Here is a 225,210-nt window from a genome sequence, read left to right as displayed (position 1 = left end):
TCAGGGGTCGCGCCTGCCGAAACAGTGGAGGCCATCCGCCAGCCGGTCGAGCAACTCAGCAGCTCCTCCGCCGCCGGCCTGGCCCTGGTTCTCGGCATCCTCACCGCCCTCTGGTCCGCCTCCGGCTATGTCGGGGCGTTTGGCCGGGCGATGAACCGGATCTATGAAGTCGATGAAGGCCGGCCGTTCATCAAGCTTCGGGGCACCATGCTGGGCGTCACCATTGCCACCGTCCTGGTCGTCCTGCTGCTGGCCGCCATGCTTGTCCTGAGCGGGCCGGTGGCAGAGTCCGTCGGCAAAATGATCGGCCTGGGCGGGACGGTCCTCATTGTCTGGAACATCGTCAAGTGGCCGGTCATCCTGTTGCTTGTGGTCCTCGTGATCGCCATCCTCTACTACGCCACTCCCAATGTGAAGCAGCCCAAGTTCCGCTGGATGAGCGTGGGATCCTTCATCGCCCTGGCGGTCTTCCTGCTGTCCTCGTTGGCCTTCGGGTTCTACGTTGCCAACTTCAGCAGCTACAACGAGACCTACGGCACGATCGGCGGCGTCATTATCTCGCTGCTGTGGCTCTGGATCCTCAACATGTCGCTGCTGTTCGGGGCCGAATTCGACGCCGAGATGGAACGTGGCCGCCAGCTCCAGGCCGGCATCGAAGCCGAGGAGACCATCCAGTTGCCGCCCCGGGATACCAAACAAAGCGACAAGCTGCAGGCACGTGAAGAAGAAGACATCCAGCGCGGCCGCGAACTGCGTGAACGCGGCGCCGGGGCAGACCCGGAGGCAGAGGCAGCCCGGCGTCCCGGGAACATCGCGGGAGCGGGTCCGCGCAACCCGCGGGGCGAAAGCCCCTAGCCCTTTCCTGCCCTTTGCGTTCTAATGGGGCAGAGCACCGCCCGGAGGCGGACAGAACGACCGGGAGGACGCATGACGGCACCCGCTGCAGGGCACGAACGCACCACCGTGGCCGTAGGCTACGACGGGTCGGAGGCAGCGAAAGAGGCCGTCCGGTGGGCCGCGGAGTACGCAGCCGCCGGAAAGTACCGGCTCCGTGTGGTCCATGCCTGGGTCTGGCCCATGTTCACCAAGAAGCTCGGCCCGGTCAAAGGCGTGGAAGGCAGCGGACTGCGGCACTCAGCCGAGAGCATCCTCGCGGAAGGCGTCGAACTGGCCCGCACGGCTCTCGCCGCCGCTCGAACACCGGCGGATGCCGCGGCGGAAACCGTCTCCGGCGAACCTGCCACCGAAACCGGTCCCGACGTCGAGGGTGTTATGGAAACAGGGCTCCCCGCGGCGGTGCTGCGCGATGCGGCCGGCGACGCCCGCCTTTTGGTGGTCAGCAGCCGCGGACTCGGCGGTGTGCTGGGGCAACTGGCCGGATCGGTCTGCCTCGACCTGGCAGGCTCCTCGCCCTGCCCTCTCATGGTGGTCCGCCGCCTGCGAAGTCCCGGCGAACCGGTGGCCCCGGTCGTCGTTGGCATCGACGGGACGTCCCGGAGCTCCGAGGCGCTGTCCGGCGCCGCGCGGCTGGCGGTGGTGCTTGGGACGGCCCTGCGGATCGTGCATATTGACCAGACCCGCGGCGGAACCAGGGAAAGCCACGGACGGCACGGCCCGCTGCGCGGCCAGGAACTGCTGGACCACGCCAACGGGGAGGCTCGAAACCAAGCCCCACAGCTGTCGATCTCAGTCGACCTGCGGGAAGGCCACGCGGCGTCCAAAGAATTGCTGGCGGCCGCCAGCGACGCCGACATACTGGTGATTGGAACCCACAATCGTGAGGGCGGCCCGGGCAACACCGTCACGGCCGTTCTGAACAAGGCGCGCTGCAACGTCCTGATCACGCGCTGACCCCGCTCCACCGGACCACCGCCTTCAGAGGGGAGCTGGAGGTCCTAGCAGAGGAGGACACCCGTGCGAGCCTGGCGGGTAGGACAACCCGGGCCGATGAGAAGCGGCCCGCTGGTGGCGGACGACTGCCCCGATCCGCGGCCGGAGCCCGGGGAGGTGCTGTTGCGGGTCCGCGTGTGCGGCGTCTGCCGGACTGACCTGCATCTGGCCGAGGGCGACCTCGCCCCGCGGCGCCCCGGCGTCATCCCGGGCCACGAAGTCGTCGGCGAAGTCATCGCGGTCGGGTCCCGCGCCACCCGGTTCTCCCCCGGCGAGCGGGTTGGGGTGGCCTGGCTTGGCCGGACCTGCGGCACCTGCCGCTTCTGCCTGCGCGGGGCGGAGAACCTCTGCCTCTCCCCCGTGTTCACCGGTTGGGACCGCGACGGCGGCTACGCCGAACTCATCACGGTGGCCGAGGACTTCGCCTACCGGCTCCCGTCGGGCTTCTCGGACGAGGAGGCGGCACCCTTGCTGTGCGCCGGGATTATCGGCTACCGCGCGCTGTGCCGGGCCGAGCTGCCGATCGGCGGACGGCTGGGGATCTACGGCTTCGGTGGATCCGCGCATCTGGCGGCCCAGATCGCCCTCTTCCAAGGCGCGCGCGTGTACGTCATGACCCGGTCCGAGGAAGCGCGCGCCCTCGCCCTCGAACTCGGGGCGACCTTCGTCGGCGGCGCCGAGGAGCAGCCGCCGGATCCGCTGGACTCCGCCATCCTCTTTGCCCCGGTCGGCGGCCTGGTTCCGGTGGCCCTGCGTGCCCTGGACCGGGGCGGCACCCTCGCCGTCGCCGGTATCCACCTGAGCGACATCCCGCCCTTGAACTACGCCGCGGAGCTGTTCCAGGAACGCGAGCTGCGCAGTGTCACCGCCAATACGAGGGCCGACGGCGAGGAGTTCTTCCGCATCGCCGCGGAGATCCCGCTGCGCCCCACGACGGTGTCCTATCCGTTCTCGGCAGCGGACCAGGCCCTGCTGGACTTGTCAGAGGACCGGGTCACCGGCGCGGCAGTGCTCCGGATGGACTTGTAGCCGTCCTGGCGCACCCGTACCGGGGCGGCTGGAAATCCAGGCGGCTGAGCTCGACGGGCAGCCGGGTTGAGATACTAAACGAGCCTGGGTGATCTGCAGATCACCCAGGCTCGCACTACCCCGCGGCTGCGGGGGTCTTCCGTATTGGTGTTGCTGGCTAGAGGATGGCAGTCATCGGGGTCCAGCCCGAGCCCAGGTCGATCCGTTTGAACCAGTCACCGGTCCCATTGTTCGGGTACAGCCACAACTCGCCGGTGCTGTCGCGGGCGATAACGTCGGGCCGTCCGTCGCTGTTCATGTCCCCCGGCGCGGTGATCGCGTTCATCGTGTTCCAGCCGCCGCCAAGACTGACGCGTTTGAACCACTCGTTCAGGCCGTTGCCCGGATAGTGCCACAGCTGACCGTTCGTGTCCCGGGCGATCAGGTCCACCTTGCCGTCGGCGTCGAAGTCCCCGGGGGCCACGATGGAGCTCATGATGTTCCAGCCCGAGCCCAGATCGACACGCTTGAACCAGTCACCGGCTCCGTTGTTCGGGTACAGCCAGAGTTGACCGCTGCTGTCCCGAGCGATCAGGTCCGGCCTGCCGTCGGCGTTGAAGTCACCCGGGGCCACTATCGAAGTCATGACATTCCAGCCGCCGCCCAGGCTCTGGCGCGTGGACCAGTCTCCGGTTCCCGTGCCAGGGTAGAACCACAGCTGGCCGCTAGTATCCCGGGCGATCACGTCGGCCTTGCCGTCACCGTTGAAATCTCCCGCGCTGACGATTGACGTCATCACGTTCCAGCCGGCGCCGAGGTCGATCCGGGTGAGCCAGTCACCCGTTCCCGTCCCCGGGTAGAGCCAGAGCCGCCCTGAGGAGTCCCGTGCGATCAGATCAGTCTTCCCGTCCCCATTGAAATCATTCGTCCGTTTCGGCGTACCCGGGACCGGCGTGGGCGTCGTCTCTGCGCTGAGCGCCAGCATCTGCACATTATCCACATAGGCCGTGATGCCGGTGCCGGTCACGTAGATCTGCAGGCTCGCCGAGGCCACATTGGCCGAGCTCGGCGTGTAGCTGACGTTCATCGACGCCACCCACCGAGTGTTCTCCCGATTGCGGAACTGCCCGGAGATCCACTGCCCGGCCGAGTTGTACTCATCGACATAGAACCCGACCTCACCGGTCGTGATCGAAGCCACGTTGAGGAAGGCCTTGAACACGTAGTTCGTCGTCGGCGACACGGGAACCGTCGGCGAGAACAGATGACCCGTCGTGGCGCCCGAGACCAGCTTCACCGACTTGGCGGAGTCGGGGTAGCTCCCGTTGTTCGCGGTGTCCGCGGTGATCGTCGCCGGGGCGTCGGTGCGCCAGCCGTCCCCGAGTCCGTTGTTGAACGTCGGATTCGCGAGCTTGTTGGGGCTGCCGTTGACCAGGCCCTTGCTGATGTTGACGTTCTTGATCTGGCCGGCCGTCACCTTCGTCTTCACGTACGCGGCCAACTGGTCCAGCTCCGCCGTGCCGTACTCGTAGTCGTCCGGGGTCTGGCTCGGCGTCGGCCTGATGTCGTGGAACGTGAACACGACCCACGATTTGTTTGCGATCGCCTCGTCGACCTTCGCCTTCAGGGTAGCGACCGGGGTGGTGACCTCCTGCACGGGGACGTTGCGGAGCAGGTAGTCGCCCAGCGGCCAGATGTTGTCGCCCGTGTCGGCGAAGCCGCGCATCGAGCTGTAGTATTTGGCCACCTGGGCGACCGCCGACATGTCGTAGTCGCCATACGGCGCGGCGAAGGCGGTCGCGGTGATGCCCTGCGCCGCCAGCGCGGCCTTGCTGCTGGCCAGCTGGGCATCCACCTGGGCTGTCGTCAGCTTGGTGGCCTGGCAGTCGCCTCCGATGCTCACGAGGCACTGGTGGTCGACGGTGTGCGACCCGATCTCCCAGCCGTAGGTGTTCTGCAGCTGCTTGATCTGGTCCCACGTCATGTACGGGATATCAGTGTTGGCCCGGCACGTGTTCGGCACGGTCGTCATGCCAACGCAGTTGGTGATGACGTAGTTGGTGCCGGTCAGACCGTGCTTCTGCAGCGTCGGCGCAGCCTGCGTCAGGGCGCTTTGCTGGCCGTCGTCGAAGGTGAACGACACCAGCGGCGAGGGGGCGGGATTGTCGACGGCGGCGTAGGCGGCCGTCGGGGACAGCAGTGCGCCGGCGATGGCCCCCACCGCCACCATCATGGTCACGAGCCTGGCGCGCCCCCGCGCGAAGCTGGATCTGGTTCTGGTCATGTGTGTTTCCGTTCTTTTCGGGTGGCCGACGGCGCCGGGTTACACCGCCGAATTGTGATCACGGGCCTTGCGACTGCTCGAACGCCTCGCGCGTGCCGGCGGGGCGCCGAGTTGAGCGCCGCGCCCGAGATGTGCGTCACCGGAGGCCCTCCCCTGCCGCACGCCTGAAAGCCGCTGCGGCGGCGCGGCCGTGGCTGCCTTGCCTGGACCTTGCCTGCGCCTCGCGGACGAAGCAGTCGACGGCTCGATTCGAAGTTGGTGCCCGCCGCCGCGGTCCCCGGACAAGGATCCGAATGCGCAGGGGTCCCGGACTGGCACCCGGCGCGGCGGTCGCCATCCCGGCACCCATCGCCATCAGGCCAGCCAACGGCATCGCCAGTAAACCCGCAACGCAAAGCCTCTGGAACCGGTCCATGTGTCAGCCCTCCCCCACCAGTGGTCAATTCACGGTGTCGCCCCGTCTGCGGTCCGGGATTTCATTTGGTCCGATTGGGTGACGGTGCGCTATCACACGGTACTGCCCGGGACCTTGAGAAAACCTTGAAAGGGTCCATGAGCGGAGGGCTCCGTCGTGCTCGCAACCTCGGCAAGGAACGCCGGCGCGCCCGTGTCAGCCCAGCAGCGCATCGAGGGTGGTGAAGCCGTAACCGGCCTGGCGGATCCGCTCGATCATCCCGGGCAGGGCGTCGGCGTCGAGGGTGGTCCCGTCGGCAGGGTTGGAACCGATGTGCATCAGCACGATCTCCCCGGGCTGGAGCCGGGCGAGCACCCGGTCCGCCACGATTTGCGCCGTGATCCCGCCGCTGCTGCCCTTCCAGCCCAGGCTGTCCACGGTCCAGCGGACGGGCAGGTAGCCGTGGGCGTTGACGGTGGCGATGGTGCGGGCGTCGCGTTCGCCGAAGGGGAAGCGGAACAGCGGCCGCGGATCCCCTCCGCCGGCCTGGATGGCCCGCTCGGCTGCCGACAGCTGCTCCCCGATCTCGGCGTCGGCGAGCCCGGTGAAGCCCGGATGGGTCATCGAATGGTTGCCGAGCCGGTGGCCGCCCGCCACGATCGCCGCGACTCCCGCCGGGTTGGCGGCGGCCCAGTTGCCGGTGAGGAAGAACGTGCCGCGCACCCCGGTGGCGGCCAGGGTCCGCAGGATGCTGGGCAGCCCTGCCGAGTTGGCTCCGGCGTCGAACGTCAGCGCCACCACAGCACCGGCCCCCGGAATCACCTCGGGGTCGCGGCCCGCGAGCGCCGCGGGGAACGGGGCTGCCGGCGCCGGCGGTGCGGGAGCCGGGGGTTCAGGGACCGGCGTCGGCGGTGCGGTGGGCGGAATTGTGGGCAGCGGTGCCAGCCCGGCCGGAACCGTTTCGCTGGGCGTGGGGACCGGAACCTCCGACGGCGACGGACCCGGCGTCGCGGTGTCCGACGGGCCGGCCGTAGCCGGAACCGAAGGCGAAGGCGAAGGCGACGGTTCGGCCGACGGCGGGACCGCCGTCAGGACGACGGCCAGTACCACCGCGGCGGCGAGCAGGAGCACGGCGGCCACGGCCGCCAGCCATCGGCGCCGGTCCTCCGTGAAGATCGCCCACATGCTTCACTGTGGCACCACCGGCCACAGCCGGAGTAGGGCTGAAGTGCCCAGGACCCGCCCAAACTCCCAGGCAACGCGGGGTCACCTAGCGCCCATATGACTTTGCCCCCCTCGGATGGGCGCCATCTGACCCCGCGTTGTTTGGTGCTGCCGTCTAGAAACCGGTGCCGCGTAACCTGTCGCCGCTCGGCCCTCCCGGGGAAGCCGCCGCAGTAGGATGCAAATAGTGGAACACGCGTGAAGATGGCGTGAATGCGAAGGCGGGCTCTCCGTGAAACTTTTGCTCCGGTATCCGCTTGTTGCGGGCACGATAGCTGCCCTGCTCGCGGTGCTTGTCCTGCTCCTGTCCGGGCAGCCGCTGATTGCGCAGGTCTCAGCCAGCATCTATGCCCTGGCCGTGGCGGCCTACCTGGCCGTCGGCATGGTCCGCCGGCTGATCGGCGGCCAATGGGGCATCGACATCCTGGCGGTCACCGCGATCGTCAGCACGGTGCTGGTGGGCGAGTTCATCGCCTCGATGATCATTGTCCTGATGATGGCCGGCGGCACCGCGCTGGAGGACTACGCTGCCGGCCGGGCCAAGAAAGAGCTGACATCGCTGCTGGAGCGCGTCCCGCAGACGGCCCACCGGGAACGCAACGGCAGCTCCGCCGCCGAAAACCACGCAAACGGCCAGCACGAGGATGTTGCCGCCACCGAGGTCCGGATCGGCGACATCCTGCTGGTCAGGCCGGGTGAGGTGGTGCCGCTGGACGGCATCCTGCTCTCCGAATCCGGCAGCTTCGACGAGTCCTCGCTCACCGGCGAGAGCCTTCCGGTTGATCGGGTTGCCGGCGAGGGCCTGATGAGCGGCTCCCTGAACGGCGAAGCCGCGGTCCGGATGCAGGTCACGGCCCTGATGGAGGACTCGCAGTACAGCCGCATCGTCGCCCTGGTCAAGGAAGCCGCGGACAGCAAGGCCCCCATGGTGCGGCTCGCGGACCGGTATGCCGTTCCGTTTACGGCCCTGGCCTACCTGCTGGGGGCGATCGGCTGGATCATCAGCGGCAGCCCCGCCCGGTTCGCGGAAGTGCTGGTGGTCGCCACGCCGTGCCCGCTGCTGATCGCCGCGCCGGTGGCCTTCCTGGGCGGCATGAGCCGTGCCGCCCGCGGCGGCATCATCGTCAAATACGCCGGCGTGCTGGAGCAACTGAGCCGGATCAAGACCGTCGCCTTCGACAAGACCGGCACCCTGACCTATGGCCGGCCCGCGCTCATCGGGGTCCGGACGTCGGGGTCCTTCACCGAGGACGAGGTTCTCGGGCTGGCGGCCTCCGCCGAACAGTATTCCTCGCATGTGCTCGCCGCCTCCGTGATGGATGCCGCACGGACCCGCGGGCTGGTCTTCGAATCCGCCACGGAGGCCACCGAATTCGCCACGCACGGCGTCCGGGCGCGCTTCGACGGCCGCGACGTGGTGGTCGGAAAGCCCAAGTTCGTGGCTGAATCGGCCCCCGGCGTCACGGAAACGGAGCTGGCCAGCGGCGAGCTCGCCATCTATGTGGGCGTGGCCGGGGAGTTCGCCGGGTCCCTCGTGATGAGCGACCCGATCCGCAGGGAAGCCCGCCGCACGCTGGCCGAACTCACCGGGCTCGGCGTCACCCGGACGGTCATGCTGACCGGTGACGCGCTCGCCACCGCCGAGCACATCGCGGACGAGGCCGGGCTCACCGATGTCCGTGCCGAGTGCCTGCCGCCGGACAAGGTCGAAGCGGTCCGCGCGCTGCCTGTCCGCCCGGTAATGATGGTCGGCGACGGCGTGAACGACGCGCCCGTCCTGGCCGTCGCCGACGTCGGGATTGCGATGGGCGCGCGCGGCTCGACGGCGGCCGGCGAGTCGGCCGACGTCGTGATCATTCTGGACGACCTGTCCAAGGTGGCATCCGCCGTGCGGATAGGGCAGCGCACCGTCAAGGTGGCGCTGCAGAGCATCTGGATCGGGATCGGGCTGAGTGTGGCGCTGATGGTCGCGGCGATGGCCGGTTACGTCCCCGCCATTGCAGGCGCCCTGTCCCAGGAACTCGTGGATCTGGCCACGATCCTCAATGCGCTGCGCGCGCTCAGCCCGGGCAGGAAGGGTGCCGGAACAAAGCTGCCGGGGCAGAAAGCCGACGTCGGCGCTACCGGGCGGCCTGTTTCTCGGCTTCCGCGATCCGCGGAACGGTCCTGAGATAGCTGTCCGGGTTCAGCGAAATGGAATCGATGCCCTCGCTGACCAGGAACGCCGCGAACTCGGGGTGGTTGCTGGGGCCCTGGCCGCAGATGCCGATCTTGATCCCGGCTGCGTGGGCCTTGGCTATGGCCTCGCTGATCATCGCCATGACGGCCTCGTCCCGCTCATCAAAGAGTGAGGCCAGCTGCGCCGAATCCCGGTCCACGCCCAGGACCAGCTGGGTGAGGTCATTGGAGCCGATGGAGAAGCCGTCGAAGCGGGTGGCGAACTTTTCGGCGAGGACGACGTTGGACGGGATCTCGCACATCATGTAGACCTGCAGTCCGTTCTCGCCCCGGACGAGGCCGTTCTCCGCCATCACGGCGAGCACCCGGTCCGCTTCCTGCGGGGTCCGGCAGAACGGTATCATCACGATGATGTTGCCGAACCCGAGCTTCTCCCGGACCCGTTTGAGGGCCACACACTCGAGGGCGAATCCCTCCCGGTAGCGCTCGTCGTAGTAGCGGGAGGCGCCGCGGAAGCCGAGCATGGGGTTCTCTTCCGGCTCCTCGAAGGCGGAGCCGCCGACCAGGTGCGCGTACTCGTTCGTCTTGAAGTCGCTGAGCCGGACGATCACCGGCCGGGGATGGTAGGGCGCGGCGATCTTGGCGATGCCGAGGGCCAGGGCGTCCACGAAGTAGTCCTTCGGGTCCGCGTAGCCGCTGGTCAGGGCGCGGATCTGCTCGGCGTCCCCGGCATCGGTGACCCGCTCGGGATGGACCAGCGCCATCGGGTGCACGCGGATCAGGCTGCTGATGATGAACTCCATCCGGGCCAGCCCGACGCCGTCGGCCGGCAGCCGCCACCACTGGAACGCGGCCGCCGGGCTGGCGATGTTGACCATGACTTTGGTGTGCGTCTTCGGCAGCTCCCCGAGGTCCACCTCCTCGGTTTCAAACGCCAGGCTGCCCCGGTACACGCGGCCTTCATCGCCCTCGGCGCACGAGATGGTCACGGCGAGGCCTTCCGCCAGGACGGTGGTGGCGTTGCCGGTGCCGACGACGGCGGGGACCCCGAGTTCGCGGCTCACAATCGCCGCGTGGCTCGTGGGGCCGCCGTGGTCGGTCACGATGCCGGCCGCCCGCTTCATGATGGGAACCCAGTCCGGGTCGGTCATCTCCGTGACGAGGATGGCGCCGTCGCGGAAGTTTTCGATGTCCGCCGCACTCCTGATCACGCACGCGGTGCCCTGCGCGATGGAATCGCCGATCGCGGCGCCGCGCGCCAGCACGCTGCCGGTTTCCAGCAGGTGGTGGAGGGTGAACCGGGAGCCGGTCTTCTGCGACTGGACCGTCTCCGGCCGGGCCTGGACCATAAACAGCTCCCCGGTCACACCGTCCCGGGCCCATTCCATGTCCATCGGCCGGGCGTAGTGCTCCTCAACGCTCACGGCCCAGCGCGCCAGGGCGAGGATCTCGGCGTCGGCCAGGACAAAGGCGCGGCGTTCGGCTTCCGAGGTGTCCACCATTTTGGTGCGTGCGTGGCCGCCGCGGCTGTAGACCATTTTCCGGGCCTTGGAGCCGAGCGTCTTTTCGATGATCGGCGCGAACTCCCGCTGCGCCAGGAGTGGCTTGAACACGAGGTATTTGTCCGGGTTGATCGTGCCCTGCACCACGGTTTCGCCCAGGCCCCAGGCGGCGCTGAGCACGGCCGCGCGGGGGAACCCGGAATCCGTGTCGATGGAGAACATTACGCCGGAGGCGCCGACGTCGGAGCGCACCATCCGCTGCACACCGATCGACAGCGCGACGTCAAGGTGGTCAAAGCCCTTGACCTCACGGTAGCTGATGGCCCGGTCGGTGAAGAGCGAGGCGTAGCAGCGGCGGCAGGCGTCCAGGAGTTCCCGTTCGCCGGCGATGTTCAGGAACGTTTCCTGTTGCCCGGCGAAGCTCGCGTCGGGCAGATCCTCGGCGGTGGCGCTGCTGCGGACCGCGACCGAGAGCCGGCCCAGTCCCGCACGCCCGCCCAGTTCCCGGTAGTGGGAGCGGATGGATTCGCCGATGTCCGCCGGGAACTCACTGTCCAGGAACAGCTCCCGGATGGCCTCCCCCGTGGCGCGCAGGGAGGACTCGCCCGAGCGGTAGGACTGGATCCGCGAGCGCATCGCCGCCTCGATCCCGTTGGCTTCGAGGAACCGGCGGTAGGCGTCGGCGGTGGTGGCGAAGCCGTCCGGCACGCGCACGCCCTTGGCTTTGAGGGACTGGATGAGTTCGCCGAGGGAGGCGTTCTTGCCGCCCACCTGCGGGACATCGCCCATGCCGATCTCTTCAAACCACAGCACCGGGGAGTCAGTCATGCACCCATCCTGTGGCGGCGGGCGGTACGGTGTCAGAGTCTTTGGACCTTGGCGGCCGGGACGGCCGTCGCGGCCCGTCGGTGGCGGGCGATCTTGTAGAGCCAGTCCGCGAGCAGCACCGCGGGAATGGCGGCGAGCGCCACGGCCAGGCCGCCGGGCGACGGCGGGGCGTGGCCAAGCAGGGCGGCCAGCGGCCCGAGGAACAGGAACACCGCCAGCAGCCCCAGTTCTGCCAGCACCGCCCAGACCAGCAGCCGGTTGGTGAACCAGCCGAGCCGCCACGGGGGCACGGAGGCGCTGCGGCAGGCGAAGGCGTTGGCGAGCTGGGCCAGGACCACGGTGGTGAACGCGGCGCCGGAGGCGGCCATCAGCACGTCCGCCGGCGGCAGCGCCGCCCCGGGGGTCCAGCCGGCACCAATCAGTACCGCGGTGTACGCCGTCATTTCGAAGAGTGCCTCCACCGGGCCCAGCAGTCCGAATACCCGGAACATCAGTGCCCGGTCCATCAGGTGCCGGCGCTCCGGCGGGCGTTTCAGCGTTCCTTTGCTCGGGGCCTCGCTGCCCAGCGCCAGCGCGGGGAGCAGGTCGGTGCCGATGTCGAGGGCGAGGATCTGCAGCACGCTCAGCGCCAAGGGGAACCGCCCGCCCGAGAGTGCCCAGATCACGAAGGGGGTGAGCTCAGCGACGTTGTCCGTCAGGTGGTAGGTCAGGAAGCGCCGGATGTTCGCGTACGTGGCGCGGCCCTGCTCCACGGCGGCGATGATGGTGGCGAAGTCGTCATCGAGCAGCACCAGGTCCGCCGCCTCGCGGGCCACGTCCGTGCCGCTGCGCCCCATGGCCACGCCGATGTCGGCCTGCTGGAGCGCCGGGCCGTCGTTGACGCCGTCGCCGGTCATCGCCACGACGTGGCCGCGGCCCTGAAGCAGGCGGGCCACCCGGAGTTTCTGTTCCGGGGTGACCCGGCTGACCACCACCCCGTCGCGGTCCAGCAGCGCGGCCAGTACGGCGTCGTCCTCGGGCAGGTTGTGGCCCTCCAGCACCAGCTCAGGTGTTCCGATCAGCCCGGTTTCCCGGGCGATGGCGGCCGCCGTGAAGGCATGGTCGCCGGTGACCATGGCCACCTTGATGCCGGCCCCGCGGGCCGCCTCGAGCGCCACGCGGACCTCGGCCCGGGGCGGGTCGTGCAGGCCGATCAGCCCCAGCAGCGTCAGTTCGCGTTCGACCTCCTCCAGCTTGAAGCTGGCGCCGGGCGGGCCGGGCAGGGTCCGCTCGGCCACGGCCAGCACCCTGAGCCCGTGCGAGGCCATCTGGTCGACCTTCTCCCGTGCCCGGGCGGCGCCGGCTGCCTCACCGGCGTCACCGCCGCCGTGCACGCACAACGGAATCACGGATTCCGGGGCGCCCTTGACGTACAGCGTGGTTCCGACGATCGCGGACTCCCGCAGCCGGCGGGGGTCGAAGGCGAAGCGGTGCGACACCTGCGGCTCCGCTGCACCCCACCCGGGATCTGGCCCGGGAGCGGCCAGCCGGGCGGCCAGCGCGGCGATGGCGGCCTCCATCGGGTCGCCCTCGGCGATCCACTTGCCCTCGTGGAGCAGCGCGCGGCCCACCGAGGCGGCCAGCGCAGCGGTGCTGAGGTGCCGTGCCTCCGCAGTTCCGGTGCCGGTGACCTCAGCCTCGGGCCCGTACCCCGCGCCGATGACGCTGAGCACCCCGGCGGGGGTCCAGACCTCGACGGCGTTCATCCGGTTCTGGGTCAACGTGCCGGTCTTGTCCGTGCAGATGAAGGTGGTGGAGCCGAGGGTTTCCACCGCTTCCAGATTCCGGACCAGTGCGTTGCGCTGTGCCATCCGCTGCGCCCCGACGGCCAGGGACAGCGTGACAGTGGGCAGCAGGCCCTCGGGCACGAGCGCCACCATCACGCCGATGGCAAACAAGAACGCGTCCCGCCAGGAGATTCCGACCAGCAGGGACAGCACGAAGAACAGCACGCCGATGCCCAGGGCCATCGTGGCGGTGATGCGGACGATCCGTTGCAGTTCCCGCGCGAGCGGGCTCGGCGGCGCCTCCACCTTTCCCGTCAGCGCTGCGATTTCGGCGAGCCGGGTCTTCCCGCCTGTTCCCGCGACCACACCTTCAGCCTGGCCGTTGACCAGGAAGGTCCCGCCAAAAACGGTGTCGCCGGGGACCTTGGCGAGCGCCTCGCTTTCACCGGTGAGCATCGATTCGTCCACCGAACAGCCTGCCGCCAGCACCAGCCGGAGGTCCGCCGGGACCCGGTCGCCGGCAACCAGTACGACGGCGTCGTCCGGCACGAGCTCGGTGGTGTGGACCTTGATGACGCGGTTGTCCCGGCGGACCGAGACCATCGCCGGGAGCAGCTCACGGAGTTTCGCGGCGGCGTGCTGGGCGCGCTCCTGCTGGATGTAGGCGAAGATCCCGTTGACCAGGATCACGACGACGATTGCGATGGCCAGCTGCGGCATGCCCGCCAGGTATGCCAGCACGGCGGCACACCATAGCAGGATGGCGAAGAAGTGGGTCAGTTCGCCCAGCAGCTTCCGCCAGCCGGGGACCGTGCCGGCCGCTGGCAGCTTATTCGCCCCGAACTGAGTGAGTCTTCGGGCCGCCTCGGCGGAGCTCAGACCCGCAACGCCGGGCAACGCCCGGGAGCTTTGCCGCCCGCCGGGAGCCTCCGGCGTCACCGCCGGCCGGAGCCGCTTAGGCGCAACACCGCAGACCGGCCCGGGTCAGGTAGCTCATGGACTGAGGGTGCGCCACGCGGGTGTCGGCCGTTAGGGCCAAAGGTCACGGCGGTGCGCCGGGCACGCAACTGCGGGCTCGGCAGAAGCCGCTCGGACGCTTTTGAGTGCCTGTCATATAGCCAGTTACTGCACACATGTGCTGTAACTACATTAGACTGGGATTCATGGTGCAACAAGGACGCAGCCAGGCCCGCGTGACGCGGAGACGTTCGACCGATCCTCGGGCGGTCGCGTCGCAACGCCATCTGGTGGAGGCGCTGACGAAGGTCGTGAAGGCGGAAGGCTTCGGCGCCGCGTCCGTGACCCGCATCGCGCGCGAGGCGGGACTCAGCCGGAGCGGGTTCTACGAGCAGTTCGCCAGCGTCGACGAGCTCGCATTGTTCATCCTCGACGACCTCGTCACTGAGATTGGTGCCCTCGACTTTGAGGCCCGGACCGTGCTCGGCGCCGACGGGCAAGCAGTCTCCGAGTTCGCTCTCGAACTCATTCTCCAGTCGGTCTTCGAGCACCGGGAGCTCTACGAGCACCTGCTGCTCTCCGAACGTGCCGGCGGCACCGTAGCGAGAGCCATCCAAGGGTTCGCCCGGGGCTCCCGCCCGATCATGGCGCTCGCCCGACCGCAGTGGCCGGACGCGCGAATCGACCTCCTGGCGAGCTCGTTCGCCGGGCTGATCGTGAGTGGAGTGATGCATGCTCTCAGCACGGGCCATCCCCCCACCGCCCACGATCTTGCACGGGAACTCGTCAGCTTCATGCCGCCGTGGCTCTTCATTGCAGACGGCAGCGACGCCCAGACGGAGCGGTCCCCGGGTGAAACCGTGGCGACCGCTAGCCAGGGCATCCGCACGGAGTCCTCCGAAAAACTCGTGAGGACGTCACCCGATGGCCCCGCGGACAGCAATCAGCCGCCATTTTCCTTCTCTTCGGGCCAGCCATCTCGATGACTTGCGTACCTACAAGGTCCACAGCGGGCCGGACCAGCTAATCCAGACGCGCGTTTCGGCAGCTGCCGGCGCGTGAACCTCGACCTCTGAGGAGTACCACCGCATGACGATCGTTAGCAACAAGCCCGACGTTTCCGGGGACGCTGCCGCGCCAGACGATGCCCGCACCAAGAAGGCACCCGGTACGGCCAAGATCCGGCCCGGCGCCCTCGCCGCGTCCGGCGGCCCGACGCGCCGGCCCCCGTCCGCCGCGCACCTCTCCGACGAGCAGGTCGCCGATCTCGGCCGGGAGCTCGACGCCATCAAGGACGACATCCTCGCCAAGCGCGGGGCCAGTGACGCCGCCTACATCCGACGCATGATCAAGATCCAGCGCGGACTGGAGATCTCCGGGCGCGCTGCGCTGCTGGTGAGCAAGAACAAGGCCGCCTGGGTCACCGGCACCACGCTGCTCAGCTTTGCCAAGATCCTGGAAAACATGGAACTGGGCCACAACATCCTGCACGGGCAGTGGGACTGGATGCGGGACCCGGATATCCACTCCACCACCTGGGAATGGGACTTCGTCACCCCGTCGCGCGCCTGGCAGAACACGCACAACGACTCGCACCACCGCTGGACCAACGTCGTGGGCAAGGACAACGACGTCGGATTCAACCTGCTCCGCATGGACGAGGACCAGCCGTGGACGCCCTACAACCTGGGCAACCCGCTCTACAACGCGCTCCTGGCGCCGGTCTTCGAGTGGGGCATCGCCATCTACGACCTCGAACTCACCGAATTCAAGGAGGGCAGGAAGACCAAGGAAGCCCTGGTCAAGGACCTCAAGGCCCTGGGCCGGAAAGTCGTCACCCAGTTCACCAAGGACTACGCCGCCACCCCCGCCGTGGCCATGCTCACCGGCTCCGGCAAGCAGGCCCTATATGGCACGCTGACCGCCAACGCCGTCCGCAACCTCTGGGCCCACGCGGTGATCTTCTGCGGCCACTTCCCCGAAGGCACTGACACCTTCACCGAAGAAATGGTGGAAGGGGAAACCCGCGGCGACTGGTACGTCCGCCAGATGATCGGCTCCGCGAACATCTCCGGCTCCAAGTTCATGCACCTCATGACGGGCAACCTCTCGCACCAGATCGAGCACCACCTCTTCCCGGACCTGCCCTCCAACCGCTACGCGGAAATCGCGCCGAAGGTCCGCGAAATCTGCCAGCGCTACGGCCTGATCTACACCACCGGCCCCATCTGGAAACAGGTCGGCTCCACCTGGGCCAAGGTCTTCAAGCTGGCCCTGCCGCCCAAAAAAGCCTGAGCCGAGTGCGCCCGGGCAGTCGACGCTGCCATCAGCGAGTTTGTCGAACCACTCATGGAGAACCGACGGTTCGGCGGTTCCCAGCAACGAGAGCATGAAACCTTCGAACCGGACACTTTTCTGGCCTGCTGCCGCATCCGATCCCACCCACAGATCCTTAAGGCCAGGCCCGCGGCTCAGGATCGGCCGTCGGGCTGCGGGCCCCGCGCCGCGTCAGTCGACCGCTGGTGGCCGGTGCGGTCCCAGCGTCCGGAGGTAGGCGCCGAAGCCGTGCGGCGCCCGGGCGTGGATCCGGCCCGAGGTCAGCACGCGCATGCTGTCCGTGGCCGTCACGGTGAAGGCGCGGTTGCGGAGGCTTTGCACCAGGGTCCGGTCCTCGTGGGAGGCGAGCTTCGGGAAGCCTCCGGCGGCCAGGTAGGCCGAGGCCCTGACCCCGAAGTTGGCTCCGTAGATGTGCGGGTGGTCCTCCTCGAAGGGATGCCGTTCCAGCCAGCGCCGGAGCAGCCCAGGGTCCATCCCGGCGGGGTCCGGTTCCACCGAGCCGAGCACAGCGTCGGCGCCCGCGTCGGCGAATTCCAGCTGGCGGACCAGCCAGGCTTCCGGCACCTGCGAATCCGCGTCCGTATTTGCCAGCCAGGTCCGGGCCGCCCACGGCGGGGGCGTCCACCGCAGGCCAGGGGGCCGGCGCCGGGCTGTGCCGATCCCGGCGGCCCGGATGCCGGCGTCACGGCTGGCTCCGGCGTTGCGGAAGACCACGTCGAGGGCGCTGAAGCGGCGGTCCGCCGCGGCGTACCGGGCGGCGATGCCGGCGGAACCGTCGGTGCAGCTGTCCAGAACCACCGTCACGCGGACGTCCACGTCGGGCCGGAGCCGCTGCAGGGCGTCGGCGGCGCGCTGCACGGCTTTTAGGGCGTGGCCGAGGTGCTCGTCCTCATTATGGGCGGGTATCACGACGGCGATCCGGTCGATGCGGTGTCCGCGGGGCAGCGGCAGGGCAAGGGCGGCCATCTAGCTGTCCGAGCCAAGCACGACGGCGTCCCCCGGCAGCGGATCCCCGCCGGGCCCGGGCGCCATCAGGACCTCCAGGATGAAGTCACGTTCCCGGTAGACTCCGGCGTCGGCCCAGCCGAGCCGACGGCGTGCGGCGGCGTGCACGGAGTCGCCGTCGAGCTCCCAGCCGGAGATCGGGTGGCGCCAGTGGCACAGGGCCAGGGTGCCGCCGGGCATCAGTGCGGCCTCGACCCGGTCGAACAGCTCGGCCAGCTCGCCGGGGGCCAGGTAGTAGCCCACCTCGGAGACCACGATCAGGTCGAAATGGCCCTCCGGCCAGTCCTGCGGGACGGTGAGGTGGCGGGTCCGGGCTGCGGGCAGGTGCTCGAGGCGCCGGGCGGCGTGGGCCAGCGCGGCGCTGCTGGCGTCGACGGCCAGGAAACTGGCACAGCGTTGCGCCAGTTCCACACTGAGTGTTCCGATCGAGCAGCCGATTTCGAGCCCTGCCGCGTAGTTCAGTCCGGGCAGGGCCGCGAGGGTAAGGGCGCGTTTGCGGTGTTCGTACCAGCTGGTGTTGTACTGCCAGGGATCGTCGTTTCCGGTGTGGACGGCGTCAAAGACGCCTTCCGCGTCGGCGGCGGCGTAGGAGCCGTCTCCGCCCCCAGCGGCCGGACGCTGCCACGCGAACGTCTCGAACGGACGGTCAAAGTGCTCCAGGAACGCCGGCGGGAGCAGCACCTCGTCCCCGGGCTGGCCGGACAGCGCCCGGACCTGCGAGGCGTGGGAGTCCATGGCCGCAGCCTTGGCCCGCTGTTCGGCCGGGTCCAGCGGCAGGCGCAGCCAGGACTGCCAGGCCGGGTCCGAGGGGTCCGCCCAGAGCCAGTACCAGATGGGGTACTCCAGCAGCCCGTGGCCGCCAGCGCCGGCGGCCTCGGCGGCGGCGGAACCCAGTGCCTCGTGGTCCGGATGGCCGTCGTGCCGGTAGGGTGCCACGAGCGTGATCTGCTCCGCCGGCAGCCCCGAGGCTGCCACCTCGGCGATGGCGCGCTGCAGCGCAGTGCGCACCGCCGGCCCGTGTTCGGCGAGCCTGCCGTCCGGCAGGGCCAGGAATTGCCAGTCCGGATCGGTCAGCAAGTGCCCGAGGGCGCCGCCGAATTCCTGCAGCCGGACGGCGGCAAGCTGTTCCGGCGTCGTCGTGGGTGACTCCGGGTGGGAGGCCTCGCCGGCCGTGTACAGCAGCGCCGTGACGCGGGCGCCAAGGTACCGCAGCCGGGCCAGCAGCCCGCCCGCGCCGAGGGACTCGTCGTCCGGGTGCGCGGCCAGGACGATGAACGACCGGCCGGCGAGCTCCCCGGCGTCGAGCGGCAGCTCCGGGAGGGAGGCCAGTCCGCTGGCTGCCCAGGCGTCCTCGCCGGTTCCGGCGTCCCGGTGGGTGAAGCTCACCACGGGTGGTCCTCCTGAAGGGTGCGGGCACCAAGCTGCGCGTCGTCGCGCATGGCGTGGTGCTGGCGGATGTAGAGCGAGAGGTCGGCCATGCGCTTGCCGTAGACCGGGTCGAAGGCCAGCGGTCCGGGCCCGAGGTTCTGGCTGACCAGCGTCTGGATGCGTTCGACGGCGGCCGCGACGTTGCCGCGGACGCGGAGCGCCTCGCTCCAGGCACCGGTGTCCGAGAGTTCCCCGGCATCGATCCGTGCGGCGGTCCGGGCGAGGTGGTCGGTCAGGGCCGCGAGCGTGCGGTCGATCTCGCCGACGTGGGCGAGGGCGAGCTGGTCCGGTTGGCGGCCGCCGTCGGCCGCCGCGAGCAGGGAATCCCGGAAGCCGCGGCCCACCGCGACGGCGCCGCCCAGCCAGCAGGCCGCCACGCCCATGCCGCCCCAGGCGAAGCCGGGCCGGCGGTAGTACCAGCCCGCGTCGCCCAGCGGAACGGCCGGAACGGCGTCGAAGTGCACGGTGCCGCTGGGGATTTCCGTGAGCCCCCGGCTGGTCCACTGCGGGTCCTCGAAGCTGACGCCGTGGGCATGCAGGTCGACGGCGAAGGCCGCCCGGCCGCCGTCGTCCAGGTGGGCGGTGACGACGGCGTGGTCCAGCTGGGCGGCGAGGGAGCACCAGGGTTTGGAACCGTGCAGCAGGAAACAGCCGTCCACCGCGGTGGCCTCGAGCCGCAGGCCGGCGGCTTCGGCGGCAAAGACACCCCAGGCTCCGTCGAAGTGGACGCTGGCGAAGTCCGGGCAGTCCCAGCCTTCCAGCGCCGCCTGGCCGGCGGCCTGGGCGAGGACCGCGGAGGCGTCCAGATGGGGTTCAATGGCCCGGCCGGCTGCAACATCGACGGCCGCGACGGAAGCCAGGATTTCCCAGAGGAACGCCGTCTTGCCCTCGCCGGGGTTCGGGGCGGTGGCCGCGGCGGCTTTGGCGAGCTCCAGCAGCGCCGGGACGTCACCGGCGGCCGCCCGCGCCGCCGCCAGCAGGGGGTCCAGAACGGCCAGCTGCTCCGGCGCGGAACTGATCCTCACGGCGCGGGGCCGCCGGGAATCGCGAGTCCGGTTCATGCGGTGCCCTGTTCTCCTTCGTTGTGCTTCCGCGGTTCTCGGCGTCCCTGGCTGCCGGCCGCTGTACTGGCCAGTAATTTCAGGCCGCACTGTAAATCTAAGCACACTTAGCACTTTCCGGATCCCCGCGGCAGCTTTCCCGCGGGCGCGACACCCGCGGTTTGCTACAAGACCCGCGCCAGGGCGAAACCGTCCCAGCCTTTGGAGCCCACGGTCTGGATTACGGTGCCGTCCAGCCGCGGGTCCTCGCCCAGCATTTTCAGGGCGCTGACGATGCCCGGGGCGTTGACGGTGTCCAGGCTCGGATCCAGCACGGCGCCTTCCCAGACCATGTTGTCCACGACGACGGCGGTGCCGGGCCGGCCGAGCCGGATGGCCCAGTCGAGGTAGTGCGGGTTGTTTTCCTTGTCCGCGTCAATGAAGACGAAGTCGAAGGGCTCGGCACCCTCGTCGGCGAGCGCCTGCAGCGTGTCCAGTGCCGCCCCGACCCGGACCTCCACGAGGTGGCCCAGCCCGGCGAAGGCGAGGTTGGCGCGGGCCACCTCGGCATGTTTGGGGAGGTATTCGCACGTGACCAGCCTGCCGCCGTCGGGCAGCCCCTGGGCCATCCAGATGGTGCTGAAGCCGGCCAGCGTTCCGATCTCCAGCACGCGGCGGGCGCCGGAGAGCTGGACGAGGAGTTTCAGCAGTTTGCCGGCGGTGGGGGCGACTTCGATCGGCGGCATGCCCGCCTCGAGGGCGGTGGCCACGGCATGGTTCAGGGTGCTGTCGGGGCGGACCACGGCCTCGGACAGGAAGTCCTCGACGGCGATCCAGCGGGCGGTGGGCTGATGCTCGAACATGCCCCAAGTGTTCCAGCAGACCCGTCCCGGCGGTAGGCTCCGCACGGTCCGGATCCTGCCCGGGCCCGGGATCCTAACCGGCGGCGGGGCCCGGGGTGCCCCCGAGGGCCTGTTCCAGGCGGTCCAGCTTTCCGGTGAGTTCGCCTGCAAACCCGGGCCGGATGTCCGCCTTAATGACAAGGGAGACCCTGCTGCCGTAGCGGCCCACGGCCTCGGTGGCCCGCTTCACGACGTCGAAGACTTCATCCCACTCCCCCTCGATCGTGGTGAACATCGAGTCCGTGCGGTTCGGCAGACCGGACTCGCGGACAATCCGCACCGCTTCGGCGACCGCGTCATGGACCGAAGCCTCGTCCGCCGGGACGGCCGCGGAAGCGGCTGTCGAGTCGTCGGCCGTGCGTGCGGGACGGCCTGAGGGTGCAACAGAGAATGCAAGCAACATGGCACCAGTCTGTCACGTGCTCCGGAGGACCTGCCGGCCCGGAATCTGCGCCCGGAACCGTCACATAAATCAATACCCGGGAGTAACCTCCCCGCTCCGGCTGTGCGTTGCTAACCTAGGCAAATGAACCGGGTAGCAGACCGCAGGCCGCTCCGCGCCGACGCCGCGCGGAACGTGGACAAGATCATCACCGCCGCCCGCCAGTGCTTCCGCGAGCATGGCCCGGAGGTCCCGCTCCAGACCATCGCCGTGACCGCCGGAGTCGGACCGGCCACGCTCTTCCGGAACTTCGCCGACAAGGAGGAACTGGTCCTCGCGGCACTGCACCGCCAGCTCGGGCTTCTTGTCGATCCGGTCATCGAGGAAGCCCTCGCCGGGCCGGACGCTGCGGACGGTCTGTTCCGGGTGATTGACGCGCTGATGGGAGTGGCCAGTGACGAGGCCAACCTGCTGGGAGCCGTCGCCGGCCGGCGCGGACTGCTTACCGGCATCACGGGCGACCTGATCGAATCCGTGGCCGTGCTGCTGGGACGCGGACAGGGCCAGGGAACCCTGCGCAGCGACATTTCGATGACGGACCTGATCCGTCTGCTGGCTATGCTGATCGGTGTTGTGGACACGATGGAGGCGGGTTCGGATGCCTGGCGCCGTCCGGTGGCCCTCGTCGAGGACGCCATCCGCACGGAGCGCCCGCAGCGGCCGCTGCCGCCGCAGGCACCGCTGCCGGGCACCGCGTACGGCTCCGTGCTCGGCTAGGACCTTCGCGTCGGACCTTCCCGCCGTCGCAGAGGGGATCAGGCGCCGAACGGGCTCAGGTGCTGAACGCCGTTCCGGCGGGACCGCCGTCGAACCGGCGAAGGATCTCCCTGGCAACGATGCGGAGCTTGACGTTCCTGGTGTTGGAGACCCTGGCCAGCAGCGCGAGGGCTTCCGACTGCGAGCAGCGGCTCTGTGCCATCAGGATGCCGGTGGCCAGGTTGATCTCGGTCCGCGACCGCAGGGCCTGCAGCAGGTCCCGGTTCATGCCCTGGGCGGATTCCAGGCGGATGGCCAGCCTGGTCACCTGGGCGGCGCGGGCGGCCAGCACGCCACAGGCTGCCATGGCGCCGTCGTCGAATGCCTCGGGGGACGTCGAAAAGAAGGTCAGGGTGGCCGCGGCGTCCCGATCAGCCAGCAGGGAAACCGCGAGAATGCTTCGGCTCCCGCGCTGGGCGGCCGCCCGCTGATAGCGCCTCCAACGGGGATCCATCGTCGTGTCCGGAACCATCACTGCCCGCCCGGTCTGCCGGGCCTCCAGCCCCGGGCCCTCCCCCACGTGGTCCTGCAACCCGTCCAGCGTCCGGGCTTCGGGGTGGCTGGCGGCCAGGAGCATCTGCTGACGTCTCCGGTCCACCCGCACCGAGCACAGCATCGGGCGGCCGGTCTCAGCGGAGGCGAACTCGGCGGCCAGGCCGGACAGTTGCCGGAGGAAATCCTCGAGTACGTCATTGTCCAGCAAGAGATCCTGCAGGCGCTCCGCGAGCCGGGTTCCCGGCATCAGTCCTCCGCCGGCTTCTCTTTGGCCTCCTGCAGGTGGTGCTGCAGCTTTTCCTCGGCCTCCCGCCGGCGCCTGGCCATCTCGCGGAGCTCGCGCGTGGACTCTGCTCCCGGCGGAACGAATGGCTCGTGCGGTTTGTGATGCTGCCCTTTTCCGGGCGCGGGAGTATCCGGATCGTCGTTCTCGCTCATACCCGAATGGTCCCATGGGGGCTTTGCCGCAAATAGGGACTAAAGACCGTTTCGTCAGCGGCACGCCTGGACCCGGCGGGGTTGCTAGCTCCAGCCCAACAGCCGGAGTCCGGCCGCTGCCCCGGCTCCGGCGAGGACAACCACAAGGAAGGGCGCCCGGAACACCAGGGCGATGCCAGCCGCTGCCAGTGCCCCCAGACGCGCATCCAGCGCCAGCGTCTGGCCCGAGGCCACGGTGTTCACGATCGTCAGGGACGCCAGCAGGCCAATGGTTATGGTCCCCGCGATTCGGGACATCCGCGGATCGCGGAGCACGCTGGCCGGGACCAGGTAGCCCAGCAGTTTCCAGGCATACGCCAGCAGGCAGGAGAGCAGCAGCCACATCCACAGCGTCATGTGACAGCTCCCGGGGGGCGGGCATGCGGGCGTTCGGCGTAGGGGTCTACATCCGGTTCCAGTCCCTCGTCACTGCGGCCATGGCTGAACCAGCCGATGGCCGCCGCAACCACCGCAGCCACCAGGATAGGCACCCCGGCCGGCACGAACGGAACAGCAAGGACAGTGGCCAGGGCGCAGACGACGGCGATCGCGACAGGTTCCCGGCCCTTGAGCCGCGGCCAGAGCAGGCCCAGGAACGCCGCCACGGCGGCGCCGTCGAGCCCCCATTGCTTGGGATCCCCCAGCGCCCCGCCGGCCAGCGCGCCGACGGCGGTGAACAGGTTCCAAAGGACGAAAATGCCCAGGCCGGCGGTCCAGAAGCCGCGCTTCTGCTCGAGCGGGTCCGTCTGTCCGGTGCCCGTGGCGGTGGACTCGTCGATGGTGACATGGGCGGCCGCGAACCGCAGCCAGCCCCGCGGCTGCAGCAGGGCGTTGATCTGCATTCCGTAGATGCCGTTGCGCATGCCCAGCAGAGTAGCCGCTCCCATCGCGGCGACGCCGGAGCCGCCTCCGGCCACCACGCCGATGAAGGCGAACTGCGACCCGCCGCTGAACAGCAGCAGGCTCAGGGCCATGGTCTGCCAGAAGTCGAGCCCGGAGGTGACGGACAGTGCGCCGAAGGACACCCCGTAGAGACCGGTGGCGAAGCTGATGGAGAGCCCGACCCGCACGGCCGGGGACTGCAGGAGTGTCATGGCCGGACCGGTTTCGGCGTCTGGGTGTCCCGTCCGGACGTGCGAGATGGCATGGAACAACTCAATCACAGCCTCGGACTCCCCGCTGACCGCGGCTGCCGTGGCAGAAACAGGTCTTTCCGCAGGGGTCGCCGCCCGTCATTCCGGCGTACGTTGTTGACTATGAGCGGTGTCGTGGAAATTACCGGTGTGGTGAAGCGTTTCGGAGCCGTCACGGCCCTGGACGGACTGGATTTCGAGGTGGCCGCCGGCGAGGTGCACGGTTTCCTTGGCCCCAACGGATCCGGCAAGTCCACCACCCTGCGCCTGCTGCTGGGCCTGCTGCGCTCCAATGCGGGTTCCATCCGGGTGCTCGGGCTGGATCCGTGGCGCGAGGTGGCCACCCTGCACCGCCGGCTGGCCTATGTCCCGGGGGACGTGGCCCTCTGGCCGAACCTGACGGGCGGCGAAGTGATCGACCTGCTGGGCCGGCTGCAGGGCGGCCAGGACCGCGCCCGCCGGGACCGCCTGCTGGACCTGTTCGAGCTGGATCCCACCAAGAAGTCGCGCACCTACTCCAAAGGAAACCGGCAGAAAGTCGCCCTCGTTGCCGCCCTGGCCACCGATGCCGAGCTGTTCCTGCTGGACGAACCGACGAGCGGGCTGGACCCGCTGATGGAGGACGCGTTCCGCGGCTGCGTCCGTGAACTGCGCGGGCAGGGGCGCACCGTTGTGCTGAGCAGCCATATCCTCAGCGAAGCCGAAGCGCTCTCCGACCGGGTCAGCATCATCCGCTCCGGGAAGGTGGTGGAGACCGGCCCGCTGGAGCAGCTGCGGCACTTGACGCGCACGTCGGTGACGGCCGACGTCGCAACGGTGCCTCCCGGGCTGGACCTCCTGCCCGGCGTCCACGACGTCGTCATCACCAACCACCGGGTCAATGCCCAGGTTGAGCCCGCCGGGCTCAGTCACCTGCTGCAGGCACTCACGACGGCGGGACTGACGTCCCTCACGAGCCAGCCGCCGACGCTGGAGGACCTGTTCCTGCGCCACTACGGCGACATCGCCGCCGGGGTTCCCGCCGCGGCCGTCGGCCCGTCGCCGGGCCGGTCCAACACCGCGGGGCCGGGCGCACGGCGGGCCGGCGATGCCTGAGAACCTGGCCGGAACGGGTGCCCTGATCTGGCTCGGGCTGCGGCGGGACCGCTGGCTGCTGCCGCTCTGGATCGCTGGCTTCGCATTGATTGCCTATTCGACGGCCCGGGCCGGCGCGGAGCTGTACCCGGACGTCGCGAGCCGCATCGAGGCCTCCACCGCCCTGAATGCGACCGCCTCGATGGTGGCCCTCTTCGGACGGATCTACGATCCCGGCTCCATTGGTGCCCTCTCGCTGATCAAATACACCGCGTTCATGACCGCGATCCTCGCCGTCCTCATGGTCATCCTCACCATTCGGCATACCCGCAGCGATGAGGAGACCGGGCGCCTGGAGCTGCTCGGCGGAGGCAGATTGGGCCGCGACGCCCCGCTGGCGTCCGCCCTCACGATCAGCCTCGGCGCCAACGTGGTGCTCGGCTTGCTCTCGGCAGCCGGGCTGGCTGCCGGCGGATTGCCGGCCGCCGGTTCCCTCGCCTTTGGCCTGGGCTGGGCTGCCACTGGAATGGCTTTCAGCGCCGTGGCAGGGCTGGCCGCCCAGCTGACCGCCAGCGCCCGGGCCGCCACCGGGGTCAGCATCGGCGTCGTTGCCGTCACATACGCATTGCGGGCCGTCGGGGACCTGGCCGAACCGGGGCCGTCGGTATTCTCGTGGCTGTCGCCCATCGGGTGGAACCAGCAGATCCGCGCGTTCGCCGGGGACCGCTGGTGGGTGCTGGTGCTGCCGGTCAGCCTGTGTGTCGTGCTGGTCCCGGCCGCCTTTGCGCTCCGCGCCAGGCGCGACCTTGGTGCGGGGCTCCGTGCTGAACGCCCTGGGCCGGCCGTCGGTTCGCTCGCCGGCGTCTGGGACCTGGCAGTGCGCCTGCAGTACCGTGTGCTGGTGGCGTGGGCCGTCGCATTCCTCGTTTTCGGGCTCGTGATCGGTTCCCTGGTCAGCAACGTGGGAGAGCTGCTGAGTTCAGCCAACGCCCAGGACCTGCTCAAGATGCTGGGCGGCCGGCAGGCCCTGACCGACGCCTTCCTGGCCGCCGAAATCAGCATCATGGGCTTACTGGCCGCCGCCTACGGGGTGTCCTCGGCCAACCATCTGCGCAGCGAGGAGGCGGCGGGCCACACCGAAGCCCTGCTGGGCACCGCCACAACCCGGATCCGTTGGGCGAGCAGCCACTTCGTGTTCGCCCTCGCCGGGGTCGCCGGGCTGCTCCTGCTGGCGGGTGTGTCGATCGGCGTCGGCGCCGCCTTTGCCGTCAACGACTCAGCCCTGGTGGGCCGCAGCACTGTGGCCGCCCTGGCCCAGGTCCCCGCCGCGTGGGTGGTGGCCAGCGCTGCTCTTGCGGTGTTTGGCTGGGCGCCCCGGCTGGCCGGCGCGGTCTGGGGCCTCTTGCTGGCCTTCGTCGCCCTGGGCGAATTCGGCGTGCTCTGGAACGCGCCGGAATGGCTGATGGACCTCTCGCCGTTCCGACACTCGCCGCTGCTGCCGGTGGACTCCGCGGGCGTGCCGGGGCTGACCGGCCTGATCGTTGCTGCGGCGGCCCTGTCGGCGCTGGGCTATGCCGGCTGGCGGCGCCGCGATCTCGCGGCCTAGGGACGCCGGCAGCCGGCTCAGCGGAGGCTCGGGGACCCGGCGGTCAGTTGGGCGAGGACCTGCGCGGGCCGGTTGGTGGTGATCTCGTGGACCCCGAGCTGCCGGCAGAGTGCGACGTCGTTTTCCGAGTCCACGGTCCATACCCGGAAGCGGCGGCCGGAGTTGAGCCAGCGCCGGATGGTCCGCGAATGCCCGCGGACATAGTCGATGCCCGGCCCTGCCAGCCCTGCCTCGCAGTCGTCCAGGATCCGCTCGGCTTCGGTTTGCGCGGCCTTCATCACGTTCGCCAGCGCCCCGCCGGTGAGTGCCCCCAGGCCGAGTTCCTCCCGGATCTCCTCGGCGTTGACGTCGTCCACGAGCTGGCACACGGCGAACGCCGGGACTGACTTCAGCAGGTGCTTGACGGAGTCCGGGCTGAAGCTCATGAACGACACCCTGATGTTGCCAAGCCGGGACGTCCCAGGGTCCCAGCCCTCGGCTCTGAGGACAGCAAGGACCCGGTCCTCCAGCTTGAGCTGGAAGGGGCTGGGGTGTTTGAGTTCGATCGCCAGCCCGATCTCCCGGCCTGCGGTCCGCAGCAGCACCAGCAGCTCGGGCAGCGTCAGCAGCTGCGTGGACCGGGCGCCGTATTTGTCCGGGATCCTGGCGCCCTTCCAGGAGGAGAAGTCCAGCTGGTGGAGCTGTTCGAGGGTGCGGTCCGCCACCGGGCCGGTACCATCCGAGGTGCGGTCCAGGTTGGCGTCGTGCAGAAGCACAGCGTGCTGGTCCCGGGTGAGGTGGATGTCGCACTCCACACCGTCGGCGCCGTCGGCGATTGCCTGCAGGTAGGCGGCCCGGGTGTGTTCGGCGAATGCCTCGCTGGAACCGCGGTGGGCGTAGACCAGCGGACGGGCTGCCGTGGACTCGTCGGTCGTCATGCTGCCACGTTAGCCGACGGCCGCTGCCAAAGCGGGGCTAGGCTGGGCACATGCAGGTGAATACTGAGCCAAGTACCCGTTCGGAGAGCCCCGGCGGCGCCGCCGCGCCCGGCGGTCCCGGACGCCGCCAGACCGTGTCCGCCGGTGACGCCGAAAAGGCGTCCGCGCTGCGGCGGATGAAGCTGCTGGCGCTCTCGCTGCTGATCCTGATGGCCATTGTCTTTGTGGTCGCCTTTGCCTTCCAGAAGCAGTACCCCTGGCTGGAATATGTCCGGGCCGCGGCGGAGGGCGGCATGGTCGGCGCCCTCGCCGACTGGTTCGCCGTGACGGCCCTCTTCAAGTACCCGATGGGCCTCAAGATCCCGCACACCGCCATCATCCCGCAGCGCAAGGACCAGATCGGTGCCTCGCTGGGCGAATTCGTGGAAACCAACTTCCTCTCCGAGCAGGTGGTCCAGGAAAAACTGGCTTCCGTTGACATCGCCCGGAAGGCCGGCGCGTGGCTCTCCGGACCCGGCGGCGCCGAACGCGTCGCCAGGGAAGGCGCCGCCGTCATCCGCGGCGCCTTTACGGTGCTCAACGACGACGACGTCCAGGCCGTGATCGAGGGCATGGTCCGCCGGCACCTGATCGACCCGCCGTGGGGTCCCCCGGTGGGACGGGTCGCCCAGCGCATCTTCGAGGAAGGCCACCACCACGCGCTGGTGGACGTGCTCGTGGACCGCACCGTGGACTGGGTCCGGGACAACCAGGACACGGTCAACCGGCTGGTCACCGACCGCTCCCCGACGTGGGTGCCGTCGTTCGTGGACGGGCTGGTCGGCGACAAGGTCTACGTGGAGATCCTGAAGTTCACCCGCGCCGTGCAGTCCGATCCGGAGCACCAGGTCCGCCGGTCGATCGATAAGTACCTCAAGGACCTCGCCCAGGACCTGCAGCATGATCCGGTGATGATCGCCCGGGCCGAGGGCATCAAGGCCCAGGTCCTCGGTGATCCCGAGATCCGCGAACTTGCCTCCCGCACCTGGGGCACGATCAAGGCGGCGCTGCTTTCCGCCGTCGACGATCCGCACAGCGAACTGACCGTCAGGTTCAAGGCCGCCGTGCATGACTTCGGCACCCGGCTGGTGGTGGATCCGGAGCTGGCCGGCAAGGTGAACAAGTGGATCGGCGACGCCGCCGGGTACCTCGTGAAGACGTACCGCTCGGACATCGCGGGGGTGATCACCGATACCGTGGCCCGCTGGGACGCGGAGGAGACCTCGGAGAAGATCGAACTCCAGATCGGCAAGGACCTGCAGTTCATCCGGATCAACGGCACCGTGGTCGGCGCCCTGGCCGGACTCGCGATCTTTACCGTGGCCCATCTGGCCTTCGGCTGACATGTCCACGCTCCGCGGACCCGGCTAGGCGGCCGCGACCTTGGCCTTCGCCCGGCCCGGCATGGCGAAGATGGTAAAGGCCAGCGCACCCAGCGCCGTGACCACCAGCAGCAGCAGTCCGATCGAGTAGCTGTGCGTCGCGGCGTCGTACGTCGCGCCCATGATCAGCGGCGGGAAGTACCCGCCCAGGCCTCCGGCCGCGCTCACCACGCCGCTGATGCTGCCGACTTTCCCCGGCGGCGCGAGCACCCCGACCCAGGCGAAAACGCCCCCTGCCCCGAGGCCCAGCGCCGCCGCCATGGCGACGAACGTCAGGCCGGCGGGGACCTCGCCGTCGGGCTGCAGGTTCACCACCCAGGCGAGGATCGCAACGCCCGTCAGTGAGGTGACGACCACGGGCTTGGGCCCGAATCTGTCCGCGAGTATGCCGCCCACCGGCCGTGCCAGCACGGCCGCGAGGGCGAAACCGGCGGTGCGGGCCCCGGCGCCGCTCGGATCGAAGCTGTAGACGTCGCGGAGGTAGGTGGGCAGGTAGGTGGCGAAGGAGACGAAACCGCCGAAGACCACCGCGTAGAGGAAGCACATCTTCCAGGTGACCGCGGTCTTCGCGGCGTCAAGCAACTTGGGCACGACCGGGAGGCTGCTGCGGGTCCAGCCCGGGGCTTCCTTCATCCGGAACCAGACCAGTGCCGCCATCACGGCGAGGATCGCGGCGATCAGCAGGTGCGTGGGGAAGTAGCCGATCCCGGCGACCAGCCGCGGGTTCAGGAAGGCGGCCAGCGCCGTGCCGCCCATCCCGGCACCGAAGACGCCGGTGGCGAAGCCGCGCCGGGACGGCTCGTACCAGGCGCTGACAAACGGGATCCCGACGGCGAAGACCGTTCCGGCGACGCCCAGCAAGAGCGCGGCCCCCAGCACCAGGGCGAAGGAACTGAGGAGTCCCCCGATCGCCACGAGCAGGATCGGCAGGATGGAGGCGAGCAGCACGAAGGTGAACATCACACGGCCGCCGTACCGGTCCGTCAGGGCGCCGACGACGATCCGTCCCAGCGAGCCGACGAACACCGGCATGGCCACCAGCACGCCGGTCGCGGCCGGGTTCAGCTGCAGGGTTTGTGTGTAGAAGGCGCTGAGGGTGGCCACCGAGTTCCAGGCCCAGAAACCGACCACCGACGCCGAGGTGGCGAGCACCAGGTTACGCGTCCGCCCGGCGGGGACGGCGGAAGGAAGGGACACGGATCCGGCCACGGGTTTTCCTCTCGGTCAGGTGAGCTGCAGTCGATTCCAGTCCGGTTCAGCGGTTCCGGGTGTCCCGGTCGCGGGTTCCGACCGCGGACCAGCCGCGGCGAGCGGCGACGTTGGAGGCACGCGCGGCTGCGCCGGCCCTGCCGCCGTCCCGGTCCCGGTCGCGCGAGCGGTAGACGATGTAGGGACGGAACAGGTAGTGGAACGGCGCGGTAAAGGCATGGACGAGCCTGGTGAAGGGCCAGATCACGAAGAGCGCCATGCCGACCAGGGTGTGCAGGTGGAAGGAGAACGGCGCGGCCGCCATGGCCCCGAGGTCGGGCTGGAAGACGAACAGGGAGCGGAACCACGGGGCCACCGTTTCGCGGTAGTTGTGCCCGTGCTCGCCCTCGAAGACACTCGCCAGGGTGGTCCACAGGCCCAACACGATGGCGGCGGTCAGCACCACGTACATCGTCTTGTCGTTCCCGGTGGTGGCCATGAAGACCGGTCCGGTGGTGCGGCGGCGGTAGATCAGCAGGAGGATCCCGCCCAGCGTCCCGACCCCCGCGATCCCGCCCACAAAGAGGGCGTTGAAGTGGTAGAAGTCCTGGCTCATGCCCACTGCCTGGGTCCAGGCCATCGGAATGACCAGGCCGAAGAAGTGGCCGGCGATGACGGCGAGCAGGCCAAAGTGGAACAGCGGCGAGGCGATCCGCAGCAGCCGGGATTCGTAGAGCTGGGACGACCTGGTGGTCCAGCCGAACTGGTCGTATTTGTACCGCCAGACCAGCCCGCCCACCAGCACCGCGACCATGACGTACGGCAGGACACCCCAGAGCACGATGTCCAAGGCGGAGATTTCGACGGCGGATCCGGGCTCGGCTTCGAATGCCAGCATGGTCAGGCCCCCTTCACGGGCAGCAGGCGCGGATCGTACGGGTCCAGGCCCACGGCTTCGGTGGGCGGGCCGTAGCCGGCCATCCGCATCACGGCCTGCTCGTCCGCCGGCGACTTCCCCGGCAGCGTGGCGCAGATGGCCTGCAGGATCCTGGCGTGCGGCAGTTCGTCCCGCAGCAGCCCGAAGCGGAGCATCTCGAGGCTGGCCCGGAAGCGGGTCAGCAGCTCCCTGCCGGCGGCCAGATCCACCAGCGCGGCGTATTCCAGCACCATAGGCAGGTAGTCCGGCAGTTCCCCGTGGGTGTCGACCAGGATGTCGCTTTGCCGGTACGTCTTTTTGAAGTTGCCCAGGACTTCGCCGCGGCGCCGGGTGTCCCCGTCCGTCCAGTAGGACAGGTGCAGGGCGTGGCGCTTGCCGAGGTCGAACTCACGCACGTAGTGGGCCTGGCTTTCCATCGGCGGCGTGGTTTCCAGCGAATCCAGCACGCCCCGGAAGTCCGCGGCGGCGCCCGGGAACTCGCCCAGCGCGGCCCGCATGAGCGGCACCCGGCCAATGAGGTCCTCGTCCGGGTAGGACAGGCACCAGGCCGCCGCGAGGTAGAGAACCTGCTGGCGCCGGTTCACGGCTGCGCTCCTTCTGCGGGACCGGGCGCGGGCGGTTTCTCCGGGACGGGCGCCTTTTCCGGAAAGAGCCCGGAGGGAGCCCCCGTGCCGTCCCAGTTCAGCAGGTTCACCCGGCCGCGCAGGGTGGTCCCGCCGGGCGCCTCGTCGGAGGTCTGCCGGTCCCGCAGGGCGTTGAAGGTTTCCACCGCCACCGGGACGGGCCTGCCGCTGGCCTCGCCGAACGGGGAGGAATCCTGCATGCCGGGGCCGCCCTCGAAGTCCAGCGAGCAGCCCATCTCCTCAAGATCATGGGCCTGCTCCACGTGCGCCTTCGGGATGACGTAGCGTTCCTCGTACTTCGCGATCGCCATCAGCCGGTACATCTCGTACATGGTCTGCCCGTCCATGCCCACGGCTTCGGGGATGGAGTCGTCCGGGTCGTTGCCGAGGCTGATGCCGCGCATGAAGGAGCGCATCGCCGCGAGCTTCTTCAGCACCGCGGTGACGCGGTCCGCGTCGCCGGCGGTGAAGAGTTCCGCGAGGTATTCCACCGGGATGCGCAGCGCGTCGATGGCGCCAAAGAGGTTGCCGGCGTCCTCGCCGTCGTGCCCCTGGTCGCGGAGCAGGTCAACCACCGGGGACAGCGGCGGCACGTACCAGACCATCGGCATGGTCCGGTATTCGGGGTGCAGCGGCAGCGCCACCTGGTAGACCTTGGCGAGGGCGTAGACCGGCGAGCGCCGGGCGGCGTCGATCCAGTCCTCCGGGATGCCCTGGCCGCGGGCCTCGGCCTGGACGGCGGGGTCGTTCGGGTCCAGCAGCACGTCCATCTGGGCGTCGTAGAGTTCCTGGGGGTCGGTGACGGCCGCCGCCGCGGTGACGGCGTCGGCGTCGTACAGGAACAATCCCAGGTACCGCAGCCGGCCCACGCAGGTCTCCGAGCAGACCGTCGGCAGCCCTACCTCCACCCGCGGGTAGCAGAAGGTGCACTTCTCGGCCTTGCCGGTCTTGTGGTTGAAGTAGATCTTTTTGTACGGGCAGCCGGTGACGCACTGCCGCCAGCCCCGGCACTTGTCCTGGTCCACCAGCACAATCCCGTCCTCCACCCGCTTGTAGATCGCGCCGGAGGGGCAGGACGCCATGCAGGACGGGTTCAGGCAGTGCTCGCAGATCCGGGGCAGGTAGAACATGAAGGTCTGCTCGTAGGCGAACTTGATCTTGTCCTCGGATTCCCGCCGGACCTTCTCCACGATCGGATCCAGGTGCCCGTTTTCGGTGGAACCGCCCAGGTCATCGTCCCAGTTCGCCGACCAGGTGATCTTGGTGTCCTCCCCGGTGATCAGGGACTTGGGCCTGGCCACCGGGAAATCGTCGCCCAGGGGCGCGTCGACGAGGGTCTTGTAGTCGTAGGTCCACGGCTCGTAGTAGTCCTTGAGCTCGGGCTGGACCGGGCTGGCGAAGATCCCGAAGAGCTTCTTGACCCGGCCGCCTGCCTTGAGGACCAGTTTGCCGCGCCTGTTCAGCTCCCAGCCGCCCCGCCATTTGTCCTGGTCCTCGTAGCGGCGCGGATACCCCTGCCCGGGGCGGGTTTCGACGTTGTTGAACCAGACGTATTCGGTGCCCGCCCGGTTGGTCCAGGCCTGCTTGCAGGTCACGGAACAGGTGTGGCAGCCGATGCATTTGTCCAGGTTCATGACCATGCCCATTTGAGCCATAACACGCATCAGTACTGCACCTCCTGGGAACGGCGGCGGACGGTGGCGACCATGTCGCGCTGGTTTCCGGTGGGGCCAAGATAGTTGAACGCGTAGGCCAGCTGGGCGTAGCCGCCGATCAGGTGCGAGGGTTTGACCAGCAGCCGGGTCACGGAATTGTGGATGCCGCCGCGCCGTCCCGTCGCTTCGGACTTCGGCACGTCGATGGTGCGTTCCTGCGCGTGGTGGACGTAGACCACGCCGGCCGGCATCCGGTGGCTGACGATGGCCCGGGCCACCAGCACACCGTTGATGTTCAGGCACTCCACCCAGTCGTTGTCCTTGACCTGGATGGACTCCGCGTCGGCGGGGCTCATCCACACGGTGGGCCCGCCGCGGGACAGCGAGAGCATCAGCAGGTTGTCCTGGTATTCGGAGTGGATGGACCATTTGGAGTGTGGGGTCAGGTAGCGGACCACAACTTCCAGCCGGCCGTCCCCGCCGAGTTTGGGCTCACCGAAGAGCCGGTGCATGTCCAGCGGCGGCCGGTAGATCGGCAGCGCCTCGCCGATGTCGATCATCCAGTCGTGGTCCAGGAAGAAGTGCATCCTGCCGGTCAGGGTGTGGAAGGGCTTGAGCCGCTCCACATTGATCGTGAACGGGGCGTAGCGCCGTCCGCCCGTTTCGGATCCGGACCATTCCGGCGAGGTGATCACCGGGACCGGGCCGGCCTGGGTCTGGGCGAAGGTGATGAACTTTTCCTCGGACCCTTCGGCGAGGTCCGCCAGTTTCCGCCCGGTGCGGATTTCCAGGTCCTTGAATCCCTGGACCGACAGGGCGCCGTTGGTGGTTCCGGAGAACGCCAGGATGGCCTCCGCCATTTTCGCGTCGGTGTCGATCGCCGGCCGGCCGTCCGCGGCGCCGCCGAGCATCACACCGTTGGAGCGGCTGAGCCGCCGCAACGGCCCGGCCAGTTTGTAGGTGACATTCTTGACCGTGAAGCCCAGTTTGTCGGCCAGCGGCCCGACGGCGGCCAGCTTGTCCGCGATGGCCGTGTAGTCCCGTTCCACGACGGAAAAAATGGGCATGTTCCGGCCCGGGACCGCGGGGATGGACCTGTCCCGCCAGTCCCGGACGATCCCGCCGGGCTGGGCGAGCTGGCCGGGGGTGTCGTGCTGCAGCGGCACGCTGACCAGGTCCCGGCGCGTGCCCAGGTGGGTCCTGGCCTGCCGGGAGAACTCCTGGGCCAGCAGGTGGAACATGTCGAAGTCCGTTTTGGTCTCCCACGGCGGGTCGATCGCGGGGGTGAAGGCGTGCACAAACGGGTGCATGTCAGTGGAGGACAGGTCGTGCTTTTCGTACCAGGTGGCGGCCGGGAACACGATGTCGGACAGCAGCGTGGTGGAGGTCATCCGGAAGTCCGCGGAGACCAGCAGGTCCAGTTTTCCTTCCGGCGCCCGCTCATGCCATTTCACGTCAGTGGGCCTGAGCCCTTCGGCGTGGTCCTTGCCCAGGACGTTGTTGTGCGTGCCGAGCAGGTTCCGCAGGAAGTACTCGTTGCCCTTCGCCGAGGAACCGAACAGGTTGGAGCGCCACAGCACGAGTGTCCGCGGCCAGTTTTCCGGGGCGTCCACGTCCTCGATCGCCGGGTTCAGGGTGCGGTTCTTGAGCGCATCCGCAATGTAGCCGGGGGTGTCCTTGGCGGTCCCGGCGGCCACCGCGGCCTCCGCCTCGTCCGCGAGGTCCAGCGGGTTGCGGTCAAACTGGGGGTAGAACGGCATCCAGCCGAGCCGGGCGGACTGGGCCAGCGCGTCCGCGGTGTGCATGCCGTCGAGGGCTCCGGTGGACAGTGGTGATTTCAGGGCATCCGCGGAGTAGCCGTCCTGTCGCCACTGGTCGGTGTGCATGTACCAGTAGCCGGTGCCGATCATGGTCCGCGGCGGGCGTGACCAGTCCAGCGCGTTGGCCAGCGAGAGCCAACCGGTGACGGGCCGGGTCTTTTCCTGCCCCACGTAGTGCGCCCAGCCGCCGCCGTTGCGGCCCATGCAGCCGGTCAGCATCACCAGCGCCAAGACGGCCCGGTAGGTGGTGTCGCCGTGGAACCACTGGCAGATCCCGGCGCCCATGATGATCATGGAGCGGCCCTTGGACTGCTCGGCGTTCCGGGCGAACTCCCGCGCCACCCGGATGCAGGCCTGGGCGGGAACGGAAGTGATCTCCTCCTGCCAGGCCGGGGTGTAGGGCGTCGCCGCATCCTCGTAGCCGGCGGCCCAGTCGCCCGGGAGCCCCTCACGGCCCACGCCGTACTGGGCCAGCATGAGGTCGAACACGGTGGTGACCAGCTGGCCGTCGACCTCGATGACGGGCACCCCGCGCCGGAGCACACTGCCGGTGCCGTCGGCCTGCTCGAAGCATGGCAGCAGGATCTCGGCGCTCGTACCGGAGACTTCACGCAGCGACAGCGCCGGTTCGATCCCCTCAAGGTCCAGGTTCCATTTGCCCTCGCCGCTGCCGGAATAGCGGAAGCCCATGGAGCCGTTGGGGACGGCGGGCCGCCCGGTCCTCTTGTCGAACAGCACGGTGCGGAACGCCGCGTCCTCGGCCCCTGCCTCGGCCGATAGGTCCCGGGCGGTGAGGAATTTCGCGGGGGTGAGGGTGCCGTCGTCGCGCCGCTCGAGCCGGAGCAGGAACGGCAGGTCGGTGTACTGGCGGACGTAGTCGGAGAAGAACGGGACCTCGCGCTCGACGAAGAATTCCTTGAGCATCACGTGACCCATCGCCATGGCCAGCGCGGCGTCGGTACCGGCCTGGGCAGGGAGCCATTCGTCGGCGAACTTCGTGTTGTCCGCGTAGTCCGGGCTGACCGTAACGACCTTGGTGCCGCGGTACCGCACTTCGGCCATCCAGTGCGCGTCCGGGGTGCGGGTGACGGGGACGTTGGAGCCCCACATCATGAGGTAGCCAGCGTCCCACCAGTCACCGGATTCCGGGACGTCGGTCTGGTCCCCGAAGACCTGCGGGCTGGCCACGGGCAGGTCAGCGTACCAGTCGTAGAACGACGTCATCACGCCGCCGATCAGCTGGATGAAGCGGGTTCCGACCGCGTGCGAGACCATCGACATCGCGGGGATGGGCGAGAACCCGGCGCAACGGTCCGGGCCGTAGTTCTTGATCGTGTTCACGTGGGCGGCGGCGGCGATCTCGATCGCTTCCTGCCAGGACACCCGGACCAGGCCGCCCTTGCCGCGGGCCAGCTGGTAGCGGCGCCGCCGCTCGGGGTCGCCGGCGACGTCGGCGAAGGCAAGGACCGGGTCGCCGAGCCGGGCCTTGGCTTCCCGGTACATCTCCACGAGGACGCCGCGGGCATAGGGGAAGCGGACGCGGGTGGGCGAGTAGGTGTACCAGGAGAAGGCCGCGCCGCGGGGGCAGCCCCGCGGCTCGTATTCCGGGCTGTCCGGTCCGACGGACGGGTAGTCGGTCTGCTGCGATTCCCAGGTGATGATGCCGTCCTTGACGTACACCTTCCAGGAGCACGAGCCGGTGCAGTTCACCCCGTGCGTGGAGCGGACCACCTTGTCGTGGCTCCACCGGTCGCGGTAGAAGATGTCGCCCTTACGGCCGCCCTCCCGGAACACCGCCCTGCCGTCGTCGGTCTGGTCCCATTTCGTGAAGAAACGCCCCAGCTTCAACATTGCGTCCGAGGCGGGTCCGTCAAACCCCGCGGAGCCTCCGGCAGTCATGCCTTCAAGCTAGGTGGGGGCATCTGGCCCGGATAGGGCCTTGCGGCACTGGGCAGAAGCCGCCGGGCAGGCGGAGCCCGCAGCCGCTAACGCGCGATCAGGCGAAACTCTCCAGCTCCACGCCGGCGCTTTCCAGGGCCGCGCGGATCGCGGTGGCCGTGGCAAGGGAACCGGGAGTGTCGCCGTGGATGCACAGCGAGTCCGGTTCGATCCGGAGCACGGTGCCGTCCACGGCCTCGACTTCGCCCTTGGTCGCGAGGCGCACGGCCCGTTCGGCGATCCGCCCGATGTCGTGCAGCTGGGCGCCGTCCTGCGAGCGCGGCACGAGCGTGCCGTCGGGCAGGTAGGCGCGGTCGGCGAAAGCTTCGGCGAAGACCGGGTGGCCGGCGTCCCTGGCGATGCCGAGCAGGGCCGAGCCCGGGAAGCCCAAAACGGGTAGCCCCGGATCGTAGGCCTGGATGGCGGCGACGACGGCGGAGGCCTGCTCGGCGTCGCGCACTGTCCGGTCGTAGAGCGCACCGTGCAGCTTGATGTAGTCCACCGAGGCCCCGACGGCGTGCGCCACCCCGTCCAGGGCGCCGAGCTGGTACAAAACGGCGCCGAAGAGGTCATCGAACGTGATGTCCATGTCCCGCAGTCCGAAGCCGGCGAGGTCCGGGTAGCCGAGGTGGGCGCCCACCCGGACGTCGAGCTCGTAGGCCGCCCGGCAGGTGTCCAGCATGGTCACGGGGTCCCCGGCGTGCAGCCCGCAGGCGACGCTGGCGCTCGTGACCAGCGGGAACATCGCCGCGTCGTCGCCCATGGTCCAGGTCCCAAAGGACTCCCCCAGGTCAGCGTTCAGATCCAAAAGTTGCCGCCTTCCTGCGCTGGATTTACTGTGTTGCCCTTGTGGTCCGCAGTGTCCGGATTGTCCCGGTCCGGCGGAACTGCCCGGGCGTCGGCCTTCGCCATGTCCGCCAGTTCGCCGGGAATGATGAGCGGCATCGGACCGAACGCCTCCTTGGCGCTCGCGACGACGGCGCGGCCCATCATCCGGTTGCCCACACCGCCCACTACGGCGCCGATGCCAAAGGGCAGCGCCCGTCCCAGCAGGGCGGTGCCCTGCGTCTTCAGCAGGGTCCGGAGGAACATCGTCTGGATCCGTCCCCGAACCGAGCCGAAGCCGGGCAGCGGAGCCCGGCGGGCGAAGAGGGAGCCCCAGGCCTGCGTGGGGCCCTTGCCCTGCCCCGCGGCCTGCCCGCTTAGCGAACTCAACAGTGCGGTGCCTTCCTCGCCCAGCATGATTGCCATGACCAGTGTGCTGGCCCGCTCGGGGTCGACCAGGCGCACGCCGTGCAGTTCCGCGAGGGAAGTGGAGAACAGTGCGGTGGCCTCGAGGAAGCCGATGGTGGCGGCGGCGGAGAGGCCCAGCGCGGCAAGGGTCCCGACGCCGGGGATCACGGCGGCGCCGCCCACGAGCGCGCCTCCGCCGGTAACGGCAATGAGATAGTCCCGTTCCAGTGTCGCGGCGAGCTGCGCCGCCGTGGCCTGGGGATGCTTTCGCTGGAGCCTGCGGAGGTTGGCCAGCACCAGCGGGCGCTGGACTTCAACGGCGCGCAGGAGCACGTTGTGGACGCCCGGTTTGGGTTTGCCCTCGGCGTCGAATATCGCGTTGTGTGCGGATTTTTGCGCAATCTTCATTGCCGGGTTGCTTCGCTTGGCCATCATCGCCTCTCGTCGGAACCGGAACTGCTGCGGGTGCAGGCCTTAACACTAGGCCACGGTTGCACCAGCGTCGGAGCGCCGGTTGAGCGATCCGTGGGGTGGGCACGGACACCTAGACTGGTGCCATGCGCTCATTGAGGGCCCTCCGTCCGTTCGCGCACCGGGAATACCGTGTGTTGATTGCGGCCCTGGCAATCTCCATTTTCGGCTCCGGGATGTGGGCCGTGGCGATGGTCTATGAAGTGATCCATCTGGGCGGCGGCCCGCTGGAGCTTTCCCTGGTGGCGGCGGCCGGCAGCGTGGGCATAGTCGCTTTTGTCCTCGCGGGCGGCATCGCGGCGGACCGGTTCCCGCAGCGGCTCCTGATCATCGCGGTGGAGGGGACCAATCTTGCCGTCATCGCCAGCATCAGCGGGCTGGCGCTGCTGGGCTGGCTGCAGCTGTGGCACCTTGCGCTCGGCGCCTTTGTGCTGGGTGTCGGGGCGGCGTTCTTCTTCCCCGCCTACTCCGCCATCCTCCCCAGGATCCTGCCGCCGGAGGACCTGCTCGCGGCCAACGGCATGGAAGGGACCCTGCGGCCCATCCTGCAGCAGGCCGCCGGTCCCGCGGTCGCGGGCATCCTGGTCGCAGCCCTGTCCCCGGCGTATGCCGTGACCGGCGTCGCGGCGTGCCACCTGCTGGCCTTTTCCATCCTCAACCTGCTCCATCGCCAGCCCCGGCCGGGGGCGGCAGGCGGGGAGGGGCAGGACGGCGGCGGTTCCGCGTCCGGCGAACGCGCCGGGACGTCCGTGCTGCACGACCTCCGCGAGGGGGTCAGCTACACCGTCCGCACGCCGTGGCTGCTGTGGACCCTGCTGTGGGCCTGCATCTCCGTGCTGTTCCTGATCGGCCCCATTGAGGTGCTCCTGCCGTTCGTGGTCCGCGACCAGCTTGGCGGCGACGCCCGCATGTTCGGCTTCCTGCTCGCGATCGCGGGTGTCGGCGGCGCCGCAGCTTCCCTGGCCACCGCGTCGTTCCGGCTCCCCCGCCGCTACCTCACCGTGATGATGGTGTCCTGGGGTGCCGGCACCCTGCCGCTCGCTGCCGTCGGGATCATGGACAACTTCTGGGCAGTGGCCGCGGCGCTGTTCATCTTCGGTGCCACCGGCGGCGCCGGTATGGTCATCTGGGGCACGCTCCTGCAGCGCCGGGTGCCTCCGCACCTGCTGGGCCGCGTCTCAAGCCTGGATTTCTTCGTCTCCCTGGCCCTGATGCCGGTCTCGATGGCCCTTGCCGGGCCGGCCGCCGAGGTGCTGCCGCTCGGGCTGATTTTCCTGGTCGCCGGAACCGTGTGCCCGGTGATGGCCGCTGTCGCGATGGTCGCCGCACGGATGCCGGCCGACGAAATCGCCCATCCGCTGGACGACGGCCGCGAGCGCCTCGCTGTGGGCGAGGGCCACGGTGACCGCGGAACACTAGACCGCGGCGCGCACGATCGGGATTGACGCCGTCGGCAGTCCGCTCGGGAAGATCGTCGGCTCCGGCGCCGCAACCGGCGCCAGCTGGACCCGCACCGTGTCGCCGTCGACCGTGAGCCGCTCGCCGCGCACATCGACCACAAGCGGTGCGCCCTCGCGCACGGTCAGGCTGATGGCGCCCTGTTCGAGTTCGAGCCCCAGCAGCCGGCCCTGGATCTTCAGGTGGAAGGACAACCCCGCCCATTCGGCCGGCAGCCTCGGGTCGAAGTAGGGCAGCACGCCCTGGTCGCGCAGTCCCGCGAAGCCGCTGACCAGCGAACTCCACACACCGCCGGTGGAGGCGATGTGCACGCCGTCGATCGTGTTGCCGTGGGTGTCGTCAAGGTCGATGAACAGGGCGTGGGTGAAGTGGTCCAGCGCAGCCTGGCCGTAGCCGACCTCGGCCGCCATGATGCCCTGGACGCAGGCGGACAGGGTGGAGTCGCCGGTGGTGATCGGATCGTAGAAATCGAAGGCGCGGCGCTTTTCCTCGGCGGTGAAGTCCTGCCACTGCAGGAACATGGCCAGCACGGTGTCGGCCTGCTTCAGGACCTGGTGCCGGTAGATCACCAGCGGGTGGAAGTGCAGCAGGAGCGGGTACTTGGACCGGGGCGTGGTCCAGTCCCACGGTTCCAGGGTCATGAAGTCGTTGTCCTGGGAGTGGACCTGGAGGTCCTCGTCGTAGGGCAGCTGCATGCGGTTGGCCGCCTGCTCCCAGAGCTGGCGTTCGGCGTCGTCGATCTCCGGGTGGTCCAGCGCCGCCGCGGCGCGCAGGTTAAAGCGCGCCATCACGTTCGTGTACAGGTTGTCGTTGACGACGGCGGTGTACTCGTCGGGGCCGGTGACGCCGTGGATGTGGAACAGCCCGTCCTTGCCGAAGAAGCCGAGCGAGACCCACATCCGGGCGGTCTCGATCAGCAGCTCGGAGCCGAGGGTGGCCTGGAACTCCTCGTCGCCGCTGGCCCAGATGTAGCGGTTGGCCGCGAATGCGATCGCGGCGGCGATGTGGAACTGCGCCGTGCCCGCGGCGTAGTAGGCGCTGGCCTCGAGCCCGTTGATGGTGCGCCACGGGAACAGGGCGCCGTCGACGCTGAGTTCCTGCGCGCGGATCTTCGCCTCGGGCAGCATCTCGTGGCGGAATTCGAGGACCTGGCGGGCGTTGCCCGGGCTGGTGTACGTCAGGTACGGCATCAGGTACACCTCCTGGTCCCAGAAGTAGTGGCCGTCATAGCCGGAACCGCTGACGCCCTTGGCCGGGATCCCGGCGACGTCGGCGCAGGCCGTGGCCTGGGCCAGCTGGAAGAGGTTCCAGCGGACGGCCTGCTGGAGTTCGGTCTGGCCGGCGAGGACGATGTCACTCGTGGTCCAGTAGGCGCGGTAGTGCGCGGCGCTTTCGGCGAAAATCTCCGCCAGCGGTTTGAGGGCTGCCTCCGCGTCGTCGGCAAGGTCCTCGGAGGCCTGCCCGACGGCGTAGCTGACGCTCTTCTCGAGGACGAACGGTTCGTCGGCGCCCACGGCCAGGACGTAGCGCACGCTGCTGTCGTCCTCATGGACCTGGGTGTCGAAGGGCTGCACACCGGCGCTGGTCCAGTGGTCCACCGCCAGACCGATGCGCTGCTTGGATTCGGCGGTCTGCCAGGACAGGCGCAGCGAGCCGTCGCCGCCGTCGAGCCTGAGCGGCAGCAGGACACGGCCGGCATGCCGGCCGGCACGACGCGGGTCGTGGGCCGAGTGGTCGTCGACCGGCTGGTCCTGGCGGTTGATCACCGAGGAGGTCACGTCCGCGGAAATGTCACGGTCCGCGGCGAGTTCCAGTGAAATGCCGAGCGCACCGCGGGACTGGTAGCCGACGGCGCGGCGTTCGGTGGTGGTCACGGTCGCGCCGGAGCGGCACAGCCAGGTGATCCGGCACTGGTAGACGCCGGTGGCGAAGTCGACGCTTCGCCGGTAGTCCGCCACCGTGGATTCCTCCAGGCTCAGGGCCTCGCCGTCGACGATCACGGTGAAGTTGTTGGCGTCCGGGATGTAGAGGATGCGCTGGCCGGTGCGGGCGAAGCCATACGCGTTCTCCGCATGCTTGATGTCCCAGGTCTCGTGGAAGCCGTTGATGAAGCTGCCCGGCAGCCCGGCGTCGGCGGCGGCCCAGTGGGCGCCGCGGATGCCTAGATGTCCGTTGCCGAGGCTGAAGAGCGTCTCCAGCGTGCCGGCGTTACCGGGGAGGTGGACGGTCTCGACCAGCTGCCAGGGGTCGTTGGGGAACCGTGCGCGGTCCGAGGTAATGAGGGCCATGGTGGGGATTCCTTCAGGCGGTAAGTCGTGCTGTGGGGGCCGGGCGGGCGGAAGCCGGGGGGCGGAAGCCGGGGCTAGAGGAGCTCTTCGAGGTCCTTGACCACCAGCGTGGCGCCTGCGTCGAACAGGGTCTGCCGGCCGGCACCACGGTCGACACCGATCACCGAATGGAAGTTCCCGGCACGTCCGGCCTGGATCCCGGAGACCGCGTCCTCAACGACAACGCAGTCCTCGCTGGGCACGCCCAGCAGCCGGGCGGCATACTCGTACGTCGCCGGGCTGGGCTTGCCGGGCAGCCCCTCGGCCACGGCGACGACGCCGTCGACCACCACCGGGAAGTCGTCGGAGAGCCCGGCGGCCTTGAGCACGGCCGGAGCGTTGCGGGAGGAGGAGACGACGGCGACCTTGAGTCCGCGGGCCAGCGCGGCGTCGATGAACCGCACTGAGCCTTCGTAGGGCTTGACGCCGCCGGCCTCGACGATGTCGTTGAAGACCCTGTTCTTGCGGTTGCCCAGACCGTGGACCGTGTTGTGCGCCGGGTCGTCATCCAGCGGGCCTTCGGGCAGGACGATGTCGCGGGAGGCCAGGAAGTCGCGTACGCCGTCGAAGCGCGGCTTGCCGTCGATGTGCTCGAAGTAGTCGCTTTCGCGGTAGCCGGGCGCCCCGGGCACGGTCTTGAGGAATCCGTCGAAGAGTTCCTGCCAGGCGCGTTCGTGCACGGTCGCGGTGGGGGTCAGGACGCCGTCGAGGTCAAAGAGGATCGCGGCGGCCCCGGTCCAGCCCGACAGGGTGCTGTTGGAAAGCTCAGTCATGGATCGATTGTCCTTTCAGACGGCGTAGCTATATTGGTGGGCGGCACGTCGGCGGACCGGCAGGGGAAATCACAGCGGAGCGGCGATGCTCTGGGGTTGTCCGCGGCCGGACCGCGGGGGCCGGCCGATCGCATCGGGCTGACCGGGCGCGCCTGCTCAGCGCGGCGGGATATCCGGTGGGTCCGGAGAGCCACGGAGTCGGTTCGGATCGAACCTGTGGCGGAGTCCGGGATGGTGGCGGGCGGCTTCTTGGTCTGCAGCACGGGGCTCAGCCTCTCTTCCCCCGTGAAGCAGTGGCCGTGAAGTTGACCAACGCCAAGTCTAAAGGCTGACAAAATTGGCGTGCAAATGGACAAACACAAAAGGGCCCCTCTGACCCTGTTCGCCGGTCCGCCGCGGTTTGTTTCCGTCGCGCCGCAGTCAGCTGTCCCGGCGGAGCACGTAGTGGCGCAGGAACGCGCTGACATCCACGAGTTCGGCCGCCGAGATGGCGTGGCCCATCCCGGGGTAGTTCCGCGCCGTGAGCAGCGTGTACCCGTGCAGCCATTCCTCAGTGTGCTCCGTGGCGGCGTCGTTGATCACCACGTCGTCCCGGTCCCGGCCCCAAAAGAAGGGCGGGCGGGACTCGAACGATTCGCTCATCGCCAGGAGTTCGTTTTCCAGCACAAAACCGGACAGCCCGACGACGGCCTGGAACTGCTCCGGCCGCAGCCGCAGCAGTGTGGTGGCCATGGCCATGCCCTGCGAGTAGCCAAACAGGCTGACGCTGCTGTGGCGGGCCTTGACGGATTCGATCCAGCTGAGGACGGCGTTGGTGGAGGAAATGACGTCGGCGAAGTCATGGGTCAGGAAGTAGTCCAGCAGGAACCAGCCGTAGCCGTCGCCGATCACCTTGGGGCCGCGCAGCGCGGCGCAGCTGAACCCGGAGGGCAAGCGGTCGAAAAGTTTTGCCATCCGGGATTCATCCCGGCCGTAGCCGTGCATCATCACCAGCAGCGGCGTTCCGTCGCGTTCGTGTTCCGGCTTGGACCAGACGACTGTCTCCATCGGGACAGCCTAGCTTTCGGTGATCACCAGCGCGGTGCTGTGCCCGCCGAATCCGAAGGCGTTTGCGAGGCCCGCCCTGCCCGGCCTGCCCTCAACTGTTCCCCGGAGGAGGTTGAGGTCGATCCCGTCATCGGGCGCGTCAAGATTGCCGGTGCCCGGGACAGACCCGGTCTTCAACGCCTGGATCAGAACGACGGCGCCGAGCGCGCCCGCCCCGCCGAGGAGGTGTCCGGTGAGGGATTTCGTCGACGTCACGGGAACCTGGTTTCCGAGAACTGCCTTGATTGCTTCCGCTTCCAGCCGGTCCCCGACCGGCGTGGAGGTTGCGTGGGCGTGGACCAGGCCGATGTCACCGGCAGCCAGCCCTGCGGCCGCAATCGCCTTTTCCATCACCCGGCGCTGCATCGCCGGGTCGGCCGCGACGATGTCGACGGCGTCTGACGTCACCGCGGACCCGGCCACGACGCCCAGGATTTCGGCCCCGCGGGCCCGGGCGTGGTCTTCGCGTTCCAGGACCAGGACCGCGGCGCCCTCGGCCAGCACGAATCCGTCCCGGTCACGGTCAAAGGGCCGGGAGGCGGACTGCGGGTCCTGGTTGCGGGTGGACAGCGCCCGGATCTGGGCGAAACCGCTGATGATCAGGCCGTTGACGCAGGAGTCGACGCCGCCCGCGATCACGACGTCTGCCGCGCCGGCCCGGATCATGTCGGCTGCCTGGGAGATGGCTTCCGCCCCGGAGGCGCAGGCGCTCACGGGTGTACGCGCCCCGCCCTTCGCTCCGACGTCGATGGACACCCAGGCCGCGGGGGCATTGGTCATGATCCGGGTGAGCGTGTGCGGGGAGACCCTGCGCGGGCCGCTCGCATCCAGCGTCCGGTTCTGCTCCAGGGTGGTGTCGAGGCCGCCGTAGCCGGACCCGATCACCACGGCCAGGCGTTCCGGGTCGGCCTGGGGACGGCCTGCCTGCGCCCATGCCTCGCGGGCCGCGATCAGGGCCAGGTGGCCGCACCGGTCCATCCGCTTGTATTCGGGAGTGGAGAGCAGCGACGCGACGTCGACACTCACGCGGCCGGCCATGCGGACGGGCAGGGCCTGGGCCCAGTCGTCCTCGAGCGCCACGATGCCGGAGCGCCCGGCCAGCAGCGCAGCCCGCGTCTCGGCCGCGGTCCCGCCTACCGGGGTCACCGCGCCCAGTCCAGTGACAACGACTCGGGGGGAAGCTTCAGGCATTGGTACCGTCATTTCTGTGAGGCCCCTCGTGGGATCGGCAGGGAGGGTGGCGAGCGGGCGCGGCGGGAAAGCTAAGTGCAGGGCGGTGTGCATCGCGGGCTGGCGCCCACGACCCTTTAAGAATACGTGGGATGGCCGGGGCGGAGCCGTTGCGTGACTCCCAGTGGCCGGCCGGGATCCGCTGCGCAAACGGACAACCGCACGCCGGATCCGCGCCGCGGCAGTCCGGATCCGCGGCAGAAAGCGCAATGCTGCGCGGAAACTGACCGGAGTGGGGGCGCCCGAATCGTTGAATCAGCGCCAACCGGGCTGTAGCCTGACGCTGGACAGCATGCTTAGCAATACCTATCCGTCCCGCCGGACACAAGGAGCAAGTCATGAGAATCGGTTCCGCCATCTTCCTCATCGCCCTCGGCGCCATCCTGGCGTGGGCCATCGAACCCGGCCTGATCCCCAACGTCAACCAGGCCATGATCGGCTACATCCTGATGGTGGTGGGCGTGATCGGGCTGATCGCCTCGCTGGTCCTGGCCTCCCCGGGCCGCAGCCGCACGCGCCGGGTCAGCGAGACCCGCTCCGTCGTCGATCCCAACACCGGCGAAACCATCACCCGGAACGAGAGCCGCGACGCCAGCATCTAGCCGGGACGCACAATGCGCCACGGTGCGCCCTATGAACGACCCGGACGCCGGGCCGGACCCCGAGTCAGGCCCGGCGTCCGCCATTTTGGGCTCCCGGCCCGGCCCGCGCCCCACGGGACATGCCCCACCTTCGAGGCCAGCAGTGGACACAATCCCAATATGCCCACCCGGCGGCGCGAAAACTGGACATGTCCCCCGGCTCACCAAGCCCCTCACCAAGCCCCTCAGAACGAGCATGCCCAGCCCTCGGAGCCACGGGTGGACACAATCCCACTATGCCCACTCCCCGCCGCGAAAACTGGACATGTCCCCCGGGAGGCGCCGTGAGATTTCTGCGTTCGTGTTGTTTTCCATTGACAAAGCCACAAATTCAAAGATAAAGTCAATCAACTCCACTGGCTGTGATGGGTATCACGGAAGTGGCAGGAAGGTCCGCAGTACTGACGCAAGGGAGAGCCAGTGTTCGCCGAAGAACGCCAACAGCTGATCGTTGGGCTCATCACCGCCAGCGGCCGTGCCAGCGTGACGGACCTCGCCGAGCGTTTCAGCATCACCACCGAGACCGTCCGCCGGGACCTCGCCGCCCTCGAAGCCGCCGGCAGTGTGCGCCGGGTCCACGGCGGCGCGGTGTCCCCTGACCGCTTCAGCACTAACGAGGAAAGCATCCTGGTCCGGACCGACCAGCGGCAGCCGGAGAAGACCCGGATCGCGGAGGCCGCCCTCGCGCTCATCCCGCGGGACCGTACCGGCAGCATCCTGATCGACGCCGGATCCACCACCGAGTCCCTCGCGGAACTCCTGGCCGCCCGGACGGCAGCCAGCACCGCCCTCCCCGGGCCCGCCGCCGAACTCGTTGTCATCACCCACTCGCTGCCCGTCGCCATGAAACTCTCCGGCGAACCCGGCATCGCCCTGCACCTGCTCGGCGGGAGGGTCCGCGGAATCACCCAGGCCGCCGTCGGCCAGTCCACCGTGGAAGCCGCCCGCCGGATCCGCCCGGACATCGCGTTCATCGGCACCAACGGCATCCACGCAGCCTTCGGGCTGAGCACTCCCGATCCTGAAGAAGCCGCTGTCAAGGCTGCCTTCGTCCAATCAGCGCGCCGCATTGTGGTGCTGGCTGATGCCTCCAAGCTGGACGCCGAAAACCTGGTCCAGTTCGCCTCGTTGAAAGATCTGGACACTTTGATCACTGACACGAAACCCAGCCAGGAGCTGGCCGATGCCCTCGCGGATGCCGGAGTGGAGGTGGTGGTCGCATGATTGTCACCCTGACCGCCAACCCGAGCCTGGACCGCACCGTGGCGCTGCCGGGCCCGCTGCTCCGCGGCGAAGTCCAGCGGGCCGTCTCCGTCCGGCAGGAATCCGGCGGCAAGGGAGTCAACGTCTCCCGCGCCCTCGTCGCCTCCGGCCTGACGACCGTCGCTGTGTTGCCCGGAGCCGAGGCGGATCCGGTCCTTGCCGGGCTCCGGGAAGGCGAGGTCCCGTTCGCGGCCCTCCCGATTGGCGAGCCGCTGCGCAGCAATGTGGCACTGACCGAGCCCGGCGGTGTCACCACCAAGATCAACGAACCCGGACCGGTGCTCAGTGAGGACCAGCAGGAAGCCCTGATCGGGCTGCTGCTCGACCAGTCCCGCGGCGCCAGCTGGGTTGTCCTGGCCGGCTCGCTCCCACCCGGGGTCCCGGCCGACTTCTACGCCACCGTCACCCGGCGGTTGCGCTCGATGGATCACGGCAGCGAGGCCCCCCTCATCGCCGTCGATTCCTCCGGCGAACCGCTCGCCGCCGCGATCTCCGGCGACGCGCTGGGGAAACCGGATCTCCTCAAACCCAACGCCGAGGAACTGGTGGAACTGGCTGCCGCAGCCGGTTTCGCCACACACAAATCCGCCGAGGAACTCGAAGCGGATCCGGAGGCCGCCGCAGTGGCAGCCGCCGCCGTCGTGCGATCCGGGGTGGGTGCCGTGCTCGCAACGCTCGGCTCCAAGGGTGCGGTGCTTGTAACGGCCGACGGCGCGTGGCTGGCCACGCATCCGCCGGTCACTGCTGTGAGCACGGTGGGCGCCGGCGATTCCTCGCTGGCCGGTTACCTGCTCGCCTCCAGCCAGGGCGCCGCCCCGGCCGATTGCCTCCGTCAGGCGGTGGCCCATGGTGCCGCCGCCGCTTCGCTGCCGGGCTCCACAGTCCCGGCGGTCCACCAAACCACCCCCGACGCCGTAACCATCACGGCCCTCCGGAAGGATTGACAGTGACTCAGCTCATTACCACCGACCTGGTCGAGCTCGACCAGAACCTGGGCAGCTCGCCCGAGGACGTGATCCGGCACATGGCAGGCAAAGTTGCGGCCAACGGACGCGCCACCGAAGTCGAAGGCCTCTTCGCCGACGCCTTCGCCCGGGAACAGAAGACCGCCACCGGCGTCCCCGGCGGCATCGCCATCCCGCACTGCCGTTCGACGGCGGTTACCGAACCCACGCTGGTGATGGCCCGGCTCTCCCAGCCGGTCGACTTTGGCGCCAAGGACGGTCCCGCGGACCTGATCTTCTTCATCGCAGCACCCGAAGGCGCGGACCAGGAGCACCTCAAGCTGCTCTCCAAGCTGGCCCGCTCGCTGATCAAAAAGGACTTCACCGCGGCCCTGCGCGCTGCCGGCTCGGAGGCCGACGTCGTCGAGCTCGTCGAAGGCGCACTGGCCGACAAACCTGCTGCTGCGGCCCCGGCCGCAGCAGCTGCCGGCGCAGCCGCCGCGCCCGGAACCGCCGGCGCAGGCATCAGCACCGCGAAGGCCAAGGGACCCAAGCGCCTCGTCGCCGTCACCGCCTGCCCCACCGGCATCGCCCACACCTACATGGCCGCCGACTCGCTCGTCGCTGCGGCCAAGGAAGTCGGCGTGGACCTGCAGGTGGAAACCCAGGGGTCCTCCGGCGCCAAGGCCCTTGACCCTGCCGTGATCGCCGCCGCCGACGCCGTGATCTTCGCCGTGGACGTGGACGTGCGCGGCAAGGAGCGCTTCGCCGGCATGCCGGTCATCAACGCGCCGGTCAAGCGCGGCATCGACGAGCCGGACAAGATGGTCGCGGAAGCGCTCGCGGCCGCGGACAACCCGCATGCCCGCCGCGTGCCCCACTTCGGCGCCGAGGAACAGGCCGAACTCGAGGCCGAGGAAAAGGGCGAGCACTTCGGCACCAAGCTGAAGAAGGCCCTCCTGACCGGCGTCAGCTACATGATCCCGTTCGTCGCTGGCGGCGGTCTGCTGATCGCCCTCGGCTTCCTGTTGGGCGGTTACGACATCACTGCCTTCGCGGACAAGATCCTGGCGGAGAACAGCCTCTTCAACCTGCCCACCGTGTACCCGGAACTGGCGTGGGGCCCGCTGGGCGCGTACCTCGGTGCCGTGATGTTCAAGATCGGCGCCCTGTCCCTGGGCTTCCTCGTCCCCGCGCTGGCCGGCTACATCGCCTACGCCATCGCTGACCGGCCCGGCATCGCCCCGGGCTTCGTCGCCGGCGCCGTTGCCGTCTTCATGGGCGCAGGGTTCCTCGGCGGTATCGTGGGCGGCCTGATCGCCGGCTACGTGGCGCATGCAATCGGCAAGCTCAACGTGGCCCGCTGGCTGCGCGGCCTGATGCCGGTGGTCATTATCCCGCTGGTGGCGTCCCTCGTGGCGTCCGGCCTGTTGTTCGTGTTCCTGGGCGCCTACATCGCCCGGATCACTGTCGGGCTCAACGAGTTCCTGGCCGGCCTCACCGGTGCCAGTGCCATCGCGCTGGGCGTCATCCTGGGCCTGATGATGTGCTTCGACCTCGGCGGCCCGGTCAACAAGGTTGCCTACTCCTTCGCCGTCGCCGGCCTGGGCGCCGCCTCCATCACCAACCAGGCACCGTGGCAGATCATGGCGGCCGTCATGGCCGCCGGTATGGTCCCGCCGCTGGCCATGGCACTGGCTGCGACCGTGCTGAACAAGAGGCTCTTCAGCCTGGCGGAACAGGAAAATGGCAAGGCCGCCTGGCTGCTGGGAGCCTCCTTCATCACCGAAGGCGCCATCCCGTTCGCCGCCGCGGACCCGCTCCGCGTCATCCCCGCCAGCATGCTCGGCGGTGCCGTGACCGGTGCCATCTCGATGGCGGCAGGCGTGGGATCGAAGGCCCCCCACGGCGGAATCTTCGTCTTCTTCGCCATCGATAACTTCCTGATGTTCGTCGTCGCCATCGCGGCCGGAACAGTCGTCACGGCCTTCGCCGTGATCGGGCTCAAGCGCTGGGCAGTCAAGAAGCCGGTTGATACGGTGGAACCGGTTCCCGTAGCCGCCTGAGCCGTCCAGGAAGACCAACCCCCGCCGATATTCCCCAAGCTGAATCCAAGGAGCAGAAATGACCGAACGTAACGCCACCATTGCCAGCCGCGTAGGGCTGCACGCCCGCCCGGCCGCCATCTTTGCCGAGGCTGCAGGCGAGTTCGATCTCGAGATCACCATCGCCCGACTGGGCGAACCCGTTGACGAGGCGATGGATGCCGCCAGCATCCTGTCGCTGATGAGCCTGGGCGCGTCCCACGGCGAGATTGTGGTTCTGCGCGCCGAGGGCGAGGGCGCCGACGTCGCCCTGGACCGCCTGGTCCAGATCCTCGAAACGGACCACGACGCCGAATAGTGTCACCTCCGGCGGCGCTGCCGCCGGGACGACGGCCCGGCCGTACCCTGGACAGGGCACGGCCGGGCTTCCGCGTTCCGGGGCCGCAGGGCTTCCCGGAAATCCATCAGCAAACTTAGTAAGTGCTTGTCACGGCACTGCAGCGGCGCTAGCTTGGAAACCGCGGCACCACCCGTGGCCTGCCGCAGGACGAGTTCCCGGCAGAAGGAGCCAACCCGTGGCAAACGTGCAGTCAAGCATTGACGTCGACGTCCCCGTGTCCACCGCGTACAACCAATGGACGCAGTTCGAGACGTTCCCCGAGTTCATGAAGGGCGTCGAAGCCGTCGAGCAGATCGACGAAACCTCCCTCCAGTTCCGCACCGACATCGCCGGCGTCCGGCGCGAATACCTCGCGCAGATCACCGATCAGACGCCTGACCGGAAGATCGCCTGGGTCAGCAGCGACAAACCCCGCAACGCGGGAACCGTGACGAAAGAACCCCTCGGCGCGGACCGCACCCGGGTCAACGTGGCACTGGACTGGGAACCCGAGGGGCTCGTGGAAAAGGCCGGCTCTGCCGACACCCGGTTGCGGGGATAGCCATGCCAACGAAGAAGGATGCCCCGCGCGGCTCCGAAAACCCCAGCATCAAAGACCCTGAGCTCTACGAGGCACTGCTGGAAGATGGTGCCTCGAAGCAGAAGGCCGCCCGCATTTCCAATGCCGCGGCCAAGAAGGGCCGGTCAGCCGTGGGGCGCAAGGGCGGAAAGGCCGGCGACTACGAGGACTGGACCGTCCCGCAGCTGAGGGAGCGTGCCAAGGAGATCGGCCTGAAAGGCTACTCCGGGAAGAAGAAAAGCGAGCTCATTTCCGCGCTCAGGAATTCCTGATCCCGGTGGCCGCGGGCCGGACAACCGACCGCTCAGGCCTCTTTCCGTGCGCTCCGCGCGGCAGGCTTGGAGGCTGCGGCCTTCGTCCCGGCGGCTTTCGCGGCGGTCCTGGGCGCGGCTTTGGCCGGCGCCCGCGATGCCGTCTTCGGAGCAGCCTTGGCGGCGGACTTGGCAGTGGGCTTCGCGGCCGGCGCCCCGGGTTCGTCCGCGGACACCGCGCCTCCCCCGCGCTTCTTCTCCAGGCTGCGCTTGAGTGCCTCCATCAGGTCGATCACCTCGCCGCTGCCGGTTTCGGCTGCGGCGACGCCGAAGGTCTCCTCCGTGTCCAGCGATTCACCCTTCTCCAGCTTCGCCTCGATGAGCTGGCGCAGCTGCAGTTGATAGTCATCGGTGAACTGGTCCGGCTCGAAGTCCGCTGCCATCGAGTCCACCAGCGCGGCGGACATTTCCCGTTCCTGGGCGGAGATGCGGATGGTGGCGTCGAGCGAGGGGAAGCTGGCCTCCCGCACCTCATCGGCCCAGAGCAGAGCCTGCAGCACCAGCACGTCGCCGCGGATCCGCAGGGCGCCAAGCCGGGTCTTGTCCCGCAGGGCGAACTGGACGATGGCCACCCGGTCGGTGTCTTCCAGCGCCCGGCGCAGCAGGACATACGCCTTCGGCGACTTGGAGTCCGGCTCAAGGTAGTAGCTCTTCTCGAACATCATCGGGTCGAGTTGCCCGGCCGGGACAAACTGCACGACGTCGATCTCGTGGCTGCTCTCGGCCGGAATCGACTTGAGCTCCTCACGGCTGAGCACCACCGTGCGGCCGTCGTCCTCGTAGGCCTTGTCGATGTCCTCGTAGTCAACGATCTCGCTGCAGACCTCGCAGCGGCGCTGGTAGCGGATCCGCCCGCCGTCGGCATTGTGGACCTGGTGCAGGCTGATGTCGTGGTCTTCGGTCGCGGTGTAGACCTTGACGGGCACGTTGACCAGCCCGAACGCTATCGCGCCTTTCCAGATCGCTCTCATGGAACAAGTGAACATCACAGTTGCGTGGAGGTGAAGCCCCTTGGCTGAAAGGATCCCGGCCAACGGCAGGGAGCGGGTCCGGGTCGCCGGCCGCGAAATGGTGGTCACGAACCTGGACAAGGTGATGTATCCGGAAACCGGAACCACGAAGGCCGATGTGCTGGCCTACTACGCGGCCGTGGCGCCGGTGCTGATCCCCGCCGCCGCGAACCGCCCGGCCACCCGAAAGCGCTGGGTGCACGGCGTCGGGACGGCCGATGCCCCCGGCACGATGTTCTTCCAGAAAAGCCTGGACCATTCGACCCCGGGGTGGGTTCCCAGAGCCTCGATCACGCACAAGGAACGCACTATCCAGTACCCGCTGGTCAACGACCCGGCCACGCTGGCCTGGCTCGCCCAGATCGCGTCCCTGGAGATCCATGTGCCGCAGTGGCGCGTCGATTCCCACGGAAACGCGCTGCCTCCAGACCGGCTGGTGCTGGACCTGGATCCCGGCGAGGGGGCCGGGCTGGCCGAGTGCGTTGCGGTCGCCAAGCTCGCCCGGACCATCCTGCAGGACGTGGGCCTGGATCCGGTGCCCGTCACCAGCGGCAGCAAAGGCATCCACCTGTACGCGGCCCTGGACGGCACGCAGAGCTCCGAGCAGATCTCCGAATTCGCCCATGAACTGGCACGTTCGTTGGAAGCCGACCACCCGGAGCTGGCAGTGAGCGACATGAAAAAGACGCTGCGCACCGGCAGGGTCCTGGTGGACTGGAGCCAGAACAGCGCGGCGAAGACCACCATCGTCCCCTATTCCCTGCGCGGGCGGCTCCGTCCCACGGTGGCGGCGCCCCGGACCTGGCGCGAACTCAGCTCGCCGTCCCTGCACCAGCTCGACTACCAGGAAGTCCTGAAGCGCGTGCAGTCCGGCAAGGATCCGTTCGCCGTCATCTCCGGCAGGGGGCGGCCGGACCGCCAGCCGGGCGACGCCGCCGGGGAAGCTGCCCACGACGGCGGCGGCACCGACCCGCGGCTGGAAAACTACCGTGCCAAGCGGGATCCGGCCTCGACCCCGGAACCTTTCGCGGCGGAGCACTACCGCGCGGGGCCACAAAGCGGCACGCTCCGGGAGAAGTTCGTCATCCAGGAACACCACGCGAGCCGGTTGCACTTTGATTTCCGGCTGGAGCGCGACGGCGTGCTGGTCTCCTGGGCGCTTCCCAAAGGTGTCCCCACCAGCAAGACGAAGAACCACCTGGCGGTCCAGACGGAGGACCACCCGATGGATTATGCGGACTTCGAAGGCACCATTCCCAAGGGCCAGTACGGCGCCGGGACCATCAGCATCTGGGACCGCGGCTACTACGAGTGCGAGAAGTGGATCGCGGGAAAGGAGGTCATCGCGACCCTCACCGGCCAGGACGACGGTGGCCTGGGCGGCGCCCGCAGGTTCGCGCTGATCCACACCGGCCGGGGCGACGACCAGTGGCTCATCCACCTGATGGACCCGCTGGGCCCGCAGAAGGAGGGCGCCGCCGGTGCCGCCGGGCAGGAGCGTGAGCGGCCCGCCGCCGCCGAGCCGGCGGACTTCAGGCCCATGCTGGCCAGTGCCGGAAGCACCGCCGACCTGGCGGGCAAGGACTGGCAGTTTGAGCTCAAGTGGGACGGGGTGCGGGCCTTGATCATCGGCGAAGCCAAGAAGATCCGCCTGATCAGCCGCAACGGCAATGACATGTCCGCGGTGTATCCGGAACTGGCGGAGCGCTCCTGCTGGCCGGAACAGGACTTCATCGCCGACGGCGAGGTCATTGCCGTCGGCGCCTCGGGGCGGCCGGACTTCGGGCTGCTGCAGGGACGGATGAAGCTCACCCGGGCCTCCGACATCACCACTGCGCAATCGTCGACGCCGGTGCGGCTGATGCTGTTCGACCTTCTGTCCGAGAACGGCAGGGACCTGCGCGGCCTGCCGCTCAGCAGACGCCGGGCAAGGCTGGAAGAGTTCTTCATCCCTTCCTCCTGCCCGGTGGAGCTCTCCCCGCTGATCGACGGCGAGGTCCGGCACATCCTGGAAAGCGCTGAGGAACTCGGGCTGGAGGGCGTGATGGCCAAGCGGACGGGCGGCCGGTACGTCGGGCAGCGCAGCAGGTCCTGGCTCAAACTCAAGTTCGAACGCACGCAGGAGGTGGTGGTCGGCGGCTGGCGGCCGGGTAAGGGCGGGCGCGGGCAGTCCGTGGGCTCTCTCCTTGTGGGGATACCGGAGGGCTCCAAACTGCGCTACGTCGGTCGTGTCGGCAGCGGCTTCAGCGCCCGGGAACTCGAGGAACTTCGCCAGCAGCTCGAAGCCCTTCCGCGGAAGACCTCGCCCTTTGAGGAGGTGCCGGCCGCCGACGCCTCGGACGCCCGCTGGGTGAGCGCCAGGCTTGTCGGGGAGGTCACCTACGGGGAATGGACGTCCAGCGGCAAACTCCGGCACCCGGTCTGGCGCGGCTGGCGGCTGGACAAGAAGCCGGAGGACGTGGTGGTGGAACGCACCTGAAGCGAAAAGCCCGGGCGACCGTTGCAGGTCGTCCCGGGCGGGCTGCCGGCGCTGGGCACCGGCGGTCGTTTACGTTCAGGAGGAGTGCGGGGTGTCCGGCGGGGTGATCCGGTGCACCGCGTTCGCTGCGGCCTCGTGTCCCAGCCGGCCGTGCTGGACGTCGTGCTCCTTGGGATGACGGTGCTTGCCGCTTCCGTCCGGCCACTGTTTCCCTTCGGCCGCGGTGGGAGGGGAGGGACGTTTCGTTTCCGGTCCGGGCGCGTCGTCGATGGACTCCGCCAAATGACTGGCGACGTCAGGATTGATCCCGTCTCCGAATTGGTGTTCCGCCATTGCTCTTCCTTCCGCTGTCGAATAACGTCATCGAACTAAGCCGTAGAAACAAGCCCAAAGAATGCAGGTCCAACTATCCTAGGTCGCCTAACTGGCGATGTCTGCAGGACTACCAGCGGACTTTCTTCTCCGCCGGACCCTGCTTGCCGCTGGCGTGCGTGGGCTTGTGGCTGTGGCCGACACTCTGCGAGCCGGCCCCGCCCCGCGACTTGCTCGCGAGCATCTCCTTCTGGGCCTCGGTGAGGCGCGACTTGATGCCTTTCGCTTCCTCCTGCTTGGCCTGGGACTTGCTGTCCGCCCCGGCTTCGCCGTTGCCGCTTTTCTTCGTCTCTTTGCCCGTCATGGACTGTTCTCCTTGGGTGGCTCGTGGTCGGCACTGCACTGATGTCAACCCTAGGCGCTTTCCGGATCCCTTGGGTACCCCCTTTTTTCACGGTGCGGCGGGCCTCCCGGTGCGCAGTCCGTGCGGGGTCCAAGGGTGTGATGCGGCCCGGGTTTCCGGGTGCCGGCGGTCCTGCGGGGAAAAAGTTTCCCCGGCCCCCGGCGCAGACCGGGGTTTCCCTGCAATGGCGCGGTGAAACCGCGGAAAAGAAATCCGCCAACGGGACCCCAATCCGGGCCAAAAGTCCGGATCATACGGCACCGAACTCGGAAACACCATAGAAATCGCGTAAAATCGAAAGCCTGCCCAGAGCGGGGCAGCTACAAGTCGCAAGCAAATGACCTCCCTAGGAGCGGCCCAAATGCCCAAAGACCGAAGCACGACCGACTCTTCAGCAGGCGTGATGAACGCCAGCGGAACCTACCAAGCTGCACCCAACGGTGCGAGGAAACCAAAGCTGCGGACGCGCCGTCGACTCAAGGAGTCCGACGTCAACGTCGTCAACAAACCGATGCTTAAGAAAGCCCTCGGCGGCACCATCGTGGGTAACACCATGGAATGGTACGACGTCGGCGTGTTCGGCTACCTGATCACGACCATGGGACCGGTGTTCCTGCCCGAGGCGGACAAATCCGTGCAGACCCTGTTCCTGCTCGGAACCTTCGCCGCCACGTTCATTGCCCGCCCGCTGGGTGGTGTCATCTTCGGCTGGCTCGGCGACAAGGTGGGCCGCCAGAAGGTCCTCGCCTGGACGCTGATGCTGATGGCTGCGAGTACGTTCGCCGTCGGTCTGCTGCCCGGCTACGCACAGATCGGCATGTGGGCCGCCGCCCTGCTGGTCCTGCTCAAGCTCGTTCAGGGCTTCTCCACCGGTGGCGAGTACGCCGGCGCCACGACTTTCGTGAGTGAATATTCCCCGGACAAACGCCGCGGCTTCTTCGCCAGCTTCCTGGACATGGGCAGTTACCTCGGCTTCGCCCTCGGTGCCGCGCTCGTTTCCGCCCTGCAGCTGGGTCTGGGCCAGAGCGCCATGGAGGAGTGGGGCTGGCGCGTGCCTTTCCTCCTTGCCGGCCCGCTGGGCCTGATCGCGGTCTACTTCCGCAACAAGATCGAGGAATCCCCCCAGTTCCAGGCCACCCTGGACGCCCAGGAGGAAAACGCCAAGGATGCGACCGCCTCCGACGCTGCCGCGTCGAAGGGCCCGGTGGGCATCGTCAAGGCCTACTGGCGTTCGCTTATCGTCGCCATGATTCTGGTGGCAGCGGCAAATACCGCCGGCTACGCCCTGACGTCCTACATGCCGACGTACCTTACCGAGTCCAAGGGCTACGATCCGGTGCACGGAACCCTGCTGACCATCCCGGTGCTTGTCATCATGAGCCTCTGCATTCCGCTGACCGGCAAGCTTTCCGACCGGATCGGCCGCCGCCCCGTGTTGTGGATCGGCGCGCTCAGCACTGTGGTCCTCGCGGCCCCGGCGTTCATGCTGATCGGCGTCGGAGAAATCTGGTCCACTCTCCTGGGCCTGGGCATGATCGCCTTCCCGGTGACCTTCTACGTGGCCAACCTCGCCTCTGCCCTGCCGGCGCAGTTCCCGACGGCGAGCCGTTACGGCGCCATGGGCATCGCGTACAACTTCTCCGTGGCCATCTTCGGCGGCACCACACCGTTTATCGTCGCCGCCCTTATCGGTGCCACCGGAGATGACATGATGCCGGCCTACTACCTGATGGCCACCTCGGCGATCGGTGCCGTGGCGATCTACTTCCTCAAGGAATCCGCCCAGCGCCCGTTGCCGGGTTCCATGCCCAGCGTGGCCACGCAGGCCGAGGCCAAGGCCATCGTCGCGACCCAGGACGAGAACCCGCTGATCGACCTGGTGGAAATGGACATGCCCTTTGCCAAAACTGCAGCCGAATCCGGTGCCGGCTCGACGGCGTCCCGGGACACCGAAAGGGTTCCAGTCCAAGCCTGAGCTTGCCCTCTGGCAGCCCCTATTGGAGTCGTCCTGACCCCGGCCGGCTAATCCGGATTCTGTAGCTGCGTCCCGCCCCTTTGAGGCCTGTCGTGTGTGTTTATCCATTGGGGGAAACACGCACGGCAGGCCTTCGGTGTGTCCGGCTATTTCGCGCGGCGGGCCGGCCCGGCCACGAGTCTGTCCGGCAGCAGGCGGGCGGCCGCGGTCAGCACCTTGTAGCGCTTGGTCGGGATGGAGACGGACTTGCCCTTTGCGTTGTCAGCGAGGCCTTCACGCACCACACGCTCGGCCTGCAGCCACATCCAGCCCGGCGTCGCCGTTTTGTCCATGCCCATCCGGTCGTGGAACTCGGTGTGGGTGAACCCCGGGCAGACTGCCGTCACCTTGACGCCCTGTTTGGCATAGGCGAGGTTGGCCCCGCGGCTGAAGCTGACAAGCCATGCTTTCGCCGCCGAGTAGCTTCCCCGGGGAAGGAACGCCGCCACGCTGGCGACATTGATGATCCTGCCGGAGTGCCGGCGGAGCATGCCCTGCAGTGCGGCATGGGTCAACTGCATGGCCGTCTCGACATGCAATTTGAGGTGCCTGGATTCCTCCGCGATGTCGTTCTCCTCGAAAGAGTGCAGCAGGCCCATCCCGGCGTTATTGACCAGGATTTCCACCGGACGCTCCGGATCCGTGAGCCGGGCGACGACGGCCGCCACGCCGGCGTCGTCCGCCAGATCAGCGGGGAGCACCTCGGCCCTGACGCCATACCGGTTCTCCAGATCCACCGCCATCGCCTGCAACCGGTCGGCGTCGCGGGCCACCAGCACGACGCTGTGCCCCTGTTCGGCAAGCTGGCGGGCAAATTCCGCTCCGATGCCGGCCGTTGCTCCGGTGACCAGGGCCGTGCCTGCCGGTGTCACTTCAACTGCAGTCATGGCGACAGCCTAACCCGGCCACATCCTGCTCAGGCAATGGCTTGCCCGGCTGCCAGTTCACCTTCCGCGGGTCCGTCCGCGCCGCTCAGCTTGCGGTTCTGCAGCTCCTCGGTCGCCAGCTCGTACCAGGTGTGCGCGCCAAAGGACGGGCTGCTGGTGTCGAGGTGCCGGTACAGGGCGTCGGCCAACTGGCACAATGCGGTGTCGGACAACGCCCGGACGGTGGCGGCCGGGTCAAGGGTACCTTCGAAGAATTCGGGCCCGTCGGGGAGCGGGCCGCCGGCGTCGTCCAGTTTCGCCCAACCGTCCCTGGCGGGAGGTCCGGCGGAGCCGTCCGAGAAATCATCGGCGGGGCCGTCTGAGGAAACGTCAAGCGGCGGGACTGCCGGGAGCTGCCCGTCGAGGCCTGCCAGCACGGCGCCGTCGGAGCCCACGTGCAGCAGGCAGATCGGCAGCTCCGCGGGTTCCGCCAGGGTGACCCGGAACGGTTCGGCCCCTGCAGCCCCGGAGTCCGGCACTGCGGCAGCCACGCTGGCAGCGGCGATCGACCTCAGCTGCAGGAGGACCTCCGGGTCCAGATGGGACGAACCGTGAAGGTCGATGGTGACACCCGTGCCGGCACCAAGGCGGCCTGCCCGCCGCATGATGTGCAGCAGCGAGGGGAAGTCTGGTTGGGTGAGGCAGCCGGTTACTTCGAGGGTCACGTGTCCGGGATCGACGTCCACACGGACAAGCACACGCAGTTTATGGTTCACGGGGTTCTCCAAAGCGACACGTCCAAGAGCCAACTGCATAACTCTGCTAAAACTTTACGAGGTTGTCGCCCCGGTCACAAGCCTGCCCGCCGTTGCGCCCGTCCGGTCCGTGCGGAGACCGGTTCAGGCTCCGGCCGGCGGCTGCTCCGGCCAGTCGATGTACTGGGTGTAGGCGTCGTGCTTGCGCAGATATCGGTACATAAAGGGGCAGTTCGGAATGATCCTCTTGCCGGACGCCACCACATCATCGAGCGCGAAGTGCGCGAGCACCTTGCCCAGCCCCTGGCCCTGGAATTGCTCCGCCGTGTCAGTGTGGATGAAATCCACATGGCCGGGCTCGTCAATAAAGCGGATCTGGACGGCAAGCTTGTCGCCGACGTGGAGTTCGTAGCGGTGCAGCTCATCATTGCGGGTGGTGGAAACGTCCGGGCTGAACGTGTCTTCAGTGGCTGCAGAGTTCTCCGTCATGGTTCGACATTGGCACTTAAAGGCGGGCGTGGCAATGGCGGGCCCGATCCGCCGGAGCCCGCATCAGTCACGAACCGGGCCGGGATCCGCCCCAGCAGCAGGACAGCGAGCACGAAACACGCCGCTCCCCCGCCGAGCAGTCCGAACGTAAGCCCGTTGAGTGCTGCGTCCGCCACCGGGACATAGACGACGACGACGGCTGTCACCACCGCGGCCGCCGGACGGGACCGGGCAGCAGCGGGCGCCGTCGGACGTTGTTCGAGCCGGCCGAAGAGGGCCAGCACAGGCAGCAGCAGGCCGATCAACCCCAGGAGCACGAGGGGCCGCCCCCACCACCAGGCCGCGGTTCCCCCCGCAGGCTGCGGAAAACCGATCAGCAGCAACAACCCGCACAACGCAGCGAGCAGCGGCAGGTGCCAGAGGTAGACGGTCATCGAGCACCGCCCGGCCACCCCAAGGAGACCCTGCACCCACGCGAGGGACCCCAGGCCCGCCAGCAGCGGCCGCAGGAACTGCAGGGCAGCGGCCTGCGAGACTCCGAGCAGCAGCAGGGTCAGGTTGGGCGGATTGAGGTTCACCAGCATGTTCCCGGAATACAGCCCCAGCCACACGAGCAGGCCCAGAACAAGGTTGCTGCCCAGGATGATCGCCGCCAGCGCGGGGCGCCCGGGGGCCACCGGTCCCCCGTCGGCGAGGAAGAAGCCGAGCTGCTGCACGGCACACCACAGGAAGACCATGTTGAGGTACGCCAGAGCCGGCATGGCGCCCCGGAAGCAGTCCACCGCCACTACCAGCGCAGTCAGAGTCGCCAGGGTCAGCCAGGGCGCCCGGGTGTGCAGCCGGGCCAGCAGCGGCAGGTTCAACTGCGCCGCAAGATAGGCGGCGAGGAACCACAGCGGCATGCCGGCTCCGGAAGCCAGCAGCTGGATGACCTGCGGGTCCACCCCGGCGAGCCGCGCCGCCCAGAGCCCGCTGAACATGATCGCGAGCAGCACAGCCGCCGGGCGGATGAGCCGCAGCATCCGCGCCTGCATGTAGTCGAAGGCGCTGCCGCCCCGGGCGCGGAGCCGACGCCAGGACTGCAGGCCGGTGATGCCCCCGGCAACGAAAAACAGCGGCATGACCTGCAGGACCCAGACCACTGGTTCGAACCAGCGCTGGTTGCCGAGGGTGTTCTCCGAGGTCACGGTTCCGTCCGGCTGCAGCACCGGGCTCACCATCATCGTGTGCGCCACCACCACGAGCACAAGGCAGAAGAACCTGGCGAGATCGATCACCAGGTCGCGGTCAGGCCGCACCGCCTGCCTGCGCTGCCGTTGAACCATTGGGCCTCTTCAAGACCTTCCGGCACACTCTTTGGTCTGGAGTGTGAATGCTGTTGTGTTGCTCCATTGTCGGCCTTGTCCGGGCCGGCGACCAGTGCCGTCAGTCCTGTCTTCTGCGCCGGGCCACCAATCCTGGCCGGGAAAGCCTGTCCTGCCCGGCCGGCCAGCAGCCCCGGCGCTCCGGGCACAACGGCGGGCAACGGCGTCGTGCCCGTGAGTGGCTCAGCGCAAAAGGGTGGCCAGCGCCGTGGCCGCGAAAGTCCCGGCTGCGGTGTCCCATTCGGCCAGCAAACCCTGAAGGTTTTCACCGTCCCTCCGGTGTGCCGTCGTGCGTGCCTCGAGGGTCTCCAGAACGCCCGTGCGCAGCTCGGTGTTGAAATTGACCTTGCCCACATTCATGGCGGCGGCCTTGACGAGCTCCGCGGCGGGGATTCCCGAGGCACCGTGCAGCACCAGGGGAACACGGGTCCGTACGGCGATATCCTGCAGTACGTCCCAGCGCAGCTCCGGCGCGCCCTGGTACTTGCCGTGGACGTTGCCCACGGCAACGGCCAGCAGTTGGGCTCCGGTGCGGGCCACGAAATCCTCCACCTGGGCGGAATCGGTGAATCCGGTCGGCCCGGCTGCCGGGACGCTGCCTGCGGCGCCCGGCTCGAAGGCCCTGTCCTCGTCCCCGGCCAGGCCGCCGAGTTCCGCCTCGATGACGGTCTCCGCGGCGCCGGCGCCGTCCAGCACGGCGCGGGCCGCCCGGACCAGGGCGATGTTGTCCTCGTATTCCAGCGACGATCCGTCCACCAAGACGGAGTCGGCCCCGGCGGCAACGGCGTCGGCGATCAGCCGGAGATCGGACGCATGGTCGAGCTGCACGGCAACCGGAACGCCGGCCCCGTCGGCGAGGCCGCGCAGCGCCGCGATCAGGCGGAGCCCGTTCGGCGTGGCAGCGGACTTCGGCGCGACCAGCAGGATGGCGCCGCGGCCGGCATCCTCCGCAGCCCGCACCACGGCGAGGGCGGTGGTGAAGTCGTAGCAGGTGAACGCCGGGACTGCCGAGCCCTGCTGCAGGGCGGCACTGACCAGGGTGTCGAGTCGGGTACGCATCAGGCGCCCAGGCCTCCCACCAGGATCCAGGCCACGAACGTCAGCGCGAAGCCGGCCAGTCCCAGCACGGTGGTCAGCACGGTCCAGGTCCTGAGTCCGTCGGCGACAGTCAGGCCGTAGTACCGCACAACCACCCAGAAGCCGGCGTCGGTCACGTGCGACAGGCCGAGGGCGCCGAAGCCGATGGCGATCACGATCACGGCGATCTGCGCCGGCGAGTAGCCGCCGCCGGCAACGGCGGCGGAGAGCAGGCCGGCCGTCGTGACGATCGCGACGGTGGCCGAGCCTTGGGCGGCGCGGAGGGCGAGGGAGATGATGAAGCCAAGCAGCAACAAGGGCACGCCGAGGGTGTCGAGTGATTCGGAGAGCGCCTTGCCGATGCCGCTTACCTGCAGGACGCTGCCGAAGACGCCGCCGGCCGCAACAACCAGGAGGATGGAGGCGATCGGGGGCAGGGCGCCTTCGAAGATCTCGCCGGTTTCCACGAGCGACCACTGGCGGCGGACGGCGAGGAGGAAGAAGGAGAGCGCAACGGCCACGAGGAGCGCGAAAACCGGATTGCCCACGAAGGCGGCCACGCCGAACCAGAAGTCGTTCTTGTCGATCACGAGGGTGCCGACCGTGCCAAGGAGGATCAGCGCGATCGGGGTGGCGATGAGGGAGATGATCAGTCCGGGCCGCGGCGGAGCCATAGCTTTGCTGCCCGGGCCTTCGTGACCAACGCGGACCACGGTTCCGGAGCCGAACTCGTCCACCTGCTTCTTGACGGCCGGCAGCAGCTCGTAGTTCTTCCGGTTCATGATGGCCGCGACCCAGTAGGACAGGAAGCCAAGCGGCACGCAGATCGTCAGCGAGATCAGGGCGATCAGTCCGATGTCGGCGCCGAGCACGCCGGCGCCGGCGACGATGCCCGGGTGCGGGGGCACGGCCACGTGGATGGCCAGCATGATGCCGGCCATGGGCAGGCCGAACTTCACCGGGTGGACGTTGGCGATCTTGGCGAAGGCGTAGACGACCGGCACCAGGACGATGATGCCGACTTCGAAGAACACCGGAATCGCGACCAGGAAGCCGACCGCGGTGAGCGCGACGGCGACGCGCTTGGCGCCGAGCTTCGCGGTGAAGTGGTCGGCGAGGGACTGCACGCCGCCGGAGACCTCGATCATCCGGCCCAGGATGGCGCCGAGCGCAATCAGGAGCGCGACCTTGCCCATCGTGCCTCCCACCCCGGCGGCCACCACGGTGAAAACGTCCTTGAGCGGGATCTGGGCGGCCACGGCCACCAGGATGCTGACGGTCAGCAGCGCCACAAACGCCTGGATCTTGAAGCGGATAATCATCAGCAGCAGCAGGGCGACGCCGGCAACGGCGATGGTCAGCAGCAGCGGAGTTCCCAGTTCCACGGCAGGCTTGATGACGGGCGCGTCTGCAGCGCTCACCATCAGGGAATTGAGCAAGGGGGTCATCGTGGGGTGTCTCCTTTGACAGGAATATAAGTCGTAAAAGCAGGGGTGGGGAAGCCGAGGGGCGTTTAGGCGGTGCGCCTGGTGGGTGCGAGGACTTTGATGACAGCGGAATCATCGGCGGCGGCGAGCCCCTGCGCCTGGCCGAGGAGGTACAGCTGTTCGGCCGCGGCGGCCACCGGAGCGGCGAGGCCGGCGGCGCGGGTGGCCTTGCCGACGATGCCCATGTCCTTGACGAAGATGTCGAGGCGGCTGAGGACCTCGGCGCCGTTTTCGGTGTAGGCCTCCAGGATGCGCGGGCCGCGGTTGGACAGCATGAACGAACCGGCGGCGCCGGCTTCCAGTGCCGCGAGGGTCTTGGCCTGGTCCAGGCCGAGGGCATCCGCGAGGGCCATCGCCTCGGCCGCGGCGGCGATGTGGATCCCACAGAGCAGCTGGTTAACGGTCTTGAGGGCCTGTCCGTCGCCGGGTTTGTCCCCCACCACGGTCAGGGTGGAGGCCAGCAGTTCAAGGGCCGGGCGGGCCTTTTCCTGCGCTTCGGGCGATGCGCCCACCACGATCAGCAGGTCGCCTTCGCCGGCCCGCTTGGGACCACCGGAAAGCGGGGCATCCACCAGCTCGACGCCGTATTCGGCCAGCCGCGCGACCGTGGCCGGGATCGCCTCGGTGCCCACGGTGCTGCCCAGGATCACGACGGAGCCGGGCTTGAGCACGGCGGCCACGCCATTTTCGCCGAAGAGGACATCGTTGAGCTGCTCGCCGTTTCGCACTGCCAGCAGCAGGGCGTCGGCGCCTTCCGAGGCTTCGCGGGCGGAGGCGAAGGTGCGGACGCCGGCCGCTTCGGCCAGCTTAAGGCGCGGCTCGGCAATATCGAAGCCGTGGACGGTCAGCTGGGTTGCCAGCCGCGCGGCCATGGGCAGTCCCATGGCGCCCAGGCCGAGGACGGTGACTTTGTAGTTCATGGTTTTCTCCGTTGAAATGAGGGGGCAGTGGGCAGGTGGGAGGATCAGAAGGTGTTGCTGAGCTTGCGGGTGACCTGGACCAGGGACTGGTCGTCACCGACGTTTCCGGCGAAGACGATGTACGGGATGCCCTTGGCGGGTCCGTCCACCGGGTCCCACAGGCTGACGATGCCCGGCAGCATGGGGCCGCGGACGATCGCATGCCGGATTTCCAGGCCGTGGGCGGCGACGTCCGAGGACGTGATGCCCCCCTTGGCGATGACAAAGCGCGGCGGGAAGGTCTTCAGCGTCCGGTTCACGACGGCGACGACGGCGGCGGAAACGGTCCGGGCGATCCGCAGGCTCTCGGCGGCGTCGTCCGTCTTGATGAGCAGCCGGCTGGTGTGCAGGATGACGTCGGCGCTGCGCAGGGACTCCACGACAGCCGCCACGATTTCGTCCAGGTAGCCGTCGGCGTTGCCGCCAAGCAACTTTTCGACGTCGATTTCCACGATCCGCGCGGCGCTGTGCTGTTCGACGAGGGCTTTAAGCTGGCGGGTGGTGACGCCGACGTGCGAGCCGACCACAATCAGTCCGCCGGCGTCGGAGGGGGTGTTGCCCGCGTAGGCCTCTGCGCCGCTGAGCTCGGTACGGATCGCCTGGCCGATGCGGCCCCGGACAAACGGCGGACCAACACGGTAGAGCAGTTTCTTGCCGCGGCGTTCGGCTTCCTCCAGGCCCAACGCCAGGGCCCGGAGGTCGTTTTCGGTGACGATGTCGGCCACAATCGGAGTGGAGTCCGTGGCGGAATCGATGGCGTCCGCGATGGCCACGGCCGAGATCCGGGGGTCATTGTCCGGGCCGCCGGCGCGGACGATGGCAAGGTCCAGCACAATCACCGACACCGCCGGGAAGCGGCCGCCGGACTTCTCTTCGACGTACTTGGCCAGCTCGGAGTTGGCAAAGCCGAAGCTCGCGTCCTTGGCGAATTCGGTCTCAGCCACCGGGGTGAGCTTGCCCGCGTCCTCGCCGGTGCCGCGCATGAAATGCACGCCGCCGATGGTGACGCGGCCGGCGTCGGGGAAGGCGGGGACGATGACGACGCCGTCCGTCGCCTCGCCGCTGACCGCGGCGACGGTCGCCGCAATCGTGTCCGGTTCCAGCGGGTAGTGGCCGCGGAGGGTGGAGTCGCTGCGGCTGACGAAGCCCAGCCGCAGCCCGCTTTCGAGGGCCGCCGCGGCGAGGGCGTTCCGGACCACCTCTTCGTTGCGGACGGCAGCCTCGGCGGGGTCCAGGCTCCGCGTGTTGGTCAGGACGTAGACGGCGTCCTGGCGCCGGCCGTTGATGCGGTGGGTGAACGCCCAGGTGAAGTCGGCGACGTCCCAGCGGGTGAGGACCGGCAGGTCCGCGACGGACTGCGTGCCCGTCGGATCGTCGTCGAGCACCACCAGGATCCGGGGGGACGCCTTAGCGGTGGCCTCAAGGGCCGCGGCGACAGTCCGGGCGGGAATCCGGACCTCCGCCGGGAAGGGGGCCAGCATGTCTGCTTCGAAAAGCTCTGATTCAAAGGGCACTTGCACTCCATTGTGGGAAGGTAACTCTGCTGCGGACTAGATTTGTAAGATGTCTGACATCTAACATTTGAATGCTAGTGTGGCATACGGCACAAAGCGGCGCAAGTAGACTTGTCAATCAGGCAACTCGGCGACGGCGAATGGGGAAAATTGGCTAGGAAATCGCTCGTCGGAGTAGTGGCAGACGAACTGCTGGACCGCATCATTGCCGGCGAATTCCCGCCCGGGGCATCAGTCCCCGGCGAGCTTGAGCTGAGCGCCCGCCATGAGGTGAGCCGCATGACGGTCCGGGAGGCGATGAAGACCCTCGAAGCCCAGCAGATCCTCAGTGTGGAGCGCGGCCGCGGCACCTTTGTAAACCCGCTGAGCCGCTGGGCCTCCCTCGAGGCCGTCCTCCGGGCCGCCTCGGAGGGGGAGGACGACGCGGCAGCCGCCGTTCAGCTGATCGAGTTGCGCCGGATGCTGGAGACCGGCGCATGCGAGCTGGCGGCCGGCCGGATCAGCGACTCCGACCTCACAGCCCTAGCCGGGCAACTGGAATTGATGCGCGCGGCGCATGACGCGCATGATGTTGCCGCGTTTGTGGCAGCGGATCTCGCGTTCCACGATCTGATCCTGCGCGCGGCGGAGAATGTTTTCGTGGCCGTCCTGTTCGCCCCGCTGCACCGGGTGCTGGAAAAGCGGCGGACCCAGACGTCCGAGGTGCGCGAAATCCAGGCGCATGCGATCGGCCACCACCAACAGATTGTGGAGGCGCTCTCCACGCGGGATCCGCACCGGGCACGGGATGCCATGGACGCACACATGCAGCAGACCCTGGATGATCTCAAGGCCTATGTCCTGGCGGACCGCCCGGCCTGAGCGGTGGCGGACCGGCTGAGGCGCGGCTCAGGTGCGCGCCTGATGCGGCTCAGGCGAGCGAGAGGAAAAGCTTCTCGAGTTCCGCCAGGTCCAGGCTCGGGTCCTCCTGCTGCAGGCACTGCTGCAGGCCGGTCGCGATGATCGAGAATCCGGCCTTGTCCAGCGCGCTGGAAACAGCCGCCAGCTGGGTCACCACGCTCTTGCAGTCGCGGCCCTCTTCGATCATCCGGGTCACGGCGGCAAGCTGTCCCTGGGCGCGGCGGAGCCGATTGATGACGGGCTTCATGTCGGCGGGATCGAGTTCCATGTGTTCCTCCGGTCGGTACCATATCTAGCCTCGATGATATACCCCCCTACGTATGGGAACCAGCCGGTGACGTATGGCCGCAGGCCCTTCCGCTGCCCCGGGCTCTCCCTGCCGGCGGTGCCGGGACTGCCCTGCCAGGGACCAAAGTACCTAGGGACCTAAGTACCTAGTGGAACGCGAATATTCGGCGTAATGCTGGGGATGTGAACGCCGCCGGTTTCGTAGATCCTGGCGCCGGGCGGTCCGGCACCAATGACCCCGCCGCGGGGCGGGGCCTGCGCCGGGATGTGGAACCAAATTCCGGACCCTGGAGCCGCTACGTCGCGATGGGGGATTCATTCACGGCGGGCCTGGGGGACCCGGAGCCGCGGAGCCCGGGGGGCATGAGAGGCTGGGCGGACCGTATCGCCGAGGAGCTCAGCGACGGCAGGCCGGATTTCCGCTACGCCAACCTGGCCGTCAGCGGCCTCGTCCTGCGCCAGATTATCGACCGGCAGCTTGGCCCCGCCATCACGCTGAAGCCGGACCTGGTCACGCTCTCGGCCGGCGGAAACGACCTTGTCTTCCACCGGAGCGATCCTGACCGGCTGGCCGCCACTCTCGACGCCGCGGTGGGCATGCTCAGTGCCACCGGCGCCACGATCGTCTTGTTCACCGGCCCCGACTGGGGCGACACGCCGGTGCTGGGCCATAACCGGGGAAGGGTCGCCGTCTTCAACGAGAACATCCGGACCATCGCCGCGCGGCATCGCAATGTCATCGCTGATCTCTGGGCCCTGCGGCAACTCTCGGACCCGCGCATGTGGGACCCCGACCGCCTGCACTTCTCCCCGATGGGGCACCACACCATCGCGGCCATGGTGCTGGAATCCCTGAGCGTTCCCCATACGTTGAGCCCGCTGGAACCCAAGCCCATGCCCGCCGGAAGCTGGCGGGACAGCAAGGCCGGAGACATCGCCTGGTTCACGAACTACCTGCTTCCCTGGATGGTCAGCCGCGTCCGGAAGCGGTCAGATGCCGCGCCGCTGACGCCCAAGCGTCCCGAACCGGGGCCGGTCTACGGATCCTGAGACGCCGCCTCACGCCCCTAGTCCCGCTGCGATCTGTCCGCTAATCTGCAGGAACGGCCCACAGCCGGGCATCGATGGCGATCACGAGGAGCGAAGTTGTCTAATCACACTTACAGCATTTCCGAAATTGTCGGAACGTCGAGCGAAGGCATTGATGCCGCCGTCCGCAACGGCATCGCGGAGGCCGCAAAGACCCTGCGGAACCTCGATTGGTTTGAAGTCAAGGAAGTCCGCGGACACCTCGAAAATGGCGAGGTGGCCGATTGGCAGGTCACCATCAAGCTCGGTTTCCGGCTGGAACGCTAGGCTCCGCGCAAGCCGCCCGGGCACGCACCCGGGCGGCTTCAGTCCCGGTCACCCGGAGGTCCGCCGGCGTCAGTGCGCCGGCGCCAATGTGTGTCCGGGTCCGCACGTTCCGCCACCCCGGGAAGGACCCCGCGCGTGCAGTACACGCAACTCGGCCGCTCCGGCCTGAAAGTCTCCCGGCTCTGCCTTGGAACCATGAACTTCGGCCCGCAGACCGGGGAGGCAGACGCCCACTCGATCATGGACTCAGCGCTGGACTCCGGCATCAATTTCTTCGACACCGCGAACGTCTACGGCGGCACCGGCCACCGGGGCCGGACCGAGGAAATCATCGGCCGCTGGTTCGCCACCGGCGGCGGGCGACGCGACCGGACCGTGCTGGCGACGAAGCTCTATGGCTCCATGTCGGACCGGCCGAACGAGTCAAGGCTGTCCGCGCTGAATATCCGACGCGCCCTGGACGCGAGCCTGAAGCGGCTGCAGACGGACTACATCGATCTCTACCAGTTCCACCACGTGGACCGGAAGACCCCGTGGGAGGAGATCTGGCAGGCGATTGACGTCGCGGTCCAGCAGGGCAAGATTCTGTACTCGGGCAGCAGCAACTTCGCAGGCTGGCACATCGCCCAGGCGCAGGAGGCCGCAGCCCGCCGCCACAGCAACGGTCTGGTCAGTGAGCAGTCCATCTACAACCTACTGACCCGCAACGTGGAACTGGAGGTGATTCCTGCCGCGCAGCAGTACGGCCTGGGGCTGATCCCCTGGTCGCCGCTGCACGGTGGCCTGCTGGGCGGCGTGCTGAAGAAGGGGCGCGACGGCGTGCGGCGTGCCGAGGGCCGCGCCCTGGAGACCCTCAAGAAGCACCAGGAACAGATCCGCCGGTACGAGGATTTCGCCGACGAACTGGTCCGGGAACCCGGGGACGTCGCCCTGGCCTGGCTCCTGCACCAGCCGGCCGTGACCGCCCCGATTGTGGGCCCCCGCACCCAGGCCCAGCTCGACGCGGCCCTCCGCGCGGTGGACCTGGCACTCGACCCCGGCGCGCTCGAGCGGCTCGACGAAATCTTCCCGGGACACCGGCCAGCGCCGGAGGACTACGCGTGGTGACGGACGGCGCGTGGTGACGGACGGCGCGGACCGGCCGCGCACTCCGGACAATCAGAGGACCAGCGAACCAGCTGCAGCAGACCGGCCCGGACGGGCCGAAAGGAGCCGCCGCACGGAATGCTTTCCAGCTCCTGACTAGCTCTTTTATACTAAGCATGATTAGTATTGAGTCAGAAGGATGAAGCGCACCCGGCAACCCGGGTGTCTCCTTAATGAAAGAAGAAGGAACAACAAAATGGGTTTTCTCGGATTTCTGCTTCTGGGTCTTATCGCCGGCGCGATTGCTAAGGCAATCCTTCCGGGCAAGCAGGGCGGCGGCATCTTCATCACGCTGATCCTTGGCGTCGTTGGCGCCCTCCTGGGTGGCTTTATTGGCAGCGCCCTCTTCGGGGTGGGTCTCGAACAGTTCTTCGATATCTCCACCTGGCTGCTGGCCATCGGCGGTGCGGTCATCGTCCTGCTGGTTTACGGCATGATCACCAAGCGTTCAGTCCGCTAAGGCTGACGCGGCCGAAACCGGTCCCGGGATTTCCCGGGGCCGGTTTTTTGGCAATCGGGTCACCGCGTTCTTGTGACCACCCGCATTTTTCGGCACTACCAATGAGCAGGAGTACAGCATGAAAGGCAAACTTCTTTTCGGAGCCGGCATGGCCGCCGGCTACGTTTTCGGGTCGCGTTCCGGGCGGGCAGCCTACGAGAAGCTCAAGGCACGCGCGGCGGCACTTTGGGAAAGCCAGCCGGTCCAGGACAAGGTCTCAGCGGCTGCCGGGGCCGTGAAGGAAAAGGCACCCGAAGTGTCGGAGCAGCTTGGCGAGGCGGCCCGGCGTGCCGGAACGGTAATCAGCTCCGCCGTCCACCGCGGCAACTCCCCCACCGGAACCATGGGCCATGGGACAGCCGACGGCCAGCCGGGCAATGGCACCGCGGCTGCCGGCAGTGCCGGAATCCCCGCGCACAGCACGCACCCGGAGACCGTGAACCTTGGCACCTCCGCTGCGTCCACCGCATCCGACGTCGAGTCCGACCCGGCGCTGAACGATCAGCAGGGCCAGGACTGGTCCGACGAAGGCGGGGCCACCCCGGCCGGACCTGCAACCAACGTCGATCCCGACAAGGTTTCCTAGCTACACCGGGCCTGTTTCCGGCACTTCCGCACTGCCCGCGGTTCCGATGACAACCGTGGCGTCCAGTTCCCCGGAGCTGGCCACCCGGGCCGTGAGGCCGTTGCGGATGAACAGTTCGGCGGTCCGCGGTGCCTGCCGCCGGCTCGTCTCGATCAGCAGGGAGCCGCCCGGGGCCAGCCATTCCCGCGCCGCGGCGGCCACCCTCCGCTGCACGTGAAGCCCGTCTGCGCCGCCGTCAAGCGAAACCCGCGGCTCGTGGAGGCGGGCTTCCTGCGGCATGGTGTCGATTTCTGCCGAGGGAACATAGGGGGCGTTGACGGCGAGGATGTCGACCTGACCGCGCAGCCGCCCCGGAAGCGCTTCGTACAAGTCCCCTTCGTGGACCGAACCGCCGAGTGGCACGATGTTGCGGCCCGCGCACTGCACCGCGGCGGGGTCGACGTCGGAGGCGTGGAGCTCCAGGGGGCCGGCCAGCGCCGCGAGCGCGGTTCCGACCGCCCCTGACCCGCAGCAGAGGTCGACGACGACGGGCACCGGGGCGGTGCAACGGAATCCACCGAGGAGCCGTGCGGCCTGCCGGACGAGGAATTCGGTCCGGCGGCGGGGCACAAAGACTCCCGTAGTCACTTCGATCCGGAGTCCGCAAAACTCCGCCCAGCCCAGGATGTGCTCGAGCGGCAGTCCGGACACCCGCAGTTCCACGAGAGCATCCAGCTGGTCCGTCGTGGTGGCCGCGGCGGCCAGCAGCAAGGCCTCCTCCTCGGCGAAGACACAGCCGGCCGCCCGAAGCCTGCGGATGACGGAGGTTGCGGGCGCAGCTCGGGCCGTCATGCCAGGACCTCCCTCCCCGCGTTCAGTACCGCAAAACCCCATGCTATCGAAATGCCAGGATGACGCGGCGGCAACCCCGGCCGGGGGACATGCCCTTTCCTCGCCCCGGGCACCGGGCATAACGGGACTCTACCCAGCCTTCCCCGCCGCAGGTGGGCATGTCCCGCGGGACTGGGGGCACCGGACGGGCCGTCAGCGCCCTGGTGCGGCCCACTCCAGCAGACGGACCAGGGACCAGGTCGTGACGATCCGTTCCGCCGGCACGCCGTTGCGTTCCGCTCGCTCGGCGCCGTACTGCAGGAAATCGAGCTGGCCCGGGGCATGGGCATCGCTGTCGATGCTGAAGAGGCAGCCGGCGTCGAGGGCCAGCTCGATCAGGGCGCCCGGCGGGTCCTGGCGTTCCGGCCGGGAATTGATTTCGACGGCGACGTTGTGTTCCGCGCAGGCGGCGAAGACCTCCTTGGCGTCAAAGTCCGACGGCGGACGCGTGCCCCGGCCCCCTTGAACGAGGCGGCCCGTGCAGTGGCCGAGCACGTTCGTGTGCGGGTCCGCGATTGCGCCGAGCATCCGGCGCGTCATGGTGCCCCTGTCCGAGCGCAGCTTCGAATGCACGCTGGCGACCACGATGTCCAGCCGGTCCAGCATCTCCGGTGCCTGGTCCAGGGTGCCGTCCTCGAGGATGTCGACCTCGATGCCGCGCAGCAGGCGGAACCCGTCGGCGTCGGCATTGATTTCGGCGACGACGCCGAGTTGATCCGCCAGCCGCGCGGCACTGAGCCCGTTGGCGATCTTGAGGTTGGGGGAATGATCGGTCAGCGCGAGGTATTCGCGGCCGAGCAGTCTGGCGGCGTCCACCATGGCACTGATTGGGGACCCGCCGTCGGACCAGTCGCTGTGGCTGTGCAGGTCGCCGCGGAGCGAGGCCAGCAGGCCATGCCCACCCGGCACCAGCGGCCGGGACCCCCGGCTGCGCAGTCCGCTGAGGTACTCCGGCACGTCGCCGTCGAGCGCCTCCCTGATGACCTGGAATGTCCGGTCGCCGATCCCTTTGGTCCGCTTGAGCCGTCCGTCCCGGACCCGTGCCGCCAGTTCCGGCGGCTCCAGGCCGTCGATGATTCCGGCAGCCTTCCGGAACGCCTGGATCTTGAACGTCGGGGCAAGCTCACGTTCCAGCCAGAAGGCAATCTCATTGAGGGCGTCGACGGCATCCATGGCACCATCTTGCACCCCAAACTGGGGCCCGGGGACCCCCACTTGCGCCCAACATCGCGCGCCGCGTTGGGCAGCCGGGCCAGTTCTGGGAGACTGGTCCCGGCCGGGGCCCGATCCGGCGGGGAACTACGCCGGGCGGTCCTGGGGAGGGCCGCTCCGGCAGCTGGGATTCATCAATTATGGTGCTGCTCGACCGGTCAACGCTCATGGTGGTCTTCGCCGTGATGACGCTGACGATGCTGGTCCTTTTCTACTTCGACACCTACCGCAAGAACCGAGCCCCCTTTGCCGGCTGGTGGTGCGGCGCTGTCGCAACCTTCTTCCTGGCCGCCGTTTTCTACTTCCTGGGCGAGGTCCAGGACGTAGCCTGGGCGCCCAGCCTGGGAAACGGCGTAATGGTGCTTGGCTCCGGTTGCGTCTGGGCCGGAACCAGGTCGCTGGCCAGCCGGCGGGTCCGGCCCGGGCTGTTGGCGGTCCCGGCGACGGCGGCCGTGGCCATTGACGCAACCGTCCGCTATTCGGACAACGCCCGGTTCGGCAGCATTGTCCTGCTGGCGCTGATGGGAACGGCGATAGGTCTTGCCTCCATTGAGCTGTGGCGCGTGCGGGCGGAGTCCTGGCATCTTGTCCGGTCCCTCGCCTTCGCAACGGCCGGCTGCGCCGTCTACTACCTGAGCCGAATGGCGGGGCTGGCCCTGCTCGGCCCGGAGGATCCGCTGTTCCAGGTGCTCTTCGGCACCGGCGTGACCCTGCTGATGGCCATGGTCCTGTTGGTGGTCGTGTCGTCCAGCATCACCTCGCTGAACCACACCCGCCGCACCGAAGACCTGCAGGAGTTGGCCTCGAGAGACGGGCTTACCGGGCTGCTGAACCGCGGGGAGTTCATGCACCAGGCCCAGCGCCGACTCCGGGCCACACTCGCTGCCGGCGGCGGCGCCGCCATTGTGATGGCGGACCTGGACCGCTTCAAAGCCATCAACGACCGCTTCGGTCATGACGCGGGCGACGGTGTCATCCGGGCGTTCGCTGAGGCCTGCCGCTCAGCCCTGCGGGACGGTGATCTGGTGGGCCGCTACGGCGGCGAGGAATTTGCGCTGCTGCTCGACGGCGTCGACGCCGAAGAAGGCGTCCGGATCGCCGACCGGATCAACGCCGCACTGGCCGAACACAGCTCCCTGCCCGATGGAGTGGGTGCGCCGACGGCGAGCTTCGGTGTGGTCGACGCACGCGGCCGGAACGCGGGGCTGCCCCGTCTCCTCCGGGAGGCGGACCAGGCCCTGTATGTCGCGAAGGCGGCAGGACGAAACCGGGCAGTGATCGGGTTCGCCCCAGCCGGCAACCAGGCACCCTGAGTGGGTCGCTCCGCTCCACTGGGAACGTGGCGGCCCGGACGCTGGCTGCGAACGCCTGCTAGTTCCCCGCGCGAGGATCCGCGACGGCTTCACCCATCCGGCGCAGGAAACTGACCACGGTCCACGCCTCCGCGGCGCTGAGGTCCTCCGCGACGGCCATCATCCGGCGGTGCATGTCACCCAGCGTGGCGCGGACCTCCGCATCCGCAGCCACGGTCGGAACGATCACCAGCGAGCGACGGTCCGTGGGTGGGGCTCGCGGCGGACATGGCCGCTGCTCACCAGCCGGTCGAGCAACGTGGTGGTGGAGGCGGGGGTATCCCCAGCACGCGACTCAGGTCCTTGGGGCCGACCCGCTCACCGCCGGCCTGGGCGCGCAGCAGGTACCTCAGTGCCAGCAGGTCCGTCTCCCCCATCCCCATCGAATCCCTCGTGGAGCGCCGCCGGGTGACTTCCACGTCGCGGTACTCACGGAGGGCCTGCAGGACGGCGCCGGGCGGGTCGGGCCCGTCGTCGGGTCCATACCAATACCCGGAGCCTGAGCGGTTGTGTGCGTTCATCCGGCAAGCCTAGCTGAGCTGATTATTGGGAATTTCGTGGCTTTCTTGGCCGCGGCGGGGGAAGAAGAGACCCGGGGTTATCAGCGTTAGCCGGATCGTGCGCGAAGTCCATAGCCATGTCGCCGACTCCGGGAAGGACCCTGGCGCCACGTTCTGGACCCTTCGGTTTAAACGCAAGAACCCCCGGCCCCCTGCCAGTGCAGGGGGCCGGGGGTTCTTCCACTCTTTGATAAAGAGTGGGCCCTGTGGGGATCGAACCCACGACCCACGGATTAAAAGTCCGATGCTCTACCAACTGAGCTAAAGGCCCCAGCCGAATGCCCTGAAACGGCGGATAAATCCACTGCTTCAAGGCCGATCAGCCCAGTCCATTTCTGGACGTTTAATACTGTACCCCAGACCGGCGGTGGTTTTAGCACGCGGCCCGGATGCCGTCCTCGCACGCCGGGGCCGCGGCCCCGGCGTTGGCCTGGACCCGCCCTGCAGCGTTCCGGCAACGCGTCCGCCGGCGCGGGCCCCCGCTCGATTCCCCGTCAGCACAGGAGTAGCGTGGTGGCATGAGCGAGCAAGCAGGATCCAGCGCCCCCGGACCGCACCGGCACCACAAGCCGAAGCAATTCGCCCCCCTTGACTTTGAGCCCTTCGCGGGCGGGGCCGATCCTGCCCGCATCTCCGAGGCCGCCCATCTCGCCGCCCAGGCACTCGTACGCCGCGGACGCGACAGCGACGACCCGGTCGTGACCAAACGGCTCGTGAAGCTCGCCGATGAACAGGGCCTGGAAGCCATCGCCGAAATGTGGGCCGAGAGCCCGGCACGCTCGCTCCCGGGAGCCCTTTGGCGCCTGTATGCGATCCGCGCCGCCACGATCCAGGATCCCGAGCGGATCTCCGTCTATTTCAGGGCCGGCAAGGACACCGCCCAGGTGTCGCACGTGGTGGCCGGCGCCGCAGAGCCGCCGGGCGCGGACGAGATGAAGTCGATGGCCGATGCCATCCTCTCGGGCGCGTTCGACGGTGAGTTCGACGTTGCGCTGGAACGCTCCGCCGCGTTCTGCCGGGTGGTGGCGCTGGGCCAGGCCACCCTCGCCGACGGCGCCGAGCACAGCAATGAGAACCACGCGAGCAAGCTCACCCGCAACTCACACCTCCTGGTCAAGACCGCCGAGGACCTCGAACACGCCGCCAACGCGTGGCGCCTGGGCGAGCTGGACTAGGGCCTCCGTACCCCGCCGGGGGCCGGGCACGCACGCCGCCCGCGGACTGTCAATGTTGACTTGTCCCCCAGCACGTAGAAAACTAAAAGCGGTGCCGAACCGCGAAACCCCCGGGCTTCAACATCTAGCCGCCTAGAGCGGCCTACCGCCGAGAGGCGTATCCGGTTCGGCACCATTTTCATGCCCGTTTGCGGCCGCGTTTCCCGGGCCGCTGTCATAATCCGGGGCCGCCGGGGCGCCGTCCCGGTGCTCCCAAGCCGGACGGTAAAGTGATAGCCATGCGCCGGTCTTCATCACCTCAGACGTCCGGCAGGCACCGCCCGTGCACCTCCCTCCCGAAGACCGGTAATCACACGTGAAGCTGCGCCTTTTCCCCCAGGAGCCCGCCGGGCTGAAACTCCTTGCCCAGCTGGCAAGCCAGATCGTGCTCGCCACAGGCACGCTTTCGGAGATCCTCGGCGCACCGGCCAGTGAAAATGCCCGGCTGGTCGAGGACATGCACAACCATGAGGCGAAGTCTGCCGAGCTGCACTTCGCGCTGCTGACCCATATGCGGACCTCCTTCGTGAACCCGCTCCCCCGCGAGGACATGTACGCCCTCTCCCGGTTCCTTAACGAGGCGATGGAAAAACTCGATGCCGCCGCGGAGCTGGTGACCCTCTATAAGCTTGACCGCCTGCCCAGACGCGCCGCGGACCAGCTGGAAATCATCAGCATGCAGGCCGAACTGACCGTGGACGCCATGCGGAACCTGGACAACCTGGACGACCTCGAGGACTACTGGATCGAGGTCCTCCGCCTCGCCAAGCGCGCAGAACGATCCCACCGGGTCTGGGTGGCGGACATGCTCACCGAGATGAAGTGGTCCCCGTACGCGCGCAATCGTGACATCGCCGAGCAGCTGGTTGGGGTCACCAGGGACATGCGCCGGATCGCGACCCAGGTGGGCAGCATCATCGTCAAGGAATCGTGACGTGATCATATTCCTGTTTGTCCTGGTGGTGATTCTCGCCGGGGCATTCGCCTTTCTGAACGGCTTCAGGGACGCTTCGGCGGCGGTGGCACTGGCCGTCCGGACCCGCGCGCTCACGCCCACTGTCTCGGTCCTGCTGGCCGCTTTTTTCAATTTCGTGGGTGCCGGGTTGAGCGCCGCCCTGACCTTTGCAGTCAGCCAGGCCTGGGTGCAGCTGCCCAAGGGCGGGAACGGGCTGAGCATCCTGATTGCGGGACTGGCCAGTGCCGTGCTGTGGGGCCTCTACACCTGGTGGCGGGGCATCCCGTCGTCCTCCACGCACGCCCTTGTGGGCGGACTGGCCGGCGCCGGGGTCGCGAGCGTAGTGGTTGGCGGGGGCGCCGTCGGGGGCGTTGACACGTCCCTGCTCCTCCAGGTGGTGCTCCCGCTGCTGCTCTCGCCGGCGATTGCCTTCGCCGGCTCGTACCTGCTGGTCTGGCCCGCGACCTGGGTTGCACGGTATACACCGCCGAACGTCGTCAACAGCCGTGCGCGGCGCGCCCAGAGCGTTGCGGTGGGCACCGTTGCCTTCGCCCACGGCCTGCAGGATGGCCAGCGGACCAGCGCGGTCCTGGTCCTTGCGCTGCTGGCTTCCGGGCTGTGGGCGGGCGGCGGGATGCCGGTCTGGGTGGCAGTGTTCACCGCGGTCCTGCTGGCCGCCGGGACCCTGGCCGGGGGCTGGCGCATTTCGTACACCATTGGCTACCGGCTGATCCGGATGGATCCCCTGCGCGGCTCCGTGGCCCAGCTGTTCAGCTCGGCCATCCTGCTGGTGGGCGCGGTGGGGCTGCATTGGCCCATCTCCACCACACACGCCGTCACCTCGGCGGTCCTGGGCTCCGGCGCCAACCAGAAATTTCCCGCCACCAACCGCAAAGTTGTGATCCGGGTCCTGATGTTCTGGGTACTCACGCCGATTGCCACCTCGGCGGCGGCGTTTGTGCTGGCACTGTCATTGTCAACGCTCGCGGAGCTCTAGGCCCGCGGGACGCCAGCCGTGCGGGCCGCTGCGCCTGTAGGGCGGGCCGCTGCGCTCTCTTAGCTCCAAGGCCCCATCGATTGCTCCGCAGGTGCCCTTTTGAGGGCTGAAAACGGCACCTGCGGAGCAGTCGATGAGGAGGGGTGGTTATCCGAAGCGACCCGAGACGTAGTCCTCAGTGGCCTTCTCGGTCGGGTTGCTGAAGATCGTGTGGGTCTCACCGTATTCGATCAGCTTGCCCGGCTTTCCGGTGCCCGCAATGTTGAAGAAGGCGGTCTTGTTCGACACCCGCGCGGCCTGCTGCATGTTGTGCGTCACGATCACCACGGTGTAGTCATCCTTGAGCTCGTTGATGAGGTCCTCGATGGCGAGCGTGGAGATCGGGTCAAGGGCCGAGCAGGGCTCATCCATCAGGATCACCTGCGGCTCGACCGCGATTGCCCGGGCGATGCAGAGCCGCTGCTGCTGGCCGCCGGACAGGCCGGATCCGGGCTTGTTCAGCCGGTCCTTGACCTCGTTCCAGAGGTTGGCTCCCTGCAGGGAACGTTCCACCAGCACGTCGGCCTCACCCTTGGAGATCTTCTGGTTGTTCAGCTTCACGCCGGCCAGCACGTTGTCGCGGATGGACATCGTGGGGAACGGGTTGGGCCGCTGGAAAACCATGCCGATCTGAGAGCGGACGGTGACCGGATCCACGCCGGGGCCGTACAGGTTGTCGCCGTCGAGCAGCACTTCGCCTTCGACGCGGGCGCCGGGAATCACCTCATGCATGCGGTTCAGGGTGCGCAGGAAGGTGGACTTGCCGCACCCGGAAGGCCCGATGAAGGCGGTGACGGACTTGGGCTCGATGTTGATGTTGACGTCTTCGACGGCCAGGAATTTGCTGTAGTAGACGTTCAAGTCTTTGACGTCGATGCGCTTAGACATGATGTTCCTTCACTTGCTGGAGGTACGGACTGAAGAGTTGGGTCGCCAGCGCTGGCTAGCGGCCGGTTTTGGGGGCGAACATGCGCGCAATAAGGCGGGCGCCAAGGTTGAGCAGCATCACCAGGATGATGAGCACCAGCGCGGCTCCCCAGGCGCGCTGGGAGGACGGATCCGGGTTCGACGGCGAGGTGGGGTTGAGGATCTGCGTGTAGATGAACGTGGGAAGCGATGCCATCCAGCCGCTGAATACGTTGTAATTGATCGAGGTGGCGAAGCCCGCGGTGACAAGGATCGGGGCTGTTTCGCCGATCACCCGGGCGATCGCGAGGGTGACACCCGACGCAATGCCGGAGACCGCCGTGGGGATGACCACCTTGAGGATGGTCCGCCACTTGCGGACGCCCAGGGCGTAGGCCGCTTCGCGAAGTTCGTTCGGAACGATCTTGAGCATTTCCTCGCTGGAACGGACCACCACGGGGATCATCAGCACGGAAAGCGCGACGGCGGCGACGGCACCGGTCTTGGTGCCCGGTCCGACGACGGCGAAGAAGAACGCTGCAGCAAACAGGCCGGCCACGATCGAGGGTATGCCGGTCATAACGTCAACGAAGAAGGTGATGGCGCGGGCAAGCGGCCGGTCGTTGCCGTACTCCACCAGGTAGATCGCGGTCAGCAGGCCCACCGGCACCGAGATCACGGTCGCGACCAGCGAGATCAGCAGTGTGCCGATAAGGGCGTGGAAGATGCCGCCGAGCACCGGGGCACCTTCCTCGACGGTCTTGTTGTCAAAGGCGCCGGTGACGCCGTTCATCGAGGTGGTCAGGAAACCGGGGTCCAGGAGCCCCGGCAGGCCGTTGACCAGGACCGTCCAGATCACGGAGACCAGCGGCAGCAGTGCAACGAGGAATGCGCCGACCACTAGGCAGGTGGCCAGTTTGTCTTTGGCGCGGCGTGAGCCTTCCACGGCTGCGCTCCAGCCGACGAGGCCGATGGCGAAGAGGATCGCGGCGACGATACCCCAGCCGAGGGCGTTGAAGCCGATCAGGGCCATGAAGGCCGCGCCGAGGATCAGGGCGATGCCGAGAACCAGATAGGGGGCCCACTTCGGCAGTTGGCCCTTGGTGAGGGCGGAGCGCTTCTTGACGGGGGTCAGGGTGGTGGTCATTTAGTTGGCTCCCGAGAATTCTTTGTGCCGGCTGATAATCCAGCGCGCGATCATGTTCACGCCGAGGGTGATGACGAACAAGACCAGGCCGGCGGCAATCAGCGTGTTCACCTTCAGGCCGCCGGCCTCAGGGAAGTTCAGTGCGATTTCGGCGGCGATGGTCTGGTTGCCGGACTGGATAAGGCTCGCGTTCAGTATGCCGGAGGACAGCACCAGCGCGACTGCCATGGTTTCGCCGAGGGCGCGGCCCAGGCCCAGCATGACGGCACTGATGATTCCGGGGCGGCCGAAGGGCAGGACGGCCATCCGGATCATTTCCCAGCGGGTGGCACCGAGCGCCAGCGCGGCTTCTTCGTGCAGCTTGGGGGTCTGCAGGAAGATTTCCCGGGTCAGCGAGGTGATGATGGGCAGGACCATGACGGACAGCACGATTCCCGCAGTCAGGATGGTCTTGCCGGTGGCCGAGGCCGGGCCCTGGAAAATCGGCAGCCAGCCCATGTTTTCGGCCAGCCATTTGTAGGCCGGCGAGATTTCCTTGGCCAGGAAAGCTGCGCCCCAGGCGCCGTAGACCACGGAGGGGATCGCCGCGAGCAGATCGACCACGTATCCCAGACCGGAGGCAAGCTTGCGCGGCGCGAAGTGCGAGATGAACAGCGCGACGCCGATCGCGACCGGGGTCGCGATGATGAGGGCGATGAGAGACGCGATGAGTGTGCCAATGACGATCGGCCAGATGTAGGCGAAAAAGCCTTCGCCGCCCTGGATCTTGTCCGGGGAGGCCACGAGGGCGGGGAATGCCTGGATGACGAGGAAGAGCGCCACGCCGAAAAGCACGGCCAGGATCAGGCATCCAGCGGCCAAGGTGGCTGCGGAAAAGACCTTGTCTTCGGCGCGGCCTGCGCCCCGGGACGTGGTCAGGGAGGAGGTGGTCACTTCATGATCCTTCAGATCTTGGGTACTTCGGACAAAACGCTCAGGTTCCCTGCCCCGGCGGGACGGTCAGTGACCGCCCCGTCGGAACAGGGAACCTGGTTCAGGCTGGTGTTTCCACTATGCCTGGCAGCGGAAGCTATCCCTAGGCCTTGACCTTGACGGACGCGATGGCAGCGATCGCCTTGTCCTGGAGGTTCTTGGACAGCGGGGCGGACTTGGCAGCATCGGCGGCGGTCTTCTGGCCGGCCTCGGAGACTACGTAGTTTTCGAAGGCCTTGACGAGGTCCACAGTCTTCTGGTCAGCGTAGCTGCTGCAGACGACGTGGTAAGAAACCAGCACGACCGGGTAGGCGCCGGGCACGGTGGTCGTGCGGTCCAGCTTGATCGCGACATCGTTGGCCGAGCGGCCTTCAACCGGCTTGCCGGCTTCGACGGCCTTGGCGGCTGCCTCGGCTGAGATCTTCACGAATTCGGAGCCGACCTTGATCTGGGCGGTGCCGAGCTTGCCGCTGACGGCGGAGTCGTCGGCGTAGGTCACGGCGCCCGGGGTGTCGGTGACGGTCTTGACCACACCGGAGGTGCCCTTGGCGTTCTCGCCCTGGAGGGTTGCGGGCCAGATGCCGGCGGCCTTGTCGGTCCACACCTCGGGAGCGGCAGCAGCCAGGTACTCGGTGAAGTTGGTCGTAGTGCCGGAGTCATCGGAGCGGTTGACCGGGGTGACGGCCAGGTCCGGGAGCGTGGCGTTCGGGTTCAGGGCAGCGATCGCGGGATCGTTCCAGGTGGCGATCTCGCCGCGGAAGATCTTGGCAACCGTGACGGCGTCGAGGTTCAGTTCCTTGATGTCGGGCAGGTTGAAGGCCACGGCAATCGGGGAGATGTAAACCGGGATGTTGAGGGCGCCCTCGGGGCCGCACTGGGCCTGCGAGCTAACGACTTCCTCGTCCTTCAGGTAGGCATCGGAGCCGGCGAACTGGGCCGAGCCGTCGATGATGGCCTTGCGGCCTGCGCCGGAGCCGTCCGGGGAGTACTGTACGGTGGCGCCCGTGTTCGCGGAGGAGAAGCCGGCCTTCCAGGCATCCATGGCTGCACCGGTCGAAGAGGCACCGATGCCGGTCAGCGTGCCGGTGACCTGGGGACCCGAAGCGGTGGTGCTGGCGGGAGCGGCCCCCGTCGGGTTGTCCGAACCGCAAGCGGTAAGCGCGAGAGCGCCGGCTGAAATAACAGCGATAGCCGCGTTGCGGCCGAAGCGGAGTGCCTTCACTGAGATGTACCCCTTCCAGGGATTTTTCTGTGCGTACCGGACCGGAGAGGGCCGGGCAGGGATGCGTACGGTTTGTACCTTTATTGAAAGTAGGTGTCCCAGATGAAGAGAAATGCCGCCCAGGGTGAACATACGGTTAACGGAGCGCGGATATTGGCTTACATCCGCCGGGTCCCTATTGCGTTAGCTGCGTCACAACCGTAAGGGTCGGCACCGGCGAACCGCGGAACCAACGGCCAATAGACTGGTGCGCATGGCCCCCGCTCCTGGACTCTCCACAAGCACCCGTTTCCTGCGCGGACGGGTCCGCACCGGCCTGGTCCGGAGCCGGAACTCCCTCGTGCCGGCCATCCAGATGACTGCCTGCGCTGTCGGCGCCTACGCGTTCGCCGAGTACGTGCTGGGCCACAGCGGCCCGCTCTTCGCCGCCACGTCCTCCCTCATCGCCCTGGGCTTTTCCCGCGACCCCAGGCTGCGCCGCGTAATCGAGGTGGGCCTGGGCTGCACCATCGGCATTGTGGTCGGGGACCTGCTGCTGCACTGGCTGGGCTCCGGAATCTGGCAGGCCGCCGTCGTGCTTCTTTTTTCCATCCTGCTGGCCCGGTTCCTGGACAGCGGCACGATTTTCACCACCCAGCTGGGGCTGCAGTCGGTGCTTGTGGTACTCCTCCCCGCGCCGGTCGGGGGGCCGTTCACCCGCAGCATCGACGCCGTCGTGGGCGGCGTGTTCGCCCTGCTGGTGACGTTCCTGGTTCCGAAAGACCCGCGCCGGGAACCCCGCAACGACGTCAAGAAGCTGCTGCACGAATTCGCCGAGGTGCTGCGCGAGTGCGCCTCTGCGCTGAGCTACAGCGACGCCACCCAAGCCTGGCACGCGCTCATCCGGGGAAGGAACTGCCAGCCGCTCGTTGATGCCATGCGGCAGTCCCTCCGGACCTCCGGGGAGGTGGCGACCCTGGCGCCCGCCTACCGCCGGCACCGCGACGAGCTGGACCGGATGGAGCAGGCGCTGGACTACCTCGACCTCGCGCTGCGCAACAGCCGCGTCTTTGCCCGCCGACTGACCAGTGCCATCAACCACGCGGCGTTGTCCGACGACGCCACCCAGAACATCGCCGACGTCCTGCAGGACACGGCCGACGCCGTCGACGAGCTGTCCCTGGGCCTGGCGGAATTGCACGACGGCGTCCGCCGCGCGCACCTGCGGACGGCGCGGGCGGAGCTGCGGGAAGTCGCCGGCCGGCTGCATCCGCGGCTGCTGGACGTGCAGCGGCTGGAGGGCGAAACAGTGGTCATGCTGTTCCGTCCGCTGATCGTGGACCTGCTCGAGGCGGCCGGGGTCGACTCCCGCGAAGCCCGGGACATCCTGCCGCCGCTCTAGCTTCCGCGGCGCACGAGCAGAAGTGTCGTTGCGCGCCGATAGGGTGGAACGATGGCTACCAAGACTTCCCGGGCTTCCAAGGCGCCGGGCTACAAATGCGCCGAGTGCGGCTGGACCACGGCCAAGTGGGTGGGCCGCTGCGGCGAATGCCAGGCCTGGGGCAGCGTGGAGGAAACCGGCGGCGCCGTCGCGCGCACGACGGCGGCCGCCGCCGTGCTGGAGCCGGCCCGCCGGATCTCGGACGTGGACGCCACGACCGCGGCATTCCTGCCCACCGGCGTGGACGAACTGGACCGCGTGCTCGGCGGCGGGCTGGTTCCCGGCGCCGTGATCCTGCTGGCGGGCGAACCCGGCGTCGGCAAATCGACGCTCCTGCTGGACGTCGCGGCCAAGTTTGCCCGCACCGCGCAGGACGTCCTGTACATCACCGGTGAGGAATCCGCCGCCCAGGTCAAGCTCCGTGCGGACCGGATCGACGCCGTCGCTGAATCCCTGTACCTCTCCGCCGAGACGGACCTTGGCCAGGCCCTGGGCCAGGTGGAGAAGCTTGAGCCGCGCCTGCTGATCGTGGACTCCGTGCAGACGCTGAGCAGCGCCGACGTCGAAGGCAGCGCCGGCGGCGTCTCGCAGGTCCGCGAGGTGGCTGCTTCCTTGATCGCCGCAGCCAAACGCCGCAATATGACCACCCTGCTGGTGGGCCACGTGACCAAGGACGGCTCCATCGCCGGTCCCCGGCTGCTCGAGCACCTCGTGGACGTCGTGTGCCAGTTCGAAGGCGAACGCCATTCCCGGCTGCGGCTGCTGCGGGCTGTCAAGAACCGCTACGGGCCCACCGACGACGTCGGCTGCTTCGACCTGAACGAGGACGGCATCGCGGGCCTGGCCGATCCGAGCGGCTTATTCGTTTCCCGGACAAAGGAACCGGTGTCCGGAACCTGCATCACGGTCACCCTCGAGGGGCGCCGGCCGCTGCTGGCGGAGGTGCAGTCACTACTGGCCGAAAGCGCCAACGCTCAGCCCCGCCGGGCCACGAGCGGACTGGACAGTTCCCGGGTGGCAATGCTGCTGGCCGTGCTCCAGCAGCGGGCCGGCTGCCTGCTGAACAAGGACGATTCCTACGTGGCAACCGTGGGCGGCGTGAAACTCAGTGAGCCCGCCACGGACCTCGCCATCGCCTTGGCGGTGGCATCGGCAAAGGCCAGGAAACCCCTGCCGCAGCGGCTCATCGCTTTCGGCGAAGTCGGTCTGGCCGGTGAGGTCCGCCCGGTGCCCGGCATCAACCAGCGGATCCACGAAGCCCACCGGCTGGGGTTTACCCACGCCGTGGTGCCGGCCAGCCCGAACGGCCCGGGCCCGGTGCCCGCGGGCTTCTCCGTGCGGGAAGTCGGCCACCTGACCGAGGCCCTGGACCTGCTGATCGGCTGAGGCACCCGAAGAGCGGCTAAGGACCCTATCCCCCGCCCGGTATCCGGCGGAACATAGGGGTAGGAACGGTCGCGAACGAAGGGATCAGGCCATGAGGGGCTACTACGGTGACGGCTTCGGCTGGATGTGGCTCTGGGGTCTGCTGCTGCTGATCGGAATCGCGGTGCTGGTGCTGCTCGCGGTCCGCCTCTTCACCGGCGGGTCAGGCCGCGGCGGGGCCGCCCAGACCGGACACGCCGGACCCTATGGCCCGCCGCCCTATGGGCAGCAGGGGGTTCCCCCGGGCGGTTTCCCGGGCGCAAAAAGCCAGGCACGCCTGATCCTGGATGAACGCTTCGCGAGGGGCGAGCTCACCGCGGACCAATACCGTGAGAATCTGAAAGTCCTCGGCGAGGAGACCTAGTGCGGCCGATCAGCCGCCGCGACGCACTGCTGTTGGGCGGCCTGGGTACGGCGGCCACCGTGGCGGGCGGTGCCGGGCTGTGGTGGTCCCTGGCTTCCACGCAGCGGACCGGCTTCCCGGGTACGGCGGCGGGTCCCGTGCTGCGCAGCCCGGCGGAGATTCGCAGCACGGACGGCAGGCTGCAGCTCATGCTCGAGGCCGCCCGCGCGCCGGTGGAGCTCGGCGGCCGGATGGCCAGCCCGCTCTGTTACAACGGGACACTCCCGGGCCCCACCCTCCGCCTGCAACCGGGCGATGAGCTCGCCGTCAGGCTCGTGAATAACCTTGGCGAAGCTACCAACCTGCACGTCCACGGCTTGCACGTGACCCCGCGGGCCGGCGGCGACAACGTTTTCGTGGCGGTCATGCCCGGAGCAGGATTCGACTACAGCTACCGGCTGCCCTCGAACCACCCGCCGGGAGTGTACTGGTACCACCCGCATCACCACGGCACGGTCGCGGGGCAGATTTTCAGCGGACTCTTCGGGGCGATCATCGTTGAAGATCCCGAAGCCATTCCGGCGAGCAGGGAACGCGTCCTGCTGGTCTCCGACACCACTCTTGACCGCGCCGGGAACATCTCCGCGGCGCCGCTGATGGACCGCATGGCGGGCCGCGAAGGGGAGCTTCTCCTGCTCAACGGGCAGCGCAACCCGCTCATAACCGCCCGGCCGGGAGAACGGGAACGGTGGCGGATCATCAACGCCTGCGTAGCCCGCTATCTCCGGCTCCGGCTGGACGGCCAGCAACTCCAGCTGCTCGGCATGGACTCGGGCCGGTCCGCCAATCCCCAAACCGTGGACGAACTCCTGTTGGCTCCGGGCAACCGGGCGGACCTGCTGGTGACTGCCACGGCCGGCGAATCCGTGTTACAGGCCCTCCACTACGACCGCGGCGCCATGCCGGGGATGATGGGGCGGGGGCCGACCCCCGGGACGGGTGCGCTGGCGACCTTCCGGGTCAGCGGCACCACCGCATCCCTGCCCGGCGCCGTCACGTCCCGGCCCGCCCAAGAGGACCTCCGAACTGCCGCCGTCGCCGCCCGCCGGCAGCTGGTCCTGGCCATGGGCGCGGGATCCGGCGGCATGGGCGGCGGTATGGGCGGCATGATGCGGTTCACCATCAACGGCCGTGAATACAGCGAGGCGCGCACGGACACGATCGTCGCGGCCGGAACCGTCGAGGAATGGACGCTGGTCAACACCAGTCCCATGGACCATCCCATCCACCTGCATGTGTGGCCGATGCAGCTCATTGAGGACAACGGCCAGGCCGTAGGCTCCGTGGTTATGCGGGACGTGGTGAACGTGCGGGCGAACGGGCGCGCCACGGTCAGGATCGCGTTCCGCGACTTCAGCGGCCGCTCCGTGTACCACTGCCACATTCTGGATCACGAGGACCTGGGGATGATGGGCGTGATCGAGGTCAGATGAACAACAACCGGCAGGAGGGGCACAGCGGCCACCAGCCCCGCAGTCCCTCGTTCGGCAAATCCTTCGCCCGGGTGGGTCCGCGGATGGACGCCCGCGGGGCTGCGGAGCACCGCCGGCGCCTCCTGGAGGCGGCGCACGGAATCGTCGTCGAGATCGGAGCGGGCTACGGGGCCACGTTCGCGTTCTACCCGCCCGCGGTGACGGGAGTGCTTGCCCTCGAACCGGACCCCACGCTCCGCGAACTCGCGCTGGCCGCCGCCAGGAAGGCTCCGGTGCCCGTCACCGTCAGGGACGGCATGGCGGAATCGCTGCCGGCGGCCGACGCCTCCGTGGACGTCGTCGTCTCCAGCCTTGTGCTGTGCAGTGTGCTGGACCAGTCCGCTGCGCTGGCGGAGGTAGTCAGGGTCCTGCGCCCGGGTGGCCTATTGCTGTTCTACGAGCACGTCCGCTCGGCACACCGCGTGCTGGCGGCCGCCGAAGACCTGGTCACGCCGCTGTGGAGCCGGATCGCCGGCGGCTGCCATCCGAACCGGAACACCGACGCTGTGATCGCCGAAGCTGGCTTTAAGATGCAGGGCCTGGAGCGCTTCGGCTTCTCCGCCCTCCCCGGCAACCCGCGGCTGGCCCACGTGCTGGGGGTGGCGTGCAAGCCCTGATCCCGGCCACGCGCGAAAAGGGGCGCCTGCCGCAGATGGCAGGCGCCCCTTTCAAATCATTCAACCAGTTCGGCTAGGCCTTCTTGGGCGGCAGCGCCAGCTTGAAGACCTTGGCCCAGGTGGAGCCGACCTGCTTCCAGATCGGGCCGGTGGTGTACGGCAGTCCGTAGCGCTTGCAGATTTCCTGCACCTTGGGGGCCACCTCGGCGTAGCGGTTGGACGGAAGGTCCGGGAAGAGGTGGTGCTCAATCTGGTGCGACAGGTTGCCCGTCATCAGGTGCATGAACTTGGAGCCGGAGATGTTGGCTGAGCCGATCATCTGCCGGACGTACCAGTCACCGCGGGTCTCGCCTTCGACCATTTCCTCGGTGAAGGTGTCCGCACCCTCGGGGAAGTGGCCGCAGAAGATCACCGCATGTGCCCAGACGTTCCGGACCGCGTTGGCGGTCAGCGTGCCGTAGAGCGCCTGCTTGCCGGAGCCGGTGAGCATTGCGACGGCGGGGGTGGCTGCGTAGTCCTTGGTGAACTGGGTGAGGGCCTTGCGTCCAAGGGCCTTGAGGTCCTTGACCAGGGCCTCCTTGGTCTTCTTGCCCTCTTTGAAGTCCTGCAGCTCGAGATCGTAGATCGCGATGCCCCATTCGAAGACCGGGGCCAGCAGGGCGTTGTAGAGCGGGTTGCCCAGGTTGAAGGGCTTCCATTCCTGGTCCGCGTCCATCCGCAGCAGGTTGTACCCAACGTCGTTGTCCTTGCCGACGACGTTGGTCCAGCGGTGGTGCAGGTCGTTGTGGGTGTGCTGCCAGGCGCGCGCCGGGGTGACGAAGTCCCACTCCCAGGTGGTGGAGTGGATGTCCGGGTCCCGCATCCAGTCCCACTGCCCGTGCAGCACATTGTGCCCGATCTCCATGTTTTCCAGGATCTTGGCAAAGCTGAGCAGCGTGGTGCCGGTGACCCAGGCTGCCTTGTTCTTGCTCACCAACAATGCGGCGCGCCCGGAGATCTCCAGTCCGCGCTGGATCTTGATCATCCGGCGGATGTAGGCGGCGTCGCTGGCCCCACGCTTGGCGAGGATATCGTCCTTGATGGCGTCGAGCTCCCGGCCCAGCTCGGCGACCTGCTCGTCGGAGAGATGCGCGGCAGCCGGCGGCCGAACCGTCGGGCTGCCGGACTCGGCGAGGGCGCCCGGCCGCCTCTTCACGGCAGCGGGCGCCTTGGCAGCGCCGGCGCCGGTGGCAGCGGCCGCTGGGCCTTCCTCGGAAACGTCAGGCGTGTCGGAAACAATCGTCATGCGGTGGTACTCCTCAGATGTCGAGGTTAACGGGTCCGGCGGCTGCCGAGACACACGTCTGGATTAGTTGGCCGGGCTCGCCATGGACTTCGTCCGTGCGCAGGTCACGAACCTGTCCGGCCCGGAGGGGGGTGAGGCAGCTGTGGCAGATGCCCATCCGGCAGCCGCTGGGCATCAGGACGCCGGCGTCCTCGCCGACGTCGAGCAGCGGCGTGTCGCCGTCGGCTTCGACTTCGCGGTCAGACGCCTCGAAGGTGACCAGGCCGCCGTTGTGCCCTGCGCCGCCGGCCAGCTTAGTGCTGAACCGTTCAATGGTCAGGGTCGAGTCCGAGGAGGGGCCGGCAGTTGCGTTCTCCGACTCCCACAGCGCCTCGGCGTCGTCAAGGAAGCCTTCCGGGCCGCAGGCATAGGCGGCGCGCTGGCGCCAGTCCGGGCAAAGCTGTTCCAGTGCGGCGATCGAGCTGAAGTCCAGCCGCCCGCGTTCTCCGGTGAACCAGTGGATGACACGGAAGTTGGGAAACTGGTCCGCGAGTTCGGCCAGTTCCTCCCGGAAGATGACGTCTTCCGGGGTCCGGGCGGTATGGATGAGGACGACGTCGGAGTCCGGGCGGTGCGGGACCAGCGTGCGGATCATCGACATCACGGGGGTGATCCCGCTGCCGGCGGTGAGCATCAGCAGGGGCCGCGGATGCTCCGGGAGGACGAAGTCGCCCTGCGGCGGCGCCAGGAAGAGCACGTCGCCGGGCTTCGTGTTGCGCACGAGAGTTCCGGAGACGGCACCCATGTCACTAACGGTGATGGCCGGGTCCATGCCGGCGGGCGCGCTCAGCGAATAGGACCGCCAGTGGCGGACACCGTCGAGTTCGACGCCGATACGGGCCCACTGGCCAGCAAGGTGCGCTTGCCAGCCGCGGCCGGGACGGAAGAAAATGGTGGCGGAATCGGCCGTTTCTGGAACCACCCGAGTAACCACGCCGCGCAACTGGCGGGCGGAAAACACAGGATTGAACAGCGACAGAATGTCTTCTGGAGCCAGTGGGGTGGTCAGTACAGATGCGGCGCTCGCCAGCTTACGGAGCCGGATCATTCATCAATCTTATGTCAGATTGGGTCATACATCTTCATCCAAGGCATACGATCGACTCAAATAAACTATCTCCCCGCAACAACTTATTGGAACCAGCCCATGAACGTCTCCCCCGCTGCCACCTCCGCCTCCCCCGCCTACGATCCTCCATGGCTGGCCCTGCCGCGAGAGGTCAGCGACATGCTCCGGCCGATGATGCCCGGCATTGTCGAGGCCATCATCGACGCCGTGCCGCAGCTGGTGCCGGCCTACGCCAGGCCGATCGAGGGCCGCTTCGGGCGGGGGCTGCGCCGCGGCGTGGCCGCCGCGCTGGACCGCTTCCTGCAGTTGCCGGGAACCCGGCTGCCCGCCCTGTCGGAGGAAAGCCGGCAACTTGTGGCAGGGCTGGGAAGCGGCGAATTCCGGCAGGGCCGGAGCATGGATGCGCTGCTGAGCGCCTACCGGATGGGTGCCCGCGTGACCTTCCGCGAGATGTCCCGGGTGTCCGTGGAGCACCACCTCGGCCAGAGTGTGGTGGTGGACCTGGGTGAATCGATCCTGGCCTACATCGACGAACTGTCCGCCGTCAGCGCCGAGGCGTATGCCTTTGAGCAGTCGGAACGGGCCGGCGCGGTGGACCGGCGGCGCACCGAACTGCTCGACCTGCTCCTGCTGGGGCAGGCGGATGAGTCGGCCCTGCGCCAGACGGCGGCGATGGCGGACTGGTCCCTGCCGCAGCGGATGGTAGTGGTGACCCTGCCGATAGACCGGTCCGCGGGGCTGCGGCTGCGGCTGGGGCCCGGGACGCTGGTCATCGAGCGTGAGACCGATGCCGTCGCCCTGGTCCCGGCCCGGAAGTCCAAGTCCGCACGGGCGGACCTGGAAAAGGCGCTGCGCGGCCGCGGGGCGGCCGTGGGGCCGGCCGGGGGCTGGGAAAAGGTCCCCGATTCGCTGCGCCTGGCCGTGCTGGCAGCCTCGGCATTGCCGCCGAGGGAAGGCCCGGAGGACCCGCCGATCTGGGCCGATGAGCACTTGGCCGAGGTGATCCTCGGGGCGGAGCCTTCCGCGATTGCCGAACTGGCCAGCCGTCGCCTGGCCCCCCTGGAAGGGCTTCGCCCGGCCCAGCGCGAGCGTCTGGCGGAGACACTGCTGTCCTGGCTGCGGCACTGGGGCCAGCGGGCCCCGGTGGCGGCAGAGCTCGGAATCCACCCGCAGACCGTGGGCTACCGGGCGGCGCAGCTGCGCGAGCTGTTCGGCGATGCCTTGGAGGACCCCAAGGCCCGGTTCGAACTGGAACTGGCGCTCCACGCCGGCCGGCGTTAAACAGCGCAGGCGTTAACCAGCGCCAACGCCCCGGCGTCGACTCCGCCTAACTCGCGATCGCGCTCGAAGCCTGGTCCCGGCGGTGGCGGGCTGCGCCGTTAATGACTTCCTGGCGCAGGGCCAGTGAGACTTCCCGGGCCGCCGGGCGCTCCGCCGGGTCACGGGCCAGCATGGACGACAGCAGCGAAGTCCAGATGGGGGCAAGCTCCTCGGGGATGTCCGGATCGTGGAGCAGCCGCGCGACTGCGGACTGCACGGGCGCACCGGGGTAGGCCATCTTTCCGGTCAGCCCTTCGAGCAGTACGAGGCCCAGGGAGTACACGTCGCTGAGCGGCCCAGCGGGTTCTCCGGCGGCCTGCTCCGGGCTCAGGTACGCGGGGGTCCCGGAGGTCCCGCCGTCGTCGGCCACAGGGCCGCCGCCAGTCATGACGGCAACACCGAAGTCGCTGAGCTTCGCCCGGGGGCGCCGGTCGTTGTTGCTGTAGTCCACCAGCAGGATGTTGGCAGGTTTCACATCGCGGTGCACGATGCCGTGGTGATGGATGTGGGCAAGTCCGTCGGCCAGATCGTGGCCGATCAACGCCATGTGAGCCGCGGACAGCGGCCCCTGGGCGGCTCGGCGGCGCAGGTCCGGCCCGCGGACCAGTTCCATCACGAGGTAGCTCAAGGATGCGTCCGGGTCGCTCAGGTCAGCACCGGCGTCGAACAGTGTCACGAGGCAGTGGTGGCTCATCCCCGCGAGGATGCGGATCTCCTGCCCCTGGCGGCGGGTGTGTTCAAGATCGTCCGCCTCGTTACGGAAGAGTTTGACGGCCACCTCACGCTGCAGGAGTTCGTCCCGGGCGCGGTACACGGTGGACTGGCGTCCGCTGCCAATAAGGCATTCGACCCGGTAGCGCCCGCTCAGCAGGAATCCTGGTTCCATGCCGAGTTTTCCGTTGTAGTCAGTCCAAGAGTGTTCGATATCCCTTAGGTGCGGCGCCCGCCGGTGAAATCGGGCGGATCAGTCCAAAAAGCCGAAATCAACGGCGCCCGCAAAGTAGCAAGGTTACTTATTATACCGCGGGAAGGGAATACCTCAGGAACGGGATTCCGGAAGCCCTCCGGTGGATCCGTTCCTGTCCGCCCGCTGCCGTTGGCTGCTACTTTGCGGGATTGTGCGTGCCGATCGGCAGCAGCGTCAGGTCCGGGTGGTTCTTCTCAATCCGGCGCAAGGCCCAAACGTCGTTGAACAGGGCGAGGTATTCGCCGTCGGAGCGCAGCAGCACCTCGGCGCCGGGCACACTGGCCAGCGCCGGCATGGCGTCCGCCGTCGAAATGCGGGCAATGGAATAGGGCAGGCGCTCGAGCCGCATCGGTGCGCTGAAATCGTGCGCCATACGGTCCTCCACCACTTCGAACTGCATGGGGCCGACGGCGGCCAGCACCGGGGCCTGGTCACCGCGGATGTCCGAGCGGAGCACCTGGATGACTCCCTCGTGCTCCAGCTGCTCGATGCCGCGGCGGAACTGCTTGAAACGGCTGGGGTCCTTGGAGCGCGCCACCTGGAAGTGCTCCGGCGCGAAGAGCGGGATGGCGGGGAACTCCACCGGCTGCTCGATGAAGAGGCTGTCTCCCACCCGCAGCGACGACGCGTTCACGAGGCCCACAACGTCCCCGGGGAAGGCTTCGTCAATGACCTCGCGTTCGCGGCCGAAGACCTGCTGGGCGTACTTGGTGGCGAAGGACTTCCCGGTCCGGCCCTGGGTCACCACCATGCCGCGTTCGAACATACCGGAGCAGACCCGGATGAAGGCGACGTGGTCCCGGTGCGCCTTGTTCATGCCGGCTTGGACCTTGAAGACGAAGCCGGCGAACGGTGCATCGACGGGCCGTGCTTCGCCGTCGACGTCGGGCCGCGGGGCGGCCGGCGGGGCGAAGTCAACGAGGGCGTCGAGGATCTCCTTCACGCCGAAGTTCAACGCGGCGGAGCTGAAAAGGATCGGCGTGGCCTGGCCGGCGTGGAAGGCATCGACGTCGAACTCAAGATTGGACTCGATGACCAGCCCGGCCTCGTCGACGGCGTTGGCCCAGTCGTCCCCCTGGCTCGCCGCGGCCTGCTCCGGGGTGAAGTACTCGGTGAGGGCGATGTTGGCGCCGGCATTGTTGCGCTTGAACTGGGCAAAGCGGTCATTGCGCAGGTCCCAGACGCCGCGGAAGTCACCGGAGATCCCCACGGCCCAGGTCAGCGGCATCGGCTGGAGGCCGGTGCGCTCGGTGATCTCGTCCATCAGGGCCAGGGCGTCCAGGCCCGGCCGGTCCCACTTGTTGATCACGGTGATGATGGGCAGGTTGCGCTGCTTGCAGACCTCGAAGAGCTTCATGGTCTGGGTTTCCAGGCCCTTGGCGGCGTCCACGAGCATCACGGCGCAGTCGACGGCGGCCAGCACACGGTAGGTGTCCTCGGAGAAGTCCGCGTGGCCGGGGGTGTCCAGCAGGTTGATCACGGTGTCCCGGTAAGCGAACTGCAGGGCCGCGGAGCTGATCGAGATTCCGCGGTCCTTTTCCATCTGCATCCAGTCCGAGACTGTCTCTTTGCGGTTCGCCTTGCCGCTGGAGGCACCGGCGGTACCGATCACCTTTGCGTGCAGCGCGAGCGCCTCGGTCAGCGTGGACTTGCCGGCGTCGGGGTGTGAAATGACCGCGAATGTCCGACGCCGGGCCGCCTGCTTGTGAATCTCCTGGACTCGGGCGGGGCTAAGGACTTCTTGGGACACGGTGCTACTTTCGCTGCGGCTTTGAATGGCTGGTCCCGGACCTGCGGAAATCAGGCTGGCCCGGCGGGATCCCTGGCTGTTCTGCTGGGAGTTCTGCGTGACTGCTGGGTGCTTGCTGGGCGTAGCGGCGGGCAGCCGACAGAACACCCAAGGCAACAAGTTTATCCCAGCCCGCACTGCCCCCGCGATGCGGGCGGCAAGCCAGCCCGGCGCCGGAGGTCCGCCGCCAAAAAGCGCGGTCCCCCGCCGGGGTCCGCGGGGCCATTCCCCAGGCGTTCAGCGAACGTCCAATTGGCCCACTTTGGGGCTTGTCCGTGCGGAAGTTGACCTGCTTTGCCTCTACTATGGTGGGAACGGGCAACCGAGTACTTTTGATCCTGCCGGGAACCACTGGAAACCGGCGCACTTGCAGGCTGAGGCCTGCACCTTTGAAGGGAAAATCTATGGCTCGGAGCCCTGAAGATTCACTCAAGGCGACCCTGGGCCGGGTGGCACCGGGCACCGCCCTCCGCGACGGCCTCGAGCGCATCCTCCGCGGACGGACCGGAGCCCTCATTGTCCTGGGCATCGACAAGACCATCGAGTCCATCTGCTCCGGCGGCTTCGACATCGGAATCGATTTCTCCCCCACCCGCCTGCGGGAACTGGCCAAAATGGACGGCGCCATCATCTGCGACAAGGATGCCAGCAACATCCTGCGCGCGGCCGTTCAGCTGGTCCCCGACTCCAGCATTGAGACCCAGGAGTCGGGCACCCGTCACCGGACCGCGGAGCGTGTCGCCATCCAGACCGGCGTTCCGGTTATCTCGGTCAGCCAGTCCATGCAGATCATCGCCCTCTATGTGAACGGCCTGCGGCACGTCCTGGAGGGCTCGGAAAAAGTCCTGGCCCGGGCCAACCAGGCCCTGGCGACGCTGGAGCGTTACCGTTCGCGCCTGGACCAGGTGACCAGTTCCCTCTCGGCCCTGGAAATCGAGGCCATGGTGACGGTCCGGGATGTTGCCGTGACCCTGCAGCGCCAGGAAATGGTGCGCCGGATCTCGGAAGAGATCTCGCAGTATGTGTTGGAACTCGGCGAGGACGGCCGGCTGCTCTCGCTCCAGCTGGACGAGCTGACCGTGGGCCGCGGACCCGGCAGCGACGTGATCATCCGCGACTACTCCGGGCCGGACACTTCCGCTGAGGACATCGACAAGGCCGTGAAGGCGCTCGTGAACCTTGGTCCAACGGAGCTGATCGATCTGGGCAGGATCGCCGGAATTGTTGGCTTCGCCGGCGGCGAGGCCAACCTCGACGCCGTCGTCCAGCCGCGCGGACACCGGCTGCTTTCCGGGCTGAAGGCCGTGCCGAAAGCCGTCGCCGACCGCCTGGTGGATCACTTCGGCGGCCTGCAGTTCCTGATGGCGGCCACAATCGATGACCTGATGACGGTGGATGGCATCGGCGACCAGCGTGCCCGGACGGTCCGCGAGGGCCTAAGCCGGATGGCCGAGGCAAGCCTGCTGGACCGGTTCCTCTGACCCCGCCTAACCCCGTCGGTTGCTCCGCAGCCGCCCTTTTGAGCCCTCAAAACGGCACCTGCGGAGCAATCGATGGGGTTTAGTTGAGCTGGAACACGGCTTTGGGACTGGTCTTGTCGGCCAGCCGTGCGGTGAAGACGTAGTACGCGCCGCCGGTTCCCGGTTCGGCTTGGATCGGCGCGCAGCCCTGGAGCGTGCGGTTGCGCTGCCAGGGGAAGTTGGCTGTTTCGCTTTGCCCCGGCGCGATGGTCTTCACCAGGTCGGTGGCGTCCGCCTGGCAGTCAGTGGACGAGAAGATCCGGTCCGAGCCGCTGGCGACGAGGAACTCCATCTGCGATGTTCCGATGTTGACCTTGCACGGCACCTTGTTGCCGTTCGTCACCTTGAGTGTAAGCAACGGGATCTCGCCGGCAGCGTAGGCAGGCTTGTCCGTGGCGGCCGTGACGGTCACTAGGTTCTGTTCGCAGCCGTTGCCTGTCGGCAGCGCCGACGGGGAAGCCGAAGCGGAAGCCGTGGTGTCCGGGGCCGGGGCGGGCCCGGTTTCCTGGTCCGACGGGGCCGAGCTGTCGCCGGACGTGGACTGCCCGTCGTTGAGAAAGCTCGAGGCGGCGGCGAATCCGCCAAAGGCGAGGGCGATCACGAGCAGCAGGGCGGCAGCCACGAACAGGCGGCGGCGGCGGTAAACAGGGCGGACTGGCTTCCGGGCCGGCTTCCGGCTGGGGACATTCGTGGCGGATTTGGGCGCGGAGGTGCGCGAGGCGCCGCGGCCTGCGGGTGCTCCGCTGCCGGGACCCTTCGGCCGGGAACCCTGCGTTCCGGAATTGTCTTGCCTGCCCATCCTTCTAGGCTAGAGAACCGCACCGGGTATGGGGCCCTCCCACGCCGCAGGCGGAGTGTGGCCCTCATCTATTACGCTGAATCCATCAAAGCTCAAGCCGATGCCCCCACTGTCCCTGACGCCGCCCGCCCGGAAGTCGCTCCCGAAAGCGTTCCCGAAGCCGCTGCGCTGGCCGCCCTGCACAACGCCCTCGCCACGTGGTTTGCGGTCAATGCCCGCGACCTGCCCTGGCGGGCTGCTGAATGCACGCCGTGGGGCGTGCTGGTCAGCGAGATCATGCTGCAGCAGACACCGGTGGTACGCGTGCTGCCAGTCTGGGAGGAATGGCTGCGGCGCTGGCCGGAGCCATCCGCCCTGGCCCGGGAACCTGCCGGGGAAGCGGTCCGGGCCTGGGGACGGCTGGGCTACCCCCGGCGGGCGCTGCGACTGCACGCGGCCGCCGTCGCCATCGGCGCCGACCACGGCGGAGAGGTCCCGGGAACCTACCCTGAACTGCTGCAGCTGCCCGGAGTGGGCAGCTACACCGCGGCGGCCGTGGCCGCCTTCGCCTTCGGGCGCCGCGAAACCGTAGTGGACACCAATATCCGCCGGGTGCACGCGCGCCTGTTTTCCGGCGCGGCGCTGCCGTCGCCGGCGCTGACCGCCGCGGAAATGCGGCTCGCCGCGAACGCGCTGCCGGACGGTGCCGGCCCCTCCGTCCGCTGGAATGCCTCGGTAATGGAGCTTGGCGCCCTGGTGTGCACGGCGCGGTCGCCGAAGTGCGGGCAATGCCCGGTCAGTGGCTCCTGCGCCTGGCTTGCAGCCGGTGAGCCCCCGCCGACCTACACCCCGAAGGGGCAGTCGTGGCACGGAACGGACCGCCAGGTTCGGGGAGCCGTGATGGCGGTACTCCGCGTAGCCGAGTCGCCGGTGGCCCGGGAGCTGTTCCAGCGCGCCCCGGCGGACCTTGGCTTCGAACCGGCGGGGATCGGAATCCCACTTGCCGCCCTGCACCGGCTCGACTCCGCCCCGGAGCAGCTGGAACGCGCGCTGTCGGGGCTGCTGAGCGACGGTCTGGCCGAGCTGCATCCAGCCGGATTCCGGCTGCCGGCCTGATCCCCCGCCGGGCCGGATGCCGGGCCGGAAGCCAAGCAGGATGCCGGGCCGGGCACAGAGCCGGACGCCGGACCCCTAGCTGCACGGACCTCCCGGAACTACCCTGAAGCATGCGAACGTTCGCGGCGCTCGTGGGCTTGGCTTGCACCGCACTCCTGGCCACCGGGTGCCAGCCCGAGACGGTGTGCCCGGCAATCGCCCAGGCGCCGGTAGTTGCGCTGACCGTGGCCCGGGAGTACACCGCCTCGGTGCAAACGCTCCGGCTCAAAGCCTGCCAGGACGGTCGCTGCACGGAGGCTGAGCTTGAGCTCTTCCCGGGGAGCACCACGGTGGATCAGGGTTGCGAACCCGGACCGCACGGCAAGGACCGTCCCTGTTCGGCAACCGCCTCGCCTGACGGCACGCTGACGGGGATGCTGATGCTTGATCCGCTCACGGAATCCCCGATCGAGGCCAGCGTGAGCGGCACCGACGCCGGCGGCCTAGCGCTGCCGGTCCGGTCCCTGACGTTCACGCCCCGGGTCGCGTACCCGTACGGCAGGCAGTGCGGCAGGTTCATCTCAGCCGGTGTGCTGTTGGATGCCGACGGTCTCCGCCAGGCCGCCTAGCCCGCGTGGAGAAAGGTGAACCCAGTGAACTCGGAAAACATCAGCCGCTGGATCCGGGCAGGGTTGTGGGCCCTGCCGGTGTCAGCGCTCGTCACGGCCTGGGCCACGCTGGAACCGCAGCCGGACCAGGAGCGGGACCCGGATGCCTGGGCCCGGTTTGTCAGCTCCGATTCATACCACTTGAGCCACCTGTTGGGCAGCACCACCGGCACGATCCTCGCGATCTTCGGCGTCTTCGCACTGGGCTGCCGGCTGGCAAACAGCCGGGTTGGAGGCCTGGCGCTGGCAGCCATGGTCACCGCTGTCGCCGGTACAGCCTTGCTGCTGGTGCCGGCCGTGATTTCCACCTTTGCCACGCCCGCAATCGGAAGGGCCTACCTGGCCGGACACCAGGACGTGATGCTACTGGAATTCCCCGGGTCCATGACAGTGGCGTTCCTGCTGGGCATCCTGCTGGCGCTCCTCGGCAACGTACTGCTCGGGATCGCGGTGTGGCGTTCGCGCGCGCTGCCGCGCTGGGCCGGGGCGCTCTGGGCAGCGGGCGCCGTCGTGTTCTATGTCCTGGGCGTTGTCCTCGGGCTGGCGACGACAGGCAGCAGCCTGCCGACCCAGGCCGCCGGGGCCCTGCTCATGGCAGTTGGGGGCGGGTGGATCGCCTGGTACGGTTCCCGGCAGACCCCGTTGGCACCGGACCGGACCGCGGCCCGGACGGTCTGAACGCCGCGGTCAGGGTTCGCCGAAGCCCGCCGTGACCAGCCCGCGCAGATAGTCGACGGCCCTGCCGGCGTCCGGGCCGCTGGCTTCGACGTGCAGCACGGTTCCCTTGGCCGCGCCAAGCATCATCAGCTCCGTCATCGACGTGCCGTCGACGCCGTTGACGGTCACTTCGGCGTCCATGCCGGACAGGCCGCCGGCAATCTTTGCCGCCGGACGGGCATGCATGCCGGCCAGGTTGATGAGTTCAAAGTCCCCGGTCACCTCCGGGGCCCGCCGCTCGTGCGCGCGCTGCGGCGCGGCCGGCGGCCGGTACACGGCTTCCGCGGCCTCCTTCACGGCTTCGGCGTCCGCCCCGGCCTGCGCCGCGACGGCAGCAGCGACCAGCCCTTCGACGAGGGGGGCATCGGCCAGCAGCACGGCGGAGGGATCCGCCACAAACTCCACCGCGGACTCGGCCGTCATCACGGCCGACCCCAGATCCGTCAGGACGACGATTCCGTCGCCGTTCGCGTCCGCCGCCTCTTCCAGCGCGGCCATGACCCGCTCGAGGCTTGTGCCGATCCGGCCGTCGTCGGTGCCGCCGGCGGGGAGGATCAGGACGTCGGGAGCCATCTGGGCGGCCAGCTCGACGGCGCCGTCGGCGATCTTTTCACTGTGGGATACGACGACGAGCTTTACCGTCATTCCGCTGCCCCGACAGCGGCGCGCAGGATCAGGGCGCTGGACACGGCGCCCGGGTCCCGGTGCCCGATACTCCGCTCGCCCAGATAGCTGGCGCGTCCCTTGCGGGCGAGCATCGGGTCGGTAGAGACTGCCCCGGCTTCGGCTGCCTCCGCCGCGGCCGCCAGGACTTTGTGCACATCGCTGTCGCCGGCGGCGGCAGCGGCAGCGTCGACTGCCGGGGTCCAGGCATCAACCATCGTCTTGTCGCCGGATTCAGCCTTGCCCCGGGCCACGATTCCGTCCCTGGCGGCCTGAAACGCCGAGGCGAGGGTGGCGGCGTCGATGTCGGCGGCCTCGCCCAGGGCCGTGGCAGCCCGGAGAAAGGCCGTGCCGTAGAGGGGTCCGGCCGCCCCACCAACCTTGGACATAAGCGTCATGGCGGTCAGCTTGAGCGCCGCCCCGGCCGTTTCCGGTGGCGTCTCGGCGATCTTGAGCATCACCGCTTTGAAGCCGCGGTCCATGTTCTCGCCGTGGTCCGAATCGCCGATCGGCCTGTCCAGTTCGATGAGTTCCTCGCGGTGCTCGGCCATTGCCTGGGCTGAGAGCGTCAGCCACCGCACGGCCCAGTCGACGTCCAGCCCCACGGTCAGACGCCCCAGCGGAAGGCCGGGGTGTGGACGGGGGCGTCCCAGAGCGCCGTCATCTCGTCGTCGAGGCGCAGGACGGTAAGCGAGCAGCCCTGCATTTCGAGCGAGGTGATGTAGTTGCCGACCAGCGAGCGGGCCACCGTGATGCCCTTTTCGGCCAGCTGTTGCGCGGCGCGGCGGTAGACGATGTAGAGCTCACTCTGCGGGGTGCCGCCCATGCCGTTGACGAACAGGAGCACATTGTCCCCGGACGCCAGCCCCAGATCGCTGAGGACCGGTTCCAGCAGGCGGTCGGTGATGCCGTCAGCGTTCTCCATTGGAATCCGGTGCCGCCCGGGCTCGCCGTGGATGCCGATGCCGATCTCGATTTCGTTTTCCTCGAGCACAAAGCTCGGCGACCCGGCATGCGGGACGGTGCAGGCAGTCAACGCGACGCCCATGCTGCGCACGTTCTGGTTGACGCGGTCTCCGATCGCGGCGACGGCGTCCAGGCTGTCACCGCGTTCGGCGGCGGCACCGGCGATCTTCTCCACCAGGACCGTTCCGCCGACGCCGCGTCGTCCGGCGGTGTAGAGCGAGTCCTGCACCGCGACGTCGTCGTTGACCAGCACCGTGCGGACCTGCACCCCCTCTGCCTCGGCCAGTTCGCCGGCCGTCTCAAAGTTCAGGACGTCGCCCGTGTAGTTCTTCACGATGTGCACGACGCCGGCACCTGAGTTGACGGCGAGAGTGGCGGGAAGGATCTGGTCTGGTGTCGGCGAGGTGAAAACGGCGCCCGGCACGGCGGCGTCGAGCATTCCCATGCCGACGTAGCCGCCATGCAGCGGCTCATGGCCACTGCCGCCGCCGGAGACCAGTCCGACTTTCCCTGCCACCGGCGCGTCTTTGCGCACAATGTACTTCGGGTCCGCAAAGACGGTCACGAGGTCGGCATGGGCAAGCCCGAAACCCTCCACTGACTCGTCAACCACTGCGCGGGGATCATTGATGAGCTTCTTCATGGCTGTGCTCCCTGGATGGTGTCCTGGCTTGCTTGCTCACCCTACTACCGGGGCCCTGCCAGCGGTAGGCTCCAAATTCCCGACTTCAGCAGCGGAAACAGGGTTCCGTGCCGGGACAGCCCGAAGCGGGATCCGCGGCTGTGGACGTCAGCTTCCGGTGTCCGCCGACAACGGGAAATTCGGCCAGGCATCGCTGCCGAGCCAGGAGAACGGCGGCGCGGCATGCCGCCCCCGATTGACCCCGGCCGCCGGGCCGGGGCCCGCGGCCGGTCCCGGGTGCGGACCGGGCCCCGGATCCTCTTCCGCCGCTTCCCCGGCGTCCGGGTCCGCGGTGCGGCGCACCGCAGCCGCGCCGGTGAGAGTCATTTGGAATGCGGAGAAATCGGGAAAAATGGCGCGCTCGTGCAATTTCTTGCCTCCGGAAGTCGGGTGGTCCACCCCCTGGACCGGAAACAGTTTATCCATCAATTTTACTGATGGGAAGACCTCGGCCCGGCCGCCCGGCGCAAAGCGTTGCATTACAGGGTTTTGATCATCCGGGTATTGCCGAGCGTATTGGGCTTTACCCGGGCGAGGTCGAGGAATTCGGCAACACCCTCGTCATGGGAGCGCAGCAGTTCCGAATACACCGCGGGGTCGACGGCGGTCTGGTCGGCCATCACGTCGAAGCCGTGCCTTTTGAAAAAGTCCACCTCGAAGGTCAGGCAGAACACTCGGGAGACGCCGAGCGCCCTGGCGTCCTCCAGCAGGCGCTCCACCAGCAGGTGGCCCACGCCCTTACCCCGCCAGGCGTCCGAGGTCGCGAGCGTGCGCACCTCGGCGAGGTCCTCCCACATAACGTGCAGAGCGCCGCAGCCGACCACTTCACCGTCAGGCGCTTCGGCGATCCGGAACTCCTGGAGGCTCTCGTAATACGCCACGGTTTCCTTGGCCATCAGGATCCGTTGGTCGGCCAGTGGCGCCACGAGCGTCTTGATCGCCCCGACATCGCTGGTGCGGGCAAGGCGGATGCGGATTGTCTCAGTCACAGCCCAATCCTACGGGGCGCCCTCTGGACGAGTTTTGCCTCCCTCGGCGGCGGGGCTACTCAGAGACCCAGCTCGGCGGGCACCGGCAGATCCTTGTCCAGCAGGTTCCTGGCGAGGAAGTGCTCTACGACGCCGTACCAGACCTTGGCGTGTTGGGGCTGCAGGATCCAGTGGTTTTCGTCCGGGAAGTAGAGGAAGCGGTGGTCGGTTTCGCCGTTCTCGTCGGCGGCGAGCCGGGACTTGGACAGCAACTCATACCAAAGGCGCAGGCCCTCGCCGATCGGGACGCGGTAGTCCTTGTCGCCATGGATGACGAGCATCGGAGTGCTGATGTTCTCGACGTGCAGGTGCGGGGAGTTCGCCAGCGCCATCTCGGCCGTCATCTCCTTGAGCCAGTACTGCGCGGCGTCGGTGGTGGGGCCGAACTGATCCAGCGCCCAAAGACTGGCGTGGGTGACAATCGCCTTGAAGCGGTCCGTGTGGCCGGCCACCCAGTTGGCCATGTAGCCTCCGAAAGACCCGCCCATGGCGGCGGTTCGGGTCTCGTCGATGTCCGGCCGCTGTACGGCGGCGTCGGTGATGGCCATCAGGTCAGTGAACGGCGCCTTGCCCCAGCCGCCCCAGCCGCGCTGGATGTGCTGCTGGCCGTAGCCGGTGGACAGCGCCGGGTCCGGCAGCAGCACGGCGTACCCCCGGGCCACCAGCAGCCACGGGTTCCAGCGCCAGGTCCAGGCGTTCCAGGATCCGAGCGGGCCGCCGTGGATCCAAAGCAACAGTGGCGCCGGGCTGCCCGCCGAGGCACCTTCCGGAAGTGCCAGGTACGCCGGCACTCGGGTACCGTCTGCCGCCGTCGTCTCCACACGCTCCAGCGAGCCTTTGTAGTGCGGGCGTTCGGCGGGGGCCGGGAGCCGGACGACGTCGCCGCCGGGGATACTGATCCGCACGGCTTCGGCCGGGAATTCATAGGAGCTGCGCAGCGCGTAGGCGTTGTGGCCGTCCGGGGAGACCACAACGTCGGTATATGCGGCGGAATCGGCGGTCAGCCGGGTGACCCGGCCGGCTCCGCCGCCGCCGTCGCCGGGCAGGGTGATCCTGAAGACCGGCGAGGCGCCGTCCTCATCGGCGGTGACGAGCAGGCCAGATCCGTCCGGCAGCCAGGCGGCGGGGCGCGGCCAGCGGTCCCAGCCGTGCACGAGCGGGGTCAGCGCCGCTTCGCCGCCCGCCTCGGGTCCGGACGCACCGCCGGCGAGGTCGAGCAGGTGCAGCCTGAGCCGAGGGGCCTGCTCCGGAGTGCCGTCGCTCTCGCTGAGCACCACGAGGGTCCTGTTGTCGGGGCTGACCGGGCCCGGGAAGTAGTTCATTCCCTCGGTGTCCAGCAGCACGGTGCGGGTGCCGCTGGCGACATCGATCGCGACCAGGACAGAGCGTGAATCCGCGTGCGCGAGCGGCTTGACGAAACTGCTGTAAATGGTCCGGCCATCCGGGCTGACGACTGACTCGGCATCCCGAAGTCCGGCACCGGCGTCGGGCGTGAGGTTCCGGAGCTTCAGCGGCGGCGCGGCGTCGACCGTTGCCGGCTTGCCGGGCTCCTTTTCCGCACCCGGTTCGACCGCGAAGAGCCGCGGCTGGGCGGGCCCCAGATCAGCGTCCCAGTAGCGGACGGGATAGCCGCTGTGCAGGATGGCGGCGACTTTGTTGTCCTTGCGCGTTTTGCGGCGTTCCTCATCGCTTTCCTCATCCGTGGCACCCGCCAGCACGGCGGCGTTGACGAAGAGGGCGCCGGTCTCCTTGGCGGCCAGGAGCGCGCTGACTCCCCCGGCCCGGGTCAGCACCACCCGGGCCTCGCCGCCGTCCGCGGGCAGCATCCACAGGGCGTTGACGGGATCCGCGTCGGGCGTTTCCGGGTCGGGGCGGGCGGAACTGAAGTAGAGGTCGCCGCCGGCGGCAAACACGGCCCCGGCCTCGCCCTTGGCGCTGCGGGTGATCCGGCGGGCCTGCTTGTGCCCCTCCGGATCCAGCTCCCACAGGGCGGTGCCGTATTCGGTGCCCTTGGCGTTCAGCGTGGCCACGGTGGTGACCAGCCGCCGGCCGTCGGGGCTCAACACCAGACCGCTGACCTTCGGGATGGCGAGGTAGTGGTCCAGGCCGTGGAAGGATGTCTCGGGTTTTTCGCTCAGGGTCGCTGAATCGGTGGAAGCCATGCACCGATTCAACACCTCCTGTGCCTCGCGTCACATCAATTTCACTCATAGTGAAACACTGCTTTCACACCCCGCGCGGCGGCTCCGCGGGGGGCCGTGCAGCGCTGCCGGCCGCGGGCACGCAAAAGGCCCCGCCTCCATTTCCGGAAAGCGGGGCCTTTGGCTTGATTGCCTAGACGCTCGGAGCGATCTCCGGGATGCGCGGCTTGGCGTTGCCGGCGAAGGTGAACTTGGCGTCGTCGCCTTCGCCGTCCACATCCACTACAACGATGTCGCCGGCGTGGATTTCGCCGAAGAGGATCTTCTCGGAGAGCTGGTCCTCGATCTCGCGCTGGATGGTCCGGCGCAGCGGCCGGGCACCCATCGCGGGGTCGTACCCGCGGGTTGCCAGCAGGACCTTGGCGGCGGTCGTGAGCTCGATGCCCATGTCCTTGTCCTTGAGCCGCTTCTCCAACCGGCCGACGAACATGTCCACGATCTCGATGATCTCGTCCTGGGTCAGCTGCGGGAAGACCACAACATCGTCAACGCGGTTCAGGAACTCGGGACGGAAGTGCTGCTTGAGTTCCTCCGTGACCCGGGCCCGCATCCGGTTGTACCCGGTCTGCGTGTCCGTGCCGGACTGGAAGCCGGTGGCAACGCTCTTGGAGATGTCCCGGGTGCCGAGGTTGGTGGTCATGATGATCACGGTGTTCTTGAAGTCCACCACGCGGCCCTGGGAGTCGGTCAGCCGGCCGTCTTCCAGGATCTGCAGCAGCGAGTTGAAAAGATCGGCGTGCGCCTTCTCCACTTCGTCGAACAGGACCACGGAGAACGGACGACGGCGGACCTTCTCGGTCAGCTGCCCGCCTTCCTCGTAGCCCACGTAGCCCGGAGGGGCACCGAAGAGACGCGACACCGTGTGCTTCTCCGAGTACTCGGACATGTCCAGGGTGATCAGGGCATCTTCCTCACCGAACAGGAATTCGGCCAGGGCCTTGGCGAGCTCGGTCTTGCCGACACCGGTGGGGCCGGCGAAGATGAACGAACCGCCCGGACGCTTCGGGTCCTTCAGGCCTGCCCGGGTGCGCCGGATCGCCTGGGACAGGGACCTGATGGCCTCGTCCTGGCCGACCACGCGCTTGTGCAGCTCGTCTTCCATCTTCAGCAGTCGCGAGGACTCTTCCTCGGTCAGCTTGAAGACCGGGATGCCGGTGGAGTTCGCCAGCACCTCGGCGATCAGGTCCTCATCCACCTCGGAGATGTCGTCCATGCCGCCGGTCTTCCACTGGCGTTCCTTCTCGGCGCGCTCGGCAATGAGCTTCTGCTCCTTGTCGCGCAACGAGGCGGCGCCTTCGAAGTCCTGCGCGTCAATCGCGGATTCCTTCTCCAGCTTCATGGCGGCGATTTTCTCGTCCATGACCTTGAGCTCCGGCGGGGCGGTCATCCGGCGGATGCGCAGCCGTGCGCCGGCTTCGTCAATCAGGTCGATGGCCTTGTCCGGCAGGAAGCGGTCCGAGATGTAGCGCTCGGAGAGGCTCGCCGCCGAGGCGAGGGCGCCGTCGGTGATGGTGACGCGGTGGTGCGCCTCGTACCGGTCGCGGAGGCCCTTGAGGATCTCGATCGCGTGGGCGACAGAGGGCTCCTTGACCTGGATCGGCTGGAACCGGCGTTCCAGCGCGGCGTCCTTCTCGATGTGCTTGCGGTACTCGTCCAGCGTGGTGGCACCGATGGTCTGGAGCTCGCCGCGGGCCAGCATGGGCTTCAGGATCGACGCCGCATCGATGGCTCCCTCGGCGGCACCGGCACCAACCAGGGTGTGGATCTCGTCGATGAAGAGGATGATGTCGCCGCGGGTGCGGATTTCCTTGAGGACCTTCTTGAGGCGCTCTTCGAAGTCACCGCGGTAGCGGGAGCCGGCCACGAGGGACCCGAGGTCCAGCGTGTACAGCTGCTTATCCTTGATGGTCTCCGGAACGTCGCCGCGGACAATCGCCTGGGCGAGGCCTTCGACGACGGCGGTCTTGCCGACGCCGGGCTCGCCGATCAGCACGGGGTTGTTCTTCGTGCGGCGGGAAAGGACCTGCATCACGCGTTCCATTTCGGATTCGCGCCCGATGACCGGGTCCAGCTTGTTCTCCCGGGCAGCCTGGGTCAGGTTGCGGCCGAACTGGTCCAGGACGACGGAACCGGCAGGGGTTCCTTCGGCCTGGCCTGGGCCAACGCCTGCACCGGTGGTTTCCTTGCCCTGGTAGCCCGACAGCAGCTGGATGACCTGCTGGCGGACACGGTTGAGGTCCGCACCGAGCTTGACCAGCACCTGCGCGGCAACGCCTTCACCCTCGCGGATGAGGCCGAGCAGGATGTGCTCGGTGCCGATGTAGTTGTGGCCCAGCTGCAAGGCCTCGCGGAGCGAGAGTTCCAAAACCTTCTTGGCGCGGGGGGTGAAGGGGATGTGTCCGGACGGGGCCTGTTGGCCCTGCCCGATGATCTCCTGTACCTGTTCGCGGACGCCGTCGAGCGAAATGCTCAAGGACTCAAGGGCTTTGGCTGCAACACCTTCACCTTCATGGATCAGACCCAAGAGGATGTGTTCGGTACCGATGTAATTGTGGTTCAGCATGCGTGCCTCTTCTTGGGCAAGCACAACTACGCGACGGGCACGGTCCGTAAATCGCTCAAACATTTCGCCACACTCCTAGCTACGACGTACTTTGATGCTACGTGGCCGGGTTCAAGATTTGGGGCTTGTTCGCCACAGGGGAAACCGGGACGCCGCCGCCGCGTCACATCATGGTCACATCAGGGGGCGAACGAGGGCCGGGCGGGCACCTGCGACACCCGTCGGCCGGGCTGCTGCGACACGCGGCGGCCGGGCTGCTCCGACTGCCAGCCGGGACGCCCGCCACAAGGCCCCGGCCGGAACAACAAAGCCCCCGCCGGAAAGCGGGGGCTTTTGTCAGGGTATTGCGCCCCTGCGCCTAAGGCGCAGGGTGCGTGGCTTGACGGCTAGGAATTCGCCTTTTGGTAGGCTTCCTGAATTTCAGCCTGGATACGGCCCCTGCTGTTTACCGCATAACCGTTATCACGGGCCCACTGCCGGATCTGGGCGGAGTCCTGGTTCCGGCCGGATGAAATCTTCGTGCGGGTCGGGCGGCCGCTTGAGGTTTTGCGCGCGTGGGCTACAAACCGTTCGACCGCAGAGCGGAACTCCGCGGCATTGTCGGACGACAGGTCGATTTCGTAACTGACGCCGTCGAGGCCAAACCGGACGGTCTCGTCCGCGGATCCCCCGTCGAGATCATCAACGAGGATGATTTTCACTTTCTGTGCCATATGACTCTCTTTCCAAAAGGATGAGTATTTACGAAAAGCTGGATCTGTCTGCTTAAAGTATCCTCTGCTTTATGGCAACGAGTCAAAGTGAAAGAGATTTTCCAAAGGAAAACCCAAGGTGGGGAATATCCGGCTATTAGTTCAGCCCGTTGGAATGGCCGTCGTTGCGGTGGATATCGGGCGTCTGGGCTTTTTGGTCCGCTTCCGCCTGGGCACGCGCTTCGGCCTGGCGCTCGGATTTGTCCGCATTGAAAATCGATTTCATGGCGAACCAGAAAATCAGGCCGACCACAACGGAGGGAAGCAATACGGCGATGTACTCCATGGTCAGTGTCCTTCGGGCTTCAGCAGCGGGAACAGGATGGTCTCGCGGATACCGGCGCCGGTAAAGAGCATGACCAGCCGGTCGATGCCCAGGCCGATCCCGCCCATCGGCGGGGCTCCGTACTCCAGGGCGCGGAGGAAGTCCTCGTCCAGCTGCATCGCCTCGACGTCGCCGGCGGCGGAGCGGCGTGACTGCTCGGTGAGCCGCTCGCGCTGGATCACCGGGTCAATCAGCTCGGAGAAGGCCGTGCCGCGTTCCATGCCTCCGATGATGAGGTCCCACGCTTCGATCAGCCGGCCGTCCTCGCGGTGCGGGCGCGCCAGCGGCTGGGCCGACGGCGGGTAGTCATAGACGAAGGTCGGGTTCAGCAGCGTTGGTTCGACCAGCTCACCGAAGAGTTCCACCACGAGCTTCTCGGCATCCCAGTTGGCGTCGACCTTGATCTCGTACTTGGCGGCGAGCGCCAGCAGCTCCGAAACCGGTGTCTCCGGGGTGACTTCCTGACCCACGCTCTCGGACAGTCCCGGGTACACGGCCAGCCAGGCCCAGTCGCCGTCGAGGTTGATCTCCCCGGCCTCGGTGTGCAGGACGCGGCCCACACCGGCCGCGTCGGCGGCGTCGAGGATGAGTTCCTTGATCCGGTCGGCCATGACGAACTGGTCGGCCCAGGCCTCGTAGCTTTCCAGGGTGGTGAATTCCGGGCTGTGGGTGGAGTCCACACCTTCATTGCGGAAAACCCGGCCCATGTCGTAGACGCGGTCGATGCCGCCGACGACGGTTCGCTTGAGGTACAGCTCGGTGGCGATCCGCAGGGTCATTCTCTGGTCGAACGCGTTCATGTGCGTCTCGAAGGGGCGGGCCGTGGCGCCGCCGTGGACCAGTTGCAGCATCGGGGTTTCCACCTCGACGTAGCCCTGGCGGTGCAGGGTCTCGCGGATGGAACGGGTGATGGCGGCACGGGTGTAGACCATTTCGCGTGCTTCGTCCCGGACGATGAGGTCCACGTAGCGCTGGCGGACGCGGGTTTCCTCGTTGAGTCCGGCGTGCAGCACCGGGAGCGGGCGCAGCGCCTTGGAGGCCATGGACCAGGATTCGGCCATAACGGAGAGCTCGCCGCGCCGCGAGGAGATGACTTCGCCCTTCACGAACACGTGGTCGCCGAGGTCCACGAGGGCCTTCCAGTCGGCGAGCGCGTCCTCTCCGATGTTGGCCAGGCTCAGCATCACCTGCAGCCGGACGGCTTTGCCGTCGGCGCCGCCCTCCTGGAGCGTGGCGAAGCAGAGCTTGCCGGTGTTGCGGATGAACACGATGCGGCCGGTCACGCCGACGACGTCGCCGGTGGTTTCGTCTGCCTGGAGGTGTGCGTACTTCTCCCGGATTTCACCCAGTGAGTGTGTGCGCTCCACGCCCACCGGGTACGCCTCGATGCCGCGCTCGATCAGCTTGGCGCGCTTCTCCATACGGATGCGCGTCTGCTCGCTGGCGTCGTGCGAGTCGGCGGCGGTGTTCGGTGCGGAGGTGTTTTGGGAAGTCACAATCCCCAAGTTTACCGGGGTTTCTGCCGGAGCAGGTCCCGCGCAGCTCTGGCCATTGCGGAATAGACTCAGGCTGTGGACACGCGGACCATCAGCACCGACGACGGCGAGGGCCACCTCGTGCTGCATTCCTTCCGCCCGGCCGCCGGGCCGGGGCTGGCGGCCGGGCAGGCGACGGGACAGGCGCCCGGGCCGGGAATTGTCGTCGTGCACGGCACCATGATCACCGACGCCCTGTACCGCCCATTCGCGCGGAACGTCAGCCGACTGTTGGGCCGCCCGGTGCATTGCTACAACCGGCGCGGGCGCGACGGGTCCTCCCCGCAACCGGCCGGCTACTCAGTGGCCACGGAGATCGGCGATCTGGCTGCGGTGATGCGGGAAACAGGATCAAGCGACGTGGTGGCGCACAGCTACGGCGGCTTCGTGGCCCTGCAGGCGGCACTGACGCTACCGATCCGCAGGATGGTGACCTATGACGCGGCCGTGTCCCTCTCCGGGAACCTCACCCACCGCTGGCGTCCCGAGCTGGAGCGTTCGGTTGCCGCCGGGCAGCTCGACGACGCGTGGGCGCACCTGGTCCAGGGCATTGAGGTGGGCGGGCCGGTATCCAAGCTCCCGCTGGGCGCGCTGCGGATGCTCAGCATCCTCTCCGCACGGACCAACATGGGCGCCGAGATGCGCAATCTGCTGCCCACCGCCGTCTCAGAGATGCGGGCAGTGCTGGACGCGGACGCCGAACTGGACACCTTCGCGGCCGTGACCATCCCGGTGCTGATGCTCAGCGGCGCCTGGAGCCCGCAGTATTTCACCGAAACCGGCCGGCAACTCGCCGCCGCCGTCCCTTCCATCGAGTTTGCCGTGCTGCCAGGGCAGCTCCATGAAAGCCCGCTCCGGCCCGGAATCCGGCTGCCCCGGGCCGCCGCGCGGTTCCTCCTGGCCGGCGAAGGGAGCCTGCGGCCCCTCCCGGCGCGCAGGCGCAGGCTCAAGCTGGGCCGCTGAGGGGCGCGCCTTTACAATCGGTGGGCGACCCCTTCGAAAGGACCCCCTTGGCCAAGCTCTACTTCCGCTACGGCGCGATGAATTCCGGCAAGTCAACGGGACTGCTGCAGGCCGCCTTCAACTACGAGGAACGCGGCCAGCGGGTCCTGCTGGCCAAGCCGGACGTGGACACCAAGGGCGACGCCGACGTTGTGTCCCGCCTGGGCATGACCCGCTCGGTCGACTTCCTGGTCCCGGCCGGCGCATCGGCCCGCGGGCTGTTCACCGCCCACGCCCACGGGGACGACCCGGATGCCCTGCTCGAGCACGTGGACACGCAACCGGTCGCCTGCCTGCTGGTGGACGAGGCCCAGTTCCTCGAACCGGCCCAGGTGGACGACCTGTTCCGGATCGCGGTCCAGGACAACGTTCCGGTGCTGGCCTACGGCATCCGCACGGACTTCCGCACCCGGGCCTTCCCTGGATCCCTGCGGCTCCTGGAGATCGCGCACACCCTTGAGGAGCTGAAGACCATCTGCCGGTGCGGCCGGAAGGCCATCTTCAACACGCGCCGGGCCGGGGACCAGGTTGTCTTCGACGGGGACCAGGTCGCGATCGACGGCCAGGACGTCTGGTACGAATCGCTCTGCGGCGCCTGCTACCTCGAGGTCTCCGGCGGGCGGCTGGGGAACCGGCCGCCGGCCGCCGTGGAACCTACTGCGCCGTAACTGCAGCCTCGGCTAGGCTCGGAGCATGACCCGCGAGAACATCAGAACCCCCGATGGTGGAACGATCGAGCTTTTCAGCACGGGTGCCGAGCTTGCCTCCGCGGGCTCCGGCGTCGTCGTGGTTCCGGCCTCAATGGTGACCGCCGCCGACTACACCCGCTTCGCCCAGAAGCTCAGCGCGTCCCTGGGACGTCCGGTGCACACGTTCAACCGGCGCGGCCGCGGCTCCTCCTCGCCTCAGCCGGAGGACTACACCCTCGAGGTGGACATCAAAGACCTCGACGCGGTGATGAAGCACTCCGCCAGCACGGACGTCTTCGGGCACAGCTTCGGCGGCGCGGTGGCACTGCACGCCGCCCGGACCCTGCCGGTGGAGCGCCTCGCCGTGTACGACCCGGCCGTCTCCGTGAACCACAGCGTCACCGCTGACTGGACCACCGAGTATGAGAAGGCGACGGCGGCAGGTGATGACGACCGCGCCCTCGCCGTGCTGCTCCGGGGCCTGGAGACGGGCAGCGCCCTGTCCCGGATGCCGCTGTCCATGCTGACCCTGGCGAACAAGCTGGCGGCCGGAACGCCGATCGGCAAGCAGATGCGCGAACTGATGAAGACCGGCGTCCGGGAGATCAAAGCCATCATCGCCGCGGACATGCCGGCCGAGCCGTTCCTGGAACTGCCGCTGGAGACGCTGATTGTCGTTGGCGAGAAGAGCCCGGCGTACTTCGGTGTGGCCTGCGCCCAGATCCACGAGGTGCTCTCCGGCTCCAGCTACACGATCCTGCCGGGGATGGGGCACGACGGCGTCAACAAGGCACCGGACAAGCTCATCTCCGCGCTCAGCGAGTTCTTCGCCAGCTAGTGGCCAGCCTCCACTGCCGCCGTCTTGCGCATCATGGCGGCCAGTACAACGGCGGCCACGGCAATGACCGATGCCGTGAGGAACGCCGCGTGCATGCCGGCGACCATTCCGGCACCGGCTGACACGACGGCGTAGATCGAGACGAGCAGCGCCGTTCCGGCGGCCCCGGCCACTTGCTGCAGCGTGCTCATGATCGCCGAGCCGTGTGAATACAGGTGCGGGGGCAGCGGGTTCAGCCCGGTCGTGAACGCCGGCGTAAAGATCAGGGCCAGCCCCAGGCTCAGGCCCACGTGCAGCGCCACGATCCACGCCACCGACGTGCCCTCGTCGAGCCGGGAGAACTGGAACAGGGCCACGACCAGCAGTGACGAGCCGGTCACCGTCAGCGGCAGCGGCCCGACCTTGTCAAACAGCCGCCCAATGAACGGGCCGAGCAGGCCCATCGCGAGGCCGCCGGGCAGCAGGGCCAGTCCTGTCTCCAGCGACGTCAGCCCGCGGATTTCCTGCAGGTACAACGGCAGGAGAATCACCGCGCCGAACAGGGCAATCATGGCCACAACGAGCAGCAGCACAGACACCGTGAACATCCGGAAGGTGAACGCACGGAGGTCCAGCAGGGGCGCGTCGGACTTCTGCAGCCGCAACTGCCGGAGAACAAACGCGACCATGGCAACGACACCCACCGCAAGGGCTGTGACGGCCGGCGCGCCGGGACCGCCCTGGCCGCCGATCTGGCTCAGCCCGTAGACCAGGCCGCCGAACGCAGGCACCGTGAGCAGCACGGACAGCACGTCCAGCCGGGTCTTTTCCTTTTCGCCGATGTTGGTCAGGAACCGGGCTCCGATGGCGAAGGCCGCCACCGCGATCGGCAGGACAAAGACGAACATAAAGCGCCAGGAGAAGTGCTCAAGGATCAGGCCGGAAACGGTGGGTCCCATGGCCGGTGCCACCGAGATCGCAATGCTGACGTTGCCCATCACGAAGCCGCGGCGTGACACCGGGACCAGGGTGAGGATGGTCGTCATCAGCAACGGGAGCATGATGGCCGTGCCGGCGGCCTGGACGATCCGGGCCAGCAGGAGGATTTCGAACCCCGGAGCCAGCGCCGCGAGCAGCGTGCCGCCGGAAAACAGGCCCATGGCCAGCATAAAGACAGCGCGGGTGGACAACCGCTGCAGGATGAAGCCCGTCGTGGGGATCACCACGGCCATCGTCAGCATAAAACCGGTGGACAACCACTGCACAGTAGGGGCCGTGACCCCGAGGTCGACCATCAGCCGCTGGAGCGCGACGTTCATGATGGTTTCGTTCAGGATGACGACGAAGGTGGCCACCAGCAGGGTGGCGATCACGGTGACCGATTCCCGGGACATCTTCACCGGCGGCGCGGCAGCCTCGGCGGCGATCTGGGCCTGAGCGGGATCGCCGGGGGACTGCGAAGAGACGTCTGTAGACATGGGGGTTCCCTCAGGGAGTTTTGAAATGGGGTCTGCGAGCGTCGTCGCTACATCAGGTGCCAACCTGCCATGCGCCACAGTAATTCCCGGCTCGGCTGAATATCTTCGCCGGCTGCTGCGTCAGGAGTCCAGCGGGACGTTATCGATCAGCCGGATCGGGCCGACCTTGGCCGCGACCAGCACCAGGCCCTCGCCGCGGAACGGGGTTTCCCGGCAGTTCTCGGCCAGCGGCTCGAGGGTGCCGGGATCAACTACGTCGAAGTAGTCCAGTTCCACGAGCGGCTGGGACTCGATGAGCGCCCGCGCGGAGTCCAGGTCAAGCGGCAGGTGGGCGTTGGCCCGTTCCTCAACCAGCCGCAGCGCCCGCGACAGCACCAGGGCGGCCTCGCGTTCCTCGGCGGAGAGGAAGCGGTTGCGGCTGGACAGCGCCAGGCCGTCCGGGGACCGGACGATCGGCACCGGCACGATTTCCACCGAGAAGTTCAGATCCGCCACCATGCGCTGGACCAGGGTCAGTTGCTGGGCGTCCTTCTGGCCGAAATACGCCCGGTACGCCGGCAGCTCCGCGCCCAAAGCCGCGCCGGGCGTTCCGTAGTGCAGCAGCTTGGCCACGACGGTCAGGGCACCGTCGAAGTGCCCGGGCCGCGAGGCCCCCTCCCACTTCCCGGCCATCGGTCCCGCGCTGATCCGCACGCGGGGCTCCCCGCCGGGGTACACCTCGTCCACGTCGGGGGCGAACACCAGGTCCACCCCCACGGCGTCCAGCAGCGCCAGGTCCGCCTCCAGCGTCCGCGGGTACCGTTCGAGGTCCACGGCCTCGCCAAACTGCAGCGGGTTCACGAAAATGCTCACGACGACCACGTCGTTCTGCTCGACGGCGGTGCGCGCCAGCTCGGCGTGGCCCTCATGCAGGGCGCCCATCGTGGGCACCAGACCCTGCGAGGAGCCGCCCTTCGCCTGGAGCAGGCGGGCGCTTTCCGCCCTGAGCTGGGCGGCCGTGGTCACGAGTTGGATCGCCACGTTATGGGCCTTCCTTAAGGTTGTTGGCATCGCCGTCCGGGCCCTCGAGCGCCTGCGCGACGCCGTCGAGTTGCTCCGGCTTCAGCAGTCCCCGGCGTCCTGCCCGGCGGGCCGTCGCCCGGGCCATGGCCAGGTACGCCTCCAGAATATCGCCCCCCGAGCCGCCGTCGTGCTCCCGCAGCGAGTCGGCGTGCGCGGCCACGGTGCCGACATCGCCGCGCGCCACGGGCCCGGTCAGGGCCGCTTCGCCCGAGGCGAGTGCGTTCTCCAGGGTGGCGCGCAGCAGTGGTCCCAGCATGCGTTCGGGGGCTTCGACGCCGACCTCCCGGAGCAGCTGCGAGGACTGCGCCACCAAGGTGACGAGGTGGTTGGAGCCATGCGCGAGGGCAGCGTGGTAAAGCGTGCGGTCGGCCTCGGCGATCGCGACCGGCTCGGCACCCATCTCCACCACGAGGGCCTGTGCGATGGGCAGCATCGCGGCGTCCGCCGTGACGCCAAAGGTGCAGTCCAGCAGCCGGGTGAGGTCCAGGCTCATCCCGGTGAAGGTCATCGCCGGGTGCAGCGCCAGCGGGATGGCGCCGGCGGCCCGGACCGGATGCAGGATCCCGACGCCGAAACGTCCGGAGGTGTGCGCCACGAGCTGTCCCGGCTGCCAGGCGCCGAGCTTCGCCAGTCCGTCGACGAGCGGGCCCAGCGCGTCGTCCGGGACGGCGAGGAGCACCAGTTCGGCCCGCTCGACGATGTCCGGCACGTCCAGCACCGGGACACCGGGGAGCAGGGCGTCCGCGCGTTCGCGGCTGGCGTCCGAGACGGCGGAGACCCCGATGATGGCGTGCTCCGCGCCGCGCAGCGCCGCCCCCAGGACGGCGCCGACCTTGCCGGCGCCGATGATTCCGATGCCGAGTCGTCCTGGTTTAGCCATGCTGCCGGTTGTCCTGCCTGTTGGGTTCTTCGGTGCGGGTGGGTTCAGCCTCGAGTGCCCGGACCTGGTCGAGCCAGTGCTCGCTGGTCTGGCGTTTGCGCGCGGCGCGGGCGCGGGCCGCCTGCGCGTCCAGCAGGGCACGCCCCTCGTCCAGGCCAGCCTGGATCAGCCGCGGGGACACCGGTCCGGCGGTGGTGTGCAGCACCAGGTCCACCACCCGGAAGCGCCGGGCCAGGGGTCCCTGCTCCAGCGACATCGATTGGGTGCGCTGGTGCGGGACCAGCACGAGGTGCCGCCACCAGCGGCCCGAGCGGATCAGCAGTGCCGTGTCCGTGGCCATGAAGCCGTTGCGCCGCCAGCCCAGCGGCGCCAGCAGCCGGGCGCGCCGCGGAGTGGTGACGAAGCCGCCGTCGTCCGTCCCGGGAACCGCCGGGACCTCCGAAATGACCGCATCCGCCGGGAATACGCCCGGGCCGGCGAGGCCGTTGACGCCGGCGCTGAAGACCCGCGCCGGGTCTGGAGTGCCGGGATCCGGCAGGACCAGCGAGAGCACCGTGAGCACGTCCGGGAAGGTCCCCACGGGCAGGAGCGTGGTCCGGGAGGAGCCGCCGTCGCTTCCCACGGCGCCGTAGCCGGCCACATTGACCTGGATCCGGTACCAGCCGAAGATCCGCCACAGCGGCGGCTGGCTGACGCGCAACGCCTGGATCCTGCCCGGCGGCAGCGTCTGCGCCTGGGTGTCCAGCAGGCCGTAGCGCAGTCTGATGCCGTCCGGGGAAATGGCGGCAGTGAAGTTGTATCCCTTGTTGAACATCGACCAGTAGGCGGCCAGCAGGGCGAGCACGGCGGGGATCAGATAGAGGTAGAAAGCGCGGTTCTCGGTGACGGCGGACAGCACCACGGAGGCTATGGCGCCCAGCACCACACCGACGCTCTGCTCGCTCAGGATCAGGGATCCGGCCAGGCGCCGCGGCGGGACGGTGAGCACGGCGTGTTCGGGCGCCTCAGCGGCGGCCTCCCCCGGGTGTTCGGGGTCCGGCACCACGCCGGCGGCGCGGGCCAGGATCGCGGCCCGGAGCTGCCGCGCTTCGTCCATGCGGAGGTAGGCGAGCCGCACCGCGGATTCGCCGGCGTCGGCCACCTCGAATTTGAGCTCGGCCAGCCCGAAGATCCGGGCCAGCAGCGGCTGCACGATGTCGATCGCCTGGACCCGGTCCAGCCGGGCTTGCCGCTGCTGTTTGAAGAGGAAACCGGTGTTGAGCCGGACGTACCCCTCCGCCACCTGGTAGCGGGTGTAGTACCAGCTGAGGATGTAGCCGAGCACGGTGAGCAGCAGCAGTATGCCGCCGCCGAGCAGCAGCCACGGCGCCCGGCCCGCGAGCTGGTCATCCACGAGGGGGCCGCCCCGGAGCACCCGTTCGAAGCTGTCGCGGAAGAAGAAGAATCCGAGGGCAGCCAGTGCCACCCAGCCACGCACGAAGGGTGAGGCCGGGTGCACGCGCAGCCACGCGCCGTCGGGGGTTCCCGCCGCGGCGCCGGCGGACGCCTCGGGGGCCGCGTCCGGCTTCACTGGGCTCCCTTAACGGAGGTCCTCACATCGACCCCGTCACAGTCCGGCCAGCCGGGCTTCACCGCGGGCGGCGAGCTGCTCGCGGAGCCGGGCCCCTTCGGCGGCCGGCAGCCCCGGGATCTCCGCCTGGGTCCCGGCAGAGGCGGTGTGCAGTTTCAGCGTGCACAGGCCCAGGCCGCGTTCCACCGGTCCGGCGCCGATATCCACGTACTGCATGCGCCCGTAGGGGACCACGAGGGTGCGCTGGAAAAAGATGCCGCGGCGGATGAGCAGGTCATCCTCGCGTTCGGCGTAGCCGATGGCCCGCACCTGGCGGGGAATGAGCAGGAGCCGCCACAGGGCCAGGACCAGCATCACGGCCGGGATGGCGACGGCCAGCCAGAGCGGGAACCACTCCCACCAGCCGCCGGCGACCAGCAGCAGGGGAATGCACAGCAGCGCGACGACGATGAGGTTCGCCAGCGCCCAGCCGGCGATCCGCACCGTCACGTACTTCGGCGAGACGCGCAGCCAGGTGATGCCCGGGGGATCAATCGCCTCGGTACGCATATTCGCCTTCCGACTTGGGCTTGCGTTTTTCCTGGGGGCCGGGAGCCGCGTCGCCCTCGCTGTCCTCCGGGGGTATCCGGCAGAACCGTTCCACCATCAGTCCAACCACAATCATCACGAGTCCGCCGCCGGCCATGGCCAGGGCCTGCCAGGCCAGAGTCTGGTCGCTGCGCAGGTTCCAGAGCCGCAGCTGGTCAATGAAGATCCCGGCATGCCAGCCCAGCAGCACGCTGCCCGTGTAGGCGCAGGACTGGGCGAGGACGAGGGTCCAGGCGGCCAGGAAGGGGTTGAGCATCTTCTTTTTGCTGCCGTTCCGCCAGCGGCGCACCCGGATGCCCAGCACGAGCGTGAGCACAACGATCACGCCCATCGTGATGAGTCCGTTGAGCGGCAGCACCGGGGTGTTCAGGCTGTATCGGGTGGTGAGCACGGCCGCGAGCCAGCCGAGGATCCCCACGGCCACACCGATCACCAGCAGTGTCACGGGGCTGGTCAGCTTCATCACTCCACCGCCCCGGCCACACCGTGGAGGTTTTCGAAGCCGTCGAAGGGGACGATGTCGGCGAAATCGGCGGCCTTCGCGGCGAGCTCGCCGACGCGTTCGCCGTTCAGCTCGGCAGCAGGGTCAATCAGCGACCACGGGTAGAGCACGAACGCCCGCCCCGCGGCCCGCGGGTGGGGAAGGGTAAGCTCCGGGTCGGAACTCGCCAGCTCCCCGTAGGTGATGATGTCGACGTCGAGGGTGCGCGGGCCCCAGCGGACGTCGCGGACCCGGAGGTGCTTTTGTTCCACCGCGTTGCAGTGCCGCAGCAGCTCAGTGGGCGTGAGGGTGGTCTCCACGGCGATCACCATGTTGAGGAAGTCCGGCTGGCCGGCCGGCCCACCGACGGCTTTCGTCTGGACGATCGGCGAGATGGCCAGGAGCCGGACCTCGGGCGGGTCGACGATGTCCGCGACGGCCGCCGAGAGCGTGTCGCTGCGCGCCCCGAGGTTGCTGCCGAGGGCGAGCACTGCCCGGGTGTAGTTCATGGCTGTTCCGGTCGGGTCCGCCGGACGCTGACGGAGACGTCGCCGAACTCCACTTCGATCGGAGCCTTGGGTTTGTGCACGGTAATGTCCACCGCGGCGACGGGGAACTTGCGCAGCACGTCCTCGGCAATCCGAACGGCCAAGGCCTCGATCAGGTTCAGCGGCTCGCCGATGATCCAGCTCCGGATGCATTCAGCCACTTCCCCGTAGTGCGCGGTGTCCTGCACGTCGTCGGAGGCGGCGGCGCGGTCGAAATCCAGGTGCAGCACGGCGTCGACCACGAACGGTTGCCCGTCGCGCCGCTCGAAATCAAGCACTCCGTGATGGCCGACGGCGGTGACGCCGCTCAGCGTGATCTGATCCATGGTGGCCTGCCGGATCAGTGCCGGTCCGGCGCGGCGGCCGGCGGCTTCGCCGGGGCCATGCGGGCGGCCACCTTGACGGCGTCGAGGCTGGGGCCAACGTCGTGCACACGGACCGCCCAGGCGCCGCGGAAGGCGCTGATCGCGGTCACGGCGGCGGTGGCGGCGTCGCGTTCGGCCGGCGCGGCGGCTTTGCCTGCCACGGTCAGGAGGCTGCCCAGGAAGCGCTTGCGGGAGCCTGCCACCAGCACCCTGTGCCCCATCCCCTGCAGGACGTCCAGGTGGCGCAGCAGCTCCCAGTTCTGTTCCTCGTTCTTCGAGAAGCCCAGTCCCGGATCCACGATGATCTGTTCCGGGGCGACACCGGCCGCGTACAGCTTGTCGCGGACGCCGGCCAGTTCCGCTGCCACGTCGTCAGCGATGTTTTTGTACGCGGTCAGGGAGTCCATCGTGCTGGCGTTGCCGCGGCGGTGCGTCAGGACATACGGCGCCTTGCTGCGGGCCGCGAGTTCAGCCATTTCCGGTTCGATGCTCAGTCCGGAGACGTCGTTGATGATCGCGGCCCCGGCTTCCAGCGCCGCGGCGGCGGTGGCGGCGTGTGTGGTGTCGATGCTGACCAGGGCGCCGGCCTTGACCAGCGCCTCGATCACGGGCAGCACCCGTTTCAGTTCCTCTTCGACGCTGACTTCGACGGCTCCCGGGCGGGTGGATTCGCCGCCGACGTCGATGATGTCCGCGCCGGCGTAGAACATCCGGAGCCCGGCGGCGATGGCGGTGTCGGCAGTGGCGTGCTGGCCGCCGTCGCTGAAGGAGTCCGGGGTAACGTTCAGGATCCCCATCACCAGCGTCCGGTCGGTGGGGAGATCCGTGAATTTCGCCGCCGGGCGGGGCTTGCGCAGGACGGGCAGGGGCGAGGTCGCGGGTCCGGTTCCGGGGGCTGCAGCCAGGGAGTCCATAGTCTGTGTAGTTACCTTCCGATGATGAGGCTCATGGCTTCGGCACGGGTGGCCGGGTCATGGAGTTGCCCGCGTACCGCGCTGGTGACGGTCCTGGCGCCGGGCTTGCGGATGCCGCGCATGGACATGCAGAGGTGTTCGCATTCGACGACGACGATTGCGCCACGCGGCTTGAGATGGGTGACGAGGGCCTCGACGATCTGGGTGGTCAGGCGTTCCTGGACCTGCGGGCGCTTGGCGAACATGTCCACGAGCCGGGCCAGTTTGCTCAGCCCGGTGACCTTGCCGTCATGCGAGGGAATGTAGCCGACGTGCGCCACCCCGTGGAACGGCACCAGGTGATGCTCGCAGGTCGAGTAGAACGGGATGTCCTTGACCAGGACCAATTCCTCGTGGTCCAGGTCGAAGGTGGTGGCCAGGATTTCCGCTGGATCGTGGTGCAGTCCGGCGAACATCTCCGTGTAGGCCTTGGCGACCCGCTTCGGGGTGTCCAGAAGGCCGCCGCGGTCCGGGTCCTCCCCGATCGCCAGCAGGATCTCGCGGACCGCCGCCTCGATCCGGGGGCGGTCCACTTTGGCGCCGTGGTGTTTGGCGGATCCCCCCGCCGCCGCGGGATCGGCGGTGGGGGGAGCGTCGTCGTCGTCGAAGAAAGAAGTCACGGAAGAAGCTTAGCCGGGATGGCCATCAGGCCCGATATCCGTCGCACCGCCCTGAAAGGACTCCTGTCCGACAACACCCTGGGCGTGCGGTGGCATGGCGTCCAGCGGTTCTTCGAGTCGGGCCTCCGTGGCTTCTTCCTGGGCCTCGCGTTCAGCCCTCTCCCGGCGGGATTCCACCGGGCCGGCCGACTGGATCGGGCGGGTCTCCTTGGACAGCCAGACGTCGCGGAAATCGCGCTTCCGGATGTTGGTGAAGATCTGCGCGATCTCGGCCTGGTTCAGCGTTTCACGTTCGAGCAGCTCCAGGGCCAGTTCGTCCAGGACCTCCCGGTTTTCGATCAGGATGGCGTAGGCCTCGTCATGCGCGCCGTCGATCAGGCGGCGGACTTCCTCATCGACGATATAGGCGATCTGGTCCGAGTAGTTGCGCTCGTGGCCGGCATCGCGGCCCAGGAAAGGCTCGCCGCCGCCCTGGCCGAGGCGGACGGCGCCGACGCGCTCGCTCATGCCGAACTCGGTGACCATCTTGCGGGCGATGCTGGTGGCCTTCTCGATGTCGTTGGACGCGCCCGTCGACGGATCGTGGAAGACGAGTTCCTCAGCCACACGGCCGCCCATGGCGTAGGCCATCTGGTCGAGGAGTTCGTTGCGGGTAACGGAGTACTTGTCGTTCTCCGGGACCACCATGGTGTAGCCCAGGGCGCGGCCGCGGGGCAGGATGGTGATCTTGGTGACCGGCGCCGAATTCCGCAGGGCCGCCGCCACCAGGGCGTGGCCGCCCTCGTGGTAGGCGGTGATCTTGCGCTCGTGTTCCTTCATGACGCGGCTGCGCTTCTGCGGGCCGGCCATAACGCGGTCGATCGCCTCGTCGAGGGCGCGGTCGTCGATCAGGTTGGCGTTGGAGCGGGCGGTCAGGAGCGCGGCCTCGTTCAGGACGTTGGCCAGGTCCGCGCCGGTGTAGCCGGGGGTCTTCTTGCCGACGGCTTTCAGGTCTACGCCGGGAGCCATCGGCTTGCCCTTGGCGTGGACCTTCAGGATCTGTTCGCGGCCGATCAGGTCGGGGGCCTCGACGGAGATCTGCCGGTCGAAGCGGCCCGGGCGGAGCAGGGCCGGGTCCAGCACGTCCGGGCGGTTGGTCGCCGCGATCAGGATGACGTTGGTCTTGACGTCGAAGCCGTCCATTTCAACCAGCAGCTGGTTGAGGGTCTGCTCGCGTTCGTCGTTGCCGCCGCCGATGCCGGCGCCGCGGTGACGGCCCACGGCGTCGATCTCGTCCACGAAGATGATCGCCGGGGCGTTCGCCTTGGCCTGTTCGAAAAGGTCGCGGACACGGGAAGCGCCCACACCGACGAACATTTCCACGAAGTCGGAACCGGAGATCGAGAAGAACGGTACGCCGGCTTCGCCGGCGACGGCGCGGGCCAGCAGGGTCTTGCCGGTGCCGGGAGGGCCGTAGAGCAACACGCCCTTGGGGATCTTGGCGCCCACGGCCTGGAACTTCGCCGGTTCCTGCAGGAATTCCTTGATTTCTTCGAGTTCCTCGACGGCCTCGTCGGATCCGGCGACGTCGCCGAACGTGACCTGGGGCATGTCCTTGTTGACGAGCTTGGCCTTGGACTTTCCGAACTGCATGACCTTGGAGCCGCCGCCCTGCATCCGGGAGAGCAGGAACCAGAAGAGGACGCCGAGGAGGAGGACCGGGATCAGGAGGGAGAACAGCCCGGCGAACCAGTTGTTCTCGACCGGCTGGTCGGTGTAGCCGCTCGGGGGCTTGGAATCGGTGACGGCATTGACCACGTCCGCGGCGCGGGCGTTGACGTAGTAGAACTGGATGTTCTTGCCTTTGTCCTGGCCGTCAACCTGCAGGTTTTCCTTCAGGACCAGGTCCACGCGGTTCTCCGCGTCGAAGATTTTTGCCTGTTCGACCTTGCCGCCATCGGCCAGCAGCGCGAGGCCCTTGTCCGTGTCGACGCGGGCTGAGCCGGCCGGGGAGAGGGTGGCAAAGGCCAGCAGGAGCATGCCTACAACAACGACAATCCAGATCCCCGGGCCCTTGAAGAAACTCTTAGCTTTCATCTGTTCGGGGCAGGCCCCGTCCCTCCTGGTAGTGCTGCACGGCGACCGATCTGCGCGCGTGTGGTGCTGCATCAGCTTCTAGCTATACACCGTCGCAGTAACTCACGCACGGTGTAGCCCAAAAGTTCCCTGAGGGCGTAGCGGGGCAGGGCGGGACCGGCCCAGAGCCGGACCTGCCCGGTGGCCGCAGCTACTCGTAGACGTGCGGTGCCAGGGTGCCAACGAAGTCCAGGTTGCGGTACTTCTCGGCGTAGTCCAGGCCGTAGCCAACGACGAACTCGTTGGGGATGTCATAGCCGACGTACTTGACGTCGATCTGGACCTTGGTGGCCGTGGGCTTGCGGAACGCGGTGCAGATTTCCACCGAGGCCGTGCCGCGTGATTCCAGGTTGGTCTTGAGCCAGGACAGCGTCAGGCCGGAGTCGATGATGTCCTCGACGATCAGCACGTCCTTGCCCATGAGGTCGGTGTCGAGGTCCTTCAGGATGCGGACCACGCCGGAGGACTGGGTGCCGGACCCGTATGACGAGACAGCCATCCAGTCCATCGAGACGTGGCTGTGCAGGGCGCGGGCGAGGTCTGCCATGACCATTACGGCGCCCTTGAGCACGCCGACAATCAGCAGTTCACGGCCTTCGTAGTCCTTGTCGATCTGGGCCGCGAGTTCGGTGATCCGTGCCTGGATCTGCTCCTTGGAGTACAGAACGTGCTTGAGATCTGCCTGGACGTCGTTTGAATCCACCAATAACTCCTGTGTAGATGCGGGGGGCGACTATATTTGGGGCGGTTTTTGAGGCCGGAATACAAGCTTCCCACAGCGGGCCGCTTCGCGGGGCACACCGTCGGGGCCAGACTTCGCTTCGGCGAGGAGCTGCGCGAGGGAGAGCCGGTAGACGCTGACCCCGCCGGGGAGCTCGACGGGGCCCGCCGAACCCTGCCGGCGAAGCAGTGCCTCCGCGGCCAGCAGGCGCTGGTAACTGGGCTGCTGGCCCCCGACGGCGGCGGCGGCCTTCGCGATGACCCGGAACCTCACGGCCGGCGCCAGTTCGCGCAGCGCTTCCTCCGGGAGGCTCACCGTGGCACCGGACAGCTCGCTCAGCCGGACAAAGGTGTCATTGGCCACGTCGTCGAGGTAGTCGGCGTCAAGCTGCAGGATGGCGGCCGTCCGTGCCAGCGATTCGGCCACCCCCGGACCGAGCTTGGCTTCCAGCAGGGGCAGCACTTCGACGCGGGTCCTGGACCGCGCAAACGAAGGGTCCGCGTTGCTCGGATCGTGCCAGGGTTCCAGGTCCTCGGCCTCGCAGATCGCCAGGGTGTCCGCGCGCCGCAACGCCAGGAACGGCCGCAGCAGGCGTCCGCGGGCGGGCCGCATGCCGGCAAGGGAACGGGTTCCGGAGCCGCGCGCGAGCCCCAGCAGTACCTGTTCGGCCTGGTCATCCAGGGTGTGGCCGAGCAGGATGGCCTCGGCGCCGGTGTCGTCGGCCGCGGCCGCCAGGGCGTCGTGGCGGGCATCCCGGGCCGCAGCCTCCGGCCCCATCCCGGTGGGAGCGACGTCGACAGCCCGGATCTGTACGGGCGAGAGCCCCAGTTCCCGCAGCGTCAGCGCTGTCGCGGCCGCGACGTCGGCTGAACCGGGCTGCAGCTGGTGGTCCACGACGACGGCGCCCACGGCTACCCGGTGTCCGTCCACGTGTCCGCGGCGGGCGAAGTAGGCGGCAACGGCAGCGAGGGCCAGCGAGTCAGGTCCGCCGCTGCAGGCGACCAGGACCCGCTCCGGGTAGCCGGCAGCGGCGAGGGCATCCTGCAGCATTTTCCGCGCCGTGCCGACCACGGGCACCAGCCGGCCGGGCCGGCGTCGTCCGCTGGATTCGGGGCGGGCGCTGGATGCGGGGCGGGACGTCACGGAAACTAGTGCCCCATCCGTTCGAGCCAAAGCTTTGAGTCGTGAATTTCGGTCTCGCTCGGCAGGTGATCGGCTGATTCCCAGACCTTGTTGAAGCCGTCCATTCCGGCCACGTCCACGACTTCGCGGACGAATTTGGAGCCGTCGCTGTACTGCCGCATCTTGGCGTCCAGGCCCAGCAGGCTGCGGATGAACTTCTCGATCACGCCGCGGTCCTTGGCCCGGGAGTTGAAGCGCTGCCGGATGGTCTTCACGGACGGCACGATGCTGGAGTCGACGGCGTCCATCACCACGTTGGCGTGCCCTTCGAGCAGGCTCATCAGCGCGGTCAGGCGTGAAATCGCGGCCTTTTCCTCGGGGTTCTGCAGCAGGTCGAGGATGGCTCCCCGGCTGGGTGCACTACCGGACGCGGTGCGGTCCTTGAGCGATTTCGCGGCGGCCGAGGCCCGTTCCATCAGGGAGTCGACATTGCCGAGCAGCTGACCGCTGAGGTTGTCGATCTCGTCCAGCATGTGGTGCCGGAGCCACGGTGCGGCGGCGAACTGCACGCGGTGGGTCTGTTCGTGGAGACAGACCCAGAGCCGAAAATCCTCGGGCTCGACGTTGATTTCCCGCTCGACGGCGATGATGTTGGGTGCGACGAGGAGCAGGCGCCCGCCGGCGGGGGCGGTGGAGTTCTCGGCGAGGGCGGAGAAGGGGTCGTACTGGCCCAGGACCTTGCTGGACAGGAAGGCGAGGATGGCACCGAGCTGGCTGCCTGTGATGGCGCCGCTCACGCTGGCCGCTCCGGGACTCAGGGTGCCGCGGCGGCCCTCGAGCATTTTTTCCATCGCCGGTTTGAGCATCACGGCGAAGCTCTGGGTGTTGGCCTTGGACCAGGAGGCGCGGTCCACAACCAGGACCGAGGAATCGCGCAGCTCGCGTGCGGCATCCAGGCCGGTGATGTTGTGGACGTGCGGCACGGAAATGTCCGCCATCCGCCGCAGGTTCTCCACGGCGGCGCCGATCTCCGCCGATCCCAGGGTGGGCCCGGCCGGCGTCAGCCGGGCGGCGGTGGAAGCGGCAAGCTCCCAGTTGATGAGGGCTTGGGCTTGGGCTGATGTCTCGCTGGCAGAGGACTCCATAGGCTCCATCAGATCACAGCAGCCTGATATTCCGCCTTAAATTCGTCGGCCGGCGGACGGGCCGCAACTGTCCGCGGCACGGCAGCCGGAGATATCAGCGGCAGCCGCAGCCGGCGAGTACGGAGGCCGTGCGGTCCAGTGCGGTCCGGTTTGCGGCCCCCGGGGTCAGGCCGTTGCCGATGAAGGAAAACACCAGCAGCCGGCCATCGGCGTCCACCACATAACCGCTGAGGGCGATCACCGTGTTCAGTGTGCCCGTCTTGGCCCGCACCAGCCCCGCACCGCGGGCCGTGGCCGCGTCCGTGTACCGGTCCCCCAGGGTTCCGGTCAGGCCGGCGATGGGGAACCCGGCCAGGCCGGCGCGCAGCCGCGGATCCGTTCCCGAGGTGATGGCCCGGACCACGTGTACGAGCTGCCGGGCGGAGACCTGGTTGGCGAGGGCCAGCCCGGAGACATCGGCGGCGCGCAGCGTGGCGGCCGGCATGTTCAGTTCCTCGAGCTGCTGCAGTACGCCCGCGACGGCGCCCTCGTTGCTGCCGGCCTTGCCGACCGCGAGCGCCGCCATCCGGCCGATCGCTTCGGTGAGGTAGTTGTCCGAGGTGCGCAGCAGCAGGTCAACCTGCTGGCCCACCGTGGCGGACTGGACCTCGGCCAGGACCCGGGCGCCGGCCGCGTCCGGCGCGGCGCCGGCGGGAACCCGGGTGACGCCCGGCGTCACCGTCAGCCCGGCCGGAGCGGCCGCGGCGGAAAGTGCGGCCGCGAATGCCTCGGCAGCGCTCATCGCGGCGTCCTGCGGGCGGGGACCGGTGGTGGTGGCCGGGTCGAAGCGGGCCGAGTTCAGTGCCAGCGGGAACAGTGGCGCCACCTCGCCGGCCGCAACATCCTCCGGGTTCCAAGCCGGGTTCAGCGCGGGGCCGGTGAACAGGGAGTCGTCCAGCAGCACCGTCAGCGGGACGGAGACGCCGTCGTCCGCCAGCGCACGGATGGTTGACTGTGCCAGGCTGGCCAGCCCGGCACGGCCCAGCACGGCGCCGGGGAGCGACTCCCCGGCGCCGAGGAGCACGTCGCCGCCGCCGGTCAGGATGACGGCCCCGGGGACGGAGCCTGCCACTGCCCGGGTGCTGAAGCGGCGCTCCGGTCCGAGGGCGTGCAGGGCCGCGGCGGCCGTGAGGAGCTTCATATTGGAGGCCGGGACGCGGGCCGCGTCGCCGGAACGGTCGAAGAGAACCTCCCCCGTGATGGCGTCCTGCACCACTCCGGTGAAGCTCCCGGCGCCGTCGGCCTTGAGGGTTTCGTTAAGTTGGGCGGCCAGGTGCCCGGGTTCCGGGACCGGAGCGGTGGCAGTAAGCGGTTCGAGGCCGTCCGTGGTGCCGGGCGCGCCGTCGCGGGGCGCCAGTGTGCCGGGGATCTGGTGCCAGGCGGGGGCGGCCGGTGCGGGGTTGGCAGCAGAGCCGGGGCCCAGGAAGGCCGGGGCGACCGCGAAGCCGGCGGGGAGGGCGAGCGCGACGACCAGCAGGGTCTGGAGCAGCAGTGGCAGGCCCCGCCGCAGCGGCCCGGGCACCGGGTTCGCGCCGGGGAGGCTCGTTCTGTTCATGCTGCCGTTGGTCCTTTAGTCCTGAAATGTCCCCACTAGTTCCTGAAACCAGCGCCTGTCGCTATATCCTCAATAGTAGTCGGCGGCACCGGCAGGCTTTTGTGTGTGCCGCGCACCCCTGAAAACCGCGCCCCCCCTGAATTCGTCAAGGAGCAGTCCATGAAGCATGACGTGACCATCGAGATCCCCAAGGGATCACGAGTCAAGTACGAAGTCGACCACGAAACGGGCCGCGTCCGCCTGGACCGCGTCCTGTTCACCTCCATGCAGTACCCGACGCACTACGGTTACTTCGAGAACACGCTGGGCGAGGACGGCGACCCGCTGGACGCCCTGGTGCTGCTGCAGGACTTTGACCTGCACCCCGGCGTCATCGTTGAGTCCCGCCCCATCGGCGTGTTCAACATGACTGACGACGGCGGCGGCGACGCCAAGGTGCTCTGCGTGCCGGTCGACGCCCGCTTCGACCACATCAACGAGATCAGCGACGTCAGCGACTTCCTGATCAAGGAAATCGAGCATTTCTTCACCCGTTACAAGGACCTGGAACCGGGCAAGTGGGTCAAGGCCGAGGGCTGGGGCGACCGCGCCGCTGCCGAGGCCGAGCTCGAGGCCTCCATCAAGCGTTACGTTCCGCACACGCACTAACGCCCCCAACTTCAACGCGGGGTCACCTGCCGCCCATCCGGACGACGGATATGGGCTGTACGTGACTCCGCGTTGCTGTTTAAGGGCCGACGGCGGTTGTCGGTGGCGGGTCAGGATTGTGTGAAATCGTTGACCCATGAATGTTGCACCGGCCTTTTATCCTCCGTGCGGTCCGATCACCGGATGGCGGGACGGCGACGTCGTCCGCGCCACGGGGATCCCCTACGCCAGCGCGGAACGGTTCCAGCCTCCGGCGAGTGCGCCCGACAGGACCGGCGTCCTCGCGGCCACGTCCCTTTCCCCGGCCTGCCCGCAGGGTCCGGTGCCGTTCCTGGATGACATCCTGGGCACCCGCTACGGCGAACTCCCCGGCAGTGAGGACTGCCAGCGGCTCTCGATCACCATGCCGGCCGGCCTCGACGACGACGAGCGGATCCCGGTGATGGTGTGGCTCCACGGCGGGTCCTACACGTCCGGCTCCGGTGACCTGGCGATCTTCGATCCCAAGGCCCTCGTCGCGGAAAACCGGGTCATAGTCGTGTCCGTGACGTACCGGCTTGGCCTGTTCGGCTACCTCGCGACGGGCACCGGCCGGCCGGCGAACCTGGGCCTGCTTGACCAGCTTGAGGCGTTCCGCTGGGTGCAGCGCAATATCGGCGCCTTCGGCGGGGATCCGGGAAACGTCACGGCCTTCGGGCAGTCCGCCGGAGGGGACGCCGTCGCCCACCTCATGGCCACGCCGGAAGCCCCCGCCCTCTTCCAGCGCGCCATCATTCAAAGCGCGCCGCTGGGCATCACCCGGGGCCGGGCCAAGATGAGCACAGCCATGGGAATCGCCGCGGAAACTGTCACTGAAGACACCCCAGCCATGGACGTTGTTGCCATCGAGGAACAGGTGTCGCAGGTGGCCCGGAAGTACGGGCTGATCGCGGCCATGCCGTTCGGCACCCAGTACGGACACGCCCCGCTGCCGCCGGAATCCGGCATCGAGGACGCGTGGAACGCCACCGCCTCCGGGATCGAGGTACTGATCGGACACACCTCCGAAGAGGCCCGGATGTTCCTGCCCCGCAACCGGGCCGTCAGCCGGCTCGGCAAGGTCCCTGTGCTCGGGCCCGCTGTCCTGAGGGCCGTCAGCTGGGCAGTGACCGAGGCCGTATACGGCCGGTCCGCCAGGAAATTCGCCCGGCGGCACGCCCGGGCGGGCGGCACGGCCTACAGCTACGTCCTGTCCTGGGCCGCGCCGGGAAACTTTTACGGGGCGGCGCACACCGTGGACCTGCCGCTGCTGTTCGGAGACCAAAAAACCTGGGCCGGAGCGGGACTGCTCGCGGGCGCATCCTGGCAGGAAATCGACGCGCAGGGCCGGGCCCTCCGCGCCGTCTGGGCCCGCTTCGCCTCCGGGGAGGGCCTGGCTGGCCAAGGCGGGCTTCCCGGCGCCCTTCGCTACCACTCGGTCTGAGTCGGATGAGCGGTTGATGGCAGTGCTTCTGATCACCGGCCCGGGCGGACCGCGGTGAGGACGGTCGGCGTCGACCTCGCCGCGGCCAGCAGGAAGACCGCGGCCGCAGTCATCGATTGGGGCCACGGCACCGCGCGCCTGGCGCACCTGGCACTCGACGTTGGCGACGAGGAGATCGTAAGGCTCTTCGGCTCCAGCGACATGACCGGGATTGACTGCCCGGTGGGCTGGCCGGACGCCTTCCTCCCCTTTATCGCCGGGCACTCGGCCTTTGCCGCGTACCCCGTGCTGGACCATGACGGGATCGAGGGCCGCCGGCGGCTGGCCTACCGGGACACCGACCGGTTCGTCACCGCCCGGACCGGGCTGATCCCGCTCAGCGTCTCCGCTGACCGGCTGGCCCACCCGGCGATGCGTTGCGCCGTTATCCAGGCGAAGATCGCGCTGGAGCACGGGCCGCAGGCGCGTGACGGCAGCGGCCGTCTCGCCGAGGTCTATCCTGCGGCGTCGCTGAAATCCTGGGGCCTGCTGTCCCGCGGCTACAAGGGCCGCCGCGGCGCGGAAACGGAGCGGCTGGCCCTGCTTCTTGGCGGGCTGAAGCAGGCAGCACCCTGGCTGGATCTGGCCGGGTTCGATGACCGGCTGGCGCGCTCGGATGACATGTTCGACGCGCTGATCGCCTCCCTTACCGCGCGGGCGGTGGCTGTGGGCGCGTCTGTCCGTCCCGACGCCGGCCAGGCCCCGGCCGCCCGGAGCGAAGGCTGGATCCATCTGCCCACCGGCGGGCTGGACGAGCTCAACGGCATCAAGCGGCAGCCGTTCTAGTTCCGGCCCAGGGTCCAGCCGCTGATTTCCTTCGAGTCCTCGCCGTGGTCCCGGGTCTGGTTATGGGCGCTGATCCGGCTGTCCTGCAGCGTCTGCCGCAGCAGCGAGTGCTTCTCCGCCAGGCCCGGGACCCGGTCGATCGCGTCGATGGCGAGCTGGAAGCGGTCGATCCCGTTGAGCATGGCCATATCGAAGGCCGTGGTGGTGGTGCCCTCCTCTTTGTAGCCGCGGACGTGCAGCCCGTCCTGGTTGGTCCGCCGGTACGCCAGCCGGTGGATCAGGGACGGATAGCCGTGGTACGCGAAGATGATGGGTTTGTCCGCCGTGAAGATCCCGTCAAAGTCCCGGGACGTCAGGCCGTGCGGGTGCTCGCTGGCGTCCTGGAGCCTCATCAGGTCCACCACGTTCACCACCCGGATCTTCAGCCCCGGCACACCGGCCTTCAGCAGTTCAGCCGCGGCGACCGTCTCCACGGTGGGCACGTCTCCGGCGCAGGCCAGCACGACGTCGGGCTCCTCGCCCGGGACTTCGGATCCGGCGAATTCCCAGATTCCCAGGCCGCGCCGGCAGTGGTGCGCGGCCTCGGCGGGTCCCAGCCAGGTCGGCGAGGGCTGCTTCCCGCTGACCACGATGTTGACGTAGTCCCGTGAGGCGAGGCAGTGCTCCATGACTGAGAGCAGGGTGTTCGCGTCCGGGGGCAGGTAGACCCGGATGACCTCGGCTTTCTTGTTCACGGCGTGGTCGATGAAGCCGGGATCCTGGTGCGAGAAGCCGTTGTGGTCCTGCTGCCAGACGTGCGAGGACAGCAGGTAGTTGAGCGAGGCGACCGGCCGGCGCCAGGCCAGCCGGCGGTGTACTTTGAGCCACTTGGCGTGCTGGTTGAACATGGAATCCACAATGTGGATAAACGCCTCATAGCAGCTGAAGACGCCGTGCCGACCGGTCAGCAGGTACCCCTCCAGCCAGCCCTGGCACAGGTGTTCGCTGAGGACCTCCATGACCCGGCCGGCGCGGGCAAGATGCTCGTCGACTTCCTCGATCCGGTACTGCCACACCTTGTCGGTGACCGCATAGACGTCCTGCAGGCGGTTCGATGCCGTCTCGTCCGGGCCGAACAGCCGGAACGTCTCCGGGTTCCGGCTGATCACGTCGCGAAGCCAGGACCCCAGCGTGATCATGGCGCTGACCCGCTCGACTCCGGGCCGGGCGACCTCCACAGCATGGTCCCGGTACGCCGGCAGCCTGAGGTCCCGCAGCAGGACGCCGCCATTCGCGTACGGGGTGGAGCTCATCCTGAGGTCCCCCGCGGGGGCATTCGCCGCGACGTCCGGCCGCAGGCGCCCGGCGTCGTCGAAGAGCTCGCCGGGCCGATACGATTCCAGCCACTCCCCCAGCTGCGCCAGATGCTCCGGGTTGATGCGCACTTCGGACAGCGGCACCTGATGGCTCCGCCAGGTGCCTTCCACCTGCAATCCGTCGACGGCCCTGGGCCCGGTCCAGCCCTTCGGCGAACGCAGCACGATAACGGGCCAGCGTGCGGCCGGTGCGTCGCCGGCGTCCTGTCCGGCCGCGCCGCTCCGGCGGACGGACTGGATGTCCCGGATCTCGTTGAGGCAGTCGTCCAGCACGGCGGCGAAGTCACGGTGCGCGGCGGCAGTCTCATCCGGATGGCCCACGGTTACGAAGTGCGGCTCGTGGCCGTAGCCGCGGAGCAGCTGCTCCAGCTGGGATTCGGGCATCCGGGCCAGGATCGTGGGGTTGGCGATTTTGTAGCCGTTCAGGTGCAGAACGGGCAGCACCGCACCGTCATGCACGGGGTCCAGGAAGTTGTGGGAGTGCCAGCTCGCCGCCAGCGGCCCCGTTTCGGCCTCGCCGTCGCCGATCACGACGACGGTGATGAGGTCCGGATTGTCGAAGACGGAGCCGTACGCGTGCGCCAGGGAGTAGCCGAGCTCGCCGCCCTCGCTGATGGAACCCGGGGTTTCCGGGGCGGCGTGGCTGGGGATCCCGCCCGGGTAGGAGAACTGCCGGAAGAGTTCAGCCATGCCCTCTTCGTCGTCGCCGACATTACTGTAAATCTCGGAGTAGGTGCCCTCGAGCCAGGCGTTCGCCACGACGGCCGGCCCGCCGTGGCCGGGTCCGGCAATGAACAGCATGCTCTGGCTGTCCCTGCGGATGACCCGGTTCAGATGGGCGTAGACGAAGTTCAGTCCGGGCGTAGTGCCCCAATGGCCCAGCAGCCTGGACTTGGTGTTGCCGGCGCCCAGGGGTTCCCGCAGCAGCGGGTTGGAGCGCAGGTAGATCTGACCCACGGACAGGTAATTTGCGGCCTGCCACCAGCGGTCCACGAGCTCCAGTTCGGCGTCGGTGTTCAGCTCGCTGGTCAATGGATTCCTCGCTTTACGGGGCCCGGGCGGTACGCACGCTCCATCGCAACACGTCCCCGGACCGGGCACAAGCCCCCGGGCCGTGTGTCCGGGGGCGGCTCCTGCCTGCCCCGTACCACCGGGTAGTGTGGTCCCAGAATGTTCACGCTGACCATCAACCAAACCGACAGCCGGCGCGACGGCGACTGCGTGCCGCAGCTCCTCAAGGACCTGCGGCACATTCCGGCGCGCCTCGATTTCGACCGCTCGGTGGAAGACGAGGTCCAGGGCATTGTGGACCGTCCCGAGCAGGCCGTCGAAGCCGCGCTGATCGCACTGCGGACCGGCAGCTGGTACGTCGGCATCGGCGTCGGTCCGGTCAATGAGCCTTTGCCGAACCAGATCAAGGACGCTTCAGGGCACGGGCTGATTTATGCCCGCCGGGCCGTCGACAGGCTGCGCAACGGCAAGGACCGGATTCCGGTTGCCGTTGAGGGCCCGCTGGCCGACCTCGCCGCGGAGTCCGAGGCCGTGCTGCGGCTGCTGGGGCACATCGTGCACGACCGCAGCCCCGCGGAATGGCGGGTGCTCGATCTGCTGACCCCCGGCGTCCGCGGGCAGCAGAAGGCGGTGGCCAGGGAGCTCGGAATCACCACCCAGGCGGTCAGCAAAGCGGTGGCGCGTGCGCAGTGGAATGAGGAACACGCGGCGCGGCCCGGCGCGGCCAGGCTGCTGGGCCTGATTCTCGAGGTGCGCTGACCGCTGGGCCGCACTGGCCGCGGCCCAGTTGGCCGCGCCCTGCGTGGTTAGAGCAGCAGGCTGCGCAGCACGTGGGCGGCGCCGTCGTCGTAGACGGAGTGCGTGACCTCGTTCGCGGCGGCGATGACTTCCTCGGGTGCCTGGCCCATGGCCACCCCGCGGAAGGCCCAGCCGAGCATCTCGATGTCATTGCGGCCGTCGCCGACGGCGATCGTACGGTGCGCCTCGACCTCCAGCCGGCCGCGGAGGTGCTCCAGGGCGCTGGCCTTGGTCACGCCGGCGGCCGCGATGTCCAGCCACGCCGTCCAGCCCACCGAGTAGGTCACCCCGGCCAAGCCGATGTGCCGGATGGCGTTGTTGAACTCCTCGGGGGTGTTCTCGGTGCTGAACACGACCACGCGCACAGCGGTGGCGGCCAGCATGGTCTGGAAGTCGACGCCGATTGCCTCCACCCCGAAGCTCGCGTCCTGGAAGCGCTCGGTGGAGAGGAAGTTCCCGTCCTCATCCTCCAGCGCGTACTTTGCCGAGGGCAGCCGCTTGCGCAGTGCCCGGAGGGCGGGACCCGGGTCGAAGGTCGCCTTGTGCACAATCTCGTAACCGTCGGCGAGGCTGGAGTCGAGGCGCAGCGTGACGCCGCCGTTGGAGCACACGGCATAGCCGTTTTCGATCCCGATGTGTTCAATGATGGGCAGCGTCGCGTTGAGTGAGCGGCCGGTTGCTATCGTGACGTGGTGGCCTGCCGCCACAACGTCGCGGGCGGCTTCGCGGACGGGAACGGACATGTGCCCGTCGTGGTCGACAAGGGTGCCGTCGACGTCGAGCGCAACCATCAGCTTGTGGCCGTTGCTGGTCGGGATATTCTCGTTGTTGTCTCGCCGGTCATCGTTGCCGGCGACTGAGGTTTCAGTCAATGTAGTCATCCCCCAAGTAGAGCAGACGCCCCCGGCAGCCGCTAGGACGCAGGCCACAGCGCACGGTGAAACCCGCGTGAACAGCTGTCGACGCCCATAACGGCCGCCGGAGATCAGATGACCGGGAAGACCGTCATCCCGCCGAGGTATTTCTGCAGGGCCTTCGGGATGTTCACGGAGCCGTCCGGGTTCTGGTGGTGCTCCAGGATGGCCACGATCCAGCGGGTGGTGGCCAGCGTGCCGTTGAGCGTGGCGACGGCGCGGGTGCCCTTGGGCGCCCCCTCCGCGTTCAGCACGCGTTCGCGGATGTTGAGCCGGCGCGCCTGGAAGGTCGTGCAGTTGGATGTCGAGGTCAGTTCCCGGTACGCGCCCTGCGTCGGGACCCAGGCCTCGCAGTCGAACTTGCGGGCGGCGGAGTTGCCGAGGTCGCCGGCAGCGGTGTCGATCACCCGGTAGGGCAGCTCGCACTTGGCCAGCATCTCCTCTTCCCAGGCCAGCAGCCGGGCGTGTTCGGCTGCGGCCTCCTCGACCGTTGTATAGATGAACATTTCCACTTTGTTGAACTGGTGGACCCGGATGATGCCCCGGGTGTCCTTGCCGTGCGAACCGGCCTCGCGGCGGTAGCAGGAGCTCTGCCCGGCGTAGCGGATCGGGCCGGCCGAGAAGTCGAGGATCTCGTCGGCGTGGTAGCCGGCGAGGGCCACTTCCGAGGTGCCCACGAGGTAGAGGTCGTCCTCGGCGAGGCGGTAGATCTCGGCGTCGTGCTTAACGTCGAATCCGGTTCCCTGCATGGTCTCGGGGCGCACCAGCGTCGGGGTGATCATCGGCACGAAACCGGCGTCGATCGCCTGCTCCATGGCCATCTGCAGCAGCGCCATTTCCAGCCTGGCCCCGGCGCCACGCAGGAAGTAGAAACGTGAGCCGGACACCTTGGCGCCGCGCTCCATGTCGATGGCCCCGATCAATTCACCGATCTCCAAGTGGTCCTTGGGCTCAAAATCTGTGAATTCGCGGGGCGAGCCGACGGTCTTGACCACGATGTAGTCGTCCTCGCCGCCCGCAGGGACGCCATCCTCGATGAGGTTGGGGATGCCGCGCAGCAGTTCCTCGTGGGCGGCCTGTACGACGTCGGCCTCCGCGGAGGCGGACTTGACCTCGCCCGCGAGGGCTTTGACCTCCGCCAGCAGGGCCTGCTTCTCCTCGCCCTTGGCTTGCGCCACCTTCTTGCCGAAGGCATTCTGCTCGGCCCTGAGGTTTTCGAAGCGGATCAGGGCCGCACGCCGGGCCGAGTCCGCGGCGATGATCGCGTCCACCACGGATTCGTCGGCGCCGCGGGCGCGCTGGCTGGCCCGGAACTTGTCCGGATTTTCGCTGAGGTCTTTTACGTCGATCACCTGACAAGAGTATCCAATCCGACCACCATTCCCGGGCAATCAGGGCCCCGGCCGCCGGCGGGATAGTGTTGGAGCACAATGAGCGACTGGCCGCTTTACCTCGTCATCGCTGGAGTCGTGGCGTTTGCCGTCTCCAGCTGGTGGGGAGTGCGCAAGCTCAGGGCGCGGCACACGCGCAGCGCCGTGTGGGAGGAAACGCACAGTCCGGGCCTGGGCCAGCAAAAGGTGGCCGTGGTGATGAACCCGATCAAGTCCAGGTCCGATGAAGCCCGCGCGGTGATTGAAGGTGAGTGCGCCGCGGCTGGCTGGGTGCCGCCGCGGTTTTTCGACACCACGGCCGCGGACCCCGGATTCTCCCAGGCGCTGGCCGCCGTCGAATACGGCGCCGACGTCGTCCTCGTCGGGGGCGGTGACGGCACGGTGAGGGTCGTGGCCGACATTCTCGCCGGCACGGACGTTGCCATGGGCCTGATTCCGCTCGGCACCGGCAACCTGCTGGCACGGAACATCCACCTGGATGTCGGTGACCTGCCCGGAAATGTCCAGACGGCCCTGTTCGGCCACCAGCGTTTTATCGATACGGCCCGGATGAAGGTGGAGAATTCCCGCACGAACGCGGCCGAGGAGCATACTTTCCTGGTTATTGCCGGCATCGGCATGGACGCTGAGGTGGTGGGCGACACCAACGACGGCCTCAAAAAAGCTGTGGGCTGGCTGGCCTACACCGAGGCGGGCGTGCGGCACCTCCCCGGCCGCCGCAAGAAGGTGTCCATCTCGCTGGACGACCAGCCGGAACAGAGCCGGAAGATCCGCAGCGTACTGTTCGCGAACTGCGGCCTGATCCCCGGCGGCATCGATTTCATCCCGCAGGCAATGATCGACGACGGGATGCTGGACGTTGTGGTGATGAGCCCGCGCAGCGCGATCGGCTGGCTGGCGATGTACTGGAAGATCGTGCTGAAGCACAAGCGAAACCTGCCGGTGATGACGTATTACCGTTCCGGCAAAATCACTATCCGCTGTGCGGAGCCGATGCCCACACAGGTCGACGGGGATCCGACCGGATCGGCCACGAAGGTCACCGTGCAGGTTGCTCCCGGCTCGCTGCTCGTCCGGGTCAAGGACGACGCCGAGGGAGATTAGGCGCTGGCTTCCTTCTTGGCGTCGGCGGCCTTCTTCGCTTCCGCGGCGGCCTTGGCGGCGCGCGCTTCGGACTGCTCGCGGATCATGGCCTGCTCCTCTTCGAAGCGCAGCCGATCTGCACGGTCGGCGTCGTCGCCGTCCCAGTCCTGGTTGTCAGCGGTCGGTTTGGGATTCACGATCATTCCCTGGCCGTCATTTTCAAGGCTGGTGTCTGCCATGACCTGCTCCCTCGATAGAGGACTTCCCCAATATGGATCAGGCAAGCATACGCACAGTTTCATAGGGGCGGAAGTGCCGGAAGTGGCATTTGTCTACGCTGTGGGCGAAGCCTTGGACGTATATTCCGGCACCACAGATGCCCCGGACAGAATGTCTTTGACCCAGGCATGTGCTGCCCGGAATGCCTGGTCCGAAGTGTGCGGCTCCACGACGGTCCGGTGCCCGTCGGCTCGGGCGTAGGAACCCACGAATCGGGTCGCCGGGCTGATCCGGTGCAGGCCGGCCAGGGCGTCTGCCATACGGGCGTCGGCCACATGGCCGTCGGCGTCGATACTGAAGAAGTAGTGGCCCAGGTATTGCCCGGTGGGCCGCGACTCGATCCGGCTGAGGTTCACCCCGCGGGTGGCGAACTGGTCAAGAATCTCCATCAGGGCACCGGGCCGGTCTTCCGGCAGCGGGACCACCACGGTGGTCTTGTCCGAGCCGGTGGGCTCCGGCAGCTCGCCGGGCCGGCCGACGAGCACGAACCGGGTGACTGCACCGGGGTTGTCGCCGATGTTCTCGGCCAGCACCGTGAGTCCGGGCTGCTCGGTGGCCACAATCGGGGCGCAGATCGCCGCGTCGTAGTGCACGTCGCCCTCCAGCAGTCCCATGGCCGCCGCGGCCGTCGAGGAACCGGGGATGTATTCTGCATTCGGAATATTATGGTCGGCCCAGAGCCGGCATTGTGCCCAGGCGTGGCTGTGGGTGGAGATCCGGCGGATGTCCTCGATCCGGGTTCCGGGCCGGGCCACCAGCACGAAGCTGATCGGTACCAGGGCCTCACGGAGGATCCGCAGTTCCTTTCCTGTGGCGATCGCATCCAGGGTGGCGGAGACACCGCCCTCCACGGAGTTCTCGATCGGCACCATGGCCGCGTCCGCCGAGCCGTCACGGACCTTGTCCAGCGCCGTGTTGACGTTGGACGACGGAATGCGGATGGCTGCCGCCGCATCGGGAACCTGTAACAGGGCCGCCTCGGTGAAGGTGCCCGCAGGTCCGAGGAAGGTGTACGTGACGGGTGATGCGGGCATCGGCGATTCTTTCTTCAACTACAGGATGACGGGCTTGAGTCCGTTGTCGGACACCAGCGGCATTCCGGTTTCCAGCCACTGGTCCATGCCGCCGGCTACGTTCAGGGCGGAATATCCCTGACCGGAGAGCCACTGGGCAGCGCGGAAGGAGCGGCCCCCGGTGCGGCAGATAACGTAGAGGTCCTCGTCCGGGTCGAGTTCCTCCAGCCGGGCCGGGAGCTGGTCCAGCGGGATGTGCAGTGCCCCGGCGGCGTGGCCTGCGACCCACTCGTAGTCTTCCCGGACGTCGAGGATCTTGGCCCGTTCAGGGATGTCGGACACGGTTACGGTGTCAAAGTCGCTCATGGTCGTCCCTTCCGCAGAATGAATGGTCTGCCTCCAGCGTATCGCCAGCCGGATCCGGACGCCCTCACCCGGCAGCAGGTTACGCTTCTGGCATGGCGCAAAGGAGAACCACGGCAGCGGCCCGGCATGCGGTTCCGGCGGCTCCCCGCTCCCCCACCCGCGGGACATGCCCTCCCCCCGGCGCCACGGCTGGGCACAAACCCACCAGGTCCACCCGCCCGCGCCAGCACTGGGCATGTCCCCGGGAGCGAGCGGCCGGAGAACCACCGGGGCCGCGCTACCTTGGCTGAGATTCATGAGCTCTCCGCCGTGGAGCTGCGCAACGCCCTGCGCTCCGGCGAACTCTCCTCACAGCAGGCCACGGAGCATTTTCTGGACCGCATCGGCGCCGAAAACCGGCACCTCGGCGCCTTTATCACCGTCACCGCGGAGCAGGCCGTGCTGGATGCGGCGGCAGCGGACGAGTCCCGCGCCCGGGCGATACGGGCCGGGACCGGGCTGGCGCCGTTGCACGGCATGCCGGTGGCCTTCAAGGACCTGACGGACGTCGCCGGCGTCGCGACCACGCACGGCAGCGCCGCCCTGGACCATAAGCCGGCCCCGGCAGACAGCGCCATCGTGGCGACTCTCAAGAGTGCGGGCGTGGTCTCGCTGGGCAAAACCCAGGTCCCGGAGTTCGGCCTGACGGCGTACAGCGAGAACCGAATCGCGCCGCCCTCACGGAACCCGCACGCCCTGAGCCGCAGCTCGGGAGGATCCTCCGGCGGCAGCGCCGCGGCCGTGGCCGCCGGACTCGTGCCCGTCGCCCCCGGCTCCGATGGCGGCGGTTCGGTCCGCATTCCGGCTGCCGCCTGCGGACTGGTGGGCCTGAAACCCGGCCGCGGGCTGGTTCCCGCTGGTGAGAGCTCCGGCGATCCCGCCGGTCTGGTCGTGTCCGGGCCGCTGGCCCGCTCCGCGGCGGACGCTGCCCTGCTGCTCGATGCCATGGTGCCCGGCCCGGCCGACAAGTCCGGGATTCGGGTTCCCGGCTACCTTGAAACCGCGGCACAGGACCCGCCCAGGCTGCGGATCGGGGTGAGCCTGGACAGCCCGTGGCAGGCGGTTTTCCCGTTCACGCCGGACCCCGAGGCCCTCGATGCCCTGGCCGAAGGCATCCGGCGGTTGGAGGCAGCCGGGCACGAAACATCGGACGCCTCAATCCGCTACGACAACCGCTACCCTGCCGCGTTCACCACTGCCTGGACTGCCGCCGTCGGGGATGCCCGGATCGTTCCCCAGCGCGAGGCCCTCCTGACCCCGCTGACACGGACGTTCCGGCGCCGCGCGCAGCAGCGCGGACCGGCGCAACTCGCAGAGTCGCTCGGGTTCCTGCGCCAGTTCCGGCGGGACACCATTGCCCAGTACGCCGGCTGGGATGTGATGATGACGCCCGCGCTGGCACAGACGCCCCGGCCGGTGGGCTGGTTCACGGGGGCCGCCCACGGTGACGGTTACTGGCCCGCGGCCGAATGGACGGGGGACGCCGACGGCGACTACCGCAAGCAGTGCGAATATGCGCCCTGGTCGTCCATGGTGAACGTCTGCGGGCTGCCCGCGATCAGCGTTCCGGTGCACTGGACCGGCGGCGCCCGGGAGGCCGGGCTGCCGATGGGCATCCAGCTGATCGGGCCGCTGGGCTCCGAGGCACTGCTGCTGCAGCTGGCAACCCAGCTGGGCTGCTAGCCCCACGACCCGCGGGCGGTGGGTGATTTCACCGGCCGGTGCGGCTACGGTTTAGCTGAGCAAGGTCTGGACTGGACATGTCCAGTTTGAAAACTCCCACCCGAGAGGGATCAATGAAGATCACCGGTGCAGTACTTGAGGAAATCGGCTGCCCCCGCCCCTACGCGGACTCGAAGCCCATCAGCATCGCCGAGCTGGAGCTGGCGGGCCCCGGACCCACCGAGATCCTGGTGCGGATCGAGGCCGCCGGAATCTGCCATTCGGACCTGAGTGTTGTGGACGGCAACCGGGTGCGTCCGGTCCCGATGCTGCTGGGGCATGAGGCTGCCGGACGCGTCGTCGAGGTCGGCGCGGACGTCACGGACCTGGCGCCGGGCCAGCGTGTCGTGATGTCCTTTCTGCCGCGCTGTGAACAGTGCGCGAACTGCGCCGAAGACGGACGGCTCCCCTGCACCGCGGGCTCGAAGAGCAACGGTGATGGCACCCTGCTCCACGGATCCATGCGTCTGGACCGCAGCGGCGAAAAGATCTTTCACCATCTGGGCGTCTCCGGCTTCGCCACCCATGCCGTGGTGGACCGCGCCTCGGCCGTCCCGGTCGGTGATGACATCCCCGCGGACGTCGCCGCTGTCCTCGGCTGCGCCGTGTTGACCGGCGGCGGCGCCGTCCTGAATGCGGCCCGGCCCCGGCCGGAGGACAGCATCATGATCGTGGGTCTCGGTGGCGTCGGCATGGCCGCGCTGATCACGGCGATCTCCCAGGGTGTGTCGCGGATCGTTGCCGTGGACACGCTGGACGAAAAACTTGAGCATGCCCGCCGGCTGGGAGCCCACGAAACATACACCCCGCAGCAGGTTCTGGAGCAGGGCGTCAAGGCCAGGTACGTCATCGAATGCGCCGGGAACCCGCGCGCCTTCGAAACCGCGTTCACCGCGACGGCGGCGGGCGGCACAACAGTCACCGCGGGCCTGCCGCACCCGGACGCCCGCGCCCAAATCTCCCCGCTGACCGTCACGGCCGAGGCCCGGACAATCGTCGGCAGCTACCTTGGTTCCGCGGTGCCGTCCCGGGACATCCCGAAGTATGCCCAGCTCTGGCGCGAGGGAAAACTGCCGGTAGAGGAGCTGATCACGGCGCGGATCGCCCTGGCGGACATCAACGAGGCAATGGACCAGCTCGCCGACGGCAAGGCCGTGCGCCAGGTCATAATGTTCGACGCCGGTTAGCCCGCGCCGCCCCCCCCCCGGTTGCGCTATCACGTATAGCTGCCATTCCGCGTCCATAGCAACATCTAGTGACAGCGCAACGGGGGGAAACCGGGGCCCGGGGGGGTGAAACCGGGGCAAAACACCAGGCGATTTGGCTTGCCCCGCGGCGCCGCGAATGTGACAATCCCGCGTCACACTGTCAGCATTAAGAAAATGAGCACTACTCATTTATCCAATCCCCCCGTTACAACGCCGGGCGATACGTCCTTTTTTGGCCACCCAAAGATGCTGGCCAGCCTGTTCTCCGTGGAGATGTGGGAGCGCTTCTCCTTCTACGGCATGCAGGGGATCCTGCTCTACTACATGTACTTCACAGCCGCTGAGGGCGGCCTGGGGATAGAGCAGGGCCTGGCCGCGGGCCTCGTCGGCGCCTATGGCGGCGGCGTCTACCTCTCCACCATCCTTGGCGCCTGGCTCGCGGACCGGGTCTTCGGCTCCGAAAAGGTGCTCTTCGGCTCCGCCATCCTGATCATGGCCGGCCACATTGGCCTCGCCTTGGTGCCGGGCATTCCCGGCCTGATCGCGGGCCTGGTGCTGGTCGGCGTCGGCTCCGGCGGCCTGAAGGCCAATGCCACCGCGCTGGTCGGAAGCCTCTACCGGGAGAAGGACGAACGCCGCGACGCCGGATTCTCCATCTTCTACATGGGCATCAACGCGGGCGCGCTGATCGGTCCGCTCGTCACCGGCTGGCTGCAGGAAAGCCACGGGTTCCACTGGGGCTTCGGCGCCGCCGCCGTCGGCATGGCCGTCGGCCTGGCCGTCTATGCGCGGGGCCGCAAGAACCTGCCCGAGGAAGCGCACCGGGTGCACAACCCGCTGCCCGCCGCCGAGCGCAGCAAGTATGGCCTGCGCTTCGCCGCCATCGCCGCCGTGATCGCCGTGCTGCTGGCCACCGGCATCGTGAATGCCGAAAATCTCGCCATGTCCATGGCCTATGCGGCCATCGGCGCATCCGTGCTCTACTTCGCCCTGATCTTCAGCAGCAAGAAGGTCAACGGGACCGAACGCCGCCGGGTGGCCGCCTTCATCCCGCTGTACATCGCCTCGGCCGCGTTCTGGGCGCTGTTCCAGCAGCAGTTCACCTTCATCGCGGTGTACTCGGAGGAGAAACTGGACCGGAACCTGTTCGGCTGGGAAATGCCGGCCGCCTGGGTCCAGTCCATTAACCCGGTGTTCATCATCATTTTCGCCGGCGTCATGGCCGCCCTCTGGACCCGGCTGGGCCGCAGGCAGCCCGGGTCGGCGCTCAAATTCTCAGTCGGCCTCTTTGTGATGGGCCTGGCGTTCCTGGCCTTCATCCCGCTGGCCGGGGACGGCAAGACTCCGCTGCTGGCGCTGGTGGGGATCCTGTTCCTGTTCACCCTCGCGGAACTGTTCCTGTCCCCCATCGGCCTGTCCGTCACCACGAAACTGGCTCCGAAGGCGTTCCACACCCAGATGGTGGCGCTGTTCTTCCTCTCGGTGTCGCTGGGCACCACCCTGGCGGGCATGCTGTCCGGCCTGTACAACCCCGACGACGAGCTGCCATACTTCATTGGCATCGGCGGCACCGCCATGCTGCTGGCCGTGGGTCTGGTCGCGGCCTCGCCGGCGATCAGGAAGCTCATGGGCGGCGTCCGCTGAGCCGATGAGTCCGGGGCACCGCGCACCGCGTGAGTACCGCGTCCACGCCACCGCTGCAGGCGAGGAGTCCGACGTCGAACTCCTGCCGCGTGTGGGGCGGGAGCGGCGGGGAGCAGGATCAGCGGCGCACGGGTTCCGGGGTTCCCGGCAAGTCGAGTTCAGCCGCTGTGCGCGGACCTGCTGGCCCGCTGGCCGGAGAGCCTAGGCCCCGTAGTACATTCGGCCGGAGGTGCCAATGGCCAGCCCGAGCGCGATGACCATGATCGCCAGTACAGTCAGCGCGATCCCGACGTAGCCCAACACCAGGCCGGCAATAGCCATGCCCCTGCCCGACGGCTCGCGCTTGAGGGCCATGTGCCCGAGGATGACCGCCGCGAGCTGCGGCAGGAGGAAGAAGCCCAGCCCCAGGAAGGTGGCGACGCCGCAGCACAGGCTGGCGATACTGAGGCCCTTGGGCTCCGGTGGCACACCGTAATAGCTCGGCTGCCCGTAGGCGTTGAACGGGCTGCCCGGCTGGCCATACGGCGCCGGCGCGCCATATGGCTGCTGCGCGGGGGGTTGCTGCCCATAGGGCTGCTGGCCGAACGGCTGCTGGGGGGCGGCGCCATGAGGCGTGCCGTACGGATCAGTGGGCTGGCTGTAGTCCGGAGCCTGCTGGCCGAACTGCTCCCCGGAGTGCCCCGGGGCCCGGTTCGGCTGCTGACCGTAGCCCGGCTGTTCCAACTTCGAGGTGGCAGGCAGCGTCGGCGGTGCCGGGATGTCGGAGTCCTGCGAAGGAACGTGCGACGGCGGCTGGTAGCCCTCCGGCGTCCCGTCGTGCTCGGGTTTCGGCTGGTCAGTCATGGTTTCCCCCTACTGGATGTCTCTGGATTTCAGCCTACCGCCGTCCCGTTGCGCTGCGCAGGATATTTCCGCGTCACAGGGGCCGTAAATCATGTTGCCTTCCACGCAGGTCTGGCATGCTGGTGCCATGGCTAGCCGCGCGGGCACTGTTGCCCAATCCCAAGACCTTGTTGATCTCACTGCGCTCCTGGATGCGTACTATGACCTTGCCCCGGATCTGGGTGACCCCGGGCAACGGGTGGCCTTCGGCACCTCCGGGCACCGGGGGTCGAGCCTGAAGGCGTCCTTCAACGAACCCCACATCCTCGCCATCACGCAGGCGATCGTGGAGTACCGCGCCGGCCAGGGCATCACCGGCCCGCTGTACCTTGCCAAGGACACGCACGCGCTGAGCGAGCCGGCCCAGAACTCCGCTCTTGAGGTGCTCGCGGCCAACGGCGTCAACGTGCTGATCGACGCCCGCCATGGCTACACCCCCACGCCGTCGCTCAGTCATGCCATCCTGACGCACAATAACAACTCGCCCGCCGGGGCTCCGCAGGCCGACGGCATCGTGGTGACCCCCAGCCACAACCCGCCCGGCGACGGCGGCTTCAAGTACAACCCCCCGCACGGCGGACCCGCTGACACCGACGCCACCGGGTGGATCGCCAACCGCGCCAACGAGCTCCTGGAAAACGGCCTGCGCGGCGTCAAGCGGATTCCCATCGCCGAGGCCCTCAGCGCCGGCACCACGGGGAAGTTCGACTTCCTCAGCAGCTACGTGGACGACCTCCCCTCGGTCCTGGACCTCAATGCGATCCGCGAGGCCGGCGTCCGGATCGGCGCGGACCCGATGGGCGGCGCGTCGGTGGACTACTGGGGCGAGATCGGGGAGCGCCACCACCTGAACCTCACCGTGGTCAACCCCACCGTCGATCCGCAGTGGGCCTTTATGACCCTCGACTGGGACGAGAAGATCCGGATGGACTGCTCCTCGCCGTCGGCGATGGCCTCCCTGATCAACCGCATGTCCGACGGTGCCAAATTCGACGTCGCCACCGGCAACGATGCCGACGCCGACCGCCACGGGATCGTTACTCCGGACGGCGGGCTGATGAACCCGAACCACTACCTCGCCGTCGCAATCGACTACCTCTACCGGCACCGGACCGGCTGGAACCCGCAGTCGGTGATCGGCAAGACCCTCGTGTCCTCCTCGATCATCGACCGCGTGGCCGCAAGCCTGGGCCGCAAACTCGTGGAGGTTCCCGTGGGCTTCAAGTGGTTCGTCCCCGGGCTGCTCTCCGGCGAAGGAGCCTTCGGCGGAGAGGAATCCGCCGGCGCCTCCTTTAACAAGATGGACGGCAGCGTCTGGACCACCGACAAAGACGGCATCCTGCTGGCCCTGCTGGCCTCGGAGATCACGGCGGTCACGGGCAAGTCACCGTCGCAGCTGTACAAGGGCCTCACCGACCAGTTCGGCGACCCGGTCTACGCCCGGATCGACGCAGCGGCCACCCGGGAGCAAAAAGCGGCCCTGGGCAAGCTCTCATCGTCGGACGTCACGGCCACCGAACTGGCGGGCGAAACGATCACGGCCAAACTGACCGAAGCGCCGGGCAACGGCGCGGCGATCGGCGGCCTCAAGGTGGTCACCGAGAACGCCTGGTTCGCGGCCCGGCCCTCCGGCACCGAGGACGTCTACAAGATCTACGCCGAGTCCTTCAAAGGGGCCGAGCACCTCAAGCAGGTCCAGGCTGAGGCAAAGGCGCTGGTGGACGGGGTCATTTCCTAACCGCCCCCCGGGCGACCAGGCCCGGGACGCCCGGCCGCGGGCTCCGGTTGCCGTGGCCCCTGGCCGCCCTGGCGGGCCGCTCAGGCAGAGTCTTCCTCCAGGCTGCCGGCGAGCACCGAGCGGTCCCGGCCCAGGGTCTTGGCACGGTAGAGGGCGGCGTCCGCGGACGCGATCAGTGCGTCAAGGTCCAGCCTGCCGGGCGCGGTCGAGGTGATGCCGTAGCTGGACGTGGGCAGCCGCGGGATCACCGGCGACGACGAGGCGTGCAGCCGGCCGCTGATATCCGCGGCGATTTCCCCGGCCCTTTCCGGCGTCACGCCCGGCAGGAGCATAATGAACTCTTCGCCGCCGTACCTGCCCACGAGATCGGTGGAACGGACCGTGGCCGTGCAGGCATCCGCGAACGCCTGCAGGGCAATGTCACCGGCCGAGTGGCCGTACTCGTCGTTGATGGCCTTGAAATGGTCCAGGTCCGCCAGAATCAGCGACGCAGGGGTCCGGCCCCGGTTGAGGCGGCGCAGTTCGTCCTTCGCGAGGTCCAGGAATGCCGTGCGGTTCAGCAGCCCGGTGAGGCCGTCCTCCGTCGCACGGGCCCGGAGGTCCCTGGTCTGCTGCTCGTAGCTCAGCTCCGCCATCGTGAAGGATGCCACCACCATGATCACGGTGGAAAAGACCGTCATAGTCACCGAGCCGAAGACGGACTGGAACAGTTGTCCATCCTGGCCCTCCGCCAGAAAGACGGCGAAGCGGCCCACGTAGAACGCGGCCAGGATGCCGGAACCCACCGCCAGCGTGAGGTGCACCCGCGAAAATTGCCGGTCCAGCAGGATCAGTTCCCGGCAGCCGAGTCCGATCAGCAGGCCCATAAAGCCCAGATAGGCGGGCGCACCGGACCACACATTGGTGGCCGGATGGTCCAGCAACGAGGCTAAGGCGGTGATCGCCGGGCCGGCCGCGAGGTACCAGAGATTGGGAACCGCGGTCCGCAAGGACCGTGCCCCCGCCCAGATACTGGCCGCCCCTGCCACGAGAAGCACGTTCCCGAGCGGATTGGCCCAGATCTGGTGGGGCGTGCCGTCCAGCAGATACGCCGCATTGCCGGACAGGAACAGCAGCAGCGCCAGGCACCACCAGCCGCTATAGGCCGAGCGTGTCCGGCGGAACGTGATGAAGTAGAAGAGCAGCAGCAGGGTCAGATCGACCACCGCCAGGGCGACACGCAGGGTTGCGGTGTCAAGCATCATGTAGTGGCCCCCCGGTCCGCTCGCAATTGCCCGATTTGCGTCGACTCCGCGCCGCAGGTGACCTTAGTATTGCACCCTGCGGGCTCAATATGTGACCACCGTCTCCGAAGTGTCCCGCCGGGGCCCGGGGCCTATGGCAACAGACTCTGAGGTGAGGGCCCCGGGACCCTGTGGCTGGGCCCCGATGCGGACTAAACTGGGAGTGGCCCCGGATGCGGCCTTGCGTTCAACCGCAGAATTGCGTCCCGAGTGCCTCCGGCCTGTCCCCCATGGTGCCGGAGGCACCTCCGCGTCAGTCCAGCGCCGGGCCACCTCCGAGTCAGCCCGTTGCGGTCAGACCGTGCGGACGACGTCCTCGTAAGCGAATTTCGGCTTCGCCGCACCCCAGGCATCGGCAGCGGGCTGGCCGATGTTGACCACGAGGAAGCTCTTCTGGTCGCCTTCCGGGAAGAATGCCTCGTCAATAGCGGTGAAGTCAGCGCCCGTCATGGGTCCGGCGGCGAAGCCCAGGGACCGGACAGCGAGGATGAAGTAACCGGCCTGCAGGTGCGCGTTGTTGTTGCCGGTGGCCGCGGCGAGAGCCGGAGCGGCGTCGTACATGGCCTTGGGCGCGTTGTACTCGGGCAAGAAGTTGTCCCACTGCTCCTGCCAGGAGGTGTCATAGCTGAGCACCGCAACGAGCGGCGCGGTGGCCGTCTTGGCGCGGTTTCCGTTGGCGAGGGTTTCGACCAAAGCGGCGCGGGCTTCCGCGGACCGCACATACGTCACGCGCAGCGGCTGCGAGTTGAATGCGGTCGGCCCGAACTTGGTGAGTTCGTAGATGGCCCGGGCCTGCTCGTCGGTGACTTCGCCGGTGAAGGTGTTGGCAGTGCGTGCCTCGGCAAAGATGGCGTCTACTGCGGCGGCGTCGATTACTGCTTCGTCATGGGCGATGGTCATTGGGCATCCCTTTCGCTGGTCGTGCCCGCCCGGACGGCGGCCACTCGCTACTGCTAATTGTTGCAACTTCAAGCTATGCCGCCTGATTCCCGCAACGCCCCGTGACGTCCGGCATAGCGGCGCCCCCCGGCGACCCTTGCCGCAAACACCGGCGCGGTAAAGTTGCTCCGGAAGATTCCTTCCCGCCCCGCCACACATTCTCTGAAAGGCTCCGGCAATGAGCACGCTCGGTACCAAATGGAAGCTCCACGGCAACGGCAAGTCGATCCGCCCTGGCGAGGTCGTGAAGCCGGATGAGCGCCTTGCCTGGCCGCTGACCCTTGGCGTCGGGATGCAGCACGTTGTCGCCATGTTCGGGGCCACCTTCCTCGTCCCGATCATCACGGGCATGCCGCCGGCCACGACACTCTTCTTTTCAGGCATCGGCACCCTGCTGTTCCTGGTCATCACCAAGGGCCAGGTGCCGAGCTACCTCGGTTCCAGCTTCGCGTTCATCGCCCCGATCATGGCCTCGCAGCAGCAGTACGGCGTCGCCGGTGCGCTCGGCGGCGTGGTGCTGGCCGGCGTCGGGCTGGCGATCATCGGCGCGGTGGTGCAGAAGTTCGGCGCCGGCTGGATCAACCGCCTGATGCCGCCCATCGTGACCGGCGCGATCGTGGGACTGATCGGCTTCAACCTCGCGCCCGCAGCGAAGATCAACTTCGACGCCGCCCCGGTCACGGCACTGATCACCCTGGCCACGATCATCGTGGTCAGCGTCTTCTTCCGTGGCATCCTCGGCCGGCTGAGCATCCTGGTCGGTGTCCTGGCGGGTTACGTTGTGGCCACGATCCGCGGCGAAGTGGACTTTTCCAAGATGGACTCCGCCGCCTGGGTGGGGTTGCCGTTCTTCCAGGCCCCCCAGTTCCACCTCGGCGTCGTTGGCCTTTTCGTGCCGGTGGTGCTGGTGCTGGTGGCGGAGAACATCGGCCATGTGAAGTCTGTGTCCGCCATGACCGGACAGAACCTCGACGGCGTCTCCGGGCGCGCGCTCATGGCCGACGGCGCTGCCACGGTGCTGGCCGGCATGGGCGGCGGTTCCGGGACCACGACCTACGCGGAAAACATCGGTGTGATGGCCGCCACCAAGGTCTATTCGACGGCGGCCTACTGGGTGGCCGGCATCTTCGCTGTGGTGCTGAGCTTCTCGCCGAAATTCGGCGAACTGATCGCCACCGTCCCGGCCGGCGTGCTGGGCGGCGCGGCGACGATGCTCTACGGCATGATCGGCGTCCTGGGCGTCAAGATCTGGGTCCAGAACAAGGTGAATTTCTCCAACCCGATCAACCTGACGACGGCCGCCGTGGCGCTGATCGTTGGCATCGCCGACTACACCTGGACCGTCGGCGACCTGAAGTTTACGGGCATCGCCCTCGGCTCGGCCGCGGCCCTGGTGATCTACCACGGCATGACGGCAATCGCGAAGGCCCGCGGCACGGTCACCGAGCCGGAGACGGAAGGCGCCCTGGCCGCTGCCACGGCCGCTGTGAAGCGCACTCCGAAGAAGCGCCGCTAGGCCCCCGCCGGCGTCAGCGAGCCGCAGCCGAAAGGCCGGGACCCGACACCATACGGTGCACGGATCCCGGCCTCTTTGTTCGGTGTTCGCGGTCCGGTGCCCGGCCTAGCCGGCGTCGAAGGCTTCCTCATCGTCGCGGTCTTTGGGGGCCTTGACCTCGGGCAAGTCAGTTCCGGATCCGTCGGGCAGACCGGCCGCGTCCTGTCCGGGCTCCGAAGAAAACGGCCGCCCGGCTGCGGGCTCCTCGGTGTTTGACTCGTCCATCTCTGCCTCCGCGGACGGCATGGCCACGCCTGAGTTCTCCGCCGCGTCGGCGTCGAACCCGGGGGCTGTGCTGGCGTTTTCCGAACTCATTTGTTCCTCCGTTCCTCCGAAGCGTCCTGCTCCGGGTTCTCCTGCACTGTCTTGGTCTTCAGCGCCGAACTGGCTCAGGTCAGGGGCGCCGGCCGGGTAGGTCTCCCCGTCCGGGCTGTCCTGGCTGAGCCCCGCGGCGTCGAAGGCTTCTTCCTCGCGGGGCTGGGCAAACTTCTTCGTGTCGCCGGCGGGCATTTCCTGCTCCGCCGTCGGCGTTCCGTAGCCGCCTGCCTCTTCGATGGGATCCTGTTGCTGGCCCTCAGTCATAGTGCTCCTTCCATGCTGGAAATTCGAACTGTGTGAATTGGATCGACGGGGCGGTGCGGCTCAGAGACCCTTGCCGCCCGTGACCGGAACTACCGCGCCGGAGATGTAGGACCCGTGGTCGGAGGCCAGCAGGACGTACGCCGGGGCGAGTTCCGCGGGCTGCCCCGCGCGTTGCAGCGGGGTGTCCTGGCCGAAGGTCGGCAACTTGTCCGGCCACTCGGTCGCGGGGATCAGTGGTGTCCAGATGGGGCCGGGAGCCACGGCGTTAACGCGGATCCCCTGCGGCCCGAGGTCCTGCGCCAAGGCCTTGGTGAAGGCGACCTGAGCCGCCTTGGTCATCGCGTAGTCGATGAGCTGCGGCGAGGGGTTGAAGGCCTGGATGGACGCCGTCGTGATGATCGACGCGCCCGCTTTAAGGTGCGGCACGGCCGCCCGCGCAGTCCAGAGCAGTGAGTAGAGGTTGGTCTGGAAGACCCGGTCGAACTCCTCGGTGGGCAGGGACTCAAAGCTGTCGCGGTTCTTCTGATAGGCGGCGTTCAGCACCACGACATCCAGCCGGCCGAACTCGGCGAGCGTGTCGTCCACAATCCTGGTGGCGAACTCTTCACTGCGCCCGTCGCCGGCGATCAGCAGCGCCCTGCGCCCGGTCTTGCGGACCCACGCGGCGGTGTCCTGCGCGTCGGCTTCCTCCTCCGGCAGGTAGGAGATGGCGACGTCGGCGCCCTCGCGGGCGAAGGCAATGGCCACGGCCTTGCCGATTCCGGAGTCCCCGCCGGTAATCAATGCGGCTTTGCCTTGGAGGGCACGGCTGCCTTCGTAGCTCTCCTCGCCGTGGTCCGGCTGGGGTTCCATGGGCGCGGTCAGGCCGGGCTGTTCCTGCACCTGCTCAGGGAACGGCCCGGAGTAGTAACCGCCCCGCGGGTCGTGCGGCTGGTCCGGCTGTTTGCGTGAATCACTCATAGTCCACCTACCCAATGTGTCGGTTTTCCAAGGGCATCTTCCCCGGCCGCATGCGCCGGCCGTGCCGTCGAAGCTGTCCCCGTGACGTAAACAGTTCCACCCTACCGGAAATTCATCAGCAGACTTAGTACCTGCTTGTATTTCGCAAAGCTCAAGCCTAGGTTGAGTGTTAACTGCCCCCGCAGTTTGATCCGCAGTCACCCCGGAGGCGAACAGTGTCCACCCCAGAGCCGGAGTCAGCGCCACCCGAGTCCGCGCGATCCGAGCCCGCTCCACAGGTTTCCGGATCGGACCAGCGAACCGAGTCGGCTATTGAAAAACTGGACCGCAACTGGATGGAACTGCTGCAGGAGCTGCGGGTGCTGCAGACCGGCGTGCAGATCCTGGCGGGCTTCCTGCTGACACTGCCGTTCCAGGCGCGGTTCGAAACCTTGGACGATTTCCAGACCACTCTCTACCTGGCCAACGTGGCGCTGGCCGCCCTCACCACGTCCCTGATCCTGCTCCCCGTCAGCGTCCACCGTCGCCTGTTCCGCCTGCATCTCAGGGCGGCCCTCGTGTCCAGCGCGGACAGGATCGCAAAGGTCGCCCTTGCCGGCATCGGGCTCCTCAGCGTCGGGACGTCCGCACTGGTTTTCGACGTCACGGCGGGCCGCGTGGCGGGGCTGACTGCAGGGGCGGTGCTGCTGGCGGTTCTGCTCATCCTGCTCGTCTACGTGCCGAGCAGGCTCCGCCGCCAGGCCGTCGAAGGGAGCTGACATGGCGAACGCCGCGAGCCGGCAGCGCAAAGCACGGCCCGGAAATGAGAGTGGGTGGGTCAAGGAACACGGCCTGCTACTGGCCAACATCGGCCTGTTCCTCGTTTTCTTCGGCGGAATGATCCTGAGCGGAGCCGCCGCCTACAGCGAGGACCAGCTGTCCCATGGCGAGCCGGCCGTGACGGCGCTGCAGTACCTGGGCACCGGGGCGTTCCTCGAGGCGACCTTCGAGAATTGGGAGTCCGAGTTCCTGCAGATGGGCATGTACGTCATCCTGACGGTGTTCCTGTTCCAGAAAGGATCCTCGGAGTCCAAGCCGATGGGCCGCGTTGCCCCGCAGGATAAGGATCCCCGGGACGCGCCGCTGAAGGAAGCCACCCCGTGGCCCGTGCGGCGCGGCGGCTGGATCCTCAAGCTCTATGAACACTCGCTGTCGATCATGTTCCTGCTGCTGTTCGTGGCGTCCATGGCGCTCCACGCGATCGGCGGCAGCGAGGAATACAGTTCCGAGCAGCAGAGCCACGGTCAGGCGCCCGTGACCGTCCTCGAGTATCTCGCGACGAGCCGCTTCTGGTTTGAGTCCTTCCAGAACTGGCAAAGCGAATTCCTGGCCGTGGCCGTCCTCGTTGGCGCTTCGGTGTACCTGCGCGAGCGAGGCTCCCCCGAATCCAAGCCGGTCGCGGAGCCGCACTATCAGACGGGCGCCTGAGCGCTCAGGCCCCCTCGAGCACCTGGCTGGTGGCCCATGCGAGGTACTTCGCGGCGTTAGCGACGGCGTCGTCCGGGCTGCCGGCCAAATCCAGCAGTTGCGCCGCGGCCACCACACCGTGACTGGCGAGCTCTTCCGGGCTGACCAGGATCCGACCCGCGACCACAATCACGGGAATTCCAAGGCCCAGCGCCGCATCCGCGAGCGCAATCGGCGCCTTGCCGGCCAGCGACTGGGAATCAACGGAGCCCTCGCCGGTGATTACGAGGTCCGCCTGCGCGAGCTTGCCAGCCAGCCCGGTGAGCCCGGCGACAAGCTCGAAGCCGCTTTCCAGCGTTGCGTTGCTGAGGGCCAGGAACGACGCCGGGAATCCGCCGGCGGCCCCGGCCCCGGGAACATTGACGTCCCGTCCGGTGGACTGCCGCAGCACTGAGGCCCAGTTGCGGAGTCCGGCGTCGAGCAGCTCCACGGCGTCCTCGTCCGCGCCCTTCTGCGGGCCGAACACGCGGGCTGCGCCATCCCTGCCAAAGAGCGGGTTCTGCACGTCGACGGCGATCCGGAAGGTCACGGCGCCCAGCCGCGGATCAAGGCCGCTGACGTCGAGCTGCGCCACGTCAGCGAGCGAGCCGCCGCCGAGCGGCACCACGTTGCCCGCGGCGTCGAGCGGCTTGAGGCCCAGCGCGCGCAAGGCGCCGCTGCCGCCGTCGCTCATTGCCGAGCCGCCCAGGCCCAGCACGATCTCCGTCGCTCCGGCGTCGAGGGCGGCCGCGATCAGCTGGCCGCAGCCGTAGCTGTGGGCCCGCAGGGCGTTGGCCGGGGTGGGATCCATGTGCGCCAGGCCGGAAGCCTGCGCGGTTTCAATCACTGCCGTGGCCCCGCCGAAGGCGTCCTGGCGGATAGCCCACGCGGCGCCCAGCGGCGCCAGGATCGGTCCGACAACGGCGTTCAGCCGCTCCTCGTATCCCGCGGCGACGGCCGCCTCGAGGGTCCCTTCGCCGCCGTCGGCCACCGGAAACTGGATGGCCTCGGCGTCGGGATAAACGCGGAGGGCACCTTCGGCGATGGCGGAGGCGGCTTCGGCAGCGGTCAGGGAACCTTTGAATTTATCCGGGGCGATCAGAATGCGCATGCTTCCATCCTGCCAGCCCCGGGCCCCTCCCGACGTCGGACCACCGGCGACAGGCCATGGCGTCGGGAGTAACGTGGCAGCCACACAGCTTCGTCCCGGACCCAGGGGGTAACGGTGAAGGAAAACGGAGGGACCCGTGAGGGCATGACCGGTCGGCCCGCCAGGAACAGCCCGCCCGGCATGACCGAGCTGTTGCTTGTCCGGCATGGCGAAAGCCAGGGGAATGTGGCCGCCACGACGGCGCACCAGTCCGGGGCGCACGCCATCAATGTTCCGGCCCGCGACGCCGACGTCGAGCTGTCCGGAGCCGGGCGGGAGCAGTCGCTGGCCCTCGGCCGCCTGCTCGCCGGTTTCCCGGCGGACCGGCGGGCGGCCGTCTGGTCCTCGCCCTATCTACGGGCCCGCCAGACGGTGGAACTGGCCATCCACACCGGAGGCGGGCAGACGCAGCCCCTGCTGGATGAGCGGCTGCGTGACCGTGAGCTCGGCATCCTGGACATGCTCACCTCCGCCGGTGTCGAGGCGAGACTCCCGCAGGAAGCGGAGCGCCGGCGCTGGCTGGGCAAGTTCTACTACCGTCCGCCCGGCGGCGAGTCGTGGGCGGACGTCGTACTGCGGTTGCGCACCCTGCTGGCCGACCTCGATCGCCTGCACCCCGGCCAGCGCGTGCTGCTGGTGTGCCACGACGCCGTCATCCTGCTGTTCCGCTACATCCTGGAAGGGCTGACGGAGCGGGAGCTGCTGGACATCGCTGCGAGTTCCGCGATTCTCAATGCCTCAGTGAGCCGCTTCGTCCGGCCGGGCGGTACCGGTCCGTGGCAATTGGAGAGTTTCAACATGGCAGACCACCTGATGAGCGAGGGGGTCCCGGTGACCGAACACGCGGGAGATACCAATGTCCACCCGCGGTGACGTTGCTACTCCTGAGCCCGCACGCGAGCCTGTCCGGCCGGAGGCCGTCACAACGTCGCTGTTGCGTGACTGGCCGCTGCCCGGCGGCGGCTTGGGCAAGGATGACCGGGGATCGGTTCTGGTGATCGGCGGAGCGCGGATGACGCCGGGGGCCGCACTGCTGGCCGGGGTGGCGGCGCTGCGCGCCGGCGGGGGTCAGCTGTGCCAGCCGCCGCGCTGCTGCAGGACTTCCTTGAGCAGGTCCGCGCGGTCGGTGACGATCCCGTCCACGCCAAGGTCCAGCAGCCGGTGCATTTCCGCGGGATCGTTGACCGTCCAGACGTGAACCTGCAGCCCGTGCCGGTGGGCGCGCCGGACGAAGCCGGGCGTCACCACGGTCACAGCACCGTACTTGACCGGGACCTGCAGGGCGTCGACGCCCCGGAGCGCACGTCCCGCCGTGAGGCGGAGCAGGGGCGCCGGGAGAACCGGGCCCAGCAGGACAAAGAGGGCGTTGGACACGATTCCGGCCGAGCTCGCAACGGGGCGGCTCAGCTGTTTCAGCACGGCCCGGCGCCGGCGGTCCGAGAAGCTGGCAATCAGTACGCGGTCATGCAGGCCGAAGCGTTCGATCGCCGCGGCCAGGGCGTCCACCGAGTTCCAGTCCTTGATGTCGAGGTTCAGCCGGACGTCCGGGAAGGCGGCGGCGAGCTCCTCGAACAGCGGGATGGGCTCCGCGCCGCCGATTCGCGCCCGCGCCACGGTCTCCGCCGGAAGCTCCGCGATCCGGCCGCGGCCGTCGGTGACCCGGTCCAGGGTTTCATCGTGGAACAGCAGCAGGACGCCGTCGGCGGTGGTGTGCACATCCGTCTCCAGATGCCGGAACCCCAGCTCGACGGCGGCGCGGAACGCCGCCATGGAGTTCTCCAGTCCGTCCCGGGAGAAGCCCCGGTGGGCCATCGCCACGGGATGTACCGGGCCGTCACCGGTGGCAAAGTAGGGGTGCGGGGTGCTCACTCCTGAAGCCTATCGGAGCCCCGGACTGCGGACGGGACCTGTTAAACAGACGCAGTCCGGTCGGGGAGCCCTGGATCAGTTCGCGGGCGGAAGGATCTCCACGCCGTCGCTGCAGTGCAAAAGCGTGCGGCCACGCCCGCCGTCGAGATGCACCCAGACGGCGGTATGGTCTGCCGTGACGGCGTCCACCAGGCCTTCGGTTTCGTAGCCGGGCGCCAGCCTGACGCTGACCCGGTCTCCCTGCTGCAGACTCTTCCAGTGCGCGTCCGGCGTGACCCGGCGCAGGGGGGTCTCGTCCGTCTTTTCCGTGCGGTACTTGGCCATGATTTCCCCACCATCAGTCAGCTGCTAGGTCGTGAAATTTCAGCCTAGGGCGCGATGGTGAACATTAGTTGACCTTCAGCTGGAAGTCCGGTGTGTCTGCGCAGGACAGCCGTCCTGCGCCGTTTCATGCGGAACCGGCGGCAAAATGGGAGCCTGCCCTGACGTGACTGCTGGCCGGACGGTCAGGCGGCACGGCAGCTCAGGGCAGCCGGACGCCCAGGGCTGCGAGCTTGGCCTCAAGGATCTGGGCGACGCCGTCGTCGTCGAAGTGCGGCGCCTGCTGCCCGGCGGCGAGGATGGCCTCGGGGTGGCCGCTGGCCATCGCATAGCCGTCACCGGCCCAGCGCAGCATCTCGATGTCGTTGGGCATGTCCCCGAAGGCCACCACATCGGCGGAGTCGACGCCCAGCGCGGCCGCGTATTCGGCGAGGGTGACAGCCTTGTTGACGCCGGGCAGGGAGAGTTCCAGGAGCGCGATGTTCGGCGCGGAGTGGGTTGCCGCGGCGAGGTGGGCGACGGCCGGAGTGACTTCGGCCAGGAAATCGTCGGCCGAGCCCTCCCGGACCACGGCGAGGAACTTCACCACGGAATCCGCCGCCGTGAGGGTGGTGTGGAGCGGCGCCGGGGTGTACTCGGCGAGCAGCCTGCTGGAGCCGTTCTCGATGAACCCGGGTTCCAGGTGGAAGCCGGTCAGGGTCTCGGCGGCGAAGAGTGCGGCCGGGCGAAGCCGCTGGATGATGCGGCGGGCCTCGAAGACGGCGTCGAGCTGCAGGGCCCGGGCGGAGACCATCCGGTCCGCCTCAAGGTCCCAGACAACGGCGCCGTTGGAGCAGATGACGGTGCCGGTGTGGCCAAGCTGCTCCTGGAGGGGGTGCAGCCAGCGCGGCGGGCGTCCCGTGACGAAGACCAGTTCGATGCCCGCTTCCCGGCAGGCGTGGAAGGCACGGACGGTACGGTCACTGATCTTGCCGTCGTGGCCGAGGATCGTTCCGTCAATGTCACTTGCTACCAGCCGCATACTGCCAGTCTACGTTGGCGGTGCCGGGCCGGCTTCCGGTGCCGCCCCTCCCCGCCGACCCTCCCCGGCCCTCCCCGGCCGCTCCGACGTCGAATTCGTGGGAAACGTGCCCCGTCGCCGGAACGTCGGTATATATCAAGCTGTTTGTGACAGCTGGGTGGTTTCTTTGTGGTTGATGCCGGGGGCGCCGGGCACGGTGGGCCTGCGGCGGCAGCGGGGGCGGGGCGGGCGGCGGGCGGACCGGGCTTAGTGCCGTTCGTAGATGCCGGTCAGGCTCGCTTTGGCCAGGGTGTGCGGGGCGAGGTGAGCTTCGAGCTGCGCCGGGCGGGCTCCGGCGTCGAGACCAGAGTGCGCGACGTCGAGGGCGCGGACCGTGACGATGTACCGGTGCGGGCCGTGCCCCTTGGGCGGGGCCGCCCCCAGATAGCCGGTGGTGCCGCCGTCGTTCTTCAGCTGGAAGGCACCCGGCGGCAGCTGACCGGCCTGGCGCGCCCCCGCCCCGGCCGGCAGGGACGTGACGTCCGCCGGGAGGTCGAGCACGACCCAGTGCCAGAACCCGCCGCGGCCGGGGGCGTCCGGGTCGAACACGGTGACGGCGTAGCTTAACGTCCCGGCCGGGGCGCCGCTCCAGCTCAGCTGCGGGGACTGGTCCTTGGCCCCCGCACCGGTGGAGGCGCCGCGCTGGGCCGCCGGCAGGGTCTGGCCGTCCTGGAATGACTCACTGCTGACGCGGAAGGAAGGGGCATCGTGGTGTGTCATGGCTGCCTTTCAGTTGCTGGGGAGTTCTGCACTTTCGGGGCCGCTGCCCGCGGTTTCGCCGGTGTGCGGGGCCTGTGAGTCCAGTTCCATCCGGTTCAGTTCCACGCGGGTGGGCGGGTTCGCGCCGGGCCGGGACACGGTGACCGCGGCGGCCCAGGCGGCATGGGCGAGGAGTTCACGGAGGCTTTCGGGGGACAGTTCGCGCAGATCCTTGCGGTTCTGCGCACCGGCCAGGCCCAGGTCCACGACGGCGGACAGCAGCGCCGCCATAAAGGAGTCCCCGGCTCCGACGGTGTCCGCCACTTTCACGGATGGTGCGGGGAAATGCGCCTCCCCGGCGGCGTTCACGCCCCAGGGGCCGTGGGCGCCGCGGGTGACCACCACCATGGCCGGGCCTTCCGAGCCGGCGAGCGAAAGCCAGCGCCGGGCCGAATCCAGTGGATCCACTCCGGGGTACAACCACGCCAGGTCCTCGTCCGAGGCCTTGACCACGTCGGCCAGGGTGACGAACTTTTCCGCCTGCCGGCGGGCGTAGTCCACGTCGGTGATGATGCTGGGCCTGCAGTTGGGGTCGAAGCTGATGGTCGCCATGGGATGGGCGTGTTCGACGGCGTTGAGCACCTCGGCGGCCCCGGGAGCCAGCATGGTGGCGATCGATCCGGTGTGCAGCAGCGTCGTTGCCTGCAGCATGAACGGCAGCCGGGCCGCGAGCCCGGGCAGCTCCCAGGCGAGCTCGAACGTGTAGCTCGCGGCGCCGTCGTCGTCGACCAGCGCCGTGGCCACGGACGTGGGGAGCCCGTCCGGGCCCACCGGGAGCAGCACCGAACTGGACTTCAGGTGGGCCGCCACCGATTCGCCGTAGGCGTCGCGGCCGTAGCGGCCGATGAACTGCACCGGATGGTCCAGCCGGGCCAGTCCGACGGCAACGTTGAGGGGACTGCCGCCGACGTGGGCCTGGATACCGGAGGAACTCTGGACCACATCAACCAGGCCCTCGCCAATAACTGTGAGCATGCTCATACTCTGCCAGAGAACACGGTCCGGCGCCCGTGTGATTCGGGACGTGGTGCCTGGTTCAGGCCGGGGCGGCTGTGCCGAGCCGGGCGCTGTCCACCGGAATTCCGGCGGGTCCGGCGTCGGCGAATTTGGCGTCGACGTGGACCACATCCCTGCCGGCGCGCTGCAGCAGGCTCGCAGCGATGCCGGCCCGGTAGCCGGATGTGCAGTGCACCCACAGCTTCCCTTCGGCGATGGAATCCAGCCGCCGCAGCAGTTCATGCAGCGGGACGTTGACCGCCCCGGCCACCCGCGCGACGGCGTACTCGTCGGCCCGACGCACGTCGACGACGGTGTCCCCCGGACCGCGGCCCGCGAGCATCCCGTCCCAGCCCACGCGGGGATAGGAGGCGAGCGCGGCGCGGGGCGCCAGGGCGTGCGGGTCCGTCCCAAGGGCGGCGGCCGGGGCTTCGATGCCGATCCGGGATAGGTCGCGGATCGCGTTGTCCACGTCGTCGCGGGACCCCACGAGCGTCAGCTGTTCGCCCCAGGGCAGGATCCAGCCCAGGTAGGTGCTGAAACTCGTGCCGTATTCGAAGCTCACACTGCCCAGCAGGTGGTTGCTGGCAAAGGCCACGCGGCGGCGCAGGTCCACCACCCATTCCCCTTCCTTAAGGCGCCGCGTCAGTTCCCCGGGATCGAGCGATTCCGGTACGGCCAGGTCCGCGGGACCGGGGCCGGCGGCGTTGGTGACGCCCATGTGGGCGTAGTAGGAAGGATAGGCCGTGAGGTTGGCGATGAGTTCCTGGACGAAGTGGTCCTCGTCCGGGTCCATCAGGGCGTGGTTGCTGGTGAGCTCGTCACCAATGGTGGACGATCCGGCGCGGCTGGCCGGACCGGAGGAGCAGAAGGATCCGAAACCGTGGGTCGGGAACAACCCGGCGCCCGGCGCGGCCTCCCGGACGAGGCGGCGCACGGAGGCGTACTGCTCATGTGTGAGGCCCAGCGTGTCTCCGGCGCCGACGAGGTCCGTGCGGCCGACCGAGCCATAGAGCAGGCTTCCGCCGGAGAAGACCGCCTGCTGCCCGCCGTCGTCCACGATGAACGACAGATGGGTGTGGGTGTGGCCCGGCGTGGCGACTGCCTTGACCGTCAGCGCGCCGACCCGGACGGTCTGCCCGTCCGTGATCGGCTGCCGCGCGAACTTCACCTGATCCGCGGCGTTCACTAGGTAGCTGGCGCCGTGCGCCCTCGCCAGTTCGAGCCCGCCGCTGAGGTAGTCGTTGTGGATGTGGGTCTCGGCGACGTGCGTGATCGTCACCCCGGCCTCGCGGGCGGCCGCCTCGACGCGGTCCGTGTCCCGCTGCGGGTCAACGACGAGCGCCACGGAGGCGTCATGGACGAGGTAGCTGCGGTCCCCGAGTTGCGTGGTCTCGAAAACGATGACGTCCATGGTTTCCTCCTGGCCTGCCCGGCCGGCCACAACCTTCCGGAAGGGTGCCGCCTGCGTCCCTTCAATCATCAAACCCCCCAGGGTATGAGCGCAAGCCTGCTTTCGCGGCCGGAGCCCGCGTAGCATTCGGACCTACCCGGCGGTGCCGTCCTGTTGGTACACGTCCGGGATTCCGTCATGGTCCGAGTCGACTTTCTCCTCTTCTTCGGCCTGCCGGTACTGCCGGTTCCGGCCCGTCAGCACAAGCGTTGCGAGCAGGGCTGCCAGCGCGGAGGCGGCGAGGATGCCCACCTTGGCGTGATCGTCGTGGAGGCTGCCGTGGCCGAAGCTCAGCTCGGCCACCAGGAGCGAGACGGTGAAGCCGATTCCTGCCAGCAGGGAGACTCCAAAGACGTCGATCCACTTGAAACTGCTGTCCAGCCGGGCCTTCGTGACTTTCGTGAGCAGCCAGGTGGTGCCCATGATGCCGATCGGCTTGCCGAGGACCAGCGCCATGATGATGCCGACCGCCACCGGGCCGGTCAGCGCGGATCCGAGTCCCGCTGCTCCGCCGACAGCCACACCCGCGGAGAAGAACGCGAAGATCGGCACGGCGACGCCGGCCGAGATCGGGCGGAACCGGTGCTCGAAAATCTCCGCGAGGCCAGGTCCGGCCGCCGGGCCGCCGCTGGCCTGGGAGCGCAGGACGGGGATCGCGACCCCGAGCAGTACGCCTGCCACCGTCGCGTGGATGCCCGAGGCATGGACCAGGGCCCAGGTGACCGCCCCCAGCGGCAGGAGAATTAGCCACGCGGCTGCGGCGTTGATCTTGAAAAAGCGCCGGTATTTATGCGCCAGGTAGGTGTAAAGGGCCAGCGGAATGATCGCCAGCAGCAGCGGTAGCGGCTGGAGGTCGCTGGTGTAGAAGACGGCGATGATGGTGATGGCGATCAGGTCGTCCACCACGGCCAGGGTCAGCAGGAAGATCCGCAGGGCGCTGGGAAGGTGCGAGCCGATGATGGCCAGGACGGCGACGGCGAAGGCGATGTCGGTGGCGGTGGGGATGGCCCAGCCGCGCAGGGTCTCCGGGCTCGCGAGGTTGACGAGGGTGTAGATCATGGCAGGGATGACGACGCCACCGACGGCCGCAGCGACCGGAACGATCGATTTGTCCAGCTGCCGCAGGTCGCCGGCGACGAACTCACGCTTGAGTTCGAGTCCCACGAGGAAAAAGAAAATCGCCAGCAGCCCGTCGGCCGCCCAGGCGCCCAGACTCAATTCCAGGTGCCACGGTTCGTAGCCGATTTTGAAGTCCCTCAGGGCGAAGTAGCTTTCGGATGCCGGTGAGTTGGCCCAGATTAGGGCGATCACCGCAGCGGCAACAAGGAGGGCGCCGCCGACGGTCTCCTTGCGGAGGATTTCGCCGATCCGGAGGGATTCGGCGTAACTGCCGCGGCCGAAGATGGTCGGACGGGGCCTGGCGGGAGTAGGCGTGGGGCTCATGCGGGACGTCCTAAAAGTTGGCTCGACTGAACTATGCCGACCAGACTTCCCGGCGCACCTGCACGCCAGTCTAGTGGGTCAGGACATCGTGCTGAACCGTTCGGCCTTGGTTTTGCTGCCTTGGACGATGATCTGGTCGTCGTCGTAAAGCACCGTCTGAACCGTGGTGTGGCCCCAGACGCCGCCGGGTCGCTTGACGGCGACGATGGTGATGCCGTACTTGTCCCTTAGGCCGAGCACGCCCAGGGGCCGGTCGCGGGCGACGGCCGGTGGGCTGGTCCGGATCATGACGAAGTCGTCCTCGAACTCCACGTAATCAAGAATCGAACCGAGGACAAGATGCGCCACTCGCTTGCCCATGTCGTGTTCCGGCCGGATGACGTGCTCGACGCCGAGCTGGCCAAGGATCTCGGCGTGCGGCTCACTGATGGCCTTCGCCCAGATCTGGGGGTGCTGGAATTTCAGGAGCCGGGACGTTGTGAGGATGCTGGCTTCGATATCCGAGCCGATCCCGACCACTGCGCGGTCGAATTCATGGACCGAGAGCTGGCGCAGCACCTCTTCCCTGGTCGAGTCGGCCCGGACCACATGGGTCAGGAGCCCGTTGAAGGACTGGACGATTTCCTCGTTGGCGTCGATGCCGAGCACCTCGGTGCCCTGAGCCTCCAACTCCAGGGCCAGCGAGCCGCCAAAGCGGCCCAGCCCGATGACCACCACGGAGGACGCCTTTGCGCTGGCGGACGCGGAGTGGGCCGAGAAGATATTCCTAGCCAATGAGTGGCCTTTCCTTGGGGTACTCGTAGAGCATGGGTCGTTCGCGCAGGGCCAGGGCCGCGCCGAGCGTCACCGGACCGAGCCTCCCGACGAACATCAGCAGGATCAGCACGAGCTGACCCTGGGGAGGGATCGCGGCGGTGATGCCCGTGGACAGGCCGACCGTGGCGAAGGCGGAAATGACCTCGAAGAGGATCCGCTCCTGCCCGAAGTCGGTGATCAGCATCAGGAACATCGTCGAGCCGGTGACCAGGGCAATCGCCAGGAGCACCACGGTAATGGCCTGGCGGTGCACGGCGCGGGACAGTCGCTTGCCGAAGATGTTGACGGCGGTTCCACCCTGAAGCTCGGTGCTGAGGATGAAGAACAGCACCGCGAACGTGGTGATCTTCAGGCCGCCGGCTGTACCGGCCGGGCCGCCACCGATGAACATCAGGATGTCCATGCCCAGCCAGGACACCGGGTTCATCTGGGCAATGTCGATGCTGTTGAACCCCGCCGTACGGGTAATGACGGACTGGAAAAAGCCGGCCAGCACGCGCTCGGCAGGATGTAGTCCGCCGAGGGTTGCCGGGTTGGTCCATTCGACGACGGTGAGGAACACGGCCCCGCCGGCGAGGAGGATCGCAGAGCCGACGATCACGAGTTTCGTGTTCATGCTCCAATGGATCGGACGCCGGTACTGCCTGCCCAGTTCGAAGAGGACCGGGAAGCCGAGGCCGCCGATGATCACGGCGGCGGCGATCGGCAGACAGATCCAGGGGTCGCCGACGAACCCGATCAGATTGTCCGAATACAGCGCAAAGCCTGCGTTGTTAAAGGATGAGATGGAGTGAAACACCCCGTGCCAGACCGCCTCGCCCGGCGGATAGCCGTACCCGGCCATGAACCGGATCGCGAGAATCAGCGCCAGCGCAGCTTCGACCACGAGGCTGATGAGCAGAACTCCAATCAGCACGCGGCGGACGTCACCGAAACCGCTCTTGGTCTCCGCGGCGGCGGAGATCCTGGACCTCAGGCCTAGCCGGCGCGCGGTCAGGACCCCGAGCAGCGTGCCAAAGGACATCACGCCGAAGCCGCCGATCTGGATCAGGACCAGGATGACCACCTGGCCAAAACCGCTCCAGAAAACCGGTGTGTCCACGGTAATCAGCCCCGTTACGCAGACGGCGGACGTGGCGGTGAACAGCGCCTCCAGCAGGCTGGCCCCTCCCCCGCTGGACGTGGCCACCGGAAGCAACAGCAGCCCGGTGCCCGCGGCGACTGCACCGGCGAAGCCCAGGACGATCACCTGGGCGGGGTGCCGCGGCGCGAACGTCCGGAAGAACCTGGCGAAGCCCGCTGCCAGGGCGCGCATAACCGCGGGAACTTCGACTTGCATAGGGGTCACGCTACCATCGGGCGGCGGCTGCCCCTGAGGGGTTCAGCCAAGCAGGGTTTGCACGAGTTCGCGGCACTTCCGGTACGCGGCGGTCTTGGGATCGATCAAGGCGAAATGGTCGCCCGGAACTTTGAGGAGTTGGACGGGGGCGCCGGCAGACTTGGCCGCCGCGGCGTAGGAGTCGGACTGGCTAACGGGGACTGTGTCATCGTCCGTGCCGTGGACGGCATAGACAGGGATTCTCAGCGGTACAGCGCTCATCGGGTCCGCATATTTATGCCGTTTCGGGTATTTCTCGGAGGATCCGCCGAGCAGGTTGCTGACAGCTCCGTTGCTCAGGTTCAGCCGTTCGGCTTCCGCGAGGTTGAGCAACCCGGACTGGCTGACGACGCCGGTGAGGTGCACCGCGCCGTCGTCGTTCCTCCGGAGCAGCTGGCGGTCCGCGTCCGGGGCGCCGAGCTCGGCGAGGCGGCTTCGTCCCGCAGCCCAGACCGCAAGGTGCCCGCCGGCCGAGTGGCCCAGCGCCACCACCCGCTCCAGACCGATCCCGTGGTCGCCGGAAATGTCGCCGAGCTTGTCGATGCCGGCCAGCACATCCGAGAAAGTCTGGGGCCAGCCGCCGCCGTTGCCGGCACGTCGGTACTCCAGGTTCCAGGCGGCCATACCGTGCGCGGCGAGGTCCTTCGCCAGTGGTTCGCCGAGTTCCGCGCCGTACTGCGAGCGCCAGTAGCCGCCGTGGATCACCACGACCACACCCTGGGTTGCGGCTGTCTCCGGCAGGAAAAGCTCCCCCCACTGGCTGGGGTCATCGCCGTAGCTGTACCTATGCCGCTCCACTGTGTCCTCCTCGGGGCCCGGTGAACAGGCGGCGGAGACTGCCCCAAGAGTCACCGCCGCTGCGGCCGTGATCACAGCGCGACGCCGCACATCAGCCTTCTGCCGAGCCTACCTTGAGCGCTGCGCGGCGGGGTGCAAGGCCACCGCGGGGGTGTCAGCCCAGCCGCCGTCGTACCCCGGCCGTAAGCTGGACGTATGGCGAGCAACTGGGAGCGACTGGACCCGAACCTGCGCGAATCCGTGCAGGAAAACGTGGAACTCTACGAGCGGGTGCGTCCTGCCTTGAAGCTGGTCACCCGCGAGGTCCTGCTGACGCTGCGGACCATGCTCAAGGGAACGGAAGTGACGCCGCTGTTTGTCACGGGCCGCACCAAAACGGTCGAATCCTTCCGGGAGAAGATCTCCCGGACGGAGGAGCCGCTGGAACCGGGCGGGCCGCCGGTGCTGAAGTTCCCGGATCCGTTCCGCACCCTGAACGACATGGTGGGCATCCGGGTGATCACGAAGCTGCCGGCGGAAAACGCGATGGTGGCCAACCTGATCAAGCGCCAGCGCCAGCTCTTCGACTGCCGTGGAGACCGCGAGAAGGACATCGGCTCGATCGAGTCGGGCACCTACGGCTATTCCAGCCGCCACCTGATCCTGCGGACCATCCAGAACGAGGCCGTTAAGGAGTACCAGCAGACGTTCAACCCTGAGATCCCGCCGAACGGCAGCTACTTCTTCGAATGCCAGATCCGTACTGTTTTTGCGCACGCCTGGAGCGAGATCGAGCACGACATCCGCTTCAAGGCCGAGGACCCGCGCGCCTGGACCCCGCACTTCGACCGCCAGTTCACCGCCACCGCCGCCATGCTGGAAACCGTGGAGGGGGCGTTCGCTGACCTGCACGAACGCTATGAGGAGGTCCGCAGCTTCTGGGACATGGACGGCGAAGGCGCCGCGCAGCTGACCCCGAACCGGATCCGCGACGTCTGGCGCACCCTCCTGCCGCACGTTGACCGCAAGGTCGACGACGACTGGGGCTGGGCCGCGGAGCTGATGGCCGCCCACGGCCTCAACCAGACCATGCAGCTGGCCGGGCTGCTCAGCGCCAACCGGATTACCGAGGTCCGCCGCGCCCTGGACCACCGCTACTCCCCCGGCCCGGACCGGCTCCTCGATGACCTGCTGCTCTGGCAGTACGGCACCACACACATCGACCTCACCGCCGAACCAGCCGACACCGTCCCGCACCCGCGGCGCGACAGCCTCCTGCGGCGGCTCAAGCAGATCGAGCGCTACCGCCTGACGCAGGGGTAGGGCGCCCGTCCTAAAGCCCCGCGGGCTCCAGTCGTTCCTCGAGCACTTCCGCGGATGAGTCCCCGGACTGGACCAGCCGCACCCGGTACGCGGCTTTGCCTGGCGTTTCCGTGACCGCTTCGACCAGTTCGGTCCCGCGGTAGAGCAGGCCCACGCCGTCGTCGGTGCAGTGGGTCTCGCCCAAGGTCCCGTCGGCGACAAGGCGGTGAACGAGCGGGCGGCGGGCGGCTTCGGAGTCGTAATGGACCCCGTTGTCGTAGGGAAGCAGTCCCAGTCCATTGCCCACAGCGCGGAGTTCGGGCCCGAACGAATCGGTGGTCCCGCCGTTGAACCAGCAGATCGAGCCGGCCGAGACGCCGGCAAGCACCACCCCTGCTTCCCAGACTCGCCGGAAGATAGAGTCCAGCCCATGGGCGCGCCAGACGGCGAGGAGGTTGACGACGGAACCGCCGTTGACCCAGACAACATCCTGGCCAAGCAGGTATTCCTCGGCGTTGGCGACATTGGGCATGGTGAACAGGTTCAGATGCGTGAGCTGAAAGCGGGCGAGGTTCGCCGCCTCGCTGATCTCGTTGTTGAACCACCGCTGATCGCCGCTGGCGGTTCCAACGTGGGCGACCCTGGGTGCCCGCCCGATCACACCGGACAAGTCCACCGCGTGATGGACCAGCTTGTTGAATTCCAGGCGCGTCCGCGTCCCCGGCTTGTAGCCCCCGGAGGTCGCAAGGATGGTCGGACTTTCGGCAGCCATAAAGATGTTCTCCTGGGTTGGCGACAGCGATCTTGGAGTCGAGCGTACCGAAGGGCGCATCGTCGCGCGTCCTGGTCAGGCGAACCGTGCCAGCGGGTTCTGCAGCCGGCCGGACATCTGCAGTCCGCCGGACGGGTCGGTCAGGTCCAGCATCTGCTGGTTGTTGCGCAGCTGCAGCCGGTTAAGGCAGGACAGCGGGAAGTCCTGGGCGAACAGCTCATGACGGGCAAACTGCTCCGCAAGCTCGGGGTGCTCGCCCTGGTAGCTCCGGAGGACGGACGCGGCGGTCCGCCAGAATTCCTCGCCGCTGAGCGTGCCGTCTTCCTCCAGTACTGCGCTGAGGAACCGGAAGATGCAGTCAAAGACGTCGGTGAAGATGGCCAGGACCTTCTCCTCGTCGGGGATCTCAGCCTCGATCCGGGCCACCTCTTCGGGCAGCTCCAGGCGGTCACCCATGACGACGATCTCCTCGGCGATGTCCTTCATGATGGCACTGACCGGGACGCCGTTTTCCAGGATCAGGATGACGTTTTCACCGTGCGGCATAAAGGCCAGCTCGTAGGCATAGAGGCAGTGGACGAGCGGGACAAGGTAGGCCTCGAAGTACCGGCGCAGCCAGTCCGCAGGATCCAGCCCGGACCGCTCGATCAGCGCGGACACCATCGGTTTTCCCGCGGCGTCGACGTGCAGCAGGGACGCCATGGTGGCCAGTTGTTGCCCGTCAGCCAGCAGCGGCAGCGGGCTTTCCCGCCACAGCGCGGACAGCATCTTCCGGTACGGCGACTCTTTGGCCGCAGCGGCCTCGTAGTAGCCGTTGTGGTAGCCGATGGCGGCGACCTCGCGGATCAGTTTCAGTCCGCGGCCCTGCAGGGTGGCGTCGCTGAGAATCAGGTTGTGGAGCCAGTCGTTGATGGCGGGGGTGGCCCTCATGTACTGCGGCGACAGTCCCCGCATGAAGCCCATGTTCAGCACGGACATGGCCGTTTTGACGTAGCACTTCTCCGGCGAGACCGTGTTGAAAAACGTCCGGATTGACTGCTGCGCCTGGTAGCTGTCCGCCCCGATCCCGAGGTGCACAATATGCTGCTGCGCCAGTTCGGCGGCAAACGTCACCGAGAGCTTGTTGTCCCATTGCCACGGGTGGACCGGCATCAGGAAGTAGTCCGCCGGGTCCAGGCTCAGGGCACTGAGCTCGGCGTCGAAGGACGCGACGGCGGAGGTCCCCAGCTCTGCGTCGAGGTGGTCGCGGTACCCGATGCCCTCGGCGGACGTGAAGACGGCCTTGCTCCGGTGCACCGCGACCCATTCCAGCTGCACGGGAGCGCCGGCCTCCGGGGCGAAGGCACGGTAGTCCGCGATCCCGAAGCCCAGCCGGCCGTTGTTGGCCACGAAGCAGGGATGGCCTTCCGTCATGCTGAGTTCGATGGTTTGGAAATCAATGGCGGTGTCTGCCCCGCCGGTCACACCCGCCGCGAGTTCCGCGGCAGAGGGCTGACCCCGCCACTGTTTGTACGCGTGGCTGGAGAGTGTGCTGCTGATTTCCTCAAGGTAGACCGGGAGCATCTCCGCGCGGATTCCGAGCGTGTCCCGGAACTCGGTGATGAAGCGCAGGGCATCAAGCTCGGTGCCCTGCCCCGCCGGACATGCCCATTCCTCAGCCCCGGGCGTGGGCATGTCGGGATATGCCCCCGTTTTGAGGCGGCGGATGGACATGTTCTCGATGGACCAGTGGTCGAGCTCCAGTTTCCGGGCCGAAAACCAGTACTCCACGGAACCGTCGTCGCTGGTGACGCGGTACTGGGCGGGTTCCCGGGCATCCGTCACGAGTTCGGGCGCCAGGATCCGTTCGTGCGAGAACTCGGCGAGTGCCTTGCGGATCAGGTGCCGGTTGGCGGCGGCCCAGCGTTCCGGGGTCAGGTGTGCGGTCGCGTTTCCGGCGGTCAGGACGGATTCAAGGTCGGCGATGGTCATAGAGGTGCTCCCTGGCGGGTCGGCGGCAAATGAAGGGCAATGCGGGCGGCGTGGAAGGCTTCCCGGGTGCAGAAACTGAGCAGGGCCCGTTTCGCGGGCAGGGCCACCTCGCCGGCAGGCAGGAAACCCAGCCGGGCGTTGAGGAGGTGGATTTTCGTGTTGCGGGCGTCGGGTTCCACAACGATGCGTGTCACGCCCGGATCGGCGAACAGCCGCTCCAGGACGGCGTCCATCACCGTCGTGGTGTAGCCGGGCCGGGGCGGACCGGCCGGCGGGGCGACCAGCAGGTGCATCCCGAGGTCACCGGGCCGGACGGCATACACGCCGGCCAGCGGCGATGATTCCGGAAGGTACGCCTCCGCCAGGAAGGCGGGAACGCCGTCGTCGAGGCCCAGTAGCGCGTGGTGGTGGCCGCTGGACTGGATCCTCGAGTACTCCTCCACGACGTCCTCAACGGTGCTGCCCAGCATGTCCCAGAAAGTGGCGTACGGCTGCGTCACCCACGAGTGGAGGAGCGGCGCGTCGGCCACCGGGTCCAGGCTGCGGAAGCTGAAGCTCATGCCGGCACCCCCGCCGCTTGGCGGACGCCGCCGTGCATGGGACGCTGCCGCGAAGGGCCCGGCGGCGGGCCGAACTGCTGGAACGCGATGCTCCGCTCCACCGGGTAGTCCTCCTGGCCGGTGATTTCGCGCAGGATGCAGGAGTTTCGGTACGCGGCCATGCCCAGGTCCGGGGTAACGAAGCCGTGGGTGTGCAGTTCGGCGTTCTGGACGAAGATCTCGCCGGGTTCGACGCCGGTGCTGTAATTGCGGTCCACGGCGAACCTGCCGCTGCTGTCCCGTTCGATCCGGTGCTGCACGCCGGCCAGGAACTCTGGCTCGCGGTAGCTGTAGCCGGTGGCAAGCACCACGGCTTCGGTCTCCAGCGCAAAGTCGGCGCCCGTTTCCTCGTGCCGCAGCTGCAGGGTGTGCGACGCTGACGCCGGGTCCCAGGCCGCGCCGGTGAGCGCCGAGTGGGTCATCAGCTGGGTGTCCACCATGCCGGCGAGGCTCTTGGTGTAAAGCAGGTCGTAGATCGCGTCGATCAGCTCGGCGTTGATGCCTTTGTAGAGGTTCTTCTGGCTCTTGACCAGGCTCTCGCGCTGTTCCTGGGGAAGGGCGTGGAAGTAGTCCACGTATTCCGGCGACGTCATCTCCAGCGTCAGCTTGGTGTATTCGAGCGGGAAGAACCGACCGGAGCGGGTGACCCAGTTCAGTCGGTAGCCGTGGACGTCGATCTCCTGCAGCAGTTCGTAGTAGATTTCGGCGGCGCTCTGGCCGCTGCCGATGATTGTGACGCTCCGTCGCCGCTGCAGTTCGTCTTTCCGCAGCAGGTACTCGGCGTTGTGGAGGACCAGTCCGCCGTCGTCTACAATCCCGTTGCAGGCCGCCGGAACATGGGGCGAGGTGCCGGTGCCCAGCACCAGCCGCCGCGCGTGCAGCACCCCGGGGCCGTCCGGACCGTCCACGGCGAGCCGGTACACGCCGCCGTCGTAGTTGATCTCCCGGACGTCCGTGCCGAACCGGACCGAATCCAGCTGGCCCGCCACCCACTGGCAGTACTGGTTGTACTCCGCGCGCAACGGGTAGAAGTTTTCCCGGATGTAGAACCGGTACAGCCGTCCGGTCTGCTTCAGGAAGTTCAGGAACGAATAGGGAGACGTCGGGTCCGCCAGGGTGACCAGGTCGGCCATGAACGGGACCTGCAGGTGGGCGGGCTCCAGCATCATCCCGGGGTGCCAGTCGAAGGATTCCCGGCGCTCAAGGAACACCCCGTCCAGCCCGTCGATGGGCTCGCTCAGCGCGGCGAGGCCCAGGTTGAAGGGCCCGACGCCGACGGCGGCGAAGGAGTGGACATGCGGCGCCGGGCTCGGGTTCCCGGCGTTCATGCGGAAACCGCCGCGTCTGCCAGCAGCGAAGCCCCGGTGGTCCGGAGCAGCTCGATGATGCCGTGGATGTCCTCCACGCCCGCCTCGGCGTTCAGCAGGGTGAACTTCAGGTAGTGCCTGCCGGCCACAGTGGTCCCGGCCACCACAGCCTCGCCGGAGGCGAAGACTGCGGAGCGGATGTCCCGGTTGAGTCTGTCCGCGGCGTCTTCGGACAGGCTGCGGCCGTCCGGCTGGAGCGGACGGTAGCGGAACACCAGTGTGCTCAGCTGCGGCGGGGCGGCGAGCTCAAAGTCGGGATCGGCGGCCAGGACCTCCGCCACGCTCGACGCCAGGTCAATGGCCTCGTCAAAAAGCACCCCAATCGCCTCGGCGCCCATGATGCGCAGCGTCAGCCAGAGCTTTAGGGCGTCAAAGCGCCGGGTGGTCTGGATGCTCTTGTCCACCTGGTTCGGCCGGTCGACGGCGGCCGCCGGATTCAGGTAGTCGGCGTGGTAGGTCACATGCCGGAACGTGGCCGCGTCCCGGACCAGCAGGGCGCTCGAGCTGACCGGCTGGAAGAAGGTCTTGTGGAAGTCGACGGTGACCGAATCCGCCCGGTGGACGCCCTCGAGCAGGTGCCGGTGCCGGCCGGACACCATCAGACCGCCGCCGTATGCTGCGTCGACGTGGAACCAGGCGCCGTGCTCGCGGGCCGCTGCAGCCAGCTCGTCGAGGGGATCAATCGCCCCGAAGTCAGTGGTCCCGGCAGTAGCCACCACCGCCATGGGCACGAGTCCCTCGTTCCGGACCCTCGCCAGTTCCCTTGCCAGCGCCGCCGGCTCCATCCGGTGGTCTTTTCCGCAGGGGACGGATACGACGGCGTCGTACCCCAGCCCGAGCATCGACGCGGACTTGCGGATGCTGAAGTGGCTGTCCGCGGAGGTGAAGATGCGCAGCTTCTCGAGGAGGGACGGCAGCCGGAGCCCGTCATGTTCCGGGTCCAGCTTCAGCCATTCCACGGTTTGGTTCCGGGCCAGCAGCAGAGCCTGAAAATTGGACTGGCTCCCGCCCGAGGTGAAGACACCGTCCGCGGAATCGCCCAGCCCGAGCTGCCCGGCCGCCCACGAGATGAGCCTCCGCTCGATCATGGTGGCCCCCGCGCTCTGGTCCCAGGTGTCCAGGGAGGAATTCACTGCGGACAGGACAGCCTCGGCAACGAGGGCCGGGATCACCACAGGGCAGTTCAAGTGCGCCGCGTACTTGGCGTCGTGGAAATAGACGGCGTCGCGGAGGTAGACGTCCTCCAGTTCCTCCAGGGCGGCTGCCGTATCCCCCAGCGGGGTGCCGAGGTCCACGGCGTCGACCCGGCTCTTGAGCTCGCCGGGGGTGGCGCCGGTGAACGGGCGCGTGCAACGGGAGACTTTGGCGGCGACCGCTGTTACGCCTAGGAGCACCTGGGCGGAGTATCCGGCGGCGTTGCGCGCATTGAAGACGTGGGCGGCGGCATCCTGCACGAGCCGGGCCGGGGACCCGGGCCCGGTCTGGGTGCCGGGAGGCACGGCGTGAACATCCAAGGGGGTTACGGGCGCCACAGAGGAATCCTTTGTTTGACGTTAGACAACTTCGAGTAAGCTAACCCTTACTTAGGTAAGCCTTTACGTCAAACTAGTGTGACTTAATTCCTTGAGGCGGTGGTTTTTTGGCAGGTGGCCGGTGTGTGCTGTTATCTGTGGGCGTAGGTGAGGCAGTCGGCGTTATCCACTCCTGGACCCACATGGACCTCGGTTGCCTTGCACATCAAGTGGTCATTGTGGGCACATTCGGATCGCTGGCAGGCACCTACATCGGCCAGCACTTTGGGCAGCCCTCCATGCACACCGATGTCAATGAAGGTGGCGCAGGAGGCATGATCTTCAGCGCCGCCAACGGTGATGGCGGCGGCGTTGCAGTTGGAATGGTCGTTGAAGGAGCAATTGCTTACGCTGCAGTCGGCTACGTGCGTCGTCATTGGATTTTCCTCCGTGGTCCCGTCACCCTGGCTGGGCGGCTCCTTCTGTCCACGGTAGGCCGCTCCAGAGCAATCAAAAAGACCCAATTGTGTGACCTAATGCCGGGGCCGATCAGACCGACCCCCAACTGATCAGGTCCCTGGGCGCTGGAAACGGGCGACGTACTTCCGCTGCCACGGTGTCTCAACGGCGCCCCGGCGGTAATGGGCGCGCACCCAGGCCACGGCCTCGGCAGGCTGGACACCGTCCAGGACCGCAATACAGGCGAGGGCGGTGCCGGTCCGGCCACGGCCGGCCCAGCAGGCAATTTCAACCCGCTCGGTTTCCGCACGGCGCCAGGCTTCCCTGAGCGCGTCCAGGGTGTCGTCGTCGTCCGCCGGGAGGTTAAAGTCCCGCCAGCGGACCCAGCGGGAAGCCCACGGCATCGGCGCGGGGCGTCGCCCCAGCAGGTACAGGCCAAACTCAGGCCGCTGCCCGGCAGGGAACGGCATGAGCAGCCCGCGGCCGCGGATGAGCCGGCCGGAGGGAAACTCAAGAACTCCCGTCTGGCCCGGATCCCAGGTCTGCGTCATGCCTCCGAGCGTAGCCCCTCCGCCGGAAGCACGCACCGGCCGCGTTCCCGCCCAGTTACTGACCGGGCCCCACCCGGCCGCTGCCCGCCGGCAGCCCAAAGCCCGACGGATCCAAGGGACCCGCCGGGCTTTTGTGTGTCCGGGCGGAAGCAACTGGGCAGGGGCGCGCCGAGAAATCGCAGCTGCACCCGGATCGGGCCGGGAGGCTAGCCCAGATGGACCACGGGTGCCTCGCCTTCGGTTCCGGTGAACTTCTTGCGGTCGATGTTGATGAGCAGCAGGGCAATCGGGGCGATCAGGATTGCAACGCCCGCGGCCCAGAGGAAGACCACGGAGTAGCCGGTCGAGAGGGCGGCCAGCGAAACACCCCCGGCCGTGGCGGCCGCGGCGATGGTGCTGAACAGGGCGATACCAAGTGAGCCGCCGATCTGCTGGGAGGCGTTGACCAAGGCGCTGGCCACGCCGGAATCATCCTTGTCCACCCCGAACAGCGCGAGGTTCTGCATCGGAACGAAAACCGTGCCCAGCCCGACACCAAGGAGAAGCAGCGCCGGCAGCATGTTGACGAGGTAGCTGCCCTCGGCGCTGACCTGGGTGAGCCACAGCATCGCGGCCGCCATGAAGACCGGGCCCACGGCCGTCGGAATCTTGGCGCCCAGTTTCGGCAGGTTTTTCGCGACGAGTGCCGCCGTGATGATCAACGCCACCGTCATCGGCAGCGAAGCCAGCCCGGCGAGGAACGGAGCGAAACCCAGCACGATCTGGATGTAGAAGTTGATGAACAGGATGCCGCCAATGAGGACCGCGCCGGCCAGGAATGAGGCCAGGAAGGCCGCACCGCGGTTTCGCTCGGTGGCCACGCGCAGCGGGAGGAGCGGGTGCTTGACCTTCCGCTCCACGACGACGAACAGTGCCATCAGAAAGACGCCGGCAGCGATGAAGCCCCATGCTTCGGGGGCACCCCAGCCGTGCTCGGCATTGGTGAAGCCGTAGACCAGGGACGCCAGCCCAAGTGCTGCCAGAATGACCCCGGGCCAGTCATATTTGGTGGAGCCCTGGGCCTTGCTTTCACCGACCAGTGACCACACGCCGGCGAGGGCGATGACGGCGATCGGCACGTTCACGAAGAAGCACCAGCGCCAGCTGACATGTTCGGTCAGGAAACCGCCCAGCAGGACGCCCACGGCGGCACCGACACCGGTGATGGAGCCGAAGATCGCGAACGCCGTGCCGCGGTCCTTTCCGCCCGGGAAGGCGACGGTCAGGAGGGCCAGGGCCGCGGGGGCCAGCAGTGCAGCGAACACACCCTGCAGGGCGCGGGCGCCGATCAGCTCCCATGGCTGCTGGGCGATGCCGCCGATCAGGGACGCGACGGCAAAGCCGACGGCGGCCACGATGAAGGTCCGCTTGCGGCCCCAGAAGTCAGCGATTCGTCCCCCCAGCAGAAGGAACGCGCCGAAGGCCAGGGCGTAGGCCGTGACCACCCAGGAGCGTGTCGAGTCGCTGATGCTCATCTCGATCTGGAGACGGGGCAGCGCCAGGTTCACGATCGTGCCGTCCAGCACCACCATGAATTGCGCGAGGGCCAGGAACACCAGCGCCCACCATTGATTTTTGGGTCTAGTCCCTTGCTGTACGCCTGCATCTGCCAACTGTGTCGCCACGCCCATTTTCACCCTTCAAAGTAATAATACTTATAAAAGTATAACTAGTTTCGCTGTCGCAAGGTGAAGGGAATGGGGAGTGATGTCGGTTACTCCGGCTCGGCCAGGATCGACGCGAGCCGCTGAAGGGCCGGCAGGCTGGCGGCGATTAGCTCGCGCTCTTCGGGCCGCAGCCGGGAACTCGCCGAACCCAGCGCTGACGCCCAGACGCCTTCAAGAAGTGCCTTGATCCGCTGGGATTCCGCCGTGGGATAAAGGGCGACATAACGCTTGTCCGCGGCGTCACGGACACGGGTCACGAGGCCCGCGGCGACCAGCTCACGGAGCTGGACGCTGACATTGCTGAACTGCCGGCCGAGACGGGAGGCGACATCCGCGACATTGATGCCCGGGTGGCTTTCGACGACCCGAAGGATCTCCAGGACACCGTTTGACAGCGGCCGGACGCCGGTGTCATTGAGCGATTTCCGGCGGACATCGGAGGAAATGTCGATCACCGCGACGGCAAGGGCGCGGTGGTCCACAGCCTTCGCCGGTCCTTGATTGGCACCAACACTTTCCATTCGACAAGCATAGGCTCCGGTAGGGCTAGCCCCTCCAGCGCCCTTCGATGGCATAGTGGAGGCCGGACCAACGACGTGGAGGAACAGAGGACTTATGGCATCTGGCGAGCTTGATCCCTCGTCCGGGATACCCCTGTACCGGCAGATCAAAGAAATTCTGCGTAGGGAGGTCGCCGGGGGAATCGTGGAACCTGAGAAGCCACTAACCGAGGCGCTGCTGCTCAGTCGATTCGACGTCAGCCGGGCGCCCATCCGCCAGGCGCTCCAAGAGCTTGCCAGCGAGGGCTACGTCTACCGAAAGCAAGGCAAAGGGACGTTCCCGGTCACGGGCGCCCGGGTACAACGCCCGGCGGATGTGCGGTCGGGGGCCCTGTACCAATATCTCTCCGAGACCGGCCGCCATCCGACCGGAAAGGTCTCCGGCCTTGAGCGCGTAGAGCCTCCCGCCCGGATCCGGGACCTCCTGGGGCTCGACCCGAACGAGCGTCTCCTGCATTTCACCCGGCTGATCTCGGTCGAGGACGAACCGCTCGTCGAGGCCGACGTCTACATCCGGGCGCCCGACGACTTCCGGCCCACTGCTGCGGAGCTCGACGACGAGGGCTCCGCCTTCAGGCTTCTGGAGCGCAAGTTCGGCATCGCGCACGTCCGGGCCGAGCATGACGCATGGGCCGCCGCAGCAACCGCCGATCAGGCGACGACCTTTGGCGTGAGCCAGGGAAGCCCCCTGCTTGTCATCGAAACAGTCTTCTACACCACGGGTGACCGGCCCGCCGGGTGGCGTTCCGCAGTGCACCAAGCGGAGAAGTTCAAGTACCGCTTCAGCACCAACCAGTGAAGTCGGCTGGGGACCGAAATGCCCCGGACACCGCAAGGTGTCCGGGGCATTTTTTGTCCGGTGCAGCCGTCAACCCTCTCAGCCTTCGTCGCAGAGCAGGTGGTACCAATTGTCGGCGAGGATCTCGAGCGCATGTTCACGGTTTGGTTCAAACTTGCGGCGGGTCCAGAGTGTGGCCACGTAGTCGAGTGAGGTGAAGGCGAGGGTTCCGCGGATATGGTGGGTTTCTTCCGAGAAGCGCCCGGCCAGCCGCATTCCGCGGACCAGGTCGGAGACAACCTCCTCATGCCATTTCTCGACCATGGCGCGCACCTCGCGGTCGACGGCGGCGGCCTCGTCGAGCACGTCCAGGTAGGGGCGGAAGACCGGCCACAGCGCGGCCCGCGACTCCAGCCAGGCCAGGATGCCCGGCAGCTCGCCTGCGCGCACCACGTCAACGAGGTCGGGCGCCGTGGAGCCGCTCTCCGGGCCGTCCGCACGGTCCAGTACGGCGTTGACGCGCGCCATGAAGTCCCTCATCAAATCACCGCGTGACGGATAGTAGGCGTAGAAGGTCGCCCGGGTGGTGCCGGCCGCCGCCGCGATCTCGTCGATAGTGGTCGCGGCGTAACCATTCTCCGTGAACAGCTCAAGCGCGCGCTCCCCGATCACGTCGCGGGTGAGCTTCTTCCGGGCTTCTCGCAGCGACGACATGGCTCAATCCTAACGGTGGTGTTCTTCCTCAGACCCGGGCGGGCGCCGGTGTCACGCCGCGGTCAACCGCAGTGCGGCGACCGGGCAGACCCTGACCGCTGCCTTGGCGGCATCAAGCCCGGCCCCGTCCACCTCCGGGACATCGATGACCAGTTCGCCGTCGTCATCCAGGTGCATCAGCGCAGGTGCGGCTTCCTCGCACAGGCCGTGTCCTTCGCAGCGCGGACGGTCGAGCTCGATCTTCATGCGGGCACCACTTTTTCGACCTGGAGGAACTCGAGGCTCCGCGTGATGTTGCTGGGCTCGCGGACCTCATCGGAGATCGTTAGCGTTTTCACCCTGCGGGCAAGTGCCTCGATGATCGCATGCGCTTCAAGTTTTGCCAGGCCCTGGCCGGCGCAGCCGTGTGGTCCGTAGCCGAAGGAGAGGTGGTCCACCGGGTTGCGCCGGACGTCAAAAGTGTCGGGATTCTCGTAGTGCCGGGGGTCCCGGTTGCCGGCGCCAAAGAGGATGCCGACCTGGGCACCTGCAGGAATGGTAACCCCGTCGATTTCCACGTCACGGGTAGCCTTGCGGCCCCAGATATGGACCGGCGCCCAGTAGCGCAGCACCTCGGCGAAAGCTGCGGGGACGAGTTCCGGGTTCTCCCGGATCAGGTCGAACTGCTCCGGGTGATGGCCGAACAGGGCGATGATGTTCCCGATGGAGGCGATCGTCGTGTCAACACCCGCTCCCAGGTACTGGTGGATGATGTGCCCGGCAGTTCCCTGGGGGATGTCGCCGCGTGTCTCGGCATCGAAAATTCCGCGGCCGATTGAACCGGGCGCCAAGTCTTCTGCGGTGACCGAGGAGCACCAGCCGTAAAGCTCGCCGGCGATGGGGAAGCTCTCCTGGGTCCGCTGGTTCAGGGGGCCGAGGACCTGCATCGCGGCCTGGCCCCAACGCAGCATGTTGTCCTTGACGTGTCCCTGGAAGCCAATGAGGTCGGCAACGATTTCGATCGGGAAGGCACGGGCCAGGGAGTCGATGGCCTCGAAGCTGCCGCCGGTGGCGAGTTCGGCGACGAGCCTGTCAGCCTTTTCGTCGATGACGACTTTCAGGCCGCGCAGGGCGCGTGGGGTGAGATTCTCCGACAGCGTGGCGCGGAGCTGCGTGTGAACGGGCGGGTCGGAGGCGAGGGAGGTGCCCTGCAGCGCCTCGTTCACCATGGGGTTGAAACCGATGCTGGTGGACGAGAAGGTTTCCGGATCCCCGAGAGCGTCGCGGATGACGTCGTAGCGCGTCAGGACGTACAGGTCGTTCTTGGGCAGGTGGACCACTGCAGCCTGTTCGCGGAGCGAGGCATAGGTGGGGTAGGGGTCGACAAGGATCTCGTCATCCCAGATATCGATGTCTGATTCGAGGGGTGCAGTCATGGTGTTCTCCTTGCGGATGGTAGGGAGTGGGGTCGGTATCGGAGGCCGTCAGTCTTAGACGACGGCTTCGACGTTTGCTTCGGTGGTCTCCGCGATGGCATCGGACGTGGGCGCCGAGGACCGTGCAGAGATGAAGAGGGTAAGAATGGCGGAGAGGATCGCCGCAATGCCCGCGGTGAGGTACACAGCCTGGAACCCCTGGCCCAGCGAGGTCCCTGCCACGCCCTGGATTTGCGGCTGTGCGGCGTTGAGGGCCTGGACCATGCCGTCGACGGCAGGGGCGGGTGCGCCGCCGGCCACTGCCTGGCCGGAGAACTGGGCGATGACCCCGTCCCAGCCGGCGAGGAAGCCCAGCGGCGGCACGTTCGCCAGCCCGCTGACGGCCTCTGCGGGCAGTCCCGCCCCGCCGAGGATCCCGGCAAGGGGACCCGCGAAGGCCGTGGCTCCGATGCCGAACGCGATGGCCGAGCCAATCACGGGGCCCAGGGCAAACCCGAGGTCGCGAAGGAGGTTCGTCGTCGCCGAAGCCATGCCGATCTGCTGGGGCGGGACGGTGTTGATGGCAACAGCGGTGACGGAGCCGACGGTGAGGGCGAATCCGATACCCAGCACCAGAAGCGGCGGGATGAAGGCCGTCCACGGTGTGCCGCCGAAGGCCTCCGGAGTGCCGAGGGTGAATGTCGAGAGCCAGAAACCGGAGACGGCCATGAGCGCGAAGCCCGCGGTGAGTACCCAGCGCGGGGCCACGTGGTGAATGAGCCATCCCACAACCGGGATGAAGGCGAATGCGGGACCCTGGATGAAGACGAAGAGCACACCAACCTTCCAGGTCTCGGCAAGGGCGAGCCCGCTGACGACGACGCTCGTGCTGAAGCAGACCGCGAGGAAGGCGAACATGCCGGTGACCGCCACTATGCCGGTGATCGAGTAGGCGCTGTTCTTGAACAGCGACAGGTGGATCAGTGGCTGCGCGGTGCGTGATTCGATGACGACGAAGGCGACCAGGAGGATTCCGCCGGCGGCGTAGCTTGCAATCACCTGGGCGCTGCCGAAGCCGGCATCCACCGCTGTCACCGTGGCGTAGAGGACGGCGATAAGGCCGAGCGCGAGCGTAATCTGGCCGGGCAGGTCCAGTTTGCGCCCCTCCGCCGCCGCCGAGTCCTTCGCCCGGAGCGCGACGATGAGAACGAGCACGGCAAGGGCGGCCGCAACCAGGTAGGCCGCCCGCCAGCCGCTGAACGCATTCGGTGCGCCCGGAGCAACACCCGGCACGGTGAAGAACTGCGCCGTGAAACCGGCGAGCACCGGGGAGATCACCGCGCCGAGGGACAGGAATCCTGCCCATGTGGCGATGACCTTCGCCCTTGCGCGGTGGTCCGGGGTGATCGCCGCGATCATGGACAGCGAGATGGGGAACAGGATGCCCGCCCCGATGCCGCCGACCGCCTGCGCGAAGATCATCATTTCGGTGGTCTGCGCCAGCGCGGCCAGCACGGAGCCGACAACGCTGACCGCAGCGCCGACGTAGAGCAGCTTCTTGCGTCCGAACATGTCACCGAGGAGGCCCCAGCTGAGCTCAAACACCACGATGCCCATCAGGAACATGCCCGCAATCCAGGTCAGGCCAGCACCCGAGGTGTGGAATTCCACGGCAAACGTGCCGCTAAGGGCACCTGGCAGGGCGTTGGTGATCTGGGCCAAGGTGACCGCGCTGTAGGCGGCCACGAATGTGGCTCGTACCGTGCCGCGGCTCGGTACCGAAGTGATTTGACTCATCGATGAAACTCCTTTGTTCCCGGTCGATACTCCGGTGTGTGCCAGGCCTGTTGCTGTACCGGCTAAGAGCTGGCATCGGCCGGAGAAAGATGTGGTGTTCCCCACATTGTTGGCTCAAGGTTTACATGATGTCAAGAGAATTTACGAACCGTTGGTTTTGTGAACGCTCCGATGGCGAATACTTCTACGCTCCGACTAGTTACTTGACACGATGTAAAGGAACATGTGATGCTGGCTACACCGCAAAGGAGCGACGGCACGGTCAGACTCTGCGGCACCCCTGCATTCAGTACCCGATCTCCAAGGGAGAAGCCAAGTGAGTCACACCACACCCGTCAATACCGTTGACGCGTTTCATGCCCAGGCCGGGCAAACCGTCAACACGGTTTTGGGGCCCGTCCCCGCTTCTGAACTGGGAGTTGTCGCGGTCCATGAGGCCTTGTTGTCAGTCCTCCCGGGCGCCCAGTACGCCCCCGACATCTCGATGGACCGGGCGGAAATCTTCGAGTCCCTGGCCGCGAAACTCAGGGACTTCCGCGAGCACGGCGGGCAGACGATCGTCGACAGCACTGGCATGTTCCACGGCCGCGACCTCAAGCTCTACGAGGCACTGTCGCGCTCCACCGGCGTCCACATCGTCGCGTCGACAGGCCTGGGCCCGGAGGAGGAACTCGGCGGATACTTCCTTACGCCGCAGACCAACCCGCCCACCCCGTGGCCGGCCGAAAAGTTCGGCGATCTCTTCGGCAAGGAGATCTCCGAAGGGATGGTGGTCCCCCGGGTCGAGCGCCGCGCCGCCGCCGGCATCGTTGCCACCATCGCAGACCGCGCCGGCATGACCCCCACCGAGGAAAGCCTGTTCCGCGGCTCCGCCCGCGCCGCCAAGACCACCGGCGTGCCGGTCTCCATCCGCTTCGGGGCCGATGCCCTCCACGATCTGGACATCGTCCTGGACGAGCAGATCGGGGCAGACCGGGTGCTCGTCGGCGACCTGGACCGCAAGGACGCCGCCGGCTCCGTCATAGACGTGGCTGGCCGCGGGGCGTTCGTCGGCATCGACCACGTGGGGCTGAACGACCACGCGGAATACCTCACCGACCAGGAGCGCGCCGAACTAGTGCTCGAGCTGGTCAAGGCCGGCCATGCCGACAAGGTCATCCTTTCGGGCAACTCAATCGGGGTGGCCAAGGGCCTGCCGGAGTACAACCTGCCCTACAGCCACGTCCTGAGCACGTTCGTGCCCTTCCTCAAGGCCCAAGGCCTGAGCGAAGAAGACACACAACGCATCCTCGTGGACAACCCGCGCAACCTGCTGACCGTGCGCTAAGCACGCGTCCGCCCACATCAAGCTTTCGAAACCCTGAGGTGAGTGAACGAATGACCAAGGTCAACACCGTGCTGGGAACCATCCCGGCCGAAGAACTGGAAATCGTGGCGGTCCACGAACACATCGGCTACGGCATGCCCGGGTCCGAACTGGACACCAAATGGTGGAAGTCGCCGGAACAGGCCTACGAGGAGACCGTGCCGAAGCTGCGGAAATTCCGCGAATACGGCGGCGGGACCTTCGTGGACGCCACGGGCATCTGCAACGGCCGTGACGTGGACTACTACAAATCCCTGTCCCAGAAGACGGGCGTGCACATTGTGGCCTGCACCGGCTTCGTCGGCGGCGACACCGCATTGCCGCACTTCTCCCGCGCGAGCGTGGACTACCTCGCCAAGGTGTTCATCCACGAGATCACGGTCGGCATCGGCAACACCGGCGCCAAGGCCGGCGTCATCAAGGTCGGCGTCAGCCGCGGCGGCCGCATGACCGACCTCGACAAGCGCATCTACCGGGCCGCGGCCCGCGCCGCCGTCGTCACCGGCGCACCGATCCTGACCCACCTGGCCATCGACCCCGAACCGGCAGTGACCATCTTCAACGAAGAGGGCCTCTCGCTGGACCGCGTGCTCTTCGGCCACGCCGACGACGGCCTGAACGCTCCCATCACCCCGCACGACTGGATCTACGAACAGGGCGGCCGCATCGGATTCGACACCTTCGGCTACGACCTCGAGCTGCCGGATCCGCCGTTTTGGGGCCGCAAGCGCGCCGAACGCATGGAGCACTTCGTGAACCTCGTGAACAAGGGCTATGCGGACAAGCTCCTGGTCTCGGCAGACGCCAATTGCAGCCCGCTGGGTTGGCCGGGCGTGAAGGGCCACACCATCAACTACATCTTCGAGGACATGATCCCGGACATGCGCGCGGCTGGCATCGACGACGCCACCCTCAAACTCCTGCTCGAGGACAACCCGGCCGACTTCCTGTCACTCCAAGCCTGATCCACGACCACCCACAGAAGAATTTTCCAGGTCCGCCCTGGGTCAAGAAAGCGAACCAACAAATGAAGACTTCAGAGATCAAGAACCTCAAGATTGCCATCATCGGCGGCGGCTACGGCGGGGCCTCCCTGGCCAAGGCCGTGCAGAGCATCGGGGCAGAGAACGTCCACGTTTACGAGCAGGCGTCCGCGCTCGCCCAGGTCGGCGCCGGCATCGGGCTGCGCCCGCCGTCGGTCGAGCTGTTCCGCCAGTGGGGCATCTTCGATGCGATCGCCGCGGTGAGCTCGCCCAGCGACCACCTCGAGATCCTCAGCGCGGACGGTAAACACGTCCTCGCGAACGAGGAGTGGCCCTTCCTGCACGCCTACGCGCAGGTCAACCACAACCGCATGATCCACCGCGGCGACTTCATCGACGCCCTGCTGAGCGTGCTCCCTGAGGGCATGGTGCATCTCGGCTACAAGCTGGAGACCATCGAGGACAACGGCGACCACGCGACGCTGACCTTCGAGAACGGCGAGGCCGTCTCCGCTGACCTCGTCATCGGCGCCGACGGCATCCGCTCGACGGTGCGCAATCAGCTGTTCTCGCAGAAGGAGCCGGTCTTCTCCGGCGAGCACGCCTACCGCGCGGTCATTTCGGTCGAGGACGCTCATGGACTGGTGACGGACGACAACCCGCGCTTCTACATGGGCCAGAATGGCACGATCGCCTACAACCTGCCGCTGCGTCACCGTGGCCAGCTCTCGTTCGACATCACGGCCCCGTCCGAGGACGGCTCGTGGGCGCCGGAGATCTCGACCGAGTACTTGGTGAAGATCCTGGACGGCTTCGATGAGCGGATCGTCCAGGTCGCCAAGGAACTTGACCTGAGCCAGGTGACGAGCCGTTCGGTCTTCGACATCGATTCCATCGACTCATGGCACACTGACTCCGTCGCGCTGCTCGGGGATGCCGCCCACGCGATGCTCCACCACCAGGGTCAGGGCGCGAACTCGGCGATCCTGGACGCCGGCGGACTCGCCGACGCACTGGTCCAGGGCGATTCCGTGAAGGACGCGCTGTCGATCTACGAGGCCGCCCGCAAGCCCCTGACGGATGAGCTGCAGCGTGTGTCGCGCCAGGGCTGGCATGCCGACGCCGTGGACTCAGCATTCCCGGCCAACCAGTAAAGCAGAGGCTAACGATGTCTATTCACCCGCAGATCGCCGAAATCCTCAGCACGCTGCCGGCACCCGACGGATCGCCGCTGGACCCGGCGGCCATGCGCGCCGGCGAGGCCGCCCAGGTCGCCCCGCCCGGGGACCGGCTGCCGCTGCACGCGGTCGAGGACCTGACAGCGGCGACGCCAGCCGGCGATGTTCCGGTGCGGATCTACACCCCGGTCGAGGCGGACACGTACGGCGTGCTGGTGTACTTCCACGGCGGCGCGTTCTTCCTGGGCAGCCTGGACAGCCACGACCACGTGGCCCGGTCACTGGCCAAGGAGTCCGGCCACAAGGTCATCTCGGTCGGCTACCGCCTGGCCCCCGAGGCTGCCTTCCCGGCCGGCCTCGAGGACTGCTACGGCGTGGTCCGCTGGGCGGCGGAGAACGGCGAATCCCTCAAATGGGACGGGAAGAACCTCGCCATCGCCGGCGACAGCTCCGGCGGCAACTTCGTCGCCGCCGTCGCCGCCAAGGCCCACGATGACGGGTTCTTTGCGGTCACGCACCAGATCCTGTTCTACCCGTCCCTGGACCTGGACTTCGACGTCGACCGCTACACCTCACTGCGGGAGAACGCTGAAGGCTATGGGCTGGAGACGGCGGGCCTGCTGCCGTTCAACTCGTTCTACCTCAATAGCGGGGCGGACCCGGCGGATCCCCTCGTCTCGCCCATCAAGCGCGAGGACCTCGCCGGGCTGCCGCCCGCGCTGGTCATCACGGCCGAGCACGACCCGCTGCGCGACGAGGGCGAACTCTACGGCCAGCGCCTGACGGAAGCCGGCGTGAACACAACGGTCAGCCGCTATGCAGGGGCCAACCACGGCTTCGTCCAGAACTTCGCCTGGATCCCGGAGTTCTCCCGGGTCTTCCAGGAGACGGCAGACTTCCTGACCCAGGACTGAGTCCGCCCGGGGGCCAAGCCCCCTTCGCCTCACATAGCGGCGGCACGAGTCTTCCGACCCGTGCCGCCGTTTTGTATCCGCAGCAACCCTTATCCATGCCCACCCTCGGGCACCGTTAATCACTAGGAACCATCGACATGACAACCATCAACATCAGGGACTTCATCGGCGGGGCACGCTTCGGCCGCTTCCACGCCGGAATGTTGTTCTGGGCCTGCTTCATCATCACCTTCGACATGTATGACCTGGTTGTCTACGGATCGGTCCTGCCCGTCCTGATGAAGGAGTGGTCGCTGGGGCCCGTTGCGGCAGGGGCCATCGGCAGCTATGGCATTTTCGGGATGATGGTCGGCGCCATCCTGTTCGGGATCCTGGCAGACCGGCTCGGGCGGAAGCGGGTGCTCACGGCAAGCGTCATCCTCTTCTCGCTCGCCTCGGCCCTGTGCGGGTTCGCACCCGGACCGCTGGAGTTCTCGGTGCTGCGGTTCCTGGGCGGTCTGGGCATCGGCGGCATCCTGCCCTGCCTGATTGCCATGCTGACCGATTACGCTCCGAAAGGGCGCGCGAACACCCTGGTCGCCGTTGTTATGTGCTTCTTTTCCGTGGGCGGCATCCTGGCCGCCTTCGTCTCCATGCTGCTGCTTCCCGACTTCGGCTGGCATGTCGTCTACTTTGTTGCCGTCCTTCCGCTGCTCTTCCTGCCGTTCATGTTGAAGTACTTCCTGGACTCCCCCGCCGTACTCCTGGAACAGGGGCGGTTTAGCGAGCTGCGCTCCGCGCTCTCGAAGGTGAACCCCGCGGCTGCCCTTCCGGCGGACGTGGAATTCAGCGGACTGCAGGAGAAGGAAGCAGGCAGCCCTGTAGGTGCACTGTTCAAGAACCACCGCGCGCTGGGCACGCTTATGATCTGGATTGCCTTCTTTATGTGCCTGCTCATGATCAACGGGGTGTCGACGTGGCTGCCCAAGCTGATGATCGAGGCGGGATATGCGCTGGATTCCAGCCTGACCTTTATGATCGTGCTGAACGTGGGAGCCATCGTTGGCACCCTGGTGCTGGGCAAGCTCGCCGACAAGTGGGGCGTGAAGAAGGTACTCATCCCGATGTTCGTGATCTCCGCGATCTCGCTGACGCTGTTGGGCTTCGGCAACAACATGGCGATCCTGCTGCTGCTGGTCTTCATCACCGGCGCCTGCACCATGGGAGCCCAGAACATCTCCTATTCCTTCGTCTCCCAGTATTACCCGTCCTTTATGCGCTCGACGGCGATCGGCTTGGCCTCCGGTGTCGGGCGGCTCGGGGCGATCGTGGGACCGACCTTCGGTGGTGTCCTGTTGACCCTCGCCCTGCCGGTCCAGATGAACTTCCTCTTTTTCGCCATTCCGGGTCTCTTTGCCGCGCTGGCTTTCACGTTCGTTCCACTGGCAGCAAAGTCGGCGGCACGGAAGGGCCGGGACGAAAGCCAGGCGGAGGCTGCCAACGCGGATACCGTGACGGCCGCCGGCTGATTCGGCACGCAAAAAAGGCGGCACGCATCCCTTGGGTGCGTGCCGCCGTCGTGCTTGAGATGGTCTCCCGGGAGGGCGTCAGCCGGCCAGCCGGCGGTAGCCGTGCAGCGTGGTGAAGAACGGCGAGGGCTCCAGCGTGGGGTCGCCCGTGTAGCCGAGCTCCTCGGCGACCGGCGCGAACGGGGAGTACGGGGAGTCCGTCTCCTGCAGGCCGCCGCGCAGATAGCGGCGCGCGGCGTCGTCGATCCTGGCCTCGAGGTCCAGGCTCCCCTGCAGGGCAGTCCGTGCCGCGTCGCGGTCGAGCTCGACGCCGTAGGGCACACCCTCGGCGTTCCGGTACGGGTGGCCCAGGTACAGGTGCTGCGGGCGGACCTCGTCGCGCAGGTACTGCAGGCTCGAGCGGTAGGCGACCGGATCCTCGTAGCCGGGGAAACCGTTCGCGGCCCCGTGGATCTGGACGGCGTCGCCGACGAAGACCGACTGCTGACCGTCCACCACGTAGGCCACGGACCCGGCGGTGTGGCCCGGGATGTGGTGCACGGAGACGGTGACGTCACCGCCCAGGGACAGGGTTTCGCCGCCCGTCACCAGCATGGTCGGCTCCATCTCGCCGGAGATGACGTGGTCTGCCGCCTTCGTCTGCTCATCGACGGCGTTCGGATTGTCGAGGTACTGCTGACGCACCTCCACGTACTGGTCCACGTGCGCGCGCCGGGACCGCAGCAGGGGCGCGTCGGCCTGATGGATCACGACTTTGGCGCGCCGGCCCGTGAGTTCCCACAGGGCGTGCGCTCCGCCGAGGTGGTCGATGTGGCCGTGCGTCAGCAGGATCCAGCGCACGTCCTCGATGCGGCGGCCGAGCTTCTCGAGCGCCGGGACCATGCCCTCGGCGGGCGAGGAGGCGATCCCGGTGTCGACAATGGCCGGCTCGGGGGCGTCGATGAAGAAGCTGTAGAGGCCGAACCGGCCCCAGGGCGACACCAGCGGATGGACATTCACTTCTTGGGTCATGGTTGTCTCCTCGAGGACGATGTGGTCTTGCCCCACCTACTTTATTATAATAATATGATTACGTCACGCTCTGGAGAGCGTGTCTGCCAGCGGGACATCTGGCAACCGAAGGTTTACAAGGAGCTGCACTCATGACCGATTTCATCACGTGGAATGCAGGCGGGGAGAAGATTGCCATCCGCAAGGACCTCCGGGTTCCGATGCGGGACGGCGTCGAGCTCGCCGCTGACGCTTACCAGGGTATCGATGACAAGCCCCGCCCCGCGCTGGTGGCGCTGAGCCCGTACGGCAAGGAACTGCAGGCCCTCGCCCTGACCACTCCGCCGCAGCGGCGCCCCAGCCCGATGTGGGATGGCTGCATCGAGGCCGGCGACATCGCCCGGATCGTCAAAGAGGACTACGTCCACGTCATCGGCGACCTGCGCGGTTCCGGCCACTCCGACGGCGAGCACATCGGCAACTACAACGCCGGCGGTGTCTCGCTGGGCCAGGACGCCTACGACTTCATCGAGTGGGTTGCCGAGCAGCCCTGGTGCGACGGCAACGTCGGCATGGTGGGTATCTCCTACTTCGGCTCCATGCAGGTGTTGGCCGCGGCCGAGCGCCCGCCGCACCTGAAGGCGATCTTCGTCTCCGGCGGCCACTACGACTTCTACGAGACCACGTACCACGGCGGCATCATGTGGTTCATGCCGCGTGCCGCCCGCGAAGGCCGCGGCGGCGACTCCGGCTGGGCGTTCACCGACGGCGTCAAGTCCCGCATGATCGAGAAGTACCCCCCGGAGGAGCTGAAGAAGCTCGTCCAGGAGCGCCTGCAGGATCCGGACGTGGCCGCCTGGCCGAACCTGGTGCACGTGCTGAACTACCCGAAAAACCACGAGGCCTGGTTCGACATCGTGATGAACGAACTCGACGGCGACTGGTACAAGGAGCGCAACCCCGTCACGCTGGCGCCGAACATCGACATCCCGGTCTGGCTGCAGCTCGACCAGGGCCGCGGCTGGACCCTGGACGGCACCATCGAGCTGTTCGATTCGCTGAAGGGACCCAAGAAGCTGGACATCGGCCCCTACCCGCCGATGCAGTCCCGCCCCTTCATCGAGGAGCACGACAAGATGTTCCGGTGGTACGACTACTGGATCAAGGGCATCGACAACGGCATCATGGACGAACCTGCCGTGAGCGTCTTCGTGGAAGGCTCGCGCGAGGTGGTGACCGCGGACCAGTGGCCGCCGAAGGAGATCGAATACCAGTCCCTCTACCTGCGCCCGCGGCACAAGCTGTCTCCCGAGCCCGAGCTGATGGGTTCAGAGTACGCCGCCCCCGACGGCTTCTACCAGGCGCCGCTGACGGTGACCGACAAGGTCGAAATCATCAGCTGGTCCACCCCGGTCTTCGAGGAGGACACGGAGATGATCGGCACCGGAGCCGCGCACATCTTCGCCGAGATCGACCAGCCGGACACTAACTTCATCCTGCGCCTGTGGGATTACGCCCCCAACGGCAAACGCCAGCTCATCACCAGCGGCTACCTCAAGGCCTCACACCGCGAGCTCGACGAAGCCCGGACCACCGAAGGCAACCCGTACCACCCGCACACCCGCGCCGTGCCGGTGGAGCCGGGAACGATCGAGGAGTACGTACTGCGCCTCTACCCGTTCGCGAACACCTTCAAACCCGGCCACAAGCTGACGGCGGAATTGTCCAACGGCGAGCCGCTGGCCGACGAGCACAACGCGCTGCTCCCGCCGGATGCCTTCCACCTCCCGGTGGGCCGGCCCGTCACCCACAAGATCTACCGCGACGCCGCCCACCCGTCCCGCCTCGTCCTGCCGTTCACCACCCGCAAGACGGCGGACGACCAGAACTGACCCCGGGCGACTGGTGCTTCCTGATCATTCAGTCAGCAGGAAGCACCAGTTGTCGACCATCAAATCCAGCGAAACATTGCGGTCCACGGTCCAGCCGAGCCGCATCCAGCGCCGGGAAAAGAACTCCAGCTCGCCGAAGGCCAGCGCGCACCGCACCCGGCGGCTCGGTGCATCGAAACGCCCGGCCCGGTCCAGGCCCGCCTGCATGTCGTCAATCGCCGTGTCGAACCACTGGTCCAGTGCCGCCTGGATGTCCGGCTCACTGGCCGCGGCCTGGTGTGCCGCCACCACGTAGGGGCGGATTTCGGCCCACTGCTCAAATTTCCGCGCGAGCCAGACCCGGATCAAGTCACGGTCCCCGGATTCCACCACCGAATGCAGCGGCGGGACATCGGCCTCGGTCAGCAGCTCGTTGGACCGTTCGACCAGCGACCGCATGAGCTGGGCCTTGGACGGAAAATGCGCATAAAAGGTGGCCCGGGTGGTGCCCACGGCAGCGGCGATGTCGTCCACCGTCGTCGCGGCGAACCCCTTCTCCTCAAAGAGCTCCAGCCCCTTCTCGAGCAACAGCCGGCGGGTCATCTGCTTTTGAGCTTCTCGAATGCTTGCCACGCCCCCAGATTAGTGCAAATTCCCGCTGCATCCGGCGAATTCGGCCGCCACGGCAGCACGCGCCACGGCGAACACCACCTATTCTCCTGCGCCGAGCTTTCCGGCGAGGCGTTGACGCATCAGGAGACTGGCGTCGTTGAGGCCCACGACGTCCACGGTCTTGCCGTGGCGCCGGTACTTCTCGGTGATGGCATCCAGCGAAGCGATGGTGGAGGCGTCCCACAGGTGGCTGGCGTGCATGTCGATGACCACCCGTTCCGGGTCCAGGGCGTAGTCGAACTGCGTGTAGAGGTCATTTGACGAGGCGAAGAAGAGTTCTCCGTCGACCGTGTAGGTGGCGACCGGGCTGCCGTCGACGTCGGCCACGGCGCGGTCCACCGTGACGAAGTGCGCCACGCGGCGGGCGAACAGCACCGTCGCCACCAGCACGCCGACGCCAACGCCGATCGCCAGGTTGTGGGTGGCGACCACAACGATCACCGTGGCCACCATCACCAGCGTTTCGCTCCGGGGCAGGGCCTTCAGTGTGGAAGGCCGGATGCTGTGCCAGTCAAACGTGGCCACGGAAACGAAGATCATCACGGCCACCAGCGCGGCCATCGGGATCAGCGAGACGACGTCGCCCAGGACCACCACGAGGATCAGCAGGAAGACGCCGGCCAGGAAGGTGGAGATCCTGGTCCGGGCGCCGGAGGCCTTGACGTTGATCATCGTCTGCCCGATCATCGCGCAGCCACCCATTCCGCCGAAGAAGCCGGTCACGATGTTCGCGATGCCCTGGCCCCAGGCCTCACGGGTCTTGGGTGAGCGGGTGTCGGTGATGTCGTCGACGAGCTTCGCCGTCATGAGGGATTCGAGCAGCCCCACGAAGGCCATGGCCAGGGCGAACGGGAAAATGACCCGCAAGGTTTCGAGCGTCAACGGCACGTTGGGGAGGAACAGGGACGGCAGGGCATCGGGCAGCTCGCCCTTGTCCCCCACCGTCGGGACGGCGACGCTGGCCAGGACCGTGACGAGCGTGAGGACCACGATCGCAACGAGCGGTGCGGGCACGGATTTGGTCAGCCTCGGCAGCCCGAAGACAATGAGCAGCCCCGCCGCCGTGAGCGGATAGACCAGCCAGGGGACGCCGATCAGCTCGGGGATCTGTGACATAAAGACCAGGATGGCCAGTGCATTGACGAACCCCACCATCACCGACCGCGGGATGAAGCGCATCAGCTTCGCCACACCGGACAGGCCAAGGACGATCTGCAAGATCCCGGCCAGGATCACCGCGGCGACGAGATAGTCCAGGCCATGTGATTTCATCAGCGGGGCGATCACCAGGGCGACGGCGCCGGTGGCCGCCGAAATCATTGCCGGCCGGCCGCCGACGACGGCGATCGTGACCGCGATGGTGAAGGAGGCGAAGAGCCCGATCCGGGGGTCGACGCCGGCGATGATTGAGAAGGCGATGGCCTCGGGGATGAGCGCCAGCGCCACGACGAGCCCGCCGAGGACTTCGGTTTTGAGCCGGCGCGGGGACCGGAGGGTGCCGCGGACTGATTGGAGCTGTTCCGGGGACAGGGCGGTTCCGGCGGTCTTGGTGGCCATGGCTGGCTCCGTTCAATCTCGGGAAGACGCGCCGCGGCGGCTTCGTTGCTCTGCAACGGCTGGCGACGTCGGCAAGGACGTCGGCACGAAGGAAGGGGCGCGACACTGCACCGGAGGGGAAGTTGCGGCTGAGGCGCCGGCCGGAAGCGGCCGTGGCTCGTCCTGCAGGTGCAACTTTAGCAAGATCGTCGCTGCCGTGGCTCCTGCGGCGATCATCGCCTGCGAAGCGCGGTTGTGACGGGAGTGCCTAACCCGGCAGCCGGGAGAGCAACCGGGTGACGGCGCGCTCCGCGGCTACGGGGGCATCCCCCGCGGTCCGCGGTGCCAGCACATCAAAACCGTCCGGTTGCAGGGTGTCCGAAAAGACCAGCAGACCCACGCCCCGCTCCACGAGTTCGGCCATGGTCTCAATCTCTTCGCGCGGCCGGTCCGCCGGAACGGAGCCGAGGATAACGCCGTCGGCTCCGCCGGAGAGCATGAACTGCCGCCAGCTGTCGCCCACCAGGACGACCGGCTGGTAGCCGTGCCGCGGGAGGATACTGGCCACTGCGGCGGCCAGCGCCCGGTCCCAGGAATCGTCGAGGTCGGTGATGGCCACGGCGACGACGTCGGTGCGGCCGCGCCGCATCCCGCGGGCGGCCCGGTTGGGCACATAGCCGAGTTCGTGCACCGCGGCCAGCACGCGGTCCTGCGTGGGCTGGCTGATCCGGGTGTTCCCGCCGGGGCGGCCGGAAAGCACATACGAGACGGTGGTCAGGGACACCCCTGCCGCCTCCGCGACATCGCGGATGGTGGGCTTGGCTCCGTGCCGCACTGATGTCTCCCGGGTACTTCTCCGCAGCAGAAAAGCGCTGCGGTGTAGGTTCTAGTTCTTCTTGAACTCTAGCGGCTGACCTGGGCCAGGTCTTTCGTGAACGCCAGCGGGCCGATGGTTTCCGGATCCGCGGACAGGTCGAACTGGGCCGCGTAACCGGTGTTGAGATAGAGGTGCTTCGCCTCGGGCTGCCTCGGCCCGGTGGTCAGGTAGACCTTCCGGTAGCCGCGGAGGGCCGCCAAAGTCTCGAGTTCCTCGAGGACGAGCCGGGCCAGGCCGCGGCGGCGGTGCGCGGAGTGGGTCCAGATCCGCTTGAACTCGGCAGTGTCTGGCCCGTGCCGGCGGAACGCCCCGCCCGCGACGGACTCGCCGTCCTCCTGGATGATCAGCAGCGCACCGTCCGGACCTGCGAAGGCCTCCGCCGGGTAGCGGTTGAGTTCCTCGGCAGCCGCTCCGCGGCCGAATAGGTCGGCATAGCGCGTGTCGTATTCCGTGGCCAGCTCGTCCAGCAGTGGGCGGACGCGGGGATCGCCCATGTCCAGGTCAAGCACCGTCAGCCCCGAACGGCGCAGAGGCGCTGGCGCCGGGATGGTGTGCTGGTTCATGTCAGGCCTTTCCCTGGAGAGTGGCTGGGGCCGGGTTTTCCGCCACGGTATCAGGCTGCCCCGCATGGCGCCGGTGCCCGGCCAGGACGGTCAGGATGCGCCGGGCCAGGGCGTCGTTTTCCCGAAAGGGCGCCGCGTTGGTGCCGGGCCTCGCAAAGGCCCCTGCTCCCCAGCCGGACGTTCCGGGCCCGACGCCGAACAGTCGGCGGCTCGGTTCCCCCATCGGGCTGAGCACCTCGTTGCGGTCGGAGACGAGCAGCCGCCCGGTTGAGTGCAGGCCGTCGGTGCTGAGGAGCTGCTGCTCGGCGCCGAGGCCCGAGCGGTGCAGCTGGCGCAACAGCGGGTTGGCCGACCGGGCAACGGACGGCGCCGGAAGGCGGGCCTCGATCAGCGCGGTGGCACGCACTGTGGCACCGGTCTGGGCCGAGGTGCCGACGAACCGGCCGGATTCCTCCTCCGCCTGGATCTCCAGCCCGGGGCCAATGAACCGCAGGACGCCTGCCCGGTGCAGGGCCAGCATCTCGCGGAGCCGGCGCGGCGGCGGTCCTGAGTCGACAAAGCTGAAGAACCCGTGCCACCAGCCGTGGACGGCCTGCTGCGAACGGGAATTCAGCCGCTCCGGCGGCACCAGGCGGCCCAGCTCCATGTAGACCTTGAGCAGCGCCGTGAAGAGGGCCAGGGTTTCCGAGTGGTCCAGGCTTGTGCGCAGCCGGAGGTCGTGCTCTATGTGGGCCGTGACGGCGGACTGGACGTCGGAAAGTCCGGCGAGCTCCCGGCCTGCGAAGGGGTGGTCCAAGTGTTCCAGGTCCAGATGCAGGTCCGTGTCCGGGACGGCGTCTGCCACCAGCCGGGGGCGCTCCGGGCTGTACCAGTCGACGGCGGCGTACCGCTCGGCGAACTCGGTCCAGCCGATGACGGCCCGCTCCGGGTAGCCCGTGAGCAGCTCGCGGTAGTAGCCATATCCGGCGTCCTTGGCGATCAGCGGCCACAGCTGGGTGCGGAAATCCAGCTCGCCGTGCTCGGCGAGGAGGGCATCAACGGCCTCCGCCGTGAAGAAGCGCGGGGATTCGGCGGGTTCACCGCGCAGCGTCGAGGAAATCTTGGAATGGTAGGGCACGCCCCGCCGGGATCCTGCCCAGATTCGTGGTTCGGCACCGGAGGGCACATACCGCAGCCTGCCGTCGGAGGTGTCCTCAAAGCGTCCGCCCCGGCCCTCCATCAGCAGGACCAGGAGGTCTACAAAGGCCAGGCCCATACCGGAGACAATCACGTCCTGGCCCGGGATGATCGGTGCATAGTCGACGTCGGTGGTGTAGCTGGGGGCCGCGTGGAATCGGCCGTGGCGGGCGGCGAAGTCCGCCCACGCCGCGGAAGTCTCATCCGGCAGCGAGTCGGTGTGGCCGAGCGCGAAAACCACGACGTCGGCCGGCAGCGCTGCGCCGCCGGCCAGCCGCACGAGGTACCCGCCGCCGTCGTCCTCCCTTTGCGTGGTTGGGAGGGACTCGATGCCGACCGCGGTGTCCTTGTGGACAGTGACGGCGGCGTCCGGAGCGAGCCGTCCGACCGCGCGCCGGAAGAACCATTCCAGGTAAGCGCTTTGAAGCTGCCGCGTGGGGAAGGTGGTGCCGGAGAGTTCCCTCAGCTGGCGCCGCAGGTCCGCCGGCAGCTCCGGGACGTCCGCGATGGTGCCGTCCAGCATGCCGGCGGCCCAGTCAGCCAGGGCCGGGCCGTCAGCCACGGGACCGTCGCAGGCCACGGAGGCGTCGGTGAACATGGTGACGTCCGCCGCGGCCGAATTGAGCATGAGGCCCGGGTGCTGTTCGTAGCGCCAGATCCGCCCGGAACCCGCGGTGTGCGGCTCGATCACGTGAATGTCCAAGGGCGCGTCGAAGAGCTCCGGCCGGTTGGCGGCGAGGCGCTCCAGGATGCCGGCCGTGCGGGGGCCGCCGCCGACAAAGACCACGGTGGGGGCATTCGCTGGCATGGAAACTCCTCCTCGGGACGGCACATTTCGGGTGCTCCAGGGCCCCATGCTAGGCAAGCCAAGAGGCTCCGGTCGAGGCGCCGGTCACGGCTGTTCACCCCGCGTCACGACGCGTCAAACAGCGCAAAAAACCGACTCATGACGCCGCGAGAAGCCCGGTGAACGAATGCAACTTCCCGCCTTGCCGGGACTTTGGGGCGCCCCTAGATTTGCAGGAATCCCGACCCCCCGACGAAGCAACTGGAAGAAGCGAGGTGGCGCATGAGTTCGACAACAACCAAGGTGGCGCAGTCCGCACCGGCGTCTGCCGGCACTACAACCACACCCGAGGACACTGCCGCGGCCGAGGCAGCCACGGCGGTTCCGGCCGGGGCTGGCAATGCCGGATCCCAACCGGGAAACCGTGGCGCCGCCACCGACTACGCCGAGTACCGCGTGGTCCCGGCCCGCCACCCCTGGCGGTGGGTGGGCACCGCCGTCGTGGCCCTGGGCGTCGCCGGTATTGCCTGGTCCCTCGCCACGAACCCGCGCTGGGAGTGGGGCGTCGTGGCGCAATGGTTCACGGCGAAGTCGATCGTTGACGGCCTGCTGGAAACCCTCAAGCTGACCGCCATCTCCGGGATCCTCGGCTTCGTGCTGGGCTTCATCCTGGCCCTGATGCGCCTCTCCGCGTCGCCCCTGCTGGTCTCCGTGTCCTGGACCTTCTCCTGGATCTTCCGCTCCACTCCCCTGCTGGTACAGATGCTGCTCTGGTACAACCTGGGCTATCTCTACGAGAAGATCAGCTTAGGGCTCCCGTTCACCGATGTCCGGTTCTTCGAAGTCCAGACCACCACGCTGATCAGCCAGTTCGCGGCGGCAGTGCTCGGCCTGACCCTGAACCAGGCGGCCTACTCGGCCGAGATCATCCGCGGCGGCATCCTCTCCGTTGACCAGGGCCAGGTGGAGGCCGCAGCCGCGCTAGGGATCCCGGCCTGGCGGCGCTCCACCCGGATCGTCCTGCCGCAGGCCATGCGCGCCATCCTGCCCACAGCCTTCAACGAGATCATCGGCCTGGTCAAGGGCACGTCCATTGTCTACGTGCTGGCCTACTCCGAGCTCTTCTACACCGTCCAGGTCATCTACAACCGCACCCAGCAGGTCCTGCCGCTGCTGCTCGTGGCGACCCTCTGGTACGTCGTCATCACATCGGTGCTGAGCGTCTTCCAGTACTACATCGAGCGGCACTACTCCAAGGGCGCCGTCCGCACGTTGCCCCTGACTCCGCTGCAGAAGGCCCGCAAATTCCTGTCCACTCATGCCCTGTCCGCCGACAACTCAGCGAAGGTCACCCGATGAGCACCCGTGCCACCGAAATCCCCACTGCCCCGGCCGCCGTTCACCAAGACGCCGGGATCACCCGCGGCCTCGTGGAAATCACCAAAGTCCGCAAATCCTTCGGCGCCACGGAGGTCCTCAAAGGCATCACCCTGACGGTGGAGCCGGGCGGCGTGGCAGTGATCGTCGGACCCTCCGGTTCCGGCAAGTCCACCCTGCTGCGCACCATCAACCACCTGGAAAAGGTCGACGGCGGCTTCATCGCCATCGACGGGACCCTGGTGGGCTACGAGGTCCGCGGCAGCACCCTCCACGAACTGCGCGAAAAGGACGTCCTCAAACAGCGCACCGAGATCGGCATGGTGTTCCAGAACTTCAACCTGTTCCCGCACCTCACGGCGCTGGAAAACGTGACGGAAGCGCCCGTCGTTGCACCGCGTTCCGGAAAACCGCGCCTCACCCGGGCCGAGGCGCGCGAACGCGGGCTGGAACTGCTGGACCGGGTGGGTCTTAAGGACCGTGCCGGCGCCTACCCCCGCCAGCTCTCCGGCGGCCAGCAGCAGCGCGTGGCCATTGCCCGCGCCCTGGCCCTGGACCCCAAGATCCTGCTCTTCGACGAACCCACCTCGGCCCTGGACCCGGAACTCGTCAACGAGGTCCTCGACGTCATCCGCGAGCTCGCCACGTCCGGCACCACGCTGATCATCGTCACCCACGAGATGGGCTTCGCCCGCGACGTCGCGGACACCGTGGTCTTCATGGACGAAGGCCAGATCGTCGAACAAGGCAGCCCCAAGGACATTTTCACCAACCCACGCGAAGTTCGCACCCGCAGCTTCTTCTCCAAGGTGATCGAACCCGCCTTCAACATCTAAGGACCCCCTCTCATGGCACCTCGCACCCCCCGCACTCGCCGTTTCCGCCAGCTCGCGGCGCTTCCCGCCGTCGCCCTCCTCGGCACCCTGTCCGGGACGCTGGCGCTGAGCGGCTGCTCCGACCCGGGCGCCGCGGCGGCCGGAGCGCAGCCGGCCACGACGGCGGCCCGGAACGGCGTCGTCTACAACACCTCGCCGGACCAGCAGCGACTCCGCGCGGACAAGGACCCGGCCCTGGCCGCGAAAGTCCCCGAGCTGATCAACAAGGACGGCAAGCTGACCGTGGCAACCACCGCCGGCTCCATCCCGCTGTCTTTCCACGCCAGCGACGACAAGACCCCGATCGGCGTCGAGCTCGACATCGCCCAGCTGGTCGCGGACAAGCTGGGCCTGGAGCTCGATGTCCAGGTGACCTCGTGGGAGAACTGGCCGCTGAAAACCCAGTCCGGCGACTTCGAGGCCGTGTTCTCCAACGTCGGCATCAACGCTGCCCGCGTGAAGCTCTTCGACTTCTCCAGCTACCGGGCGGCCTACATGGGCTTCGAGGCCAAAAAGGGCTCCAGCTACGACATCAAGGGCTCGGACGACATCTCCGGCCTGAAAATCTCCGTGGGCTCCGGCACGAACCAGGAGAAGATCCTGATCGCCTGGAACAAGGAACTGGAGGCCAAGGGCAAGGCCCCCGCGGTCCTGCAGTACTACTCCTCCGACGCCGATACGATCCTGGCGCTGTCCTCCGGCCGCACCGACCTGAACATCGCCCCGTTCCCGTCCGTGACCTACCGCGAGAACACGCGAGAGGACCTGTTGGTCGTCGGCAAGGTCAACGCCGGCTGGCCGTCGGAGACCCTCGTGGCCGCGACCACGCTCAAGGGCAACGGCCTGGCCCCCGCCATCACCGACGCGCTGAATTCCGCCATCCAGGACGGCTCCTACGGCAAGGTCCTCGAGCGCTGGGGCCTCTCCGAGGAAGCTCTCCCGGAGTCGAAAACGGTCAACGAAGCAAACTTCGGGACGGGCAAATGAAGTTTCAAGTCCTGGACATCATTCCGCACCTGAAGAACCCGGTGACCGGCGAGATCGTTTCCACCGCCGACCGGCTCAACCAGGTGGTCCGGACCGCGCAGCGCGCCGAGGCACTCGGCTACGAGAGCTTCTCCGTCGGGGAACGGCACGCCGGCGAGTTCATCTCCTCCTCCCCCACGACTGTCCTGGCAGCCATCGCCGCGGTGACCAGTACCATCCGGCTGCAGAGCGGAGTGACCGTGCTGTCCGTGCTGGATCCGGTGCGGGTCGCGGAGGACTACGCCACGATCGACCAGCTCAGCGGCGGCCGGCTGGAACTCGTCATCGGCAAGGGCAACGAGGTGCTGCAGTACCCGCTCTTCGGCCTGGACCTTAACGACCAATGGGAGCTGCTGGCCGAAAAATACGGGCTGCTGCGGCGGCTCTGGACCGAGGAGAACGTCACTTGGTCCGGCCGGTTCCGCCCCGCACTGACCGAACCCACCACCACGACGCCGCGGCCGTTCGCCGGGGCACCGAGGGTCTGGCACGGTTCGGCCACAAGCCTGGCCTCCGCAGCGCTGGCCGCCAAGTGGGGCGACCCGCTGTTCACCGCCAACGCGATCCAGCCGCGCGAGAACTACGCCGTGCTGATTGAGCACTACCGGGCGGAGTACGAACGCCACGGCCACGACCCGAAGCGCCAGTACCTTGGCTCGGGCGCCGGCGCGGGCGGGGTGTTCATCGCGGACACCACCCAGGAGGCCAAACGCCAGTTCGGGCCGGTCTATGAGGCGCTCACCGCCGGCCGGGACGTCCCCGGCAACAACTCGCCGTACCGGGACATCGACCATGCCGTCGCCGAGGGACCCGCCCTTGTCGGCAGCCCGGAACAGGTGATCGACAAGATCCTCAGTTACCACGAGCTCTACGGCCACGACCTCCAGTCCATTTCCCTGCCCACCACGCAGCCGTTCGAGCAGCAGCTTCACATCCTGGAACGGTTCGCGCTCGAGGTCGTCCCGGCCATCCGCGCCGCGGCGCCGACCACCCTGTGGGGCGCGGGCGATCCCTACGCCGGCCGCGCCCAGGCCAGCCTCGCCGGAAAAGCAGGCGCCACCGAACCTGACACCGCAGCCCACATCCCCTCCGACCACGCCAACCACAGGAGCCCCCATGTCTACGCCCACTGAATCAGCCGACGGCACCGAGGCCTTCGCCGCGGACTGGGCCGAGTGGCGCGCCGCGCACGAACGCCAGCGCGCAGATCCGCACGGCTTCCTCGCCGTCACCCACCTGCACTGGCTTGACGCCTCGCCCACGCGTCTCGACGGCGCGCCCGGCACTTGGAGCGTGGAGAACGACGTCGTCCGCCTGGTTTTGCGGGCCGGCGAACGCGTCCTCCGCGCCGGACAGGAGCTGAACGCCGACGGCACCGGGGCCACCGTGTTCCTCGGCCCGATTTCCGAGCGAGAAGGGCTCAACCTCAGAGTGGAGGACACCGGCGCCGGGCATACCGTGATCGAGCTCGCCAAACGCGGCGGCCGCTACGTCGTGCGGCCGCGGCATCCCCTGAATCCGCTGCTCACCGGCTACCGGGGAACGCCTGCCTACACGCCGAAACCTGAATATTCCGTAACAGGCATATTTGTCCCTTTTGACCAGCCGCGGAGCACCACTGTCGGCGCCGCCGCCGAGGGCATCCACCATGTCTATGAGGCGCCCGGCGAGCTCCGGTTCCGGCTGCGGGGCAACGACCTCGTCCTCACCGCCTTCAACGGCCACGTCCCGGGCACATTGTCCGTGCTGTTCACCGACGCCACGTCGGGAACAACGACGTACTCGGCGAACCGCTCACTGAGCGTTGCGGCCCCCGGCCCGGACGGCACCGTCACACTCGACTTCAATCGGGCCGTGAACCTGCCCTGCGCCTACACGGACCTCGCCACCTGCCCGCTGCCGCCGTCGGAGAACCGCCTGCCGGTTGCCGTTGAAGCCGGAGAGCAGACTCCCTACGAACGTCAGGACGCATCATGAGCACTTCACCTCTTTCGCGTGGCCCCCGGCCTGCCGGCCAGGGCGCCGGCGTGCTGGTCATTGAACTCGACGGCGCCGGCGTCCACCCGGCCGCCTGGCGGGCCACCCGCACGGCCCCCGCCTCGGTACTGACCCCTGCCCGGCTCCGCGAGGTGGTCCTGGCCGCGGAAAGCGCCGGCTTCCATGCCGCCACCTTTAGCGACGCCCCGCTGGCAGAGGAGGGGGCCGGACCGAATTCGGCCGCACGGCTCAACGCCCTGCAGCGCGCCGCCTTCGCCGGACCCATCACGCGTTCCATCGCCCTGATCCCGGAAGTGGACACGGTGTACACGGAGCCGTTCCACGTCTCCACCCAGCTCGCGAGCCTGGACTACGTCTCCGGTGGCCGGGCCGGCTGGCTCGTGGCCGCCTCGACCAGCTCCGCCGACGCCGCCGCCGTCGGCCGCGAAACAGTCAGCGGGGGCCACCTGGCACAGGAAGCCACGGACGCCATCGAGGTCAGCCGCAGGCTCTGGGACAGCTGGGAGGACGACGCGGTGATCCGCGATGTCCCCACCGGCCGCTACCTGGACGTGGACAAGCTCCACCACATCGATTTTGAGGGCGGTACCTACTCCGTCAAGGGACCGTCGATCATCCCGCGACCGCTCCAGGGCCAGCTTCCCGTGCTGGCACCGGCCGGACTGCTGGCACCCGAGGAGCTTGCCGCCGTCGATGGGCTGCTGGTCTCTGCTCCAACCGCGGAACTGCTCGCCGCCGAACTCGCGGAAACGCGGGAAGCCTTGGCCGCGTTCGGCGCAGCGGGCGCCCCGGCGCTAATCGCCGAGCTCGACGTCGTCCTCGACTCCCGCGGGCAGCCCGCAGCCGAAAGGCTCGCCGCCCTGGACGCGCACACCCCGTGGGCAAGCCCGCGGGCGCGATTCCTCGGCAGCGCCGAGGAGCTGATCGAGCTACTGGCCGGGCTGCTTTCACCCGCCGCCACCGGGAAACGCGCCCCGGCCGACGGCGTCCGCCTGCACCCGGCCGTGCTGGACACCGACCTGGAGGAACTCAGCCGCCTGGTCCTGCCGGAACTCCGCCGCCGCGGCGTCCTGGCTCGGACGGAACGGGACGGCACGTTCCGGGACCAATTGGGCCTGGCACGCCCCCGCAGCCGCTACATCTCGGCCGCTTCGTCCGCCAACTCCGCCACCGACGCGGCCACCGCAGGAATCTAAGGAGAGAACCGTGAGCCACACTACGAATCCCAGCCGGGAATTCAAGCCGTCCGGGCAGCTCCGCCTGGGCGTCTTCTTCCAGGGCGTCAACTCGGGAACCATCTGGAAAACGGCCGGGTCCGGCTCACAGACGGACTTCGAATCGTTCCGGCGGATCGCCCAGACCGCCGAGCGCGGGTTGTTCTCCGCGTTCTTCCTCGGGGAGGGACTGCGGCTGCGCGAACACCTCGGCCGCCCCCATGCCCTCGACGTGGCCGGCCGGCCCGACGCGCAGACCGCCCTGGCCGCGCTGGCCGCCGTGACCACACACATCGGTCTGGTGGCCACCCAGAACACCACCTACAACGACCCGGCAGACCTGGCCCACCGGCTCTCGTCCCTGGACCTGATCTCCGGCGGCCGGGCGGCCTGGAACATCGTCACCACGGACAACGCCTGGACCGGGGCCAATTTCCGCCGCGGCGGCTACCTCGACCACGCGGACCGGTACGTGCACGCCGAAGCCTTTGTGGAAACGGCCAAGAGGATCTGGGACGCCTGGGACGACGGCGCCATCGCTTCCTCAACCTCGGCAGACCGCTGGGCAGCTCCCGGAGCCGCCCGGAGGGTGCGGCACGCCGGCCAGCACTACACCGTCGACGTGACCCCGCGGCTGCCGCGCAGCGCCCAGTACCGGCCGGTCCTCTTCCAGGCCGGCGATTCACCCGACGGGCGCGACTTCGCCGCCCGCCAGTCGGACGTCATCTTCTCTGCGCACCCGCAATTGGACGACGCCCTGCAGTTCCGCAGTGACATCGTCGAACGCACGCTCAAGGCCGGCCGGGGAGCGAACGACGTCAAGATCATGCCCGCGAGCGAGTTCATTCTGGCCGCCACTGCGCAGGAGGCCCTGGAGAAGAAGGCCTGGGTGCGTCAGCTGCAGATCGGCCCGCAGCAGGCGATCGCCTACCTCGAACAGTTCTGGGGCCGCGAGCTGCAGGAGTTCGACCCGGACGGCCCACTCCCGGCCATCGACCCCGTGGTGGAGGAAACCTCCGAAACCCGCGGCAGCGGGTTCCACGGCGCCAAGGCCCGGCAGCTGGCAGACCAGTGGCGCGCGGAGGCCAAGGAAAAGGGCCTCTCAATCCGCCAGTTCGTCTCCGCCAAGACCTCCCGCGGGCACTCCACCTTCACCGGCTCCTACACGGAGGTGGCGGACCGCCTCACGGAGTACGCTCGCAGGGGCGCCGTCGACGGTTTCAACATCTCCCCGTGGCTCATCCCCAGCGGCCTGGACGACATCGTCAACCACCTGGTTCCGGCCCTGCAGGAGCGCGGCGTGTACCCGACCGAGTACGCCGGCACCACGCTGCGGGAAAACCTTGGACTGGCCACCCCGGTCCGCCCAGCTGCCGTCGACGCCGGGGCAGCCCCGGCGTCCCGGGCAGCAACGGCGCGGGCGTAGGCGATGAGCGACACGGAATCCGGCACCGCCGCGGGACACACCGGAACCTGCAGCGGGAGCGACAGCACCAGCAACAGCCTCATCCGGCTGCAACTGACGCTCTGGCAGCAGCATCTCTAGACGATCCCCCGTTCATCCCATCGGTTGCTGCGTAACCGCCGTTTTCAGGTCCCATAAGGGCGGCTACGGAGCAATCGACGCGTCGGGCAGGCGCAAGGAATCCCCGCCGGACGATTTCCGGCGGGGATTCCTTGCGTACAGGTGCGGCTACTTCTTGGGCAGGCCCGCCGGGTTCAGCTCGGACTTCGTCACGGCCTCGGAGCTCAGGCCCCAGCGGTCCAGGATCTTGGCGTAGGAGCCGTCCTGGATTAGGTGGTTCAGGCCGGCTGCGGCCGCAGCGGCAAGGCCGTTGCCCTTCTTGGTCGTGGCGGCGATGTTGGCCTTCAGCGGCCACCCGCCATCGACCAGCCCCACGAGCTTGGTCTTCGCGTCAGTGGCAGCCTTGAACGCCGACGTGGCGTTGGGGCCGAATGTGAGGTCCGCGCGGCCGGACGGCAGGGCGAGTTGGGAGGCGGAATCGTCGTCGTAATACTGGAACTGGACCGGGTTCAGGCCCTTCTTCTTGTTCTCCTCATCCCAGCGCAGCAGGATGGACTCCTGGTTGGTGCCGGAGCCCACGATCACGCGCTTGCCGGCCACATCCTCCGCCGTCTCCACCTTGCTGATGGCGCTGTCGGCCTTGGCGTAGAAGCCCAGCTTGTCGTCGCGGTAGCTGGCGAAGTCGAACTTGAGCTTGCGCTCCTCGGTCACCGTCACGTTGGACAGCACGGCCTCGTACTTGCCGGAGTCGACGCCGAGAGGCCAGTCGGCCCAGGCGGTGGGCACGATCTCAGCTTCCAGCCCCAGGGACTGCGCCAGCCCGACGGCGAGGTCCACCTCATTGCCCACTGGCGTTTTGTTGTCGGTGGCGTAGACGGCCAGCGGGGCCGCGAACGGGCTGACGGCGACGGTCAGCTTGCCATCGCTTTTGACCGCTTCCGGGACCAGGGCGGCGGCGTCTTTGTTGACGGTGACCTTGATCCGGTCCTGCTCCGGCGAGAGGTTGAACTGCTTGACCGCGGTGGACGACCCGGACGACGCCGCCGGGCCGGCGCTGCCGGCGGCCGACGCGCCGGGGTCGGAGCAGGCCGCCAGACTCAGCAGGGTGGCGGCCGCGAGGGCGGCGGTGACGCCGGAGTTGAGGGTGGTTCTGGACATGTTGTTCCCCTTGGAAGGCTCGGATGTGATGATGGTTCCAGCTACTATCCGGACCGGCGAAGGACGGGTCAAAGCGCCATGAAACCAGGGGATACAGGGGGTCACCGGGCTTCATCCGGTGACAGCGAAGGACGCTCGCGGGGACCGAGTGTTACCCCAGGTTGCCCGCCGTGACGCAGTGGGACAAAAACCTGCGGCGCTGTGCCCGGCTGGCCTAGCCTGCTAGTAAACCCGCAGATCACAGGAGGTGTAGGACTTGTCGCTGACCACTCGCCGGACAACCCACCGGCTCACCATTAACGCCCCGGCCGACCTCATCTTCGCGATGCTGCGGGATTCCTCGCACTGGCCCTATCTGGATGGCCTTACCGTCTATTCTGAGCGCGTCAGCGGCGATGATGCCAACCACGAACTCCGGACGTCCGTGGCGGCGAACGGCTCTCTGAGCTCCAGCCACTGCCACCGGATCTTTGATGCCGCCGGACACCGTGCCGAGTTCCGCCAGCTCGGGCTGGAGCATCCGCTGCTGAGCCTCGGCGGCGAATGGTCGATCCATCGGGCGGAAGGGTCCTCCGAAGTCACGCTGAATCACGAGTTCGAGGTGGACGAGGAAGACGGGGAGCTCCCGGAGCAGATCCACCGCACCATCGACGAGTACAGCCGGCGCGAGCTCGAGGCCCTGCGCCTGAGCTGTGAGCGTCTCGCCCGGCTGCTGCTCCAGCACTCCAAAAACAGCCCAGCCGACAGCGCCGCCGGCAGCAAAATCAGAGGGGCGTAGACCCAATGGCAGAGGACAGATACACCACCGAACGGGACGGCTACGGGCGGCTCCTCGCGGACCGTGAGGTGTGGCGGCAGGCGGGGACCATCCCGGCGGCCGGCGAGCTGACCGCGCGCTGGCTGGAGGGCCGGAGCCAGTACCAGCCGGGAACCTTTACCCCCGGTTTCGACGCCGAGACGAAGGCTATCGCCGGGGAGCTCGCCGCGCTGAACCGCAACGGGCTCTTCACCAAGGAATCCCAACCGGGCGTACTCGGCGAAGGGCACAGGCAGCGCGCCTACGTGACGGGATTCTGCAGTGCGGAATCGGCGGCCGCGCTCCTGGAGCTGTCCGGCCGGACCGAGCTGGTGACGGTGGCCCATGCCCCCGGCGAAGCCAGCCAGTCGTCCATTCCCGTGTCCCTGCGGGACGGCGAAGTGGTGACGGTACTGGGCAGCAGCGAAAGCCCGGCCGGTGACGATCAGCTCCGCGACTGGTCCGAGGAGGCCAACGATACCCTCGCCCTTTTGCTGGCCGAGTCCTGGTATGTGGAAGTCTTCGACCCGGCCTGGGGCCGAAACGGCGTCCTCCTGGCCGCAGTGCTCACGGCGCTGGCCGGCGCCGAAACAGCGGGCTAGGGAGAATCCCAGCCAATGCTCGCAGCCTCGTCCAGGGTGCGCGCCTCGAAATGCTCCAGCATCTCGCGCATGCCCTCCATGCTCTGCTTGAACACCTCTGACGCCCGCCACACTTCAGCCTGTTCCAGGGATTCCCACGGACCGGTGCTAATGAACCGGTTCCGGACGTCATGGTCATGCATCAGCACGGCCTTCGCGTGCGGGAAGTCTTCCTTGGTTTTGCGGGCCAGATCCCGCCAGGCCTGCACGAAGTCATTCTCGCGGCCCGGGTGCACCAGCCAGATTCCCAGCGTATAAACCGACACGTCGATCGCCTCCATAGTCTGCAAGGGGTGGATACCCCGATTATCGGCCCGGCTTCCCTGCGGCCGGTAGGGCCGATTTACCCGTGGGAGGGCCGCACCGCTACAGAACGGCAGTGCGCCTCAGCGCACTGCCGTTCACAGTTGGAAATAAGGTAAGCCTTCCCTATATAGTCAGGTTTTATCTATTAGACAACATTTTTGTGATGTATTAGCAGCGCGGAGACCCCAAGAAGTGAAGAACAGACTCAAGCCCGGCCTCGGCGCACTCACGGCAGCCCTGCTGTTTGCCCTCACCGGGTGTGGCCAGGCCGCAACCGTCGGGACGGCGGCGGCGGAGAAGCCCGCAACGATCACCGTGGAACACGCCCAAGGCACCACGGCCGACGTTCCCGTCAACCCCGAGACTGTCTTCACCTTCGATCTCGGCGTGCTGGACACCATGGACGCGCTGGGGGTGGAGCCCGACGGCGTGCCGAAGGCCACCTACCCGGCAGCCCTGCAGAAGTACTCCGAGGAGCGGTTCACCAAGATCGGCTCGATGAAGGAGCCCGATTTCGAAGCCATCAGCGCTGGCGCCCCGGACCTCATCATCATCTCCGGCCGCACCGCCGGAGCCTATGAGGAACTGAGCAAGATCGCTCCGACCATTGACCTGACGCTGGACACGGCCGAGCCGATGGCGAGCTTCAAGTCCCAGACGGCCACCCTCGGCAAAATCTTCGGCAAGGAAGCCCTGGTCACTGACAAGCTTGCTGCCATCGATTCGACGATCGGCGAGACCAGGGCAAAGGCAGCCGACGCCGGCCGGGGCCTGATCGTGCTGACCTCCGGCGGCGAACTGACCGCCTACGGTGCCGGTTCCCGCTTCGGCATCATCCACGATGTCCTGGGCGTCACGGCTGCCGCCGATATCAAGGCGGACGCCGCCCACGGCGAAGCCGTCTCCTTCGAGTTCATCAAGGAAACCAACCCGGACGTCCTGTACGTCGTCAACCGCGACAGCGCCACGGGATCCGATGCCACGGCCTCCAACGCTGTCCTGGACAACGACCTCGTGCAGTCCACCAACGCAGGAAAGAACGGCAAGATCGTCGGCCTCGATCCGGCCGGCTGGTACCTCGTAGGCTACGGCCTGAACAACATCCAGGCCATGGTCGAAGCGGTCGCCGGCTCCGTAGCCTGATTCCGGTTAGGCAATGACGACGACGGCGGCGCGCACCCGCGCCACAAAAACGCCCGCTCCCGGATCCCGCGCACCCAAAAACCGCGCCCGTTCCGGCGAATCCGCCGCGCTGGCCGCGGGCGCCACCGTCGTCCTTGTCGTCGCCGCCGTCAGCATGTTCGTCGGTGTCAGCGACATCTCGCTCCCCCGCCTCCTCAGCAATGACCCGGCGGCGTGGGACATCTTCTGGATCTCGAGGGTGCCGCGGACTGTGGCCGTGGTGCTGGCCGGCGTGGCGGTGGCGGTTGCCGGGCTGATCATGCAGCTCATGGCCCGGAACCGCTTCGTGGAGCCGTCCACGGTGGGCACCACGGAAGCGGCCACCCTGGGCATCCTGGTGGTCACGGTACTGGCTCCGGGCGCACCCCTGCTGGCGAAGATGGGGGTGGCGAGCGTCTTCGCGGTGCTGGGAACGGCGCTTTTCCTGGCCCTCCTGCGGCAGCTGCCCGCCCGCAACACGCTCCTGATTCCGCTCGTGGGGATCATGCTTGGCGGCATCATTGGGGCCGTCACCACCTTCTTTGCCTACCGCTTCGACCTCCTGCAGACCCTGAGCAACTGGATGGTGGGCGACTTTTCCGGGGTGCTGCGGGGCCGGTATGAACTGCTCTGGATCGTCGCGCTCCTGAGCCTAATCGGCTTCATCGCCGCCGACCGCTTCACGGTGGCGGGGATGGGCCAGGACTTCACCACGAACCTGGGCCTCAACTACGCCCGCACGCTGCGGCTCGGCCTGGTCATTGTCTCGCTGATCTCGGCCGTCGTGGTGACGTCCGTTGGGGCTGTTCCCTTCCTCGGCCTGGTGGTACCGAACATCGTGTCCCTGATCTTCGGCGACAACCTGCGGCGCGCCGTCCCGTGGACCGCAGTCTGCGGCGCGGCCCTGGTGCTGATCTGCGACATCATCGGCCGCACCATCCGCTACCCGTACGAGGTCCCGGTGGGAATGGTCATGTCCGTCATCGGCGCTGTCCTCTTTCTGGTCCTGCTCTTGAGGAAACGCAATGCCTAGCATCACACTCGCCGGCCCTTCCGCCACCGCCCCTGCGAAGCCGCGGTTGAGCGCGCGCCGCCTGCCGCCGTCGGCCGTTCTGATGGTGCTGGCCGGGGCAGCCCTGGCAGCGGTGGCCGTCTTCCTGTTCATCGACCTGAAGGGGAACGTGGGCTACGCGCTGTCCCGGCGCGGCATCAAGGTGGGCGCGATGGTGGTGGTGGCGACGGCGGTCGGGGTCTCCACGCTGCTGTTCCAGACCGTCACCGCCAACCGCATCCTGACGCCGTCGATCATGGGCTTCGATTCGCTGTATATCCTGCTCCAGACGGGTCTGACCTTCTCGCTCGGCGCCGCCACCCTGGTCGCGGCACCGCCCGTGGTGCGGTTCGGCGTCGAGGTCTTCCTGATGGTGGGGTTCAGTGCGCTGCTCTACCGCTGGATGTTCACCGGCGCCACCCGCTCACTGCATTTGCTGCTGCTGGTCGGAATCGTGCTGGGCACGCTGTTCCGTGGCATCTCATCGCTGTTGCAGCGCCTCATGGAACCCAGTGAATTCATCATCCTGCAGGATCTGTTCTTCGCGAGTTTCAACTCCGTGGAACCTGCCATCCTGGGCGTCTCCGCCCTGGTGGTCGCCGCGGGGAGCCTCTTCGCCTGGCACCAGCGGCATAAACTCGATGTCCTGGCGCTCGGCCGGGACCTGGCAATCAATGTCGGTGTGGACCACCGCCGGACCGTGATGGGCGTTCTGCTGGTGTGCTCGCTGCTGGTGGCCGTCTCCACCGCGTTGGTCGGGCCGATCACGTTCTTCGGGCTCCTCGTAGTCAGCCTGGGCTACCAGTTCTGCCGCGACTACAGCCACCGCTGGCTGTTGCCAATGGTCTCGCTGCTGGGAATCGTGGCGCTCGTGGGTGGCCAGCTGGTGCTGGAGCGCATTTTCGGCTTCGATACGGCGCTGAGCGTCATCATCGAGTTCACTGGCGGCCTCCTGTTCCTGTTCCTGCTGCTGAAAGGCGCGCTGAAGTGATGGAGTTCCTCCAGTGATCGAAGTCCGCAACGTCTCCAAGAGCTACGGGGCCCAAACCGTGCTGGACGACGTCAGCTGCGTCATTCCGCGCGGCGGCATCACGTCCATCATCGGCCCCAACGGCGCCGGGAAATCCACCCTGCTCTCGCTGATCAGCCGGCTTCAGCCCCTCGATTCCGGATCCGTTGCCGTGGCTGGGCAGGACGTGGAACGTACGCCCAGCCGCGACCTGGCCAGGACCATGGCCATCCTGCGGCAGGAGAACCACCTGACCATGCGGCTGCGCGTCCGCGACCTGGTGGCCTTTGGCAGGTTCCCGCACTCCGGCGGGCGGCCCACCGTGGTGGATAAAGCCAAGGTGGAGGAGGCCATGGCCCACCTTGACCTGGTCCCAATGGCGGACAAGTTCGTGGACGAACTCTCCGGCGGGCAGCGCCAGCGCGCCTTCATCGCCATGGTGCTGGCGCAGGACACCGAGTACGTCCTGCTGGACGAACCGCTCAACAACCTGGACATGAAGCACTCGGTGGAGATGATGCGGCTCCTGCGCCGGCTCGCCGATGTGCTGGACAAGACCGTCGTGCTGGTGGTCCACGACATCAACTTCGCATCCTGCTATTCGGACACCGTGCTGGCCATGAAGGACGGCAGGCTGCTGCATCAGGGAACACCGGCGGACATCATGCAGCCTGATGTACTGCGGGACATCTACGACATCGACATCCGGATCGAGGAGATCGACGGCAACCGGATCGGCGTCTACTTCACCTAGCAGTAGCGCCGCGGCGCTACTGGACTTTCCGGTGGATCGACTTGTAGCTCAGGTAGGCGTTGAGGCCCTCGATGCCGTACTCGGTGCCGAGGCCGGAGTCGTGCCGGCCGCCGAACGGTGCGGCGTGGTTGGAGGCGAAGAAGTTGATGCCCACGGAACCGGTGTCCATCCGGTCCGCTACGGCCAGCGCCGCCTCCGGATCGGCTCCGAACACCAGGCCGCCGAGGCCGAACTCGGTGTTGTTGGCCAGCTCAACGGCCTGGTCAGCGCTGCCGCCGGCGTCATTGTATTTCAGGATGCAGATGACCGGGCCGAAGATCTCCTCGCGGGAGATCCGCATGCCGGGAGTGACGTCGGCGAACACGGTGGGTTCCACGAAGTACCCGCCTTCGAGCCCGCCGCCCAGTGACGCCGCGCGCCCGCCGGTGGTGGCGCGGGCGCCTTCGGCCAGCCCTGAGTCCACGTATTCCAGCACGGTCCGGTATTGCGACTCGGTGGCGCAGGGCCCGAAGACCGTGTCCGGGTCCAGCGGGTCGCCCTGCTTGCCGGCGGCGATCGTCTGCGTGACCATGTCCACGACTTCCCCGTAGCGGCTGGCGGGGGCGAGGATGCGGGTCGAGATGTAGCAGGTCTGCCCGGTGTTGCGCATCGAGGAGCGGATCAGCACCTTGGACATGGCGTCCAGGTCGGCGTCCGGCAGCACGATGGCGCTGGATTTTCCGCCGAGCTCCAGGGTGACGGGCCGCAGCAGCTCGCCGCAGGCCGCCGCTATTTTCCGGCCCACCGGCGTCGATCCGGTGAAGGCGACCTTATCCACGCCGCTGTGTTTCACCAGCGCATCGCCGAGCCGGCCGGAGCCGGTGACCAGGTTGACGACGCCGGCCGGGACGCCCGCGGCGGCCACGGCGTCGATGATCACCCGGAGCGACAGCGGGGTGGGCGACGCCGGTTTCATCACCACGGTGCAGCCGGCCAGCAGCGCCGGGGCCAGCTTGATCACCACAAGGTTGATCGGGAAGTTCCAGGGCGCGATCAGCGCGCACACGCCGATCGGTTCGCGCCGAACCACGGATTCGCCGCCGCCCTTGGGGAAGGCCCGCACGTCCTCGCGCCCCAGGTAGCCGGCGAGGGTGGCGAAGTAGCGGAAGATACCCGCGGCGTTGGCCGCGGCCCCGGCGGATTCGGAGACGGGTGAGCCGTTCTCGCGGGTGTTGGTCAGCGAGAGTTCTTCGGCCCGCTTTTCCACCTCGTCGGCGATGCGCAGCAGGTAGGCGGCCCGTTCGGAGGGCGCCAGCCGCGGCCACCCGCCCTCGTCAAATGCCCTGCGGGCGGAGGCCACGGCGGCGTCGATGTCTTCGGGGGTGCCGTCCGGGACGGATCCCCAGACTTCGCCGGTGGCGGGGTCGGTGACCGGGTTGCGGGCCGTGGCCCGCGCCGGGGACCAGGCGCCGTTGATGAAGATGTCGTCCACGTGCGTGTACGGCAGCCTGAGCGCGGCGCGGGCGGCCAGTGCGGGGGCGTCGTGCGTCGCGGCGGTCATCGGATGACCGCCGTCTTGAGCAGGGCGGTGGAGCGGTTCAGGTCTGCGGTTGCCATGTCGTGGGCAGCCTGGGTGATGAGCTCGGGCACGATTTCGGCGGCCAGCCGGTCGGTGTAGGTGGCCGGGTCCATTTTGAACCAGGTGGAGGCCAGTGCGATTCCGGCCTGGTCGAAGCGCCACAGCCGGTCGGCGTCGCGCATCAGCGCATCCTCCAGCGACCGGGCCACCGGGCGGGTGTCGTGGCCGTCGATGATCCCGCAGACGCGCTCGATGAATTCCGCGGTGTAGCCCAGGCCCGGGAGGACCCGGCGGGCCACGTCGCAGCCCTGCTTCTCGTGTTCGTAGCGGATGGCGGCCTTGCGCCAGTCCCCCGCGAAGCCTTCGGAGAGGATGCGGGATTCGTCCACATGGGCCCAGCCGGTATCGTGCAGCAGGGTGGCGACCCGGACCAGTTCGGCGTCGGCGTCGGGATAGGCGCGGCAGAGCCGTTCGGCGAAGGCGAGGGAGATGGGCAGGTGGATGTCGTTGCCGCGGGTGCGGGTCTCGTGCACCACGGCCTGCCAGAGACCGTCGAGTTCCTCGAGCGCCGCCGGCGTGGTGGCGATCGGGGTGGTGTCCACCGGTCCGGTCGCCGGTACGGGCCGGACCGGGTACGCGGCGGCGAAGTCCGCAGCAGCGGGATTGGCTGCCGTCGGGTTTTCGGAGTCCGACGCGGTGCCGGCAACCGGGGTCTTGGGGGTGGTCATAATGCTCCTTCGGAGGGGGCCGGCTTACTGTCTGAGTGCAGTTAGCTGTCCGTGGTGATCGTCTTGAGGGGTGTGGCCGGGTCCGATGCCGCAGCGGCGGGGATGTTCTGGCCTTTGGCGAGGGCGTTCTTCACGGCCATGAAGTCCAGCGGGGCGTTGACGCAGTCCGCGGCGATGACCTGGCCCAGGCGGTAGTAGAGGACGCTGAATTTGCCGCGTGCCTCGTCGCGCCGCAGCACGGTCTGGTCGTAGCCGTTGCACAGCCCGGCGATCTGCAGTTTGAGGTCGGCCTGGTTGGACCAGAACCAGGGGATGCCGGCGTATTCCTCGCGCCGGCCGGTGAGAGAGTAGGCCGCGACTTTGGCGTGTTCAATCGCGTTGTTGACACTTTCCAGCCGGATCCGCTCCCCCGGGGCTGAGCCGGGCACCGGGTTCGGCATGTTGGCACAGTCGCCGATCGCCACGGTGGTGCCGTCCGAGGCCAGCGCGAAGCGGTCCACGACGATCCCGTTGTCCACGGTCAGGCCGAGCTGTTCGGCCAGCTGGGTGTTGGGGAGGACCCCGATGCCCACCAGCACGATCTGCGCGGGCAGCACGGTGCCGTCCTGGAGTTCGACCCCGGCGACGGCGACGGCGTTACCTGCGGCGCCGGCCGCGGTGAAGCGTTTGGCGCTCGTGTTCAGCCGGATGTCCAGGCCGCGGGCCCGATGTGCCTGCAGGAAGTAGTCCGCAGTTTCCTCGCCGACGGCGCGGCCCACCAGGCGCGGTCCGAATTCCAGCACGGTGACGTTCTTGCCCATCTTCTGCAGGCTGGATGCGGCTTCGAGGCCAATGAATCCGCCGCCGATCACCACGACGTCCCGAGCGTCCCCCACCCTGGCCTTGAGCGCCAGGGCGTCGTCAGCGTTGCGCAGGTAGAGCACGCCGTCGAGGTCGCCGCCCTCGATTTCCAGTTTCCGGGCGCGGGCGCCCACGGTGAGGGCTAGTCGCTGGAACGGGAACTGCCGGCCCGACGAGGAATGCGCGACGCCGGAGCCGTCGGCCTCCTTGTCGATGCCGACGATGTATTCGCCCTTGACCAGGTCCACGTTGTGCTCGGCCCAGTATTCGTTGGAGCGGAAAATCAAGGACTCGCTCTCCACGGTGCCCTGCAGGAACTCCTTGGACAGGGCGGGGCGCTGGTAGGGTCGGTGATCCTCGTCGCCGAGCAGGGTGATGTGCTCGTCGAAACCGAGGGCGCGGAGGGAGACTGCGAGCTGGACGCCGGACTGGCTCGCGCCGATGATCAGCAGGCCGGTGCGGGTGGGGCTGTCCGGCTGCGCCGCGGTGCCGGCGGAGGTCTGCTCGGCCGCGGCGACGTGGGTGCCCATCCCTACACCTGGGTTTCTGGGGTGGTGACGAACAGTTCGAGCGCGTCAGTCAACCGGAGCTGGCAGGACAGCCGCGAGTTGTCCTCGCGGTCCACGGCGGTGCCGTACAGCATTTCGTCCTCCATGTCCTCCATCGGCGGGAGCTGCGAGAGGCAGTCCTCCCGGACAAAGACATGGCACGTGGCGCAGGACAGCGAGCCGCCGCATTCGGCCACGATGCCGGGGACGCCGTTGCGCACCGCGGTTTCCATCACTGAGTCGCCGGGATTGCCCTGGACGTCGCGGACTGCGCCTTCGGCGTCGGTGAAATGAACCGTTGGCATTGGTCCTCCTTGGGGTTGAACTTGGGGTTGAAGTCGGAAAGTTGGGAGATAGGGCAGCGTCAGACGAACTGGCGTCCGCCGTCGACCACCATGGTCTGGCCGGTGTAGTAGGAACTGTCCGGCCCGGCCAGGAAGAGCGCGGCGCCCACAATGTCCTCCGGCTGGCTGGCCCGCTTGATCGCTCCGCGGTCCACACCGTAGTTCTCGGCGTTCTCCATCAGCCCATAGCTGGCCTCGGTCAGGGTGAAGCCGGGGGCGATCGCGTTGACCGTGATCCCCCGCCGGCCCAGTTCCTTGGCCATCACCCGGGTCAGGGCCACCACGCCGCCCTTGGAGGCGACGTAGTGCAGCCACTGCTCCGAGCCGCTGAAGATCGTGGCGCTGGAGAGATTGATGACGCGCCCGCCCTCGGGCAGGTACGGGCTTGCTGCGCGGGTGACGAGCCAGGGTCCTTTGAGGTTCACGTTCATCACCAGGTCCCATTCGGCCGGGTCGATGTCCTCGAACGGTGTGCGGGTCACGCCCGCGTACACCGCTGCGTTGTTAAGCACGACGTCGATGCTCCCGTTTCCGAAGTCCGCGCAGCTTTTCGCGAGGGCCTCGGTGGACTCAACGCTGGTAACGTCCGTGTGGAAGGCAGCCGCGTCGGCCCCGGTTTCCCGGACCAGTTTCGCGGTTTCCTCCGCACCGTCGAGGTTCACGTCCGCCACCGCCACGCGGTAGCCGCGGCGGCCGAAGCCGAGCGCGAACGCCCGGCCCAGGCCGCCGGCGGCACCGGTGATCAGGACGGTGCGGGCGGGCTGCCCCGCCGGACTTTCCTGGCCAGAACCGTCATATTCCGTGGCAGGCATGTTTGATTCAGGCATCCGCTGCTCAGACATGGCTGTGGCTGTGCGCCCCGGGTCCGGAGACGAGCAGTTCGGCCTCGTCGTCGAGGATCTGGACCGTGCCCTTGGTGCCGTCCACGCGCAGCCGCTGACCGGTCTTGATCGTGGTGGACGCCGAGCCGGTGCCGGTCACGGCCGGCAGGCCGTACTCCCGGCAGACAATCGCGGCGTGGCTCATCATGCCGCCGATGTCCGTGACCGTGGCCTTGATCTTGCCGAAGATCGGGCCCCAGGACGGCGCCGTGACGGTGGCGACCAGGATCTCGCCCTGCTGCACCTCGGAGAGCTGGTCCGCGTCCGTGATCACCCGGGCCAGACCCTCCACCACACCAGGGGAGGCGGCCATGCCGCGCAGGCCGCCGCCCTCGACGGCTTCGCCGGCGCCCAGCCACTGCTGGACCTGCTCCGTGGTGATGCCCCAGAGCATCCGGGTGAAGGGTTCGGTGATGATTTCCGGCGGCGTGTTCAGGGCTGGGGCGGGCCGGGCGGTCTTGAGCGCATCCACGATCCCGCGGCGGCGCTCGATCTCTTCCGGCCAGTAGTCCGGGCCGATCGGCTTGGCGCCGACGCCCCAGCCGGTGACCAGGTCGAAGAGCGCGTCGCGGACCTCGTTGCGGCCCAGGTAGAGCAGGTCGTCCGGTTCGGTCCAGAAGCCCTCGGCCTGCATCATGCGGGACAGTTCACGGATCTTGCGCCAGAAGACGCCCATGGTCCAGTGTTCGATGTAGAAATTGTGGTTCTCCACGTACGGGTAAGCGGTCGCAGCAAGTCCGCGCTTGGCGTCGAAGAGGCTCTGGTTTTCGCCTTCCAGCAGGTCTCGGTATTCCTCGATGATGCGGTCGCGCTCGAGGATCAGGGCCTCGACCGGGCGCATGATTTCCTGGCCCTCGTCCACGCGGCGGATGTAGTCAGCGATGTAGCCCAGCGGGATTTCCTGGTGTTCGTTCCAGTACTTGTCGTGGCCGTAGAAGCCGTTGCCCACGGTGAAGTTGAACCACGGATCCTTCGCCCCCTCGTACTGGGCGATCCAGCGGTCCCCGCCGGGGGCAGCCGCAACGGCAGCCAGGGTCGCCTCGACGTCGTCCGTGTTGCCGAAGTGCGGCTGCAGCCGGAGTTCCACGGCGAGTTTGGCGAGCTGCTTGAGCTCGTCATCCGGGCGGAAGAGTTCCATGTCGACGCCCTGCACCATTGTGGCGATGGACTGGTCCGGGATGTTGGGGAAAACCTGTTTGCAGAAGTTGAAGAAGTCCAGGTAGGCGATGTAGCCGAGGTTGAGGAATTCGAAGTGGTACTGCCAGTTCTGGTAGGCGAGCTGGATCAGCCGGTCGTAGCTCTCCAGCAGTTTCTCGGAACCGTCCTTGCCCTTGCCGGAGAGGATGTCCTCCATCGGGACCACGTCCGGGAGCTTGGGGAAGGAGATGGTTTCCATCTCGTCGATGGTGCCCTTGACCTTGACGTGCCAGTCCTTGAGGAGCTGGTCCCAGTTCTGGAAGTAGTGGCCCACGCGCTGTTCGAACAGCGGCACCCGCGCGGCGATCTGGTCCTCCGGCACGGGGATGGGCGACATGTAGAGGTAGCCGAGGTGGACGCGGAATTCGATGCCGTTCGCGTTCGGAATCATCAGATGCCGTGCGTTGTACTGGCCCAGGCACTTGACCGCGAATTCGCCGCCGATGGTCTCGAAGGGCTTAAACACGGTGGGCCAGTGCTGGCTGTCGCAGAACCAGAACTTGGCGTCCTCCTGTTCCTTCAACTTGTCCTGGAAGACCAGGTAGTACGGGTAGATCTTTTCCCAGCCCTCGGCGCCGGCGGGAACCGCAAGCTCGGAGGGTTTGGGGAACGACTTCAGGGACATGGCGGTCCTTTCAATTCGGGCTCGGCGTTGAGCCTGGGTGACGAAGCGGACTAGCGGGTCAAATCTTGTTGGTTGAGCTGGCGGGACTGAGTCCGCTGAAGTAGCCGCCGGTGGCGGCGGCCGACGGGACCGCCGGTTTGGAGGAGTGCACGGTTTCGGGGCGGGACTGCAGCAGGAGCAGGTTTTCGCCGTCGGGCAGGTCCGTGTCGAGGGCCCATTCGATGTCCTGAGGGCACTTGTAGTGCTTTTCCGCGCGCTTGGCCATCTGTGCGACGGCGGTCAGTTCGGCGTCGCTGAGGCTGCGGCGGCCGCGGCGTTCGGCGTCGACCTCCCGCTCCACCAGCCGGCCGGCAGCGGTGTCCGGGACGAGTTCGGCGTGTTTGTCGCCGAGGTGTTCGGAGATGACGGTCAGCGTGACCTTGTCCAGCATGATGTTGTCCGGCGTGACCTGGCCGGAGACCACCATCTCGCCGACCCCGTAGGAGGAATCGATGGTGATCTTGGAGCGGTCACCGTTGGTGGGGTCCATGGTGATGGCGACGCCGGAGACCCGCGCGTTGACCATCTTCTGCACTACGACGGCCATGGAGAGGCCCTCATTGGGGATGTTGTTTTTGAGCCGGTAGATGATGGCGCGGGACGTAAAGAGCGAGGCCCAGCACTGCCGGATGTGCTCGGTGACGGCCTTGACTCCGGCGAGCCAGAGGTAGGTGTCCTGCTGGCCGGCGAAGGAGGCGTCCGGCAGGTCTTCGGCGGTGGCGCTGGAGCGGACCGCCACGGGGACGGGCGCCTCGAAGCGGGACATCAGGGCCTCGTAGGCGCCGACGGTGAGCTCGCGCATCGCTTGCGGCACGGGACGGGAGCAGATGTCCTCCCGGATGGCGGCGGAGACCTTGTCCACCTGGCCCATGTCTTCGGGGTCCAGATCGGCGAGCAGCTGGTGGATATGCCGGGTAATGCCGGCTTCCTCCATAAACGCGTCGAACTGGGCCGTGGTGACGACGAAGCCGGGCGGGACGGGCATGCCGGCGGAGGTCATGGTGACCAGGGAAGCGCCCTTGCCGCCGAGGTTTTCGAGTTTTGGTTCGATCCCGCCGTCGAAGAATTGGACGTATTCGTTGCTTTGCACAGTTCTCAGGCCTTCCAGCTGACGGGGACGGTCTCGGGGACACGGAAGGAGAGGTTTTCCCGGAAGGCGATGGCGTCCGGGTTCTCCAGCTGCAACCCGGGGGCGAGCCGGGCTACTTCCTCGAGGGCGATTTTGGCCTGGAGCTTGGCGAGCATATTGCCCAGGCAGTAGTGGATGCCGTACCCGAAGGAGAGGTGCTCGCGGGCGTTGGGGCGGGTGATGTCGAAGTCCTCGCCGGCGCTGAATTTGTTCTCGTCGCGGTTGGCGGAACCCATCAGAAGCAGCAGCTGCGCGCCTTCCTCGAGGGCGACGCCGCCAACTTCGGTGTCCTTCAGGGCCTTGCGGCGCCAGCCCACGATCGAGCCGGCGTAGCGCAGGACCTCGTCGATGGCGGCGGGGATCCTCTTGGGGTCCTCGACGAGCTGCTGCCACTGCTCGGGCCGGGCCAGCAGCTCGCGGAGGGCGTTGGAGATCAGCGTGGTGGTGGTCTCGTGGCCGGCGAAGAGCAGGCTGTAAAGGACAGAGGCGATCTCGTGGTCGGAGATCTCAGCACCTTCCTGCTGTGACGTCACCAGGTCCGCAGTGAGGTTATCGCCGCCTTCCTCGTGGGCCACCCTGACCAGGCGCAGGCACTCCTGCCAGTACTCGACGAGGTTGTGGGCGTGCGGGATCTGTTCCTCGTCACTCAGGTCGCCCCAGGTCATGGCCGCGCGGGAATCACTCCAGCGCTTGAACGTGTCCACCTGGGCGACGTCCGCGCCGATCAGAGTGAGGATGGTGATGGTGGGGACGTCGTAGGCGAGATCCTTGACCAGGTCACCGTGGCGGTCCGGACGGGCCAGCATCTTCTCGAGCAGTTCGACGACGTTCTGCCGGATGAAAGGCTCGAGTGCCTTGTAGCGGCGGGGGGTGAAGGCCTTCTGGACCACGGCGCGGATCCGGGTGTGCTCCGGCGGACGGCGGGCCGAAAGGCCCGAGTAGGCGGTGAAGCCGCCGTCTTCCATGATCTTCTTCGCGGCGGCGCCGCGTTCGCGGACCGGCGCCTGGGCGTTTTCGCTGGAGAAGGTCTCCCAATCCTCGAACACGGCCTTGATGTCGTCATAGCGGGAGACGACGTAGAGTCCGACCCGCTCGTCGAACATAACCGGCTGCTCGATCCGGAGTTCGGCATAGGCCGTAAACGGATCCTTCATCTGGAACGGCTCGTAGCCGTGGTGCCCCTCGGGGGCTTCGGCGCCGTGTCCAAAGGGACAGCGGCCGGCCGTATCCGTCGACGATGACATCTAAGCTCCTTGGTTTCGGTACCGCCGGCAGCGCCAGTGCATGCCGGTGTTCTTACCCACCAGTGTGGCTCCCATCACTCGCCGATGGCAGGACCGGCTTCCACTGGGCGGAAGTCAGTTGTTTTCCGCCCCGGGCGGGATCCGGTTCAGTCAGTGCCGGCGGCGTGGCTGCCCAGCAGTGTTTCCAGCGGGATCCGGGCCGTGGCGCGTTCAATCTGGGCGGCGATGCCCCGCAGGACCGGCAGGTGCCGGGTCATCGTGGCGGCCTGGCTGGTGGGCAGCACGAGTCCGATCGACGCGCCGATCCTGCCGGTATGGAAGACCGGGACGGCGATCGAGCAGGAGCCCAGCCGGACTTCCTCCAGCGTGGTGGCATAGCCCTGCTCGCGGATCTGGGTCAGCTCCCCGGCGAGCTTTTTGGGGTCCACGTGGGTGTGTGCGGTGTGGCGCTCCAGCTGCCGGTTCAGGTAAGCATCCCGGACCCAGTCCTCCTCAAAAGCGAGGAGGACCTTTCCGACGGCGGTCGCGTGCATGGGCAGCCGGCCGCCGACCCGGCCGGCGCGGGGCACCCGCTTGGAACCGTAGACCCGGTCGATGTAGAGCACGTCGCGTCCGGCCCGGACCGCCAGATGCGCGGTTTCGCCGGTGAGCGAAAAGAGATCCTGAACGTAGGGCCGCGCCGCGTCGCGCAACTGCCGCCCGGTGTTCTGGGCGAGCTCCCAGAGGCGGATGCCGAGCTGGTAGCGGCCGTTGGGCTCGCGGGAGAGGAATCCCCAGTCCGTGAGCTCGTTGACCAGGCGGTGGGCGGTGCTCAGCGGCAGCCCGGATTTTTCGGCGATGTCCGTGAGGCTAAGGGCACCCCGGGACTTTTCAAAGGCTTCGAGGATGGCGAGGACCTTTGAGGTCACGGTCCTGCCGGGTTCTCGGCTGCCGCCGGCCATCGTGACCTCCTCGTTGCGGGCTTGGCCGTCAGCCGGGCCGTCGGGCCGCCCGGAATCGAGTGTAGTCCGCAAGTGCCGGCATCTGGCCAGGCGGTCCGGTTGGCCTGCGCAGGTCCGATGGGCAGTACCGTGACACAAATGGCGCCGCGGGAAAGTCTCCCCGCGGCGCCATAGTTTCACTGGGCGAATCGCGTTGCCCTGTGGATCGTTATCCCCTACCCCGGAACAACCGCAAGCGCGGGTTCACGGACCAGTTCGCTTGCGAGGTCGAGGGCCAGATCTTCGACAACCTGCCCGTACAGCAGCCCGCCCCTGGCAGCGCTGGAGCCAGCGGCCGACGACAGGCAACCGGTGGCGGGTGTCCGCTCCGGAACCACGGGGAGCCTGTCGAAGCGCGGGAGGACCGCGGCAGGACCGTCGACCAGACGGTCAATGGCTACCCGGGCCGGTTCGAGATGGAGCATGAGCGAGGTTTCCAGGACCCCGCCGTGCTCGATGTCCCAGCCCGGGAAGCCACCGGGATAGACCTGCCTCAGGGTGTCCTCGCTGACGAAGTCCCAGTAGGACAGGAGCAGCACACTCTGCTCTGCCCCGGGCTTAATGCCCAAATCCTCAAGGGCAAGATCGATTCCCTCGTACAGGAACTGGTAGTTCTCGAAGTGGCCGTTGATGAATACCACGTGCCGGACGCCCTGATTGAGGAAGGACTTGACCAGGTTGCGGGCCACGCCGATTAGAGTGGCACCATCCAGGCTGGTTGTACCGGAGAGGTGGTTGCCTCCGCCGGACTTTTGCTGCGATTTGTACCCGTAGGCGATCGGCTGGGCAACAAGTCCACCCAGCCGCCGGGCAACACCCTCCGCGAAGTGGGAGGACAGAATGGTGTCCGTCCCAAGCGGAAGGTGCGGACCGTGCTGCTCCAGGGACCCGACCGGAATGAGGACGATCGCCTCCCCGGATGCCAGGACTTCGCGGTAGGCGAAAGCATCCAGGTCTTCCAGAAATACTGACTTGTCCATGCTGGTGGTGCTCCTCGTTTAGTTCAGTGTGCAAATGGCGTCGGCTGCCGCCGTCGAGTATTAGGCGCTGTACGGGCCGGCCGGCGGGGAATCCGGTGACAGTTTCCCCGCCCTAGGGTGATCTTCTGGTCAGAGGCCGGTGGAGGAAGCGGACACGGCGGGAAGGTGGGCCGTCCCGCTGGCGGCCACTTCGGTGGCGGGTTCGGTGTCGGCGCTGGTCAGGTGCAGGAACTTGCGGTGGAAGCGCGGGCCCATCAGACCGTAGGCTATGGCGCTGGAGAGGCCGCCGGCGAGCCAGGACAGGTCCCATCCGCCCAGGGCGACGGCGATCGGGCCCTGCATCGCGGGGACCAGCCCGTACATGAACAGCCAGGTGGCGAAGATTCCGATCAGCAGGGACGCGATGCCTGCCGGGTTCACGCCGGGCAGTCGCTTGGTGCCGACTGCGTCGAACAGCCGGGTGGGGTCGCCGGGCCAGCGCTTGTCAATGTAGAAGTAGTGCACCAGCATGACCCCGCCCCAGGCGGCAACCCAGGCCACGAGTCCGATCAGCCAGGCGTCCAGGACGGCGGCGAAGTCCTCCTGGAAGATGAAGAAGACGACGGCGGCGAGCGAGAACACACCGACGAAGAGGTTGAGCTTGCGGCGGCTGATGGTGATGTCGAGGGCCTGCGTTGCGACGGAGAAGGTGTAGATGTTCAGGATGTTGGTGGCGATCGGACCGTGCAGGACCATCAGCAGCACCGGGAGCGCCATGACGCCGAAGTTCTGCACGATGAGTTTGCCGGGGTCGATCTCGCCGCTGTTGGTGGCCAGGCTGGCGCCCAGGATGCCGAGCCAGACGACCGGAATGAACTGACCCAGGACCGAGGCCAGGTAGACCTTGCGCTTGGGTACTTCGGTGCTGACGAAGCGGGAGTAGTCGGCGGCGTAGGTGAACCAGGTGATGCCCCAGCCGATGCCGATGGCGGTCATCACAGCGCTCATCGCGGCGATCCGCTCCGAGCCTTCGAGGATGTTGCCGGCCGGGCCTGCGTAGGACCAGTTGATCTTCATGCCGAACCAGGCGACGACGGACATCACGGCGAGAATGATGATGGTGGGCGGCACGGTCCACTTTTCAAATGCAGCGATCGCCTTGTAGCCGAACCAGGCGATGGCGACCTGCGCCGCCATGATGGCCGTGGCGACGCCGATCTTCCAGGCATAGTTGTGGGCGGTCGGGTCAACCCAGCCGAGGGTGCCAAAGAGTGCCATGACCAAGTCCAGGATGATCCAGGTGTTGACCGCGCACCAGCCGATGACCAGCAGGGCCTGGATGGCTGCCGGCAGGTAGTTTCCCTGCCTGCCGAAGGCGGCCCGGGCCAGCACCATGCCGGTGGCCCCGGTCTTCTGGCCGAGAAGGACAAAGCAGCCGAAGAGCAGCATGCCGATCAGGTTCCCCAAAACCAGAACGGTGACCGTGTCGGCGAATCCTAGGCCGAGGTGGATGCCGAGGGCGCCGAGCACCCAGTTAATCGGGGCGAGGTTGGCACCGGCCCAGATCCAGAACTGACCGGAGACTTTCCGGGTCCGCTGGGACTCGGGAATGGGCTGGAGCCAGGCTTCACAGTCTTCGAGGTCCACCGGGGCCGGGCCGGCGGTAGTCTTCAGGGGTTTTTCACGCATTGGAGCCTCCGTGAGAGTTTTGGGGGTACTTCAAGGCTATGTGGCGCACACCACATTCACCTATATAGAATGTGTCTAGTTAATTCCTTCTTGAGGTGACGGAGTGTCATGACCATACGACTTCAGCAAGTTCTCGATCATCCGACCCTTTCGGTCGCTGATCCCGTAATCCGGGCCGCGGCCGGCACAGCGGCCAGGACCCAGCTCCGCTGGATCCACTCCAGCGAGATCCTGGACATCGCTCCCCTGCTCGACGGCGGGGAGCTTCTGCTAACGGGAGGGGAAGCGCTCGCCCACGCCAGCGAGGAACGGCAAGTCATGTACATCCGCCAGCTGGCAGAGCGGGGCGTGGCCGCCCTGGCCATCGAAACCGGCATCGCCCTCCCCTCGCTCCCGTCCGCCATGGTGTCGGCCGCTGAGGCATCCGGCCTGCCGCTAATCGAGCTCCGCAAGGTGGTGCCCTTTGTCGGCGTTATGCAGGCCATCAACTCGACACTGGTCAGCGAGTCGGTGTCCCAGTTGCGGCGGGCGGACGAGGCGAGCCACGCAATGGCCGTCGAGCTGGCCCATGGCGGCAGTCTGGACAGGATTCTCGCCGTCCTGGCCGGCATCATCAACGCCGAAGTGACCCTGACGTCACTCACGGGCGCAACGCTGGCCAGCGCGACGCCGGGCACCGCCGACGACGACATTGCCGCCTCCGCTCCCGCGAACCAGGAACCCGCCCGCCTGATCCAGATTGACGTGCCGGTACGCGGGATCCTTGCTGCTCAGCTCATGCTGCGCGTCCCGGCGCACGAGGACGAGAATCTGGCCCGCACTGCCGGAAAACGTTCCATTGACATCCTGGCCCTGGCCATGCTGCAGCGGATGTCGCCCGGACTCCGGGAGGTTGCCGGAGCAGCCTTGATCCGTGCCATTGACTCCGGCAGCCAGCCGTGGCGGCTGCAGCAGTTGGCATCGGCAGCTGGCATTCCGGCCTCCGAACCACTGATAGCCGTGGTGGTCCGGTCGGATACGTCCCAACAGCTGCGGACATCGGTCGAGCAGTTGCTGGCCCGGGCGGCACACTCCCACGCAACCTACGTCGATAATGCCGAGCTTCTTGCAGTGGCGGGCCTGGGCGGCGATGCTCCGGACGAGAACCGGCAAAGCATTATGGCTGGCCTGCTGGAGCTTCCGGCCATGGCCAGAACGCTCGCGGCGGTGGGTCCCCTGGTGGCCGGAATTTCGGACGCCCCCTGGTCACTGTCGGAAGCCAAGCTCACGCTGGAACTGGCGGCCTCCCGGGAGCAGTTCCGATCCGACGCCGGCGGGCACGGTCCCGTCATCGACGCGGAGGCATTCGCTGTGGAACGTCTGGCCGTTCAGTCCCTGGACCCCTATCAGCGGCGGAACTTCGTGCGCCAGCAGCTGGGGGTGCTTCTGGATCATGATGCGCACCGCAATTCGCGGCTGCTCGACACCCTGGCAACGTGGCTGGATTGCGGATGCAACACCGCCCAGGCAGCGAGGGAGCTGCATCTGGAACGGCAGTCGATGCACCAGCGGCTGCGCCGGATCTTCGAGCTCTGCGGGGGCGACCCCCGGGAAACGGGCCGGTTGGCGGCGCTGCACCTGGCCGCCCGGCTCGCCGGACTCGTCTGAGTCCTAGCTGTTGCCGCTATCGCCGGCGCGTTCCGGGTTGCCGGGGGGACGTCCGCCCAGCCGGGTGGTGACGCGGTGCGCGGCAGCGGCACACGCCTCGCCCAGGCTTTGCAGTCGCTCGCGCGAGACGCGGAACCGGGGGGCCGGAATGAGGACGCTTGCCACAATGTCGCCGCGGTGGTCGTACACCGGCGCGGCCACGCCGACCTCGTCGATGGATGATTCACCGTAGTTGATGGCCCAGCCCCGGCGGGTGACGTCGCCGAGTTTGATCTGGTAGCCATCGAGGCTGGCATCATCCAGTCCCGGATAGGTGATGGCTCCGCTGCGGAGCAGGGCCCGGACCCGCTCGGCGGGTTCGGTGGATAGAAACACCTGCACGGACGCGCTCATGGCGTCCTGGTACCGGGCTCCCAGCGGAGTGCTGTGCTTTATCTGGTGGTGGCTGGCGATCTGTTCCACGCACATCGATTCTGTGCCGTTCCAGACCATAAGCGCGCTGGTTTCCCCGGTCTGTTCGGTGAGTTCACGCAGGACCGGGTAGGCCACCCTGCGTTCCTCGAGTTCTGCGAGCAGCGGACCGGCAATGGCGATCAGCCCCAGCCCGAGACGGAACCGGCGCGTTTCCGGGTCACGTTCCACCAGGTGTTCCTGCTCGAACGTGGCCAGGATCCGGGAAACGGTGCTTTTGTGCAGACCGACGCGGTTGGCGATCTCGGTGACTCCGAGCAGCGGTTCGTCGGCGCTGAATGTCCTCAGCACTGCGATGGCGTTGACGATGACGGAGGTGCCCTTGGTGTCGCCGCTTCCGTTGCTATCCGTGGATTCTTCTTGGCTCAT

206 protein-coding genes, 1 tRNA gene and 3 pseudogenes (1 of these 210 only partly in view) are annotated in these 225,210 nt (G+C 67.8%); 79 read left to right on the top strand and 131 right to left on the bottom strand.

Annotated features, from left to right (window positions below; translation table 11 throughout):
- The 3 genes from J2X01_RS05280 to J2X01_RS05270 all read left to right on the top strand — a co-directional run.
- Positions 1-855, top strand: the 3' portion of a protein-coding gene (locus J2X01_RS05280) for a YihY/virulence factor BrkB family protein (protein ID WP_310051412.1). The gene continues 318 nt to the left of window position 1, outside the view; the window shows 855 of its 1,173 coding nt (coding positions 319-1,173); its start codon lies beyond the left edge, outside the window; its stop codon occupies positions 853-855.
- Positions 856-927: 72 nt separating this feature from the next.
- Entirely contained in the window at positions 928-1,851 is a 924-nt protein-coding gene (locus J2X01_RS05275) for a universal stress protein (RefSeq protein ID WP_310051410.1), read from the top strand.
- 63 nt (positions 1,852-1,914) lie between these two features.
- The gene (locus J2X01_RS05270) at positions 1,915-2,919 is read left to right on the top strand and encodes a zinc-dependent alcohol dehydrogenase family protein (protein WP_310051408.1); all 1,005 of its coding nucleotides are present in this window, start codon (positions 1,915-1,917) and stop codon (positions 2,917-2,919) included.
- A 157-nt stretch (positions 2,920-3,076) separates the two neighbouring features.
- Here the strand turns inward: J2X01_RS05270 and J2X01_RS05265 are convergent, their stop codons facing one another.
- Both J2X01_RS05265 and J2X01_RS05260 read right to left on the bottom strand, forming a co-directional pair.
- A complete protein-coding gene (locus J2X01_RS05265) occupies positions 3,077-5,182 on the bottom strand; it encodes an FG-GAP-like repeat-containing protein (protein ID WP_310051406.1) in 2,106 nt (701 codons plus the stop codon).
- 610 nt (positions 5,183-5,792) lie between these two features.
- Positions 5,793-6,761: a polysaccharide deacetylase family protein gene (locus J2X01_RS05260; protein ID WP_310051404.1), complete on the bottom strand. Its 969-nt coding sequence runs from the start codon at positions 6,759-6,761 to the stop codon at positions 5,793-5,795.
- Positions 6,762-7,032: 271 nt separating this feature from the next.
- On the opposite strand from J2X01_RS05260, the gene J2X01_RS05255 reads away from it, so the two are divergent.
- Positions 7,033-8,970, top strand: a complete 1,938-nt coding sequence (locus J2X01_RS05255; protein ID WP_310051401.1) for a heavy metal translocating P-type ATPase — start codon at positions 7,033-7,035, stop codon at positions 8,968-8,970.
- Here the strand turns inward: J2X01_RS05255 and ppsA are convergent.
- Positions 8,921-11,308, bottom strand: a complete 2,388-nt coding sequence (ppsA, locus tag J2X01_RS05250) for a phosphoenolpyruvate synthase (protein ID WP_310051399.1) — start codon at positions 11,306-11,308, stop codon at positions 8,921-8,923. The two genes, J2X01_RS05255 and ppsA, sit on opposite strands and share 50 nt — an antisense overlap.
- Before the next feature lie 32 nt (positions 11,309-11,340).
- Positions 11,341-13,971 carry a cation-translocating P-type ATPase gene (locus J2X01_RS05245; RefSeq protein ID WP_310051396.1) on the bottom strand — a complete coding sequence of 877 codons (2,631 nt, stop codon included), beginning with the start codon at positions 13,969-13,971 and terminating at the stop codon, positions 11,341-11,343.
- A 266-nt stretch (positions 13,972-14,237) separates the two neighbouring features.
- Between J2X01_RS05245 and J2X01_RS05240 the strand changes: the two genes are divergently transcribed.
- On the top strand, positions 14,238-15,017 hold the full coding sequence (locus J2X01_RS05240) for a TetR/AcrR family transcriptional regulator (protein WP_310051393.1): 780 nt from the start codon (positions 14,238-14,240) through the stop codon (positions 15,015-15,017).
- Positions 15,018-15,120: 103 nt separating this feature from the next.
- Positions 15,121-16,326, top strand: a complete 1,206-nt coding sequence (locus tag J2X01_RS05235) for a fatty acid desaturase family protein (protein WP_310051391.1) — start codon at positions 15,121-15,123, stop codon at positions 16,324-16,326.
- A gap of 27 nt (positions 16,327-16,353) precedes the next feature.
- Here the strand turns inward: J2X01_RS05235 and J2X01_RS05230 are convergent.
- The 6 genes and pseudogenes from J2X01_RS05230 to J2X01_RS05205 form a co-directional block, all read right to left on the bottom strand.
- Positions 16,354-16,470: pseudogene (locus tag J2X01_RS05230) on the bottom strand (VOC family protein); the annotation flags it as partial.
- Between the two features lie 69 nt (positions 16,471-16,539).
- Entirely contained in the window at positions 16,540-17,334 is a 795-nt protein-coding gene (locus J2X01_RS05225; RefSeq protein ID WP_310051389.1) for a glycosyltransferase family 2 protein, read from the bottom strand.
- Positions 17,335-18,762 (bottom strand): PIG-L family deacetylase, encoded by a 1,428-nt coding sequence (locus J2X01_RS05220; RefSeq protein ID WP_310051387.1) that lies wholly within the window; start codon positions 18,760-18,762, stop codon positions 17,335-17,337.
- Positions 18,756-19,862 carry an acyl-CoA dehydrogenase family protein gene (locus tag J2X01_RS05215; RefSeq protein ID WP_310051385.1) on the bottom strand — a complete coding sequence of 369 codons (1,107 nt, stop codon included), beginning with the start codon at positions 19,860-19,862 and terminating at the stop codon, positions 18,756-18,758. Before J2X01_RS05215 ends, J2X01_RS05220 begins: the two co-directional genes overlap by 7 nt.
- Positions 19,863-20,026: 164 nt before the next feature.
- Entirely contained in the window at positions 20,027-20,704 is a 678-nt protein-coding gene (locus J2X01_RS05210; RefSeq protein ID WP_310051383.1) for an O-methyltransferase, read from the bottom strand.
- Between the two features lie 73 nt (positions 20,705-20,777).
- Positions 20,778-21,146: a thiamine-binding protein gene (locus tag J2X01_RS05205; protein WP_310051381.1), complete on the bottom strand. Its 369-nt coding sequence runs from the start codon at positions 21,144-21,146 to the stop codon at positions 20,778-20,780.
- Positions 21,147-21,269: 123 nt separating this feature from the next.
- Here J2X01_RS05205 and J2X01_RS05200 point away from each other — a divergent pair, with 123 nt between their 5' ends.
- The gene (locus tag J2X01_RS05200) at positions 21,270-21,902 is read left to right on the top strand and encodes a TetR/AcrR family transcriptional regulator (RefSeq protein ID WP_310051379.1); all 633 of its coding nucleotides are present in this window, start codon (positions 21,270-21,272) and stop codon (positions 21,900-21,902) included.
- A gap of 55 nt (positions 21,903-21,957) precedes the next feature.
- On the opposite strand, the gene J2X01_RS05195 is transcribed toward J2X01_RS05200, so the two are convergent.
- The 4 genes from J2X01_RS05195 to J2X01_RS05180 form a co-directional block, all read right to left on the bottom strand.
- Complete coding sequence (locus tag J2X01_RS05195; protein WP_310051376.1) at positions 21,958-22,683, bottom strand: ANTAR domain-containing protein; 726 nt, start codon at positions 22,681-22,683, stop codon at positions 21,958-21,960.
- Positions 22,683-22,874, bottom strand: a complete 192-nt coding sequence (locus J2X01_RS05190; RefSeq protein WP_310051374.1) for a hypothetical protein — start codon at positions 22,872-22,874, stop codon at positions 22,683-22,685. The genes J2X01_RS05195 and J2X01_RS05190 overlap by 1 nt, the downstream gene beginning before the upstream one ends.
- Before the next feature lie 84 nt (positions 22,875-22,958).
- Positions 22,959-23,270: an AzlD domain-containing protein gene (locus tag J2X01_RS05185; protein WP_310051373.1), complete on the bottom strand. Its 312-nt coding sequence runs from the start codon at positions 23,268-23,270 to the stop codon at positions 22,959-22,961.
- Positions 23,267-24,007 carry an AzlC family ABC transporter permease gene (locus J2X01_RS05180; protein WP_310051677.1) on the bottom strand — a complete coding sequence of 247 codons (741 nt, stop codon included), beginning with the start codon at positions 24,005-24,007 and terminating at the stop codon, positions 23,267-23,269. Before J2X01_RS05180 ends, J2X01_RS05185 begins: the two co-directional genes overlap by 4 nt.
- 162 nt (positions 24,008-24,169) lie before the next feature.
- On the opposite strand from J2X01_RS05180, the gene J2X01_RS05175 reads away from it, so the two are divergent.
- Positions 24,170-25,141, top strand: coding sequence for an ABC transporter ATP-binding protein (locus J2X01_RS05175; RefSeq protein ID WP_310051371.1), 972 nt, complete (start codon positions 24,170-24,172; stop codon positions 25,139-25,141).
- Positions 25,134-26,726 (top strand): ABC transporter permease, encoded by a 1,593-nt coding sequence (locus J2X01_RS05170; protein ID WP_310051368.1) that lies wholly within the window; start codon positions 25,134-25,136, stop codon positions 26,724-26,726. The genes J2X01_RS05175 and J2X01_RS05170 overlap by 8 nt, the downstream gene beginning before the upstream one ends.
- 17 nt (positions 26,727-26,743) lie before the next feature.
- Here the strand turns inward: J2X01_RS05170 and J2X01_RS05165 are convergent, their stop codons facing one another.
- Complete coding sequence (locus tag J2X01_RS05165) at positions 26,744-27,643, bottom strand: glycerophosphodiester phosphodiesterase (protein ID WP_310051366.1); 900 nt, start codon at positions 27,641-27,643, stop codon at positions 26,744-26,746.
- 50 nt (positions 27,644-27,693) lie between these two features.
- On the opposite strand from J2X01_RS05165, the gene J2X01_RS05160 reads away from it, so the two are divergent.
- Positions 27,694-29,025, top strand: coding sequence for a DUF445 domain-containing protein (locus J2X01_RS05160; protein ID WP_310051364.1), 1,332 nt, complete (start codon positions 27,694-27,696; stop codon positions 29,023-29,025).
- Positions 29,026-29,049: 24 nt separating this feature from the next.
- Here the strand turns inward: J2X01_RS05160 and J2X01_RS05155 are convergent, their stop codons facing one another.
- The 7 genes from J2X01_RS05155 to J2X01_RS05125 all read right to left on the bottom strand — a co-directional run bounded on the left by J2X01_RS05155 (position 29,050) and on the right by J2X01_RS05125 (position 38,890).
- Positions 29,050-30,273: an MFS transporter gene (locus J2X01_RS05155; RefSeq protein WP_310051361.1), complete on the bottom strand. Its 1,224-nt coding sequence runs from the start codon at positions 30,271-30,273 to the stop codon at positions 29,050-29,052.
- A gap of 46 nt (positions 30,274-30,319) precedes the next feature.
- On the bottom strand, positions 30,320-31,150 hold the full coding sequence (gene narI / locus J2X01_RS05150; protein ID WP_310051359.1) for a respiratory nitrate reductase subunit gamma: 831 nt from the start codon (positions 31,148-31,150) through the stop codon (positions 30,320-30,322).
- A 2-nt stretch (positions 31,151-31,152) separates the two neighbouring features.
- The gene (gene narJ, locus J2X01_RS05145; protein WP_310051357.1) at positions 31,153-31,773 is read right to left on the bottom strand and encodes a nitrate reductase molybdenum cofactor assembly chaperone; all 621 of its coding nucleotides are present in this window, start codon (positions 31,771-31,773) and stop codon (positions 31,153-31,155) included.
- Positions 31,770-33,476 carry a nitrate reductase subunit beta gene (narH, locus tag J2X01_RS05140; RefSeq protein ID WP_310051355.1) on the bottom strand — a complete coding sequence of 569 codons (1,707 nt, stop codon included), beginning with the start codon at positions 33,474-33,476 and terminating at the stop codon, positions 31,770-31,772. The genes narJ and narH overlap by 4 nt, the downstream gene beginning before the upstream one ends.
- A complete protein-coding gene (locus J2X01_RS05135) occupies positions 33,476-37,186 on the bottom strand; it encodes a nitrate reductase subunit alpha (RefSeq protein WP_310051353.1) in 3,711 nt (1,236 codons plus the stop codon). The genes narH and J2X01_RS05135 overlap by 1 nt, the downstream gene beginning before the upstream one ends.
- Positions 37,187-37,283: 97 nt before the next feature.
- Complete coding sequence (locus J2X01_RS05130; protein WP_310051351.1) at positions 37,284-38,033, bottom strand: LamB/YcsF family protein; 750 nt, start codon at positions 38,031-38,033, stop codon at positions 37,284-37,286.
- Positions 38,024-38,890 (bottom strand): hypothetical protein, encoded by an 867-nt coding sequence (locus J2X01_RS05125; RefSeq protein WP_310051675.1) that lies wholly within the window; start codon positions 38,888-38,890, stop codon positions 38,024-38,026. The genes J2X01_RS05130 and J2X01_RS05125 overlap by 10 nt, the downstream gene beginning before the upstream one ends.
- A gap of 125 nt (positions 38,891-39,015) precedes the next feature.
- On the opposite strand from J2X01_RS05125, the gene J2X01_RS05120 reads away from it, so the two are divergent.
- A complete protein-coding gene (locus J2X01_RS05120) occupies positions 39,016-40,374 on the top strand; it encodes an MFS transporter (RefSeq protein ID WP_310051349.1) in 1,359 nt (452 codons plus the stop codon).
- Here the strand turns inward: J2X01_RS05120 and J2X01_RS05115 are convergent.
- From J2X01_RS05115 to J2X01_RS05100, 4 genes are all read right to left on the bottom strand, one after another.
- Positions 40,345-42,675: a glycoside hydrolase family 65 protein gene (locus tag J2X01_RS05115; RefSeq protein WP_310051347.1), complete on the bottom strand. Its 2,331-nt coding sequence runs from the start codon at positions 42,673-42,675 to the stop codon at positions 40,345-40,347. The genes J2X01_RS05120 and J2X01_RS05115 overlap by 30 nt on opposite strands.
- A 74-nt stretch (positions 42,676-42,749) precedes the next feature.
- The gene (locus tag J2X01_RS05110) at positions 42,750-43,487 is read right to left on the bottom strand and encodes an HAD family hydrolase (protein WP_310051345.1); all 738 of its coding nucleotides are present in this window, start codon (positions 43,485-43,487) and stop codon (positions 42,750-42,752) included.
- Positions 43,488-43,907: 420 nt separating this feature from the next.
- Complete coding sequence (locus J2X01_RS05105) at positions 43,908-44,534, bottom strand: alpha/beta hydrolase (RefSeq protein ID WP_310051343.1); 627 nt, start codon at positions 44,532-44,534, stop codon at positions 43,908-43,910.
- A gap of 9 nt (positions 44,535-44,543) precedes the next feature.
- Entirely contained in the window at positions 44,544-45,764 is a 1,221-nt protein-coding gene (locus J2X01_RS05100) for a beta-ketoacyl-[acyl-carrier-protein] synthase family protein (protein ID WP_310051341.1), read from the bottom strand.
- Positions 45,765-46,141: 377 nt separating this feature from the next.
- On the opposite strand from J2X01_RS05100, the gene J2X01_RS05095 reads away from it, so the two are divergent.
- From J2X01_RS05095 to J2X01_RS05065, 7 genes are all read left to right on the top strand, one after another.
- A complete protein-coding gene (locus J2X01_RS05095; protein WP_310051339.1) occupies positions 46,142-46,405 on the top strand; it encodes a DUF6458 family protein in 264 nt (87 codons plus the stop codon).
- Between the two features lie 459 nt (positions 46,406-46,864).
- Positions 46,865-47,668: a DeoR/GlpR family DNA-binding transcription regulator gene (locus J2X01_RS05090; RefSeq protein WP_310051337.1), complete on the top strand. Its 804-nt coding sequence runs from the start codon at positions 46,865-46,867 to the stop codon at positions 47,666-47,668.
- Positions 47,665-48,651, top strand: coding sequence for a 1-phosphofructokinase family hexose kinase (locus J2X01_RS05085; RefSeq protein ID WP_310051335.1), 987 nt, complete (start codon positions 47,665-47,667; stop codon positions 48,649-48,651). Before J2X01_RS05090 ends, J2X01_RS05085 begins: the two co-directional genes overlap by 4 nt.
- A 2-nt stretch (positions 48,652-48,653) precedes the next feature.
- Complete coding sequence (locus J2X01_RS05080; RefSeq protein WP_310051333.1) at positions 48,654-50,717, top strand: PTS fructose transporter subunit IIABC; 2,064 nt, start codon at positions 48,654-48,656, stop codon at positions 50,715-50,717.
- A gap of 58 nt (positions 50,718-50,775) precedes the next feature.
- Positions 50,776-51,054, top strand: a complete 279-nt coding sequence (locus J2X01_RS05075; RefSeq protein WP_310051331.1) for an HPr family phosphocarrier protein — start codon at positions 50,776-50,778, stop codon at positions 51,052-51,054.
- Positions 51,055-51,271: 217 nt separating this feature from the next.
- Complete coding sequence (locus J2X01_RS05070; RefSeq protein WP_310051329.1) at positions 51,272-51,637, top strand: SRPBCC family protein; 366 nt, start codon at positions 51,272-51,274, stop codon at positions 51,635-51,637.
- Positions 51,638-51,639: 2 nt separating this feature from the next.
- Positions 51,640-51,927 carry a DUF7218 family protein gene (locus tag J2X01_RS05065; protein ID WP_310051327.1) on the top strand — a complete coding sequence of 96 codons (288 nt, stop codon included), beginning with the start codon at positions 51,640-51,642 and terminating at the stop codon, positions 51,925-51,927.
- A 32-nt stretch (positions 51,928-51,959) separates the two neighbouring features.
- Here the strand turns inward: J2X01_RS05065 and ku are convergent, their stop codons facing one another.
- Positions 51,960-52,937 (bottom strand): non-homologous end joining protein Ku, encoded by a 978-nt coding sequence (ku, locus tag J2X01_RS05060; protein WP_310051325.1) that lies wholly within the window; start codon positions 52,935-52,937, stop codon positions 51,960-51,962.
- A 40-nt stretch (positions 52,938-52,977) separates the two neighbouring features.
- Here ku and J2X01_RS05055 point away from each other — a divergent pair, with 40 nt between their 5' ends.
- The gene (locus tag J2X01_RS05055; RefSeq protein WP_310051323.1) at positions 52,978-55,455 is read left to right on the top strand and encodes an ATP-dependent DNA ligase; all 2,478 of its coding nucleotides are present in this window, start codon (positions 52,978-52,980) and stop codon (positions 55,453-55,455) included.
- Positions 55,456-55,530: 75 nt separating this feature from the next.
- On the opposite strand, the gene J2X01_RS05050 is transcribed toward J2X01_RS05055, so the two are convergent.
- Both J2X01_RS05050 and J2X01_RS05045 read right to left on the bottom strand, forming a co-directional pair.
- On the bottom strand, positions 55,531-55,788 hold the full coding sequence (locus tag J2X01_RS05050; RefSeq protein WP_310051321.1) for a hypothetical protein: 258 nt from the start codon (positions 55,786-55,788) through the stop codon (positions 55,531-55,533).
- 109 nt (positions 55,789-55,897) lie between these two features.
- Complete coding sequence (locus J2X01_RS05045; protein WP_310051319.1) at positions 55,898-56,131, bottom strand: hypothetical protein; 234 nt, start codon at positions 56,129-56,131, stop codon at positions 55,898-55,900.
- A gap of 400 nt (positions 56,132-56,531) precedes the next feature.
- On the opposite strand from J2X01_RS05045, the gene J2X01_RS05040 reads away from it, so the two are divergent.
- A complete protein-coding gene (locus J2X01_RS05040; protein WP_310051316.1) occupies positions 56,532-58,145 on the top strand; it encodes an MFS transporter in 1,614 nt (537 codons plus the stop codon).
- Between the two features lie 146 nt (positions 58,146-58,291).
- Here the strand turns inward: J2X01_RS05040 and J2X01_RS05035 are convergent, their stop codons facing one another.
- The 8 genes from J2X01_RS05035 to J2X01_RS05000 form a co-directional block, all read right to left on the bottom strand.
- Positions 58,292-59,071 carry an SDR family NAD(P)-dependent oxidoreductase gene (locus tag J2X01_RS05035; RefSeq protein ID WP_310051314.1) on the bottom strand — a complete coding sequence of 260 codons (780 nt, stop codon included), beginning with the start codon at positions 59,069-59,071 and terminating at the stop codon, positions 58,292-58,294.
- A 29-nt stretch (positions 59,072-59,100) separates the two neighbouring features.
- On the bottom strand, positions 59,101-59,826 hold the full coding sequence (locus J2X01_RS05030; protein ID WP_310051311.1) for a hypothetical protein: 726 nt from the start codon (positions 59,824-59,826) through the stop codon (positions 59,101-59,103).
- Positions 59,827-59,949: 123 nt separating this feature from the next.
- Positions 59,950-60,294: a GNAT family N-acetyltransferase gene (locus J2X01_RS05025; RefSeq protein ID WP_310051308.1), complete on the bottom strand. Its 345-nt coding sequence runs from the start codon at positions 60,292-60,294 to the stop codon at positions 59,950-59,952.
- Entirely contained in the window at positions 60,291-61,619 is a 1,329-nt protein-coding gene (locus tag J2X01_RS05020; protein ID WP_310051306.1) for an acyltransferase family protein, read from the bottom strand. Before J2X01_RS05020 ends, J2X01_RS05025 begins: the two co-directional genes overlap by 4 nt.
- 222 nt (positions 61,620-61,841) lie before the next feature.
- Positions 61,842-62,717, bottom strand: a complete 876-nt coding sequence (locus J2X01_RS05015) for a class II fructose-bisphosphate aldolase (RefSeq protein WP_310051305.1) — start codon at positions 62,715-62,717, stop codon at positions 61,842-61,844.
- On the bottom strand, positions 62,717-64,183 hold the full coding sequence (locus J2X01_RS05010; protein ID WP_310051302.1) for a GntP family transporter: 1,467 nt from the start codon (positions 64,181-64,183) through the stop codon (positions 62,717-62,719). Before J2X01_RS05010 ends, J2X01_RS05015 begins: the two co-directional genes overlap by 1 nt.
- A gap of 65 nt (positions 64,184-64,248) precedes the next feature.
- On the bottom strand, positions 64,249-65,142 hold the full coding sequence (locus tag J2X01_RS05005) for an NAD(P)-dependent oxidoreductase (protein WP_310051300.1): 894 nt from the start codon (positions 65,140-65,142) through the stop codon (positions 64,249-64,251).
- Positions 65,143-65,186: 44 nt separating this feature from the next.
- On the bottom strand, positions 65,187-66,662 hold the full coding sequence (locus tag J2X01_RS05000; RefSeq protein ID WP_310051673.1) for a four-carbon acid sugar kinase family protein: 1,476 nt from the start codon (positions 66,660-66,662) through the stop codon (positions 65,187-65,189).
- Positions 66,663-66,845: 183 nt separating this feature from the next.
- Here J2X01_RS05000 and J2X01_RS04995 point away from each other — a divergent pair, with 183 nt between their 5' ends.
- The gene (locus J2X01_RS04995) at positions 66,846-67,556 is read left to right on the top strand and encodes a FadR/GntR family transcriptional regulator (RefSeq protein WP_310051669.1); all 711 of its coding nucleotides are present in this window, start codon (positions 66,846-66,848) and stop codon (positions 67,554-67,556) included.
- Between the two features lie 49 nt (positions 67,557-67,605).
- On the opposite strand, the gene J2X01_RS04990 is transcribed toward J2X01_RS04995, so the two are convergent.
- Positions 67,606-67,863, bottom strand: coding sequence for a metal-sensitive transcriptional regulator (locus tag J2X01_RS04990; RefSeq protein ID WP_310051298.1), 258 nt, complete (start codon positions 67,861-67,863; stop codon positions 67,606-67,608).
- 275 nt (positions 67,864-68,138) lie between these two features.
- On the opposite strand from J2X01_RS04990, the gene J2X01_RS04985 reads away from it, so the two are divergent.
- The 5 genes from J2X01_RS04985 (at position 68,139) to J2X01_RS04965 (ending at position 71,470) form a co-directional block, all read left to right on the top strand.
- Complete coding sequence (locus J2X01_RS04985; protein WP_310051667.1) at positions 68,139-68,933, top strand: SGNH/GDSL hydrolase family protein; 795 nt, start codon at positions 68,139-68,141, stop codon at positions 68,931-68,933.
- A gap of 96 nt (positions 68,934-69,029) precedes the next feature.
- Positions 69,030-69,239 (top strand): dodecin, encoded by a 210-nt coding sequence (locus J2X01_RS04980; protein ID WP_226759802.1) that lies wholly within the window; start codon positions 69,030-69,032, stop codon positions 69,237-69,239.
- Between the two features lie 135 nt (positions 69,240-69,374).
- On the top strand, positions 69,375-70,346 hold the full coding sequence (locus J2X01_RS04975) for an aldo/keto reductase (RefSeq protein WP_310051295.1): 972 nt from the start codon (positions 69,375-69,377) through the stop codon (positions 70,344-70,346).
- A gap of 235 nt (positions 70,347-70,581) precedes the next feature.
- On the top strand, positions 70,582-70,845 hold the full coding sequence (locus J2X01_RS04970; protein WP_310051293.1) for a GlsB/YeaQ/YmgE family stress response membrane protein: 264 nt from the start codon (positions 70,582-70,584) through the stop codon (positions 70,843-70,845).
- Positions 70,846-70,963: 118 nt separating this feature from the next.
- Positions 70,964-71,470 (top strand): hypothetical protein, encoded by a 507-nt coding sequence (locus J2X01_RS04965; RefSeq protein ID WP_310051291.1) that lies wholly within the window; start codon positions 70,964-70,966, stop codon positions 71,468-71,470.
- Here J2X01_RS04965 and J2X01_RS04960 read toward each other — a convergent pair whose 3' ends face one another.
- On the bottom strand, positions 71,471-72,301 hold the full coding sequence (locus J2X01_RS04960) for a putative protein N(5)-glutamine methyltransferase (protein WP_310051289.1): 831 nt from the start codon (positions 72,299-72,301) through the stop codon (positions 71,471-71,473).
- A 192-nt stretch (positions 72,302-72,493) separates the two neighbouring features.
- On the bottom strand, positions 72,494-73,513 hold the full coding sequence (locus J2X01_RS04955; RefSeq protein WP_310051287.1) for a PHP domain-containing protein: 1,020 nt from the start codon (positions 73,511-73,513) through the stop codon (positions 72,494-72,496).
- A gap of 179 nt (positions 73,514-73,692) precedes the next feature.
- Here J2X01_RS04955 and J2X01_RS04950 point away from each other — a divergent pair, with 179 nt between their 5' ends.
- A complete protein-coding gene (locus J2X01_RS04950) occupies positions 73,693-74,865 on the top strand; it encodes a GGDEF domain-containing protein (protein WP_310051284.1) in 1,173 nt (390 codons plus the stop codon).
- Between the two features lie 58 nt (positions 74,866-74,923).
- On the opposite strand, the pseudogene J2X01_RS04945 reads toward J2X01_RS04950, so the two are convergent.
- Both J2X01_RS04945 and J2X01_RS04940 read right to left on the bottom strand, forming a co-directional pair.
- Positions 74,924-75,425, bottom strand: a pseudogene (locus J2X01_RS04945) (MarR family winged helix-turn-helix transcriptional regulator).
- 237 nt (positions 75,426-75,662) lie between these two features.
- Positions 75,663-75,735 (bottom strand) — tRNA-Lys (locus tag J2X01_RS04940).
- A gap of 247 nt (positions 75,736-75,982) precedes the next feature.
- On the opposite strand from J2X01_RS04940, the gene J2X01_RS04935 reads away from it, so the two are divergent.
- From J2X01_RS04935 to J2X01_RS04925, 3 genes are all read left to right on the top strand, one after another.
- Positions 75,983-76,639, top strand: a complete 657-nt coding sequence (locus J2X01_RS04935; RefSeq protein ID WP_310051282.1) for a hypothetical protein — start codon at positions 75,983-75,985, stop codon at positions 76,637-76,639.
- 355 nt (positions 76,640-76,994) lie between these two features.
- Positions 76,995-77,612, top strand: coding sequence for a DUF47 domain-containing protein (locus J2X01_RS04930; RefSeq protein WP_310051279.1), 618 nt, complete (start codon positions 76,995-76,997; stop codon positions 77,610-77,612).
- 1 nt (position 77,613) lies between these two features.
- Complete coding sequence (locus J2X01_RS04925; protein WP_310051276.1) at positions 77,614-78,630, top strand: inorganic phosphate transporter; 1,017 nt, start codon at positions 77,614-77,616, stop codon at positions 78,628-78,630.
- Positions 78,631-78,777: 147 nt separating this feature from the next.
- Here the strand turns inward: J2X01_RS04925 and pstB are convergent, their stop codons facing one another.
- The 4 genes from pstB to pstS all read right to left on the bottom strand — a co-directional run bounded on the left by pstB (position 78,778) and on the right by pstS (position 82,916).
- Positions 78,778-79,557 carry a phosphate ABC transporter ATP-binding protein PstB gene (gene pstB, locus J2X01_RS04920; RefSeq protein ID WP_310051274.1) on the bottom strand — a complete coding sequence of 260 codons (780 nt, stop codon included), beginning with the start codon at positions 79,555-79,557 and terminating at the stop codon, positions 78,778-78,780.
- Between the two features lie 55 nt (positions 79,558-79,612).
- Positions 79,613-80,722 (bottom strand): phosphate ABC transporter permease PstA, encoded by a 1,110-nt coding sequence (pstA, locus tag J2X01_RS04915; RefSeq protein WP_310051272.1) that lies wholly within the window; start codon positions 80,720-80,722, stop codon positions 79,613-79,615.
- Entirely contained in the window at positions 80,723-81,655 is a 933-nt protein-coding gene (gene pstC / locus J2X01_RS04910) for a phosphate ABC transporter permease subunit PstC (RefSeq protein WP_310051270.1), read from the bottom strand. It lies immediately after the preceding gene.
- A 142-nt stretch (positions 81,656-81,797) separates the two neighbouring features.
- Positions 81,798-82,916, bottom strand: coding sequence for a phosphate ABC transporter substrate-binding protein PstS (gene pstS / locus J2X01_RS04905; protein WP_310051268.1), 1,119 nt, complete (start codon positions 82,914-82,916; stop codon positions 81,798-81,800).
- A 253-nt stretch (positions 82,917-83,169) separates the two neighbouring features.
- On the opposite strand from pstS, the gene J2X01_RS04900 reads away from it, so the two are divergent.
- From J2X01_RS04900 to J2X01_RS04880, 5 genes are all read left to right on the top strand, one after another.
- Complete coding sequence (locus J2X01_RS04900; RefSeq protein ID WP_310051266.1) at positions 83,170-84,297, top strand: FUSC family protein; 1,128 nt, start codon at positions 83,170-83,172, stop codon at positions 84,295-84,297.
- 51 nt (positions 84,298-84,348) lie between these two features.
- Positions 84,349-85,722, top strand: a complete 1,374-nt coding sequence (radA, locus tag J2X01_RS04895) for a DNA repair protein RadA (RefSeq protein ID WP_310051264.1) — start codon at positions 84,349-84,351, stop codon at positions 85,720-85,722.
- 91 nt (positions 85,723-85,813) lie between these two features.
- On the top strand, positions 85,814-86,125 hold the full coding sequence (locus J2X01_RS04890) for an SHOCT domain-containing protein (protein ID WP_310051262.1): 312 nt from the start codon (positions 85,814-85,816) through the stop codon (positions 86,123-86,125).
- Entirely contained in the window at positions 86,125-87,597 is a 1,473-nt protein-coding gene (locus tag J2X01_RS04885) for a multicopper oxidase family protein (protein ID WP_310051260.1), read from the top strand. The genes J2X01_RS04890 and J2X01_RS04885 overlap by 1 nt, the downstream gene beginning before the upstream one ends.
- Positions 87,594-88,253, top strand: a complete 660-nt coding sequence (locus tag J2X01_RS04880; protein ID WP_310051257.1) for a class I SAM-dependent methyltransferase — start codon at positions 87,594-87,596, stop codon at positions 88,251-88,253. The genes J2X01_RS04885 and J2X01_RS04880 overlap by 4 nt, the downstream gene beginning before the upstream one ends.
- Positions 88,254-88,326: 73 nt before the next feature.
- Here J2X01_RS04880 and J2X01_RS04875 read toward each other — a convergent pair whose 3' ends face one another.
- Together J2X01_RS04875 and J2X01_RS04870 are read right to left on the bottom strand one after the other, a co-directional pair.
- Positions 88,327-89,538, bottom strand: coding sequence for a fatty acid desaturase family protein (locus tag J2X01_RS04875; RefSeq protein WP_310051254.1), 1,212 nt, complete (start codon positions 89,536-89,538; stop codon positions 88,327-88,329).
- 13 nt (positions 89,539-89,551) lie between these two features.
- A complete protein-coding gene (locus J2X01_RS04870) occupies positions 89,552-90,625 on the bottom strand; it encodes a ferredoxin reductase (protein ID WP_310051252.1) in 1,074 nt (357 codons plus the stop codon).
- 99 nt (positions 90,626-90,724) lie between these two features.
- Between J2X01_RS04870 and J2X01_RS04865 the strand changes: the two genes are divergently transcribed.
- Positions 90,725-91,927 carry a PucR family transcriptional regulator gene (locus J2X01_RS04865; protein ID WP_310051249.1) on the top strand — a complete coding sequence of 401 codons (1,203 nt, stop codon included), beginning with the start codon at positions 90,725-90,727 and terminating at the stop codon, positions 91,925-91,927.
- Positions 91,928-91,973: 46 nt separating this feature from the next.
- Here the strand turns inward: J2X01_RS04865 and J2X01_RS04860 are convergent, their stop codons facing one another.
- A complete protein-coding gene (locus J2X01_RS04860) occupies positions 91,974-92,852 on the bottom strand; it encodes a serine/threonine-protein kinase (RefSeq protein ID WP_310051247.1) in 879 nt (292 codons plus the stop codon).
- 217 nt (positions 92,853-93,069) lie between these two features.
- A complete protein-coding gene (locus J2X01_RS04855; protein WP_310051245.1) occupies positions 93,070-94,683 on the bottom strand; it encodes a peptide chain release factor 3 in 1,614 nt (537 codons plus the stop codon).
- A 443-nt stretch (positions 94,684-95,126) separates the two neighbouring features.
- Here J2X01_RS04855 and disA point away from each other — a divergent pair, with 443 nt between their 5' ends.
- Positions 95,127-96,203, top strand: coding sequence for a DNA integrity scanning diadenylate cyclase DisA (disA, locus tag J2X01_RS04850; RefSeq protein ID WP_310051243.1), 1,077 nt, complete (start codon positions 95,127-95,129; stop codon positions 96,201-96,203).
- A gap of 79 nt (positions 96,204-96,282) precedes the next feature.
- Here the strand turns inward: disA and J2X01_RS04845 are convergent, their stop codons facing one another.
- The gene (locus J2X01_RS04845) at positions 96,283-97,041 is read right to left on the bottom strand and encodes a hypothetical protein (RefSeq protein WP_310051240.1); all 759 of its coding nucleotides are present in this window, start codon (positions 97,039-97,041) and stop codon (positions 96,283-96,285) included.
- Between the two features lie 258 nt (positions 97,042-97,299).
- On the opposite strand from J2X01_RS04845, the gene J2X01_RS04840 reads away from it, so the two are divergent.
- The 3 genes from J2X01_RS04840 to J2X01_RS04830 all read left to right on the top strand — a co-directional run bounded on the left by J2X01_RS04840 (position 97,300) and on the right by J2X01_RS04830 (position 99,461).
- On the top strand, positions 97,300-98,136 hold the full coding sequence (locus J2X01_RS04840; RefSeq protein WP_374724937.1) for an iron-sulfur binding domain-containing protein: 837 nt from the start codon (positions 97,300-97,302) through the stop codon (positions 98,134-98,136).
- 110 nt (positions 98,137-98,246) lie between these two features.
- Positions 98,247-98,744 (top strand): hypothetical protein, encoded by a 498-nt coding sequence (locus J2X01_RS04835; RefSeq protein WP_310051237.1) that lies wholly within the window; start codon positions 98,247-98,249, stop codon positions 98,742-98,744.
- 24 nt (positions 98,745-98,768) lie between these two features.
- Positions 98,769-99,461: a hypothetical protein gene (locus J2X01_RS04830; RefSeq protein ID WP_310051234.1), complete on the top strand. Its 693-nt coding sequence runs from the start codon at positions 98,769-98,771 to the stop codon at positions 99,459-99,461.
- A 9-nt stretch (positions 99,462-99,470) separates the two neighbouring features.
- Here J2X01_RS04830 and dhaM read toward each other — a convergent pair whose 3' ends face one another.
- The 10 genes from dhaM to lysS form a co-directional block, all read right to left on the bottom strand.
- The gene (dhaM, locus tag J2X01_RS04825; RefSeq protein WP_310051232.1) at positions 99,471-100,145 is read right to left on the bottom strand and encodes a dihydroxyacetone kinase phosphoryl donor subunit DhaM; all 675 of its coding nucleotides are present in this window, start codon (positions 100,143-100,145) and stop codon (positions 99,471-99,473) included.
- Positions 100,142-100,768 (bottom strand): dihydroxyacetone kinase subunit DhaL, encoded by a 627-nt coding sequence (gene dhaL, locus J2X01_RS04820; protein WP_310051230.1) that lies wholly within the window; start codon positions 100,766-100,768, stop codon positions 100,142-100,144. Before dhaL ends, dhaM begins: the two co-directional genes overlap by 4 nt.
- A 2-nt stretch (positions 100,769-100,770) precedes the next feature.
- Positions 100,771-101,772, bottom strand: a complete 1,002-nt coding sequence (gene dhaK, locus J2X01_RS04815; protein WP_310051228.1) for a dihydroxyacetone kinase subunit DhaK — start codon at positions 101,770-101,772, stop codon at positions 100,771-100,773.
- Between the two features lie 147 nt (positions 101,773-101,919).
- Entirely contained in the window at positions 101,920-102,291 is a 372-nt protein-coding gene (locus J2X01_RS04810) for a hypothetical protein (RefSeq protein WP_310051225.1), read from the bottom strand.
- The gene (locus J2X01_RS04805) at positions 102,291-102,800 is read right to left on the bottom strand and encodes an amino-acid N-acetyltransferase (protein ID WP_310051222.1); all 510 of its coding nucleotides are present in this window, start codon (positions 102,798-102,800) and stop codon (positions 102,291-102,293) included. The genes J2X01_RS04810 and J2X01_RS04805 overlap by 1 nt, the downstream gene beginning before the upstream one ends.
- A gap of 59 nt (positions 102,801-102,859) precedes the next feature.
- Positions 102,860-105,001, bottom strand: a complete 2,142-nt coding sequence (locus tag J2X01_RS04800) for a S9 family peptidase (protein ID WP_310051219.1) — start codon at positions 104,999-105,001, stop codon at positions 102,860-102,862.
- Between the two features lie 172 nt (positions 105,002-105,173).
- Positions 105,174-107,666, bottom strand: coding sequence for an ATP-dependent Clp protease ATP-binding subunit (locus J2X01_RS04795; protein WP_310051217.1), 2,493 nt, complete (start codon positions 107,664-107,666; stop codon positions 105,174-105,176).
- Positions 107,667-107,989: 323 nt separating this feature from the next.
- A complete protein-coding gene (locus J2X01_RS04790) occupies positions 107,990-108,316 on the bottom strand; it encodes a histone-like nucleoid-structuring protein Lsr2 (RefSeq protein ID WP_310051215.1) in 327 nt (108 codons plus the stop codon).
- A gap of 136 nt (positions 108,317-108,452) precedes the next feature.
- Positions 108,453-108,641 carry a hypothetical protein gene (locus J2X01_RS04785; RefSeq protein ID WP_310051214.1) on the bottom strand — a complete coding sequence of 63 codons (189 nt, stop codon included), beginning with the start codon at positions 108,639-108,641 and terminating at the stop codon, positions 108,453-108,455.
- Between the two features lie 2 nt (positions 108,642-108,643).
- Positions 108,644-110,176 carry a lysine--tRNA ligase gene (lysS, locus tag J2X01_RS04780; protein WP_310051212.1) on the bottom strand — a complete coding sequence of 511 codons (1,533 nt, stop codon included), beginning with the start codon at positions 110,174-110,176 and terminating at the stop codon, positions 108,644-108,646.
- A gap of 75 nt (positions 110,177-110,251) precedes the next feature.
- Between lysS and J2X01_RS04775 the strand changes: the two genes are divergently transcribed.
- Genes J2X01_RS04775 through J2X01_RS04765 form a run of 3 tightly spaced genes read left to right on the top strand, consistent with a single transcriptional unit; the run spans position 110,252 to position 112,744 of the window.
- Positions 110,252-111,178 carry an alpha/beta fold hydrolase gene (locus tag J2X01_RS04775; RefSeq protein WP_310051209.1) on the top strand — a complete coding sequence of 309 codons (927 nt, stop codon included), beginning with the start codon at positions 110,252-110,254 and terminating at the stop codon, positions 111,176-111,178.
- A 47-nt stretch (positions 111,179-111,225) separates the two neighbouring features.
- The gene (locus J2X01_RS04770) at positions 111,226-111,885 is read left to right on the top strand and encodes a thymidine kinase (RefSeq protein ID WP_310051207.1); all 660 of its coding nucleotides are present in this window, start codon (positions 111,226-111,228) and stop codon (positions 111,883-111,885) included.
- A gap of 25 nt (positions 111,886-111,910) precedes the next feature.
- On the top strand, positions 111,911-112,744 hold the full coding sequence (locus J2X01_RS04765) for an alpha/beta fold hydrolase (RefSeq protein ID WP_310051204.1): 834 nt from the start codon (positions 111,911-111,913) through the stop codon (positions 112,742-112,744).
- Here J2X01_RS04765 and J2X01_RS04760 read toward each other — a convergent pair.
- The 15 genes from J2X01_RS04760 to dacB all read right to left on the bottom strand — a co-directional run bounded on the left by J2X01_RS04760 (position 112,741) and on the right by dacB (position 127,965).
- Positions 112,741-114,201 carry a DHA2 family efflux MFS transporter permease subunit gene (locus J2X01_RS04760; protein ID WP_310051202.1) on the bottom strand — a complete coding sequence of 487 codons (1,461 nt, stop codon included), beginning with the start codon at positions 114,199-114,201 and terminating at the stop codon, positions 112,741-112,743. The genes J2X01_RS04765 and J2X01_RS04760 overlap by 4 nt on opposite strands.
- Positions 114,202-114,321: 120 nt before the next feature.
- Positions 114,322-115,221, bottom strand: coding sequence for a pantoate--beta-alanine ligase (gene panC / locus J2X01_RS04755; protein WP_310051200.1), 900 nt, complete (start codon positions 115,219-115,221; stop codon positions 114,322-114,324).
- Position 115,222: 1 nt separating this feature from the next.
- Complete coding sequence (locus tag J2X01_RS04750; protein ID WP_310051198.1) at positions 115,223-116,143, bottom strand: Rossmann-like and DUF2520 domain-containing protein; 921 nt, start codon at positions 116,141-116,143, stop codon at positions 115,223-115,225.
- Complete coding sequence (locus J2X01_RS04745; protein WP_310051196.1) at positions 116,136-117,713, bottom strand: PH domain-containing protein; 1,578 nt, start codon at positions 117,711-117,713, stop codon at positions 116,136-116,138. Before J2X01_RS04745 ends, J2X01_RS04750 begins: the two co-directional genes overlap by 8 nt.
- Positions 117,714-117,749: 36 nt before the next feature.
- Entirely contained in the window at positions 117,750-118,262 is a 513-nt protein-coding gene (locus J2X01_RS04740) for a PH domain-containing protein (RefSeq protein ID WP_310051193.1), read from the bottom strand.
- Complete coding sequence (locus J2X01_RS04735) at positions 118,243-118,764, bottom strand: DUF3180 domain-containing protein (RefSeq protein ID WP_310051191.1); 522 nt, start codon at positions 118,762-118,764, stop codon at positions 118,243-118,245. The genes J2X01_RS04740 and J2X01_RS04735 overlap by 20 nt, the downstream gene beginning before the upstream one ends.
- Entirely contained in the window at positions 118,764-119,291 is a 528-nt protein-coding gene (gene folK, locus J2X01_RS04730) for a 2-amino-4-hydroxy-6-hydroxymethyldihydropteridine diphosphokinase (RefSeq protein WP_310051190.1), read from the bottom strand. The genes J2X01_RS04735 and folK overlap by 1 nt, the downstream gene beginning before the upstream one ends.
- Positions 119,288-119,656, bottom strand: coding sequence for a dihydroneopterin aldolase (gene folB, locus J2X01_RS04725; RefSeq protein WP_310051188.1), 369 nt, complete (start codon positions 119,654-119,656; stop codon positions 119,288-119,290). The genes folK and folB overlap by 4 nt, the downstream gene beginning before the upstream one ends.
- A 14-nt stretch (positions 119,657-119,670) precedes the next feature.
- Complete coding sequence (gene folP / locus J2X01_RS04720) at positions 119,671-120,609, bottom strand: dihydropteroate synthase (RefSeq protein WP_310051186.1); 939 nt, start codon at positions 120,607-120,609, stop codon at positions 119,671-119,673.
- Positions 120,610-120,620: 11 nt separating this feature from the next.
- Entirely contained in the window at positions 120,621-121,268 is a 648-nt protein-coding gene (gene folE / locus J2X01_RS04715; protein WP_310051182.1) for a GTP cyclohydrolase I FolE, read from the bottom strand.
- Positions 121,269-121,277: 9 nt separating this feature from the next.
- Complete coding sequence (gene ftsH / locus J2X01_RS04710) at positions 121,278-123,344, bottom strand: ATP-dependent zinc metalloprotease FtsH (protein ID WP_310051179.1); 2,067 nt, start codon at positions 123,342-123,344, stop codon at positions 121,278-121,280.
- A gap of 190 nt (positions 123,345-123,534) precedes the next feature.
- Entirely contained in the window at positions 123,535-124,086 is a 552-nt protein-coding gene (gene hpt / locus J2X01_RS04705) for a hypoxanthine phosphoribosyltransferase (protein ID WP_310051177.1), read from the bottom strand.
- Positions 124,087-124,116: 30 nt separating this feature from the next.
- Entirely contained in the window at positions 124,117-125,154 is a 1,038-nt protein-coding gene (gene tilS / locus J2X01_RS04700) for a tRNA lysidine(34) synthetase TilS (RefSeq protein WP_310051663.1), read from the bottom strand.
- Between the two features lie 98 nt (positions 125,155-125,252).
- Positions 125,253-126,371, bottom strand: a complete 1,119-nt coding sequence (locus J2X01_RS04695; protein ID WP_310051175.1) for an Rv3626c family coenzyme F420 biosynthesis-associated protein — start codon at positions 126,369-126,371, stop codon at positions 125,253-125,255.
- 94 nt (positions 126,372-126,465) lie between these two features.
- Positions 126,466-127,965 carry a D-alanyl-D-alanine carboxypeptidase/D-alanyl-D-alanine endopeptidase gene (dacB, locus tag J2X01_RS04690; RefSeq protein WP_310051172.1) on the bottom strand — a complete coding sequence of 500 codons (1,500 nt, stop codon included), beginning with the start codon at positions 127,963-127,965 and terminating at the stop codon, positions 126,466-126,468.
- Between the two features lie 159 nt (positions 127,966-128,124).
- Between dacB and J2X01_RS04685 the strand changes: the two genes are divergently transcribed.
- From J2X01_RS04685 to J2X01_RS04675, 3 genes are all read left to right on the top strand, one after another.
- Positions 128,125-128,613: an inorganic diphosphatase gene (locus tag J2X01_RS04685; protein ID WP_310051170.1), complete on the top strand. Its 489-nt coding sequence runs from the start codon at positions 128,125-128,127 to the stop codon at positions 128,611-128,613.
- A 136-nt stretch (positions 128,614-128,749) separates the two neighbouring features.
- Positions 128,750-130,075 (top strand): carboxylesterase family protein, encoded by a 1,326-nt coding sequence (locus tag J2X01_RS04680; protein WP_310051167.1) that lies wholly within the window; start codon positions 128,750-128,752, stop codon positions 130,073-130,075.
- A gap of 54 nt (positions 130,076-130,129) precedes the next feature.
- Positions 130,130-130,900 (top strand): DUF429 domain-containing protein, encoded by a 771-nt coding sequence (locus J2X01_RS04675; protein WP_310051164.1) that lies wholly within the window; start codon positions 130,130-130,132, stop codon positions 130,898-130,900.
- Here J2X01_RS04675 and J2X01_RS04670 read toward each other — a convergent pair.
- Complete coding sequence (locus tag J2X01_RS04670) at positions 130,897-133,287, bottom strand: phosphoketolase family protein (RefSeq protein WP_310051162.1); 2,391 nt, start codon at positions 133,285-133,287, stop codon at positions 130,897-130,899. The two genes, J2X01_RS04675 and J2X01_RS04670, sit on opposite strands and share 4 nt — an antisense overlap.
- A gap of 138 nt (positions 133,288-133,425) precedes the next feature.
- On the opposite strand from J2X01_RS04670, the gene J2X01_RS04665 reads away from it, so the two are divergent.
- Positions 133,426-134,025 carry a MarR family transcriptional regulator gene (locus tag J2X01_RS04665; RefSeq protein ID WP_310051159.1) on the top strand — a complete coding sequence of 200 codons (600 nt, stop codon included), beginning with the start codon at positions 133,426-133,428 and terminating at the stop codon, positions 134,023-134,025.
- A gap of 47 nt (positions 134,026-134,072) precedes the next feature.
- Here the strand turns inward: J2X01_RS04665 and J2X01_RS04660 are convergent, their stop codons facing one another.
- On the bottom strand, positions 134,073-134,945 hold the full coding sequence (locus J2X01_RS04660; protein WP_310051157.1) for an HAD family hydrolase: 873 nt from the start codon (positions 134,943-134,945) through the stop codon (positions 134,073-134,075).
- A gap of 104 nt (positions 134,946-135,049) precedes the next feature.
- Entirely contained in the window at positions 135,050-136,330 is a 1,281-nt protein-coding gene (serS, locus tag J2X01_RS04655) for a serine--tRNA ligase (protein WP_310051155.1), read from the bottom strand.
- 78 nt (positions 136,331-136,408) lie between these two features.
- Here serS and J2X01_RS04650 point away from each other — a divergent pair, with 78 nt between their 5' ends.
- Positions 136,409-137,473, top strand: a complete 1,065-nt coding sequence (locus tag J2X01_RS04650; protein WP_310051153.1) for a diacylglycerol/lipid kinase family protein — start codon at positions 136,409-136,411, stop codon at positions 137,471-137,473.
- Here the strand turns inward: J2X01_RS04650 and J2X01_RS04645 are convergent.
- From J2X01_RS04645 to J2X01_RS04635, 3 genes are all read right to left on the bottom strand, one after another.
- Positions 137,470-137,691: a hypothetical protein gene (locus J2X01_RS04645; RefSeq protein WP_310051151.1), complete on the bottom strand. Its 222-nt coding sequence runs from the start codon at positions 137,689-137,691 to the stop codon at positions 137,470-137,472. The two genes, J2X01_RS04650 and J2X01_RS04645, sit on opposite strands and share 4 nt — an antisense overlap.
- Positions 137,692-137,784: 93 nt before the next feature.
- Positions 137,785-138,765: a prephenate dehydratase gene (gene pheA / locus J2X01_RS04640; RefSeq protein WP_310051149.1), complete on the bottom strand. Its 981-nt coding sequence runs from the start codon at positions 138,763-138,765 to the stop codon at positions 137,785-137,787.
- A gap of 18 nt (positions 138,766-138,783) precedes the next feature.
- Positions 138,784-139,110 (bottom strand): rhodanese-like domain-containing protein, encoded by a 327-nt coding sequence (locus J2X01_RS04635; protein WP_310051147.1) that lies wholly within the window; start codon positions 139,108-139,110, stop codon positions 138,784-138,786.
- A 282-nt stretch (positions 139,111-139,392) separates the two neighbouring features.
- Here J2X01_RS04635 and J2X01_RS04630 point away from each other — a divergent pair, with 282 nt between their 5' ends.
- The 3 genes from J2X01_RS04630 to J2X01_RS04620 all read left to right on the top strand — a co-directional run bounded on the left by J2X01_RS04630 (position 139,393) and on the right by J2X01_RS04620 (position 143,723).
- Positions 139,393-140,832, top strand: coding sequence for an amidase (locus tag J2X01_RS04630; protein ID WP_310051145.1), 1,440 nt, complete (start codon positions 139,393-139,395; stop codon positions 140,830-140,832).
- Between the two features lie 113 nt (positions 140,833-140,945).
- Positions 140,946-142,058 carry an alcohol dehydrogenase catalytic domain-containing protein gene (locus J2X01_RS04625; RefSeq protein ID WP_310051143.1) on the top strand — a complete coding sequence of 371 codons (1,113 nt, stop codon included), beginning with the start codon at positions 140,946-140,948 and terminating at the stop codon, positions 142,056-142,058.
- 195 nt (positions 142,059-142,253) lie between these two features.
- Positions 142,254-143,723: a peptide MFS transporter gene (locus tag J2X01_RS04620; protein ID WP_310051141.1), complete on the top strand. Its 1,470-nt coding sequence runs from the start codon at positions 142,254-142,256 to the stop codon at positions 143,721-143,723.
- 201 nt (positions 143,724-143,924) lie between these two features.
- Here the strand turns inward: J2X01_RS04620 and J2X01_RS04615 are convergent, their stop codons facing one another.
- Positions 143,925-144,566 (bottom strand): DUF4190 domain-containing protein, encoded by a 642-nt coding sequence (locus J2X01_RS04615; RefSeq protein WP_310051139.1) that lies wholly within the window; start codon positions 144,564-144,566, stop codon positions 143,925-143,927.
- A gap of 127 nt (positions 144,567-144,693) precedes the next feature.
- Between J2X01_RS04615 and pgm the strand changes: the two genes are divergently transcribed.
- Positions 144,694-146,343 carry a phosphoglucomutase (alpha-D-glucose-1,6-bisphosphate-dependent) gene (gene pgm, locus J2X01_RS04610; RefSeq protein WP_310051137.1) on the top strand — a complete coding sequence of 550 codons (1,650 nt, stop codon included), beginning with the start codon at positions 144,694-144,696 and terminating at the stop codon, positions 146,341-146,343.
- Positions 146,344-146,423: 80 nt separating this feature from the next.
- On the opposite strand, the gene J2X01_RS04605 is transcribed toward pgm, so the two are convergent.
- Together J2X01_RS04605 and J2X01_RS04600 are read right to left on the bottom strand one after the other, a co-directional pair.
- Positions 146,424-147,587 carry a GGDEF domain-containing protein gene (locus tag J2X01_RS04605; RefSeq protein ID WP_310051135.1) on the bottom strand — a complete coding sequence of 388 codons (1,164 nt, stop codon included), beginning with the start codon at positions 147,585-147,587 and terminating at the stop codon, positions 146,424-146,426.
- 333 nt (positions 147,588-147,920) lie between these two features.
- Positions 147,921-148,526, bottom strand: a complete 606-nt coding sequence (locus tag J2X01_RS04600; protein WP_310051133.1) for a malonic semialdehyde reductase — start codon at positions 148,524-148,526, stop codon at positions 147,921-147,923.
- 217 nt (positions 148,527-148,743) lie between these two features.
- Between J2X01_RS04600 and J2X01_RS04595 the strand changes: the two genes are divergently transcribed.
- Positions 148,744-150,081, top strand: a complete 1,338-nt coding sequence (locus tag J2X01_RS04595; RefSeq protein ID WP_310051131.1) for a uracil-xanthine permease family protein — start codon at positions 148,744-148,746, stop codon at positions 150,079-150,081.
- Between the two features lie 105 nt (positions 150,082-150,186).
- On the opposite strand, the gene J2X01_RS04590 is transcribed toward J2X01_RS04595, so the two are convergent.
- Both J2X01_RS04590 and J2X01_RS04585 read right to left on the bottom strand, forming a co-directional pair.
- Complete coding sequence (locus J2X01_RS04590; protein ID WP_310051127.1) at positions 150,187-150,702, bottom strand: hypothetical protein; 516 nt, start codon at positions 150,700-150,702, stop codon at positions 150,187-150,189.
- Positions 150,703-150,762: 60 nt separating this feature from the next.
- Positions 150,763-151,662 (bottom strand): SDR family oxidoreductase, encoded by a 900-nt coding sequence (locus J2X01_RS04585; protein WP_310051125.1) that lies wholly within the window; start codon positions 151,660-151,662, stop codon positions 150,763-150,765.
- Positions 151,663-151,973: 311 nt separating this feature from the next.
- Between J2X01_RS04585 and J2X01_RS04580 the strand changes: the two genes are divergently transcribed.
- Together J2X01_RS04580 and J2X01_RS04575 are read left to right on the top strand one after the other, a co-directional pair.
- The gene (locus J2X01_RS04580; RefSeq protein WP_310051661.1) at positions 151,974-152,420 is read left to right on the top strand and encodes a DUF6328 family protein; all 447 of its coding nucleotides are present in this window, start codon (positions 151,974-151,976) and stop codon (positions 152,418-152,420) included.
- 1 nt (position 152,421) lies between these two features.
- The gene (locus J2X01_RS04575; RefSeq protein WP_310051122.1) at positions 152,422-153,129 is read left to right on the top strand and encodes a DUF6766 family protein; all 708 of its coding nucleotides are present in this window, start codon (positions 152,422-152,424) and stop codon (positions 153,127-153,129) included.
- Between the two features lie 4 nt (positions 153,130-153,133).
- Here J2X01_RS04575 and J2X01_RS04570 read toward each other — a convergent pair whose 3' ends face one another.
- Positions 153,134-154,258 carry a glycerate kinase gene (locus J2X01_RS04570; protein WP_310051120.1) on the bottom strand — a complete coding sequence of 375 codons (1,125 nt, stop codon included), beginning with the start codon at positions 154,256-154,258 and terminating at the stop codon, positions 153,134-153,136.
- Between the two features lie 180 nt (positions 154,259-154,438).
- Between J2X01_RS04570 and J2X01_RS04565 the strand changes: the two genes are divergently transcribed.
- Both J2X01_RS04565 and J2X01_RS04560 read left to right on the top strand, forming a co-directional pair.
- On the top strand, positions 154,439-155,170 hold the full coding sequence (locus tag J2X01_RS04565; RefSeq protein ID WP_310051118.1) for a histidine phosphatase family protein: 732 nt from the start codon (positions 154,439-154,441) through the stop codon (positions 155,168-155,170).
- Positions 155,154-155,372 (top strand): annotated as a pseudogene (locus J2X01_RS04560) (hypothetical protein); the annotation flags it as partial. The gene J2X01_RS04565 and the pseudogene J2X01_RS04560, both read left to right, overlap by 17 nt.
- On the opposite strand, the gene J2X01_RS04555 reads toward J2X01_RS04560, so the two are convergent.
- The 10 genes from J2X01_RS04555 to J2X01_RS04510 form a co-directional block, all read right to left on the bottom strand.
- A complete protein-coding gene (locus J2X01_RS04555; RefSeq protein ID WP_310051658.1) occupies positions 155,366-156,109 on the bottom strand; it encodes a glycerophosphodiester phosphodiesterase family protein in 744 nt (247 codons plus the stop codon). The pseudogene J2X01_RS04560 and the gene J2X01_RS04555 overlap by 7 nt on opposite strands.
- Positions 156,110-156,241: 132 nt before the next feature.
- A complete protein-coding gene (locus tag J2X01_RS04550; RefSeq protein ID WP_310051116.1) occupies positions 156,242-156,490 on the bottom strand; it encodes a hypothetical protein in 249 nt (82 codons plus the stop codon).
- A 199-nt stretch (positions 156,491-156,689) separates the two neighbouring features.
- On the bottom strand, positions 156,690-157,508 hold the full coding sequence (locus J2X01_RS04545) for an HAD family hydrolase (protein ID WP_310051113.1): 819 nt from the start codon (positions 157,506-157,508) through the stop codon (positions 156,690-156,692).
- Positions 157,509-157,754: 246 nt separating this feature from the next.
- On the bottom strand, positions 157,755-158,267 hold the full coding sequence (locus tag J2X01_RS04540) for a YbhB/YbcL family Raf kinase inhibitor-like protein (protein ID WP_310051109.1): 513 nt from the start codon (positions 158,265-158,267) through the stop codon (positions 157,755-157,757).
- Positions 158,268-158,276: 9 nt separating this feature from the next.
- Complete coding sequence (locus J2X01_RS04535; RefSeq protein ID WP_310051107.1) at positions 158,277-159,281, bottom strand: carbohydrate kinase family protein; 1,005 nt, start codon at positions 159,279-159,281, stop codon at positions 158,277-158,279.
- A gap of 61 nt (positions 159,282-159,342) precedes the next feature.
- Entirely contained in the window at positions 159,343-160,716 is a 1,374-nt protein-coding gene (locus J2X01_RS04530) for an MBL fold metallo-hydrolase (RefSeq protein WP_310051103.1), read from the bottom strand.
- Between the two features lie 132 nt (positions 160,717-160,848).
- The gene (nhaA, locus tag J2X01_RS04525) at positions 160,849-162,198 is read right to left on the bottom strand and encodes a Na+/H+ antiporter NhaA (RefSeq protein ID WP_310051100.1); all 1,350 of its coding nucleotides are present in this window, start codon (positions 162,196-162,198) and stop codon (positions 160,849-160,851) included.
- Positions 162,199-162,276: 78 nt separating this feature from the next.
- Positions 162,277-162,972: a potassium channel family protein gene (locus tag J2X01_RS04520; RefSeq protein WP_310051097.1), complete on the bottom strand. Its 696-nt coding sequence runs from the start codon at positions 162,970-162,972 to the stop codon at positions 162,277-162,279.
- Complete coding sequence (locus J2X01_RS04515) at positions 162,965-164,329, bottom strand: TrkH family potassium uptake protein (RefSeq protein ID WP_310051655.1); 1,365 nt, start codon at positions 164,327-164,329, stop codon at positions 162,965-162,967. Before J2X01_RS04515 ends, J2X01_RS04520 begins: the two co-directional genes overlap by 8 nt.
- 66 nt (positions 164,330-164,395) lie before the next feature.
- Positions 164,396-165,190, bottom strand: a complete 795-nt coding sequence (locus J2X01_RS04510) for an alpha/beta hydrolase (RefSeq protein WP_310051094.1) — start codon at positions 165,188-165,190, stop codon at positions 164,396-164,398.
- A gap of 195 nt (positions 165,191-165,385) precedes the next feature.
- Here J2X01_RS04510 and J2X01_RS04505 point away from each other — a divergent pair, with 195 nt between their 5' ends.
- Complete coding sequence (locus J2X01_RS04505) at positions 165,386-166,492, top strand: GTP pyrophosphokinase (RefSeq protein WP_310051092.1); 1,107 nt, start codon at positions 165,386-165,388, stop codon at positions 166,490-166,492.
- A 10-nt stretch (positions 166,493-166,502) separates the two neighbouring features.
- Here J2X01_RS04505 and J2X01_RS04500 read toward each other — a convergent pair whose 3' ends face one another.
- The 9 genes from J2X01_RS04500 to J2X01_RS04460 form a co-directional block, all read right to left on the bottom strand.
- On the bottom strand, positions 166,503-167,243 hold the full coding sequence (locus tag J2X01_RS04500) for a Type 1 glutamine amidotransferase-like domain-containing protein (RefSeq protein WP_310051089.1): 741 nt from the start codon (positions 167,241-167,243) through the stop codon (positions 166,503-166,505).
- A 75-nt stretch (positions 167,244-167,318) separates the two neighbouring features.
- Positions 167,319-169,214 (bottom strand): IucA/IucC family protein, encoded by a 1,896-nt coding sequence (locus J2X01_RS04495; RefSeq protein WP_310051086.1) that lies wholly within the window; start codon positions 169,212-169,214, stop codon positions 167,319-167,321.
- Complete coding sequence (locus tag J2X01_RS04490) at positions 169,211-169,774, bottom strand: GNAT family N-acetyltransferase (protein ID WP_310051084.1); 564 nt, start codon at positions 169,772-169,774, stop codon at positions 169,211-169,213. The genes J2X01_RS04495 and J2X01_RS04490 overlap by 4 nt, the downstream gene beginning before the upstream one ends.
- On the bottom strand, positions 169,771-171,141 hold the full coding sequence (locus J2X01_RS04485) for a lysine N(6)-hydroxylase/L-ornithine N(5)-oxygenase family protein (RefSeq protein ID WP_310051081.1): 1,371 nt from the start codon (positions 171,139-171,141) through the stop codon (positions 169,771-169,773). The genes J2X01_RS04490 and J2X01_RS04485 overlap by 4 nt, the downstream gene beginning before the upstream one ends.
- A complete protein-coding gene (locus J2X01_RS04480; RefSeq protein ID WP_374724933.1) occupies positions 171,138-172,712 on the bottom strand; it encodes a pyridoxal phosphate-dependent decarboxylase family protein in 1,575 nt (524 codons plus the stop codon). The genes J2X01_RS04485 and J2X01_RS04480 overlap by 4 nt, the downstream gene beginning before the upstream one ends.
- 131 nt (positions 172,713-172,843) lie before the next feature.
- Positions 172,844-173,128, bottom strand: a complete 285-nt coding sequence (locus J2X01_RS04475) for a DUF1540 domain-containing protein (protein WP_310051078.1) — start codon at positions 173,126-173,128, stop codon at positions 172,844-172,846.
- A gap of 132 nt (positions 173,129-173,260) precedes the next feature.
- Positions 173,261-173,701 carry a protein-tyrosine phosphatase family protein gene (locus tag J2X01_RS04470; RefSeq protein WP_310051075.1) on the bottom strand — a complete coding sequence of 147 codons (441 nt, stop codon included), beginning with the start codon at positions 173,699-173,701 and terminating at the stop codon, positions 173,261-173,263.
- A 206-nt stretch (positions 173,702-173,907) separates the two neighbouring features.
- Positions 173,908-175,296, bottom strand: a complete 1,389-nt coding sequence (locus tag J2X01_RS04465) for an MFS transporter (RefSeq protein ID WP_310051073.1) — start codon at positions 175,294-175,296, stop codon at positions 173,908-173,910.
- A gap of 158 nt (positions 175,297-175,454) precedes the next feature.
- Positions 175,455-175,928 (bottom strand): MarR family winged helix-turn-helix transcriptional regulator, encoded by a 474-nt coding sequence (locus J2X01_RS04460; RefSeq protein WP_310051070.1) that lies wholly within the window; start codon positions 175,926-175,928, stop codon positions 175,455-175,457.
- A gap of 94 nt (positions 175,929-176,022) precedes the next feature.
- Here J2X01_RS04460 and J2X01_RS04455 point away from each other — a divergent pair, with 94 nt between their 5' ends.
- Positions 176,023-176,766: a GntR family transcriptional regulator gene (locus J2X01_RS04455; RefSeq protein ID WP_310051066.1), complete on the top strand. Its 744-nt coding sequence runs from the start codon at positions 176,023-176,025 to the stop codon at positions 176,764-176,766.
- 78 nt (positions 176,767-176,844) lie between these two features.
- On the opposite strand, the gene J2X01_RS04450 is transcribed toward J2X01_RS04455, so the two are convergent.
- The 4 genes from J2X01_RS04450 to J2X01_RS04435 are packed head-to-tail and all read right to left on the bottom strand — an operon-like array spanning position 176,845 to position 180,650.
- Entirely contained in the window at positions 176,845-177,459 is a 615-nt protein-coding gene (locus J2X01_RS04450) for a TetR/AcrR family transcriptional regulator (RefSeq protein WP_310051064.1), read from the bottom strand.
- Positions 177,460-177,510: 51 nt separating this feature from the next.
- The gene (locus J2X01_RS04445) at positions 177,511-177,705 is read right to left on the bottom strand and encodes a ferredoxin (protein WP_310051060.1); all 195 of its coding nucleotides are present in this window, start codon (positions 177,703-177,705) and stop codon (positions 177,511-177,513) included.
- On the bottom strand, positions 177,702-178,874 hold the full coding sequence (locus tag J2X01_RS04440; protein WP_310051057.1) for a cytochrome P450: 1,173 nt from the start codon (positions 178,872-178,874) through the stop codon (positions 177,702-177,704). The genes J2X01_RS04445 and J2X01_RS04440 overlap by 4 nt, the downstream gene beginning before the upstream one ends.
- A gap of 54 nt (positions 178,875-178,928) precedes the next feature.
- Complete coding sequence (locus tag J2X01_RS04435; RefSeq protein WP_310051054.1) at positions 178,929-180,650, bottom strand: MFS transporter; 1,722 nt, start codon at positions 180,648-180,650, stop codon at positions 178,929-178,931.
- A 316-nt stretch (positions 180,651-180,966) separates the two neighbouring features.
- Between J2X01_RS04435 and J2X01_RS04430 the strand changes: the two genes are divergently transcribed.
- The 5 genes from J2X01_RS04430 to J2X01_RS04410 all read left to right on the top strand — a co-directional run bounded on the left by J2X01_RS04430 (position 180,967) and on the right by J2X01_RS04410 (position 186,599).
- Complete coding sequence (locus J2X01_RS04430) at positions 180,967-181,977, top strand: phosphotriesterase family protein (protein WP_310051052.1); 1,011 nt, start codon at positions 180,967-180,969, stop codon at positions 181,975-181,977.
- A 50-nt stretch (positions 181,978-182,027) separates the two neighbouring features.
- On the top strand, positions 182,028-182,981 hold the full coding sequence (locus J2X01_RS04425; protein WP_310051050.1) for a phosphotriesterase family protein: 954 nt from the start codon (positions 182,028-182,030) through the stop codon (positions 182,979-182,981).
- A 62-nt stretch (positions 182,982-183,043) separates the two neighbouring features.
- Positions 183,044-184,153 (top strand): FAD-dependent oxidoreductase, encoded by a 1,110-nt coding sequence (locus J2X01_RS04420; protein ID WP_310051048.1) that lies wholly within the window; start codon positions 183,044-183,046, stop codon positions 184,151-184,153.
- Positions 184,154-184,167: 14 nt separating this feature from the next.
- Positions 184,168-185,091 carry an alpha/beta hydrolase gene (locus J2X01_RS04415; protein ID WP_310051046.1) on the top strand — a complete coding sequence of 308 codons (924 nt, stop codon included), beginning with the start codon at positions 184,168-184,170 and terminating at the stop codon, positions 185,089-185,091.
- A gap of 137 nt (positions 185,092-185,228) precedes the next feature.
- On the top strand, positions 185,229-186,599 hold the full coding sequence (locus J2X01_RS04410; protein ID WP_310051042.1) for an MFS transporter: 1,371 nt from the start codon (positions 185,229-185,231) through the stop codon (positions 186,597-186,599).
- 78 nt (positions 186,600-186,677) lie between these two features.
- Here J2X01_RS04410 and J2X01_RS04405 read toward each other — a convergent pair whose 3' ends face one another.
- Positions 186,678-187,610, bottom strand: coding sequence for an MBL fold metallo-hydrolase (locus J2X01_RS04405; RefSeq protein WP_310051039.1), 933 nt, complete (start codon positions 187,608-187,610; stop codon positions 186,678-186,680).
- A gap of 131 nt (positions 187,611-187,741) precedes the next feature.
- Between J2X01_RS04405 and J2X01_RS04400 the strand changes: the two genes are divergently transcribed.
- On the top strand, positions 187,742-189,481 hold the full coding sequence (locus J2X01_RS04400) for a CocE/NonD family hydrolase (RefSeq protein ID WP_310051036.1): 1,740 nt from the start codon (positions 187,742-187,744) through the stop codon (positions 189,479-189,481).
- A gap of 24 nt (positions 189,482-189,505) precedes the next feature.
- On the opposite strand, the gene J2X01_RS04395 is transcribed toward J2X01_RS04400, so the two are convergent.
- The 5 genes from J2X01_RS04395 to J2X01_RS04375 form a co-directional block, all read right to left on the bottom strand.
- Positions 189,506-190,093: a TetR/AcrR family transcriptional regulator gene (locus tag J2X01_RS04395; protein ID WP_310051032.1), complete on the bottom strand. Its 588-nt coding sequence runs from the start codon at positions 190,091-190,093 to the stop codon at positions 189,506-189,508.
- Positions 190,094-190,171: 78 nt separating this feature from the next.
- Complete coding sequence (locus J2X01_RS04390) at positions 190,172-191,689, bottom strand: SulP family inorganic anion transporter (protein WP_310051029.1); 1,518 nt, start codon at positions 191,687-191,689, stop codon at positions 190,172-190,174.
- Between the two features lie 247 nt (positions 191,690-191,936).
- A complete protein-coding gene (locus tag J2X01_RS04385; protein ID WP_310051027.1) occupies positions 191,937-192,503 on the bottom strand; it encodes a LacI family DNA-binding transcriptional regulator in 567 nt (188 codons plus the stop codon).
- A 68-nt stretch (positions 192,504-192,571) separates the two neighbouring features.
- A complete protein-coding gene (locus J2X01_RS04380; protein ID WP_310051025.1) occupies positions 192,572-193,108 on the bottom strand; it encodes a GNAT family N-acetyltransferase in 537 nt (178 codons plus the stop codon).
- A 1-nt stretch (position 193,109) separates the two neighbouring features.
- The gene (locus J2X01_RS04375; protein WP_310051021.1) at positions 193,110-195,092 is read right to left on the bottom strand and encodes an FAD/NAD(P)-binding protein; all 1,983 of its coding nucleotides are present in this window, start codon (positions 195,090-195,092) and stop codon (positions 193,110-193,112) included.
- A 261-nt stretch (positions 195,093-195,353) separates the two neighbouring features.
- Here J2X01_RS04375 and J2X01_RS04370 point away from each other — a divergent pair, with 261 nt between their 5' ends.
- Genes J2X01_RS04370 through J2X01_RS04340 form a run of 7 tightly spaced genes read left to right on the top strand, consistent with a single transcriptional unit; the run spans position 195,354 to position 202,987 of the window.
- Positions 195,354-196,430 (top strand): amino acid ABC transporter permease, encoded by a 1,077-nt coding sequence (locus J2X01_RS04370; RefSeq protein ID WP_310051019.1) that lies wholly within the window; start codon positions 195,354-195,356, stop codon positions 196,428-196,430.
- A complete protein-coding gene (locus J2X01_RS04365) occupies positions 196,427-197,284 on the top strand; it encodes an amino acid ABC transporter ATP-binding protein (RefSeq protein WP_374724932.1) in 858 nt (285 codons plus the stop codon). The genes J2X01_RS04370 and J2X01_RS04365 overlap by 4 nt, the downstream gene beginning before the upstream one ends.
- 12 nt (positions 197,285-197,296) lie before the next feature.
- Positions 197,297-198,310, top strand: a complete 1,014-nt coding sequence (locus J2X01_RS04360; protein ID WP_310051017.1) for a transporter substrate-binding domain-containing protein — start codon at positions 197,297-197,299, stop codon at positions 198,308-198,310.
- Positions 198,307-199,482, top strand: coding sequence for an LLM class flavin-dependent oxidoreductase (locus J2X01_RS04355; protein WP_310051015.1), 1,176 nt, complete (start codon positions 198,307-198,309; stop codon positions 199,480-199,482). The genes J2X01_RS04360 and J2X01_RS04355 overlap by 4 nt, the downstream gene beginning before the upstream one ends.
- Positions 199,466-200,326: a DUF1684 domain-containing protein gene (locus J2X01_RS04350; RefSeq protein WP_310051012.1), complete on the top strand. Its 861-nt coding sequence runs from the start codon at positions 199,466-199,468 to the stop codon at positions 200,324-200,326. Before J2X01_RS04355 ends, J2X01_RS04350 begins: the two co-directional genes overlap by 17 nt.
- Positions 200,323-201,543: an LLM class flavin-dependent oxidoreductase gene (locus J2X01_RS04345; protein ID WP_310051010.1), complete on the top strand. Its 1,221-nt coding sequence runs from the start codon at positions 200,323-200,325 to the stop codon at positions 201,541-201,543. The genes J2X01_RS04350 and J2X01_RS04345 overlap by 4 nt, the downstream gene beginning before the upstream one ends.
- 10 nt (positions 201,544-201,553) lie before the next feature.
- Positions 201,554-202,987: an NtaA/DmoA family FMN-dependent monooxygenase gene (locus J2X01_RS04340; protein WP_310051006.1), complete on the top strand. Its 1,434-nt coding sequence runs from the start codon at positions 201,554-201,556 to the stop codon at positions 202,985-202,987.
- A gap of 267 nt (positions 202,988-203,254) precedes the next feature.
- Here J2X01_RS04340 and J2X01_RS04335 read toward each other — a convergent pair whose 3' ends face one another.
- Positions 203,255-204,244 carry a transporter substrate-binding domain-containing protein gene (locus J2X01_RS04335; protein WP_310051003.1) on the bottom strand — a complete coding sequence of 330 codons (990 nt, stop codon included), beginning with the start codon at positions 204,242-204,244 and terminating at the stop codon, positions 203,255-203,257.
- Positions 204,245-204,500: 256 nt separating this feature from the next.
- On the opposite strand from J2X01_RS04335, the gene J2X01_RS04330 reads away from it, so the two are divergent.
- Complete coding sequence (locus J2X01_RS04330) at positions 204,501-205,022, top strand: SRPBCC family protein (RefSeq protein WP_310051001.1); 522 nt, start codon at positions 204,501-204,503, stop codon at positions 205,020-205,022.
- A 5-nt stretch (positions 205,023-205,027) separates the two neighbouring features.
- Positions 205,028-205,642, top strand: a complete 615-nt coding sequence (locus J2X01_RS04325) for a DUF6919 family putative SAM-binding protein (RefSeq protein WP_310050999.1) — start codon at positions 205,028-205,030, stop codon at positions 205,640-205,642.
- Here J2X01_RS04325 and J2X01_RS04320 read toward each other — a convergent pair.
- Positions 205,639-205,962, bottom strand: coding sequence for an antibiotic biosynthesis monooxygenase family protein (locus J2X01_RS04320; RefSeq protein WP_310050997.1), 324 nt, complete (start codon positions 205,960-205,962; stop codon positions 205,639-205,641). The genes J2X01_RS04325 and J2X01_RS04320 overlap by 4 nt on opposite strands.
- A gap of 217 nt (positions 205,963-206,179) precedes the next feature.
- Between J2X01_RS04320 and J2X01_RS04315 the strand changes: the two genes are divergently transcribed.
- The 4 genes from J2X01_RS04315 to J2X01_RS04300 are packed head-to-tail and all read left to right on the top strand — an operon-like array spanning position 206,180 to position 209,962.
- A complete protein-coding gene (locus J2X01_RS04315) occupies positions 206,180-207,130 on the top strand; it encodes a siderophore ABC transporter substrate-binding protein (protein ID WP_310050995.1) in 951 nt (316 codons plus the stop codon).
- A gap of 13 nt (positions 207,131-207,143) precedes the next feature.
- Positions 207,144-208,181 carry an ABC transporter permease gene (locus tag J2X01_RS04310; RefSeq protein ID WP_310050991.1) on the top strand — a complete coding sequence of 346 codons (1,038 nt, stop codon included), beginning with the start codon at positions 207,144-207,146 and terminating at the stop codon, positions 208,179-208,181.
- On the top strand, positions 208,174-209,190 hold the full coding sequence (locus tag J2X01_RS04305; protein WP_310050990.1) for an iron chelate uptake ABC transporter family permease subunit: 1,017 nt from the start codon (positions 208,174-208,176) through the stop codon (positions 209,188-209,190). The genes J2X01_RS04310 and J2X01_RS04305 overlap by 8 nt, the downstream gene beginning before the upstream one ends.
- Before the next feature lie 13 nt (positions 209,191-209,203).
- A complete protein-coding gene (locus J2X01_RS04300; RefSeq protein WP_310050987.1) occupies positions 209,204-209,962 on the top strand; it encodes an iron ABC transporter ATP-binding protein in 759 nt (252 codons plus the stop codon).
- Positions 209,963-209,978: 16 nt separating this feature from the next.
- Here the strand turns inward: J2X01_RS04300 and J2X01_RS04295 are convergent, their stop codons facing one another.
- From J2X01_RS04295 to J2X01_RS04245, 11 genes are all read right to left on the bottom strand, one after another.
- The gene (locus J2X01_RS04295; protein WP_310050985.1) at positions 209,979-211,502 is read right to left on the bottom strand and encodes an aldehyde dehydrogenase family protein; all 1,524 of its coding nucleotides are present in this window, start codon (positions 211,500-211,502) and stop codon (positions 209,979-209,981) included.
- A complete protein-coding gene (locus J2X01_RS04290) occupies positions 211,499-212,248 on the bottom strand; it encodes an HD domain-containing protein (RefSeq protein ID WP_310050983.1) in 750 nt (249 codons plus the stop codon). The genes J2X01_RS04295 and J2X01_RS04290 overlap by 4 nt, the downstream gene beginning before the upstream one ends.
- Positions 212,249-212,289: 41 nt before the next feature.
- Positions 212,290-213,618, bottom strand: a complete 1,329-nt coding sequence (locus J2X01_RS04285; RefSeq protein ID WP_310050981.1) for an NAD(P)/FAD-dependent oxidoreductase — start codon at positions 213,616-213,618, stop codon at positions 212,290-212,292.
- 2 nt (positions 213,619-213,620) lie between these two features.
- Positions 213,621-213,941 carry a 2Fe-2S iron-sulfur cluster-binding protein gene (locus tag J2X01_RS04280; protein ID WP_310050979.1) on the bottom strand — a complete coding sequence of 107 codons (321 nt, stop codon included), beginning with the start codon at positions 213,939-213,941 and terminating at the stop codon, positions 213,621-213,623.
- Between the two features lie 59 nt (positions 213,942-214,000).
- On the bottom strand, positions 214,001-214,792 hold the full coding sequence (locus J2X01_RS04275; protein WP_310050976.1) for an SDR family NAD(P)-dependent oxidoreductase: 792 nt from the start codon (positions 214,790-214,792) through the stop codon (positions 214,001-214,003).
- Between the two features lie 22 nt (positions 214,793-214,814).
- Entirely contained in the window at positions 214,815-216,683 is a 1,869-nt protein-coding gene (locus J2X01_RS04270) for a PEP-utilizing enzyme (RefSeq protein ID WP_310050974.1), read from the bottom strand.
- Positions 216,684-216,741: 58 nt separating this feature from the next.
- Complete coding sequence (locus tag J2X01_RS04265) at positions 216,742-217,812, bottom strand: PEP/pyruvate-binding domain-containing protein (protein WP_310050971.1); 1,071 nt, start codon at positions 217,810-217,812, stop codon at positions 216,742-216,744.
- Between the two features lie 5 nt (positions 217,813-217,817).
- Complete coding sequence (locus tag J2X01_RS04260) at positions 217,818-219,095, bottom strand: cytochrome P450 (RefSeq protein WP_310050969.1); 1,278 nt, start codon at positions 219,093-219,095, stop codon at positions 217,818-217,820.
- 146 nt (positions 219,096-219,241) lie between these two features.
- Positions 219,242-220,036 (bottom strand): IclR family transcriptional regulator, encoded by a 795-nt coding sequence (locus J2X01_RS04255; RefSeq protein ID WP_310051648.1) that lies wholly within the window; start codon positions 220,034-220,036, stop codon positions 219,242-219,244.
- A gap of 215 nt (positions 220,037-220,251) precedes the next feature.
- Entirely contained in the window at positions 220,252-221,055 is an 804-nt protein-coding gene (locus J2X01_RS04250; protein ID WP_310050966.1) for a creatininase, read from the bottom strand.
- Positions 221,056-221,184: 129 nt separating this feature from the next.
- Positions 221,185-222,723, bottom strand: coding sequence for a purine-cytosine permease family protein (locus J2X01_RS04245; RefSeq protein WP_310050965.1), 1,539 nt, complete (start codon positions 222,721-222,723; stop codon positions 221,185-221,187).
- A 108-nt stretch (positions 222,724-222,831) separates the two neighbouring features.
- On the opposite strand from J2X01_RS04245, the gene J2X01_RS04240 reads away from it, so the two are divergent.
- Entirely contained in the window at positions 222,832-224,370 is a 1,539-nt protein-coding gene (locus J2X01_RS04240; protein ID WP_310050962.1) for a PucR family transcriptional regulator, read from the top strand.
- Positions 224,371-224,373: 3 nt separating this feature from the next.
- Here the strand turns inward: J2X01_RS04240 and J2X01_RS04235 are convergent, their stop codons facing one another.
- On the bottom strand, positions 224,374-225,210 hold the full coding sequence (locus tag J2X01_RS04235; protein WP_310050959.1) for an IclR family transcriptional regulator: 837 nt from the start codon (positions 225,208-225,210) through the stop codon (positions 224,374-224,376).

This window comes from Arthrobacter ginsengisoli (assembly GCF_031456935.1).
Classification (GTDB): domain Bacteria; phylum Actinomycetota; class Actinomycetes; order Actinomycetales; family Micrococcaceae; genus Arthrobacter; species Arthrobacter ginsengisoli.
Note: the sequence above shows the minus strand (reverse complement) of the source record. Positions and strands in the feature narration are given on the sequence as shown.

What these genes read in the sequence shown, in the direction of transcription:
- dacB (WP_310051172.1), bottom strand. Translation starts at nt 127,965, where the DNA reads ATGAACAGAACGAGCCTCCCCGGCGCGAACCCGGTGCCCGGGCCGCTG.
- J2X01_RS04415 (WP_310051046.1), top strand. Translation starts at nt 184,168, where the DNA reads ATGTCTATTCACCCGCAGATCGCCGAAATCCTCAGCACGCTGCCGGCA.
- J2X01_RS04740 (WP_310051193.1), bottom strand. Translation starts at nt 118,262, where the DNA reads ATGCGTACCGAGGCGATTGATCCCCCGGGCATCACCTGGCTGCGCGTC.
- J2X01_RS05175 (WP_310051371.1), top strand. Translation starts at nt 24,170, where the DNA reads ATGAGCGGTGTCGTGGAAATTACCGGTGTGGTGAAGCGTTTCGGAGCC.
- J2X01_RS05185 (WP_310051373.1), bottom strand. Translation starts at nt 23,270, where the DNA reads ATGACGCTGTGGATGTGGCTGCTGCTCTCCTGCCTGCTGGCGTATGCC.
- J2X01_RS05105 (WP_310051343.1), bottom strand. Translation starts at nt 44,534, where the DNA reads ATGGAGACAGTCGTCTGGTCCAAGCCGGAACACGAACGCGACGGAACG.
- J2X01_RS04540 (WP_310051109.1), bottom strand. Translation starts at nt 158,267, where the DNA reads ATGACACACCACGATGCCCCTTCCTTCCGCGTCAGCAGTGAGTCATTC.
- J2X01_RS04475 (WP_310051078.1), bottom strand. Translation starts at nt 173,128, where the DNA reads ATGACGACGCACGTAGCCGACTGCAGCGTAAGCAATTGCTCCTTCAAC.
- J2X01_RS04695 (WP_310051175.1), bottom strand. Translation starts at nt 126,371, where the DNA reads ATGGAGTCCTCTGCCAGCGAGACATCAGCCCAAGCCCAAGCCCTCATC.
- J2X01_RS04785 (WP_310051214.1), bottom strand. Translation starts at nt 108,641, where the DNA reads ATGGAGTACATCGCCGTATTGCTTCCCTCCGTTGTGGTCGGCCTGATT.
- J2X01_RS05045 (WP_310051319.1), bottom strand. Translation starts at nt 56,131, where the DNA reads ATGACGGGCAAAGAGACGAAGAAAAGCGGCAACGGCGAAGCCGGGGCG.
- J2X01_RS04685 (WP_310051170.1), top strand. Translation starts at nt 128,125, where the DNA reads ATGAAGCATGACGTGACCATCGAGATCCCCAAGGGATCACGAGTCAAG.
- J2X01_RS05235 (WP_310051391.1), top strand. Translation starts at nt 15,121, where the DNA reads ATGACGATCGTTAGCAACAAGCCCGACGTTTCCGGGGACGCTGCCGCG.
- J2X01_RS05115 (WP_310051347.1), bottom strand. Translation starts at nt 42,675, where the DNA reads ATGGCCCTCATTACCTCGGACCGCGCACGGTTCCCCAACGACCCCTGG.
- pgm (WP_310051137.1), top strand. Translation starts at nt 144,694, where the DNA reads ATGGCTAGCCGCGCGGGCACTGTTGCCCAATCCCAAGACCTTGTTGAT.
- J2X01_RS04530 (WP_310051103.1), bottom strand. Translation starts at nt 160,716, where the DNA reads ATGGACGTCATCGTTTTCGAGACCACGCAACTCGGGGACCGCAGCTAC.
- J2X01_RS04950 (WP_310051284.1), top strand. Translation starts at nt 73,693, where the DNA reads ATGGTGCTGCTCGACCGGTCAACGCTCATGGTGGTCTTCGCCGTGATG.
- J2X01_RS04250 (WP_310050966.1), bottom strand. Translation starts at nt 221,055, where the DNA reads ATGGACAAGTCAGTATTTCTGGAAGACCTGGATGCTTTCGCCTACCGC.
- J2X01_RS04585 (WP_310051125.1), bottom strand. Translation starts at nt 151,662, where the DNA reads ATGAGTGATTCACGCAAACAGCCGGACCAGCCGCACGACCCGCGGGGC.
- J2X01_RS04380 (WP_310051025.1), bottom strand. Translation starts at nt 193,108, where the DNA reads ATGAACCAGCACACCATCCCGGCGCCAGCGCCTCTGCGCCGTTCGGGG.
- J2X01_RS05205 (WP_310051381.1), bottom strand. Translation starts at nt 21,146, where the DNA reads ATGTTGCTTGCATTCTCTGTTGCACCCTCAGGCCGTCCCGCACGCACG.
- J2X01_RS04505 (WP_310051092.1), top strand. Translation starts at nt 165,386, where the DNA reads ATGGCGAGCAACTGGGAGCGACTGGACCCGAACCTGCGCGAATCCGTG.
- J2X01_RS04535 (WP_310051107.1), bottom strand. Translation starts at nt 159,281, where the DNA reads ATGCTCACAGTTATTGGCGAGGGCCTGGTTGATGTGGTCCAGAGTTCC.
- J2X01_RS04565 (WP_310051118.1), top strand. Translation starts at nt 154,439, where the DNA reads ATGACCGAGCTGTTGCTTGTCCGGCATGGCGAAAGCCAGGGGAATGTG.
- J2X01_RS04665 (WP_310051159.1), top strand. Translation starts at nt 133,426, where the DNA reads ATGTTCACGCTGACCATCAACCAAACCGACAGCCGGCGCGACGGCGAC.
- J2X01_RS04880 (WP_310051257.1), top strand. Translation starts at nt 87,594, where the DNA reads ATGAACAACAACCGGCAGGAGGGGCACAGCGGCCACCAGCCCCGCAGT.
- J2X01_RS05015 (WP_310051305.1), bottom strand. Translation starts at nt 62,717, where the DNA reads ATGCGTACCCGACTCGACACCCTGGTCAGTGCCGCCCTGCAGCAGGGC.
- J2X01_RS04570 (WP_310051120.1), bottom strand. Translation starts at nt 154,258, where the DNA reads ATGCGCATTCTGATCGCCCCGGATAAATTCAAAGGTTCCCTGACCGCT.
- J2X01_RS04860 (WP_310051247.1), bottom strand. Translation starts at nt 92,852, where the DNA reads ATGGAACCAGGATTCCTGCTGAGCGGGCGCTACCGGGTCGAATGCCTT.
- J2X01_RS04335 (WP_310051003.1), bottom strand. Translation starts at nt 204,244, where the DNA reads ATGTCCAGAACCACCCTCAACTCCGGCGTCACCGCCGCCCTCGCGGCC.
- J2X01_RS04810 (WP_310051225.1), bottom strand. Translation starts at nt 102,291, where the DNA reads ATGCAACGCTTTGCGCCGGGCGGCCGGGCCGAGGTCTTCCCATCAGTA.
- J2X01_RS04375 (WP_310051021.1), bottom strand. Translation starts at nt 195,092, where the DNA reads ATGCCAGCGAATGCCCCCACCGTGGTCTTTGTCGGCGGCGGCCCCCGC.
- J2X01_RS04320 (WP_310050997.1), bottom strand. Translation starts at nt 205,962, where the DNA reads ATGGAGGCGATCGACGTGTCGGTTTATACGCTGGGAATCTGGCTGGTG.
- J2X01_RS04295 (WP_310050985.1), bottom strand. Translation starts at nt 211,502, where the DNA reads ATGACCGCCGCGACGCACGACGCCCCCGCACTGGCCGCCCGCGCCGCG.
- J2X01_RS04455 (WP_310051066.1), top strand. Translation starts at nt 176,023, where the DNA reads ATGGCATCTGGCGAGCTTGATCCCTCGTCCGGGATACCCCTGTACCGG.
- ppsA (WP_310051399.1), bottom strand. Translation starts at nt 11,308, where the DNA reads ATGACTGACTCCCCGGTGCTGTGGTTTGAAGAGATCGGCATGGGCGAT.
- J2X01_RS04765 (WP_310051204.1), top strand. Translation starts at nt 111,911, where the DNA reads ATGACCCGCGAGAACATCAGAACCCCCGATGGTGGAACGATCGAGCTT.
- J2X01_RS04325 (WP_310050999.1), top strand. Translation starts at nt 205,028, where the DNA reads ATGGCAGAGGACAGATACACCACCGAACGGGACGGCTACGGGCGGCTC.
- J2X01_RS04450 (WP_310051064.1), bottom strand. Translation starts at nt 177,459, where the DNA reads ATGTCGTCGCTGCGAGAAGCCCGGAAGAAGCTCACCCGCGACGTGATC.
- J2X01_RS04305 (WP_310050990.1), top strand. Translation starts at nt 208,174, where the DNA reads ATGCCTAGCATCACACTCGCCGGCCCTTCCGCCACCGCCCCTGCGAAG.
- J2X01_RS05000 (WP_310051673.1), bottom strand. Translation starts at nt 66,662, where the DNA reads ATGCTGGCCCCCTTCCCGGCGGAGGTCCGGATTCCCGCCCGGACTGTC.
- J2X01_RS04290 (WP_310050983.1), bottom strand. Translation starts at nt 212,248, where the DNA reads ATGACCACCCCCAAGACCCCGGTTGCCGGCACCGCGTCGGACTCCGAA.
- J2X01_RS04270 (WP_310050974.1), bottom strand. Translation starts at nt 216,683, where the DNA reads ATGTCCCTGAAGTCGTTCCCCAAACCCTCCGAGCTTGCGGTTCCCGCC.
- J2X01_RS04935 (WP_310051282.1), top strand. Translation starts at nt 75,983, where the DNA reads ATGAGCGAGCAAGCAGGATCCAGCGCCCCCGGACCGCACCGGCACCAC.
- tilS (WP_310051663.1), bottom strand. Translation starts at nt 125,154, where the DNA reads ATGCTGCAGGATGCCCTCGCCGCTGCCGGCTACCCGGAGCGGGTCCTG.
- J2X01_RS04760 (WP_310051202.1), bottom strand. Translation starts at nt 114,201, where the DNA reads ATGTCTACAGACGTCTCTTCGCAGTCCCCCGGCGATCCCGCTCAGGCC.
- J2X01_RS04835 (WP_310051237.1), top strand. Translation starts at nt 98,247, where the DNA reads ATGCGAACGTTCGCGGCGCTCGTGGGCTTGGCTTGCACCGCACTCCTG.
- J2X01_RS05265 (WP_310051406.1), bottom strand. Translation starts at nt 5,182, where the DNA reads ATGACCAGAACCAGATCCAGCTTCGCGCGGGGGCGCGCCAGGCTCGTG.
- ftsH (WP_310051179.1), bottom strand. Translation starts at nt 123,344, where the DNA reads ATGAAAGCTAAGAGTTTCTTCAAGGGCCCGGGGATCTGGATTGTCGTT.
- narH (WP_310051355.1), bottom strand. Translation starts at nt 33,476, where the DNA reads ATGCGTGTTATGGCTCAAATGGGCATGGTCATGAACCTGGACAAATGC.
- pstA (WP_310051272.1), bottom strand. Translation starts at nt 80,722, where the DNA reads ATGACCACCACCCTGACCCCCGTCAAGAAGCGCTCCGCCCTCACCAAG.
- J2X01_RS04620 (WP_310051141.1), top strand. Translation starts at nt 142,254, where the DNA reads ATGAGCACTACTCATTTATCCAATCCCCCCGTTACAACGCCGGGCGAT.
- folB (WP_310051188.1), bottom strand. Translation starts at nt 119,656, where the DNA reads ATGGATCAGATCACGCTGAGCGGCGTCACCGCCGTCGGCCATCACGGA.
- J2X01_RS04390 (WP_310051029.1), bottom strand. Translation starts at nt 191,689, where the DNA reads ATGGCCACCAAGACCGCCGGAACCGCCCTGTCCCCGGAACAGCTCCAA.
- J2X01_RS04410 (WP_310051042.1), top strand. Translation starts at nt 185,229, where the DNA reads ATGACAACCATCAACATCAGGGACTTCATCGGCGGGGCACGCTTCGGC.
- J2X01_RS05025 (WP_310051308.1), bottom strand. Translation starts at nt 60,294, where the DNA reads ATGACGGAGAACTCTGCAGCCACTGAAGACACGTTCAGCCCGGACGTT.
- J2X01_RS04865 (WP_310051249.1), top strand. Translation starts at nt 90,725, where the DNA reads ATGAACGTCTCCCCCGCTGCCACCTCCGCCTCCCCCGCCTACGATCCT.
- J2X01_RS04245 (WP_310050965.1), bottom strand. Translation starts at nt 222,723, where the DNA reads ATGCGTGAAAAACCCCTGAAGACTACCGCCGGCCCGGCCCCGGTGGAC.
- J2X01_RS04235 (WP_310050959.1), bottom strand. Translation starts at nt 225,210, where the DNA reads ATGAGCCAAGAAGAATCCACGGATAGCAACGGAAGCGGCGACACCAAG.
- J2X01_RS04350 (WP_310051012.1), top strand. Translation starts at nt 199,466, where the DNA reads ATGTCTACGCCCACTGAATCAGCCGACGGCACCGAGGCCTTCGCCGCG.
- J2X01_RS04515 (WP_310051655.1), bottom strand. Translation starts at nt 164,329, where the DNA reads ATGCGCGCCCTGGCAGCGGGCTTCGCCAGGTTCTTCCGGACGTTCGCG.
- J2X01_RS05165 (WP_310051366.1), bottom strand. Translation starts at nt 27,643, where the DNA reads ATGACGACCGACGAGTCCACGGCAGCCCGTCCGCTGGTCTACGCCCAC.
- J2X01_RS05275 (WP_310051410.1), top strand. Translation starts at nt 928, where the DNA reads ATGACGGCACCCGCTGCAGGGCACGAACGCACCACCGTGGCCGTAGGC.
- J2X01_RS04635 (WP_310051147.1), bottom strand. Translation starts at nt 139,110, where the DNA reads ATGAGCGACTTTGACACCGTAACCGTGTCCGACATCCCTGAACGGGCC.
- J2X01_RS05240 (WP_310051393.1), top strand. Translation starts at nt 14,238, where the DNA reads ATGGTGCAACAAGGACGCAGCCAGGCCCGCGTGACGCGGAGACGTTCG.
- J2X01_RS04360 (WP_310051017.1), top strand. Translation starts at nt 197,297, where the DNA reads ATGGCACCTCGCACCCCCCGCACTCGCCGTTTCCGCCAGCTCGCGGCG.
- J2X01_RS04680 (WP_310051167.1), top strand. Translation starts at nt 128,750, where the DNA reads ATGAATGTTGCACCGGCCTTTTATCCTCCGTGCGGTCCGATCACCGGA.
- J2X01_RS04285 (WP_310050981.1), bottom strand. Translation starts at nt 213,618, where the DNA reads ATGGGCACCCACGTCGCCGCGGCCGAGCAGACCTCCGCCGGCACCGCG.
- J2X01_RS04900 (WP_310051266.1), top strand. Translation starts at nt 83,170, where the DNA reads ATGGCCCCCGCTCCTGGACTCTCCACAAGCACCCGTTTCCTGCGCGGA.
- pheA (WP_310051149.1), bottom strand. Translation starts at nt 138,765, where the DNA reads ATGCCCGCATCACCCGTCACGTACACCTTCCTCGGACCTGCGGGCACC.
- J2X01_RS05085 (WP_310051335.1), top strand. Translation starts at nt 47,665, where the DNA reads ATGATTGTCACCCTGACCGCCAACCCGAGCCTGGACCGCACCGTGGCG.
- J2X01_RS05035 (WP_310051314.1), bottom strand. Translation starts at nt 59,071, where the DNA reads ATGACTGCAGTTGAAGTGACACCGGCAGGCACGGCCCTGGTCACCGGA.
- J2X01_RS04800 (WP_310051219.1), bottom strand. Translation starts at nt 105,001, where the DNA reads ATGGCTTCCACCGATTCAGCGACCCTGAGCGAAAAACCCGAGACATCC.
- J2X01_RS05180 (WP_310051677.1), bottom strand. Translation starts at nt 24,007, where the DNA reads ATGACACTCCTGCAGTCCCCGGCCGTGCGGGTCGGGCTCTCCATCAGC.
- J2X01_RS04555 (WP_310051658.1), bottom strand. Translation starts at nt 156,109, where the DNA reads ATGGCCCACCGGGGCTTCTCCCGGGACGGACTGGAGAACTCCATGGCG.
- J2X01_RS04445 (WP_310051060.1), bottom strand. Translation starts at nt 177,705, where the DNA reads ATGAAGATCGAGCTCGACCGTCCGCGCTGCGAAGGACACGGCCTGTGC.
- J2X01_RS04735 (WP_310051191.1), bottom strand. Translation starts at nt 118,764, where the DNA reads ATGAAGCTGACCAGCCCCGTGACACTGCTGGTGATCGGTGTGGCCGTG.
- J2X01_RS04365 (WP_374724932.1), top strand. Translation starts at nt 196,427, where the DNA reads ATGAGCACCCGTGCCACCGAAATCCCCACTGCCCCGGCCGCCGTTCAC.
- J2X01_RS05125 (WP_310051675.1), bottom strand. Translation starts at nt 38,890, where the DNA reads ATGGCCAAGCGAAGCAACCCGGCAATGAAGATTGCGCAAAAATCCGCA.
- J2X01_RS04795 (WP_310051217.1), bottom strand. Translation starts at nt 107,666, where the DNA reads ATGTTTGAGCGATTTACGGACCGTGCCCGTCGCGTAGTTGTGCTTGCC.
- pstB (WP_310051274.1), bottom strand. Translation starts at nt 79,557, where the DNA reads ATGTCTAAGCGCATCGACGTCAAAGACTTGAACGTCTACTACAGCAAA.
- J2X01_RS04955 (WP_310051287.1), bottom strand. Translation starts at nt 73,513, where the DNA reads ATGGATGCCGTCGACGCCCTCAATGAGATTGCCTTCTGGCTGGAACGT.
- J2X01_RS05050 (WP_310051321.1), bottom strand. Translation starts at nt 55,788, where the DNA reads ATGGCGGAACACCAATTCGGAGACGGGATCAATCCTGACGTCGCCAGT.
- J2X01_RS05260 (WP_310051404.1), bottom strand. Translation starts at nt 6,761, where the DNA reads ATGTGGGCGATCTTCACGGAGGACCGGCGCCGATGGCTGGCGGCCGTG.
- dhaM (WP_310051232.1), bottom strand. Translation starts at nt 100,145, where the DNA reads ATGACGGTAAAGCTCGTCGTCGTATCCCACAGTGAAAAGATCGCCGAC.
- J2X01_RS04965 (WP_310051291.1), top strand. Translation starts at nt 70,964, where the DNA reads ATGAAAGGCAAACTTCTTTTCGGAGCCGGCATGGCCGCCGGCTACGTT.
- J2X01_RS05160 (WP_310051364.1), top strand. Translation starts at nt 27,694, where the DNA reads ATGCAGGTGAATACTGAGCCAAGTACCCGTTCGGAGAGCCCCGGCGGC.
- J2X01_RS05040 (WP_310051316.1), top strand. Translation starts at nt 56,532, where the DNA reads ATGCCCAAAGACCGAAGCACGACCGACTCTTCAGCAGGCGTGATGAAC.
- J2X01_RS04890 (WP_310051262.1), top strand. Translation starts at nt 85,814, where the DNA reads ATGAGGGGCTACTACGGTGACGGCTTCGGCTGGATGTGGCTCTGGGGT.
- J2X01_RS04470 (WP_310051075.1), bottom strand. Translation starts at nt 173,701, where the DNA reads ATGACGCAGACCTGGGATCCGGGCCAGACGGGAGTTCTTGAGTTTCCC.
- narI (WP_310051359.1), bottom strand. Translation starts at nt 31,150, where the DNA reads ATGCTGGCATTCGAAGCCGAGCCCGGATCCGCCGTCGAAATCTCCGCC.
- J2X01_RS05135 (WP_310051353.1), bottom strand. Translation starts at nt 37,186, where the DNA reads ATGACTGCCGGAGGCTCCGCGGGGTTTGACGGACCCGCCTCGGACGCA.
- J2X01_RS04495 (WP_310051086.1), bottom strand. Translation starts at nt 169,214, where the DNA reads ATGACCATCGCCGACCTTGAATCCGTCCTGACCGCCGGAAACGCGACC.
- J2X01_RS04615 (WP_310051139.1), bottom strand. Translation starts at nt 144,566, where the DNA reads ATGACTGACCAGCCGAAACCCGAGCACGACGGGACGCCGGAGGGCTAC.
- J2X01_RS05200 (WP_310051379.1), top strand. Translation starts at nt 21,270, where the DNA reads ATGAACCGGGTAGCAGACCGCAGGCCGCTCCGCGCCGACGCCGCGCGG.
- J2X01_RS04280 (WP_310050979.1), bottom strand. Translation starts at nt 213,941, where the DNA reads ATGCCAACGGTTCATTTCACCGACGCCGAAGGCGCAGTCCGCGACGTC.
- J2X01_RS05190 (WP_310051374.1), bottom strand. Translation starts at nt 22,874, where the DNA reads ATGAGCGAGAACGACGATCCGGATACTCCCGCGCCCGGAAAAGGGCAG.
- radA (WP_310051264.1), top strand. Translation starts at nt 84,349, where the DNA reads ATGGCTACCAAGACTTCCCGGGCTTCCAAGGCGCCGGGCTACAAATGC.
- disA (WP_310051243.1), top strand. Translation starts at nt 95,127, where the DNA reads ATGGCTCGGAGCCCTGAAGATTCACTCAAGGCGACCCTGGGCCGGGTG.
- J2X01_RS04240 (WP_310050962.1), top strand. Translation starts at nt 222,832, where the DNA reads ATGACCATACGACTTCAGCAAGTTCTCGATCATCCGACCCTTTCGGTC.
- ku (WP_310051325.1), bottom strand. Translation starts at nt 52,937, where the DNA reads ATGAGAGCGATCTGGAAAGGCGCGATAGCGTTCGGGCTGGTCAACGTG.
- J2X01_RS05110 (WP_310051345.1), bottom strand. Translation starts at nt 43,487, where the DNA reads ATGACTGAGCTTTCCAACAGCACCCTGTCGGGCTGGACCGGGGCCGCC.
- J2X01_RS05215 (WP_310051385.1), bottom strand. Translation starts at nt 19,862, where the DNA reads ATGAACCGGACTCGCGATTCCCGGCGGCCCCGCGCCGTGAGGATCAGT.
- J2X01_RS05020 (WP_310051306.1), bottom strand. Translation starts at nt 61,619, where the DNA reads ATGGTTCAACGGCAGCGCAGGCAGGCGGTGCGGCCTGACCGCGACCTG.
- J2X01_RS04345 (WP_310051010.1), top strand. Translation starts at nt 200,323, where the DNA reads ATGAGCACTTCACCTCTTTCGCGTGGCCCCCGGCCTGCCGGCCAGGGC.
- J2X01_RS05170 (WP_310051368.1), top strand. Translation starts at nt 25,134, where the DNA reads ATGCCTGAGAACCTGGCCGGAACGGGTGCCCTGATCTGGCTCGGGCTG.
- J2X01_RS05010 (WP_310051302.1), bottom strand. Translation starts at nt 64,183, where the DNA reads ATGACCCCCTTGCTCAATTCCCTGATGGTGAGCGCTGCAGACGCGCCC.
- J2X01_RS04545 (WP_310051113.1), bottom strand. Translation starts at nt 157,508, where the DNA reads ATGCGGCTGGTAGCAAGTGACATTGACGGAACGATCCTCGGCCACGAC.
- J2X01_RS05100 (WP_310051341.1), bottom strand. Translation starts at nt 45,764, where the DNA reads ATGCCTGAAGCTTCCCCCCGAGTCGTTGTCACTGGACTGGGCGCGGTG.
- J2X01_RS04970 (WP_310051293.1), top strand. Translation starts at nt 70,582, where the DNA reads ATGGGTTTTCTCGGATTTCTGCTTCTGGGTCTTATCGCCGGCGCGATT.
- J2X01_RS04595 (WP_310051131.1), top strand. Translation starts at nt 148,744, where the DNA reads ATGAGCACGCTCGGTACCAAATGGAAGCTCCACGGCAACGGCAAGTCG.
- J2X01_RS05195 (WP_310051376.1), bottom strand. Translation starts at nt 22,683, where the DNA reads ATGCCGGGAACCCGGCTCGCGGAGCGCCTGCAGGATCTCTTGCTGGAC.
- J2X01_RS05005 (WP_310051300.1), bottom strand. Translation starts at nt 65,142, where the DNA reads ATGAACTACAAAGTCACCGTCCTCGGCCTGGGCGCCATGGGACTGCCC.
- J2X01_RS04425 (WP_310051050.1), top strand. Translation starts at nt 182,028, where the DNA reads ATGACCAAGGTCAACACCGTGCTGGGAACCATCCCGGCCGAAGAACTG.
- J2X01_RS04435 (WP_310051054.1), bottom strand. Translation starts at nt 180,650, where the DNA reads ATGAGTCAAATCACTTCGGTACCGAGCCGCGGCACGGTACGAGCCACA.
- J2X01_RS04440 (WP_310051057.1), bottom strand. Translation starts at nt 178,874, where the DNA reads ATGACTGCACCCCTCGAATCAGACATCGATATCTGGGATGACGAGATC.
- J2X01_RS04750 (WP_310051198.1), bottom strand. Translation starts at nt 116,143, where the DNA reads ATGGCTAAACCAGGACGACTCGGCATCGGAATCATCGGCGCCGGCAAG.
- J2X01_RS04845 (WP_310051240.1), bottom strand. Translation starts at nt 97,041, where the DNA reads ATGGGCAGGCAAGACAATTCCGGAACGCAGGGTTCCCGGCCGAAGGGT.
- folP (WP_310051186.1), bottom strand. Translation starts at nt 120,609, where the DNA reads ATGGACTCCCTGGCTGCAGCCCCCGGAACCGGACCCGCGACCTCGCCC.
- J2X01_RS04310 (WP_310050991.1), top strand. Translation starts at nt 207,144, where the DNA reads ATGACGACGACGGCGGCGCGCACCCGCGCCACAAAAACGCCCGCTCCC.
- J2X01_RS04355 (WP_310051015.1), top strand. Translation starts at nt 198,307, where the DNA reads ATGAAGTTTCAAGTCCTGGACATCATTCCGCACCTGAAGAACCCGGTG.
- J2X01_RS04870 (WP_310051252.1), bottom strand. Translation starts at nt 90,625, where the DNA reads ATGATCCGGCTCCGTAAGCTGGCGAGCGCCGCATCTGTACTGACCACC.
- J2X01_RS05065 (WP_310051327.1), top strand. Translation starts at nt 51,640, where the DNA reads ATGCCAACGAAGAAGGATGCCCCGCGCGGCTCCGAAAACCCCAGCATC.
- J2X01_RS04790 (WP_310051215.1), bottom strand. Translation starts at nt 108,316, where the DNA reads ATGGCACAGAAAGTGAAAATCATCCTCGTTGATGATCTCGACGGGGGA.
- J2X01_RS04370 (WP_310051019.1), top strand. Translation starts at nt 195,354, where the DNA reads ATGAGTTCGACAACAACCAAGGTGGCGCAGTCCGCACCGGCGTCTGCC.
- J2X01_RS04875 (WP_310051254.1), bottom strand. Translation starts at nt 89,538, where the DNA reads ATGACGATTGTTTCCGACACGCCTGACGTTTCCGAGGAAGGCCCAGCG.
- J2X01_RS05225 (WP_310051389.1), bottom strand. Translation starts at nt 17,334, where the DNA reads ATGGCCGCCCTTGCCCTGCCGCTGCCCCGCGGACACCGCATCGACCGG.
- J2X01_RS04960 (WP_310051289.1), bottom strand. Translation starts at nt 72,301, where the DNA reads ATGACGGCCCGAGCTGCGCCCGCAACCTCCGTCATCCGCAGGCTTCGG.
- J2X01_RS04255 (WP_310051648.1), bottom strand. Translation starts at nt 220,036, where the DNA reads ATGGCCGGCGGCAGCCGAGAACCCGGCAGGACCGTGACCTCAAAGGTC.
- J2X01_RS04490 (WP_310051084.1), bottom strand. Translation starts at nt 169,774, where the DNA reads ATGAGCTTCAGCTTCCGCAGCCTGGACCCGGTGGCCGACGCGCCGCTC.
- J2X01_RS04550 (WP_310051116.1), bottom strand. Translation starts at nt 156,490, where the DNA reads ATGGCCAAGTACCGCACGGAAAAGACGGACGAGACCCCCCTGCGCCGG.
- J2X01_RS05075 (WP_310051331.1), top strand. Translation starts at nt 50,776, where the DNA reads ATGACCGAACGTAACGCCACCATTGCCAGCCGCGTAGGGCTGCACGCC.
- J2X01_RS04485 (WP_310051081.1), bottom strand. Translation starts at nt 171,141, where the DNA reads ATGAACGCCGGGAACCCGAGCCCGGCGCCGCATGTCCACTCCTTCGCC.
- folK (WP_310051190.1), bottom strand. Translation starts at nt 119,291, where the DNA reads ATGAACTACACCCGGGCAGTGCTCGCCCTCGGCAGCAACCTCGGGGCG.
- J2X01_RS04275 (WP_310050976.1), bottom strand. Translation starts at nt 214,792, where the DNA reads ATGCCTGCCACGGAATATGACGGTTCTGGCCAGGAAAGTCCGGCGGGG.
- J2X01_RS04590 (WP_310051127.1), bottom strand. Translation starts at nt 150,702, where the DNA reads ATGACTGAGGGCCAGCAACAGGATCCCATCGAAGAGGCAGGCGGCTAC.
- J2X01_RS05210 (WP_310051383.1), bottom strand. Translation starts at nt 20,704, where the DNA reads ATGTTCGAGCATCAGCCCACCGCCCGCTGGATCGCCGTCGAGGACTTC.
- J2X01_RS04600 (WP_310051133.1), bottom strand. Translation starts at nt 148,526, where the DNA reads ATGACCATCGCCCATGACGAAGCAGTAATCGACGCCGCCGCAGTAGAC.
- J2X01_RS04645 (WP_310051151.1), bottom strand. Translation starts at nt 137,691, where the DNA reads ATGGCAGACACCAGCCTTGAAAATGACGGCCAGGGAATGATCGTGAAT.
- J2X01_RS05120 (WP_310051349.1), top strand. Translation starts at nt 39,016, where the DNA reads ATGCGCTCATTGAGGGCCCTCCGTCCGTTCGCGCACCGGGAATACCGT.
- J2X01_RS04625 (WP_310051143.1), top strand. Translation starts at nt 140,946, where the DNA reads ATGAAGATCACCGGTGCAGTACTTGAGGAAATCGGCTGCCCCCGCCCC.
- J2X01_RS04420 (WP_310051048.1), top strand. Translation starts at nt 183,044, where the DNA reads ATGAAGACTTCAGAGATCAAGAACCTCAAGATTGCCATCATCGGCGGC.
- J2X01_RS04400 (WP_310051036.1), top strand. Translation starts at nt 187,742, where the DNA reads ATGACCGATTTCATCACGTGGAATGCAGGCGGGGAGAAGATTGCCATC.
- J2X01_RS04460 (WP_310051070.1), bottom strand. Translation starts at nt 175,928, where the DNA reads ATGGAAAGTGTTGGTGCCAATCAAGGACCGGCGAAGGCTGTGGACCAC.
- J2X01_RS04660 (WP_310051157.1), bottom strand. Translation starts at nt 134,945, where the DNA reads ATGACTACATTGACTGAAACCTCAGTCGCCGGCAACGATGACCGGCGA.
- J2X01_RS04605 (WP_310051135.1), bottom strand. Translation starts at nt 147,587, where the DNA reads ATGATGCTTGACACCGCAACCCTGCGTGTCGCCCTGGCGGTGGTCGAT.
- J2X01_RS04260 (WP_310050969.1), bottom strand. Translation starts at nt 219,095, where the DNA reads ATGTCATCGTCGACGGATACGGCCGGCCGCTGTCCCTTTGGACACGGC.
- J2X01_RS04575 (WP_310051122.1), top strand. Translation starts at nt 152,422, where the DNA reads ATGGCGAACGCCGCGAGCCGGCAGCGCAAAGCACGGCCCGGAAATGAG.
- J2X01_RS05095 (WP_310051339.1), top strand. Translation starts at nt 46,142, where the DNA reads ATGAGAATCGGTTCCGCCATCTTCCTCATCGCCCTCGGCGCCATCCTG.
- J2X01_RS04990 (WP_310051298.1), bottom strand. Translation starts at nt 67,863, where the DNA reads ATGGAACTCGATCCCGCCGACATGAAGCCCGTCATCAATCGGCTCCGC.
- nhaA (WP_310051100.1), bottom strand. Translation starts at nt 162,198, where the DNA reads ATGAGCCCCACGCCTACTCCCGCCAGGCCCCGTCCGACCATCTTCGGC.
- dhaK (WP_310051228.1), bottom strand. Translation starts at nt 101,772, where the DNA reads ATGAAGAAGCTCATCAATGATCCCCGCGCAGTGGTTGACGAGTCAGTG.
- J2X01_RS04405 (WP_310051039.1), bottom strand. Translation starts at nt 187,610, where the DNA reads ATGACCCAAGAAGTGAATGTCCATCCGCTGGTGTCGCCCTGGGGCCGG.
- J2X01_RS04500 (WP_310051089.1), bottom strand. Translation starts at nt 167,243, where the DNA reads ATGGCTGCCGAAAGTCCGACCATCCTTGCGACCTCCGGGGGCTACAAG.
- J2X01_RS04650 (WP_310051153.1), top strand. Translation starts at nt 136,409, where the DNA reads ATGAGCGACTGGCCGCTTTACCTCGTCATCGCTGGAGTCGTGGCGTTT.